The organism is Streptococcus cristatus, assembly GCF_008369405.1.
Taxonomy (GTDB): domain Bacteria; phylum Bacillota; class Bacilli; order Lactobacillales; family Streptococcaceae; genus Streptococcus; species Streptococcus cristatus_G.
The window spans coordinates 171,478-402,163 of the sequence record NZ_VSJJ01000001.1; the positions used below are offsets into that span (position 1 = coordinate 171,478).

General features: G+C 42.0%; 223 protein-coding genes, 5 pseudogenes and 2 riboswitches (2 of these 230 running past the window's edge). Of the genes and pseudogenes, 66 read left to right on the plus strand and 162 right to left on the minus strand.

Annotated elements, in window-relative coordinates; genetic code table 11:
• From dapA to FXF62_RS01115, 30 genes are all read left to right on the plus strand, one after another.
• On the plus strand, window positions 1-678 hold the 3' portion of the coding sequence (gene dapA, locus FXF62_RS00965; RefSeq protein ID WP_005590358.1) for a 4-hydroxy-tetrahydrodipicolinate synthase. It extends 258 nt beyond the left edge of the window; only the last 678 of its 936 coding nucleotides appear in the window; its start codon lies off the left edge, out of view; it ends in the stop codon at window positions 676-678.
• Between the two features lie 53 nt (window positions 679-731).
• Window positions 732-1,352 (plus strand): hypothetical protein, encoded by a 621-nt coding sequence (locus FXF62_RS00970; protein WP_149517303.1) that lies wholly within the window; start codon window positions 732-734, stop codon window positions 1,350-1,352.
• Between the two features lie 371 nt (window positions 1,353-1,723).
• Window positions 1,724-2,224, plus strand: a complete 501-nt coding sequence (locus tag FXF62_RS00975; RefSeq protein WP_149517304.1) for a GNAT family N-acetyltransferase — start codon at window positions 1,724-1,726, stop codon at window positions 2,222-2,224.
• Between the two features lie 15 nt (window positions 2,225-2,239).
• A complete protein-coding gene (locus tag FXF62_RS00980; RefSeq protein WP_015604984.1) occupies window positions 2,240-2,578 on the plus strand; it encodes an ATP cone domain-containing protein in 339 nt (112 codons plus the stop codon).
• Between the two features lie 303 nt (window positions 2,579-2,881).
• The gene (gene fadE, locus FXF62_RS00985) at window positions 2,882-4,090 is read left to right on the plus strand and encodes an acyl-CoA dehydrogenase FadE (RefSeq protein ID WP_149517305.1); all 1,209 of its coding nucleotides are present in this window, start codon (window positions 2,882-2,884) and stop codon (window positions 4,088-4,090) included.
• Between the two features lie 94 nt (window positions 4,091-4,184).
• On the plus strand, window positions 4,185-5,033 hold the full coding sequence (locus tag FXF62_RS00990; RefSeq protein WP_015604982.1) for a 3-hydroxybutyryl-CoA dehydrogenase: 849 nt from the start codon (window positions 4,185-4,187) through the stop codon (window positions 5,031-5,033).
• An 18-nt stretch (window positions 5,034-5,051) separates the two neighbouring features.
• Complete coding sequence (locus FXF62_RS00995; protein ID WP_015604981.1) at window positions 5,052-6,230, plus strand: acetyl-CoA C-acetyltransferase; 1,179 nt, start codon at window positions 5,052-5,054, stop codon at window positions 6,228-6,230.
• 284 nt (window positions 6,231-6,514) lie between these two features.
• Window positions 6,515-7,294, plus strand: coding sequence for an enoyl-CoA hydratase/isomerase family protein (locus FXF62_RS01000; protein ID WP_015604980.1), 780 nt, complete (start codon window positions 6,515-6,517; stop codon window positions 7,292-7,294).
• A gap of 16 nt (window positions 7,295-7,310) precedes the next feature.
• The gene (locus FXF62_RS01005) at window positions 7,311-8,036 is read left to right on the plus strand and encodes a CoA transferase subunit A (RefSeq protein ID WP_148886517.1); all 726 of its coding nucleotides are present in this window, start codon (window positions 7,311-7,313) and stop codon (window positions 8,034-8,036) included.
• A gap of 1 nt (window position 8,037) precedes the next feature.
• Window positions 8,038-8,691, plus strand: coding sequence for a 3-oxoacid CoA-transferase subunit B (locus tag FXF62_RS01010; RefSeq protein WP_149517306.1), 654 nt, complete (start codon window positions 8,038-8,040; stop codon window positions 8,689-8,691).
• Window positions 8,692-8,876: 185 nt separating this feature from the next.
• A complete protein-coding gene (locus tag FXF62_RS01015; RefSeq protein WP_187984207.1) occupies window positions 8,877-9,791 on the plus strand; it encodes a LysR family transcriptional regulator in 915 nt (304 codons plus the stop codon).
• Between the two features lie 11 nt (window positions 9,792-9,802).
• Entirely contained in the window at window positions 9,803-10,915 is a 1,113-nt protein-coding gene (locus tag FXF62_RS01020; RefSeq protein WP_149517308.1) for an acyl-CoA dehydrogenase family protein, read from the plus strand.
• A gap of 3 nt (window positions 10,916-10,918) precedes the next feature.
• Complete coding sequence (locus tag FXF62_RS01025; RefSeq protein ID WP_149517309.1) at window positions 10,919-11,833, plus strand: MBL fold metallo-hydrolase; 915 nt, start codon at window positions 10,919-10,921, stop codon at window positions 11,831-11,833.
• A gap of 105 nt (window positions 11,834-11,938) precedes the next feature.
• A complete protein-coding gene (ylqF, locus tag FXF62_RS01030; RefSeq protein WP_149517310.1) occupies window positions 11,939-12,790 on the plus strand; it encodes a ribosome biogenesis GTPase YlqF in 852 nt (283 codons plus the stop codon).
• Complete coding sequence (locus FXF62_RS01035) at window positions 12,777-13,544, plus strand: ribonuclease HII (protein WP_149517311.1); 768 nt, start codon at window positions 12,777-12,779, stop codon at window positions 13,542-13,544. Before ylqF ends, FXF62_RS01035 begins: the two co-directional genes overlap by 14 nt.
• Before the next feature lie 29 nt (window positions 13,545-13,573).
• Window positions 13,574-14,137, plus strand: coding sequence for a sugar O-acetyltransferase (locus tag FXF62_RS01040; RefSeq protein WP_149517312.1), 564 nt, complete (start codon window positions 13,574-13,576; stop codon window positions 14,135-14,137).
• Between the two features lie 104 nt (window positions 14,138-14,241).
• Entirely contained in the window at window positions 14,242-15,084 is an 843-nt protein-coding gene (gene dprA, locus FXF62_RS01045) for a DNA-processing protein DprA (RefSeq protein ID WP_149517313.1), read from the plus strand.
• Between the two features lie 84 nt (window positions 15,085-15,168).
• Window positions 15,169-17,262 carry a type I DNA topoisomerase gene (topA, locus tag FXF62_RS01050; RefSeq protein WP_149517314.1) on the plus strand — a complete coding sequence of 698 codons (2,094 nt, stop codon included), beginning with the start codon at window positions 15,169-15,171 and terminating at the stop codon, window positions 17,260-17,262.
• A 40-nt stretch (window positions 17,263-17,302) separates the two neighbouring features.
• On the plus strand, window positions 17,303-17,797 hold the full coding sequence (locus FXF62_RS01055; RefSeq protein WP_149517315.1) for a phosphoribosylanthranilate isomerase: 495 nt from the start codon (window positions 17,303-17,305) through the stop codon (window positions 17,795-17,797).
• A 93-nt stretch (window positions 17,798-17,890) separates the two neighbouring features.
• Window positions 17,891-19,225 (plus strand): methylenetetrahydrofolate--tRNA-(uracil(54)-C(5))-methyltransferase (FADH(2)-oxidizing) TrmFO, encoded by a 1,335-nt coding sequence (trmFO, locus tag FXF62_RS01060; RefSeq protein ID WP_149517316.1) that lies wholly within the window; start codon window positions 17,891-17,893, stop codon window positions 19,223-19,225.
• 107 nt (window positions 19,226-19,332) lie between these two features.
• A complete protein-coding gene (locus tag FXF62_RS01065; protein ID WP_149517317.1) occupies window positions 19,333-20,157 on the plus strand; it encodes an alpha/beta hydrolase in 825 nt (274 codons plus the stop codon).
• A 26-nt stretch (window positions 20,158-20,183) separates the two neighbouring features.
• Window positions 20,184-20,924 carry an esterase family protein gene (locus FXF62_RS01070; RefSeq protein WP_148888979.1) on the plus strand — a complete coding sequence of 247 codons (741 nt, stop codon included), beginning with the start codon at window positions 20,184-20,186 and terminating at the stop codon, window positions 20,922-20,924.
• 27 nt (window positions 20,925-20,951) lie between these two features.
• Window positions 20,952-22,118, plus strand: coding sequence for an ATP-grasp domain-containing protein (locus tag FXF62_RS01075; protein ID WP_149517318.1), 1,167 nt, complete (start codon window positions 20,952-20,954; stop codon window positions 22,116-22,118).
• Window positions 22,119-22,416: 298 nt separating this feature from the next.
• The gene (locus FXF62_RS01080) at window positions 22,417-23,385 is read left to right on the plus strand and encodes a thiamine pyrophosphate-dependent dehydrogenase E1 component subunit alpha (RefSeq protein WP_015604963.1); all 969 of its coding nucleotides are present in this window, start codon (window positions 22,417-22,419) and stop codon (window positions 23,383-23,385) included.
• Window positions 23,386-23,403: 18 nt separating this feature from the next.
• The gene (locus FXF62_RS01085) at window positions 23,404-24,396 is read left to right on the plus strand and encodes an alpha-ketoacid dehydrogenase subunit beta (RefSeq protein ID WP_149517319.1); all 993 of its coding nucleotides are present in this window, start codon (window positions 23,404-23,406) and stop codon (window positions 24,394-24,396) included.
• A gap of 220 nt (window positions 24,397-24,616) precedes the next feature.
• Entirely contained in the window at window positions 24,617-25,660 is a 1,044-nt protein-coding gene (locus FXF62_RS01090) for a dihydrolipoamide acetyltransferase (protein WP_149517320.1), read from the plus strand.
• Window positions 25,661-25,732: 72 nt separating this feature from the next.
• The gene (gene lpdA, locus FXF62_RS01095) at window positions 25,733-27,436 is read left to right on the plus strand and encodes a dihydrolipoyl dehydrogenase (protein ID WP_149517321.1); all 1,704 of its coding nucleotides are present in this window, start codon (window positions 25,733-25,735) and stop codon (window positions 27,434-27,436) included.
• Window positions 27,437-27,450: 14 nt separating this feature from the next.
• The gene (locus FXF62_RS01100) at window positions 27,451-28,440 is read left to right on the plus strand and encodes a lipoate--protein ligase (protein ID WP_149517322.1); all 990 of its coding nucleotides are present in this window, start codon (window positions 27,451-27,453) and stop codon (window positions 28,438-28,440) included.
• Window positions 28,441-28,752: 312 nt separating this feature from the next.
• Window positions 28,753-30,762: a DUF1430 domain-containing protein gene (locus FXF62_RS01110; RefSeq protein ID WP_149517323.1), complete on the plus strand. Its 2,010-nt coding sequence runs from the start codon at window positions 28,753-28,755 to the stop codon at window positions 30,760-30,762.
• 1 nt (window position 30,763) lies between these two features.
• Window positions 30,764-31,396: an ABC transporter ATP-binding protein gene (locus FXF62_RS01115; protein WP_149517324.1), complete on the plus strand. Its 633-nt coding sequence runs from the start codon at window positions 30,764-30,766 to the stop codon at window positions 31,394-31,396.
• A gap of 73 nt (window positions 31,397-31,469) precedes the next feature.
• Here the strand turns inward: FXF62_RS01115 and xerS are convergent, their stop codons facing one another.
• From xerS to FXF62_RS01145, 6 genes and pseudogenes are all read right to left on the minus strand, one after another.
• The gene (gene xerS / locus FXF62_RS01120; RefSeq protein WP_149517567.1) at window positions 31,470-32,540 is read right to left on the minus strand and encodes a tyrosine recombinase XerS; all 1,071 of its coding nucleotides are present in this window, start codon (window positions 32,538-32,540) and stop codon (window positions 31,470-31,472) included.
• Between the two features lie 179 nt (window positions 32,541-32,719).
• Window positions 32,720-33,162, minus strand: a pseudogene (locus FXF62_RS01125) (MepB family protein).
• Window positions 33,163-33,211: 49 nt separating this feature from the next.
• On the minus strand, window positions 33,212-34,003 hold the full coding sequence (locus tag FXF62_RS01130; RefSeq protein ID WP_149517326.1) for an alpha/beta hydrolase: 792 nt from the start codon (window positions 34,001-34,003) through the stop codon (window positions 33,212-33,214).
• A 61-nt stretch (window positions 34,004-34,064) separates the two neighbouring features.
• Window positions 34,065-35,633 carry a signal recognition particle protein gene (ffh, locus tag FXF62_RS01135; protein ID WP_149517327.1) on the minus strand — a complete coding sequence of 523 codons (1,569 nt, stop codon included), beginning with the start codon at window positions 35,631-35,633 and terminating at the stop codon, window positions 34,065-34,067.
• Between the two features lie 214 nt (window positions 35,634-35,847).
• Window positions 35,848-36,180: a putative DNA-binding protein gene (locus FXF62_RS01140; protein WP_005590307.1), complete on the minus strand. Its 333-nt coding sequence runs from the start codon at window positions 36,178-36,180 to the stop codon at window positions 35,848-35,850.
• Window positions 36,181-36,298: 118 nt separating this feature from the next.
• On the minus strand, window positions 36,299-36,997 hold the full coding sequence (locus tag FXF62_RS01145) for a GntR family transcriptional regulator (protein ID WP_149517328.1): 699 nt from the start codon (window positions 36,995-36,997) through the stop codon (window positions 36,299-36,301).
• 239 nt (window positions 36,998-37,236) lie between these two features.
• On the opposite strand from FXF62_RS01145, the gene guaA reads away from it, so the two are divergent.
• Window positions 37,237-38,796 (plus strand): glutamine-hydrolyzing GMP synthase, encoded by a 1,560-nt coding sequence (gene guaA, locus FXF62_RS01150; RefSeq protein ID WP_149517329.1) that lies wholly within the window; start codon window positions 37,237-37,239, stop codon window positions 38,794-38,796.
• 448 nt (window positions 38,797-39,244) lie between these two features.
• On the opposite strand, the gene FXF62_RS01155 is transcribed toward guaA, so the two are convergent.
• The 5 genes from FXF62_RS01155 to FXF62_RS01175 all read right to left on the minus strand — a co-directional run bounded on the left by FXF62_RS01155 (window position 39,245) and on the right by FXF62_RS01175 (window position 43,187).
• Window positions 39,245-40,030, minus strand: coding sequence for an ABC transporter permease (locus FXF62_RS01155; protein ID WP_003013947.1), 786 nt, complete (start codon window positions 40,028-40,030; stop codon window positions 39,245-39,247).
• A 1-nt stretch (window position 40,031) separates the two neighbouring features.
• Window positions 40,032-40,826, minus strand: a complete 795-nt coding sequence (locus FXF62_RS01160; protein WP_003013825.1) for an ABC transporter permease — start codon at window positions 40,824-40,826, stop codon at window positions 40,032-40,034.
• Window positions 40,823-41,809: an ABC transporter ATP-binding protein gene (locus FXF62_RS01165; protein WP_003010129.1), complete on the minus strand. Its 987-nt coding sequence runs from the start codon at window positions 41,807-41,809 to the stop codon at window positions 40,823-40,825. Before FXF62_RS01165 ends, FXF62_RS01160 begins: the two co-directional genes overlap by 4 nt.
• The gene (locus tag FXF62_RS01170; RefSeq protein ID WP_003010127.1) at window positions 41,802-42,005 is read right to left on the minus strand and encodes a hypothetical protein; all 204 of its coding nucleotides are present in this window, start codon (window positions 42,003-42,005) and stop codon (window positions 41,802-41,804) included. Before FXF62_RS01170 ends, FXF62_RS01165 begins: the two co-directional genes overlap by 8 nt.
• Before the next feature lie 681 nt (window positions 42,006-42,686).
• Window positions 42,687-43,187: a hypothetical protein gene (locus FXF62_RS01175; protein WP_149517330.1), complete on the minus strand. Its 501-nt coding sequence runs from the start codon at window positions 43,185-43,187 to the stop codon at window positions 42,687-42,689.
• A gap of 147 nt (window positions 43,188-43,334) precedes the next feature.
• Here FXF62_RS01175 and FXF62_RS01180 point away from each other — a divergent pair, with 147 nt between their 5' ends.
• Both FXF62_RS01180 and FXF62_RS01185 read left to right on the plus strand, forming a co-directional pair.
• Window positions 43,335-43,523: a hypothetical protein gene (locus tag FXF62_RS01180; protein WP_000171300.1), complete on the plus strand. Its 189-nt coding sequence runs from the start codon at window positions 43,335-43,337 to the stop codon at window positions 43,521-43,523.
• Complete coding sequence (locus tag FXF62_RS01185; RefSeq protein ID WP_149517331.1) at window positions 43,516-44,127, plus strand: Fic/DOC family protein; 612 nt, start codon at window positions 43,516-43,518, stop codon at window positions 44,125-44,127. The genes FXF62_RS01180 and FXF62_RS01185 overlap by 8 nt, the downstream gene beginning before the upstream one ends.
• Before the next feature lie 122 nt (window positions 44,128-44,249).
• Here the strand turns inward: FXF62_RS01185 and FXF62_RS01190 are convergent, their stop codons facing one another.
• The 3 genes from FXF62_RS01190 to FXF62_RS10800 form a co-directional block, all read right to left on the minus strand.
• Window positions 44,250-45,533 carry a hypothetical protein gene (locus tag FXF62_RS01190; protein ID WP_149517332.1) on the minus strand — a complete coding sequence of 428 codons (1,284 nt, stop codon included), beginning with the start codon at window positions 45,531-45,533 and terminating at the stop codon, window positions 44,250-44,252.
• A gap of 78 nt (window positions 45,534-45,611) precedes the next feature.
• Entirely contained in the window at window positions 45,612-45,977 is a 366-nt protein-coding gene (locus FXF62_RS01195) for a tyrosine-type recombinase/integrase (RefSeq protein WP_262881550.1), read from the minus strand.
• A gap of 212 nt (window positions 45,978-46,189) precedes the next feature.
• On the minus strand, window positions 46,190-46,423 hold the full coding sequence (locus FXF62_RS10800; RefSeq protein ID WP_262881551.1) for a hypothetical protein: 234 nt from the start codon (window positions 46,421-46,423) through the stop codon (window positions 46,190-46,192).
• 1,136 nt (window positions 46,424-47,559) lie between these two features.
• Between FXF62_RS10800 and FXF62_RS01205 the strand changes: the two genes are divergently transcribed.
• The 4 genes from FXF62_RS01205 to FXF62_RS01225 all read left to right on the plus strand — a co-directional run bounded on the left by FXF62_RS01205 (window position 47,560) and on the right by FXF62_RS01225 (window position 52,153).
• Window positions 47,560-48,570, plus strand: a complete 1,011-nt coding sequence (locus FXF62_RS01205; protein WP_149517334.1) for a site-specific integrase — start codon at window positions 47,560-47,562, stop codon at window positions 48,568-48,570.
• A gap of 529 nt (window positions 48,571-49,099) precedes the next feature.
• Window positions 49,100-50,461: a hypothetical protein gene (locus FXF62_RS01215; protein WP_084860005.1), complete on the plus strand. Its 1,362-nt coding sequence runs from the start codon at window positions 49,100-49,102 to the stop codon at window positions 50,459-50,461.
• 259 nt (window positions 50,462-50,720) lie between these two features.
• Window positions 50,721-50,915, plus strand: a complete 195-nt coding sequence (locus tag FXF62_RS01220; RefSeq protein ID WP_149517335.1) for a DUF3173 domain-containing protein — start codon at window positions 50,721-50,723, stop codon at window positions 50,913-50,915.
• A complete protein-coding gene (locus FXF62_RS01225) occupies window positions 50,915-52,153 on the plus strand; it encodes a tyrosine-type recombinase/integrase (RefSeq protein WP_084860006.1) in 1,239 nt (412 codons plus the stop codon). Before FXF62_RS01220 ends, FXF62_RS01225 begins: the two co-directional genes overlap by 1 nt.
• A gap of 158 nt (window positions 52,154-52,311) precedes the next feature.
• On the opposite strand, the gene FXF62_RS01230 is transcribed toward FXF62_RS01225, so the two are convergent.
• The 19 genes and pseudogenes from FXF62_RS01230 to FXF62_RS01320 form a co-directional block, all read right to left on the minus strand.
• Entirely contained in the window at window positions 52,312-53,292 is a 981-nt protein-coding gene (locus tag FXF62_RS01230; protein WP_015604925.1) for a DUF1002 domain-containing protein, read from the minus strand.
• A 169-nt stretch (window positions 53,293-53,461) separates the two neighbouring features.
• Window positions 53,462-54,313, minus strand: a complete 852-nt coding sequence (locus FXF62_RS01235) for an alpha/beta hydrolase (RefSeq protein WP_149517336.1) — start codon at window positions 54,311-54,313, stop codon at window positions 53,462-53,464.
• A gap of 207 nt (window positions 54,314-54,520) precedes the next feature.
• Window positions 54,521-55,102, minus strand: a complete 582-nt coding sequence (locus FXF62_RS01240) for a GrpB family protein (RefSeq protein ID WP_149517337.1) — start codon at window positions 55,100-55,102, stop codon at window positions 54,521-54,523.
• Window positions 55,103-55,176: 74 nt separating this feature from the next.
• Window positions 55,177-55,914, minus strand: a complete 738-nt coding sequence (locus FXF62_RS01245) for a DUF3307 domain-containing protein (protein WP_149517338.1) — start codon at window positions 55,912-55,914, stop codon at window positions 55,177-55,179.
• The gene (locus FXF62_RS01250) at window positions 55,911-56,576 is read right to left on the minus strand and encodes a SatD family protein (RefSeq protein ID WP_149517339.1); all 666 of its coding nucleotides are present in this window, start codon (window positions 56,574-56,576) and stop codon (window positions 55,911-55,913) included. Before FXF62_RS01250 ends, FXF62_RS01245 begins: the two co-directional genes overlap by 4 nt.
• A 96-nt stretch (window positions 56,577-56,672) precedes the next feature.
• The gene (locus FXF62_RS01255; RefSeq protein WP_149517340.1) at window positions 56,673-56,990 is read right to left on the minus strand and encodes a TfoX/Sxy family protein; all 318 of its coding nucleotides are present in this window, start codon (window positions 56,988-56,990) and stop codon (window positions 56,673-56,675) included.
• A 148-nt stretch (window positions 56,991-57,138) separates the two neighbouring features.
• A complete protein-coding gene (locus FXF62_RS01260; protein ID WP_149517341.1) occupies window positions 57,139-58,659 on the minus strand; it encodes an ABC transporter permease/substrate-binding protein in 1,521 nt (506 codons plus the stop codon).
• Window positions 58,652-59,380 carry an ABC transporter ATP-binding protein gene (locus tag FXF62_RS01265; protein WP_149517342.1) on the minus strand — a complete coding sequence of 243 codons (729 nt, stop codon included), beginning with the start codon at window positions 59,378-59,380 and terminating at the stop codon, window positions 58,652-58,654. Before FXF62_RS01265 ends, FXF62_RS01260 begins: the two co-directional genes overlap by 8 nt.
• A 68-nt stretch (window positions 59,381-59,448) precedes the next feature.
• A pseudogene (locus FXF62_RS01270) lies at window positions 59,449-59,775 on the minus strand (nuclear transport factor 2 family protein); the annotation flags it as partial.
• A 3-nt stretch (window positions 59,776-59,778) separates the two neighbouring features.
• Window positions 59,779-60,216: a MarR family winged helix-turn-helix transcriptional regulator gene (locus FXF62_RS01275; RefSeq protein WP_149517343.1), complete on the minus strand. Its 438-nt coding sequence runs from the start codon at window positions 60,214-60,216 to the stop codon at window positions 59,779-59,781.
• A 188-nt stretch (window positions 60,217-60,404) separates the two neighbouring features.
• Window positions 60,405-61,184 carry an L-threonylcarbamoyladenylate synthase gene (locus FXF62_RS01280; protein ID WP_046165746.1) on the minus strand — a complete coding sequence of 260 codons (780 nt, stop codon included), beginning with the start codon at window positions 61,182-61,184 and terminating at the stop codon, window positions 60,405-60,407.
• Between the two features lie 99 nt (window positions 61,185-61,283).
• On the minus strand, window positions 61,284-61,874 hold the full coding sequence (gene leuD, locus FXF62_RS01285; RefSeq protein ID WP_149517344.1) for a 3-isopropylmalate dehydratase small subunit: 591 nt from the start codon (window positions 61,872-61,874) through the stop codon (window positions 61,284-61,286).
• Window positions 61,875-61,883: 9 nt separating this feature from the next.
• A complete protein-coding gene (leuC, locus tag FXF62_RS01290; RefSeq protein ID WP_149517345.1) occupies window positions 61,884-63,266 on the minus strand; it encodes a 3-isopropylmalate dehydratase large subunit in 1,383 nt (460 codons plus the stop codon).
• A gap of 1 nt (window position 63,267) precedes the next feature.
• Window positions 63,268-63,534, minus strand: coding sequence for a DUF1294 domain-containing protein (locus FXF62_RS01295; protein ID WP_149517346.1), 267 nt, complete (start codon window positions 63,532-63,534; stop codon window positions 63,268-63,270).
• Window positions 63,531-64,568 (minus strand): 3-isopropylmalate dehydrogenase, encoded by a 1,038-nt coding sequence (gene leuB, locus FXF62_RS01300; RefSeq protein ID WP_149517347.1) that lies wholly within the window; start codon window positions 64,566-64,568, stop codon window positions 63,531-63,533. Before leuB ends, FXF62_RS01295 begins: the two co-directional genes overlap by 4 nt.
• A 12-nt stretch (window positions 64,569-64,580) precedes the next feature.
• The gene (locus FXF62_RS01305) at window positions 64,581-66,146 is read right to left on the minus strand and encodes a 2-isopropylmalate synthase (protein WP_149517348.1); all 1,566 of its coding nucleotides are present in this window, start codon (window positions 66,144-66,146) and stop codon (window positions 64,581-64,583) included.
• A gap of 376 nt (window positions 66,147-66,522) precedes the next feature.
• Entirely contained in the window at window positions 66,523-67,224 is a 702-nt protein-coding gene (locus FXF62_RS01310; RefSeq protein ID WP_149517349.1) for a hypothetical protein, read from the minus strand.
• A gap of 120 nt (window positions 67,225-67,344) precedes the next feature.
• A complete protein-coding gene (locus FXF62_RS01315; protein WP_149517350.1) occupies window positions 67,345-68,019 on the minus strand; it encodes a hypothetical protein in 675 nt (224 codons plus the stop codon).
• 269 nt (window positions 68,020-68,288) lie between these two features.
• On the minus strand, window positions 68,289-68,795 hold the full coding sequence (locus FXF62_RS01320) for a hypothetical protein (protein ID WP_149517351.1): 507 nt from the start codon (window positions 68,793-68,795) through the stop codon (window positions 68,289-68,291).
• A gap of 265 nt (window positions 68,796-69,060) precedes the next feature.
• On the opposite strand from FXF62_RS01320, the pseudogene FXF62_RS10960 reads away from it, so the two are divergent.
• A pseudogene (locus FXF62_RS10960) lies at window positions 69,061-69,204 on the plus strand (IS3 family transposase); the annotation flags it as partial.
• Here FXF62_RS10960 and FXF62_RS01325 read toward each other — a convergent pair.
• From FXF62_RS01325 to udk, 3 genes are all read right to left on the minus strand, one after another.
• Window positions 69,201-69,872 carry a DUF443 domain-containing protein gene (locus tag FXF62_RS01325; protein WP_149517352.1) on the minus strand — a complete coding sequence of 224 codons (672 nt, stop codon included), beginning with the start codon at window positions 69,870-69,872 and terminating at the stop codon, window positions 69,201-69,203. The pseudogene FXF62_RS10960 and the gene FXF62_RS01325 overlap by 4 nt on opposite strands.
• A gap of 62 nt (window positions 69,873-69,934) precedes the next feature.
• On the minus strand, window positions 69,935-70,603 hold the full coding sequence (locus FXF62_RS01330) for a YoaK family protein (protein WP_149517569.1): 669 nt from the start codon (window positions 70,601-70,603) through the stop codon (window positions 69,935-69,937).
• 40 nt (window positions 70,604-70,643) lie between these two features.
• On the minus strand, window positions 70,644-71,279 hold the full coding sequence (udk, locus tag FXF62_RS01335) for a uridine kinase (protein ID WP_185758389.1): 636 nt from the start codon (window positions 71,277-71,279) through the stop codon (window positions 70,644-70,646).
• A gap of 104 nt (window positions 71,280-71,383) precedes the next feature.
• On the opposite strand from udk, the gene FXF62_RS01340 reads away from it, so the two are divergent.
• Together FXF62_RS01340 and FXF62_RS01345 are read left to right on the plus strand one after the other, a co-directional pair.
• Entirely contained in the window at window positions 71,384-72,364 is a 981-nt protein-coding gene (locus FXF62_RS01340; protein ID WP_149517353.1) for a Gfo/Idh/MocA family protein, read from the plus strand.
• On the plus strand, window positions 72,357-73,445 hold the full coding sequence (locus tag FXF62_RS01345) for a DEAD/DEAH box helicase (RefSeq protein ID WP_316578644.1): 1,089 nt from the start codon (window positions 72,357-72,359) through the stop codon (window positions 73,443-73,445). Before FXF62_RS01340 ends, FXF62_RS01345 begins: the two co-directional genes overlap by 8 nt.
• 82 nt (window positions 73,446-73,527) lie before the next feature.
• Here FXF62_RS01345 and FXF62_RS01350 read toward each other — a convergent pair whose 3' ends face one another.
• The 20 genes from FXF62_RS01350 to FXF62_RS01455 all read right to left on the minus strand — a co-directional run bounded on the left by FXF62_RS01350 (window position 73,528) and on the right by FXF62_RS01455 (window position 94,095).
• A complete protein-coding gene (locus FXF62_RS01350) occupies window positions 73,528-74,925 on the minus strand; it encodes a polysaccharide deacetylase family protein (RefSeq protein ID WP_149517355.1) in 1,398 nt (465 codons plus the stop codon).
• A gap of 88 nt (window positions 74,926-75,013) precedes the next feature.
• Window positions 75,014-75,400 (minus strand): lactoylglutathione lyase, encoded by a 387-nt coding sequence (gene gloA, locus FXF62_RS01355; protein WP_149517356.1) that lies wholly within the window; start codon window positions 75,398-75,400, stop codon window positions 75,014-75,016.
• 74 nt (window positions 75,401-75,474) lie between these two features.
• A complete protein-coding gene (locus tag FXF62_RS01360) occupies window positions 75,475-76,839 on the minus strand; it encodes a sensor histidine kinase (RefSeq protein ID WP_149517357.1) in 1,365 nt (454 codons plus the stop codon).
• Window positions 76,829-77,503, minus strand: a complete 675-nt coding sequence (locus FXF62_RS01365) for a response regulator transcription factor (RefSeq protein ID WP_149517358.1) — start codon at window positions 77,501-77,503, stop codon at window positions 76,829-76,831. The genes FXF62_RS01360 and FXF62_RS01365 overlap by 11 nt, the downstream gene beginning before the upstream one ends.
• Window positions 77,504-77,623: 120 nt before the next feature.
• On the minus strand, window positions 77,624-78,067 hold the full coding sequence (locus tag FXF62_RS01370; RefSeq protein ID WP_149517359.1) for a hypothetical protein: 444 nt from the start codon (window positions 78,065-78,067) through the stop codon (window positions 77,624-77,626).
• A 371-nt stretch (window positions 78,068-78,438) separates the two neighbouring features.
• A complete protein-coding gene (locus FXF62_RS01380) occupies window positions 78,439-80,982 on the minus strand; it encodes a M1 family metallopeptidase (RefSeq protein ID WP_149517360.1) in 2,544 nt (847 codons plus the stop codon).
• Between the two features lie 224 nt (window positions 80,983-81,206).
• Window positions 81,207-81,860: a phosphate signaling complex protein PhoU gene (phoU, locus tag FXF62_RS01385; RefSeq protein WP_149517361.1), complete on the minus strand. Its 654-nt coding sequence runs from the start codon at window positions 81,858-81,860 to the stop codon at window positions 81,207-81,209.
• A gap of 11 nt (window positions 81,861-81,871) precedes the next feature.
• A complete protein-coding gene (pstB, locus tag FXF62_RS01390) occupies window positions 81,872-82,630 on the minus strand; it encodes a phosphate ABC transporter ATP-binding protein PstB (protein ID WP_149517362.1) in 759 nt (252 codons plus the stop codon).
• Window positions 82,631-82,642: 12 nt separating this feature from the next.
• Complete coding sequence (pstB, locus tag FXF62_RS01395; protein WP_149517363.1) at window positions 82,643-83,446, minus strand: phosphate ABC transporter ATP-binding protein PstB; 804 nt, start codon at window positions 83,444-83,446, stop codon at window positions 82,643-82,645.
• A 10-nt stretch (window positions 83,447-83,456) separates the two neighbouring features.
• Window positions 83,457-84,341, minus strand: coding sequence for a phosphate ABC transporter permease PstA (pstA, locus tag FXF62_RS01400; protein WP_149517364.1), 885 nt, complete (start codon window positions 84,339-84,341; stop codon window positions 83,457-83,459).
• Window positions 84,331-85,248 (minus strand): phosphate ABC transporter permease subunit PstC, encoded by a 918-nt coding sequence (gene pstC / locus FXF62_RS01405; protein WP_015604880.1) that lies wholly within the window; start codon window positions 85,246-85,248, stop codon window positions 84,331-84,333. Before pstC ends, pstA begins: the two co-directional genes overlap by 11 nt.
• Window positions 85,245-86,129 (minus strand): phosphate ABC transporter substrate-binding protein PstS family protein, encoded by an 885-nt coding sequence (locus FXF62_RS01410; protein ID WP_149517365.1) that lies wholly within the window; start codon window positions 86,127-86,129, stop codon window positions 85,245-85,247. The genes pstC and FXF62_RS01410 overlap by 4 nt, the downstream gene beginning before the upstream one ends.
• Before the next feature lie 97 nt (window positions 86,130-86,226).
• A complete protein-coding gene (locus FXF62_RS01415) occupies window positions 86,227-87,540 on the minus strand; it encodes an RsmF rRNA methyltransferase first C-terminal domain-containing protein (RefSeq protein ID WP_149517366.1) in 1,314 nt (437 codons plus the stop codon).
• A gap of 1 nt (window position 87,541) precedes the next feature.
• Window positions 87,542-88,312, minus strand: a complete 771-nt coding sequence (locus FXF62_RS01420; protein WP_149517367.1) for an inositol monophosphatase family protein — start codon at window positions 88,310-88,312, stop codon at window positions 87,542-87,544.
• Window positions 88,302-88,580, minus strand: a complete 279-nt coding sequence (locus FXF62_RS01425) for a UPF0223 family protein (RefSeq protein ID WP_005590249.1) — start codon at window positions 88,578-88,580, stop codon at window positions 88,302-88,304. Before FXF62_RS01425 ends, FXF62_RS01420 begins: the two co-directional genes overlap by 11 nt.
• A gap of 3 nt (window positions 88,581-88,583) precedes the next feature.
• The gene (locus FXF62_RS01430; protein WP_005590248.1) at window positions 88,584-88,982 is read right to left on the minus strand and encodes a Spx/MgsR family RNA polymerase-binding regulatory protein; all 399 of its coding nucleotides are present in this window, start codon (window positions 88,980-88,982) and stop codon (window positions 88,584-88,586) included.
• A gap of 119 nt (window positions 88,983-89,101) precedes the next feature.
• A complete protein-coding gene (locus FXF62_RS01435; RefSeq protein WP_316578645.1) occupies window positions 89,102-90,025 on the minus strand; it encodes a bifunctional riboflavin kinase/FAD synthetase in 924 nt (307 codons plus the stop codon).
• A gap of 143 nt (window positions 90,026-90,168) precedes the next feature.
• A complete protein-coding gene (gene galE, locus FXF62_RS01440) occupies window positions 90,169-91,170 on the minus strand; it encodes a UDP-glucose 4-epimerase GalE (protein WP_187984208.1) in 1,002 nt (333 codons plus the stop codon).
• Between the two features lie 45 nt (window positions 91,171-91,215).
• Window positions 91,216-92,697, minus strand: a complete 1,482-nt coding sequence (gene galT / locus FXF62_RS01445; protein WP_149517370.1) for a UDP-glucose--hexose-1-phosphate uridylyltransferase — start codon at window positions 92,695-92,697, stop codon at window positions 91,216-91,218.
• 219 nt (window positions 92,698-92,916) lie between these two features.
• The gene (locus tag FXF62_RS01455) at window positions 92,917-94,095 is read right to left on the minus strand and encodes a galactokinase (RefSeq protein ID WP_149517371.1); all 1,179 of its coding nucleotides are present in this window, start codon (window positions 94,093-94,095) and stop codon (window positions 92,917-92,919) included.
• 199 nt (window positions 94,096-94,294) lie between these two features.
• Here FXF62_RS01455 and FXF62_RS01460 point away from each other — a divergent pair, with 199 nt between their 5' ends.
• Both FXF62_RS01460 and birA read left to right on the plus strand, forming a co-directional pair.
• Window positions 94,295-95,296, plus strand: coding sequence for a LacI family DNA-binding transcriptional regulator (locus tag FXF62_RS01460; RefSeq protein WP_149517372.1), 1,002 nt, complete (start codon window positions 94,295-94,297; stop codon window positions 95,294-95,296).
• 15 nt (window positions 95,297-95,311) lie between these two features.
• Window positions 95,312-96,247 carry a bifunctional biotin--[acetyl-CoA-carboxylase] ligase/biotin operon repressor BirA gene (gene birA, locus FXF62_RS01465; protein ID WP_149517373.1) on the plus strand — a complete coding sequence of 312 codons (936 nt, stop codon included), beginning with the start codon at window positions 95,312-95,314 and terminating at the stop codon, window positions 96,245-96,247.
• A gap of 83 nt (window positions 96,248-96,330) precedes the next feature.
• On the opposite strand, the gene FXF62_RS01470 is transcribed toward birA, so the two are convergent.
• The 3 genes from FXF62_RS01470 to dnaG all read right to left on the minus strand — a co-directional run bounded on the left by FXF62_RS01470 (window position 96,331) and on the right by dnaG (window position 99,712).
• Window positions 96,331-96,669: a metal-sulfur cluster assembly factor gene (locus FXF62_RS01470; RefSeq protein WP_045497205.1), complete on the minus strand. Its 339-nt coding sequence runs from the start codon at window positions 96,667-96,669 to the stop codon at window positions 96,331-96,333.
• Between the two features lie 122 nt (window positions 96,670-96,791).
• Window positions 96,792-97,904 (minus strand): RNA polymerase sigma factor RpoD, encoded by a 1,113-nt coding sequence (gene rpoD, locus FXF62_RS01475; protein ID WP_062198728.1) that lies wholly within the window; start codon window positions 97,902-97,904, stop codon window positions 96,792-96,794.
• A 2-nt stretch (window positions 97,905-97,906) separates the two neighbouring features.
• A complete protein-coding gene (gene dnaG / locus FXF62_RS01480; protein ID WP_149517374.1) occupies window positions 97,907-99,712 on the minus strand; it encodes a DNA primase in 1,806 nt (601 codons plus the stop codon).
• 134 nt (window positions 99,713-99,846) lie between these two features.
• Here dnaG and mscL point away from each other — a divergent pair, with 134 nt between their 5' ends.
• Complete coding sequence (gene mscL / locus FXF62_RS01485) at window positions 99,847-100,233, plus strand: large conductance mechanosensitive channel protein MscL (RefSeq protein WP_149517375.1); 387 nt, start codon at window positions 99,847-99,849, stop codon at window positions 100,231-100,233.
• Window positions 100,234-100,331: 98 nt separating this feature from the next.
• On the opposite strand, the gene rpsU is transcribed toward mscL, so the two are convergent.
• From rpsU to FXF62_RS01515, 6 genes and pseudogenes are all read right to left on the minus strand, one after another.
• Window positions 100,332-100,508, minus strand: coding sequence for a 30S ribosomal protein S21 (rpsU, locus tag FXF62_RS01490; protein ID WP_000048054.1), 177 nt, complete (start codon window positions 100,506-100,508; stop codon window positions 100,332-100,334).
• A gap of 204 nt (window positions 100,509-100,712) precedes the next feature.
• The gene (locus tag FXF62_RS01495; RefSeq protein WP_149517376.1) at window positions 100,713-101,396 is read right to left on the minus strand and encodes a DUF4956 domain-containing protein; all 684 of its coding nucleotides are present in this window, start codon (window positions 101,394-101,396) and stop codon (window positions 100,713-100,715) included.
• Between the two features lie 11 nt (window positions 101,397-101,407).
• A pseudogene (locus FXF62_RS01500) lies at window positions 101,408-102,138 on the minus strand (polyphosphate polymerase domain-containing protein).
• A 299-nt stretch (window positions 102,139-102,437) separates the two neighbouring features.
• On the minus strand, window positions 102,438-103,949 hold the full coding sequence (locus FXF62_RS01505; protein ID WP_149517377.1) for a M56 family metallopeptidase: 1,512 nt from the start codon (window positions 103,947-103,949) through the stop codon (window positions 102,438-102,440).
• A gap of 15 nt (window positions 103,950-103,964) precedes the next feature.
• Window positions 103,965-104,342 (minus strand): BlaI/MecI/CopY family transcriptional regulator, encoded by a 378-nt coding sequence (locus tag FXF62_RS01510; RefSeq protein WP_048765241.1) that lies wholly within the window; start codon window positions 104,340-104,342, stop codon window positions 103,965-103,967.
• 112 nt (window positions 104,343-104,454) lie between these two features.
• Entirely contained in the window at window positions 104,455-104,811 is a 357-nt protein-coding gene (locus tag FXF62_RS01515) for a DUF1304 domain-containing protein (protein ID WP_149517378.1), read from the minus strand.
• Between the two features lie 174 nt (window positions 104,812-104,985).
• Between FXF62_RS01515 and FXF62_RS01520 the strand changes: the two genes are divergently transcribed.
• Window positions 104,986-106,302, plus strand: coding sequence for an FAD-containing oxidoreductase (locus FXF62_RS01520; RefSeq protein WP_149517379.1), 1,317 nt, complete (start codon window positions 104,986-104,988; stop codon window positions 106,300-106,302).
• Between the two features lie 110 nt (window positions 106,303-106,412).
• Window positions 106,413-107,381, plus strand: coding sequence for an NAD(P)/FAD-dependent oxidoreductase (locus FXF62_RS01525; protein WP_149517380.1), 969 nt, complete (start codon window positions 106,413-106,415; stop codon window positions 107,379-107,381).
• A gap of 33 nt (window positions 107,382-107,414) precedes the next feature.
• On the opposite strand, the gene whiA is transcribed toward FXF62_RS01525, so the two are convergent.
• The 4 genes from whiA to FXF62_RS01545 all read right to left on the minus strand — a co-directional run bounded on the left by whiA (window position 107,415) and on the right by FXF62_RS01545 (window position 110,636).
• On the minus strand, window positions 107,415-108,326 hold the full coding sequence (gene whiA / locus FXF62_RS01530; protein WP_149517381.1) for a DNA-binding protein WhiA: 912 nt from the start codon (window positions 108,324-108,326) through the stop codon (window positions 107,415-107,417).
• Window positions 108,323-109,300: a YvcK family protein gene (locus FXF62_RS01535; RefSeq protein WP_149517382.1), complete on the minus strand. Its 978-nt coding sequence runs from the start codon at window positions 109,298-109,300 to the stop codon at window positions 108,323-108,325. The genes whiA and FXF62_RS01535 overlap by 4 nt, the downstream gene beginning before the upstream one ends.
• The gene (rapZ, locus tag FXF62_RS01540; protein ID WP_149517383.1) at window positions 109,297-110,187 is read right to left on the minus strand and encodes an RNase adapter RapZ; all 891 of its coding nucleotides are present in this window, start codon (window positions 110,185-110,187) and stop codon (window positions 109,297-109,299) included. The genes FXF62_RS01535 and rapZ overlap by 4 nt, the downstream gene beginning before the upstream one ends.
• Before the next feature lie 68 nt (window positions 110,188-110,255).
• Window positions 110,256-110,636, minus strand: a complete 381-nt coding sequence (locus FXF62_RS01545) for a RidA family protein (RefSeq protein ID WP_015604822.1) — start codon at window positions 110,634-110,636, stop codon at window positions 110,256-110,258.
• 129 nt (window positions 110,637-110,765) lie between these two features.
• A riboswitch (PreQ1 riboswitch) is annotated at window positions 110,766-110,810 on the plus strand.
• Between the two features lie 121 nt (window positions 110,811-110,931).
• Here FXF62_RS01545 and FXF62_RS01550 point away from each other — a divergent pair.
• Together FXF62_RS01550 and FXF62_RS01555 are read left to right on the plus strand one after the other, a co-directional pair.
• The gene (locus FXF62_RS01550) at window positions 110,932-111,909 is read left to right on the plus strand and encodes a nucleoside hydrolase (RefSeq protein WP_149517384.1); all 978 of its coding nucleotides are present in this window, start codon (window positions 110,932-110,934) and stop codon (window positions 111,907-111,909) included.
• A gap of 4 nt (window positions 111,910-111,913) precedes the next feature.
• Window positions 111,914-112,480, plus strand: a complete 567-nt coding sequence (locus tag FXF62_RS01555) for a LytS/YhcK type 5TM receptor domain-containing protein (protein ID WP_149517385.1) — start codon at window positions 111,914-111,916, stop codon at window positions 112,478-112,480.
• 146 nt (window positions 112,481-112,626) lie between these two features.
• On the opposite strand, the gene FXF62_RS01560 is transcribed toward FXF62_RS01555, so the two are convergent.
• The 5 genes from FXF62_RS01560 to FXF62_RS01580 all read right to left on the minus strand — a co-directional run bounded on the left by FXF62_RS01560 (window position 112,627) and on the right by FXF62_RS01580 (window position 116,660).
• A complete protein-coding gene (locus tag FXF62_RS01560) occupies window positions 112,627-113,544 on the minus strand; it encodes an aspartate carbamoyltransferase catalytic subunit (RefSeq protein WP_149517386.1) in 918 nt (305 codons plus the stop codon).
• A gap of 56 nt (window positions 113,545-113,600) precedes the next feature.
• Window positions 113,601-114,881 carry a uracil-xanthine permease family protein gene (locus FXF62_RS01565; protein WP_037614951.1) on the minus strand — a complete coding sequence of 427 codons (1,281 nt, stop codon included), beginning with the start codon at window positions 114,879-114,881 and terminating at the stop codon, window positions 113,601-113,603.
• Window positions 114,878-115,405 carry a bifunctional pyr operon transcriptional regulator/uracil phosphoribosyltransferase PyrR gene (pyrR, locus tag FXF62_RS01570; RefSeq protein ID WP_037614953.1) on the minus strand — a complete coding sequence of 176 codons (528 nt, stop codon included), beginning with the start codon at window positions 115,403-115,405 and terminating at the stop codon, window positions 114,878-114,880. The genes FXF62_RS01565 and pyrR overlap by 4 nt, the downstream gene beginning before the upstream one ends.
• 281 nt (window positions 115,406-115,686) lie before the next feature.
• A complete protein-coding gene (locus tag FXF62_RS01575; RefSeq protein ID WP_149517387.1) occupies window positions 115,687-116,313 on the minus strand; it encodes a Pr6Pr family membrane protein in 627 nt (208 codons plus the stop codon).
• Window positions 116,314-116,321: 8 nt separating this feature from the next.
• Window positions 116,322-116,660, minus strand: coding sequence for a zinc ribbon domain-containing protein YjdM (locus tag FXF62_RS01580; protein WP_149517388.1), 339 nt, complete (start codon window positions 116,658-116,660; stop codon window positions 116,322-116,324).
• Window positions 116,661-116,871: 211 nt separating this feature from the next.
• Between FXF62_RS01580 and FXF62_RS01585 the strand changes: the two genes are divergently transcribed.
• The 3 genes from FXF62_RS01585 (at window position 116,872) to FXF62_RS01595 (ending at window position 119,384) form a co-directional block, all read left to right on the plus strand.
• Window positions 116,872-117,396, plus strand: a complete 525-nt coding sequence (locus tag FXF62_RS01585) for an ECF transporter S component (RefSeq protein ID WP_149517389.1) — start codon at window positions 116,872-116,874, stop codon at window positions 117,394-117,396.
• 38 nt (window positions 117,397-117,434) lie between these two features.
• Window positions 117,435-117,947 carry a transcription repressor NadR gene (locus FXF62_RS01590; RefSeq protein WP_149517390.1) on the plus strand — a complete coding sequence of 171 codons (513 nt, stop codon included), beginning with the start codon at window positions 117,435-117,437 and terminating at the stop codon, window positions 117,945-117,947.
• Window positions 117,948-118,085: 138 nt separating this feature from the next.
• Window positions 118,086-119,384 (plus strand): aminotransferase-like domain-containing protein, encoded by a 1,299-nt coding sequence (locus tag FXF62_RS01595; RefSeq protein ID WP_149517391.1) that lies wholly within the window; start codon window positions 118,086-118,088, stop codon window positions 119,382-119,384.
• A gap of 177 nt (window positions 119,385-119,561) precedes the next feature.
• On the opposite strand, the gene FXF62_RS01600 is transcribed toward FXF62_RS01595, so the two are convergent.
• The 4 genes from FXF62_RS01600 to FXF62_RS01615 all read right to left on the minus strand — a co-directional run bounded on the left by FXF62_RS01600 (window position 119,562) and on the right by FXF62_RS01615 (window position 124,474).
• Window positions 119,562-121,301: an ABC transporter ATP-binding protein gene (locus FXF62_RS01600; protein WP_149517392.1), complete on the minus strand. Its 1,740-nt coding sequence runs from the start codon at window positions 121,299-121,301 to the stop codon at window positions 119,562-119,564.
• Entirely contained in the window at window positions 121,298-123,046 is a 1,749-nt protein-coding gene (locus tag FXF62_RS01605; protein WP_149517393.1) for an ABC transporter ATP-binding protein, read from the minus strand. Before FXF62_RS01605 ends, FXF62_RS01600 begins: the two co-directional genes overlap by 4 nt.
• A gap of 112 nt (window positions 123,047-123,158) precedes the next feature.
• Window positions 123,159-123,830: an MmcQ/YjbR family DNA-binding protein gene (locus tag FXF62_RS01610; protein WP_149517394.1), complete on the minus strand. Its 672-nt coding sequence runs from the start codon at window positions 123,828-123,830 to the stop codon at window positions 123,159-123,161.
• An 11-nt stretch (window positions 123,831-123,841) separates the two neighbouring features.
• Window positions 123,842-124,474, minus strand: coding sequence for a copper homeostasis protein CutC (locus tag FXF62_RS01615; RefSeq protein WP_149517395.1), 633 nt, complete (start codon window positions 124,472-124,474; stop codon window positions 123,842-123,844).
• 280 nt (window positions 124,475-124,754) lie between these two features.
• Between FXF62_RS01615 and pepT the strand changes: the two genes are divergently transcribed.
• The gene (gene pepT, locus FXF62_RS01620; protein ID WP_149517396.1) at window positions 124,755-125,978 is read left to right on the plus strand and encodes a peptidase T; all 1,224 of its coding nucleotides are present in this window, start codon (window positions 124,755-124,757) and stop codon (window positions 125,976-125,978) included.
• Window positions 125,979-126,301: 323 nt separating this feature from the next.
• Here pepT and truB read toward each other — a convergent pair whose 3' ends face one another.
• The 8 genes from truB to proB form a co-directional block, all read right to left on the minus strand.
• On the minus strand, window positions 126,302-127,180 hold the full coding sequence (truB, locus tag FXF62_RS01630; RefSeq protein ID WP_149517397.1) for a tRNA pseudouridine(55) synthase TruB: 879 nt from the start codon (window positions 127,178-127,180) through the stop codon (window positions 126,302-126,304).
• 11 nt (window positions 127,181-127,191) lie between these two features.
• On the minus strand, window positions 127,192-128,463 hold the full coding sequence (locus tag FXF62_RS01635; RefSeq protein ID WP_149517398.1) for a DUF2130 domain-containing protein: 1,272 nt from the start codon (window positions 128,461-128,463) through the stop codon (window positions 127,192-127,194).
• Between the two features lie 95 nt (window positions 128,464-128,558).
• A complete protein-coding gene (locus FXF62_RS01640) occupies window positions 128,559-130,301 on the minus strand; it encodes an ABC transporter ATP-binding protein (RefSeq protein ID WP_149517399.1) in 1,743 nt (580 codons plus the stop codon).
• Window positions 130,294-132,060: an ABC transporter ATP-binding protein gene (locus FXF62_RS01645; protein ID WP_149517400.1), complete on the minus strand. Its 1,767-nt coding sequence runs from the start codon at window positions 132,058-132,060 to the stop codon at window positions 130,294-130,296. The genes FXF62_RS01640 and FXF62_RS01645 overlap by 8 nt, the downstream gene beginning before the upstream one ends.
• Before the next feature lie 18 nt (window positions 132,061-132,078).
• On the minus strand, window positions 132,079-132,690 hold the full coding sequence (locus FXF62_RS01650) for a TetR/AcrR family transcriptional regulator (protein ID WP_149517401.1): 612 nt from the start codon (window positions 132,688-132,690) through the stop codon (window positions 132,079-132,081).
• A 326-nt stretch (window positions 132,691-133,016) separates the two neighbouring features.
• Window positions 133,017-133,817, minus strand: a complete 801-nt coding sequence (gene proC / locus FXF62_RS01655) for a pyrroline-5-carboxylate reductase (protein WP_149517571.1) — start codon at window positions 133,815-133,817, stop codon at window positions 133,017-133,019.
• A gap of 2 nt (window positions 133,818-133,819) precedes the next feature.
• Window positions 133,820-135,082, minus strand: coding sequence for a glutamate-5-semialdehyde dehydrogenase (locus FXF62_RS01660; RefSeq protein WP_149517402.1), 1,263 nt, complete (start codon window positions 135,080-135,082; stop codon window positions 133,820-133,822).
• 96 nt (window positions 135,083-135,178) lie between these two features.
• Entirely contained in the window at window positions 135,179-136,288 is a 1,110-nt protein-coding gene (gene proB / locus FXF62_RS01665; RefSeq protein ID WP_149517403.1) for a glutamate 5-kinase, read from the minus strand.
• Window positions 136,289-136,424: 136 nt separating this feature from the next.
• On the opposite strand from proB, the gene FXF62_RS01670 reads away from it, so the two are divergent.
• The gene (locus FXF62_RS01670) at window positions 136,425-137,240 is read left to right on the plus strand and encodes a Cof-type HAD-IIB family hydrolase (RefSeq protein WP_149517404.1); all 816 of its coding nucleotides are present in this window, start codon (window positions 136,425-136,427) and stop codon (window positions 137,238-137,240) included.
• Between the two features lie 113 nt (window positions 137,241-137,353).
• On the opposite strand, the gene FXF62_RS01675 is transcribed toward FXF62_RS01670, so the two are convergent.
• The 8 genes from FXF62_RS01675 to FXF62_RS01710 all read right to left on the minus strand — a co-directional run bounded on the left by FXF62_RS01675 (window position 137,354) and on the right by FXF62_RS01710 (window position 145,826).
• Entirely contained in the window at window positions 137,354-138,505 is a 1,152-nt protein-coding gene (locus FXF62_RS01675; RefSeq protein ID WP_149517405.1) for an iron-containing alcohol dehydrogenase, read from the minus strand.
• A gap of 137 nt (window positions 138,506-138,642) precedes the next feature.
• Window positions 138,643-139,713 carry an ABC transporter substrate-binding protein gene (locus tag FXF62_RS01680; protein ID WP_149517406.1) on the minus strand — a complete coding sequence of 357 codons (1,071 nt, stop codon included), beginning with the start codon at window positions 139,711-139,713 and terminating at the stop codon, window positions 138,643-138,645.
• Window positions 139,710-140,483 (minus strand): ABC transporter permease, encoded by a 774-nt coding sequence (locus FXF62_RS01685; RefSeq protein ID WP_149517407.1) that lies wholly within the window; start codon window positions 140,481-140,483, stop codon window positions 139,710-139,712. Before FXF62_RS01685 ends, FXF62_RS01680 begins: the two co-directional genes overlap by 4 nt.
• Entirely contained in the window at window positions 140,480-141,286 is an 807-nt protein-coding gene (locus FXF62_RS01690) for an ABC transporter permease (protein ID WP_061422950.1), read from the minus strand. The genes FXF62_RS01685 and FXF62_RS01690 overlap by 4 nt, the downstream gene beginning before the upstream one ends.
• On the minus strand, window positions 141,267-142,424 hold the full coding sequence (locus FXF62_RS01695) for an ABC transporter ATP-binding protein (RefSeq protein ID WP_149517408.1): 1,158 nt from the start codon (window positions 142,422-142,424) through the stop codon (window positions 141,267-141,269). Before FXF62_RS01695 ends, FXF62_RS01690 begins: the two co-directional genes overlap by 20 nt.
• Window positions 142,425-142,604: 180 nt before the next feature.
• Entirely contained in the window at window positions 142,605-143,507 is a 903-nt protein-coding gene (gene murB, locus FXF62_RS01700) for a UDP-N-acetylmuramate dehydrogenase (RefSeq protein ID WP_149517409.1), read from the minus strand.
• A 164-nt stretch (window positions 143,508-143,671) separates the two neighbouring features.
• The gene (gene thrB / locus FXF62_RS01705) at window positions 143,672-144,538 is read right to left on the minus strand and encodes a homoserine kinase (RefSeq protein ID WP_149517410.1); all 867 of its coding nucleotides are present in this window, start codon (window positions 144,536-144,538) and stop codon (window positions 143,672-143,674) included.
• Between the two features lies 1 nt (window position 144,539).
• Window positions 144,540-145,826, minus strand: coding sequence for a homoserine dehydrogenase (locus FXF62_RS01710; RefSeq protein ID WP_149517411.1), 1,287 nt, complete (start codon window positions 145,824-145,826; stop codon window positions 144,540-144,542).
• A gap of 132 nt (window positions 145,827-145,958) precedes the next feature.
• On the opposite strand from FXF62_RS01710, the gene FXF62_RS01715 reads away from it, so the two are divergent.
• Entirely contained in the window at window positions 145,959-146,891 is a 933-nt protein-coding gene (locus tag FXF62_RS01715) for a polysaccharide deacetylase family protein (protein WP_149517412.1), read from the plus strand.
• A 256-nt stretch (window positions 146,892-147,147) separates the two neighbouring features.
• Here FXF62_RS01715 and FXF62_RS01725 read toward each other — a convergent pair whose 3' ends face one another.
• From FXF62_RS01725 to FXF62_RS01760, 8 genes are all read right to left on the minus strand, one after another.
• A complete protein-coding gene (locus FXF62_RS01725; RefSeq protein WP_015604787.1) occupies window positions 147,148-148,104 on the minus strand; it encodes an ABC transporter permease in 957 nt (318 codons plus the stop codon).
• A 1-nt stretch (window position 148,105) separates the two neighbouring features.
• Entirely contained in the window at window positions 148,106-149,200 is a 1,095-nt protein-coding gene (locus FXF62_RS01730; protein ID WP_149517413.1) for an ABC transporter permease, read from the minus strand.
• 13 nt (window positions 149,201-149,213) lie between these two features.
• Window positions 149,214-150,728: an ABC transporter ATP-binding protein gene (locus FXF62_RS01735; protein ID WP_149517414.1), complete on the minus strand. Its 1,515-nt coding sequence runs from the start codon at window positions 150,726-150,728 to the stop codon at window positions 149,214-149,216.
• A gap of 136 nt (window positions 150,729-150,864) precedes the next feature.
• Window positions 150,865-151,920: a BMP family lipoprotein gene (locus tag FXF62_RS01740; protein WP_149517415.1), complete on the minus strand. Its 1,056-nt coding sequence runs from the start codon at window positions 151,918-151,920 to the stop codon at window positions 150,865-150,867.
• Between the two features lie 71 nt (window positions 151,921-151,991).
• Complete coding sequence (locus FXF62_RS01745) at window positions 151,992-152,381, minus strand: cytidine deaminase (RefSeq protein ID WP_149517416.1); 390 nt, start codon at window positions 152,379-152,381, stop codon at window positions 151,992-151,994.
• Window positions 152,368-153,030 (minus strand): deoxyribose-phosphate aldolase, encoded by a 663-nt coding sequence (deoC, locus tag FXF62_RS01750; protein ID WP_149517417.1) that lies wholly within the window; start codon window positions 153,028-153,030, stop codon window positions 152,368-152,370. The genes FXF62_RS01745 and deoC overlap by 14 nt, the downstream gene beginning before the upstream one ends.
• A gap of 17 nt (window positions 153,031-153,047) precedes the next feature.
• Window positions 153,048-154,325 (minus strand): pyrimidine-nucleoside phosphorylase, encoded by a 1,278-nt coding sequence (locus FXF62_RS01755; protein WP_149517418.1) that lies wholly within the window; start codon window positions 154,323-154,325, stop codon window positions 153,048-153,050.
• A gap of 2 nt (window positions 154,326-154,327) precedes the next feature.
• Entirely contained in the window at window positions 154,328-154,915 is a 588-nt protein-coding gene (locus FXF62_RS01760; protein WP_149517419.1) for a class I SAM-dependent methyltransferase, read from the minus strand.
• A 93-nt stretch (window positions 154,916-155,008) separates the two neighbouring features.
• On the opposite strand from FXF62_RS01760, the gene coaA reads away from it, so the two are divergent.
• From coaA to FXF62_RS01780, 4 genes are all read left to right on the plus strand, one after another.
• Window positions 155,009-155,929: a type I pantothenate kinase gene (gene coaA / locus FXF62_RS01765; RefSeq protein WP_149517420.1), complete on the plus strand. Its 921-nt coding sequence runs from the start codon at window positions 155,009-155,011 to the stop codon at window positions 155,927-155,929.
• A gap of 70 nt (window positions 155,930-155,999) precedes the next feature.
• Window positions 156,000-156,236: a 30S ribosomal protein S20 gene (rpsT, locus tag FXF62_RS01770; RefSeq protein WP_001274000.1), complete on the plus strand. Its 237-nt coding sequence runs from the start codon at window positions 156,000-156,002 to the stop codon at window positions 156,234-156,236.
• A gap of 65 nt (window positions 156,237-156,301) precedes the next feature.
• A complete protein-coding gene (locus FXF62_RS01775; RefSeq protein WP_149517421.1) occupies window positions 156,302-156,820 on the plus strand; it encodes a DNA topology modulation protein in 519 nt (172 codons plus the stop codon).
• A gap of 265 nt (window positions 156,821-157,085) precedes the next feature.
• Complete coding sequence (locus FXF62_RS01780) at window positions 157,086-157,814, plus strand: TraX family protein (protein WP_149517422.1); 729 nt, start codon at window positions 157,086-157,088, stop codon at window positions 157,812-157,814.
• Between the two features lie 279 nt (window positions 157,815-158,093).
• On the opposite strand, the gene yaaA is transcribed toward FXF62_RS01780, so the two are convergent.
• Window positions 158,094-158,822 carry a peroxide stress protein YaaA gene (yaaA, locus tag FXF62_RS01785; RefSeq protein WP_149517423.1) on the minus strand — a complete coding sequence of 243 codons (729 nt, stop codon included), beginning with the start codon at window positions 158,820-158,822 and terminating at the stop codon, window positions 158,094-158,096.
• Window positions 158,823-158,978: 156 nt separating this feature from the next.
• On the opposite strand from yaaA, the gene FXF62_RS01790 reads away from it, so the two are divergent.
• The 3 genes from FXF62_RS01790 (at window position 158,979) to FXF62_RS01800 (ending at window position 161,174) form a co-directional block, all read left to right on the plus strand.
• Window positions 158,979-159,440, plus strand: coding sequence for a DUF1836 domain-containing protein (locus tag FXF62_RS01790; RefSeq protein WP_037617158.1), 462 nt, complete (start codon window positions 158,979-158,981; stop codon window positions 159,438-159,440).
• Complete coding sequence (gene trhA / locus FXF62_RS01795) at window positions 159,424-160,071, plus strand: PAQR family membrane homeostasis protein TrhA (RefSeq protein ID WP_149517424.1); 648 nt, start codon at window positions 159,424-159,426, stop codon at window positions 160,069-160,071. The genes FXF62_RS01790 and trhA overlap by 17 nt, the downstream gene beginning before the upstream one ends.
• A 344-nt stretch (window positions 160,072-160,415) precedes the next feature.
• The gene (locus FXF62_RS01800) at window positions 160,416-161,174 is read left to right on the plus strand and encodes a CPBP family intramembrane glutamic endopeptidase (protein WP_223144551.1); all 759 of its coding nucleotides are present in this window, start codon (window positions 160,416-160,418) and stop codon (window positions 161,172-161,174) included.
• A gap of 241 nt (window positions 161,175-161,415) precedes the next feature.
• Here FXF62_RS01800 and FXF62_RS01810 read toward each other — a convergent pair whose 3' ends face one another.
• From FXF62_RS01810 to FXF62_RS01825, 4 genes are all read right to left on the minus strand, one after another.
• A complete protein-coding gene (locus tag FXF62_RS01810) occupies window positions 161,416-163,056 on the minus strand; it encodes a hypothetical protein (protein WP_149517426.1) in 1,641 nt (546 codons plus the stop codon).
• Window positions 163,046-163,789, minus strand: a complete 744-nt coding sequence (locus FXF62_RS01815; protein WP_149517427.1) for an ABC transporter ATP-binding protein — start codon at window positions 163,787-163,789, stop codon at window positions 163,046-163,048. Before FXF62_RS01815 ends, FXF62_RS01810 begins: the two co-directional genes overlap by 11 nt.
• Window positions 163,790-163,899: 110 nt before the next feature.
• On the minus strand, window positions 163,900-165,513 hold the full coding sequence (locus FXF62_RS01820) for a M20/M25/M40 family metallo-hydrolase (protein WP_149517428.1): 1,614 nt from the start codon (window positions 165,511-165,513) through the stop codon (window positions 163,900-163,902).
• Between the two features lie 125 nt (window positions 165,514-165,638).
• On the minus strand, window positions 165,639-168,674 hold the full coding sequence (locus tag FXF62_RS01825) for a CocE/NonD family hydrolase (protein ID WP_149517429.1): 3,036 nt from the start codon (window positions 168,672-168,674) through the stop codon (window positions 165,639-165,641).
• A gap of 177 nt (window positions 168,675-168,851) precedes the next feature.
• Between FXF62_RS01825 and FXF62_RS01830 the strand changes: the two genes are divergently transcribed.
• Window positions 168,852-170,300 (plus strand): alpha-amylase, encoded by a 1,449-nt coding sequence (locus FXF62_RS01830; protein ID WP_149517430.1) that lies wholly within the window; start codon window positions 168,852-168,854, stop codon window positions 170,298-170,300.
• Window positions 170,301-170,373: 73 nt separating this feature from the next.
• Here FXF62_RS01830 and FXF62_RS01835 read toward each other — a convergent pair whose 3' ends face one another.
• The 29 genes from FXF62_RS01835 to FXF62_RS01975 all read right to left on the minus strand — a co-directional run bounded on the left by FXF62_RS01835 (window position 170,374) and on the right by FXF62_RS01975 (window position 199,448).
• A complete protein-coding gene (locus FXF62_RS01835; RefSeq protein ID WP_262881569.1) occupies window positions 170,374-171,213 on the minus strand; it encodes an alpha/beta fold hydrolase in 840 nt (279 codons plus the stop codon).
• A 230-nt stretch (window positions 171,214-171,443) separates the two neighbouring features.
• Entirely contained in the window at window positions 171,444-172,481 is a 1,038-nt protein-coding gene (locus FXF62_RS01840; RefSeq protein WP_149517572.1) for a M42 family metallopeptidase, read from the minus strand.
• A gap of 191 nt (window positions 172,482-172,672) precedes the next feature.
• A complete protein-coding gene (locus FXF62_RS01845; protein ID WP_149517432.1) occupies window positions 172,673-173,377 on the minus strand; it encodes an MIP/aquaporin family protein in 705 nt (234 codons plus the stop codon).
• A 70-nt stretch (window positions 173,378-173,447) separates the two neighbouring features.
• Complete coding sequence (glpO, locus tag FXF62_RS01850) at window positions 173,448-175,274, minus strand: type 1 glycerol-3-phosphate oxidase (RefSeq protein WP_149517433.1); 1,827 nt, start codon at window positions 175,272-175,274, stop codon at window positions 173,448-173,450.
• A gap of 67 nt (window positions 175,275-175,341) precedes the next feature.
• A complete protein-coding gene (gene glpK, locus FXF62_RS01855) occupies window positions 175,342-176,850 on the minus strand; it encodes a glycerol kinase GlpK (RefSeq protein ID WP_149517434.1) in 1,509 nt (502 codons plus the stop codon).
• A 150-nt stretch (window positions 176,851-177,000) separates the two neighbouring features.
• Window positions 177,001-178,437, minus strand: a complete 1,437-nt coding sequence (locus tag FXF62_RS01860) for a helix-turn-helix domain-containing protein (protein ID WP_149517435.1) — start codon at window positions 178,435-178,437, stop codon at window positions 177,001-177,003.
• Window positions 178,438-178,627: 190 nt separating this feature from the next.
• Complete coding sequence (locus FXF62_RS01865; protein ID WP_149517436.1) at window positions 178,628-179,140, minus strand: DUF6630 family protein; 513 nt, start codon at window positions 179,138-179,140, stop codon at window positions 178,628-178,630.
• A 134-nt stretch (window positions 179,141-179,274) separates the two neighbouring features.
• Window positions 179,275-179,730, minus strand: coding sequence for a hypothetical protein (locus tag FXF62_RS01870; RefSeq protein WP_149517437.1), 456 nt, complete (start codon window positions 179,728-179,730; stop codon window positions 179,275-179,277).
• Window positions 179,723-179,914 carry a hypothetical protein gene (locus FXF62_RS01875; protein ID WP_149517438.1) on the minus strand — a complete coding sequence of 64 codons (192 nt, stop codon included), beginning with the start codon at window positions 179,912-179,914 and terminating at the stop codon, window positions 179,723-179,725. Before FXF62_RS01875 ends, FXF62_RS01870 begins: the two co-directional genes overlap by 8 nt.
• Window positions 179,915-179,968: 54 nt before the next feature.
• On the minus strand, window positions 179,969-180,856 hold the full coding sequence (locus FXF62_RS01880) for a DUF4300 family protein (RefSeq protein ID WP_149517439.1): 888 nt from the start codon (window positions 180,854-180,856) through the stop codon (window positions 179,969-179,971).
• Window positions 180,857-181,169: 313 nt separating this feature from the next.
• Window positions 181,170-181,481, minus strand: a complete 312-nt coding sequence (locus FXF62_RS01885) for a hypothetical protein (RefSeq protein ID WP_149517440.1) — start codon at window positions 181,479-181,481, stop codon at window positions 181,170-181,172.
• Window positions 181,482-181,595: 114 nt separating this feature from the next.
• Window positions 181,596-183,362 (minus strand): glycoside hydrolase family 13 protein, encoded by a 1,767-nt coding sequence (locus tag FXF62_RS01890; RefSeq protein ID WP_149517441.1) that lies wholly within the window; start codon window positions 183,360-183,362, stop codon window positions 181,596-181,598.
• Between the two features lie 283 nt (window positions 183,363-183,645).
• Window positions 183,646-184,077 carry a CPBP family intramembrane glutamic endopeptidase gene (locus tag FXF62_RS01895; RefSeq protein WP_262881570.1) on the minus strand — a complete coding sequence of 144 codons (432 nt, stop codon included), beginning with the start codon at window positions 184,075-184,077 and terminating at the stop codon, window positions 183,646-183,648.
• 331 nt (window positions 184,078-184,408) lie between these two features.
• Window positions 184,409-185,779: a 23S rRNA (uracil(1939)-C(5))-methyltransferase RlmD gene (gene rlmD / locus FXF62_RS01900; protein ID WP_149517442.1), complete on the minus strand. Its 1,371-nt coding sequence runs from the start codon at window positions 185,777-185,779 to the stop codon at window positions 184,409-184,411.
• 182 nt (window positions 185,780-185,961) lie between these two features.
• Window positions 185,962-187,311: an LCP family protein gene (locus FXF62_RS01905; RefSeq protein WP_149517443.1), complete on the minus strand. Its 1,350-nt coding sequence runs from the start codon at window positions 187,309-187,311 to the stop codon at window positions 185,962-185,964.
• Entirely contained in the window at window positions 187,308-188,156 is an 849-nt protein-coding gene (gene pheA, locus FXF62_RS01910; protein ID WP_149517444.1) for a prephenate dehydratase, read from the minus strand. The genes FXF62_RS01905 and pheA overlap by 4 nt, the downstream gene beginning before the upstream one ends.
• Window positions 188,153-188,629, minus strand: a complete 477-nt coding sequence (locus FXF62_RS01915; RefSeq protein WP_149517445.1) for a shikimate kinase — start codon at window positions 188,627-188,629, stop codon at window positions 188,153-188,155. Before FXF62_RS01915 ends, pheA begins: the two co-directional genes overlap by 4 nt.
• Entirely contained in the window at window positions 188,622-189,905 is a 1,284-nt protein-coding gene (gene aroA, locus FXF62_RS01920) for a 3-phosphoshikimate 1-carboxyvinyltransferase (RefSeq protein WP_149517446.1), read from the minus strand. Before aroA ends, FXF62_RS01915 begins: the two co-directional genes overlap by 8 nt.
• Window positions 189,906-190,117: 212 nt before the next feature.
• Entirely contained in the window at window positions 190,118-190,309 is a 192-nt protein-coding gene (locus tag FXF62_RS01925) for a DUF3272 family protein (protein ID WP_125379726.1), read from the minus strand.
• A 38-nt stretch (window positions 190,310-190,347) separates the two neighbouring features.
• Window positions 190,348-192,012, minus strand: coding sequence for a DNA polymerase III subunit gamma/tau (dnaX, locus tag FXF62_RS01930; RefSeq protein ID WP_149517447.1), 1,665 nt, complete (start codon window positions 192,010-192,012; stop codon window positions 190,348-190,350).
• Window positions 192,012-192,509, minus strand: coding sequence for a GAF domain-containing protein (locus FXF62_RS01935; RefSeq protein ID WP_149517448.1), 498 nt, complete (start codon window positions 192,507-192,509; stop codon window positions 192,012-192,014). Before FXF62_RS01935 ends, dnaX begins: the two co-directional genes overlap by 1 nt.
• 29 nt (window positions 192,510-192,538) lie before the next feature.
• Entirely contained in the window at window positions 192,539-193,372 is an 834-nt protein-coding gene (locus FXF62_RS01940) for an alpha/beta fold hydrolase (protein WP_149517449.1), read from the minus strand.
• An 87-nt stretch (window positions 193,373-193,459) separates the two neighbouring features.
• Window positions 193,460-194,062 (minus strand): lysozyme family protein, encoded by a 603-nt coding sequence (locus tag FXF62_RS01945; RefSeq protein ID WP_149517450.1) that lies wholly within the window; start codon window positions 194,060-194,062, stop codon window positions 193,460-193,462.
• Window positions 194,062-195,036, minus strand: coding sequence for a nucleoid-associated protein (locus FXF62_RS01950; protein ID WP_149517451.1), 975 nt, complete (start codon window positions 195,034-195,036; stop codon window positions 194,062-194,064). Before FXF62_RS01950 ends, FXF62_RS01945 begins: the two co-directional genes overlap by 1 nt.
• A gap of 1 nt (window position 195,037) precedes the next feature.
• Complete coding sequence (gene glyA, locus FXF62_RS01955; protein WP_149517452.1) at window positions 195,038-196,300, minus strand: serine hydroxymethyltransferase; 1,263 nt, start codon at window positions 196,298-196,300, stop codon at window positions 195,038-195,040.
• Between the two features lie 47 nt (window positions 196,301-196,347).
• Window positions 196,348-196,938 carry an L-threonylcarbamoyladenylate synthase gene (locus tag FXF62_RS01960; RefSeq protein ID WP_149517453.1) on the minus strand — a complete coding sequence of 197 codons (591 nt, stop codon included), beginning with the start codon at window positions 196,936-196,938 and terminating at the stop codon, window positions 196,348-196,350.
• Window positions 196,931-197,761 carry a peptide chain release factor N(5)-glutamine methyltransferase gene (gene prmC, locus FXF62_RS01965; RefSeq protein ID WP_149517454.1) on the minus strand — a complete coding sequence of 277 codons (831 nt, stop codon included), beginning with the start codon at window positions 197,759-197,761 and terminating at the stop codon, window positions 196,931-196,933. Before prmC ends, FXF62_RS01960 begins: the two co-directional genes overlap by 8 nt.
• The gene (gene prfA, locus FXF62_RS01970; protein ID WP_125446900.1) at window positions 197,761-198,840 is read right to left on the minus strand and encodes a peptide chain release factor 1; all 1,080 of its coding nucleotides are present in this window, start codon (window positions 198,838-198,840) and stop codon (window positions 197,761-197,763) included. The genes prmC and prfA overlap by 1 nt, the downstream gene beginning before the upstream one ends.
• A gap of 35 nt (window positions 198,841-198,875) precedes the next feature.
• A complete protein-coding gene (locus FXF62_RS01975) occupies window positions 198,876-199,448 on the minus strand; it encodes a thymidine kinase (RefSeq protein WP_015604737.1) in 573 nt (190 codons plus the stop codon).
• A 161-nt stretch (window positions 199,449-199,609) separates the two neighbouring features.
• Here FXF62_RS01975 and FXF62_RS01980 point away from each other — a divergent pair.
• A pseudogene (locus FXF62_RS01980) lies at window positions 199,610-199,798 on the plus strand (4-oxalocrotonate tautomerase); the annotation flags it as partial.
• 54 nt (window positions 199,799-199,852) lie between these two features.
• Here the strand turns inward: FXF62_RS01980 and FXF62_RS01985 are convergent.
• The 14 genes from FXF62_RS01985 to nox form a co-directional block, all read right to left on the minus strand.
• On the minus strand, window positions 199,853-201,193 hold the full coding sequence (locus FXF62_RS01985; RefSeq protein WP_149517455.1) for an MATE family efflux transporter: 1,341 nt from the start codon (window positions 201,191-201,193) through the stop codon (window positions 199,853-199,855).
• A gap of 238 nt (window positions 201,194-201,431) precedes the next feature.
• A complete protein-coding gene (locus FXF62_RS01990; RefSeq protein ID WP_149517456.1) occupies window positions 201,432-202,697 on the minus strand; it encodes a nucleobase:cation symporter-2 family protein in 1,266 nt (421 codons plus the stop codon).
• 1 nt (window position 202,698) lies between these two features.
• Window positions 202,699-203,280 (minus strand): xanthine phosphoribosyltransferase, encoded by a 582-nt coding sequence (locus tag FXF62_RS01995; RefSeq protein ID WP_149517457.1) that lies wholly within the window; start codon window positions 203,278-203,280, stop codon window positions 202,699-202,701.
• Between the two features lie 101 nt (window positions 203,281-203,381).
• A riboswitch (purine riboswitch) is annotated at window positions 203,382-203,479 on the minus strand.
• Window positions 203,474-204,457, minus strand: a complete 984-nt coding sequence (guaC, locus tag FXF62_RS02000; protein ID WP_149517458.1) for a GMP reductase — start codon at window positions 204,455-204,457, stop codon at window positions 203,474-203,476. (Overlaps the previous riboswitch by 6 nt.)
• A 169-nt stretch (window positions 204,458-204,626) precedes the next feature.
• A complete protein-coding gene (locus FXF62_RS02005; RefSeq protein WP_061423004.1) occupies window positions 204,627-204,812 on the minus strand; it encodes a twin-arginine translocase TatA/TatE family subunit in 186 nt (61 codons plus the stop codon).
• Window positions 204,812-205,519, minus strand: a complete 708-nt coding sequence (gene tatC / locus FXF62_RS02010) for a twin-arginine translocase subunit TatC (RefSeq protein WP_149517459.1) — start codon at window positions 205,517-205,519, stop codon at window positions 204,812-204,814. The genes FXF62_RS02005 and tatC overlap by 1 nt, the downstream gene beginning before the upstream one ends.
• Window positions 205,512-207,209 carry an FTR1 family iron permease gene (locus FXF62_RS02015; RefSeq protein ID WP_149517460.1) on the minus strand — a complete coding sequence of 566 codons (1,698 nt, stop codon included), beginning with the start codon at window positions 207,207-207,209 and terminating at the stop codon, window positions 205,512-205,514. Before FXF62_RS02015 ends, tatC begins: the two co-directional genes overlap by 8 nt.
• Window positions 207,187-208,395 (minus strand): iron uptake transporter deferrochelatase/peroxidase subunit, encoded by a 1,209-nt coding sequence (gene efeB / locus FXF62_RS02020; protein WP_149517461.1) that lies wholly within the window; start codon window positions 208,393-208,395, stop codon window positions 207,187-207,189. The genes FXF62_RS02015 and efeB overlap by 23 nt, the downstream gene beginning before the upstream one ends.
• A 4-nt stretch (window positions 208,396-208,399) precedes the next feature.
• Complete coding sequence (gene efeO, locus FXF62_RS02025) at window positions 208,400-209,272, minus strand: iron uptake system protein EfeO (protein ID WP_149517462.1); 873 nt, start codon at window positions 209,270-209,272, stop codon at window positions 208,400-208,402.
• Between the two features lie 127 nt (window positions 209,273-209,399).
• Window positions 209,400-210,956, minus strand: coding sequence for a ClC family H(+)/Cl(-) exchange transporter (locus tag FXF62_RS02030; protein ID WP_187984209.1), 1,557 nt, complete (start codon window positions 210,954-210,956; stop codon window positions 209,400-209,402).
• Between the two features lie 654 nt (window positions 210,957-211,610).
• Window positions 211,611-211,985 (minus strand): MAG6450 family protein, encoded by a 375-nt coding sequence (locus FXF62_RS02035; protein ID WP_149517463.1) that lies wholly within the window; start codon window positions 211,983-211,985, stop codon window positions 211,611-211,613.
• Between the two features lie 3 nt (window positions 211,986-211,988).
• Window positions 211,989-212,438 carry a Panacea domain-containing protein gene (locus FXF62_RS02040; RefSeq protein WP_149517464.1) on the minus strand — a complete coding sequence of 150 codons (450 nt, stop codon included), beginning with the start codon at window positions 212,436-212,438 and terminating at the stop codon, window positions 211,989-211,991.
• Between the two features lie 290 nt (window positions 212,439-212,728).
• Window positions 212,729-213,547 (minus strand): PrsW family intramembrane metalloprotease, encoded by an 819-nt coding sequence (locus FXF62_RS02045; RefSeq protein WP_149517465.1) that lies wholly within the window; start codon window positions 213,545-213,547, stop codon window positions 212,729-212,731.
• Between the two features lie 202 nt (window positions 213,548-213,749).
• Window positions 213,750-215,129, minus strand: a complete 1,380-nt coding sequence (gene nox / locus FXF62_RS02050; RefSeq protein WP_149517466.1) for a H2O-forming NADH oxidase — start codon at window positions 215,127-215,129, stop codon at window positions 213,750-213,752.
• A 242-nt stretch (window positions 215,130-215,371) separates the two neighbouring features.
• Here nox and FXF62_RS02055 point away from each other — a divergent pair, with 242 nt between their 5' ends.
• The 3 genes from FXF62_RS02055 to FXF62_RS02065 are packed head-to-tail and all read left to right on the plus strand — an operon-like array spanning window position 215,372 to window position 218,184.
• The gene (locus FXF62_RS02055) at window positions 215,372-216,301 is read left to right on the plus strand and encodes an FAD:protein FMN transferase (protein WP_262881571.1); all 930 of its coding nucleotides are present in this window, start codon (window positions 215,372-215,374) and stop codon (window positions 216,299-216,301) included.
• Between the two features lie 19 nt (window positions 216,302-216,320).
• Entirely contained in the window at window positions 216,321-216,929 is a 609-nt protein-coding gene (locus tag FXF62_RS02060) for an NADPH-dependent FMN reductase (protein ID WP_149517467.1), read from the plus strand.
• A 22-nt stretch (window positions 216,930-216,951) separates the two neighbouring features.
• The gene (locus FXF62_RS02065; RefSeq protein WP_149517468.1) at window positions 216,952-218,184 is read left to right on the plus strand and encodes an NAD(P)H-dependent oxidoreductase; all 1,233 of its coding nucleotides are present in this window, start codon (window positions 216,952-216,954) and stop codon (window positions 218,182-218,184) included.
• Between the two features lie 51 nt (window positions 218,185-218,235).
• Here the strand turns inward: FXF62_RS02065 and sdbB are convergent, their stop codons facing one another.
• From sdbB to brnQ, 12 genes are all read right to left on the minus strand, one after another.
• On the minus strand, window positions 218,236-218,787 hold the full coding sequence (sdbB, locus tag FXF62_RS02070; protein ID WP_149517469.1) for a thiol-disulfide oxidoreductase-associated lipoprotein SdbB: 552 nt from the start codon (window positions 218,785-218,787) through the stop codon (window positions 218,236-218,238).
• A 12-nt stretch (window positions 218,788-218,799) separates the two neighbouring features.
• Window positions 218,800-219,507, minus strand: a complete 708-nt coding sequence (ccdA2, locus tag FXF62_RS02075; RefSeq protein WP_015604720.1) for a thiol-disulfide oxidoreductase-associated membrane protein CcdA2 — start codon at window positions 219,505-219,507, stop codon at window positions 218,800-218,802.
• A gap of 335 nt (window positions 219,508-219,842) precedes the next feature.
• Window positions 219,843-221,555 carry a cache domain-containing sensor histidine kinase gene (locus tag FXF62_RS02085; protein WP_149517470.1) on the minus strand — a complete coding sequence of 571 codons (1,713 nt, stop codon included), beginning with the start codon at window positions 221,553-221,555 and terminating at the stop codon, window positions 219,843-219,845.
• Window positions 221,552-222,286 (minus strand): response regulator transcription factor, encoded by a 735-nt coding sequence (locus FXF62_RS02090; RefSeq protein ID WP_149517471.1) that lies wholly within the window; start codon window positions 222,284-222,286, stop codon window positions 221,552-221,554. The genes FXF62_RS02085 and FXF62_RS02090 overlap by 4 nt, the downstream gene beginning before the upstream one ends.
• A 59-nt stretch (window positions 222,287-222,345) precedes the next feature.
• Window positions 222,346-223,452 carry a peptide-methionine (R)-S-oxide reductase MsrB gene (gene msrB, locus FXF62_RS02095; RefSeq protein WP_037615671.1) on the minus strand — a complete coding sequence of 369 codons (1,107 nt, stop codon included), beginning with the start codon at window positions 223,450-223,452 and terminating at the stop codon, window positions 222,346-222,348.
• A gap of 15 nt (window positions 223,453-223,467) precedes the next feature.
• On the minus strand, window positions 223,468-224,031 hold the full coding sequence (locus tag FXF62_RS02100; protein WP_149517472.1) for a redoxin domain-containing protein: 564 nt from the start codon (window positions 224,029-224,031) through the stop codon (window positions 223,468-223,470).
• A 68-nt stretch (window positions 224,032-224,099) separates the two neighbouring features.
• On the minus strand, window positions 224,100-224,420 hold the full coding sequence (locus FXF62_RS02105; protein ID WP_149517473.1) for a hypothetical protein: 321 nt from the start codon (window positions 224,418-224,420) through the stop codon (window positions 224,100-224,102).
• A 27-nt stretch (window positions 224,421-224,447) separates the two neighbouring features.
• Entirely contained in the window at window positions 224,448-225,158 is a 711-nt protein-coding gene (gene ccdA2 / locus FXF62_RS02110; RefSeq protein ID WP_149517474.1) for a thiol-disulfide oxidoreductase-associated membrane protein CcdA2, read from the minus strand.
• 142 nt (window positions 225,159-225,300) lie between these two features.
• On the minus strand, window positions 225,301-226,335 hold the full coding sequence (locus tag FXF62_RS02115; RefSeq protein ID WP_149517475.1) for a sensor histidine kinase: 1,035 nt from the start codon (window positions 226,333-226,335) through the stop codon (window positions 225,301-225,303).
• The gene (locus FXF62_RS02120) at window positions 226,332-227,030 is read right to left on the minus strand and encodes a response regulator transcription factor (protein WP_149517476.1); all 699 of its coding nucleotides are present in this window, start codon (window positions 227,028-227,030) and stop codon (window positions 226,332-226,334) included. Before FXF62_RS02120 ends, FXF62_RS02115 begins: the two co-directional genes overlap by 4 nt.
• Before the next feature lie 80 nt (window positions 227,031-227,110).
• Window positions 227,111-228,688, minus strand: coding sequence for an SSURE domain-containing protein (locus FXF62_RS02125; protein ID WP_149517477.1), 1,578 nt, complete (start codon window positions 228,686-228,688; stop codon window positions 227,111-227,113).
• 240 nt (window positions 228,689-228,928) lie between these two features.
• Window positions 228,929-230,260: a branched-chain amino acid transport system II carrier protein gene (brnQ, locus tag FXF62_RS02130; RefSeq protein WP_149517478.1), complete on the minus strand. Its 1,332-nt coding sequence runs from the start codon at window positions 230,258-230,260 to the stop codon at window positions 228,929-228,931.
• Window positions 230,261-230,488: 228 nt separating this feature from the next.
• On the opposite strand from brnQ, the gene FXF62_RS02135 reads away from it, so the two are divergent.
• Window positions 230,489-230,686, plus strand: partial view of a YdcF family protein gene (locus FXF62_RS02135; protein ID WP_149517479.1) — the 5' end (the start) only. The gene runs 816 nt beyond the window's last position; the window shows 198 of its 1,014 coding nt (coding positions 1-198); the start codon lies at window positions 230,489-230,491; its stop codon lies beyond the right edge, outside the window.

Here is a 230,686-nt window from a genome sequence, read left to right on the forward strand (position 1 = left end):
GAAACGCGTGACTCCATCGAATTTGTCAAAGAAGTAGATGCATTTGGTGGTTTTGCAGCTGGTTTGGCCATTGTTCCCTATTACAATAAACCGTCTCAAGAAGGCATGTATCAGCACTTTAAAGCCATTGCGGATGCTTCAAACCTGCCTATCATTATCTACAATATCCCAGGACGGGTAGTAGTTGAGATGACGCCTGAGACCATGCTAAGGCTGGCAGAACACCCAAATATTATCGGCGTGAAAGAATGTACCAGTCTGGCGAATATGGCCTATCTGATTGAACATCGTCCAGAAGAGTTCCTGATTTATACGGGTGAGGATGGCGATGCCTTTCATGCTATGAATCTGGGTGCTGATGGGGTTATTTCCGTTGCTTCTCACACAAATGGTGATGAAATGTTTGAAATGCTGGACGCTATCGAGCACAATGACATCAAAAAAGCGGCTGCCATTCAGCGGAAGTTCATTCCAAAAGTCAATGCCCTGTTCTCTTACCCAAGCCCTGCTCCAGTCAAGGCCGTCCTCAATTATATGGGCTTTGCAGCAGGTCCAACCCGCTTACCGCTTGTGCCAGCTCCTGAGGAAGATGCTAAGCGTATTATCAAGGTTGTGGTTGATGGCGACTATGAAGCGACTAAAGAGACTGTTAAAGGGGTTCTAAGACCAGATTATTGATCGGTAATTTTGGTTTAGAGTTTATATAGATAAGTAAGGTGTGATTAAATAGTATGACAGAAAAGCATAGTCAACGAATCGAAGAGTACAAGGCAAAGCGCAGTCTGGAAAAACTTGAGGGGAAGAGAGTTTACGACAAGCCAATTATTCGAACTGGTGATAAGGCAAGTTTCTATGGCGCAGGTTTAATTTTGTTAGGGTTTGGTTTGGGGGCTCTTTATTTACTCCTTAACCTTATAACAGATTGGGATTTAAAACTTTTCTCTCTCATATGGGAAACACTTGCTGGATTAGGGATTGTTGTCAGTCTTTTCGGTGCTTTTAAAATTGGTCGGTTAGAGTTGCATACTGTGCCAATGATAGCCGACAAAGAGAAGAATTTTGACATTAAAAGGGCTTTTAATCTTTATAATGTCGTTCACAAACCGACGAAGAAAGTTTTACTTCAATACGATAGCGAGGATGATAGTTTAATTTCTCTAAACGCTGGGGGTGACTTATTAGTTGAGCTCCTAAAGAGAGTTGAGGAAGAGAAATTGCCTTTTAATAAGATTAACAAAACTCTGAAATTAGAAGAAGTGTCTGAAAATCATTGGAAAATGCATTATCGTTACAAGAAACAAGATATTGTATTAGAGCAAAATGAGAGTGGGACAGAAATCGGTAATCGTTAGAATTCGATTTCGTTGTCCCACCTCCGCACAGTTGAGTAGGGCTGTAAAAACTGATGAAATCAGCGTAGTAGAGCCCACTCAACCACTGCGTCTTGCTAGACAATACAAAGACAATTGAGAGGCTAGGACTTTTGTCCCTGCCTCTTATTAGTTAGTTCTATTAACTTGATAAAAGGACTAGCATTTATAGTTGTCTGAAAAATATTTCAATAGGATTGCATTTGAACGGTACATCAAACGTTAGATAAAATTATAAGGATTGTGACTCGGTTCATCTCTGCAGTCCTTTTTCTAGATGTTCCATTCTTTTTGAAAAAAACAAGAAAAAATTGTATAATGATAGGGTAAGTTCTAGCTTGAGAGGTGATAAAATGCGGGTTCGTAAGGCAAGCAAGGATGATTGGCATCAAATCCAAAAAATATGTAGAGAAACTTGGCTGACTACCTATAAAGATATTTATTCCTCTTCCTACATAGAACGAGTGTTTGACATGTTCTATAGCCAAGAACGTTTGCACAAGGACTTGACTGAACTTTCTACCGAATGGAACGGCTATTGGCTGGCAGAAAGGAATGGGCAGGTGCTTGGTTGTATTGGTGGTGGAATGAGCGAGGACGGCAGAGCCAATGTCTACGTTCTCTATGTCTTGCCTCAGGCTCAACGTTTGGGAATTGGTCATGAGTTACTGGAGACCTTGACAACTTATCAAAAATCACAATATCAGGCTAAAGAACAAGCCGTCACAGTAACCGAAGGAAATGCTATTGGTCTTCCTTTTTATGAAAAAGAGGGCTTTGTCTTTGACTCTGCTACTGAAAATTGGATTGATAGCAGCCAAGCCAGAGATTTACATTACATCAGAAATATATAAATAAAGGAGTATTTTATGAAAGTTATTAAACGTAGTGGGGAAGTCGTTGATTTTGACCCAGATAAAATCTATCAAGCGGTATTAAAAGCAGCTCAAACTGTTTACGTCTTGACAGACGACCTCCGTCAAAATCTAGCCTTGGTAACAAAAAAAGTCGTGTTAGATTTGGAAGAAGCCAAGGTTGAGCGTGCGACTATCAGTATGATTCAGTCTATGGTTGAAAATCGTCTCTTGGGAGCAGGTTATATCACCATTGCTGAGCATTATATTTCTTACCGCTTGCAGCGTGATTTGGAGCGCAGTGGTTACGGTGATCATATCGCTGTCCATTTGCATTTTGAGCAAATCCGATAAAAATGCTGAAAAGCCCACATGGGCTTTTTCTTTTTCAAAACTCAATATAAAAAGTCAGTTCAAGGTAGATCTTTCTTCAAAGTTTGTAACCGCATTCAAAGATTTTTTCCTAGTTTTTATAAGAAAAAGACCTTTCAAAGCCAGTCAAATCAATATGTATAACCTCAACTTATGGTCTTATTAATCTTTCTTAAGTAGACATCATAACATATTAGATATAAAATGAAAGCGTCAACAAATACTGAGCCGCAAAATGAAAGCGCTCTTATTACAAATAAAAACTATACAAAAGGAGTCAATAAAATGGCAACTAAAGAAGAAATTTTGCGTGAACTATACCCTGAGGATCTTTTCCACTATGCAGATGGCTTGACATTGGGAGAAGCTGAAGTATTACAAGAAACTCGTCGTTTGATTGAAAAACACCTTCGTCCTGTAATCAATGAATATTGGGAAGCACCTGATTTCCCATTCGAACAATTCTATACTGTTGCTAAAGGCGCTCAAATCATGAACAACCCTAAATTGTTCGAAGGTCGCGAAGGCAACTACAAACCATCAGAACTTTATATCGCATTCTTGTATTTGGAATTAGCTCGTTTTGATGCGTCTATAGCAACTTTCTTCACAGTTCATGGTGGACTTTGCTACAACACAATCTTGCTTGGTGGTGACGAGCGTCAACAAAAAGAATTCCTTCCTAAATTGGCTGCATTTGACTGGCAAGGATGTTTCGCTTTGACTGAGCCGTTGTCAGGTTCTGACATTGCTGGAGGTCTTGCTACAACAGCTGAGCGTGTTGGCGATAAATGGATCTTGAACGGAGAAAAACGTTGGATCGGTGGATCAGATACAGCTGATGTTGTTCCAGTATTTGCCCGCGACGTTGAAGATGGAAAAGTGAAATGCTTTATCGTTCGTAAGGGAGCTCCTGGATATCATGCAGAACCAATTCCACATAAGATTGCTCTTCGTTGTGTCCGCAATGGTCATATTACTATGAAGAACGTTGAAGTGCCAGATTCAGACCGTTTGGTAAACATCAATGGATTTGGCGATGTAGCTCGCATCTTGACATTCACTCGTGCGGACGTTGCTCACATTGCTATGGGAGTGACTTGTGGATCATATGTTGCAGCTCTTAAATATGCTAAAGATCGTGAACAGTTCAAACGTCCAATTGCCAAATTCCAAATTGTTCAAGAAAAATTGGCTCGTATGCAAGCAAATGCTGTAGCAGTTATTGCTTATTCAACTCGTATTGCTGAGATGCAAGAGAAAGGTAATGAATTGATGCTTAACTCTGCACTTGCTAAGATGCACAACTCATTGGTAATGCGCGAAACAGTTGCCCTTGCTCGTGAAACTTGCGGAGGTAATGGTATTACACTTGAGACAGACGTTGCTCGTTTCTTTGCAGATGCTGAATCAATCTATACATATGAAGGTTCTCATGAAGTGAATGCTTTGATCGTAGGTCGTGAAATTACTGGCGTTGGAGCATTTGTATAATAATGAATTTGGAACGATTGCTCAGCATTTGCTAGTAATCGTTCCGATTCTTTCTTTTTGAAGTTTATATTTTGATAGTAAATAGGAGAAAAAAATGAGTATTTCAAAAGTGATGATCATTGGATCAGGTCAAATGGGAAGCGGTATTGCACAAGTCTTTGCTCAATCAGGTTTCACAGTTTATCTCAATGATATCAAGGAAGAGTTTGTTCAAAGAGGACTAGATGGTATCGCTAAGCAATTGTCTCGTTCTGTTGAAAAAGGTCGTTTGTCAGCGGAAGATAAAGACAGCATTTTGGCAAATCTGATTCCTTCTACATCTTATGAAGATGCAAAACATGTTCAATTGGTTATTGAAGCGGCTACTGAAAATCGCGACATCAAATTGAGCATCTTTAAACAATTGGATGAGTTGACTGACCCTCAAACTATTTTAGCTTCAAACACTTCATCTCTATCTGTTACTGATATTGCAGCAGCGACAGTTCATCAAGAACGCGTTATTGGTATGCACTTCTTCAACCCAGCACCAGTTATGAAATTGGTCGAAGTTATTCGTGCGCTTCAAACTTCAGATGAAGTTGTGAAAGCTGTTCGTGAATTGACTGAAAAAATCGGTAAAACAGCTGTAGATGTGAAAGATTCTTATGGCTTTGTTGTGAACCGTATCTTGATTCCAATGATCAATGAAGCTATTTTCATCTTGGGTGAAGGTGTTGCTTCAGCAGAAGAAATTGACGAAGCAATGAAACTAGGTGCTAATCACCCAATTGGCCCATTGGCATTGGCTGACTTGATTGGTCTTGATGTCTGCTTGGCTATCATGGGAGTGTTAAACAATGGATTTGGAGATCCTAAGTATCGTCCTGCTCCACTTCTGAAGAAGATGGTTGAAGCTGGTAAGCTTGGTCGCAAGACTAAAGAAGGATTCTTTAAATACTAAGATAATAAGGAGCAAGAAATGAAAGAAGCAGTTATTGTAGCAGCAGTCCGCACACCTTTAGGTTCTTTTGGTGGAACTTTAAAAAATGTTTCGGCTGTTGATCTAGGTACTTTGGTTATTAAAAGTGCTATTGAACGAGCAAACTTGAAACCAGAACAAGTTGATGAAGTTATCATGGGTAACGTTCTGGGTGCAGGTCTTGGTCAAAACGTAGCTCGTCAAATGAGTGTTAATGCAGGTGTTCCAGTAGCTTCTCCAGCTTTCACTATTAACAAAGTTTGTGGATCTGGTTTGAAAGCAGTACAATTGGCAGCTCAAGCTGTATTATGTGGAGATGCTGATATCGTTGTAGCTGGTGGGGCTGAAAACATGAGCCAAGCTCCTTATGTTCTTCAAAATCAACGTTGGGGCGCTCGTATGGGTGATTCTAAAGTCGTCGATACGATGCTTCGCGATGGTTTGACTGATGGATTTGAAGGTTTCCATATGGGAATCACAGCTGAAAATGTTGCTGAACAATATGGAATTACACGTGAAGACCAAGATAACTTTGCTGTGCAATCTCAAAAACGTGCAGTTGCAGCTATCGAAGCTGGTCGTTTCAAAGAAGAAATTGTTCCTGTTGAAATTCCGCAACGTAAAGGCGATCCTATCGTATTTGATACAGATGAATTCCCAAGAAAAGACGCTTCTCTTGAAGGTTTGGGTAAATTGCGCCCAGTGTTCAAGAAAGATGGTACTGTAACTGCTGGTAATGCTTCAGGTATTAACGACGGTGCAGCAGCAGTTGTTGTTATGAGTGCTGATAAAGCTAAAGAATTGGGCGTTCCAGTTTTGGCAACGATCAAATCTTATGCAAGCGCTGGACTAGATCCAAAAGTTATGGGTTGTGGTCCGATTTACGCATCTCGCAAAGCCCTTGAAAAAGGCGGATTTACAGTGGAAGATTTAGATTTGGTTGAATCTAATGAAGCATTTGCAGCGCAAGCGTGTGCCGTTGGAAAAGAATTGAATCTTGATCCTGAAAAAGTCAATGTAAATGGTGGTGCAATTGCTCTTGGTCACCCAATCGGGGCTTCAGGCTGCCGTATTTTGGTAACACTTTTGCATGAAATGCAAAAACGTGATGTTAAACGTGGCCTTGCTACCCTTTGTATCGGTGGCGGAATGGGTACAGCGGTCATCGTAGAACGCTAAACCCTAGTTCATTTTTGAAGTTTTCCATTTGCTTCTACTATATAAACAAGTCCTATCGATGTGCTGTTTTTTGCAAACAAGCCTTGATGGGACTTGTTTTATTCTTCGGAAATTTAATTTGAACATCAAAACTATAAGCTTAGCTTATTGATGTATAAATGATGATTAAGTAGACGAAGTGTGAGAAATGGTATATCATAATAATGTAAGCTCTTACATTTTGGGTTTAAGTATTTGTTGACACCATACTTAGTCATTCAATTTTTATAAGTAGGAGCATAAAAATGAGTAAAACTGTTTTATTAGAAGTTAAAAACGGGATTGGATATATCACTATCAACCGTCCTGAAGCTTTGAACGCCTTGAGTTCTCAAGTTTTGGCTGATTTGAATGAAGTTCTTGATCAAGTTGAGAAAAGCGAAGAAATTCGCGTTGTTATCGTAACTGGAGCAGGAGAGAAAGCATTCGTCGCTGGAGCTGACATCAAGGAAATGGATTTGATGTCACCTATTCAAGCATTTGAATACATGACATTTGCAAATGATACATTTACTCGCCTTTCAGATTTACGCCAACCAACGATCGCAGTCCTCAATGGTTATGCACTCGGTGGTGGTATGGAGCTAGCACTTTCAACAGATATTCGTATCGGATTTGAAAAAACAGTGGTTGGTTTCCCAGAAGTTGGCTTGGGTATTATTCCAGGATTTGCCGGTACTCAACGGATGTCTCGCTTGATTGGAACTAGCCGTGCCAAAGAACTTATTTTCACTGCTCGTACAGTGAAAGGTCAAGAAGCCTATGACTTAGGTATTCTTAACAAACTGGTTCCTGCTGAAGAATTGTTGTCTTCAGCTGAAGAATTAGCTGCAGCCATCATGAAGAATGCACCGTTAGCGGTTGAAAAAGCAAAACATGTCATTCAAGTTGGTGCGGAACTTCCTCTTAAAAATGCAATCCGTCTGGAAACAGAAGCAGAAGCATTGCTCTTCTCTACAGAAGACAAACTAGAAGGAATGCGTGCTTTCGTTGAAAAACGCAAAGCTGTTTTCAATCGTAAGTAAAAGAGGAGGTATCAGCATGAAATCAGTTGTATCATTATCAGAAGCTATTTCTAAGGTCAAATCGGGTGATATCGTTGGAATATCTGGATTCCTCGGAGTCGGTGAACCTTTTGAACTGATTGAAGAATTAGTAAAACAAAACCAGCAAGACTTGACTTTGGTATCAGTGGTAACATCTCATCCTGGTAAAGAAGTTGGGGTTGGACGACTTTGTGAAAATCACCAAGTTAAAAAATATATTGCAGCCCACGTAGGAACATCTGCAGCAGCTCAACGTGAATATTTCAGCAAGACTATGGAAGTTGAATTTACACCGATGGGAACTGTTGTTGAACGTCTCCATGCTGCTGGAGCTGGCCTAGGAGCTGTCTTGACTCCGACAGGTGTTGGGACAATATTAGAAAAAGATTATGAAAAAGTAGAACGTAATGGCCGTGAATATTTGGTCTATGATCCACTTAAAATCGATGTTGCGTTGATCAAAGCGACTAAAGCTGACAAATATGGCAACTTGTATATCGATGGCACTACGAAAAATATTTCCTTGCAATTAGCTCTCGCAGCAGATACTGTTATCGTTGAAGCGAATGAAATTGTTGAAGCTGGCGAAATTAATCCGAATGATATTTATATTCCGGGCATCCTTGTTGACTATGTCGTACAAAGCTTGACTCCAGAAGAACACCATAAGATGATGGGTGATCTTTGGACTGAGACTAAAAAATTGGCGGGGGTGAACTAATATGAAAGCAAAAGAAATTATTGCAAGACGTGTTGCACAAGAATTTAAAGATGGAGATGTTGTCAATCTAGGATTTGGTATTCCAAACGCATCTGCTGACTATATTCCTGACGGAGTAAACGTTATTCTTCAGGCTGAAAATGGAGCTCTTCGCTTTGGTGAAACACCAACGAAAGATACTTACAATCCAAACCTAGCAAACTCTGGAGGAGCGCCAATTACTCTCTTACCTGGAGCAGCATTGTTTGACTTGCAGACTTCCTTCGCGATCATCCGTGGTGGACACGTTGACGCGACCGTGCTAGGAGCTTTGGAAGTAAGTCAAGATGGTAGTATCGCTAACTGGATTATTCCAGGTAAGTTTGCACCAGGAATGGGTGGAGCTATGGACTTGTTGGTTGGAGCGAAACGTGTTATCGGTGCAATCCAGCATACTACTTCAGATGGTGAATCTAAACTCTTGCCAGAGTGCACTTTGCCACTTTCTGCTAAAGGAGTGCTTGATCTAGTCATTACAGAGTTGGCTGTCTTTGGTTTCCAAGATGGTAAGTTCCTCTTGAAAGAACTTGCTCCTGGCGTTACCTTAGAGGAAGTGCTTGAAAAGACAGCAGGAGAAGTAATTGTCTCAGAAGACTTGAAAACGATGTCAATCTAATAAGGTTAGTAAGCAATTAATCTCCTCTTTCTCTGAAAGTGTGTTACTATGTGTTTATAACAACTTGAGCGATGATTAGTTTTTAATCAGAATACTAGCAACTGGTCATCATGCTTTCGAGGGCCAGTTGCTGTTTTATTTATGGCAAATTACCTCGTAAAAATTTGAAAGATGGGAGACGAAAAGTGGATATAATTCAAATGACTTACTTTATCAATATCGTCGAATGTGGATGCAATCTTTCTATCGCGGCTAAGAAAATTCATATCAGTCAGTCAGCCTTGAGTCAGTTTGTCACAAATTTTGAATCAACGGAAGGAATCCAGCTCTTCAATCGTAGAAATGGAAGATTAGAGAGTCTGACGGAAGCTGGTGGTAAGATTTACCGCTTTGCCACAGAGATTGTCAACCGGCATGAAGAGATGCAATCAATGATTCATATGGAAGCCCTCAAACAAAAAGGGACCTTTAACTTGGGCATTCCATCATTGATTTTACGTGTATATTTTTCTAGTATTTTACCAAAATTTTTACAAGACAATCCGCAAGTTAACATTCAAGTTACTGAGGATGGAAGTAATGAATTGCGCCAAAAGTTGGTTATGGGTGATTTGAATTTTGCGGTAGTGATTGAACCTACCAACCTGGATCCAAAGAAATATGAACAGTATATCATCCAAGTTGATGAATACGTAGCTTATATGGATAAGAATCATCCTTTGGCGGATAAAGAATTATTGGAGTGGAAAGATATAGCTCAGTACGGTTTAGCGACCTTTAATAAATCATTTACAACCTACGATTTAATCACTGAAAAATTAAAGAGTAAAAAGATAAAAGCAAATTTTGCCTATTTATCATCGACATGGGATTTCTTGATAGAGTCAACTTATCAAAACGATATGATTGCACTTTTACCTCGTCCTTTGGAGTATTTTGTCGATAAGAATAAATTCAAGGTTGTGCGCTTTAAGGATCCGGTGCCTTTCAATATTTGGTTCTGCCGGCCTTATAAAGCAAGCTACAATGAGGTAGAAGCATACGTATATGAAGAGCTTTTAAAAGGTTATTATCAGCCTCTTTCTGAGCCACATTCATAGAGGGAGAATTGATGATGAAGTCCAGTACTAAAACAGCAGCATTGAGTTCATATGTAAATACAGCTATTAGAGACTACATGAAAAATCATGATGAATCAGTCGACTTTCCTCAGGAGATTTGGGAAGAATTGACGACGGATTTGGATATTTTTTCACCGATTTTGTCAGAAGACGACCAGGTTTTGGCTTCTGATTTTATCAGCTCTATTCGAATGATTTCGAATGAGTTCCCAGCTCTTTCAACTATATTGCTGACCCAAGGTTGTTATGGTGTTTATCCGATTTTGAATTTTGGTACGGGGCAACAGAAAGAGCGTTATCTGGACAAGTTGGTAAAGGGAACTTGTAAAGCAGGTCTTGGATTTTCTGAGTCTAAGCATCTAAATACTTTGGCAGATTTGGAGACCTATGCGATCAAGACAGAGACAGGTTGGCAACTTTCGGGAGAAAAAGCCAAGGTGTCAAATAGCAGCATTGCGGACATTCTCTTGGTCTTAGCTAAAGTAAGGGAGGATGGAAAGCCTGATTCTTACGGCTTCTTCATTGTGGAGACGAATGCTTCGGGTGTGCTCATTGGTGAGCAGATAGAAAAGCAAGGTTTACTAGGACTTCCACTAAGTTCTGTTACCTTAGATAATGTACACCTGCCGGAAACTGCCTTATTAGGCGGAGTCTTGGCTGGAAATGAGCAATTTAATGATATCATAAAGAATATGCAACTTGGCTTGAGTGCGGTTGCTTTAGGAGTTGCCGAAGGTGCTTTTTATAAGGGTCTTGAGTTTGCACGTGTAAAAAGAGGATTCGGCAAGCGACTGATGGATGTTGAGTTGCATCAGTACAAGTTCGCAGATCTATACAATAAAATTTGTGCTGCAGATGCTTATTTCTCATCCTATCCTAATCAAATAGAAGAAGATTCCAAGTTTGTTGCACGGATAAAGCTCTATATGACTAAGGTAGCGCTAGAGGTTACAGATGAAATCCTCCGTCTTATCGGACCTTTACAAAAATTTGATCATGTGAACATCAAACGCTATTTTAAAGATGCTGAAATTATTGAGAATTATGGACGGTCAGGAAATTCGATCAGAAAAGAAATCGCAGAAAGATGGTTAAAGGAGTAAAAAATGACAGAACTCAAATTACAAGAGTATCAGTTTGGGGAAATGAAGCTAACTTGGTTGCGTGGAGCGGATAAGCTCACAGATGCAGGTACCTTATTTGGCCCTGTACCAAAGGTTGTTTGGTCGCGTTATTATCCAACAACAGAAGAAAATATGATGGCTGAACTGACAGATCCGATTTTGATTCAATACAAGGGGCAAAATTATTTAATTGATGCGAGTTTTGATACGGCTAAACTTTCTGATAAACAACGTCGCAATCTAGGTATTCTTTCTGAGAGCCGTGTTGAAGAAAGTTTGGCTCTCTTGGGATTAAAACCGGAGGATATTTCCCATATTTTAATGACGCACATGCACCATGATCATTCTGGCGGTCTGACTAGATTAGATGAAAACAATCAGCTTGTTTCAAAATTCCCAAATGCAAAGATTTTTGTAAATGAGGTGGAATGGTACGAAATGCGAAATCCCAATAGTCGGACAAGAGGAACTTATCTGAAGGAAAATTGGGAGCCAATCCAAGATCAGGTTGAAACCTTTACTGAATATCTGAATGTCATTCCAGAAATTCAAATGGTTCATACAGGCGGTCACAGTAATGGTCACAGCATCATCTTACTGAAACAGGGCGAGGAAACCATGATTCATATGGCTGACTTGGTGCTGACTCATGCTCATCGGAAACCTCTATGGGTTGCTGCGGTAGATGATTATCCAATGCGTTCAATCGCAGCTAAGGACAAATGGCTCAACGAAGCTTTTGAAAACCACTATAAGTTTTTCTTTTACCACGATCAATTTTTCGCAGTTGCTGAGTTTGATCAGACTGGAGAGGAGTTTGTTGATTATGTGACTAGGATTCGTGAACCGCGAGTTCCATTCACAGATAAACAAGACCGCAAACCGTCATTTTTATAAGAATAGAGAATCGCTTCTATCAATCTGAGGGAGCGATTTTACTATTTTATTCTCTATTTTTTTGGTATAATGAGATACTAGAAGATTGTAAGAAAGAGGTTTTTAATGGCAACGATTCAATGGTTTCCGGGGCACATGTCCAAGGCTCGGAGACAGGTTCAAGAAAATATTAAATTTGTAGATTTTGTGACGATTTTGGTGGATGCGAGGCTGCCTTTATCCAGTCAAAATCCTATGCTGACTAAAATTGTTGGGGATAAGCCCAAGTTGTTGATTTTAAATAAGGCCGACCTAGCGGATCCGACCTTGACCAAGGAATGGCAAGCTTATTTTGAAAGTCAGGGAATCAAAACCTTGGCTATTAACTCTAAGGAGCAATCTGCAGTTAAAAAAGTGACCGAAGCAGCTAAGAAATTGATGGCTGATAAGCTAGCTCGCCAGCGGGAAAGAGGAATTCAAATTGAAACCCTGCGGACCATGATTATCGGGATTCCCAATGCTGGAAAGTCCACGCTGATGAACCGGCTAGCTGGTAAGAAAATTGCGATAGTCGGCAATAAACCAGGGGTCACCAAAGGTCAGCAGTGGCTCAAGTCCAATAAGGATTTGGAAATTCTAGACACACCGGGGATTCTTTGGCCAAAATTTGAAGATGAAATGGTGGCTTTGAAACTCGCTTTGACGGGTGCTATCAAGGACAATTTGCTACCCATGGACGAAGTTACTATTTTTGGACTCAATTATTTTAAAGAGCATTATCCTAAGGCGCTGCAGGAGCGCTTTAAGCAGCTGGATTTAGAGCTGGAAGCGCCAGACATGATTATGGATATGACTCAAAAACTAGGCTTCAAAGAGGACTACGATCGTTTTTATAGCCTCTTTGTCAAGGAAGTGCGTGATGGCCGCTTAGGTCGTTATACACTGGATGGTCTGGAGGAATTGGATGGCCACGATTAAGGAAATCCAAGAGCAACTGGCTCAAGTTTCTGACTTGAAGGATCCGCTTTTTCAGGCTTTAAAGCAGGATGAGCGGAGCGGTGTTCAAAAACTCTTACTCAAGCGCCAAAAAGAAATCCAAGCAGAGCTAGATGAGGATCTGCGTCTGGAGTTTATGCTGCGCTATGAAAAAGAACTCTACAGTCAAGGCTTCCAAGCCCTGGCTGGCATTGATGAAGTCGGACGAGGTCCCTTAGCTGGTCCAGTAGTCGCAGCAGCAGTTATTCTGCCTCCTGACTGTAAAATCAAGGGGCTGAATGACAGTAAAAAGATTCCTAAGAAAAAGCATGAGGAAATTTATCAAGCAGTGCTAGATCAGGCCTTAGCCGTTGGCTTGGGGATTATGGACAATCAAACGATTGACCGAGTCAATATCTATGAAGCGACCAAGCTAGCCATGACAGAAGCGGTAGCCCAGCTCAAGATTAAGCCAGATTACCTCTTGATTGACGCGATGAAGTTAGACTTGCCCTTGCCTCAGCAGTCAATTATTAAGGGCGATGCCAATTCCCTGTCCATCGCAGCGGCTTCTATCGTAGCCAAGGTGACGAGGGACAAGATGATGGCGGAATTTGATCAGGTTTATCCGGGCTACGACTTTGCCCAAAATGCCGGCTATGGCACCAAGCTGCATCTGGAAGGGCTGGAAAAATATGGTATCACACCGATTCACCGTAGAAGCTTCGAACCGATTAAATCCATGATAAATTCATAAGAAATCCTAATCGTAATGAGGAGACAAGTATGACCAGTGAATACCAAAAAATGATTGCAGGGGAGAACTACAGTCCTCAGGATCCTGAATTGAGAGGATTGGCTGCTCGCTCGAGAGATTTTCAGTATCGTTTTAACCAAGAACGAGATGTTGAAAAACGCAGTGCTATTGCCAAGGAGTGGTTTGGCAGTACAGGGGAGAATCTTTGGTTGCATCCAGATTTGGTCTGTGATTATGGAGTTAACATTCACTTGGGGGAGAATTTCTATTCCAACTGGAATTTGACCATGCTGGATGTCTGTCCTATTACCATTGGAAAGAATGCTATGCTGGGTCCCAATTGCCAGTTTTTGACGCCGCTGCATCCACTTGATCCGGTGGAAAGAAATTCTGGTATTGAATACGGGGCGCCCATTAAGATTGGTGACAATTTCTGGGCTGGTGGCGGCGTAACGATTCTGCCAGGAGTGACGCTAGGAGATAATGTGGTAGTCGGAGCAGGTGCAGTTGTGACCAAATCATTTGGCGATAATGTAGTCCTAGCCGGCAATCCTGCTAAAATCATTAAGGAAATTCCTGTTCATGGAGAATAGAATAACTCAACCATTTTCTCAATAACTAATCGAATAAGAAACAAGGAACTGTATTGCAGTTCTTTTTTGAACTTTTTTACGAATAAGAAAGTGAGGTGATAAAAATGAATAATTTTGAAATTTATAAAATGAAAAAAGCTGGCTTAACAAATCAACAGGTCTTAAATATCTTGAGATATGCAGAAAATAAAGAGGGAGAGCTATCTTTGCGAGACAAGGCAGTCGTCTCTGAGTGCCGCAATCCTGCTCTCTTTATGGAGAAGTACAAGCGGCTCGATCTGCAAGCTTTGAAGGAAGAGTTTGACCGATTTCCATCCTTTTCTATTTTGGATGATGTTTACCCTTGGGATTTATGCGAGATTTATGATGCACCGACTTTACTATTTTATCAAGGAAATTTAAATTTGTTAGAAATGCCCAAGATAGCCATTGTCGGTAGTCGAGACAGCAGTAAGCAGGGAAATGCTGCTGTGCAGAAAATCATTAAGGAGTTAAATAATGAGCTGGTTATCGTCAGCGGCCTGGCTCGTGGGATTGATACCGCAGCTCACATGGCTGCCCTGCAAAATGGTGGCCAAACTATTGCTGTCATTGGAACGGGGCTAGATGTCTTCTATCCCAAGGCCAATCAAAAACTGCAGGCTTATATTGGCAAAAATCATTTATTGCTGACGGAGTATGGGCCAGGTGAGCAACCCTTGAAATTCCATTTTCCAGAGCGAAATCGTATCATCGCTGGTCTCTGTCGAGGAGTCATTGTGGCAGAAGCCAAGATGCGCTCAGGCAGTCTGATTACTTGTGAGCGGGCAATGGAAGAGGGGCGGGATGTCTTTGCTATTCCAGGGTCAATTTTGGATGGAAGATCTGACGGCTGCCATCATTTGATTCAAGAGGGTGCAAAGTGCATTACATCAGGCTCTGACGTCCTTTCTGAGTTCAAATTTTAAAATAAGTTTTCCTATAGAAATAGTTACGAGTTGACATCTATCAAAAAATAGTTTAAACTCTATGAGATTTATTTCTTATAGAAGGTGTCTAATTTGGTAACAAAAACAAAGAAAAAGTCTGCGGTCAAGAAAAATCTTGTTATCGTAGAGTCGCCTGCCAAGGCAAAAACAATAGAAAAATATCTGGGACGAAACTATAAGGTTCTGGCCAGTGTGGGGCATATTCGCGACCTGAAAAAGTCTACCATGTCCATCGATTTTGAGAACAACTATGAGCCACAATACATCAATATTCGTGGTAAGGGTCCTTTGATTAATGACTTAAAAAAAGAAGCCAAGAAAGCCAAGCAAGTCTTTCTAGCAAGTGACCCGGACCGCGAAGGAGAAGCTATTTCTTGGCATCTGGCCCACATTCTCGATCTAGATGAAAAAGAGAAAAACCGTGTCGTTTTCAACGAAATTACCAAAGATGCGGTCAAGAATGCTTTTAAAGAGCCACGTCAGATTGATATGGATTTGGTCAATGCCCAGCAAGCTCGTCGGGTTCTGGACCGTTTGGTTGGTTACTCCATTTCTCCTATTCTTTGGAAGAAAGTCAAAAAGGGCCTATCAGCTGGTCGGGTGCAGTCTGTCGCCCTCAAGCTGATTATCGACCGGGAAAATGAAATCAATACCTTCAAACCTGAAGAATACTGGACAATTGACGGAACCTTCAAAAAAGGAACTCGTCAGTTTCAGGCTAGCTTCTACGGCATGAATGGCAAGAAGATGAAGCTGACCAACAACGATGAGGTCAAAGAAGTTCTGTCTCACCTCAAGGGTGATGACTTTACTGTCGACAGCGTTGAAAAGAAGGAGCGTCGACGCAATGCTCCGCTACCCTACACGACCTCCTCTATGCAGCAGGATGCCGCTAATAAGATTAATTTCCGAACTCGTAAGACCATGATGGTGGCTCAGCAGCTTTATGAAGGGATTAATATCGGTTCTGGCGTACAAGGTCTCATTACCTATATGCGTACCGACTCGACTCGTATCAGCCCTGTGGCGCAAAATGAAGCAGCAAGCTTTATCACAGATAAATTTGGTGCTAAATATTCCAAACATGGCAGCAAGGCTAAGAACGCCTCTGGCGCTCAAGATGCCCACGAAGCCATTCGTCCTTCCAGCGTTTTCAATACACCGGAAAGTATGGCAAAGTATCTGGATAAGGATCAACTTAAGCTCTATACGCTGATTTGGAACCGCTTTGTTGCCAGCCAAATGACTGCAGCAGTCTTTGATACAATGAATGTCAAGCTGGGGCAAAATGGTGTCCAATTTGCAGCTAATGGCAGTCAGGTCAAGTTTGATGGTTATCTGGCTATTTACAACGACTCTGACAAGAATAAAATGCTGCCAGATATGGAAAAGGGCGATACCGTCAAACGTGTCAATACCAATCCAGAACAGCACTTTACCCAGCCGCCTGCACGTTATTCTGAAGCAACTCTCATCAAAACCTTGGAAGAAAATGGTGTTGGCCGGCCGTCTACCTATGCACCGACCATTGAAACTATTCAGAAACGATATTACGTTAAGCTAGTTTCCAAGCGCTTTGAGCCGACTGAACTAGGTGAGATTGTCAATTCGCTAATTGTCGAATTCTTCCCAGACATCGTAAATGTGAAATTTACAGCCGAAATGGAAGCAAAATTGGATGATGTAGAAGTTGGCAAAGAGCAGTGGCAGAAGATTATTGACGAATTTTACAAACCTTTTGAAAAGGAAGTAGCAAAAGCTGAGTCTGAGATGGAAAAAATCCAAATTAAGGATGAGCCAGCCGGTTTTGACTGTGAGGTCTGTGGCAGTCCCATGGTTATCAAGTTGGGTCGATTTGGCAAGTTCTATGCTTGTAGTAATTTTCCAGACTGTCGTCACACTCAGGCTATCGTCAAGGAAATCGGCGTGACCTGCCCGCAATGCCAGAAAGGTCAAGTTATCGAGCGTAAGACTAAGCGAAATCGCATTTTCTACGGCTGTGATCGTTATCCAGACTGTGATTTCACATCTTGGGACAAGCCGGTCGGACGTAACTGTCCAAAATGCGATCATTATCTGATTGAAAAGAAAGTTCGTGGTGGCGGTAAGCAAGTGGTCTGCAGCAATGGTGACTATCAAGAAGAAAAAGTGAAATAGTTGTATTGTTCAATCTATTTTTAAAAATAAGGAACAGACTATGATGGATAAATTTGTAGAATTTCTAAAAATCGCGTCTCAACTGAACAAGATAGGAATTGTTCCACTGCTGATGGGTTCTCTAGGTCTGGAGCAGGTTACTGGACAAGACTGGCAAGCGCGGGATATCGACATTCACGTTCATGGCGATGAGCGTGGCTGGGAAGCGCCTGATGAAGAGCGTATTTATGATATGGATAAGATTGAGCCCATGGTGGAGCGCTTGGGCTATCGCTTGGTCGATTTGCACGAGCATGAATTTCAAAAAGAAGATCTATCTATTGAGTTTGGTGTCATGGAAACCTTGGAGGCTTTTTCAGGTGTACCAATAGTGGAGCTGACTCGAAGAGATGTAGAGGGTGTTGAATTTCTACTGCCAACTCCAGCGCAATTTCTGGCGATCTACCGTGCCTCTTCTCAAGATTCTTACCGAAATGATAATAACAATCATAAGGATTTTGCTAAGATTGCTTATTTAGAAAAAATGACAGAATGATGGACAGCCAGGAATCCTCCTGTCTGTCTTTTTTACTATCTTTTTGTTATAATGGTCAGAGTGAAAATCTAGAAATATCCAAGGGAGAGTATCATGTCATCATCCTATATCAATGTTATCGGAGCTGGTCTTGCGGGCAGTGAAGCAGCTTACCAGATTGCCAAGCGCGGAATCCCAGTCAAACTCTATGAAATGCGGGGTGTCAAATCGACGCCTCAACACAAAACTGAAGACTTTGCAGAACTGGTCTGCTCTAACTCCCTGCGAGGAGATGCGTTGACCAATGCAGTCGGTCTGCTCAAAGAAGAAATGCGGCGGCTGGACTCGGTCATTTTAAGAGCTGCAGAAGCGACTCGGGTGCCGGCTGGTGGCGCTCTAGCGGTTGATAGAGAAGGTTTTTCGAAGATGGTAACGGAGCAAGTGACCAATCATCCATTGATTGAAGTCATTCGTGAGGAAATCACTGAAATTCCAGAGGATGCCATCACAGTCATTGCGACAGGGCCTTTGACCAGCGATGCGCTAGCAGAAAAAATCCACGCGCTCAATGGGGGCGATGGCTTTTATTTCTACGATGCAGCAGCACCAATCATTGATGTCAATACCATTGATATGACCAAGGTCTATCTCAAATCCCGCTATGATAAGGGCGAAGCAGCTTATCTCAATGCGCCCATGACCAAGCAAGAATTTATGGATTTCCATGATGCTTTGGTCAATGCTGAGGAAGCACCGCTCAATTCCTTTGAAAAAGAAAAATATTTTGAAGGCTGTATGCCAATTGAAGTTATGGCTAAGCGAGGCATTAAAACCATGCTTTATGGCCCGATGAAGCCGGTTGGTTTAGAATATCCAGATGACTACCAAGGGCCTCGTGATGGAGACTTTAAGACGCCATACGCTGTGGTGCAGCTTCGTCAGGACAATGCAGCAGGCAGTCTTTACAACATCGTTGGCTTCCAAACTCATCTCAAGTGGGGCGAGCAAAAGCGGGTCTTTCAAATGATTCCTGGTCTTGAGAATGCAGAATTTGTCCGCTATGGTGTTATGCACCGCAACTCTTACATGGACTCTCCAAACCTGCTGGAGCAGACTTTCCGCTCTAAGAAACAGCCCAATCTTTTCTTTGCTGGTCAAATGACTGGAGTTGAAGGTTATGTAGAGTCAGCAGCTTCTGGTTTGGTAGCAGGTATCAATGCCGCTCGACTCTCCAATGGAGAAGAAGCGCTTGTCTTTCCAGAAACAACAGCTATCGGTAGTTTGCCACATTATATCACTCATGCGGACAGCAAACATTTCCAGCCGATGAATGTTAATTTTGGTATCATCAAAGAGCTGGAAGGACCTCGGATTCGTGATAAGAAAGAGCGCTATGAGAAGATTGCTGAGCGGGCACTGGCAGATTTAACGCCCTATTTAGATAAGTAGAGTAAGTTTTCCCTGAAAATCTCAAAAAAGTTAGGTATTTCCTAACTTTTTTACTTAAATTGTGATATAATAAATAAAAAATTTTGAAAATAGAAAGTTTTCTGAAAATGAATAAATCCTATTTCTATCTTGATATGAAAACCCATGAGTTGCTAGTTCCTTACACCAAACAAAAGCGGCGCGTGCGAGTGTTGCTTCCTAAAAACTATGAACAAGATACTGAAAAGACCTATCCTGTCGTTTATTTTCACGATGGCCAAAATGTCCTTTATAGCAAGGAGTCTTTCAGTGGCCATTCTTGGAAAGTGATTCCAACAATCAAGCGTAATCCCGATATTGAAAAAATGATAGTCGTGGCAATTGACAATGATGGACCACGACGGATGGATGAGTATTCTGCTTGGAAGTTCCAAGAGTCCAATATTCCTGGCATGCAATTTGGTGGTAAGGGCACAGAGTACGCTGAGTTCGTCATGGATGTCGTCAAACCTTTTATCGACGAAAACTATCGGACGAAGGCTGACCGCCAGCATACGGCTATGATTGGTTCCTCATTGGGTGGGAATATTACCCAGTTTATAGGCATTGAATATCAGGATCAGGTCGGCTGTCTGGGCGTTTTTTCATCAGCCAACTGGCTCCATCAGGAAGCTTTTGATCGCTATATAGAACGCCAGAAGTTGCACTCTGACCAGCGAGTTTTCATCTATGTCGGAACAGAGGAAGCTGATGATACTGATAAGACCCTCATGGCAGGCAATATCAAACAAGCCTACATTGATTCTTCGCTTAGTTATTACCGTCAGCTGATTGCTGCTGGTGTGGAGCTGGACAATCTCCACATCAAAATCCAGTCAGGAGCGATTCACAATGAAGTGGACTGGGCGGAAAATCTGCCCGACTGTTTCCGCTTTATCAGTGAAAAGTGGTAGGAAAAGAAGCAAAAAGGAGAAAAGAAATGCATGTAGAATTTTTAAGTCATTGGAGCGGTCATTTGAACCGTGAAATGTATGTCAATCGTTACGGTCATGCTGGAATTCCAGTGGTAGTCTTTGCTTCGTCAGGTGGTTCTCACAACGAATATGCTGATTTCGGCATGATTGAAGCCTGCTCTTGGTTCATCGAGACAGGGAAGGTGCAATTTTTCACCTTGAGCAGCGTAGATAGCGAAAGCTGGCTAGCTGACTGGAAACATCCCCATGACCGTGCTGAGATGCACCGTGCTTATGAGCGTTATGTTATTGAAGAAGCGATTCCCTTTATCAAACACAAGACAGGCTGGTTTAACCCAATGATGACGACAGGCTGCTCTATGGGGGCTTATCATGCTGTCAATTTCTTCCTCCAGCATCCAGATGTTTTCAATAAAGTGATTGCCCTCAGTGGTGTCTATGACGCACGCTTCTTTGTTGGTGACAATTTGAACGACGAAGCCATTTATCAAAACTCGCCAGCTGACTATATTTGGAACCAAAATGATGGTTGGTTTATTGACCGCTATCGACAGGCTGATATTATTGTTTGTACTGGTTTAGGCGACTGGGAGCAGGATGGTCTTCCTTCATTCTATACACTGAAAGAAGCCTGCGAGCACAAAAATATTCCAGCCTGGTTTGCTGAATGGGGCCATGATGTGTCTCATGATTGGATTTGGTGGCGCAAGCAGATGCCTTATTTCTTGAGCCAGTTAAATCTCTAAAATGTTAAGTAGAAAGGAAGTCTTACTATGAATTATATTGTTATTTCACCTTATTATCCGGAAAATTTCCAGCAGTTTACGATTGAGCTGGCTAACAAGGGCATTAGAGTGCTTGGTATCGGACAGGAGCCCTATGAGCAGTTAGGTCCAGGCCTCCAGAACGCATTGACCGAGTATTTCCGTGTTGACAATTTGGAAAATCTGGACGAAGTGAAACGTGCGGTAGCCTTCCTTTTCTACAAACATGGACCGATTGACCGCATTGAATCCCACAATGAATACTGGCTGGAGCAAGATGCCCAATTGCGGGAACAATTTAACGTTTTTGGAGCCAAACCGAATGACCTGAAAAAGACCAAGTTCAAGTCTGAAATGAAGAAACTCTTCCAGAAAGCTGGTGTGCCAGTCGTTCCAGGTCAGGTTGTTAAAAAACTATCGGATGTGGATCAAGCTGTCAAAAAAATCGGTCTGCCTCTGATTGCCAAGCCAGATAATGGAGTAGGGGCTGCAGCCACGTTTAAGATTGAAACAGCTGCTGATGTTGAGCATTTCAAAGCTGAGTGGGATCAGGAAACTGTCTATTTCTTTGAAAAATTTGTGACTTCTAGTGAGATTTGTACGTTTGATGGGCTGATTGATTCTGAGGGAAATATAGTCTTTTCAACGACTTTTGACTACGCCTATACCCCGCTAGACCTCATGCTTTATAAAATGGATAATTCTTACTATATCCTCAAGGAGATGGATCCAAAACTTCGTGCTTATGGCGAGGCCATCGTCCAAGCATTTGGCATGAAAGAGCGCTTTTTCCATATCGAGTTCTTCCGTCAAGACGGTGATTATATAGCTATCGAATACAATAATCGTCCAGCAGGTGGCTTTACCATCGATGTTTATAACTATGCTCATTCGATTGATCTCTATCGTGGATACGCGAATATTGTGGTGGGTGAGCCTTTCCCTGAGTCAGACGTAGAGCCATTATTCTGCTTGGCAACGTCTCGTCGCGCAAGCTCGCATTATGCTTATTCAGAGGCGGATTTGCTAGAGAAATATCGGGATAATTTTAAAGTCAAAAAAGACATGCCAGCGGCCTTTGCAGAGTTGCAAGGAGACTATCTCTACATGCTGACCACTCCAAGTCGGGAGCAGATGGAAGAAATGATTGCTGACTTTGGAAAGAAAGCAGAATAGAACCATTCAAAAAATCTAGGAATAATAGTTTGTGAAATTGTTATTTTTGTTTCATCAATCAGCGTATCCATGCGATATGCTGATTTTTTCTTTGTGAAAAAATCTGAGCAAAACTTTTGACAGTGCTTTCAACATTGGTTAGAATAGAAGGGAAATAAATAATGCTTATACCCTGTATCATTCGGAATTATAGGACAATTCGAGCGCGTGGGATATTCATGAAAGCTCAGTACGACTTGGTCAGCTACCAACGATTGTCTTAGTTCACGATTGAACAGTGTTCTAGAAAGGCAAAGAAATGTCAACTTTAGATAAATCTCTCTTATTAGAGATGTTCCGTAAGATGGAAGAGATCCGTCGCATGGACTTGAAAATTGCGCAACTTGTAAAAAAAGGAAAAGTTCCAGGCATGACTCACTTTTCAGTTGGTGAGGAAGCAGCAAACGTTGGTGCAATGTTAGCTTTGAACCCGGATGATTTAATCACTTCTAATCACCGTGGACACGGTCAAGCCATTGCCAAAGGCATTGACCTGAATGGCATGATGGCTGAAATCCTTGGTAAGTATAATGGTACTTGTAAAGGAAAAGGCGGCTCTATGCATATTGCCGACCTGGATGCTGGAAACCTTGGTGCCAATGGTATTGTAGGTGGCGGTATGGGAATCGCTGTCGGAGCAGCTCTGACCCAGCAAATGAAAAAGACAGGCAAAATTGTTGTCTGCTTCTTTGGTGACGGTGCAACCAACGAAGGTGTTTTCCATGAAGCAGTCAACATGGCTTCCATCTGGAATCTACCGGTAATTTTCTATTGTATCAATAACGGCTATGGTATTTCTGCTGACATTAAGAAAATGACTAATGTTGACCATATTCACCAACGTAGTGCAGCCTATGGCATTCCAGGCATGTTCATCGAAGATGGAAACAATGTTCTCGATGTCTATGAAGGCTTCCAAAAGGCTGTCGAGCATGTTCGCAGTGGTAAGGGACCAGTTCTAATCGAGAGTGTGACCTATCGTTGGTTGGGACATTCATCTTCTGACCCTGGTAAATACCGTACTCGTGAAGAAGTAGACGAATGGAAGAAGAAAGATCCAATCGAAAATCTTCGTAAATACCTACTGGAAAACAAGATTGCAAGCGAGGAAGAGCTAGAAGCTATCCAAGCTGGAGTCAAAGAAGCAGTAGAAGCATCTGTCAAGTTTGCAGAAGAAAGCCCATTCCCGCCGCTTGAATCTGCCTTTGAAGATATTTACGCAGACTAAAGAGAGGAGAAAAAGAAAATGGAAACTAAAACTATGTCTTTTCGTGACACCATTATCCTCGCTATGTCTGAGGAAATGCGTCGCGATGAAAATGTACTCTTGATGGGAGAGGATGTCGGGGTCTTTGGTGGAGATTTCGGAACATCCGTTGGTATGCTGGAAGAGTTTGGACCTGAGCGTGTACGTGACTGTCCGATTTCAGAAGCAGCTATTTCTGGAGCAGCAGCAGGAGCAGCCATGACTGGCCTTCGTCCAATCGTCGATATGACCTTCATGGACTTCGCTGTGATTGCCATGGATAATATCGTCAACCAAGCGGCTAAAACTCGCTATATGTTTGGCGGTAAAGGGCAAGTTCCAATGACCATTCGTTGTGCGGCTGGTAATGGAGTTGGCTCTGCGGCTCAGCACTCTCAGTCTTTGGAATCTTGGTTTACCCACATTCCAGGATTGAAGGTAGTAGCACCAGGTACTCCAGCTGATATGAAAGGTCTCCTCAAAGCTTCTATCCGAGACAATAACCCAGTTATTATCTTGGAATATAAGTCTGAATTTAACCAAAAAGGGGAAGTGCCAGTCGATCCTGAGTATGTTATTCCGCTTGGCGTTGGCGAAATCAAAAAAGAAGGTACAGATGTAACAGTTGTTACCTACGGAAAAATGCTGCGCCGTGTCATGCAGGCAGCTGAAGAATTGGCAGAAGAAGGTATCTCTGTAGAAGTCGTTGACCCACGTACATTGGTGCCGCTTGATAAAGACATTATCATTAACTCTGTTAAAAAGACTGGTAAGGTCGTTCTGGTCAATGATGCTCACAAAACCAGCGGTTTTATTGGTGAAATTTCAGCGATTATTGCCGAGTCTGAAGCATTTGACTATCTAGATGCACCAATCCGCCGTTGTGCCGGTGAAGATGTGCCAATGCCTTATGCACAAAACTTGGAAAACGCAATGATTCCGACTGTTGAAAGCATCAAAGACGCTATTCGGAAGACATATCATAAAGAATAAGGTATAATAAAGAAAAGGCTTTCTCATGGATTAGATTACATAGATTATTTTATGTAATCTAATCTTGTGTAGAGGCTCAAAGATGTTAAAACTTTCGTGATGGCTGATAGTCGTTACAAATAGCATTAAAATAACTTGTAGGGTTACGACTGGAAGGAATTAAAGCTACTTTTTCTTTGCAGTCAGTGCCTTTAGTATCATAATTAGAATTGGAGAGGTCATGGCTGATGATAAGCTAAGAGCGACTCCTGCTGCTAGAAAGTTAGCGGATGATTTGGGAATCAACCTCTATGATGTTTCTGGCTCAGGCGCAAACGGTCGTGTCCACAAAGAAGACGTGGAAACTTATAAAGATACAAACGTGGTGCGGATTTCACCACTGGCAAAACGAATTGCCCAAGAACATAATATCGCTTGGCAAGAAATTCAAGGAACTGGCCATCGTGGCAAGATTATGAAAAAAGATGTCCTTGCCTTTCTGCCTGAAAATATTGAGTCGGATACGATTAAGTCTCCTGCTCAAATCGAGAAAGTGGAAGAAGTTCCAGACAACATCACTTCTTACGGTGAAATTGAGCGGATTCCGATGACACCGATGCGGAAGGTCATCGCTCAACGGATGGTAGAATCTTACCTGACGGCACCAACCTTCACTCTCAACTACGATGTCGATATGACAGAAATGCTGGCCTTGCGTAAAAAAGTGCTAGAGCCAATCATGGAAGCTACTGGAAAAAAAGTAACGGTTACAGACCTGCTTTCTCTAGCTGTTGTCAAGACATTGATGAAGCATCCTTACCTCAATTCGACCTTGACAGAGGATGGCAAGACCATTATCACACACAACTATGTGAATTTAGCCATGGCAGTCGGCATGGATAACGGCCTAATGACACCAGTTGTCTACAATGCAGAGAAAATGAGCCTGTCCGAGCTGGTAGTAGCCTTTAAAGACGTTATTGGACGCACTTTGGATGGCAAGTTGGCTCCAAGCGAGCTGCAAAATTCAACCTTCACGATTAGTAACTTGGGAATGTTTGGTGTACAGTCTTTTGGACCAATCATCAACCAACCAAACTCTGCTATTTTGGGTGTCAGCTCAACGGTTGAAAAACCTGTCGTTGTGAATGGAGACATCGTTATCCGTCCAATTATGAGCTTGGGCTTGACCATTGACCACCGTGTAGTTGATGGAATGGCTGGAGCTAAGTTCATGAAGGACTTGAAGGCTCTGATTGAAGACCCAATTTCAATGTTGGTATAAGATTTTCTTTGCTAGTCTGAAAAGCAAAGAAGCGCTCAGCAAATGAAGAACTAATTAGAAAAGGAAATAAAAATGGCTTTAGAAGTAATTATGCCAAAAGCCGGCGTGGATATGACCGAAGGACAAATTGTCCAATGGAATAAAAAAGTCGGTGAATTTGTCAAAGAAGGGGAAATCCTTTTGGAAATCATGACTGACAAGGTCAGCATGGAATTGGAAGCAGAAGAAGATGGCTACCTGATTGCCATTCTCAAGGGTGATGGCGAAACTGTCCCTGTAACGGAAGTTATCGGTTATCTTGGTGAAGAAGGCGAAAATATCCCAACAGCAGGAGCAGCAGCGCCAGCAGCTAGCCCTGCACCAGCAGCAAGTGCCTCAAATGATGATGCTAAGAGCGATGACGCTTACGATATCGTTGTTATCGGTGGTGGTCCTGCTGGATATGTAGCTGCCATCAAAGCGGCTCAACTTGGTGGCAAGATTGCCTTGGTTGAAAAGTCTGAACTCGGCGGAACGTGCTTGAACCGTGGCTGTATTCCAACTAAGACTTATCTCCACAATGCTGAAATTATTGAAAATATTGGTCATGCAGCAAATCGTGGTATTGTCATTGAAAATCCAAACTTCACTGTAGATATGGACAAACTCCTTGAAACCAAGTCTAAAGTTGTCAATACCTTGGTTGGTGGTGTTGCTGGTCTTCTCCGCAGCTACGGCGTAGATGTTCATAAGGGTGTTGGTACCATTACTAAAGACAAGAATGTTTTGGTTAATGGTTCAGAATTGCTTGAAACCAAGAAGATCATCCTTGCTGGTGGTTCAAAAGTCAGCAAGATTAACGTTCCTGGTATGGAATCATCTCTTGTTATGACCAGTGATGATATTCTGGAAATGAACGAAGTGCCAGAAAGCCTCGTTATTATTGGTGGTGGAGTTGTTGGTATTGAGCTCGGCCAAGCCTTCATGACCTTTGGTTCAAAAGTTACGGTTGTTGAAATGATGGATCGTATCGTTCCAGCCATGGATGCGGAAGTTTCTAAGAACCTTCGCCTCATCTTGGAGCGCAAGGGTATGACAATTCTGACTGAAACTAAGTTGGAAGAAATCATCGAAGAAAACGGCAAACTTCGTATCAAGGTTGAAGGAAAAGAAGATATCCTCGCAGATAAAGCTCTGCTTTCTATCGGACGTGTGCCAGATCTAGAAGGTATTGGCGATGTCGAGTTCGAATTGGATCGTGGCCGTATCAAAGTCAACGAGTACATGGAAACTTCTGTTCCAGGTATTTACGCACCAGGTGATATTAACGGTACTAAGATGTTGGCTCATGCAGCTTTCCGTATGGGTGAAGTAGCGGCTGAAAATGCCCTTAAAGGTAACCATGTTGTTGCGAAACTTAACTTGACTCCTGCAGCGATCTACACTCTTCCTGAAGTAGCAGCAGTAGGTCTAACGGAAGAACAAGCTCGTGAGAAATACGATGTTGCCATCGGTAAATTCAACTTCGCAGCCAACGGCCGTGCCATTGCCTCTGATGCAGCTCAAGGTTTCGTTAAAGTCATTGCTGATAAGAAATACGGAGAAATCCTTGGCGTCCACATCATTGGTCCTGCAGCTGCAGAATTGATCAACGAAGCATCAAGCATTATTGAAATGGAAATTACTGTTGAAGAAATGCTTAAGACCATCCACGGACACCCAACTTATTCAGAAGTAATGTATGAAGCGTTTGCGGATGTTCTAGGAATGGCTATCCACTCACCTAAGAAGAAATAAAGGATGTCTCGTCAATGAAATATATCATTAACAACAGCAATGATACTGCCTTTAATATCGCTCTCGAGGAGTATGCTTTTAAGCATCTCCTTGATGAGGATCAAATTTTCCTGCTCTGGATCAATAAGCCATCGATTATTGTCGGGCGCCATCAAAACACGATCCAAGAAATTAACCGCGACTATGTGCGGAAACACGGTATTGAAGTGGTGCGTCGCATTAGCGGTGGCGGAGCAGTTTACCACGACCTTAACAACCTGAACTACACGATTATTTCCAAAGAAGATGAGAATAAAGCCTTTGATTTCAAATCTTTCTCAACGCCTGTAATCAATACCTTGGCTCAGCTTGGCGTAAAGGCTGAATTCACTGGCCGCAATGACTTGGAAATTGATGGCAAAAAATTCTGTGGCAATGCCCAAGCCTACATCAATGGACGTATCATGCACCATGGCTGCTTGCTCTTTGATGTGGATTTGTCAGTCTTGGCCAACGCCCTTAAAGTTTCCAAGGATAAGTTTGAATCCAAGGGGGTTCAATCTGTCCGTGCTCGTGTAACCAATATTGTGGACGAGCTGCCAGAGAAAATCACTGTTGAAGAGTTTAAGAACCTTCTTCTGGGCTATATGAAAAAAGAGTACCCAGAGATGACTGAATACGTCTTTTCAGAGGAAGAATTGGCGGAAATCAATCGTATCAAGGATACTAAATTTGGTACTTGGGACTGGAATTACGGTAAATCACCTGAGTTTAACGTCCGTCGTGGAACAAAATTCCCTAGTGGTAAGGTCGAAGTCTTTGCCAATGTTCTCGAATCAAAAATCCAAGACATCAAGATTTACGGTGACTTCTTTGGTATCGAAGACGTCGCAGCAGTAGAAGATGTCCTTCGCGGTGTTCGATATGAACGTGAGGATGTCCTCAAAGCACTGGAAACAATAGATATTACCCGCTACTTTGCCGGTATCAGTCGTGAAGAAATCGCTGAAGCAGTAGTAGGATAAAATCATAAGAGAGTGGGACAGAAATCGGTAATTCGTTAGAATTCGATGTCGTCGTCCCGCCTCCGCACAGTTGAGTAGGGCTGTAAAAGCTGATGAAATCAGCGTAGTAGAGCCCACTCAACCACTGCGTCTTGCTCGACAATCCAAAGACAATTGAGAGGCTAGGACTTTTGTTCCAGCCTCTTTTTTGAACTCATTTTTACCTATAAATAATTTCTAATATATTGCTTTTATGATATACTATAGATGAATAAAGTCATTTGAAAAGCTTGAAATATCTCTCTTCAATCTCTCTTTAGAAAGTGTGATCTTATGAAACGAGTCTTTATTATCTTTTCTAATCTTTTTATCACCAGCTTTCTTCTTTGGATTGCCTTTATTTCGCCAAATACGCTTATCCACCGAAGTCTCCCTGTGGTAGGAGTTCTTAAACAAGAAAGAAATATCACCAATGAGGAGCTTTCGGCCAACTTAGATCAGTTAGCAAGGGAAAGCAATAGTGTAATCGCTCGCCAGATTCAACAAACAGATTCGCAAGGTCAGATCAAGTTCTCCTATGATATCTACGGAGAGGGAGAGCTTCCAAAGGGCATCAAAAAAGCAGATAAAGAAGTTGCTTCTAAGAAAAGCTTACTTACCAATTACTATATACTCTCAGGGAAGTTACCACTCGAAAAGTTGGATCAAAAACTACACGAACTTGCTTTCTCAAAGACTTTCATGAATAAGCCTAATCTCTTGCAGAATTTTATGGCATTTTTTGGTTCCGGTTCCCAATCCTTAGCCTTGGTTATTTTTATTCTTAGCTTTAGTGCATTGGCCATTATTCAAAAAACACTTGAATTGAGGAGTGCAGGGATTCGTTACATTGCAGGGATGAGACGGTACCAACTCTTTGGACGTTCTCTCATGGAAGACAGCAGAGAGCTGCTTTTAGGATGTATTGGAGCCAGTGCCTTAGGATCCATTTTGATTTATTGTTTACAATTAACCCCCTTTGCCTATTCCTTCATCATTTCGAGTAGTATCATTTACAATATGCTCTTACTCATCGTATCAGCTCTCCTGTCCTTTATCTTTGCTTTCAGCATCCAGACTGTGCACTTGGTTAGCCTTTTAAAAGGGAAAATTCCAGTAAAAAGGATTTTAGTTTTTCTATTTACCTGTCAATTTCTCGCTGTTGCTCTCATTGGCCTTGCTATCCATCGAGTCAGTATCTATGGTTCTGTCTGGCAGACTTACCAAGAGGGGAAAGTGGCTTGGTCTAAAGAGACGAATTGGGTTCAAATTGGTGTAAATCGGGAGGATTTTTCACAGAGTACAAACAAAGAGACGCAAATTGAGAACAGAGCCAAATGGTCTAAGCTCATCGAGTCTGGCATCGAAAAAGGTGGTCTCTTGGTCTATCATCAGCTCGCATCTTTTGATTCAAAAGGCTTCATGAATGATCCTAGAACAGGGAGAGATCTTTCGATCACGGATTACGATCCTCTTGCCAATACCCTTTATATCACTCCAAATTACCTTGATATCCAAAGGATCTCAGTTTCCCCTGAGGAAAAAGAGCGCTTGAATCACTTACAAGCTGGAGAATTTGGACTCTTGCTCCCTGAAAAATTGAAGGGTCAAGAAGAGGAGTTGAGAAAACGCTATGAAGATTATCTGACTCCTAGAGATGATCAAGGAAAGAGCCAGTTGCCTATGAAAGCACGGGTGACCTATCTTCCTAACAACAAAAAACGCTTTATCTATAATAATACACCGATGAACTATCAGCAATTTCTGACAGATCCGATTTTGGTTGTTGTTCGACCTAAAAGTTTTGGTGGCTACGACAATCCTTATTTCTCTCATCTCAATTCTTATCTGTATTTTGATGGACTTGAAAAAAGCAAGAAGCTAGTAGCTGAGAATGGGCTTGAAAAAAACGTGAGTCAATATGACTATGCAGCAGCTGTCTATCAGCAGATGATGCAATCCATTCAATTAGAGAACCTCATGACCATTGCTGGAGGTGTATTCGGAATGGCGACCTCCATTCTACTCTTTAATACCATGAATTTCCTCTATTTTGAAGAGTTTAGAAGACCGATCTTTCTGAAGAAAATTGCGGGTATGGACTTTTTGAAAATTCACAAAAGTATGCTCGTATCAGAGATTACCATGCTGCTATTAGGTAGTGTCCTGATTTTCTTTCTCACACAGGAATGGTGGATCGCTCTCGTCACGCTTTTATTATTTGCGACCAATGCATGGCTGATTCTCCTTTACCGCTCGCATAAAGAGGAGCATTTCTTGCCCATTATTCTGAAAGGAGCCTAATATGATAAAAATAGAACGCCTGGCAAAATCATTTGGAGAACGGACTGTTTTTCAGGATATCAATCTGCAATTTGCAGCAGGAAAAGTCTATGCCCTAATCGGAAATAGCGGTTGTGGCAAAACAACCCTGCTCAATATTCTGGCTAAGCTAGAACCTTATGATAAGGGAAGCATCAGCTACCGAGGGCAAGAGCTTAAGAAAATCAAATCTCATCACTTTTTCAAAAATGAATTAGGCTATCTCTTTCAAAATTTTGGTCTTCTTGAAAACGAGACCGTAGCGGCCAATTTAGAACTTGGATTGATTGGTCAAAAATTGACTAAACAAGAGAAGAAACAACGAGAAGAAGAAGTCTTAGAAAAGGTGGGATTGAATTATCTCACTCTCGATCAAAAAATCTACGAATTATCAGGTGGAGAAGCGCAACGTGTCGCCTTGGCCAAAGTCATCCTCAAGGATCCTCCTTTGATTTTGGCAGATGAACTGACTGCAGCACTTGATCCAGAAACTTCACAAGAAATTATGAACTTGCTTTTATCATTGAAAAAGCCCGACCGCTTGATGATTATTGCAACACATAACCCAGCGATTTGGGAAAAAGCCGATGAAGTGATTCGGTTAAATACTATTTAATTCAAGTAAAAATGCTCTATGATTAAAAATTGTAGAGTATTTTCTATGTGTGGCATAATTTTAATTATGTAAATCAAAGCTTATCTAGAGCATTCTTTTGTTCATCATTGACGATATGGGTATAGAGGTCAGTGACTTGTGTACTGGCGTGACCTAGCTGATGGCTGACGAGAACTTGAGATTTGGTTGCATCATACAAACGTGTAGCAAGTGTATGGCGGAGTTTGTGAGGTGTCACCCGCACCTTGAAGTCCTCAGAATACTTAGCCACCATTTTTTCGACACTGGAAGCATCGATACGGTTGGGAACACCTCGGTAGAGTGTCAAAAAGAGTGCTATATCCGTTTTTTCCGTCTTATAACGTTGATTTCGAATGGCTAGATAATTCTCTAAATAGAGTTTGGCAAAAGCAGCAACATTGACTGAGTCACGTTTGCCACCTTTCCTTGTCACCTCAATAACCATCATCTTGAGATTGATATCTTTCAGATCCAGATTAACAGCTTCAGATAGACGCACACCAGAGGCCAGCAGCAAGGCAATGATCGCTAAATCTCGTTCCTTGTTTTTGTTGAAAGAGGATAAAGCGCGATTAGAGAGCTTCTTAGGGTACTCCGTATCGATATATTGGAGAAATTCCTCGGTTTCATCTCCTAAAAAGAGCTTCTGTTTGATGTTCTCTGCACGAGCAGCCAGAGTTTCCTTTTTCTTCTTGGTAGCGACTTTCTTCATCACATTTCGATAGAAGTAGGGCTCCCCCTGTTCGTTTTCAACTTCCTCGGTCAAATATTTGTAGAGGCTAGACAAAGCCGAAAGAGTTCGATTGATGGTTGTCTGGGAAACACCGTTTTGGGTTGTATTGGCATTGAGAAGCGGCCTCTCTCGCAAATAAAGAATGAAAGCTTCCATGTCTTTTTTGGTCATATTTTCCAATACCGAGAGAGGAATCTCAGCAATCTTTGAAGCGTCAGATATACCAGAGTCTAAAACCCAGCGAAAAAATCGATCGTATTCCTTGAGGTATTCATATAAGGTTGTAAAACTATAAGGCACTGCCAGTTTGGATTGGTAGTATTCTAGAACGTACCAGGGCATAGTGGCCTTGAGTTTATCAATTCTTTCTAATAACAGTTCACGTCTCATCATATCTCTCCGTTTTTTCTATAACAGTAGTATAGCATATCTAGATGTATTTTTCAAGAAAATTATAGTTTTTCGGAAAGATGTTGGAGGGGAGGTATATGACCTAACTTCACTACAAAACAGATAATAAAAACAAGACAGAATTGAGAAACTAAACTCTATCTTGTTTCACCAAAAACTTATTCTTCTAATTCGATTTTTGAAAATAATCCAGTTGCCATTTTTGTGTTGCACGAGCTGTTTTATTTAAATTTGTGCACCAGGACGGATAAAAACGCATAGCCATCTTTCCTTTACAATCCTTTGTAGAAAGAATTTTTTTACTGGTAGCCACCTCTTTGGGAATTATAAATAAACCGCAATGACAGTCGTCGATGACGACAATATCCAGTTCATCACCTAAGTCTCTATCAGTATAAGGAATATTCTTGTTGTCGTGGTCTTTTTTCCAAAATACTGTAAAGTATCCTTCTTTTTTGGGTGTTTTCCTTGCCAAACGGCATCTTTTATATTTGTGATCAACCTTTGGCTTAATTAAAATGCTTTCATAGTCTTCGTTCCATTTTTCATTTATCAGATCAAAATCACCATAATACCTATGAAGAATCTCTACCATTTTCATTGTTTTATTGTCTTTCTAATTTTTACTGAAATTAAATTATGTAAAATAATTATTGAAATAAAAACCCTTTAATCAAATCAACTACCTGTTCATTTTGTGGTAGAGATGAATGATGAGCAACCTTGCCTGTGATGACGACTTCTCTATACGAAGCAATCTTTTCTTTGTAAATCAAACTCCCAGCCTCTACACTGCTTTTATGGACAATTCCGTCACCATCTCGGAAAAATATTCCTAAAATCGACAAATGCTGCAGCTTCTTAGGCAGTTTTCCTTGGTTGGCTACAAAATCATCTAACATCGGAACTCGATCACTGACTTCTTTTTTATTCAAATTATAAGGACTGCCAATAGTCAGGAGCTTTTCCATCTCCAATCCAGAATGGTTTGCTAGGAATTGCTGCAGGAATACTGTATAAACCAGTCCGCCATTAGAATGCCCCAAGCCTTTAAACCTGGTAAAAGAGTACTTCTCTCGCAAAACAGTTATGGCAGCATTAAACATAGCAGCCTGCTTCTTGATATTTTTGTAACCATCGCGATTATTTTGAAAACCAATCACAAAAATGGGGTTTCTGTCCTTTCTCTTCAAATGCCCACGATAAGTCATTCGACCGTCATTCCAGACCTTGATACGAATCAGACTATGGTGAGGATGCTGGCCGTGATTGAGTTTTCTAACCATTTTGTTAAAACGATTCTCCGTTGCTGAACTGCCGGGAATCATAATAATTGGTTCTATGTCAACTTTACTCAAGGGTAGATGGATGATGGGATGGGAAGGGAGTTTGTTTTGTATTTTGGTGTAAAGCTGAATCAGGTACTTAATAAACTTTTTCATTTCTTTTTTCCTAAGTGTACAAAACAAGTTACATAAAATAAATTATGTAACTTGTCTGCGATTACTTCCGTTTTTTCTTGTTCTTCTTCATTTGCTTGGCCATTTTATTCATGCTGCGGCGCATGAGAAATTCTCCAGCTTTCCCTTTGAGGCCACCGCCAAAAAGTTGGCTCATATCTGGCATGCCTGCTCCGCCTAGGGCAGATAAATCCGGCATACCCCCTTGGCCCATCATGCCTTCTAAAGCTGACATATCTGGCATGCTGCTCGGCATATTTTTAGGCAGATTGTTAGGATTGAATCCCATCTGTTTCATCATTTTGTTCATATCTCCAGATAGGACACCCTGCATCATCTGTTTGGCTTGGTTAAAGTCCTTGATAAACTTATTGACTTCGACAAAGCTATTACCAGAACCAGCTGCAATCCGACGACGACGACTTGGGTTAAGCAGGTCTGGATTTTCCCGTTCGGCTGGTGTCATAGAGGATACGATGGCACGTTTACGGGCAATTTCTTTTTCATCTACTTTGATATTTTTCAGAGCAGGATTATTGGCCATACCTGGCAGCATCTTGAGCAGGTCTTCCATAGGTCCCATGTTCTGCACTTGGTCCAGCTGGTCGATGAAATCGTTGAAATCAAAGGTATTTTCCCGCATTTTTTCAGCCATTTCAAGCGATTTTTTCTCATCGTACTCTTGAGCGGCCTTTTCAATCAGGGTCAGCATATCCCCCATACCGAGGATACGGCCAGACATACGGTCTGGGTGGAAGGTTTCGATATCGGTAATCTTTTCACCAGTACCAGTAAACTTGATTGGCTTGCCAGTGATCTGACGGACTGACAGAGCTGCACCACCACGAGTATCCCCATCAATCTTGGTCAGGATAACCCCGGTTACTTCGAGTTGATTGTTAAATTCACGGGCTACGTTTGCTGCTTCCTGACCGATCATAGCATCGACTACCAGCAGAATTTCATTTGGCTGTGCTAATGCCTTGACATCAGCTAGCTCCTGCATGAGCTTTTCATCAATTTGTAGGCGACCAGCCGTATCAATCAAGACATAGTCGTTGTGATTAGCCTTGGCTTGCTCCAAACCTTGACGGACAATCTCTACTGCTGGAAACTCGGTACCCAAGGCAAAGACTGGCACATCAATCTGTTGCCCCAGTGTTTTCAGCTGATCAATAGCCGCTGGACGGTAGATATCCGCCGCAATCATCAGAGGACGAGCATTTTCTTCTTTCTTGAGTTTATTGGCCAATTTACCCGCAAAGGTCGTTTTACCAGCCCCCTGCAAACCGACCATCATGATAACAGTCGGAATCTTTGGTGACTTGATAATCTCGGCAGTATCAGAACCCAGAATGGCTGTTAGCTCTTCGTCTACGATTTTGATGATCTGTTGAGCTGGATTGAGCGTGTCAATAACTTCGTGTCCGATAGCTCGCTCACGAATCTTTTTAATAAAGTCTTTGACAACAGGTAGGGCAACGTCAGCCTCCAAGAGAGCAAGACGAATCTCCTTGGTCGCTTCCTGGATATCACTCTCAGAAATTTTCCCCTTTCTGCGTAGGTTTTTAAAGACGTTCTGCAAGCGTTCAGTTAAATTTTCAAAAGCCATAAATATTTCTCCTCTTAATTATCAAATGATGGAAATGAGTCTGGGACAAAAGTCCTAGCCTCTCAATTATCTTTGGATTGTCGAGCAAGACGCAGTGGTTGAGTGGGCTCTACTACGCTGATTTCATCAACTTTTACAGCCCTACTCAACTGTACGGAGGTGGGACGACGAAATCGAATTCTAATGAATTTCCGATTTCTGTCCCACTCTCGTTTTATTCTCGGTTATCAATGCTGGACAAAACTGCAAGCTGCTCCTGCAAATAGGGATCATCGGGGTATTTCTCCATAATCTGATCGAAAATCTGACTTCGGACGATATAGTCAGAATACATATGCAGCTTCATTTCATAGTCTTCCAGAATTTTCTCTGTCCGCTTGATATTGTCATAGACAGCTTGGCGGCTCACGTTAAACTCCTCGGCAATCTCAGCAAGGCTGTAGTCGTCTGCGTAGTAGAGCTCAATATAGTTCATCTGCTTGTCAGTCAGCAAAGCCGCGTAAAACTCAAACAGAGCATTCATTCGATTTGTTTTTTCAATTTCCATAAGGAATATTATACCAAATAATCCCTTTAAACTCCACTCTTTCGGTATATTTGAAAATGGAGAATTATAAAAAAACTGCCGACTGGCAGTTTTATGCAACGTAATTTAAATTATGTAATCAATTGTTTTCTAAATAAAACTCAAAGCGTTCGCCGACATATTGACTTTTTACATACTCGAAAGCTGTTCCATCATCAAAATAAGAAACCTGTGTTAGGCCTAAAATAGCGTGACCACGGGGAATTCCTAGGTATTTAGCGATTTTTTCCTTGGCCAAACGGGCGTAAATAGTCTGTTGGGACTTGCCAATTTTATAGCCGTGCTCTTGTAGAGTTTGAAAGAAATGACTAGTCACTTCTTCTTTTTTGAAATTCTTTATATATTTCTCTGGAATCGAGGCAACTTCATAGACAACTGGGATATCATCAGCATAGCGAACCCGTTCCATACGGATGATATTCTCTGTCTTATGGATGCCCAGCTTTTCGACTTCTCGCTCGCTTGGCAGCGTCCGACGGTAGGAAATTAGCTGGCTGGACGGTATTTTTCCTTGAGACTTCATAATTTCTGTAAAACTAGTTGTTCCACGCATTTTTTCCTGAACGCGTGTGCTAGCGACATAAGTCCCGCTGCCGACTCGACGCTCTAGAACCCCTTCCTCCACCAGAAGCGTGATAGCTTGGCGCAGGGTCATTCTGCTGACCTCGAAAGTTTCAGCAAGATCACGTTCGCTTGGCAAACGCTCGCCAATCTCCCAAATCCCCTCGTCAATATCTTTTTTTATTTGATCATGTATTTTCACATAAGCAGGTAACATCAATAGCCCTCTTTTCTGATTTTAAGCAGCTTTTTATACATTTATTGTATTATCAATTAGTTTAAAAGTCAAACTAAATATCAATCAATGTAGGGAAATCCTATTTTATTATCAATTCTTAGAGCAAATGTCCTTACTTTCAGTTATTTTTACTTGCAGCTAGTCTTATTACCTTGGAAAAATTCGATTTTTGTGATAAAATGAGGGGAAAAGATTACTTCTTTTAAGAAAGGGAAAAGATGACAACTACAACTGAATTGCAAGATGTTGAAAAAATCATCGTGCTTGATTACGGCAGCCAGTACAACCAGCTGATTTCACGCCGTATCCGTGAAATTGGTGTATTTTCTGAACTCAAGAGCCACAAGATCACAGCGGATGAAGTTCGTGCTATCCATCCTGTCGGGATTATCCTTTCAGGTGGACCTAACTCAGTTTATGAAGAAGATTCATTTGATATTGACCCAGAGATTTTTGAGTTGGGGATCCCAATTTTGGGGATTTGCTATGGTATGCAGCTTTTGACTCATAAATTGGGCGGGAAGGTGGTGCCAGCAGGTGATGCCGGTAATCGTGAATATGGACAATCAAAACTAACACGTACTACTTCTCCTCTCTTTGAAAGCACACCAGAAGAGCAGCTTGTCCTGATGAGCCACGGTGATGCGGTGACAGAGATTCCTGCAGACTTTGTACGCACTGGTACATCTGCAGACTGTCCTTTTGCATCTATTGAAAATCCTGACAAGAAAATCTACGGAATTCAATTCCACCCTGAGGTTCGTCATTCTGAGTACGGTTACGATATTCTGCGCAATTTTGCTCTCAATATCTGTGGCGCTAAGGGCGACTGGTCTATGGATAACTTCATCGATATGCAGATTCAAAAAATCCGTGAAACAGTTGGTGACAAGCGTGTCCTGCTCGGCCTATCAGGCGGTGTTGACTCTTCTGTCGTAGGTGTCCTCTTGCAGAAAGCTATCGGCGATCAATTGATCTGTATCTTTGTAGATCACGGTCTTTTGCGTAAAGGCGAAGCTGATCAAGTTATGGAGATGCTGGGCGGCAAGTTTGGCCTTAATATCGTTAAAGCGGACGCAGCGAAGCGTTTCCTTGACAAACTTGCTGGCGTTTCGGATCCAGAGCAAAAACGTAAAATCATCGGAAACGAGTTTGTCTATGTCTTTGACGATGAAGCCAGCAAACTGAAAGATGTGAAATTCTTGGCTCAAGGTACACTTTATACCGACGTTATCGAATCTGGTACTGACACTGCTCAAACTATCAAGTCTCACCACAATGTTGGTGGTCTGCCAGAAGATATGCAGTTTGAGTTGATTGAACCTCTAAATACACTTTACAAGGATGAAGTGCGTGCTTTGGGTACAGAGCTTGGTATGCCTGATGAAATTGTCTGGCGCCAGCCATTCCCAGGTCCTGGGCTTGCTATCCGTGTCATGGGAGAAATCACTGAGGAAAAATTAGAAACTGTCCGCGAATCAGACGCTATTCTCCGTGAAGAAATCGCCAAGGCTGGTCTTGACCGAGATATCTGGCAATACTTCACTGTCAACACAGGCGTTCGTTCAGTAGGTGTTATGGGCGACGGTCGGACTTATGACTACACAATTGCCATTCGCGCTATTACTTCTATCGATGGTATGACAGCTGACTTTGCCAAGATCCCTTGGGAAGTTCTGCAAAAGATCTCTGTCCGTATCGTCAACGAAGTAGACCATGTCAACCGTATCGTCTACGATATTACAAGTAAACCACCTGCAACTGTGGAGTGGGAATGATTTATAAACATGATTTGAAGTGAAATGGTTGATTTAACAGCATTTTCAGTTGTTATAAAAGGTTAAAAATAAATCAAAATTGATTGGTTCCCCACCAAAAATCCCACCAGAAATATTCTGATGGGATTTTTTTTATATTAAATTTTATTTTTCTATTATTTGATGCTTTATAAGCTTTCTTAAGACCTGGTTTGACACAGTTGGATTTCAGGTACTTTCAGTTTAGCTTTATATCAACCATCATCAAAATCCAACTATTTTCTTATTTTAAAAAATATGAATAAGTTTGATTGAATGAGGGAATTTCTTTAAATTTTTTCTTAGCACCTATAAGTTAATAATACTATTCTTTAAATTATAGTTTATAATTATCTGATGTTTCAATGACCACAAAACAAAGTACAGCGAATCACTTCCTTTAGTCAAACATATAACTGAACAACATTGTTTATCTTCCTGCACTTTCATATTTTTTCAATCCTTTTCTAAAAATTGTACGACTGATAATAATCAAAAAAACTGTAAAAACTATTTGATAGAAAAATAGGTTCAATGTATCTTTCCCTAAAAATATTAATACTGCAGGATTGGCAATTAATAAATTGGGAACAAATAACATAGTGATCAATCTGTTAATACCTGTAAAAATATTATATGGATACTTAGAAATTCCAATATAATTCAAAAATACATCTACTTTTGAAAATTTAGTTGGGAACCAAAATGAACTAATCGTTATTAGAAACCAAATTGAATAATATATAATACAACCACACATTAAAGAAAGGATATAAAATAATATTTTTAATGAATTTAAATGTACATTTAAATTTCCATAACTTATAAAAATGATCGCAAGACCAAAAAAAGTATTCACGAATTGAACTAAATTAAATGATCTAAAAATATAGAACAACTGAGTATCAAACGGCCTCAATAAAATTTGATCCAAGTTACCACTCAAAATATCTGATTCTAAAATTCCCATACTTCTAATTAACAATCCCATCATAACTCCATCTACAATAGTGTAGGAACCTACCAAAAATAAAATTTGATAATAGTCCCAACCATTAAAAGAGTCTATGTTTAAGAAAATCAATCTAAAAAATACAATAGGTAAACCAATCCACAGTATCGACGAAAATAGACCACAAAAGAAGTCAAAATGAAAATTCATATCAGATTTAAAACCAAAATGAAGTAGCCTAAAAATTACTTTTATTCTAAACATTTTATCCTCCCACATTTGAGAAGTGCTCCACTCCTTTTCTCAATATGAATCTTGATATAATATAAAAAATGATGCACCAAATCAATTGAATACAAATAATTCTCAAATAGTCTATTAATTTATATGTATCATTACTAAACATCTGAAGCGGTTCATATACTAAGTATTTAAAAGGTAATACATCTAAAAACAGACGAAAATTATTTGAAAAAAAACTTAAAGGCAATAATATTCCTGATAAAAACTGAATTACTATTTCTTTAACAGTAAGGACAAAAAATATATTTTCTAACCAAAAAGAAAGCATACCTACACAACATGATATTAAAAACCATAGAACCATAGATAGAATAATTGCAATACTTCCTAAAATAAGAATTTCAATGGTTAATAACTCATTCTTGTAATAAACACTGGAGAATAAAATGACAGGAATGATGATAAATAATAAATGAGCAAGCCTATCTCCAAGCATTTTACAAAAATAATACTTATAAAAAGTAACAGGTTTTATTAATATGCTAAAAAAATTTCCTGAATGAACATCGTCATTGATTTCCCAATCAACTGGATAAAAAACAAAATATGAAAAAATTATAGTCCCCAAATAGTATTGAACCATTGAGGTAAAATCATATCCTGCTATATTTATCTGGTTACTCTGATATATATACGTCCATAAAAATACTGATATCATAATTTGTATACTTGCCTGTAACATTAACAATAGTACACTTGATTTATAGTTCAAAATAGATCGAAATGATATCAGAATAATAGACATTTCTTTTTTCAATTGTGCTCCTTTTTTGTAAAATAGTTTTGTAAAATAATTTCTTCTAAAGAAAGATTTGATATTTCAAAATCTTCTATATCTACAAGCTTATTGATTGATTCTAATGTCTCAAAGACAAAATCTCTAGGTATTTTTAGTATACATTCCGATTTTGTTTGAGAAATGACTACTACTCCTTTAACAGAGCATAACTCTGGTACCAAATCTAATGTCATTTTTATCTTTAAATATTTAAAATCAGAAAATTTAGATAAAATAACATCCATTGACTCCTGCAAAATAATTTTTCCTTTGTCAATGACGATTAATTCGTCACAAACAGACGAAATATCATCCATATCATGACTCGTTAAAATAATAGTAGTATGACATTCTTCATTCATTTTCTTTAAAAATGTTCTGATATCTTTTTTAGACTGTATATCTAACCCTATAGTAGGCTCGTCTAAAAATAATATTTCCGGACTTGTTAAAGATGCCGCGATAAACTCCATTTTCATTTTTTGTCCAAGAGAGAGGGTCCGGACCTGCTGGTAAAGCTGATCTTTTACATTCAACAAATTGCTTAATTCCTGAATTCGTTCTTGTAAAATCGCCGGTTCTACCTCATATAAAGTACCAATCAATTGAAAATAATCCATAGCCGAAACATCTTGAAATAACTGTAATTTATTTCCTACTACTATTGAAATTTTTTTTCTAAAATTTATACTTCTTTTAAATGGAATTTCTCCATTCACTTCTAATTTTCCGGAACTAGGATAAAGAGTCCCAGTCAACATTTTAATCGTTGTGGATTTACCAGCTCCATTACTCCCAATAAAGCCAACTATACTCCCTCTCTTAATCGTAAAACTAATATCTTGAACAGCTCGAATCGTTATTTGATTACGTTTCAAAAATCTCTTGATAAATGGGAGTCTTGAATCAAAATTATAAAAATTTTTAGATAAATTCTGAGCATTAATAACTATTTCACTCATATATCTCTCCTTTCGATAAAATATATTTACTTGTACTTTTTCCATACTTTACCAAAATGCTAAAGATTGAGCTAAAATCTTCGGGATGGGTAAAATAATATTTGTCTTTAAAAAGTTTCTCAAAACCTTCAAGGCGATTATTGAAATCATTAAATTTTGTATTGTCTAGCTGGTTGAATGTCTCTTTAATATCCATAAACTTTCTCCGTGATTCTTTATTTCACTTTATAAATAGAAGAGTGTCTATATATTTATAGATCCTCAAGAACTTGCATTTTATCAAGTATAAGTAGAATAGTATGTAAGGGTTTACATATTCATATTATATGATTACTTAAGGAATCCGTCAATTTTCCACATTATTATATGACAAAATGTATTTTTTAAAAATGCAAAAATCTATGAGCAAGATGTTTGACTTCCTTTTTTAAAGTATATATACTTATATTAACCTTAGAAAAGAAAAAATGTTTGAACAGATATTCAATAATAATTACTTTTTTTAAAATTAAAATTCGAACTTTAAATTTTTATCTTTTTTATATTATTGAGTAACCTAAATTGCCCAATTTGTAAAATTTAGCTAGACAAAAAAAGACATCCAAGAGAAATTTCTTAAATGTCTGTAAACGTTGATATAAGCGTGTTGATTAACGTTTTGATAATTGTGATGCTTTACAAGCTTTCTTAAGACCTGGTTGGAAACATTTTTATTTGAATAAGTTTCAATATCCGCTTAAAATCAATGTTTTCCCACATTTACAGAAAATAGAATTTCATCTAATTTGAATCAATTTCAGTTGAATGGTGTGAATTTTACCCTAAAAATACACAAATTGAGCTAGATTTTACCAAAAAGTTCACACCATTGATTCAATTATTTTTTGTTACGTACGTTTTTCTTAGATGATAGACCTCCTAATGTATTTCTTATAGCATTTGAGCAAACCTCCGTTAAAGGTTCTCCTATTGCCTCCTTGTAATTAAATCCTAATAGTTGCATAGTCTTTAAAGTATCCTTATTAAGTAGAGCAACCAATTGTTTCATTGAATCTTCTTTCCCATCTTCAACATTAGTAAATGAAGATAGAAGAGAAATAACCCGTTCTAAAGTGTTGTGCAAATACTCAATATCTTTATCATCAATATGTACTTTTTCATATTCTTCTTTATATGCCTGAGCAATTCTAATTGCCTGTTCTCGTTCCGAAAGTAACTCATTTACAATTTCATCATAAGTATTTCGTAATTTATCGGCGTTACGTTCTTCCTTTAATGATTGAATTTTACTATTCACTAGTGTTGTTGTTCCCTTAAATGTTAGAGTTCCCAACTCAATCCCTGCTCTTACTAAAGCTTCTGTAATATATGGCTCCATGCTATACCTCTGTTATTTCTTTTTATAGTAAAACTATTTTATCATAAATCTACATTAAACATAATATATCTTATAGTCTCTATCCCTTTAGGTAAAAATACCGATTTTATGGTATAATAAAGGTAACATTATATAAGGAGATGTGACATGACTCTTGATGTAAATAAAGAAGAATTAACAATTTTAGGGATTCCCTTTGATAACTTTTCGGATTTTGATACTGTCTGGTATGCTATTGGATCATCAATGATTGAAAATTATGAACCTACTGTTCAAGATGTGATTGATTTAAAAACTTATGTTGTCAATAGACGAAAGGAATTGAATATTGGTTAAAAATCAATACGAAAGCTATAAGTACATTGACCCTAATCACCAATATACTTATCCAAATTCCACAGTCTTAATCAACAAACAAAATATTACAAATATTGAAGAAGCCTACCGGAATGAGCATTTATTCGTTACTAGAAGGCTTGCAGACTTGCGCTTGAAAACCATAGAAGTCTACTCCATTAGTGATATTTTAGCCATTCATAAATATTTATTTCAAGATGTCTATGCTTGGGCGGGACAATATCGCAAGGTGAATATCTCAAAAAGCGGGAATCCCTTTATGCCAATACAATCTTTCAATACTGCCCAAGACTATATCAACCATCTTATTCATTCCTATCATCAAACTGCCAACTCAAAAGATGAAATAATTAAACATTTAGCAAAAATTCTTGATAATCTTAATTATTTCCATCCCTTTCGAGAAGGAAATGGACGAACTCAACGAGAAGTTATTCGTTCCTTAGCACTATCAAAAGGATATTCTGCACAAATACGAGTGGAACAAGATGATGAAATTTACAACCTTTATATGGACGGAACTGTCTATGGAGACTTAGGGAAGCTAGAAGAATTATTTGGTAAAATATTAAAAGAAATATAGATTGTAATACTTGATAATTACAAAAGTGAAGTGATTAGATATATTAAAAGCCTATGAAATCAGCATTTCAAAGGCTTTTTTCTTTTAATTTTAGCAAAATAACTGAATTTTAACTGATTATATCACTTTAGGAGTGCAATAACAGATATAATGGTAGCAATGATGGAGACTATCGTAGCAACGATAGAACTTATGGTATTTGTCTTTGTGTAATTTATCTCAGTAAGCATATTCAAATAGGAATAATTTTCTTTAATTACATTTCGATAATATGACAAATTTTTATGAAATAAATTTTCTAGCTGAACTTCGTCATTTGATACAAATATAGTCCAAGAATCTTCAAAGTCTTTTTTAAAATTAGAAATATCTATTCTGTTTTCTGACTCCGATAGGCTTTGTATCTTTTTCAAAAGGTTTAAAAAATTCTTATTAAACATTATGTTCTTTCTTCCTGATACATATTTCGAAAAATCTCTTTCAAAAATGTGAAGCTCTCGCTCTCCAAATAATAAGTAATAGAGCTCGTTCCCATATTGTGATATAGACCCTAAAATACTAAATCTAGGAATGAAATTATTTCCTGAGTATAGAACATAATCACTATCATTAAAACTATTTGAAATATAGTAATTGCCTTTTTTATTATATAGACTATAACTAATATCCCCGAAGTATATTTTATCTATATCAACTTTGTCTTTTCGAAAAGCAACTGTTAGATTAATTAATTTGTTCATTTTCCCATTTTCGCTATATAAAAACGTAGTTATGTAATGTTGACATATCAAAGAAGGAAGTTCATTTGTCATCTGATCAATAGATAGATAATTAAGCTTATCGTCCTCATCATCCAGAATATACCAATTAATGTAATCTTTTTTACTCAAGTTTTTGATATTATCAGAAATAAATAATTGAAGATTAGACTCTGTCAATACTTGTTTGAAATGAAATCTATATTGAAAAATAGCATAATAATTATTTACTGTCGCCCAACTTATTTCAATACTGCTGAAAAAATTATCTCCAATTATCTCAATTTCAGCAAAAATTCCGACTCCATGCCTTAAATATTCTAAATGGACATAGTCGTATTTTTTAAATATAGTAGGTTTTTTATAATAATTTTTCACTTTAAATTTCGACTTTGGCAACGAATATAAACGCTTCGTTAATTTATTAACACCCTCATTTGAAAGTGTATCTAAAATAATAAACTCGCCAATTGAGAATTCATCAAAATAGTCTGTCCGTGTCCTCCATTCGGGATGTTTTTCTTCAATGTACCTTTTATGAAATTCTAATCCTTCCTGCTCATGTCTTTGATAATAAGATTGATATTCTTCTGTTGCAACTATTTTTAAATAATAATCAAAAAACTTCTTAGCTTGTCTATTTATCATACCTACACCTAATTGATACTTTATATCACTATCATATCATTTTTTTAATGAAACTGAATCAATAACCACAACTATTACTCATTTTATGATTTTAGCTAAATCTATCATGGCTTGTTCAATTTTATGTTTTCCTTTTTGCATGACATGAAGATAGATTTTTTCTATCTCTCTACTATCTTCTGAATGTCCTACAAACTCTCTAATAACGTTTAGGCTTACAATCTTATCAGACATGACTGAAACAAAACTATGTCGGAACATATGGGGAACTATGTGAACAGGTCTATCAAAATCGACTAGATCGTCAATATCCTTATAGGATTTTCTACTTTTCTTATTATACTTAGCGGACTGACTAGTTCCACCTCTTAAGAACATTGAAATTTCTATATGATACAATGCTCTGCCCTGTTTGTTATTTATAGAAGTAAAATAGGGATTCACTACACGTCACTAGACGGTATAGACCTTGATTCAAAGCGATTTTTGAAATTCTAAATTTCACTACATTGCAATATAAATCAACCGAATCACTACCTTATTTGAAATAAAAATGATGATTCGGATTTTTAAAGGAAGAGGGACTGAACTACACCCCAAAAGTTAGTCTTTTTCTGTCTAACTTTTGGGGTGCAGTTTGCTTGGTCCCAGTATGTTTATTTCATTTTGGATAACTTCATCAATAAACTTAAGCGTTCATCATTTTTGAGCTCTGATAACAAGCAAATCAACCGCTCATATCCAAGTTCTTTCTTCTGCTTGATTAATGAATTCATCACAGTCACCAAATCTTCTGGCGTAAAATTCCTTAAGTAAAGTGTAATATAACTTCCACTATTAGAAAATAGGCTAACATGAATTGCATTATGTTCTTTTTGTCTAATTTTCATTCCTCCTGTAGACTCCCTGATATGGAACTCATACACTGTCTTTTTGGGGTAGCAATCAAATGAGTTTTCGAATTCTCTACGATTTTTATAGAGAATATAGCTAATAAGTGAATAGTTTTTGAGAAACATAGTGGTTTCCTCCGTAAGTATTATTATAATTTTAGTATGCCATAAATTCCAAAATAAAAAAAAATAATTAAGAAAAAACGATACATAAGTTGTTTCTCTTATTAATTTTTTTTGTAGTTTTTCCTCTTTCTCTCATCCCTCAATTTTTTGCGCTTCTGATTTTTCTGTGTGTTTAGCGTTGACAGGAACGTATGTGTAAGTCACGCTAAACACACAGTACTAGGTAAAAGTGAATAACGTAAAAAAATCTTATCCTAATTTTTTTATTTTAAAATTTATGGCATACTAATAATATCAAGATAATTGATTGAGTAGAGACGTAACTAATATAGCTACGTTTTTTATGTTTGAAAGGAGGTAGCTATCGTGGAAACAGTAGGTTTAAGCTGGGTTAGGAAAGAACCAGTTTTGTATTTCATTAACTAAAAAAAAAAATAAATGTATAGATAATAAAAGAGATGTCAATAGCAGTTTAAAAAAAATTTTTTGATCGTAACAAAGTAAAGAATAAAAGTAAAAAACGAAAGTAAATAACAGGAACCAATTTTTGTATTTCATTTACCAATAAAAAATAAATGTATAGATAATAAAAGTAATGTCAACAGCAGTTAAAAAAATTTTTTGATCATAACAAAGTAAAAAATCAAAGTATAAAAACTAAAGTAAATAACAAAAGTCTAAAAATCAAATACAAAAACTAGCTTAGCTCAGTCGCTAAATTCAGAGCATTTAAACCTGAAAAAGACTAACAAGAAAAAACAACAGATTTTTTTCTGCAAGATGGAACTCTACATCTTATTTGAATTGAGTCAACTTGTCATGTTGTAAAATGACTTGGTTATCTTCTTAGCCATCAATTAAGAAGCGCCCTAAGCAAAGGGAAGATACTACATCAGTGAATATAAGCTTAAGTCACTGCACTACTTCAACTTGAATAAAAAAGACCTTAAGATTTTTCTTAAGATCTTCTTTAAAAGCACATTATCTACTATAGAAAGGAAAGAACTATGACAAAGAAGAGACGTAGTCGTGCTGATCGACGAAAAGCTAAAGAGAAAGCTAAGAAACAACAGATGGATTCTCTAACTACTTTCGAAGGCCGTAAACAATTCGTCCAATCAAAAGGACTAACTAATCTAGTCACGCGCTTTAAAAAAGGAAAGGGTATCAAGCGAAATGAATCCAAAAAAACGGGAGAGGACATTCATTTAATCCATACCGACCGAACTCTTCATAACTACGCTGGTTCCTGGAGCAGATTTGCTTCCTTTGTTGCCTCAATAACTACTACCGAAGATTTAGAAGCTCTTGATAAATCTAACGATATTGAGGGATGGATTGACTTAGTGAATCAATACTTAGAACATTGTAAGAAATTAGGACTTTCTGCTCCAACCCAGTCAACCTATAAAGCAGCATTAGCCAAAGTTTTAGGAGTACCTTCTACCGCTTTTGTTGCAACAGATATTCGATATCGAGCCGACAAAAAGAATAATCGTTTGAAGTCTAATGACGACAGGATGTCTGAAGAAACAAATAATCGCTGGTTCTCAATCGTATCTGCCACTGGGCTACGAAAAAATGAATTAAAAGCTATTACTGGAGACTCCCTCTACCAACGTGAGGATGGCCAATATTATCTTAAAATTATTGGTAAAAAGCATAAATCAAAAGGAGCACGAGACCGATGGGTTCCGATTATTACGCGAGACAAAGAAGAATTAGAAAGGCTTGTTGAAGAATTTAAACTAGCTGGTAAAAAGCGTGTGTTTCAAGTTCCATCTGCTTTAAAACCTCATAAATATCGTGCAGAATACGCAAAACGTCTTTATCTTCTTGTCGCGCGAGATCCCAAAGATATCAAAGATAAAAAAGAAAAAATTTATCTACGAGGCGAATTAAAAGGTGTTGTCCTTGATCGAAAGGCTTGTTTAATTGTATCACGTGCTCTCGGACACAATCGACCAGAAGAGTTTCAAAAATCCTATGCATATAAGTTAATCGCACAAGCAAACTAAGTAACTTTTTCCAAACATTATGATATATCTCTCATTAAAATTAAAAAATTCAACTAAATAAGAATCGTACTGAAAGTATTGATCTTTTTCTCAACATCCTAAATTTAAATGAAAAATAAAAAAATTTTTTTTAGAAAATAAATAAAGTAGATAAAAACTTACTTTTTCCTTCAAAACCTTGTCACATCAATAAAAGATCGTACTGAAAGTATTGATTTCTTTCTTAACATTCTTGTTCTAAACTAAAAAAATTAAATTAGGTAAGAACCTAATTTTTTCCTTCAAAACCTTGTTACGACGCGTTTTTAAAGCACTCTTAATTGAGTGTTTTTTTGTTTTTTTAAAAAAAAATTCCATTTTTTTTTTTTAGGCGTTTTCGGAAAGATTTGTGGCATACTAACTAATGTAAAAAAATAAGGAGGTAAATAAATGGAAACTTAATAAAATAAACTAACCTTTAGAAAAAGATGTTGATCTTAGCCCAAACAACATACTTTATCAAAATACTATGTGAAAGGAACTTAATAGAATGGCTAGAAGAAAATTAACACCGGAAGAAAAGGAAAGACGTTTAGAAGAAAAAATCAATAATGAAAATAGTATATTAGAGGTTTTCTCATCAAAGTCTTGTTTTGCTGGAATAGATAAATGTAAAGTATCCCTACAGGATTTTTCTGTAGAGCGTGTAGAAATTAAGAATTTAAAGCAGGACAGTTCATGTAATCTAAAAACCTCTATAGATGGAGAGTTACTTGGTTTAGATATTAAATCAGAATTTTTTGGGAAAATCACTATTTCTTTTGATACATCAGATTTTAAAACACCCTACTGTTACATTGAATTAATTCACGGAGGTTTAAATTTCGAAACGGTTGGTATTGAGGGGATTAAAAATAGATTAGCAAACGCAATCGATTTTATTAAAAATAATTACGGTATTATCATTACATACTCGACTGCCCTCTTTCTCGAAATTGAACTTGCTTATACTATTGCTTTTGATAAAACTCCAAACCTACAGCTCAGAAGTTTTCTACACAAATGTCTTTCATCAGGAAACCCTCCTAATTTTGGAAATGAGAAAAGTAAAAAGAACAACTATGACTATCCAATTTTGAGTTGTAAGATTAGTAATGAAGAATTAACTGTTACTTACGATAAAATTGAAAAAGCAAAAAGAAAAGGACAAATCAGAAGAAATGGTTCAAAACTAGATAATATTAATGTCCAAAGATTTGAACTAGTATTAAAGAAAAATAAAATAGAAAAATTTTTGGGAACCAATTCCTTAGATTTGCTGAATGATGCACAATTGATAGAATATTTGGAAACAAAACTTCATTCAACAATAAATGTGTACATAAAGTTAATTGAAGAATCAAGTATTAAAACTAAAAAAGTGATTCAAGATGTATATAACAAACACGGTCCTAAAAATTATATTAAAGCACTTTTTAATCAAGTAAATAACCATTCTCTTAGAACTTTGTCTCCTTTGGTGTTAGATGAAGAAATTATAGCATTGACGAATATTAGTCCTTTCAAAAATAAAGCTAGAACCAAAAGAACAATAATAGAATCCTTCCAAAATAGCGAAGAAGATTATTCTGAAAAAAACGAGACTGGATTAATGATTACTTGGCACGTTCGAGATATATTTAAACTATTTTATGAATCACTAGAAGTTGCTAGGGAAAAAGGGTTAGGATGTCATAAGGATACTACATCGACTCATACATATAAACACGTTTTAAAAGATTATCCATTAGGTTATAGGAATAATATTTTCGACGAAATTATAAAATCTAATACTCGAAATCAAAAAAATAAAATTAGAAATCATGTTTTAAAAGAATTTCCTGATAAAGATTTAGATATCAATAAAAAATAACGCAAATTAAATAATAACTTTTTTATATTTATTGCTGTAAACCTTGATATAACAACGAACATATTTTTATATGTAAACAGTTTGAGTTTAATATTTGAGAAAGGAAATAGATATGTGTAAATTTTTTAGAACAAAAAAAGAGCTTGTTTCCAAACTTTGGTCGGTGTCAGAAACAAACTCAAAATATACTAGTAATAATATCTATTACCTTCTTCTATTATCGCAATAAAATTTAGAAATTTCAAGAGGATTATTAATTATGAAACAAACAATGAACAAAGAAGATTTAATTAAAATGGGTTACAATCCCTATACTGCCATTACAATTATTAGACAAGCTAAGCAAATTATGGTACAAAAGGGATATGCCTTTTATAATAATCGACGTTTAGGGCATGTCCCTATCGTTGCTGTTGAAGAAATTCTGGGTGTTTCACTTCACAAGGAGGAATAATGCCACAAAATCAACAGAAAACTAAATTTCCTGGAGTCTATACTGACAAAAACGGAAAATTTTTTATTCAAACCGAATTTGGTATAGATAGAGTAACCGGGAAACGTGTACGAAAGAAATCAAGGAAAGATCAACACGGAAATCCATTTAATTCAGCTTCAGAAGCATATAAGGAATTAACTCGACTGAAACATGAATATCATCAATCTCAAGGTTATTCTAACTACCGGATGAAATATCGGCAATTTATGGAGGAACATTACATTCCTTATTATAGAACAACAGTTGAGCACAGCACATTTTCAGTTCGAGAGAAAAACCTTTTACAGCTTTGTGATCGTTTTGGTGACATTACACTTCGTTCGATTACCCTCGAACAAGTCCAGAAGTTTCGAACATGGTTACTGACTAGTCAAGATGAGGATGGTGCCGGATATTCACAAGGATATGCTAGCCTCATCTTTGGCATGTTTAGGAAATCATTGGACTATGCTTTGCAAATGGGATATGTGGAAAAAAACATTTCTAAGCAATCTAATGCAATTCCTAAAGGAAAAAGTAATGTCCCATATTGGACTAAGAGCGAATTTGAAGCTGTTATTTCGCAAATTTACATTGAAGATGTATATGAACATTTAAACTTCGTGATGATTTGGGTATATTTCATGACTGGCGTACGTGTAAATGAAGGTTGTGCCCTTCAATGGAATGATGTTGACTTTGATAAGCAACGCCTACGAGTTCATCATATGCTTATTGTTAAAAACAAAAAAGAATGGACTCGTAATTCGTATTCGAAAACTAAAGACGGAAAAAGGATGATTAGTTTAGATAAAGATACAATTGATGTGTTAAAAAAATGGCGTGAAGCTCAAAAAAAGATTGGACTAGGACACGAGAACGATTTTATCTTTTCATACGATGGCTTACCTATGTTGAAATCTACAATCTCAAGGATTATTAAAAGGTACGCCAAGATTGCTCACGTAAAGCCTATCCAAGCGAAAGGTCTCAGGCACAGCCATGCTTCCCTACTAATTAATGAATTAAATGCTACTGTACTTATTCTATCAAAACGTTTAGGACACTCTTCTCCTGAAATCACATTGAAACATTACTCACATCTATGGGATGGCGCTGATGAAGTTATCACTAATGAAATGGTAGGAATTATTAATGTTTCTTTCCCATCTTCTAGCTTAGTACATTTCAACGGGAACCAATCAATTTCAAAATAACATTCCCACCAAAAACCCCACCAAAGAATTACTAACTCCTTAAAAAGCCTATTATATAGCAATTCTCAAGGAGTCTGCAACCGTTGAGTGGGAATAAGAACTATGCAAAAAACCAGCTAGATTCTAGCTGGTTTTTTGTTATATTTTTAAAGACAGTCTTATTGACCTAGCAGGCCCTTAAAGAAATTGACGATTGCATTCCAGATATTGCTAAAGAAATTACCGCCATCTTCAAGAAGTCCGTTTGCATCAAAGTTAAGATTGATATTATTGAATGTGTCACCAGCCTTTGAAACAATACTGTTTTTTAAGTCGGTGAGCGTCTTTGTGAAATCAGAATTTGTGATGACTCCACTGTTTGAAAGATTGACTGCAAAGTTAATAATCAGATTAATTTGGTCAGCTGTGACTGAACTGCTGAGACCGTAGTTTTTCAGTGTTTCTTCAACGATTTTACGGACATCAGCTTCGGTCAAATTGCTGTTATTCTTTTTAGCATTAGCAACAGCTGTTTTAATATCTGTCAGTGCCACATTCAGCTTATCGGCATCGTAGCCTTCCTTACCTTGGTTTTCAGCATTGATATTTGAAAGTGCGGCTAATTCTTCCTGAGCCAAGTCTTTATTTTCCTGAGGAACACTAGCTCCATTTTCCTCCAGCGAGTAATAAATACCAGCTAGGGCACTTTCTCCAGTCACAGGGATAGGTGCTGCTACTGTAATTTCTGCATGCTGTACGCCCAAGGTGACTGCCGCATTGCGATACATATCCTCTGTAACCTTGGTGATGTTTTGCGGCGTAACAATCTTGACTTGAAGCGGCTTCTTGTTGCCCAACTTCTTAATCTTAACAGAAGAATATAGCTGCAAACTAGGATCATTTGCTACATTCATAATCTTGGAATAGACATCAGGTGTCATTGTTTTCAGAGGTTTAGAATCACTCGATGCATTGTAGCCTAAGAGCTGAAGTGTTTGCTCTTTTTGACTGTCATCCAAGGAATAGCCCAAGACATACTCAGGCTGAACATAGGTTTCGTCAATGACTTTTTGAACGTTTGTATCAGCAGCTGCGGTGGATACAGTAAAGAGAGTAGCTACTAGAGCTCCTGCTGTCAGTAATGTTTTCTTAAATTTCATTTTACTCCTCAATCTATCTCTAAACAATAAGGTTTTAGAGAAGCTTTGATTATAATCAGCGGATTGCGCTGTCATACTAAATTAGGAAAGGAAAACTTTCCATAGAACAAAATAGTATAAAATGCTTAAAGTTTTCTTATAGACAGAGAATAGCCTGCATTTCTTAAAATCATTTGCCCCAAAGAAAATCAATCAATAATCTATCTACTTCTGGATTTTCATGCAGCTGGCTATGCTGAGCTAGAGGGCCAGTCACTCTCTTTTCCTGATAGGACTTAGCATTGTCGATTACAAGATACTTGAGACTGCGAGAAGAAACGTTTAAAACAGAACCATCTGATTGATTTTTAAAATCTCCATAGATATTAAGCACATGCACTTGATCTTGCGGATAAATTTCGCGCAAGCTCAGAAGTTTTTGATAGCTATTACTCATGGCGCTAGGCTGCCCTGTATGGTTGTCTAGAATGGTCAAATTAGCTGGCAGATCCATCCCCTCCAAACCATTGACATGATTGGCGATATTTACCTGCTTTTGTAACTTTGGAAACTCTTCATTCTGAGCGTGCTCTAATAGGTAAAATAAAATAGACATATTTCCCATAGAATGCGCGACAAAATTCATCTTTTTGAAAGCATATTTTGCTTGCAACTTTCGAACAACTGCTGCTACATACTCTCCGTCCTGAGCATAATTGGGATTTCGATTGTCTTTGAACTCAACCATGACAATTGGATTGATAGCATCATTTGGTATATCTCCTTTAAAGGTTACTTGAGCATGACTATCAACTGTAGCTGTGATGATGGTTTGAGTAACTCCAGCTTGTCTGGCTGCCTCTACCATATGCTTTTCAGCATTAGCACTTGAGCCATAACCATGGAAAAACAAGGTCGGAGTCCTTGACTGAATATAGTCTCTACTATTTAACTCTCTTGTTTGCAGCTTGGACACTAGAAATAAAGTGACAAGAGCAATAAACAGAAAAGTTGAGAGTGCGATAATAGACCGTTTTCTCATTTTCCATCTCCCATCTTGTATAGATTAGTATTATAACATTTCTGGTATTTGTAGACAAATAAAGGACTTATATTTCAATTTAAACCATATCATATTATTTAAATTGAAACTTGTGATTATAAATACGTATTATAACGAATCAAGGCAACTATCCGAGTTCTTTACTCTAATTAAAACGAAATATAGTGGATTTGCAGGACTTCCTGGTTAGGTCAGCTTGTCGTCATACCTTCCCTCATAAAGCTTTTGAGCTTTTTGCGTGTACTGCCTGATGAAATCAGTTTTAGCTCCTGTATAGGCATCACGATTGTGCTCGTACTTTTTCCATAAGGTCAATTTTAGCTGCTCGTAGTCCTTAGCGACATCTGGATGAGCTTTCAGATAGTCTCGGAAATAGAGTTCATCATGGTCCCCATAGTAGCGCAGATGCAAGTGAAAAACGCGCTCAGCAAAACCTTGCAGTGTGTAGCCCTTGTTAAAAGACATGCGCCCTTCTGACTCTGACATAAGCAGGTAGCCATGCTCTAGCAATTCTATCTTGATGCTCCCCATATCTTCACTTCGAGGAATTTCTAAAAGAATGTCAATAATCGGCTTAGCCCATATCCCCTCAATAGATGTGGAACCGATATGATGCATTTTAAATAACTGATTTGGTGGCAAAAAGCTTTGTATTCTTCTGCTTTCCTCCACATACCAAGCTGACCAGTCCTTATTGTGCTCCTCTAAGAAAATTGGGAACAACTGCCATAATTCTTCTAACGACATATCTTCTAAGTTTTTGGCCATGTGCCTTCTCCTTACCTTGTATCAAATGAGAATTAGAGTAAAGACTGGGAATCCTATCCCAGTCTCGTTTTTTATTACCAATAAAGTAAACCATAGGCTAGTAAGACACTAATCATGCTAAATAGTGAGCCAATCAAATAGTATTCTGCAAAGGACTGGCTTTCTGAAATCTTATTATAGCGGGCGATAGACTTAGCAGTAAAGACTAACCCAATCGCAGTAAACTGCCCGAAAATAAGAGAAAGTCCCATAATCAAGCGCTCCAAAATCCCAATCATAGCACCAGCCCCAGCAATAGTCTCTCCGCTGTCTTCCCCCGCCTGATACTTGCTGAAGAAGAGTTTAAAGAGGATATTGACCGGCTTACCAGTAAGGGCGAAGAAAAAGAAAGCCTGCAGCATGAGATAGCGCTCAGACAGCCAATTAGGAGCAGAAATTTGCTGCTGCCCTAAGAGAAAATAAAGAGCAAAAATGCTCATCAGATGCAAGAGCTGATCCAGTAAGAAGGCTGGCTTTTGAGCATGGCGACGGACAATCAATGAATTCAGTCTATACTTCAAGAAGTCAATAAGCGCATGACTGAGCCAGACCAAGGCGAAAAATAGCAGATACTTAGGTAAGATGAGCCCAAAGAACAACAAGGGCAGTAGAACGATTCCCGAATGGAGAATCAAAAAATTCAACCGTCGGCTTTTAAGATCGGCCATTTTCTGACTTTGAAGCTGAAAATCAGCTAGCACATGAGCCAGCAAAGTCAATACTAGAATCGGATTCTGCATGAAAAATTCTGCAAATCCCATAAAATTTGTCATTGTTCAGCCTCCTTTGCTGCCTGTAAAATCATTTTCATAGCTAAACGGCGATTTCTCAGATAGATCTTCAGTCCAGACGACTTGAGTCGCTTACTAAGCGCACTGGGACTAATCTGCAACAGCTCTGCTATTTCCCCGTGAGAAAAATTCTCGTCATAGATATATTCCATGAGCATCCGCTCCAGCACCTCTCTCTGGCTAGCATTCCACTTGCTCTGGATAAAGGACGCAGCCGCCAACACCGTATTGACCGCCTGACTGAGCTCCTCATCGCCCAAGGATACAGCCAAGCGACTGCTACCATAATCATTTTTTTCGTGGACTGAGTTAATAGCTGCGCGTGCCCTCCAATAGGCTGGACCGTCCGCACCAATACTTTGCTCCCGATTGATATCCGTCACAATCTCCCCCAGACCAAGGCCAAAGCGAATTGGATGAGGAAAGCTCAGAGAAATCTGATCAAGGAGTCGCATAACTTCAGGATTAGGCCGCAGCAAAGCCTGAAACTCATCTCCTGTCGTAATGGTAAAAGGCGACACCAGATAATCCTGATAATCTTGGTTCAAGACTGCCATTAATTCCTGCAGCTCTTGCTGCGCCTGCTTGCGGTTTTTTAGCTGTTTGGATTCGATCAAATCTCCAATAAGAGCAATATAAAGCATAGCTGATAAAACCTCCTTTAAGTCCATTATAACGGAAAATTTTTAAAATGTCTATTTGAACGGAAAATTTTAGAAATATCCATTAGAACAGAAAGACTATTTCTTCTTTTTAGGTGCTGGTAATGCAGGATAGACAGCTTTAATCAGACTACAGAGAAAGGCAGCATCTTCTACTTCTTTTATATGAAGCATTGGCCTTGCGCCTGGATAAGGAGACTCATAAATCGGATTTTCCAAAAGATCGAGAGCAGGCTGGACTGGCTTGAGCAGCAAGCGATTGTCATAAATCCCACCAAATAGGCGACCTCGATAATAGAGCAAATACTCTCCCATCATCTTGCCAAAGCCAATTTCTTGGCCTAAGCCCTCCAGTTGCTTCAGGATAAAATCCAAATATTCTTGACTAGATACCATAGAAACACCTCTATGAATTGATACTTTATTATACCAAAAAAGGATGAAGATTTCCTGACTAAAAGATAATCACATCTCTTTCAATCTGTAGTCTGTCTTTCCTCAAGTAAGCAAAAAAGCTAGACCTTAAGAGTCTAACTTTTATTTCTTAGTTTCTCAAAAGTCCTTCCTTGACCAGATAATCACGCGCGACAGCTTCTGCTTTTTTACCCTCAATGCCGGCTTGATAATTCATTTGGCTCATCTGGCTTTCCGTAATTTTACCAGCCAGCTTATTGAGAATACCTTCCAACTCAGGGTGTTTTTCTAGCAGTTCAGCTTTCAAGAGAGGCGCCCCTTGATAAGGAGGGAAAAGGTGCTTATCGTCTTCTAAAACTTGTAAATCATAACGCGCAAGTTCTGCGTCAGTCGAATAGGCATCCGTGATTTGAATATCACCCGACTGAATAGCTTGGTAGCGAAGGGCTGGCTCCATGGTTGACACATTGAGATTCAGTCCATAGACAGATTGAAGCCCCTTGTTTCCATCTTCACGGTCGTTAAACTCTAGGGTAAAGCCCGCTTTTAGCTTGTCTTGGACTGCTTTAAGATCAGAGATGGTTTTAAGATTGTATTCTTTGGCGATACTCTTGGGTACTGCGATGGCATAGGTATTTTGATAAGCCATGTGATTGAGCAAGACAAGATTGTCCTGTTTTTTGATTCCATCACGTGCTACTTCAAAAACTTCTTCAGCATCATTGCCGACCTTTGGAGCAGGCTGCAAGAGAGTTCCAGTAATCGTACCGGTAAACTCAGGATAGATATCAATATCACCTTTTTTCAGTGCTTGATAAAGGAAGTCTGTCTTCCCAAAGTTTGGCTTAACTGTCACGGTCATATCCGTATTTTCCTCGATGAGAAGTTTATACATATTCATGAGAATTTCTGGCTCTGGACCCAATTTCCCAGCAATAACCAGATGATCCTTCTCCTGCTTGGGAATTAGACTGGGTGTGTAAGAAGCGCCGAGGCCGAGGATTAAGACAGCAAAAGCTGTAAATACCGTCCGAAGCTTAGCTTTTTCCATCCATTTAAGGAGACTGTTGAAAAGAATGGCCAAAACTGCGGATGAAATAGCTCCAATCAAGATCAGGCTGGCATTGCGACGATCAATTCCTAGAAGGATAAAAGAACCTAGTCCACCAGCTCCGACAAGGGCTGCTAGAGTTGCAGTCCCGATAATCATAACTGTTGCCGTCCGAACTCCTGATACAATGACGGGCATTGCTAGAGGCAGTTCAAACTTCTTGAGTCGTTCCCACTTGGTCATCCCAAAGGCGATTCCAGCTTCTTCTAAACTAGGATCAATCCCATTCAAAGCCGTGACAGTATTTTCTAAAATCGGGAAAATAGCGTAAATCACCAGAGCAGTCAGTGCCGGCAGTGTACCAATCCCCATGAGGGGGATAAAGAGTCCCAGCAAGGCCATTGAAGGAATGGTTTGAAAGATTCCCGCAATTTGCAGCACCCAATTGGCCACTTTTTTATGACTATGTAGATAGATAGCAAGCGGAATGGTCAGGAATATGGCCACTAGTAAAGTCAGAAGAGACAGCTGGAGATGTTGCCCTAAGGCTGCCAACCATTCGCCAAAGCGATCCTGAAAGGTAGAAAACAAATTAGCCATGTTGAACACCTCCAAACAAATCTGCTACGAAGTTGGTTGCAGGAGCAGATAGGATTTCCTCAGGTGTCGCCACTTGACGAATCTCCCCATCCTGCAGAACAGCAATCCGATTCCCCAACTTTAAAGCCTCATCCGTGTCATGGGTCACAAAGATTGTCGTCATTCCAAACTGGTCATGGATACTCTTGGTCAAGCCTTGCAATTGCTTACGCGAGATGGCATCAAGAGCAGAAAAAGGCTCGTCCATCAGTAGGATTTTGGGTTGGGCGATAATGGCACGGACAATGCCCACCCGCTGCTGCTCACCACCAGACAGCTCGCTCGGCATACGCTGAGCATAGTCTTCAGCAGACAAGCCTACTAGCCCCAGCAATTCATCGGTCTTCTGCTGAATCTCTGCCTTGCTCCATCCTTTCATCTCAGGAATGAGAGCAATATTTTCAGCCACTGTTAGATTAGGAAAAAGAGCAATAGCCTGTAAAACATAACCAGTAGAAAGGCGCAGCTCACGCTCATCATAGTCTTTGATGCGCTTGCCATCCATGTAAATATTTCCATCAGTTGGTTCCAAAAGACGGTTAATCATCTTGAGCATGGTTGTCTTACCGGACCCAGAAGGACCCACCAAAACCATAAATTCACCATCCTCAATCTGTAAGTTGACATCTCTCAAGACATCCTTTTCTGTATAGCGTAGCGCTACATTTTTGTATTCAATCATTGTTTATCCTCAATTTAAAACTTCCCTCAGTTGGTCAAGTCTTCTACCTTAGGCATGACTTCTTTATTGTCCCAATGCTCCACGATGTATCCATCCTCATCCGCACGGAAAGTATCCGTCGTCACCCATTGAGCTTCCCCGCCATTGAGATATTGGTGAACATGAACGAAGACTAGGTTGCCGTCTTCAATGGTGCGAACAATCTTCATCTCACGCTCGGGATGGCGCTCAAAGAAATTTGCAAAGAAAGCCGCAAAACCTTCTTTCCCATCTGGCACACCTGTTGATTGTTGAATGTAGGTATCCCCTACAGACTGAGCTTGAGACTCGGCAACACGCCCATCTTGAATGGCGTGAATGTATAGATTTTGTGCATTTTCAACTTGTTTTGACAAGATTCATCCCTCTTTTTCTTTAAGGTTCGCTAAAATACGTTCCTGATAACTTTCAAACTGACGAATTTCTTCCTCTGAGAAGCCTTTATAAAAAATAGCATCCAGTTTTTGACTGACACGATGACCAACTTCTTTCTGTGACCAACCTTGCTCTGTCAACTTGACATATTTTTTTCGCTTGTCTAAACCACACTGACTAAAGGTCACCAACCCCTGCTCTTCCAGCTTTTTCAGCATAGTTGTCAGCGTATTATTGGCCAATCCCGTCACCAGTGCAATATCTGTCGCCGTAGCGCAACCCGTTTCACTATTCCATAAAACGGCGAGAATCTTGCCCTGCTCACTCCGATAAAGCGCTTCTGGATCTTGGCTCAGTAACTTTTGAAAAATCCGCCCATTCAACAAACGAATATGGTGGGCTATTAGATGACTGTCTCTCATACTACTCCAATTTATTTCTATATCGAATTGTTTTCTACTTATTGTAATGCTGTCCATTACATTTGTCAAGTATTTTGTTCTATTTGGAAATAATTTTAAACTGGCTAAAGATTTTAAACTTAAAGTTCCAAACTAAAAAGCCCAGTGTAAAGAGGTAATCCCTCTCTCACACTGGGCTTCTTTTTATCTTAGTAATATTCACCCTGACGGTAATCCCATGAGTTAAAGGTATCGGACAGGTGCATCATGATTTTGTCAATGTCCAAGCCTTTCCGGATAACTACTGGTGCTGGTGAGATGGAACGTTGGCCACCTTGTTCTGGAATCAGTTTTCCATCCTTGTCAACCATAGAGACCATAACACCTTGCTCGTAACGAGTTTCGATGGTCTTATCTGGCTGGATAGAGGCTACATAGTCATCTGCTTCAATGACGAGGTCAACAGCGTTTTCGATGCGCTCGCCAATTCCTTCGACCTTGCCGCGGTTACCTTTACCGGACGGGTTGGCTGAGGAAGCATAGACCATCTTGCCTTCTTCCCAAAGCTTAGCTGCCAGCTGCTCGCCCGCCTTACCAAACTTAATAACAAAACAGCTAGTGCCACGAACATCTGTCATCAGCTCTTCCCGACCGTCACCATAAGCTTTGAGATTTTCAAAAGCTTCTGGCTTCCATGGAAGGATACAGCCCAAGAGGATGTCTTCATCCCAATGCTTCTGATAAAAAGCTTCAATTTCCGGATTCAGCTGAGCCAAAGCACGGAGCTCATCCATACTACCACAGAGGACAACACCTGGCTTATTACGGTTACGGGCCTTAGCTTCGAACTTACGCTCCAAACCTGCCTTATCACTAGTCATAATGATGTAACCCACCTTGGTCGGGCAAACGATACAGCCGCCATCGCCTTTCAGGATGTCATAGCCTTCTTGTGAAAGAGTTCCGTTCCATTGAATGTGTTTTGTCATAAGTTTCTTCCTTTTCTATTAAATTAAGATTTATTTTACCATATATTTTTATCGGAGACAAGGTTTTTTCAGAATTTTCTCAATATAGCGAAAATAAGGTTACTGCCAATAAGATGGACGATTTTTTTCATATTCTGCAATCAAATCCTCATACTGCAGTGTAATGCCGATGTCATCCAGACCGTTGAGGAGCTTATGCTTCCACTCTCCATCAATGTCAAAGGAGAATTCTCCCACCGGAGAAAAAATCTTCTGCTGCTCCAAATCCACCGTCACTTGATCCGTTGGCTTCAGATTAGCCAAGGCTTGCCGTACTTCTAGCGGCTGGACGATCGGCAGCATACCGTTATTAAGCTCGTTATTGTAGTGAATATCCCCGAAAGATCCGGCAATAACTACTTTGAAGCCATAGTCAGCCAAGGCCCAGGCAGCGTGCTCCCGAGAGGAACCCGCACCGAAATTGTCCCCTGTAATCAGAATAGTCGCCTTGCGATACTCCGGTCTATTAAAGACGAAATCAGGATCTTCGGTGTATCGATTGTCCAGATAGCGCCAAGCATACATGAGGTACTTGCCAAAGCCTTTTTTATCAATTAACTTGAGAAACTGCTTAGGCAAGATTTGGTCCGTATCGATATTGTCATTCATGAGGGGAACCGTTGTCCCCGTGTAGATTGTAAATTTTTCCATAAAACTTCCTTACTGGACCTCCGGTAGTTTGCGGACGTCTACGAAGTGCCCGGCAATAGCTGCCGCTGCTGCCATGGCAGGACTGCAAAGATGGGTCTTAGCGCCAAATCCCTGACGATCCTCAAAGTTCCGATTACTGGTCGATGCACAATGAACACCGTCCGGCACCTTATCTGGATTCATTCCCAGACACATAGAGCAGCCCGGATCGCGCCACTCAAAGCCCGCTTCCATAAAAATCTTATCCAGCCCCATCTTTTCAGCAGCCCGCTTGACCGGACGAGAGCCTGGTACGACGATAGCTGTCAGATTGGGAGCGATATGCTTGCCAGCGACAAACTTAGCTGCCAACTGCAAATCGCTGAGTCTGGCATTGGTACAGGAGCCGATAAAAATATAACCTAGATCAATATCTTCTGCTTTCTTACCTGGGGAGAGGTCCATGTAATTGTATGCCCGCTCGTCGTTCATATCACGGATTTCTGGGAAAGCCGCGCCGAACTCAACTCCCATGGAAGGATTGGTCCCCCAAGTCACCATAGGTGCCAGCTCGGAGACATCAATCTCAATGACCTTATCATAGACAGCATCAGGATCACTGACCAGAGTCTTCCAATCAGCTACCGCCGCCTCAAAATCCTTGGGAGCGCCCGGCCGCCCTTTAACGTAATCGTAGGTCTTCTGATCGGGGTTCATAATGCCCATCTTAGAGCCAAACTCTATGGACATATTGCAGATGGTCATACGCTCTTCCATGGTCAGATGGTCAATCGCATCACCTGCATACTCAACCACATGACCGACACCTGCAGCCACACCATATCGGGCAATCAGAGCTAAGATAAAGTCTTTAGAATAGACGCCTTTCGGTGGCACCCCGGTAAATTGGACCAACATTTTCTTAGGCTTGACCTGCCAAATGGACTGCGTGGCAAAAACGTGCTCCACCTCCGAAGTACCGATTCCAAAAGCAATAGCTCCAAAAGCTCCGTGAGTGGCCGTGTGACTGTCACCGCAGACGATAAATTTGCCTGGCTGAGTCTTGCCCGTTTCGGGTCCAACCATATGGACAATCCCCTGCAGTTCCGATCCGTGAGCTGCATGCTCAATACCAAAATCCTTGACATTCTCAGAAAGTTTATCAATCTGAGCCTTGGAAATTACATCCCGAATATCATAGATATTGACCGTAGGAACATTATGGTCAAAGGTTCCAAAGGTCAAATCCGGCCGTCTAACCTTGCGCCCTGCATCTCGAAGACCTTGAAAAGCCTGAGGGCTAGTTACTTCATGAATATAATGCTGATCCACATACATCAGCTGGGGCTGGCCTTCTTGGCCTGTTATGACATGTCTTTCCCAAAGCTTATCAAAAATTGATTTTCCAGCCATACTAGATTCTCCATATGTAATACAAAATTCCAATTACCACTATTACTCCGCACATCCAAGCCAACCAGAAATACCATTTTCTGGTCTTGTGGTGAAAGAGGCGACCGCCTAATAAAGCGCCCAAACCTCCCGCTGCCAAAGCTGACAGCAGCAAGGTCTTCTCTGGAATGCGGTAGTGATTTTTCTTAGCCTTTCGCTTATCCCAGCCATAAAGCAGGAAAACGATAAGGTTCCATAGCAGGCAAATACCTGTTAATATCCATTTCATAAGTTATTGATAATGGCCTCCGTCATTTGAGCTGTTCCTGCCTGACCGCCCAGATCTCGGGTTAAGACACCCTGACCCAAAGTCTTCTCAACCGCTGCTTCAATCGCTTCTGCAGCTTCAAGCTCCGCAAAGCTATCCCCCAGCATCATAGCTACAGAAAGGATCATGCTGATAGGATTGGCAATACCCTGCCCCGCAATATCGGGAGCCGAACCATGGATGGGCTCATAAAGACTTGGCCCAGCAGCCGAATGACTGGCCGATGGCATAACTCCCAGCGTCCCTGACAAGACACTGGACTCGTCTGAGAGAATATCCCCGAAGAGATTTTCCGTTACTACGACATCAAACTTAGCAGGATTGGTAATCATGAGCATAGCTGCGCTGTCCACCAATTGGTGCTCTAAGGTCACATCTGGATAATCCTTGGCCACCTCATCCGCTACTCTGCGCCAGAGTTTGGATGTCGCTAGCACATTTTGCTTGTCAATACTGGTCACGCGCTTTCTGCGACCACGCGCAATATCAAAGGACTTACGGACAATCCGCTCCACCTCTTCATAACTGTAGTCGTTGATATCACGCGCAGATTTATCCTTCAAAATATGCTCACCAAAGTAAATCCCACCTGTCAACTCGCGCACGACCACGAAGTCCACACCAGCAATTCTTTCAGCTTTCAAAGGCGACAAATGCTTAAGGGCATCGAAAATCTTAACCGGACGGATATTGGCATAGAGCTTAAGTTCCTTGCGCAGAGCTAGCAAACCTTGCTCAGGCCGAACCGGTGCATTATCATACTGGGGGCTGCCGATAGCTGCCAAGAGAATAGCATCCGCCTCCTTGGCTGCTGCCAACGTTGACTGAGGCAGAGGATGACCTTCCGCATCAATCCCAGCACCTCCAAAAGCCTTCTCCGTGATATGATAAGCAAAGCCGAACTTGTCCGCAACAGCAGCCAAAACTTGGAGACCGGCTTCCATGATTTCTGGGCCGATACCGTCACCCGCCAGAGCTACAATTTCTTTTGTCATAGTCGCTTCCTTCTAATTATTTGCCGGCAGATCGCGGTAGGATACCTGGTGGCCGATTTCACCAGCATTTTCCTTTTGCACAAAGGTATTGGCATGGATATAGGCAATGGCGCTGGCCTTAAGAACATCAAAGTCTATACCAGAGGAGTTGAAAATCGTATCTGTGTCCGTATTTTCAACGGCTACCAAAACGCGAGCCTGGGAGTCGATACCATCCGTCACCGCTTCAATATTATAAGACAAAAGCTGAACAGACTGGTTAAAGAATTGGTCGATGGCATTAAAGATAGCTTCGACACTTCCTTTACCTTCCGCCACACAGCTGACCGTCTCGCCGTCCCCATTAACCAACTGCACATCCGCTGTGATGGTATGGTCGTCGTTGGTCGTCAGCTGCAGATCATCAAAGTGGAAGCCTTCAGGATTTTCGACCGTCGTTCCGGCAATCAGAGCCCGAATGTCAGCATCTGTAACTTCATTTTTCTTATCAGCCAAGACCTTAAACTTAGCAAAGAGATCATCGATTTCAGATTCTTCAAAGTCCAGAGACAGCTCTTTGAGCTTTTCAACAAAGGCGTGGCGACCAGACAGCTTGCCAAGCGGAAGTGAATTGCTCTTGACACCAACCAGCTCAGGTGTGATGATTTCATAGGTCAGTGGATTCTTAAGGACACCATCCTGATGGATACCGGACTCATGAGAGAAGGCATTGCCACCAACGACTGCCTTGTTCTTAGGCACCGGAATACCCGAGAAGCGGGATACCAGCTCAGAAGTGTTGATGGTTTCATTAAGGACAATATCCGTTTCAACTTGATAATAGTCCTTGCGAATTTCTAAAGCGACTGCTACTTCTTCCAGAGCAGCATTACCAGCACGCTCGCCAATACCGTTGATCGTGCCTTCCACCCGCCTAGCTCCGTATTTGACCGCAGACAGGCTGTTTGCTACTGCCATTCCCAAATCATCGTGGCAGTGAGGACTGTAGATAATCTCACGATCCGTTTGGACATTGTCAATCAGATACTTGAAGATATTGCCAAACTCTTCCGGAGTGGTAAAACCAACCGTATCTGGAATATTGATGTAGCTAGCGCCCGCATCAACTGCTGTCTGGACAACTTGAAGGAGGAAGTCCAGCTCTGTTCGTGTCGCGTCCTCGGGTGAAAACTCAACAATCTCAAACTTAGAACGAGCATAGAAAACATGCTCCTTAATGGCTTCTAAAATCTCTTCCTTAGACTTTTTCAGCTTGAACTCTCTGTGAATGGGACTGGTCGCAATGAAAACATGGACTTGTGGATACTTGGCATCCTTGAGCGCCTCGTAGCAGGCATCAATATCAGATTTAACCGAACGCGCCAGACCAGTCACAGAAGCCCTAGTAATGACTTTGGCAATCTCCTGCACCGCCGCAAATGAATCTGGACTAGCAGCTGGAAAACCAGCCTCAATGGCGGAAATTCCCCATTTTTCTAGTTGCTTGGCAATGGCTACCTTTTCCTTAATAGAAAAATTCACTCCCGGTGTCTGCTCACCATCCCGAAGACTGGTATCTAGAAACTCAACTTTTTGCATAGACTTTCCTCTTTCTTTATCGTTTAAAACAGCTATAAAAATCAATGAGAGATACAACTATGAAATGAACTTTTAGTTCGCTTTTCTCAGTATATCCTAGCAAAGATTTTCGTGAAGAATAAAATAAAAACATCTCGCTGGAAGCCAAGCGAGATGTTGATTTACTCCCGCTTGGTAAGCCAAACAGGACTAATGCTTTCGCACTAGCCCGAGTAACGCAACAACAAAGCAAAGTTTGAAAATTGAGTTGACTTCATGTTTGACTGACTCCTTCTGAAATGTTATTGATTAGTATTTTAGCACAGTATCATTCAGCTGTCAACAGATAATTCGTTATTTTCTGAAAATTTTTAATATACTGGATTTCACTGTAGATTTATTTATATTCTTCATCCAGCTTTGTATGAAGGTCTATCTTCTCCTTTTCTTCTGCAAATATCACTTTCCCTTGTTCATATTTCCTAACGGATAACAGCCAGCGGATAGGATTATTTTGGAATAAGAGCAAGTAAGAAACAGCAGGAAAGAGGCCTGCTAAAAGCGTGAAAAAGATTTGTATATCAAATGTCTCTTGCTTATTGAATGAGTCAATAATACTTGGGATAGTAGCGACAAATATTACTATAGTAGTCATAAAAACTAATAACATGACAATCATAAAAATAAACATCTTCCCAAATGTTGCTTTTTTCTTACTGAAATTTTCCCAAAGCAGATTTGAATAAACGGCTTTCGCAAACTGTTGAGAACTTGCCCCTTGAACCTGTTTCACCTCTTTATACAAGGCCTCTTCCATCATCCATATAAAGCCAAAACAGACAAAGAACTGGGCAACGATATAAGGCGGAACCATCCAGCTGCTGTATCGAAAACCTGAAAATGCAGGTATAGCTACTAATCCTCCAATAATACCCAAAAAAACAAAAGCAAACATCAAAGGAATGATAGCCTTATTGGTCTCCCTAGCCCCTTCTGTATTTAACAAGGCGCTCTTATTTGCTACAAGAGCTTCTCTCGTTCGCGTGTTATAGTAAACGGCCTTATCACCGCTCTGTCCGATAAAAATTATTTTTCTCATATTCAATCACCACGATTTCCAATCATCACAATAGTCAGATAATCCAGTTTTTCGTGTCTAAACCCATCATAGGTCGTCGATAAGATATTACCAACTACTTATCCCAATGGTAATAGTGTCTCACTCATGTTTCTTCTCCTTATCTTCTACAAATATCACTTTCCCTTGTTCATACTTCCGCACGGCTAACAACCAGCGGATGGGGTTGTTTTGGAAAAGAGAAATTACAACCACAGCTGGAAGCACCCCTGCCACTGGTGAAAATAATAATGAAAGATCAAACCACTCATGTTCATAATAAGGAATAAGCATTCCTGGTATTCCAAATAGACTTACAATTCCTGAACAAAACAGAAGAACCAAGATAATAAACAAGAAAAAGAAAATTTTACCTAATGTTGCTTTCTTGTCGGAAAACCCTTCCCAAATTAAACTGCTATTCACTGCAGCTTTAAATTGTTCCTCGTTTGCCAAAACTGTGGATCGAACATTTTTATACAAGGCATTTTCCAACATATAAATACTGCCAACAAAAACTAAAAATATGGCTAGTAAAATGATTGGAATCATCCTCTCGTTTAATCTAAATGGACTAGTAAAAGAAAAAATCGCAACTCCAGTACCTCCACCAAATAATGCAAAAAGCAAAATCAAAGGAATAATGGCTCTATTAGACATCCTTGCTCCTTCTGTATTTAAAAGATCACTCTTACTGGCTACCAAAGCCTCTTTTGTCCTCGTATTATAGTAGACAGCCTCATCGCCGCTCTGTCCAATAAAAATTATTTTTCTCATATTCAATCACTACATTTTTCAATCATCATAATAGAATGTTATTTTTCTCGTATGATAATCTCACTTTGTTTTCTCTTCTATTTCAAATTCTACAATCTGATTGTTTTCGTTAATAACAATCCCATTATAAAATAAAATGATATAAAGTATAATTGGTATAATCAAAAACAGTCTCAACTGAACAAAATAGGAAAATAAAAATATTGGAAAAATAAAAACAAGAAATAAAAATGCATAAGCAACTATTTTTATAAAAACCGCTTTCATAATCACCAAAAACCAATCCCTTCTTTCACTGTTTTTAATGACGTCAACGACCTAACTTTTCCAGTGTAGCGTAAATCCGCATTTCGTTCTCTAAGAAAATTTTTAAGTTTAATTTTCCTATACCAGGACACCAAGAAAAATGAAATTAATAAAACAAGAACTAAGATCAATAGATTTATACTACCTTGAACTAAACTTGCTACATGATTTGTCGGACCTAACCATAACTCAAATGGAGTCAGCCAACGGACAAATGCTGATAACATAATTGCTATTCCTAAATTAGTCAATCGCTTAGTGCTATTCAGTCCTCGATCAGCAATATGATTATATAATGAATATTCTGTTTGATAAATTTTAAAAAATCTCTTAGAAGACAGACTGTAATTTCTTTGCACAAGATATTCTTGACCTAAATCTGTCATAATCAGATACCAACCTTTTTGCACCACCTTATCATTCAATGTGATATTAAAAACTTGGCCTTTAACTCTGTACATATTTACCATAAAAATAATCCTTTGACACCATTAACCATATTATTCCAACCAGAAACAACAGCTTTCCCAACATTATCTTCAAATTTTATCACCTCTGGGAAAGTCTCCCTCGCCTATTCATTTGCATATATAATGATTATCTTGAGAAATACTGTATCCAATATTCGTACAAAACCAAGGGCTGCCCACACGCCAATAGCTGTATAGAGTCGTTTCACGCTACGAGAAAAAAGAGTGCGTTTAAGCTGAAACTACTGTTGGCTATGAATATTTTCAGACCTGCTACGCTAGTATTTTTAAGTACATAGAAGGATTTTATAATTCGAGCAGGCGTCACAGCAAGCTGAACTATCTTTGTCCAAACGACTTTAAAAAAACAAATTGTATAGTCAGTTTAAACTCCTTCTTCATCCCTTAGCCATTTTTTATTCTTATCCAATAATTACTTGCCGGGCGCATGAAAAACATATTCCCTATAAATAACCAAAATGTCAAAAATATTAACAATCCAATATGACCAATATAATTATCCATTATGTTCGTTAAAAAAGCGGCAATAATCATTACTGTAAACAACACTGACATAATATACGCAAAAATACTAAAAAGCAATTCTTTAACAAAGCGAGGATAAACGTAAATCTTGTGATAGCCACTATTTTTTAATCCACTAGGGACTTCATAAGCCACTGTAAGCCATAAACGCAAACCAAAAACCAATAATACAATTATAATAGCCAAAAAATTGCTAATTCTACTTGAATCAAATTTCAAAAATTGATTAATATCAAATACTCTTGATAGAAGCATGGCACCTACGCCAGTTCCTAAGCTATAGCCCAGACCATGTTTTTCAAAGGCCTCTTTTAACCGAGCATTCTTCTCCTCTGATTGGGACAATTGCTCATATTCTTCCTTACTCATCTCGTAACATCTGTGAGGCACAAAGTAAATCAACAAAGGTAAGAAGTAGACAATCAAAAAAGGACGTTCTACATCAAGAAGATAATATCTATCCTCTGTTTTTAGTATACGATATCGAAGGTTTTTTCTAGCCAAGGGCTCCATTTCAGCCTTTTTGAACATTTATATAATACCTTTTTAATAATTTACTAATCAGGCTTCTTCTTTCCTAAGCCATTTCGTCTCTATCTTCGTACATACTGAATCAAGCGGAACATCATGAAAGCAAAAAGAATCACTGCAACAATCCAAATCGTTCGCAAAGCGTAAAATTGGATGAGATAAGTAGAAATAATGGCTCCGGTGATGAAACTTCCTAACAAAGCAACGAAAAAGATACCTTCTTTCAGATACGGCTTTTCGCTAGTTCGGACAAAATTTCCAAAAGCTACCATCGTTTTCTTGATATTTCCTGTCATAAAAGAATTATTATAGACAATGCCATCTACTTCGCCAAAGGCTGTCGCAACGACTCCCATACAAAAAGCGATTGGAGGAACGATAAACATATTTGGCACCGTATTTGGCATAGAACCTACCAAGGTACAGATAAGCACCAAAGGCGAGATACTGGTTACCCGCCATAAAGACTGCTCGAAAATGGGGCGGAAAACAGTTATCAGGAAAATACCCAGCATGAAAGCCAGCATGGTAGCCAGTTTCACTTCAATTTCTCCAGTTTTATGGTGAATCAGCTCAACGGACAAAAAGACGACATTGCCTGTCTGTCCAGCGACCAAGGTGCCTCCACGCTCCATGAAAGTGTAAGCATCCACGAAACCTGCACAAAAGGTCAGCAGGCAGGCAAAAAACTTCGATCGGGAGTGAAATTCCCTTTTGACTAACTTTTTCATCATTGACCCAAAAAGTCCAGTGTAACACCAGACTTCCTTTCTATCCTTCTCTAGCTTCCTCCAAAATTTTTTCAATCTTGGTGGTAATCAAATCAATCGCAACTTTGTTCGAAGCGCCCTCTGGAATGATAACATCCGCATAGCGCTTGGTCGGCTCGATAAACTGATGGTACATAGGCTTGACGACACCTAGATACTGCTCGATGACGCTATCCAAACTACGTCCACGCTCCTCCATATCCCGCTTAATCCGACGAATAATCCGCACATCATCATCAGTATCGACGAAAATCTTGATGTCCATCAAATCGCGGAGACGTTGGTCTTCCAAGACCAAAATCCCCTCTACAATGAAGACATCCTGCGGTTCTTGACGATAGGTTTTATTACTGCGCGTGTGCTCCGTATAGTCATAGGTCGGGATGTCCACTGGACGGCCAGCCAAAAGCTCCTTAATTTGCTCAATCATGAGGTCTGTATCAAAAGCAAAAGGATGGTCATAGTTAGTCTTGACCCGCTCCTCAAAGGTCAAATGCGACTGATCCTTGTAGTAAGAATCATGCTCAATCATGGAAATCTTTTCGTTTGGAAAATTATCTAAAATCGCCCGAGAAACACTGGTTTTTCCCCCACCAGAGCCACCTGTAACACCAATAATAATAGGTCTGTTTTGCATTGTTTTCTCCATTACTTGTTATCTTATCTATTTTACCTCAATTCATGATATAATGAAAGGGTGAATCAAGAAAAATTCAGGAAAATCATTTTAAAGGAGAAAGTATGTTACGACTCGGTATCATTGGCACGGGATTTATTTCCCATGAGTTTATCAAAGCAGCCCGACTAAGCGGTGAGTATGAGTTAGCAGCTGTCTATTCGCGGACACTTAGTGCAGCGGAGCGTTTTGCAGAAGCCTATGAAAATGTCGCCCTCTACACAGATATGATTAAATTCTTATCTACCGACCTAGATGTGGTATATATCGCTAGTCCCAATAGCCTCCACTTCAACCATGCCAAGGTAGCTATTCTGGCTCGAAAACATGTCATTGTTGAAAAGCCGTCTGTATCAAGGCCTGAAGAATGGCAAGAATTGGTCAAGCTGGCAGCTGAGCATCAGGTTTATATCTTTGAGGCAGCTAGAAACTACCACGAAGCAGCTTTTGCAGTCATTCAGGACTTCCTAAAAGACAAGAAAATCTGGGGAGCCAACTTCACCTATGCCAAATACTCCTCCAAGATGGGAGCCCTGCTGAGTGGACAAGAACCCAATGTTTTTTCTGCTAAATTTTCAGGCGGTGCTCTGATGGACCTGGGGGTCTATACGATTTATGCTGCTGTCCGGCTTTTTGACGCTCCACAAAGCGTCTGCTACACAGCTCAGCAACTGCCAAATAGTGTTGATCTCAACGGTTCAGGCAGTCTGATTTATCCTGATTTCCAGGTTCGTATCCAAGCTGGAAAAAACATTCATAGCCAGCTGCCAGCTGAAATCTATACGGACCAAGGCACTCTGACCTTAGACGGTATCGAGTTCATCCGCTCTGCTATTTTCCAAAAGTTCAATGGAGAGACGGAAAGTCTAGCTATCCGCCAAGCAGAGTACCAAATGTTGGAAGAGGCTCAGGCTTTTGCTCAGGTGCTTAAAGGTGGCCAAGAAGAGCTTTATAGCGACTATCTGCAGGCTGCTGCTACCGTGCATGAGTGCTTGTTTGCCATGAGAAAAGATGCTGGCATTAGATTTGAGGTTGACCATGATTAAAGAAATATTTCCAACAGTTTGGCAGGAACAGCTAAATCAGCTCGGTTTTGCTGAACTGACTGCTATCCAAGAAAAAATATTCCAGCCCATTTCTCAGGGACAGACAATGCTAGGCATCAGTCCGACCGGTACGGGCAAGACATTAGCTTATCTCTTTCCTAGCTTATTGAAATTGAAGCCTAAAAAAGCGCAGCAGCTTTTGATTTTAGCTCCAAATACAGAGCTAGCGGGACAGATTTTTGATGTTTGTAAGTCTTGGGCGGAGCCCTTAGGCTTGAGCAGTCAACTCTTCCTCTCTGGTAATAGCCAGAAAAGGCAAATTGAGCGACTCAAGAAAGGGCCTGAGATACTGATTGGAACACCGGGTCGGATTTTTGAGCTCATCAAGCTCAAGAAAATCAAGATGATGAATGTCGACACTATTATCCTAGACGAATTTGACCAGCTTCTCAGTGATTCCCAGTATGCATTTGTTGATAAGATTCTGCATTATGCACCGCGTGACCACCAGCTGATTTACATGAGTGCTACGGCTAAGTTCGATCAAGATAAGATTGCCGAAAACACTCTGCGCATCAGCATTGACGACCAGACTTTGGACAATATCCAGCACTTCTATATGCAGGTGGAGAAACGTGACAAGGTCGAACTCTTACGCAAGCTGTCCAATGTAGAAGAATTTCGTGGACTAGTTTTTTTCAACAGCTTGTCAGATTTGGGCAGCGCCGAAGAAAAGCTTCAGTACCGAGGAGCTAGTGCGGTCTCTCTAGCCAGCGATGTTAATGTAAAATTCCGCAAGGTCATTCTTGAGAAATTTAAAGATTACGATATCACGCTCTTACTGGCGACGGACTTGATTGCTCGTGGCATTGATATTGATGCTTTAGAATGCGTAGTTAACTACGAAGTGCCGCGCGATCTGGAAACCTACACCCACCGTTCTGGCCGAACAGGTCGCATGGGCAAGGAAGGCTATGTCATCACCTTCATCAGTCACCCAGAAGAACTAAAAGCTCTTAAAAAATATGCCTCTGTCCGAGAAATCATCTTGAAAAAACAAGAACTGTATGTTCAGCCTTGAGTGAAAATCACAGTAAACGATAGTTTTATCTGATGATAGTAAAGCAAAAAGCATTGGAAATCTTGCATTTCCAATGCTTTTCTTAATTTCGGCTATAGTAAATCTGATGCGGCTGGAGCTGATTATCCAGCAGTTCATCAACTGTCACCAGGGTATAGCCGTTATTCTTCAGATAGTCAAGAACGCTTGGCAGAGCATCGATAGTCGTCTGATGAATATCATGCATGAGAATAATAGATCCCGGCTGGGTCTTCACGATCTCCTGCATAATAGCCTTTGTATTGTGTGTTTTCCAATCGAGACTGTCCACGCTCCACATGATAAAGGACTGATCAACAGCATTTTGAATCGTAGAGTTGATGGCTCCATAAGGCGGTCTTGTGATCATAGGCCGAATACCAGTCGCCTTATAAATGGCTTCCTGAGTATCTAAGATCTCCTTTTGGGATTGATTCAGAGGTAACTTGGTCAAATCCGGATGGCTCCATGTATGGATGCCGAGCTGATGGCCTTCATCAAGAACACGTTTCGCCAGTTCTGGATTGGCAGCAACGTTTTGCCCTATCATAAAGAAGGTCGCTTTAGCATTGTAGCGTTTCAGAATTTCCAAGGCCTGAGGAGTCGTTTTACTGTCGGGACCGTCATCAAAGGTCAGGGCAACCATTTTCTCATGCCGCTTGGTTTCGTACTGCTGGTAAGCCTCCAAATCAGCTCCCTGCAAATATTCCGGACGGATTAGATCATAAAAACTAGACAGAGGTACTGTCACACTCGACACACCGTTGATTTCTTTAGGCAGACGAATGGAAAATAAACTATCCTCGTAATGGAAGTTCCACTGGCTCAACTCTATTTCTCGGAGAGCATTTAAGACTGCTGTTTGCTGACTTTCCTCCACCTGTCTAAAGGTTAGCTGACTGGTCAACTCCTTCAGGAAAATTTCCTTGGCAGCTTCTGGATTTTGAAACAGCTTGTCCAAAGTAACGGCTGCACCTTCTTGATTGATATAGGTCGAGGCTACTTCTCTTGCTTCCTCAGACTTGATGTCTCTTTTCGAGATACTGTAATCTTTTCGCTGGATGACGACTTCCTTGGTATTGGCCAGACTAGTAGACTTTTCTTCCGTGTAGTAAAAGGTCAAAGCAGTCAAATTTTCCTTCTGCTTTTTGTCATCTGAAATGCTCTGACTGTCCTGCAACATTTTATCTTTGACACTTTGAAGCGGCTGCCCATTCATAAGAGGATAAAAAGCTGCCACATAATGGCTGCCAATCCTACCAGCCTGCTTTTCGGCATTATCAGCATGCTCTTGCTCTTCCTTGGCAATCACTTCCGCGACCTTTTGCTGGAAATCCCTTTCCTGAAACATTTCATGGATTCGCAGTCCACCAAAAATAAGAAGTCCTAAAAGAAGCAGATTCAGAAGACTGAGAATCAGTCTATACTTTCGTCTACGCTTCTTTCTATGTTGTCTTTTCATCTATTAACCCCTAAGATATTGTCCTAAAATGATTCTAATGTTAAAAAACTTGTATCTTACAAGTGCTAAAATACAAGTTTAATTATTTTTAAAGACTTTTTTCTCGAATCACTTCGACCTTATAGCCATCAGGATCTTTGATGAAATAATAATTCGGTAGATTTCCAGGCAGCCCTTTTGGCTCGGTCACTTCGTAGCCCTTGGCAGCATGCTCAGCGTGCAAGCCTTCCAAATCAGGCGTGCTAAGAGCGATATGAGCAAAGCCATCACCGATTACATAAGGTCCATGGTCGTAATTATAAGTCAATTCAAGCTCATAATCATCGCCCTCCAAACCAAGATAAACAATGGTAAAAGCATGCTCTGGAAAGTCCTTGCGGCGCAATTCCTTAAAACCAAATGCTTCTTCATAAAAGGCAATCGAAGCCTCTAAATTTTCCACTCGTAAACAAGTATGCAACATTTTTGATGTCATAGTTGTACCTCTTTTATTTCTTTCTTTTATTATACCGTAAAAGCAGTCAAATTTGAAATAATATGAAAAATTTTTCAGCTTTTGCTGATACGTTTTCTAATATCTGACTTAAGCGGTAGTTTGATTTCAAAGATAGTTCCACGTGGCTTGTTGTCTTTGACTGAGATGGTTCCTCTCAGAGCGTCTACTATTTGTTTCGCCAAGGATAGGCCCAGTCCAAAACCACCCTTTTGCCGAGTCCTAGCCTTGTCCACCCGATAAAAACGATCGAAGACTTTTTTCTTGTCGTCGCCCGCAATTCCTGGGCCATTGTCAGAGATCCGCAAGGTCAAGCTCCGATCATTGGCGGAAGCCACGAAATAGATCTCTCCATCTTCTTCTGTGTATTTGATAGCATTATCAAAAAGGATGGTCATGACCTGCTTGAGCAAGACCTTATCTGTCGTGATTGATTTTGAAACCAGATTTTTGAAATCAAAGACCTTATCGCTCTCCTCCGCGATAATAGCATAGTTAGAAAAAGCTGTCGTGAAGAAGTCTGGCGTGACTTCACCGTATTCTGGCTTTATGCCGTCATCTCGCCTTGCTAGATTGAGTAAGTTGGTCGTGAGTAGACGCATATTTCGCACTTCCTCTAAACTGGACGCGATACTCTCACTAGACTCCATAATCGTAGCCTCGGGCTTACGGAAAAGAGATTCCAGTCTATTTTGCAGCACAGCTAGAGGCGTCCGCAATTCGTGGCTAGCATTTTCAACAAAGGACTTCTGCTTTTGCATGCTGTCCAAGAGAGGTTTGACACTCATCCGCGCCAGATAGATACTAGCAATCAAGGAAATACCCCAGAAGCTAATCATGACAATCGCAATCAGCTTTTCATGCTTTTCGCTAGTCTGCTCCAGCTGGCTGATACTGGTCATGACAACCGCGTATTTGACATTTTCAATTTCATCATCTGGATCAATGTCAAACATATAGGCCCGATAACTCTCGACCTGTCCATAGCTATTGGTCAGCTGAATTTGTTTAATCTGATTAAGAAATCGTTTATTAAATTTAATCGCATCAAAGTTTAAAAAGCTATTTTTTGCCGATACATTCTGATAATCATCATTCAAAAGAATAGCTGAGGTATTGGCACTGACATTGACCCTACCCGGTTCCTCAATCTTGATATTGGAAGCCTGCTCATGCTCTGAATCCTTGTTCTCTGGCTCTTGGTATTGCCGCCCCGTCGTCCGATAGGCTAGATTGGCTACCCAAGCGGGATTTTGACTGAGACTTTTGAGATTATCATCAACGGTCGTGTAAAGGCTAGAGCGCATGACTTGGATAATAATGAGCGTCATGGCCGAGAAAATCAGGGTGAATACACCAAAATAGCGAATGAAATAAGAAAAATCATCCGCATATAAGGCTTTTTTGAGTTTATTCAGCATTCTTTAAAATGTAACCGACACTGCGAAGGGTTTGAAGATTATTCGCAAAAGCCGTTCCTTTCAATTTTTTCCGAATCTTAGATACATAGACTTCCACCACAGAAATCGTCGTATCGCTGTCAAAGCCCCACAAACGATCGAAGATTTGAGTCTTGGGTAAAATGACATTTTGATTCTGAAGGAAGTAGACCAACAAATCAAACTCTTTACCTAGTAGCTCTACTTCTTTTCCGTCTACCAAGGTCGAATTGGTCGAAAGATTGACCGCCACATCGCCATAGGACAGGGTATTTTCATTAAACTTACCAGAGCGTTTGAGCAAGGCCTGAATCCGCATCTTCAGCTCTTCCAGATAAAAAGGCTTAGTCAGGTAATCGTCAGCACCGAGTTCAAAACCATGGCCTTTATCATCAATACTTTCCTTGGCAGTCATGATGAGGACAGGAGTGGTGACCCCTTTTCCACGCAATTCTTTAAGCACTTGGAAGCCGTCCTTTTCAGGCAACATCAAGTCCAGCAAAATCAGGTCATACACGCCACTTTCTGCCTCGTATAGTCCTTCTTCGCCATCAAAGACCTGCATAACATCTGCAAAATCATCTAAAAAATCAAATACTGAGTTTGACAGACCGAGGTCATCCTCTACTAATAGAATCTTAATCATCCTGTTCCTCCCTTTCTAGAAAAAGCTTATTCTGTGTAGTTTAAATAGAGACATAGCAAACACTTCTCATTCCATCTTCACTTATCTTTTTCTATTATATCATGACTTGTCGAAAATGCTTTAAGAATTTGTTGTTTTCGAGTTATTTTCGCTGTTCTTATCATCTTTTGTTGTGCCGTCAGCATTTGATGGCTTCTTTTTTGATTGATTTCCTTCTTGTGGTCCCCCTGGTTGACCATTTCCTTGTGGTGGCTGACCTCCACCTCCCGGACCGCCTTGACCATCTTGACCGTTTTGTCCCCCCATCTGTGGTGGCATACCATTTTCATTTCCCTGTCCCTGTCCCTGACCTTGAGGAGCTTGTCCGCCCTTTCTTGGCATCTTACCATCTTGATTGTTTTGCTGAGGCATAGTTGCCTGCACTGAACTTTGTTGCGAGCTTTTCTGTGTCAAAGCACCAATTCCATAGCCACCAATCGCTCCGACGGCTAAGGATGCACTAGCTACTGCTGTCATCCACCATTTGGTACTCTTTTTAACTACAATCATTTTTTCCATATCCATTTAAAGTTTTCCTCTTTCTACATTTTATATTTTCATGAATTTTAACATGATGAGGTAATATGATGCTTGAATACACAAGCTCACATCCCTTCACATGCTAGGATTATTATAGGGAGGCTTGCTTAAACGGGACTGAATTTTTTCTTAAAGAAGACTGAAATTATGGGATTCTAAACAAGAAAAAAGAGGCTGGGACTTTTGTCCCAGCCTCTCAATTGTCTTTGGATTGTCGAGCAAGACGCAGTGGTTGAGTGGGCTCTACTACGCTAATTTCATCAGCTTTTACAGCCCTACTCAACTGTGCGGAGGTGGGACGACGAAATCGAATTCTAACGAATTACCGATTTCTGTCACACTCTCTTTTCATTAGGCTAAACTGATGCCTTGATAGCTTTCTCAACCGCTGCTTTTTCACGAGCAATCAGGTCAACACGCGCTGCGATTTCCTTAATTCCCATGCTGATGTTACGGCTGATAGCCATATCGTCTAGCTGCGGCTCAAAGAAGGCCTTGTATTCTGCTAGCCTTTCTGCTGTCTTGAAAGCATTAGCTGGATAAATGACGAATTTATCAAAGCTCATGTCGCCACCTAGAGCAGCCTTAATCCAATCCCAATTCTCACGCGCCCAAGTCCAAGCAATAGCTTGAGTAAATTGGTGATTCAAGAGAGGGAAATACCAACTCATAGCCAAATCTTGTGGTTTTACGATATCCTTGTTTTTCAAAGATTCCAAAATACGAGCAAGTGTTTCTGCATCCTTAGTGTAAGCCAAAGCAGATGCCAATTGGCGTTTGAAGCTACCATCAACTGTCGAAACATAATCATTCAAGTATTGGTCAGCCAATTCTTTGCTCTCATCATGCTTGATCTGATTGATGAGAATATGCAAGCGAATAGCCGCAGGTAATTTCTCCAAGTCCTCTTGATGAGCAGCAAAAATACGACTTGCTTCGTGACTTGCTGCTTGATCGTCAGCTGCAATCAGACTTCCTACAACGATCTGACGAACCAGCTCATCTTCATCACTTTCGCCTTCTTTTGCTTCAAATCCTAGACGATCAAAGTTGAATTTGCTAAGTTTTACAACCAATTCATGGTATGCTTTCTCGCACTCGCTTCCTTCGTCTACAAACAGCTTAAGACCATTCAAAACGGCTTTAACTCCTGAGACAACCAAATAGGAGGTTTCTTCTGTCAGTTTTTCAATAACTGGAACCAAATCAGCAAATGAAATGCTGCCTGCTTCAGCCAAGAGACGGCGCTCTTGGACCACTTGAAGCTTGCTGGTGCTATCCAATTCTGTAATGGTATCTAAAATCTGCTCAAGCAAGACACCTTGATAGTCCGTGATATAGTGGGCCGTATTTTCCGTATTGAAGCGCAGGGCACCTTGGTTTTGAGCAGCCAAGGCAGAATAATTTGGAATTTCCAGCGTTTCTGTTTCCAGTGTATCTGGCAAACCTTTCCAGTTGCTATTTAAAGGTAAGACCCAAGTGCGTTTCTTATCTTCGTGCTCGCCGATAAAGAATTGTTTTTGAGAGAGTTTGAGGGTATCGTTTTCTACTGTAGCTGTCAAAACAGGGTAGCCTGGCTGTTCCAGCCAAGAATCCATAAAAGCTGCTACATCACGGCCAGAAGCAACCCCCAAGGCATTCCAAAGGTCACGACCGATAGTATTTCCATACTGATGTTTAGCAAAGTAGGCATTCAAGCCTTTGGCAAAGGCCTCATCTCCCAACCAACGACGAAGCATGTGCATGAGGCGGCTTCCCTTGGCGTAAACGATAGCCGGATCAAACAAAGTATTGATTTCGTCGGGGTGCTTCACCTCTACATGGACAGACTGAACTCCGTCTGTCGCATCTCGTTTGAGCGCCAAAGGAACACCTGTGGTTTGGAAATTCTCAAAAATATTCCAGCTTGGTTCAATCGCATTAACACAGACGTATTCCATCATGTTGGCAAAGCTTTCATTGAGCCAAAGGTCATCCCACCACTTCATAGTAACCAAGTTACCAAACCATTGGTGAGCCAACTCATGAGCGATAACAAGTGCCACATCTTGACGGCTGGATACCGTAGAATTTTCATCTACTAAGAGGTAAATCTCACGGTAAGTCACCAGTCCCCAGTTTTCCATAGCACCAGATGAAAAGTCTGGCAGAGCTACGTGCAAGGACTGAGGAATCGGATATTTGACACCGTAATATTCTTCGTAAAATTCAATTGAGCGAACAGCAATGTCCAAAGCAAACTCTAAGTTGCTGGCTGGGTGAGCCTTGGTCGCGTAGACACCGACCAAAGTGCCGTTTTTAGTTTTAGCGGTGATGCCTTGCATATCCCCAGCAGCAAAGGCCAAGAGATAGGAAGACATGCGAGGCGTTCTTTCGAACTTCCAAATACCTGTCGCTTTACGGTTTTCAACATCGATTTCAGGCATATTAGACAAGGCAAGTTCGCCTTCTACTTGGTCAAATTTCAAGGCCAAATCAAAAGTCGCCTTAGCTTCTGGTTCATCCACACTTGGAAAGGCTTCACGAGCAAAATGGCTCTCAAACTGCGTAGAAATAATTTCTTTTTTCACTCCATCTACTGTATAGTAAGATGGGTAAATCCCTGTCATATTATCTGTAATCTTACCTGTATAGGTCAAGGTTACTTCCACAGGACCTGCTGCTGCCAATTCAACATAAAGAGCTTCATTGTCATTATCAAGAGTGAAGGGACGAGCTTTTCCATCTACTTCCACGACCTCAATCGTCAAATCCTTTTGGTGTAAGGAAATTTTCTCAGCTTTAGCTTCACCACTAATGGTAACTTTCCCTGAGAAAGTCTTATCCGCACGATTTAAATCCAAAAAGAGATCATAGTGCTCTGGAACAAAAGTATCAATAAAATGTGCAACTGCTTGCATGTTTTTCTCCTCATCTAATTGAAGGGGCTGGTATCGAACCAACCTCCATTCAAGATTCATCTCTTACTATTCTACCATATTTAGTGACTTTATACTCATTCCAACTGGACCAAAATTGATTTTTACTTTCAAACATAAAGTAATCATTTTAAAGCCACTCTGTCATGCACTTTTCTCCTCCCAAAACACAAAAAGACAAGCTTAGCCTGTCTCTTTAACATATATTATAATTCGATAATTTTACCCGTTTCAAAGTAAACGACCCACTCGCAGATGTTTTTAGCATAATCGCCGATACGTTCCAAGAAAGAAATAACCTGGAAGTAATCACGGCCTGTAACGATAGCTTCAGGATTTTTCTTGATTTCTTCCGTTGCCAGTTCACGAATGCTATCAAAGTAATGATTGATTTTTTCATCCAGAGCTGCTACTTCATAGGCTTGATCCACAGAGGCACTCAGATAAAGATCTAGAGCTGCTTCGACGAAGTTTTTCACGTCACGCCCCATCTTTTTGATTTCTTCTTCAACGGCAGGGATACGTTGCTCTCCCTTCATGCGAATAGTTGCTTTCGCAATTGACACCGCGTGATCTCCCATGCGTTCCAAGTCGGATACGGCCTTGAGAACTGTCAAGACAGTACGAAGGTCTTGCGAAACAGGTTGCTGGAGGGCAATCATTTCAAATGATTTCTTTTCTAGTTTCACTTCATATTCATTTATCTCTGCATCTTCCTCGATAACTTCTTTTGCCAAATCACGGTCATGAGTGACAAAGGCACGCACTGTACGATTGATTTGTGAGAGCACTTCTTGTCCCATGGCGTAGAACTGGTTGTGCAATTTCTCTAAATCTTCTTCAAATTGAGATCGTAACATCTTTCAACTCCTTATCCAAATTTTCCTGTAATATAATCTTCTGTTTCCTTGTTTTGTGGGTCTAGGAACATTTTCTTAGTATCGTTAAACTCGATCAAATCCCCATCTAGGAAAAATCCTGTTTTATCAGAGATACGAGAGGCCTGTTGCATCGAACGCGTTACCAAGAGCATGGTGTATTTATCTTTCAGACCATACAAGGTTTCCTCAATCTTACCAGCCGAGATAGGATCCAAAGCTGAAGTTGGTTCATCCAAGAGAATAATCTTGGGACTGGTTGCTAAGACACGAGCAACACAAACACGTTGTTGTTGTCCACCTGAGAGACCAATGGCTGAATCATGCAAGCGATCCTTGACCTCATCCCAAATAGAAGCGCGTTGCAAAGCTTTTTCCACCGCTTCATCCAAAACATGTTTATCCCTGACTCCATTGATACGTAGGCCGTAGACAACATTTTCATAGATAGACATAGGGAAAGGATTGGGCTGTTGAAAGACCATACCGATTTCCTTACGCAATTCAACCGTATCGGTACGTGGACTGTAGATATTATGGCTATTATAAATCACTGTTCCAGTTGTTGTCACCTCAGGATTTAGATCGCCCATGCGGTTGATGGCTTTGAGCAGGGTGGACTTTCCTGATCCAGAAGGACCAATCAAGGCTGTTATTTCCTTAGGTTGGAAAGAAAGGGAAACACTATTCAAAGCCTTCTTTTTATTGTAATAAACGGACAGGTCTTTAACCTGCAAAATCGGTTCTGTCATACTGCTTCCTTTCTAACCAAAGTGTCCCGTTACGTAGTCATTGGTAGACTGTAGTTTCGCATTTTGGAAAATATTGGATGTCTTATCATACTCGATCAAATCGCCCAAGTAGAAAAATCCTGTGTAGTCACTTGCACGCGCTGCCTGCTGCATACTGTGGGTAACGATGATGATGGTAAAGTCTTTCTTCAATTCCAACATAGTCTCTTCCAGCTGGGCTGTCGCAATCGGATCCAGCGCAGAAGCCGGCTCGTCCATAAGCAAGATATCTGGCTTGACCGAAATAGCTCGGGCAATACAGAGCCTTTGCTGCTGGCCGCCTGACAAGGTCAAGGCTGACTTATGAAGATCATCCTTTACTTGGTCCCAAAGCGCGGCTTGCTTGAGCGAAGTTTCAACAAGCTCATCCAAAATCTTTTTATCTTTTACACCAGCCCGTTCATGGGCAAAGGTGATGTTGCGATAAATAGACTTGGCAAATGGATTTGGACGTTGGAAGACCATTCCGATATGCTTGCGCATCTCATAGACATTGATTTCTGGACGGTTGACGTCAATCCCTTGGTAGAGGATTTGACCTGTGACCTTGGCAATATCAATGGTATCATTCATCCGATTGAGACTGCGAAGGTAGGTAGATTTCCCAGATCCGGAAGGACCAATCAAGGCCGTTATTTTATTTCTTTCAAATTGCATATCGATGCCCTTGATGGATTCATTTTTACCGTAGTAAACATGTAAATCCTTGGTAGAGAGGGCCACTTTTTCTTCAGGGAAGGTGATGATATGCTTTTCATCCCAGTTATATTTTGACATGGCTTCTCCTTTAGGCAGCGGTTAATTTCTTGTGTAAATAGCTTCCGAGTTTGCGTGCTCCAAAGTTAAAAATCAAGATAAAGATGAGGAGCACAGCAGCAGAACCTGCTGATACGATAGTAGCATCAGGAATGGTTCCTTCACTGTTGACCTTCCAGATGTGGACAGCCAAGGTTTCTGCTTGACGGAAGATTGAGATAGGACTGGTAACACTGAGGATATTCCAGTTAGACCAGTCAAGGGCTGGAGCGGATTGTCCTGCCGTATAGATAAGAGCGGCAGCCTCACCAAAGATACGGCCAGAGGCCAAGACAACACCTGTTACGATACCTGGAAGGGCTTCTGAAATGACGACATGGACCACAGTCTCCCAACGAGAAATTCCGAGGGCCAGACCAGCCTCACGTTGTGTATGGTGAACGTGTTTTAAACTGTCCTCAACATTTCGAGTCATCTGAGGGAGGTTAAAGACCGTCAAGGCCAAGGCACCTGAAATGATTGAAAATCCATACTCAAACTGGACTACAAAAATCAAGTAACCAAAGAGACCCACAACGACTGATGGTAGAGAAGACAAAATCTCAATACAGGTTCTGACAAAATTTGTCACAGGACCCTTTTTTGCATATTCAGCTAGGTAAATCCCAGCCCCCATAGACAAAGGCACAGAGATAATCAAGGTAATGACTAAAAGGAAGAAGGAATTGTAGAGCTGAATCCCAATACCACCACCAGCTTGATAGGAAGAAGATTTACCCGTCAGAAAAGACCAAGAGATATGCGGCAATCCTCTTACCAGGATATAAAGAATCAGGGAGGCAAGGATAGCAACAATGATACCAGCTATCGTGTAGAGAATACCAGTCGCCAATTTATCTAATTTCTTAGCGTGCATAGTTTTTCTTACCTCTTTCTTTTGTAATCAATTTAATGACACTGTTAAAGGCCAGACTCATCAACAGCAAGACCAGAGCCAAGGACCAGAGGACATTGTTGTCAACGGTTCCCATAACGGTATTTCCGATTCCCATAGTCAAAACGGAAGTCAGAGTCGCCGCAGGTGTTGTCAAAGAGGTTGGAATCACCGCAGAGTTACCAACGACCATCTGAATGGCCAAGGCTTCCCCAAAGGCACGCGCCATTCCAAAAACCACCGCTGTAAAGATACCTGAGCGAGCAGCCTTGAGTGTTACCCGCCAAATAGTTTGCCAGCGCGTAGCCCCCATAGCCAAACTAGCTTCACGATAGTGACGCGGCACAGCACGAAGACTGTCTGTTGTCATAAAGGTAACGGTCGGCAAAATCATGACAAAAAGTACGAAAATACCAGATAAAATCCCAAATCCGGTACCACCAAAAACAGTCCGAACAAAGGGAACCACAACCTGCAAGCCGATAAATCCGTAAACAACAGACGGAATGCCAACCAAGAGCTCGATTGCAGGCTGAAGAATCTTGGCCCCTTTAGGCGACACTTCAGTCATAAAGACAGCTGCTCCAATCGCAAATGGCGTTGCAATCAGAGCTGACAAAATTGTAACAATGAAAGACCCCAAGATCATGGGCAGAGCACCGAATTCCTTACCTGACGGATTCCAAGTGGAGCCAAATAAAAATTCAAACACATTGACTCCGTTGACAAAGAAAGTCGATAGACCTTTTTGTGCTACGAAGATTAGAATCATGGCTACAATCAGGACGATTAAAGACAGGCAGGCAAAGGTGATATATTTACCAAATTTTTCCAGACGAGAGTTTTTCGAAGGGGATAGTAATTTCTTTGCTAATTCTTCATTTCTCATTTGCTATCTCCTTTTAAGCTCGTAACATTTCCATCAGCATCTTTGCTGACCTGCATTTCCTTGATGGAAATATAGCCCATTCCTGAGACGATTCCATCCTGAACTTCATCTGACAACATGTAGTCCAAAAACTCTGCTGCCAAGCCCTGAGGCTGACCAAGAGTATACATGTGTTCGTAAGACCAGAGTGGCCAAGCATTGGTCGCAACATTCTTGGCAGTTGGCTCGTAGCCATTGAGCTTCAAAGTCTTGACAGAATCATCCACGTAAGCAAAGGCCAGATAAGAAATAGCTCCAGGAGTTTGGGAAACAATGGACTTAACCATCCCATTTGAATCCTGCTCCTGACTTTGAACGGCTGATTTACCATTCATGATGACACTGTCAAACGTTGCTCGAGAACCAGAGCTTGCCGCACGATTGATGATGGAAATTTCTAGGTTTTTCCCGCCCAGCTGCTTCCAGTTGGTCACTTCACCAGTAAAAATCTTCTGCAGTTGCTCCGCCGTTAAATTATCGACAGACACTTCTTTATTGACAATCACGGCAATTCCAGCGACTGCTACCTTGTGGTCAACAAGGGCTGAAGCATTAATCCCTTCTTTTTCCTCAGCAAACACATCTGAGTTGCCAATTTCAACCGCACCAGACTGAACCTGAGACAAGCCAGTACCTGATCCGCCACCTTGAACATTGACTGTTTTTCCAATATTTGCCGAACCAAACTCATCCGCTGCAGCTTCAACGAGCGGCTGAAGAGCTGTAGAACCAACGGCAGTCATGGACTCCCCTCGGTCAATCCAGCTGGAGCAGGCAGACAGACTGACTGCAAATAGCACTAGAACCGCTGACAAAATCAGCTTATATTTTTTCTTCACCATTTTTTTCCTCGAAATCTTGAGAATAATAGTGGAATGTCTACTTGAAAGAAACTGAAAATCCCACTATATCCACTATAACATAGAAAGAGGGCTTTGCCTAGTCTTTTGAACGAAAGCGAAGCCCTTTAGGGAAATAATTTTTCAAGGTATTTCCAGTAATTTTTGCAAAGCCCAGACCATTACCTTGGGCAAGCACTTGATACCAACCATTTGGATAGTTTTGAGAGAGTCGAACCGTCTCGCCTGCTACATATTTGCTAAAGGACTCATCATCAATCTCAAGGACTGAGACGACTTCACTAGGTCTCAAGGCTAAACCTAAGGCAAAGCTCGGTTCAAAGCGATTTTTCTTAAATTCTCCTAGATGCAGGCCATTGCGAGCAATTTTCAGCTTAGACATGTCTGGCAGTCCAGCTGGCAGTAGATACAGATTGTCACCAAAAGTATCTAAATGTCCTTCTAGCTCAATGTTTAGATGCTTTTTCTGGAAATCTTGCCAGAGTTTTCTTTGCTCAGCTGTCAATTTATTTCTAACTGCTTTAATTTTTTTAGCAGATTGACTTCCTGTAAAGCAAAATTTCGCTACAAACTGCCCTTCTCCTTTGAAACGGTGGGGATACATACGAGCTGTTTCTGGAAAATCAGTCCCCGCAACCATACCATTGATTTTGGGTATTTCAAGCAATTCCAAAGGAAAATTCTCTAAAAGCCAAGCGACAATTTCTTCATTTTCTTCTGGTGCCCAAGTGCAGGTCGAATAGACCAGCTGCCCGCCTGTTGCTAACATCTTGATAGCGTCCGCTAAAATTTCTCGCTGCAGAGGCGCACACTGAGCAGGATATTCTGGGTTCCAATACTGAGTGGCATCTGGCTGCTTGCGAAACATCCCTTCGCCAGAGCAAGGAGCATCCAGAACAATGAGGTCAAAATAGCCCTGATAAACCTTAGCCAATCTATCCGCAGATTCATTGGTGACAAGAACATTTCGCGCTCCAAACCGCTCAATGTTTTCTACCAAAATTTTACTACGTTTGGCATTGATTTCGTTAGAAACCAGCAAACCTGTATTTTCTAGATAAGAGAGTAAATGGGTAGATTTTCCGCCTGGTGCAGCCGCTAAGTCCAAAACTTTCATGCCCTTTTGCGGCGCTGCAACTTGGGCAACCATTTGGGCAGCCGGCTCCTGAGAATAAACCAGACCCGTGACGTGTTCTACCGACTTACCAGACACTTTTCCGTAATAACCCCAGTCTGTGTTCGGAATCGCATCCGCAAATTCTTTCTGAGTTTCTTTTAAAGGATTGCTTCGAAAGGCTGAAATCGGCTCTTGATCAAAAGTCGCAAAAAAAGCCTCTGCTTCCTGACCCAAGAGCTCCTCATACTTTTCCTTAAAACCTACTGGAAAGTCCATACTAGCCTTTTCCCTTTCGTAAATACTCTTGTAATTCGTCCAACTTGCACTTTGGTGCAATCATAATCGGCTCCTGGGTCTGAAAATTTGGACGATTGCCATCTAGAGTCTGAATGACGAAGCCCAGTTTGTCAGCCATCACATAGGCCGCTGCATAGTCCCAAGGCCAATTATAAGAGAAATAGGCGGCTAACCCACCAGCCAAGGTCTTAGCAAAACTAATCCCAGCACTACCATAGACACGCACACCTAAGCAATCACGAGCTAAATCAGCTAGTCCCCAGTGATTATGCTCCAGCATACTAGCATTTGAAGCCATAAGATATTGCTGCAAGGGCTTATCGATAAAAGCAGATAATTTCCGTTCATTACAGTAAACATCAAAAGCCCCACCTCCATGAAAAAGCTGGTCTCTTGTCACATCGTAAATCAAGCCGAACTTGCCCTGCCCATTTTCAAAATAAGCCAACATAATAGCAAAATCAGCCCGCTGGGTGATGAAATTATTGGTACCGTCAATGGGATCAATCACCCAGACATTGCCATCCGTGATGTCGTGTCGCAGGTCATTTTCTTCAGCCAAAATCGCGTCGTTCGGATACTGAGTTAAAATTTTCCCGACCAGGTCATCCTGGATGATCCGATCCATTTGAGTCACCAAGTCAGTCGGACTGCTCTTTTGTAGGACATCCAAGTCATCGTAGAGATGCTCCCTTAAAAAAGCGCCTGCCTGATAAACTATTTCTTTCGCAAAATGAAATTTATTTTCCAAGAGAAATCATTCCTTTCCCTTTCCTTTTTGCCTCCTGAACAGCCCGATAAAGAGAATAGCCACTGACCGTCTCAAACTCACGGCCGAGTCGCTTCTCTTCTCCCTTGCTGGGAACAACTTTCTTGAAGACTGCATAGGACTGTAGCAGTTTCTCCGCTTGAATCTTCTGTTCATAGGCTTGCTCTACGTCATTAAAAAAAGAAAGCACTGAAGCAAGCTCTTCAGTGCTCCACGATAAGTCTAGTGGGTAACTATAATTTTTTTCCATATTTTAAATATCAGCACGCATGGTTGCGGCTCTTAGTTCTTCTTTCCGATAGCCTCTAGGCAAGAAAGCACGGATTTCATCTTCATTGAACCCGATTTGCATTCGTTTACCATCCAGGATAATTGGGCGACGCAAAAGACTAGGATTTTCCTCAATCAGCTTAATAAGTGTTGAAATCGATAAATCCTCTACATCTAAATCTAGTTTTTGAAAAATTTTTGAGCGGGTTGAGATGATGTCATCAGTGCCATTTTCTGTCAATGAAAGAATGTGTTGCAATTCTGGAGCAGACAGAGGGCTCGTCATGATATTATGCTCCGTAAATGGAACTTCATGACCAATCAACCAAGCACGCGCCTTGCGACAGGAAGTGCAGCTAGGCGATAAAAATAGTGTAATCATGCTGTTCTCTTCTTATTTTTATATAGTAACTAACTCTATTATACTAAATTTTATCTCTCTTGACTAGATATTTTTAAGAATCGGCTTGAAATACTAAGAAAAATATCAAAAACTAACATTTATTCCGAACATTCCCAGTTTCTTGCCACTTCTTCATCACTCTTTAACTGACCAACCAGTTCTTCAATACCATCAAATTTGACCATATCACGAATCTTATCCAGCCAGATAATTCGAATCGTATCGCCATAGATTTCCTCCGCAAAATCAAATAGATTGGCCTCAAACCGAAGTTCATCTCCTTCAAAGGTTACATTTTTTCCAACACTAGCCATACCTCGATAAATCTTGCCATTGTGCTCAACATCTACCACATAGACACCATCTGCTGGCAAAATCACGCGATCCAATGGTGCTAGATTAGCTGTCGGGTAGCCAATGGTGCGCCCTCTAGCATTGCCATGAACCACAATGCCCCGAGTAGAGAGAGGATAGCCTAGTAGCTGATGCGCCTTGGCAACATCACCGTTTTGAATAGTCTCTCTAATCCGAGTAGAAGAAATCTTTTTCTCATCTTGATTAACTGATGAGACGATGACAATCTGACCATCGAAATAGTCTGCAAGCTCCTCTGCCTTTCTCTTGTCAGATCCAAAATGGTAATCAAAACCTGCCACAACTGCTTTCGCTTTAAGTGCAGCAACGTACTTATCAAAAAATTCTTGGGCTGTATTTTTAGAAAAGTGGCTAGTAAAGTCAATCAAGTAAAGGTAGTCCACACCCAAATTTTCTAAGTGAGCAGCGCGTTCCTCAGGATGATTCAAATGCAACATCAACTCTGGCTGATAGCGGACAAAAGCCAATTTGGGTGACTCAGGAAAGGTCAGTACAGCAATCTTCAGTCCTTGCTTCTCTGCGATTTTCCTTGCTTCCTTAAAAAGTCTCTGATGTCCCTTATGAAGGCCGTCAAAATAGCCCAAGACCAAGACTGTATCTTCTTCCTGCTTTATCTCTAATTCATTATTTATTCGTCTTATTTTCATCATTTTCCTATTTTACTATGTATCCGCTTTTTTTACAACAAATTAAATCCCATGAAAAGAACTTCTATTGCTCCAAGAAAACACCTTGCTATCTCTAACAAAGTGTCTCTATCAATATCGCAAAAACTATGAAACTACGCTGGTTACTGACGATCATCATAGCCGTTTGGATGACTGGAATGCCATTTCCAAGCGGTTTCGATAATGGTTTCGATATTGTCAAATTTCGGCTGCCAGCCCAGAACATTTCTCGCCTTCTCAGAGGAAGCAATCAGCGTATCTGGATCCCCTGGGCGCCGCTCTGCTATTTCCAAAGGAATCGGATGTCCGGTCACCTTGCGGGCTGCTTCTACAATCTGAAGGTTAGAAAAGCCAGTCGAAGAGCCAAGGTTAAAGGCATCCGAAGGTTGACCGGCACGCAGATGCTCAACAGCCAAAATATGAGCGTCAGCTAAGTCGAAAGGATGGACATAATCGCGGACATTGGTCCCGTCTGGAGTATCGTAATCATCGCCAAAGACAGCAATCTTTTCGCGTTTGCCCTGAGCCACCTGAAGCACGATGGGCAGGAGATGGGTTTCAGGTCCGTGATCCTCACCGATTGAACCGTCAGGTTTGGCACCGGCCACATTGAAATAACGCAGGGCTACAAACTTGATGCCATAGGCCTGGTCTGCCCAACGCATAATAGTCTCCATCATAAGCTTGCTCTCACCATAAGGATTGATAGGCTTTTGCGGAGTCGTTTCCAGAATCGGCACTTCCTCAGGAATACCATAAGTCGCCGCTGTCGAAGAAAAGACAATATTTTTAACACTGCATTCCTGCATGACTTCCAAGAGAGAAACCATACCGGCTGTGTTATTGTCAAAATACTTGAGCGGGTCCACCATAGACTCTGCTACCAGTGAAAAAGCAGCAAAGTGAATGACTGCATCGATAGATGGATGTTTGGCAAAGACATCACGCATAAAGTCCTTATCCGCCAAATCCCCCTCATAAAAGACCGCTTTCGGATGGACAGCTGCCCGATGGCCAGTCACCAAATTATCAACGACGACTACCTCTTCCTTGCCTGCCGCTACCAGACGGTCTACCATGTGCGAGCCGATATAGCCAGCTCCACCTAATACTAAAATTGCCATAAAACTTCCTTTCCCTGTTACGCTAGATTCATTATAACACATTTCCTAGGGCTGGATGCCAACGGATTGAACGAAGCGCATGAAAGCCTCCTGCCCTTCCTCTGTTCGCTTGTAAACTCCCGCATCTTCCAGTACTCGGCTGAAAATTTGTCCAACCGAGGCCTGAACTACTCCTTCCACCGTCTCAGCGGTAACATCTGGATTCTGCTCTTTGAGTTGATTGGCCCACTCCTGATGATAGGCAGCGACCTGACATTCTTCTCCCAGCAGAAACAGTTCAACTTGTTTGAGTTCTTCCTTGAGCCGAGGCGGCAGAATAGCCAGTCCCATAACTTCAATTAGACCGATATTTTCTTTCTTAATATGCTGCACATCTGCATGAGGGTGATAAATGCCGTCAGGATGTTCTGGGGAAGTTTGATTGTCCCGCAAGACCAAGTCTAGCTCAAAAGATCCATCTTTCCTGCGGGCAATCGGTGTGATGGTATGGTGCGGTTCACCCTCAGACTCTGCCAACACCTGCACACTTGGGTCAGAATAAGTCCGCCAAACTTGCAAGATCTTGTCAGCCAACTCAATCAACTGTTCCTTATTCTCAGATCTCAGCCGAATGACGGACATGGGCCATTTGACAATGCCTGCTTCCACCTCTTCAAATCCGCTAAAAGTAAAGCTGCAATCCAGCTCTGCTATTTCCATAGGGAAGGTATGACGTCCGCCCTGATAGTGGTCGTGGGTCAGAATAGAGCCGCCGACAATAGGCAGGTCGGCATTTGAGCCTGCGAAATAGCCTGGAAAGGTCTCGACGATGTCCAGCAGGCGCTCAAAGGTCAGCCGGCTAATGGCCATAGGAAGGTGCTGGCTGTGCAGAAAGATGCAATGTTCATTAAAATAAGCATAGGGCGAATACTGGAAGCCCCACTCCTGTCCAGCCAAATCAAATCGAATAATACGATGGTTGGCGCGGGCTGGGTGGTCCAAGCGACCTTGGTAACCTTCATTTTCCATGCAAAGCTGGCAGGCTGGATAATGGCTATTCTTAGCCTTTTTAGCTGCCGCAATTTCCTTGGGATCCTTTTCAGGCTTAGAGAGATTGATGGTGATTTCCAGATCTCCGTAGACAGTCTGCGCTTTAAAAGCAATGTTTTTAGCAATAGCCTTGACCTTGATGTAATCATTTTTTTGGCTAAGCTGGTAAAAATCAGCTACGGCTTGCTCAGGATTGGAAGCATAAGTCGTCCAGAATTCCCGATTGAGCTGGCTAGGGGCAGGGGTAATAAAGTTCATGAGCTCAGCTCCAAGGATTTCACGCGCAGTCTGACTATCTTCAATGGTTTCTAGTCCAACTGCCTCCTCGACCAGCTGGTCCTTAAGGTCAATCAACTCATCCAGATTCGTTTCAACTTCCAAAACACCTTCGCCCACTCGAGCCAAAACACGATTGCTCAGATAGATGGTGTCCATTTCTTCAAAAGTGCTATTGTCAATCACTGCTGACACAAAAGCATCCAGTAACTTCTTGGACATAGATCTTCCTTTCTTTTTCTAGTAAAGAGAGTGGGACAGAAATCGGTAATTCGTTAGAATTCGATTTTGTCGTCCCACCTCCGCACAGTTGATTAGGGCTGTAAAAGCTGATGAAATCAGCGTAATAGAGCCCACTCAACCACTGCGTCTTGCTCGACAATCCAAAGACAATTGAGAGGCTAGGACTTTTTTCCCAGACCCAAGTTTCTTTTCTGTGAGTTAGTCCAGCACTCGACTTCCACTAGCTACTTCTGCGATGTAGAAGCTAGGTTCATAGCCGACAACTTCTTGATACTTGCGGCCGACATTTTCTTTGAATGTGTCCACAGCGTCCTTATGAACTAAAGCAATGGCACAACCACCAAAGCCAGCTCCGGTCATACGAGCTCCCAGAACACCTTCTTGCTCCCAAGCCGTGTGAACCAAGGTGTCAAGCTCTAGACCAGTCACTTCATAGTCATGCTCTAATGAAATATGAGACGCATTCATGAGACGGCCAAACTTTTCAAGATTGCCTGCTTGCAAAGCTGCCCTCGCCTGCGAAGTGCGTTGATTTTCCAAAACGGCATGGCGAGCTCGTTTGAGGCGATCTTCATCTTCTATCAGATAGCTATACTCGTCAAAGGACCACTCATTTAATTCCCCCAAGGTAGCAATAGACAGCTTGCGATTAAGCTCTTCAACGGCTTTTTCACACTCCGCCCGACGCTCATTGTATTTAGAGTCAGCCAATTCACGACGTTTGTTGGTATTCATAATCACTACGACATTGTCCTTGAGAACAAGCGGCACCAAATCATATTCAAGAGTATTGGTATCTAGGTAAATGGCTCGCTGGTCAGCGCCCATTCCAATAGCAAACTGATCCATAATACCAGAATTAACCCCGATAAAATCATTCTCAGTTAATTTACCGATTTTCACTAGATCCAGACGTTCTAACTGCAAATCAAAAAGTTTCTCAGCAATAATACCGGTCAAAAGCTCTAGTGACGCAGATGAAGATAAGCCAGATCCGTTGGGAATATTTCCATAAACATAGACATCCATGCCTTGATCGATCGTATGCCCCGCCTCCTGTAGAAAATGCAGAACTCCTTTTGGATAGTTGGTCCAGTTATGCTCAGGCTCAAAGCGTAGATTTTCCAGTGGCACTTCAATAATCCCTTTTTCTTCAAAATTCCCTGAGAAGAATCGCAAGAGCTGGTCGTCCCGCTTACGAGCCGCTCCATAAGTTCCTAGAGAAATTGCTGCAGGAAAGACATGGCCGCCGTTATAGTCCGTATGCTCACCAATCAGATTGATCCGACCAGGTGAAAAGAATGTGTGATCCGCTTCTACTCCAAAAACTTTGGCAAAATCTGCGCGGATCTGCTCTACTGAAATGACATTTGACATAAGCTATACTCCTTTAAAATAAATGTTTGGTATTGTAATCGTTTTCTTATCTTTATTATAACTATTTTCGAGTAAAACTTCAATGAATTTAGTAAATTTTTACTTAATAAATCAATTAGCTAATATTTACTAAATTCCTCTTTGTTATTTACTTGTTTTTGAGGTATAATAGCCCATATAAGACAAATAGGAGCAAAAAATGGCTACAATTAAGGATATTGCCCAGGCTGCTGGGGTCTCTCCCGCTACGGTCTCCCGCGTACTCAATTACGACCCTGCCATGTCAGTCAGTGATAGCACTCGTAAAAAGATTTTTGACATCGCTGAGCGGCTAAACTATAAAAAATCAAGAAAAACTAAGCCAAACAGGACTCAAGCCTACCGTATCGGGCTTATAGAATGGTACACCGAGCAGGAGGAACTTGATGACCTCTACTACTACTCTATTCGCTTGGGTATTGAAAAAAAAGCCCAAGAATTGGGCTATGAGATTCTCAGAGTTTTTCAAAACGATTCTCTTGAGATATTGAAAGACATTAATGGCTTGATTGCCATCGGTAAATTCAGCCCAGCTCAAATTCAACAGCTGGAGCAGTACAGCAACCACTTAGTTTTTGTCGATAGTGATACGCTGAGTACGGGCCACAGCTGTGTGACGGTTGATTTTGAGAATGCTGTAAAGAAGGTTCTTGAGCACTTCATAAATGCTGGTTTTGACCAGATTGCCATGATTGCCGGGCAAGAAAGAACCTCTGACCAGACTAGAATCATCAGCGACCCTCGTTTGGCAAGCTTTCAGCAATATCTATCTGACAAAGAAATCTTTCAACCTGACTTGGTTAAGGTAGGCAGCTTTTCTTCGGAATCAGGCTATCAGATGATGACAGAGCTCATCAATGAGCACAAAGACAAGCTGCCACCTGCCTTCTTCATCTCCAGTGATGCTTTGGCTATCGGTGCCTTGCGGGCTCTGCAAGAACACGGAATTCATGTTCCTCAAGATATCAGCATTATATCATTTAATGATACTTCTATTGCTAAGTACATCTATCCCAGCCTCAGTACAGTCACCGTTTTTACAGAAGAAATGGGCAAGCAGGCTCTGCACATTCTGAATCAAAGTTTAACATCCGAAGAGGACTCCATTCCCTATATGGTCAAACTTTCTACCAGGCTGACCATTCGAGAAAGCAGTATCTAATAGAAAAAAGAACTTATGAAAACCTACGAACAATTATTTACCATTCTCAGCCAAGCTGACGATTATGTCAACGGAGAAAGTCTGGCTCAGACATTGGGCATTTCCAGGACCTCCATTTGGAAGGCCATTCAGCGCTTGGAAAAAGAAGGAATCAAGATTGATTCCGTAAAAAACCGTGGCTATAAGCTCAAAGTAGGGGATTTACTAATCCCAGAAATCATTGAAAAAAAGGCACCTATCAAGGTTTCCTTCAACCCCAATTGCCAATCTACTCAGATAGATGCCAAAGCAGGTCTGGAAGCAGGCGGCGAAGCCAATATCCTCTATCTAGCTGCTGCTCAATCCGCTGGTCGCGGTCGCTTCGGCCGAGATTTTTTCTCTCCAAAACAGGGCGGCTTTTATATGTCCCTCCATCTCAAGCCCAACCTGCCTTTTGAGCAAATTCCTTCCTATACCATTCTGACAGCAGGGGCTATTTATAAGGCAGTCAAAAATTTGACCCTCATGGATGTGGACATCAAGTGGGTCAATGATATCTACTACAAAAATAAGAAAATTGCTGGCATTTTGACCGAGGCCACTACTTCAATTGAAACTGGCCTCGTCACAGATGTTATTATCGGAGTTGGTTTTAATTTTTGCATTAGTGACTTCCCCAAGGAACTGCAAAATAAGGCTGGATCGCTCTTTAGCGCCCCAGCTCCCATCACCAGGAATGAATTGATTGCCGAAATTTGGACCTGCTTCTTCGAAAGTGACCCAGAGGAGCTCATTTACCTTTACAAGAAGCACTCCCTGGTCCTTGGTCGCCAAGTAAGTTTCCAACAAAATAATCAAACCTATAAAGGAATTGCCAGCGATATCTCGGACAGTGGCCAACTTCTAGTCCAGTTGGAGAACGACCAAAAAATCTGGCTCAACAGTGGAGAAATTTCTCTGACTAGCTGGTAATCTACCTAAAATTGCATTTAAAAAGCACTTGATGGTCCATTTCAAGTGCTTTTCTGTATAGTCTTTCTTCAAGTATGATGTCGCTATTTAATTCCCAAAGCAATCCGAGCATAGCGGCTCATCTTTTCTACCGTCCAAGCTGGGTACCAAACCAACTTAACATCAGTCTTAGTAACCTCTGGAACATCTGACATAGCATCATAGATCTGGTCAGTCAGAAGATCCGCCAAAGGGCATCCCATGGTTGTCAGGGTCATATCAATTTCTGTTTCTCCAGTGGTCTCATCAAAACGGATTTCATAGATTAAACCTAAATTAACAATATCAATCCCCAGCTCTGGATCGATGACCTGCTCCAAGCTCTCCAAAATCCGCGTTTTAATCTTTTCAACTTCTTCAGGGCTGTATTTTTTTTCTGACATGCATATCCTCCTTATAGATATGGCAAAAGTTCACATTAACTTGAGGGGCTTTTATTTTCAGCTAGAATTGCCGACTTTACACTTCCTACTGAAGGATTCCTGCCCCCCTTGCTCTTCGTTTCTTAATCTTCAATAAAATCTCTGAGTGGTTTGCTGCGGCTTGGATGGCGGAGTTTACGCAGGGCTTTTGCTTCAATCTGACGAATCCGTTCACGGGTGACATTAAAGACCTTACCGACATCTTCCAGTGTCCGCATTTTTCCATCATCCAGACCAAAGCGCAAACGCAAGACATTTTCCTCGCGGTCTGTCAGCGTATCTAGGACTTCATCCAACTGCTCGCGGAGAACGACACGGGTTGTGTAGTCAACTGGATTTTCAATCACTTCGTCTTCGATAAAGTCACCCAGATGGCTGTCATCTTCCTCACCGATAGGCGTTTCCAAGGAAACTGGCTCTTGGGCAATCTTGAGAATCTCACGAACCTTGTCAGGCGTCATATCCATACGCTCAGCAATCTGCTCCGGCGTTGGATCTTGACCCAATTCCTGCAAGAGATTACGTTGCTCGCGAACTAGCTTGTTGATGGTTTCCACCATATGGACCGGAATCCGAATAGTCCGAGCTTGGTCGGCAATCGCACGAGTAATCGCCTGACGAATCCACCATGTTGCATAAGTTGAAAACTTAAATCCCTTGGTGTAATCAAACTTATCAACGGCCTTCATCAGTCCCATATTTCCTTCTTGAATCAAGTCAAGGAACTGCATACCACGGCCAACATAGCGCTTAGCAATGGAAACAACCAAACGAAGATTGGCCTCAGCTAGACGCTGTTTGGCTTCCAAATCTCCCTGCTCTACCAAGATCGCCAACTCCTGCTCTTCTTCATTGCTGAGAAGGGGCACAACCCCGATTTCCTTCAGATACATGCGAACTGGGTCATTGACCTTGGCTGAATTGCTCCCTAGGAGCTCTTCATCCGTCAGCTCTGCCTCTTCCTCTTCAGTATTCAAGACACGCGCGCTAGGATTTCCTTCCTTATCCGTGATAGAAATGCCCGCATCCTGAATACGCTGCAGCAAATCCTCAATCCCATCAGCGTCCAAGGCGAAGGGGATGACCAGTTTGTCGTTTATTTCATCATCCGTTGCTGCACCCATTTGCTTGTGATTGCGGATGAATTCTGCAATTTGAACGTCTAATGTTGTTACTTCTTTTTGTTTTGTAGCCATACCTACTCCATTCTTCTTTTTTGTGCGATAAAGCGCTCCACCTCTAATATAGCGGCATCGTCATCTCCAGTATGCAAAGCTTCTCGAACCTTTTTGCTAATCAGCTGATTATTCTTTCGAAGCAATTCGCGTTCCCTAGTCAGCTCAACTTCTGCCAATTCTCCATCTTCCATCTCCTCTGGCAAATCTTCCTCCAACATCCGATACCAAAGTTGCTGGACTCTTTCTGGTAAGCTAGATAAATCCTGCGAAGTCACTTCACCATTGGTCAGTAAAAGCTCGTATAGCTCCTGCAATTCCGCCGTATCAAAGGCAAAATCTGTACGAAGCCGATAGCTATTTAAAACCAGCGGATTATGTACCATACGATAGAGGATATGGATTTCCGCCTTTATCAGCCGTGATAGCTGTTTAGACAGCGGAAGATCTACCAGTACAGGTCTTCTTAGAGATTCCGACTGCTGCCCACTTCGACTACTTCGTTCAGTCAAACGACTATTGTTAACCGTATTCTCTACCTGCTGGTAATCAAAATCTGGCAGCAACTCAGCCAACATATAAATATAGGAATTCTGAGCTGTAATAGATTGCGTCTGAGCAATAATAGGCGCCATTCGCTCTACAAATTCAATCTGAGCCTGCAAATTTTCAATATTATCCGGCTTGAGATAACGCAAAAGGAACTCTACATCACTAATTCGCGTTTTGGTCAGAAATTGTCGCAATTCCTCGGCAGAATTTTTAGCAATAAATTCATCTGGATCCATATTGTCAGGAAAGGATACAATTTCTACCGACATATCCCGTATCTCCTCTAAAGCCTTGGCTGTCGCAGCCTGACCAGCCCTGTCTCCATCATAAGTCAGAATGATCTTCTTGCAATACTTACGCAGATGCTGGACATGCTCAGGTGTCAGAGCTGTTCCCATAGATGCGACTGCATTTTCAACTCCAGCCCGATAGGCCGCAATCACATCCATGAAGCCCTCCATCAGATAGACCTCATGGCTCTTTTTAATCACCGGCTTGGCCTTATCCAGATGATAAAGCTCATAGCTTTTATTAAAAATAGGGGTGCTGCGACTATTCTTATACTTAGCAGTCTGTGAACCAAGTTCCGAATCTTGCCAGATCCGACCAGAAAAGGCGACAACCTGACCCTTGTCATTGGTCAAAGGAAACATAATCCGGTTCTGAAAAGCATCGTAAACCAGATTATTCTCTGCCAAATTAAAAAGACCCGAGTTCATGATAGTGGACTCATCAAACTTACCAGCCATACTCTTATGAAGATAGTTGCCTTCATTGGGAGCCAGTCCGATTTGAAAATGCTTAATGACTTCATCCGTCAGCCCACGCTTGTAGAGATAAGCACGCGCTTCTTCTCCTATCTTGGTCGTCATCAGAACCGCATGGTAAAACTTCGCTGCTTCTGTATGAATATCATAGAGCGCCTGATGCGGATGAGCCTGTCTCGGTCGATCTGCGCTAGCTCTCTCCATACCTAAGGAAATGCCCGCTCTGTCTGCGACAATCTGCACAGCATCCATAAAGGATACGCCTCGGTAGTCCTCAATAAACTTGAAAACATCCCCCGACTTGCCACATCCAAAGCAGTGATAGAACTGCTTGTCCTCTACAACATTGAAAGAGGGCGTCTTTTCGCCATGAAAGGGACAAAGTCCCAGAAAATTTCTCCCAGCCTTGGTCAAGGCTACTGTTTCTCCTATGACATCGACGATATTGACACTATTTTTTATTTCAGAAATCATTTCTTTATCCAATAGACAATACCTCCAATTTATCATAGAATATCACTCTATATTTTATAATAATTTGACGCAAATGTAAAACATTTGATAGGCAAATGACTTGAAATAATTGCTACTTTAAGCTATAATATAACCACAAATATTAAATTATTTTTTGAAAGGAAAAGAAAATGTTAAAGGATCTTAAAGAATTTTTGCTACGAGGTAACGTGATTGACTTGGCAGTCGGGGTTATCATTGCGAATGCTTTCGGAGCAATCGTCAACTCATTGATTACTGACGTTATCACTCCCCTCTTCCTCAACCCAATTTTGAAAGCTGCACAATTAGAGCAAATTTCTCAATTGAAATGGAACGGAGTAGCTTATGGTAACTTCTTGAGCGCCGTGATCAACTTCTTGGTAGTCGGTACTGTTCTCTTCTTCATCGTTAAGTCTGCTGAAAAAGCACAAAGCCTTGCTAAAAAGAACGAAGAAGCTGCTGAAGAAGCACCAGCTGGACCAACAGAACTTGAAGTTCTGCAAGAAATCAAGAGCTTGCTTGAAAAACAAAACTAATATCCAAACAGCACTGAAAAAATCAGTGCTGTTTTTATTATGTGCTTCCCATTCAAAAGAAAAAAACAGCCAAATCGGCTGCTTTCTCATTCTATTTATTAGAATTTTTTACGTTTACGAGCTGCTTCTGATTTGCGTTTGCGTTTTACAGAAGGTTTTTCATAGAATTCACGTTTGCGTGTTTCTTGAAGAGTACCAGCTTTAGTAACCGCACGTTTGAAACGACGAAGAGCATCGTCAAGAGATTCATTCTTACGTACTACTGTTTTTGACATTTTTTTCACTCCCTTCAAGTCCAAAATCTATATAATGATACCACATATAGAAAGTCGTGTCAAGTATTTTATGTCATTCGTATGTGTCTGAATTTTTGAGGTTTCAAAACATATTGCTAGCGGAAATACTTAACTATCAGGTTTTACCCAATTTTTGAAAAGTTACGAAAACCAACTGTCTCAAAATAACAGCTGGTTTTTACTTTACAAGGTCTTTCGTTTTTTAGCTTCTTTCGAGAGGGAAATATTCTTAATTTTCTCATGGCGTAAGAAGCGTTGGATGAGGCGCTGGTCGCTTACATCTGCTTTCAAATCAACCACGTAGTCCAACTTGATAAACTTATTGTCAACGGACTGGACAGAGGTCAACTCAAAGCTTTTGCAGGCTGTTTCAAAGATTGCTTCAAAAAGGACTTCATAGTCTAATTCAGCTGGAATCTGAATTTGTACATAACGTCTGGTTTGACTAACCGAACTAAAACCCATCTTTTCAAAGAGCAACCAAAAGAAGGAAATGAGGAGCGTGAAAAAAACTCCTAGAGTTAAGAAACCCATTCCTGTCGTAATCCCAATCGCTGTCGCCATAAAGATAGTCAAAAGTTCTTTAGATCCTCCTGCTGCTGATCTGAAACGAATCAAACTGAATGTTCCTGCTACAGCGACACTGGTGCCCAGATTTCCATTTACCAAGAAAATGATAATGGAGATAATAGCTGGCAAGAGAGACAGCGTGATGACAAACTCTTTGGTATAAATAGTTTGGTGCTTATAGACCTTGGCCAAAATGAATCCCAACATCAAGCCAGTCACGAGGGAGGCTATTAGAGCTAGAGGGTTAACCTTGACTTCAGCCGAAGAATAGATACTGTTAAATAGTTGTGTAATCATTGTTTCTCTCCTTAAACCTTGGCGGCTTGAGGAATCAATTCTTTAGATTTTAGATAGGCTTTGCCGTATTTTGAGAAGGACTGATCTTCAAGGCCGTATTTGTTCAAAATTTCTGACATCCACTGAGGATATTCCCCTGGAACCTTGATTTCCATAATCACCATATCCTCTTCTAATAGTGGATATCCGTGGCGACCTGAAGTCAAGTCTACATCATAATCACGGAAGCGGATATTTGAATCAATCGTCACACGAACTTTTTTGTCCTCTGAGCCCTTCATCGAGTAACGGTCATAGCTAATCACCATTTTCGGTTTTAAGCCTGCATAACGCTCCTGCAACAGCTCCACTTCTGTCTTGACCCGCTCATCGGAAATAGTCTGGTCTGCAAGTCCCTTCTCAATATAATTAACGACTGAAGTTAGATTTGAAACAAGTCGATATTTGAAACCAACGTCCTCAGACTTTTCTTGATTTCCAAAAATACCTGACTATCCTTTGTTGGCTTCGCTGCATAAGTCCGCATCCGTAGCTTTTCACGACCACCTCTTCTAGCAATCGAATCTTGGATCATTTGAAAATAATCATTGTCAAAATAGATATTTGAAATGGTAGAAGTTGCGTAATCATCTGGAATGAGGTAAGCATGCATTTCACCTTCTAAGCGAGCCAAGGTTACACGATCTAAGATGTACTTTGTTTCAACACGTTGGAAGTTAGTTTGGATTTGTTTTTGTTTCATTTGTATTCTCCTTTTGTTCTACAAATGTAGTTTGTGGTTTTAAAAGAAAGAGAGCCCTTGCTCTACTATTTTCTACTTTCCGGACAGTATTTTCAAAATTTTATTCTACATTTGTAGTTTATAGTTACATTCTACACTTGTAGTTTTCAAAAGTAAAGGGGAAAATTACTAAAATTAAAAAAACTTTAAAATTTACCTCAATTTATGAGTTGAAGACTAGATTTTACCAAAAATAAAGATAAAAAAATTCTACCAATCACTGCTTCTTTCAAGAAAGTCTGATTGGTAGAATCTTTTATCTAATCGTCATCGTCATCATCATCGTCGTCACCGTCTTTATCATCGTCACTATCTTTATCCTTACTCTTTGAGGAGCTAGTTTGAGCAGGAGGTTGGACAGGTGCTGTACTGGTGCTTGTATTTGAATTTGTCACAGTATTGGTCGCAGGAGTCGGCGAGCTAACACTTCCCGTCTGACCTGCATTCCCATTCCCACTTCCACTATCAGCTGGAGTCGCTGCAGAAGATGAAGATGGAATAACCTCTTTTTCAACTGTTACTGTCTTTTCGACAATGGTATGCTGCTTGGATTGGACGACTTTTCCAGTCTTGGCATTGACAAGCATCTCATGGGCCGTCTGTCCGTGTGAAAAGAGAATCTTATAATTGCCTTTCTCACGTGAAATCTGCACATCCTTAATGTCCTTTTCAGCCAGAGAAAGTTCCTTCAAAACTGTTTCTAAGGCCTGACGCTGACTAAGTCCTTCCGCTTTCTTAGACTCTAAGACAAGTTTACTATCTTGTGCGACTGGATTTTCTAAGGCAAAGGCCGAGCTAGTCAAGAGCAAAAGTAGAGGAACTGCTACTAGGAAAGAAGCAGACAGGAACTTTTTCGGCAGGCAGTGGTCCATAATACCAATAATTCGCCGCTTAAGATTAAACTTATACGAGTAAAAACAAGTCGTCAAAGCAATCGGAGTCTTCTTACTACGATCGATCATCGTCAGAATAGTCTCACCATAAAAAGTTCGATAAGCTGTGTCTTTTTTACTCAGAACATCGTAATCACAGTACATTTCTCCTGCTTCCTGAGTTTCCCGACAAGCAAAACCAACCACTGGATTAAACCAATGCAGGCTCTTAGCCAAAATTGCAAAAAGGTTAATCAAGACATCCCGATGCTGATAATGGGTCAACTCATGCTGAAAAATCAGCTGAAGTTCCTCCTCCGTATAGTCCAGCTCAGGTAGCACAATCAAAATCTCCCTGAAACCGAGCAACATTGGACTCTGTGTCATAGGGTAGTGAAGCAAGCGAATCTTGCTTTTAACACCCATCTTTTCTTTGATCAAATGCAACTGGAACAAAGTTTCTTCGTCCGCAACCTCTGTCCCCCAACGTTGCAACATCTTTTTGAAACGGATATAAGAATAGGCATATTTCCCTAGGCTAAATGCACAACCAAGCAGCCAGATGATAAAGAATATTTCAAACCAAGGCAGACCTAGAAAAGACTCCCAGAGATTGGCCTGGCTAGCTTTTTCGGTTACTTGAGAGACAGCTTGCCCTCCGCCTGTCTGGCTAGCTCTAACGACTGTCTGAACACTTGCCCCAGTACTCAGGAGAATAAAGCCAGAACCGAACTGGGGACGGAATGGGAACAGAAAACTCAGCAAGATTAAAAACCAGATAAAATACTTGACCTTGACTGAAATTTTGGTCTTAAGGGCTGTAAAAAGCGGGCTCAGCAGCAGAACCAAAATCGACGTTGATAGACTGGTTAAGAGGAAAGACAAAAGCAACCGTTTCATGGCTGCTACCTTATCTTACTCTTTCTGATTCAGCAAATTGCGTAGCTCATCCAGCTCATTTTCTGAAAAAGAATTGGACGAAAAGAGGGTCTTGACAAAGCCACCCATGGAATGTCCGCTATAGCGCTTCAAAAAGTCTGACGTTTCTACCTCTAGGTACTCATCTTCCGAAATTAAGGCCGTGTACTGCCTTTCACGCCCCTTGCGGACACTTTCTAAAAAGCCCTTTTCCGTCAAGCGAGCCAGAACTGTCAACAAGGTCTGAGGTTTCCAATGATTATCTTCACCCAGCTTTTCCATAATTTGAGCAGAAGTCGTTGGATTTGGCAGGTGCCAAATAATCTTTAAGATGGCAAATTCACCATCTGGTAAACGTTTAATTGAATTATTCATTATATTTCCATACTTTCTAAAGTCTTCTTCTAATTTTATTCTACATATGTCTAATAAAAAAGTCAATCATTATGTAAAAAAAGAGCTGGAAATCGCTATTTTCCGCTCCTTTTTAGAAAAATAAACTCAGCAAAGTCAACATTGCCAAACCACCCTGCTTGAGCAGAATTTTCGGATCGCTGGTCACTGCACCGTATGCTGCCACCAAGATGATATAAACCATAAAAATTCCTAGCCAAACTGGATTAGGCTGGACAAAGGCCGCAATTAAAACCAAAATCCCCAGCAGACCATTATAAACTCCTTGGTTTTTGAAAAGGGTATTGACCGACTGCTGCTCCAACTCCTCTTGAGACATACCAAAGACCCGTGCTGTCGTAGCTGAAGTCGTTGCGATGGTCTCTAAGTACATAATATAGAAAAATTCCAAGGCAACCAAACTTGCCAAAATCAGTGTAAAAATAGACATTTCCTTCTCCTTATAAAAATTAATGACGAAAAAAAGTATAACATAGAGCAAGAAAAAACTCTAAAATTTGCTTCCAATAAAATGCTTTATGACACTTTTTTAAAATAGGCGTAGCAGAAATGAGCATTTTCCGACTAGATGTGATACAATCTTTTTGAAAAATGGAGGTAAATTATGTTAACCTATGATTTAATTGTCATCGGCTTTGGTAAGGCCGGTAAAACATTGGCAGCCAAAATGGCGTCCCAAGGAAAAAAAGTTGCTTTGATTGAGCGAAGCAAGGCTATGTATGGGGGAACCTGTATCAATATCGCCTGTATCCCAACCAAGACCCTGCTTGTCGCAGCTGAGAAAGGCCTGGCTTTCGACCAAGTCATGGCTGAAAAGAACGCTGTAACCAGCCGTCTCAACGGCAAGAACTACGCAGCAATCAGTGGCGCTGGTGTTGACATTATTGATGCGGAAGCTCATTTCCTTTCCAATAAAGTCATCGAAATCACAACTGGAGATGAAAAAGAGGAACTGACGGCTGAAACTATTGTCATCAATACTGGTGCTGTTTCCAATGTCCTGCCAATTCCAGGACTGACTGAGACCGAACACGTCTATGACTCAACTGGCATTCAAAATCTGAAGGAACTTCCTAAACGCTTAGGAGTTCTGGGTGGCGGTAACATCGGCCTAGAATTTGCCGGACTCTATAACAAACTGGGCAGTCAGGTGACTGTGCTGGATGCTGCTCCTGTCTTTCTCCCTCGAGTAGAGCCTTCTATCGCTGCTCTAGCTAAGCAATACATGGAAGAAGACGGGATCCAGCTCCTGCAAAATGTGCAAACCAAGCAGATTAAAAATGATGGTGCTGAAGTTGTGGTTGTAACAGAGGATGGAGAATTCCGCTTTGATGCCTTGCTCTATGCTACTGGCCGCAAGCCGAATGTTGAGCCCCTGCAGTTAGAAAATACAGATATCGAGCTGACAGAGCGCGGAGCTATCAAGGTCAACAAGCACTTGGAAACATCTGTACCTGGCGTTTTTGCAGCGGGCGATGTCAATGGCGGTCTGCAGTTCACTTATATCTCACTAGATGACTTCCGTATCCTTTATAGCTATCTGGCTGGCGACGGTAGCTACACACTGGAAGACCGTAAAAACGTCCCTACCAGCATGTTCATCACACCGCCTTTGGCTCAAATCGGATTGACCGAAAAGGAAGCCAAAGAGCAAGGACTGCCGATTGCAGTGAAGGAGATTCCAGTCGCAGCAATGCCTCGCGGACATGTCAATGCTGACTTACGCGGCGCCTTTAAGGCCGTTGTCAACACAGAGACCAAGGAAATCGTCGGAGCAACAATCTTCTCAGCAGGGGCTCAGGAAATTATCAATATCCTGACTGTAGCCATGGATAATAAGATTCCTTATACCTACTTGAGCAAGCAAATCTTCACCCACCCAACGCTGGCTGAAAACCTCAATGATTTATTTGCTATCTAATGTTAAGCCCCTGATGGGGCTTTTACAATACCTACAAAAATTTAATTACATTTCGACCTATTTTTGTGATACAATAATGCTAGTTTATTTTAAAAAGATTGAGGAAAATTATGTCTGAACTGTATGATATTACGATTGTCGGTGGCGGTCCAGTTGGCCTATTCGCAGCTTTTTACGCTCATTTGCGCCAAGCCAAGGTTAAAATTATTGATTCTCTACCTCAGCTAGGCGGTCAGCCGGCCATTCTCTACCCAGAAAAGAAAATTCTGGATGTGCCAGGCTTTACTAATTTGACTGGTGAAAAACTGACACAGCGTCTGATTGAGCAACTAGAAACTTTCCAGACTGAGATTTGCCTCAATGAAACAGTGCTGGATATCGTCAAAGCGGATGTAGGCTTCACCATCACGACTTCTCAAGCCCAGCATCAGACCAAAACCATCATCATCGCCATGGGAGGCGGCGCCTTCAAACCAAGAGCTTTGGAGTTAGACGATGCGGAAATCTACAGCAACCTTCACTATCACGTTTCAAACATCAGCCAGTACGCTGGCAAAAAGGTTGTTGTTTTGGGAGGCGGTGACTCGGCTGTTGACTGGGCACTAGCTTTTAAAAAAATCGCAGAAACTAGCCTGGTTCATCGTCGGGACAACTTCCGGGCTTTAGAGCATAGCGTGGAAGAACTCAAGGCTTCCAGTGTTGAGATTAAGACACCATTTGTACCCAGTCGATTGGTCGGCGAAAACGGCAAGATTACCCACTTGGAAATCAGCCAAGTCAAGGGAGAGGAAAGTCAGCTTTTGCCGCTGGATCATCTCTTTGTCAACTACGGTTTTAAATCCTCTGTCGGCAATCTCAAAGATTGGGGCTTGGAGCTCAACCGTCACAAGATTTTGGTCAATAGCAAGCAAGAAACTTCCGTGCCAGGTATCTATGCAGCTGGTGACTGCTGCAGCTACGAGGGAAAGATTGACCTGATTGCGACTGGACTAGGTGAAGCACCTACTGCTGTCAACAATGCCATTAACCATATCTATCCTGAGCAAAAAGTCCAACCCAAACATTCTACAAGCCTATAAAAAAACGGCTGCCGAGCTTAAACTCGGCAGCTTTTATAATTCATCTGCGATTTTATTGATTTTTCTCAAGCGATGATTGACACCGCTCTTAGTTAGAGGTTGGCTCAAACTATCAGCTAGCTGCTGGATGGAGTAGTCCGGATGCTGGATACGAAGCTGGGCTACCTCCTGCAGGTCTACAGGTAAACTCTCAATGCCGATATTATCGCTGATTTTGGCAATATTGTTAATGGTCTTCATACTGGCTGTGACCGTACGAGCGATGTTCGCTGTCTCCGCATTATTGGCTCGATTGAGGTCATTGCGCGCTTCCCGCATGAGCTTAAGAGACTCAAACTCAGCCATGGCTTCCATAGCACCGATGACAATGAGAAAATCCATGATATCCTCAGCCCGCTGCAGATAGGTGACAGCCCCCTTCTTACGCTCGATGGTCTTGGCATCCAGCAGAAAACGGCGCATCAAGGCAGCTAAATCCTCAGCATGATCCAGATAAACGGACAAGATTTCCAGTTGGTACTTGCCTGAGTCTGGCTCCCGCATGCTGCCATTCGAGAGAAAGGCTCCCCGAAGATAGGAACGACTGGCTTCATCATCTGACAAAATGGCCTGGTCAATCCCTGCCTCAATACCAAAAAAGGAGTCAGCCAAGTGCAGGTCAGATAAGATTTCTTCTACTTTCTGATCTAGAAATACTGTATAAACGCGATTCTTACGCAGATTAGTCTTCTGATGGTGGCGAATTTCCGACTTGACCTGATAAAGGTCCAACAGCAGCTCATAGAGATGGCGAGCAATCTTGGCATTTTCTGTTGAAATGGATAAGGTGAGGCCGGTCGAAGAAATTCCTAAACTACCAGCCATCTTGATGATGGCAGCCAACTCATTTTTGTCTTTTACAGATAGGCTTAAAAGCTCTTCTTTTACTTTTACTGTAAAGCTCATTTGCGCACCTGTATAATCTGCATCAATTCATCCACAAGTAACTCTCCGTCATGGAAAGCTCCGCCATTTTCCAATCGAAGGAAATTCGATGAAATAACACGCGGAACTTGCTCTTGCAGCCCTCGAAAATTATGCTCAACTTGAACCAGATATTCATCAAATTTATTGCTGTTCATATATTCGCGCGGAACTGGCTCGATATTGACCAAGACAGTATCAATGAACTTTTTACCCAAATGACGATGAAGTACTTGAACGTGGTCGCTATCTGAAAAGTGCTCGGTTTCGCCACGTTGAGTCATAATATTGCAAACATAGGCTACTTCTGCCTTAGTATCCAAAATAGCTTGGCCGATTTCTTCGATTACGATGTTTGGCAAAATGGAGGTAAAGAGAGAACCCGGTCCCAGAACCACCATATCGCTATCCAAAATACTCTGGACCACCTTTCTACTAGCAACAGGCTTTTCATCATCATAGGTATTGGTCACATAGACCCGCTCAATCATACCAGCCTTACTAGCTAGATTGCTCTCACCGACAACTTCCGTTCCATCTGTAAACACAGCATGCAAAGTCAGCGGAGTGTCGCTTGAGGGGTAGATTTTACCTGTCGTATGGAAAAACTTGGTCAGAAGCTGCATGGCATTATAGGTCGAACCCTGCATTTCGGAAATGCCAGCAATAATCAAATTCCCCAGGGGATGACCTGCTAGAACGCCGTCTCCTTTGGCAAAGCGATACTGGAAGACCTTCTCATAAAACTTTGGCATGTCGGACATGGCCACCAAAACATTTCGAAGATCGCCCGGAGGCGTCAGCTGCTGGATGTTTTTGCGCAGCTCGCCAGAACTGCCGCCATCATCTGCTACTGTGACAATGGCTGTGATCTCTACATCCTTTTTCCGCAGGCTATTTAAAATAACTGAAATTCCTGTACCACCGCCGATAACTGTAATTCTCGGTTTTCTCATGAGCGGTTCACCGTTTCCTTCCGACGATTTTTGTCGCGATGACTGGCATTGACTGGCCAGTTTTTCGCTAAATCATCCGCCAAACGCTGTGCAAAGGCCACGCTACGGTGCTGTCCGCCCGTGCAGCCGACCGCGATGGTCAGTATGGACTTGCCTTCCTTTTGATAGCCCGGCAAAATCGGCTCAATCAGACCCAGTAAATGCTGGTAAAATTCTTCAGACTCCGCATGGTTCATGACATAGTCAAAAACATCCTTGTCCAATCCTGTTTGATTACGCAGTTCAGGCTTATAGTAGGGATTAGGCAGGAAACGTACATCAAAGACCAAGTCCGCATCCAGAGGCAGGCCGTATTTGAAACCAAAACTCATAACCTCAATGCGGAAACTGTGCATTTCATCTTGATTGGAAAACTGTTCAGAAATCGTTTTTCTCAGCTCCCGTGGCGTCAAATCCGTCGTATCTACGACATTTTGACTGAGGTTCTTCAGAGGTGCCAAGAGTTCACGCTCCAGCTTAATCCCATCTAAAATCCGCCCGTCAGCTGCCAAGGGATGACTGCGTCGGGTTTCTTTATAGCGAGCCACCAATTCCTTATCAGCCGCATCCAAAAATAGAATTTTAAAATCAATTTCCGTACTTCTTTCCAGCTCATCCAGAATATCCTGAATTTCTAAAAAGAAGGAGCGACTCCGCATATCAACAACCAGAGCCAGTTTGTCATTGTCAGTGGTTCCTTCAACCAGCTGCAAAAACTTTGGTACTAGAGTCGGTGGCATATTATCAATGGTAAAATAGCCCAAATCCTCAAAAGACTGGATAGCAACTGTCTTTCCAGCACCGCTCATTCCTGTCACAATCACTAATTGAATCTTGTGTTCAGCCATTCTTTCTCCCTTCATTTAACATTTTATTTGTAAAAAGGGACGGGAAACTTCCCAGCCCCAAGCATTTATTACACAATCTCGGCAATGACTTCGATTTCGATTTTAACATCACGAGGTAAGCGAGCCACTTCTACTGCCGAACGAGCTGGAAACTCGCTCTTAAAGGCTGTTTTGTAGACTTCATTAAATGGAACAAAATCATTGATATCACTTAGGAAGCAGGTTGCCTTGACCACATGGTCAAAATCTGTTCCAGCTGCTTCTAAAATGGCTCCTACATTTTTCAAAACCTGCTGGGTCTGCTCCTCAATCGTTGCTCCTACAATTTCTCCTGTCTCTGGTGACAAAGGAATTTGACCGCTGGCAAATAAAAGGTTGCCGACGATTTTTCCTTGGACATAAGGTCCGATTGCTGCTGGTGCTTTATCTGTTTGTACTATTTTTGCCATTATATTCTCCTCATTTCTTTCATCTTATTATATCATAAAGTCAAAAGACTGACTATTCTTGTCCTCCTTCCCATTGACTTTTAGGCAATTTTTCATTATGATAGTAAATGCATAATTCAAAACACTTGTTTTGGACTGGTTCGCAAACTTCCCAGTATAAAAAACTAAGTACCCTTATATTCTAAAGTAATGTAATTGCGCATAGTTTTTTCTGGTGTCCTGCCGCTTTGGCAGAACTAACTGAGAGGTTGAGACGGAGGTTTCAGCCTTATTTTATTTCTCAAAAGGAGGACCTATGAAAAGAAAAGTTATTATTGACTGCGATCCTGGCATAGACGACAGCCTAGCCCTGCTCTATGCCTTGCAACACCCTGACTTAGAAGTCGTTGCTTTGACCATAGTTGCTGGAAATGTCCCAGTGGAACTTGGTCTTGAAAATGCCTTCAAAATATTGGAAAGGCTGAATCGGCTGGATATTCCAGTTTATGTAGGAGCCGACAAGCCCTTGGTTCGTGACTTCGTCTCCGCTCAGGACACACACGGCATGGATGGATTGGGGGAAAGCGGGATAACAAGAAGCAGTTCCACCCAAGCCCAGCCACAAGCTGCTTATGACTTTCTGGCAGACTACTTCCAGACCAATAAGAATACTTCTATCATCGCACTGGGGCCTTTGACCAATATTGCCTTGGCTCTCAGGAAAAATCCTACACTTGGGCAACATCTAGAACGATTTGTCAGCATGGGCGGGAGCTACAAATCGCATGGCAACTGCTCGCCCGTAGCGGAGTACAACTACTGGTGCGATCCACATGCAGCCCAAGAGACCTATGAAAAACTTGGAAAAAAGATTGAAATGGTCGGTCTAGATGTCACGCGAAAGATTGTCTTGACGCCTAATCTATTGGAATATATGCGTTTTATCAATCCTGAAGTCGCTGACTTTGTCGGAAAAATCACTCGTTTTTACTGGGATTTTCATTGGGAGTATGAACATATCATCGGCTGTGTCATCAACGATCCATTGGCAGTTGCCCATTTCCTGCATCAAGACCTTTGTCAAGGATTTGACTCCTTCGTCGATCTTGCGACGGAAGGCATTGCCATGGGACAAACGTTAGTTGATGCCTATCATTTTTATGGTAAGGAAGCCAATGCTAAAGTACTGACCCATGTAAACACCCAACTCTTCTTTCAGGAGTTTCTCTCCGTGATACTTAACACTTCAAAGGAAATCATCTGCCAAGATCTAGAAACTTTAAATTTAGGATAAGATTATGAAAAAAACATCACCATTTATCATCGCATTTACAGCTATCTGCATCGCTCTAAACTATGTCGGTGCCAACATCGCCCTTTTTCTAAAACTTCCTGTTTATTTGGATACGTTTGGAACGATATTAGCCAGCCTCGTTTTAGGACCTATTTTCGGAGTAGGAACTGCGGTTGCTAGTGCTCTTATTAGCTCCTTTACAACAGACATTTCTGCTATTTATTTCTCTCCGGTAGCTATTCTTTTGGCCCTACTCGTCTCGGTCTTTTTCACTTCTGATTCAAAACCAAGATTAAACCTCCTCTGGAAAACATTTCTAGTTTCCCTGCCAGCTACTGCTTTGGCCTCTCTGATTACCGTCATTGTCTTCAAAGGAATTACCCCAAGCGGCTCTAGTATTATCGTTCAGGGCTTACACGGTTTAGGCTTAGATTTAGTCACCAGCACCATCATCGTCCAAGCGCTAACCGACTATGCAGACCGACTCATCGTTATTGGGGTCAGTCTGGTCTTCATCCCACAACTCAAAAAAGTCAGCCCAAGAATCTTTGCAAAATCCAACAATGCATAAATCAAAAGAACTACTCAAAAAACATAATTTCGAGTAGTTCTTTTGATTTTAACATTTGTTTTTTTATAAGTCTTTAAGATTAAGTTTAAAAAAGGAATAGGAAGACTCTTCTTGAGTCCAATCCTACTCCCAAGCTACATCTGAGATTAATTTCGTCCTTTGAGAACAGCCTCAATGATAGCTATTCTGACAAAAACGCCATTTGTCATTTGTTCTACAATCCGAGATTTTGGAGCTTCAACCAAATGGTCTGCAATTTCTACATCGCGATTGACAGGCGCTGGGTGCATCAGGATAGCGGTATCCTTCATACGATCATAGCGCTCTTGCGTCAAACCATGGAGTTTATGATAATTTTCCTTAGAGAAAATAGAGTTGTAGTCATGGCGCTCATGCTGCACACGAAGGAACATCATCACATCTACTTGATCAATTACTTCATCAATCGTTACGAATTTACCATAATCAGCAAACTCATCGCTTCTCCACTCATCTGGACCAGCAAAGAAGAGCTCAGCGCCAAGACGTTTCAAGATTTGCATATTAGACTTGGCTACACGAGAGTGATCGAGGTCACCGGCAATAGCCACTTTCAAACCATCGAAATGGCCAAATTCTTGGTAAATTGTCATCAAGTCAAGCAGGCTTTGGCTTGGGTGCTGACCAGAACCGTCACCACCATTTACGATGGAAGTTGTAATCGTTGGACTTTCGACCAATTCTTTATAGTAATCCACCTCGGGGTGACGGATAACACAGACGTCTACACCGATAGCCGACATAGTCAAAATCGTGTCATATAAGGTTTCTCCCTTATTGACTGAGCTTGTCTTGACATCAAAGTCAAGCAGGTCACATCCAAGTTTCAATTCTGCTACTTCAAAAGCCTTGTGAGTCCGAGTCGAAGGTTCAAAGAAGAGATTCGCAACGATATGCTGCTCATCGTAATGAACCTTTGCGCCGTTTTTGAATTCAATCCCGCGCTTAATCAGGGCCATCACTTCTTCGTTAGTGAGGTGTTCCATAGATACAAGGTTTTTAAGTGCGATTTGATTTGATGACATGATGTTATACTCCTTTTATATTAAAAACGTTGAACAAATGTAGCAAGCTTGTCAGCCTAATTTTTAGGTTCTGGCAGGATGAGGTAGAGTGCAATTCCTAGAACAGTTGATAGAGCAACTCCTGAAATTTGCAGACCTGATAGTTGCAGGGTCAGACCACCGATACCAGATACCAAAATGACACTGGCAATCAGCAGGTTCTTTTTGTTGTCGAGATTGGTTTGCGCTTCAATCAGAATTTTAAGACCACTGGAAGCAATTACCCCAAATAAAGCAATCGAAATGCCTCCCAAAACTGGGCTTGGAATCGATTGGAGCAGGGCAGAAACCTTGCCCACGAAACTCATGACAATGGCCAGTACTGCAGCACCAGCAATCACATAAACACTGTAGATTTTATTGAGCGCCATAACCCCGATATTTTCACCATAGCTGGTCACCGGCGGAGCACCAAAGATACCCGCGATGACCTGAGCCAGACCATCCCCAGCCAAGGTCTTATCCAAACCAGGCTCTTTAAAGAAATCCTTGCCTGTCAAGCTATTCAGAACCATAACATGCCCAAAGTGCTCTGTCATCGTTACAAAGGCGATCGGTGCCATTGTTAAGATTGCACTTGGATACAATTTAAAATCATAATCTAAAAACGGAAGATTCATTGGCGGAACGTGGAACCAAGAAGCTTTTGTCACGTTGGCGAAGGAGATAATCTCCTGACCTGTCACTGCTCCGGCAATCAAAGCAAAGATATATCCAACAATCAAGCCCAGCAGAACCGGAATAATACCAACGATTTTCTTACCGTAGATGTTAAAGAGAATGACGCATAGAAGGGTTACCATGCCGATAGCAAAGTAGGTGATGTCGTAGACCTTCTGGTCTCCAACAGTCTTATACATCACATCGCCAACGGCTGTACCCGCTAGACTCAGGCCAATCACCATGATGATAGGCCCTACCACTACTGGCGGCAAAATCTTATCAATCCAAGCATTCCCTGCGAATTTCACGATGAGGGCTACGATAAAGTAGACCAGACCGCCCGTGATGGCACCTTGCGCCACTGCTGCAATCCCATCTGTCTTCATCAGCATTTGCATGGCAGCGATATAAGCGAAACTCGAACCCATATAAGCAGGAATCTTGTACTTGGTCACTGTCAAGTGAGCCAGCGTACCTAAACCACTTGAAAACAGGGCTACCGCTGGGTCAATTCCCACCAGAATCGGAACCAACACCGTCGCACCAAACATGGCGAACAAATGCTGGAATGAAAGTCCTAAGAGTAAACCAGGTTTTGGCATATCATGGACATCGTATTTAACTTCTTGACTCATGATGCATCCTCCTCTACGATGAGGACTCGGTCCTGACCATCTTTTTCTGTCATTTCGACAATGATTTCCTCTCGACGGCTAGTTGGAATATTTTTACCAACGTAATCTGCTCGAATCGGCAATTCGCGATGACCACGGTCAACCAGAACCGCCAAACTGACACGAGATGGCCTGCCATGACTGACCAGATTGTCAATAGCTGCGCGAATGGTCCGCCCTGTATAGAGAACATCGTCCACCAGAATCACTTCACGGTCAGTAATATCAAATGGAATCAGTGTTGTATCTTCCTCGACCTTGACATCATCCCGAAAAGGCTTGGTATCCACTTCACCGACTGGAATATCGATATTTTCCAACTGAGCCAGTCGCTGCTGGATGCGCTTGGCAATGAAAACCCCTCTGGTCTTAATGCCCGCCAAAACAATCTGGCTTAAATCCTTGTTGCGCTCGATGATTTCATAAGTAATCCGTGTAATGGCACGGTTCATGGTGATGTCATCGACAACTTCTTTTGTCTTCATCTAAACCTCCTAAAAGCATAAGAAAAAGTCCCCTTTACAAGGAGACTTCAGAAAATATAGACAGGCTGGCACAAGACGCACTTGTTTACACTCCGCCCATCATTTTTACTTTGCTCCTTGCCCATCTCTCTGGATAGAATTAAAGGATTATTTAATTGTTTATAACTATACCACAATTTTAATTCCATTTCAAGAAAAAAATGAACTTTTTTCACGATAAATTGCTAATCCATTTCAACAAAATAAAAAACAGAGAACATCTGTTTTCTATATTTAAGACTCTATGCTTTCTTCTTTGAAAATGAGATAGATTTGATTCCATAAAAAATATAACCAAAGACTAGATAGGCCACAAAGATAATCAAGCACATCTTGATAACATAAGGCCAACCGTGCTTATAGACATTAAGGAAAAAGTAGGGAAAGGGTTTATCCTTGGCATTCGGAATATCAATTTTCAAGAAAAAACCGTTAATAAGGGCAAAAATCATGTAAATCAGCGGAACACTTGTCCAAGAAATGGGATCAAACCAACGATACTGCCGAGTTTTATCAAATACAAGAGTATCAAAGAAAAACATGAGAGGCACAATATAATGGCAAAGGAAATTTTCCAAACGATAAAAATCTGTCGCAATCGGAGCTAGGAGCAAGTGATAGACGACGCAGGTAATCATGATACACATGGTCACGCCGCCCTTCACGCGCAACAGCTTGGAACTCTCCCAATTATTGTCTGTCCACATCCTAAAAATGAGATAGGCTGTGAATAACAGAACCAGAAGATTAGACAAGACCGTGTAGTACATCAGCATTCCTACGCCAAGTTTAGCAATTTCCAGATAGACCCCTACAAAAGCCAAAACCAGAAGAAGAAGGCGATAAGAAAGAATTATTTTTTTATTCATAGTGCTTCTCAGATTTTTTTGACAAATTCTGACTTGAGCTTCATAGCACCAAATCCATCAATCTTACAGTCGATATTGTGGTCGCCTTCGACAATACGGATATTTTTCACGCGCGTTCCTTGTTTGAGATCCTTAGGAGCCCCTTTGACTTTCAAGTCCTTGATTAAGGTAACTGTGTCGCCATCAGCCAACTGATTGCCGTTCGCATCAATAGCCACTGGACCAGCTTCTGCTGCTTCAACTTCTGCTGGATCCCATTCGTAGGCACATTCTGGACAAACCAAGAGAACGCCGTCTTCATAAACGTATTCTGAGTTACATTTAGGGCAATTTGGCAAATTATTCATTAAATCATTTCTCCTTATAAGCGGACAGACATTCAAAATAAAAGATTAAATCTGAACTATATCCTTAATTTTACCGTCTTATTATACGATATTTTATCTTATTTGACAAATGAGTCCGGAAAATCATCCTATTTTCAAAAATTTTTCTTGACTTTTCTGACAAAACAGTGTACTATTCTAGTGTATATACAGTTAATAAAAGGAGTTTATTATGAAACCAAAATCTAAAAATCAGTTTATGACACTGACCGCTTTTTTGACTGCCCTAGCCATCGTTATCCCACTGGTCATGCCGATTAAGATTGTCATTCCGCCTGCTTCTTTCACCTTAGCCAGTCACGTTGCTATCTTTCTGGCCATGTTTCTCTCGCCTCTGATGACAGTGATTGTCGTCCTCGGCTCTACCATCGGATTTTTTATGTCCGGTCTCCCTTTCATCATCACACTGAGAGCCCTGTCTCACCTGCTCTTCGGTACTATCGGAGCTCTTTATCTGCAAAAGCATCCTGAAACACTGGACAGTCAGAAAAAGACCTGGATCTTTAATTTTGTGCTGGCCCTAATTCATGCCTTTGGTGAGGTAGTAGTCTGCATTCTCTTTTACACAACGACAGCCTATCCAGCTAATGCCTTCTACATCCTATTCGGTTTGGTCGGACTTGGTACAATCGTTCATAGCATGGTGGACTTTATCATTGCAAAATTTGTCTATCAGGCTCTAAAAAAGATTCGTTAAACCTTGAATCTTCTAAAGTTTTGATTTACAATGAAGATATGACAAAAAAACGAAGAAATGATTTATTAGAGCTTTTAAAAGAAGCTCGTCAACCTTTAAACGGTCAATTTTTAGCTGAACAATTTCATGTCACTCGCCAGATTATCGTTCAGGATATTGCCCTGCTGCGAGCCGACGGTGCTCCTATTATCAGTACCAATAGAGGTTATGTCTATAAAGAAAGCAACGTGCCTGCCCATTTTCATCGGCTTTTTAAGCTTAAACACAAGGCAGATGATATCGAAACTGAACTCTTGGCCATCGTTGATAATGGCGGACGAGTGCAAAATATCATGATTGAACATCCTGTCTATGGGGAAATCCAGACCTATCTGAAATTGACCTGCCGCCGCGATGTGCAACAATTTTTGGAGCAGATCACAGAGAGCGATTTTCGTGCCTTATCCGAGCTAACAAATGGAATTCACTACCATTTAATCGAGGCAGATTCTCCGCAGGACTTAGACTATATCGAGGAAGCCTTAGCTACACTGGGCTTTCTGCAAGAATAAACGCGACGCAAATATTCTAGATTGAACCAGTTTTGAAGGGAATTCAAGGCTGGTTTTTATATTTTAAATGAACAAGAAACTTTGTCAACTTCCTAGAAATAAGGTAAAATAAGAGAAAGAAATCTGTAGGGGGACAGAATGGCAGCAAAACCTAAATACCAAATCATCATGGATAAAATTATTAGGGACATTGACAGGGGAAGACTTACTAGGGGACAAAAGATTCCCTCCGTCCGCAAGCTGGCAGACCGCTACCATTGCAGCAAGGATACTGCCCAGAAGGCCTTGATTGAGCTTCGTTATCAGAAGTACATTTATGCCGTGCCTAAGAGCGGCTACTATGTCTTGGAAAATGACCAAAATAAAAAGGAAGATATGGAGCTTGCTGTGACAGACGACCGCCACCAAGCCTATGAAGACTTCCGCCTGTGTGTCAATGAAACACTGATTGGTCGAGAAAACTATCTTTTCAACTACTATTCTCAGCAAGAAGGACTGGAGGAGTTGCGACAGTCAGTTCAGCACTTGCTCTTGGACTCCGCAGTCTACACTTCTGCAGACAATCTGATTCTGACTTCCGGTACCCAACAAGCCCTCTACATTCTCTCTCAGATTGACTTCCCTAATAGAAAAGAGACCATTCTGGTTGAGCAGCCCACCTACCATCGAATCAACGATTTACTGCTAAATCAAAAACTCCCTTATGAGACCATTGAACGTAAACCGACTGGGATTGACCTGAAAGAGTTAGAGAGGATTTTTCAGACAAGGCGGATCAAGTTTTTCTATACGATTCCCCGTTTTCACTATCCACTAGGACATTCCTACAGCCGTCAGGAAAAGGAAGAAATCCTTGCCCTTGCTGAATGTTATGATGTCTATATCGTTGAAGACGACTATCTGGCTGACTTTGATAGCAAGCGAGAACTGCCTTTTCACTATCTGGATAATAGTCAGCATGTCCTCTATATCAAGTCTTTTTCTACCAGTCTCTTTCCTGCCCTGCGCATCACAGCCTTGGCCCTGCTACCTCAGATTCGAGAAACCTTTCTGTCCTATAAAAAAGCGGTTGACTACGACAGTAACCTCATCATGCAAAAGGCTCTCTCCCTCTATATTGACAATCTGATGTTTGAAAAGAATCGTCTAGGCTTACTTAACCGACTGGAAACTGAAAAAAATAAGGCACAATTCCTCTTGGACGACCTTCATTTCCCTCTGCCCTACCAGTTGACAACAGATGGCGTGATTTTTGACCTCCAATCCCTCCCCTCAGTCAGCTCTCTCAAACACAGCAAGCTACCGCTGGACTTTTTTGAAAGCAGCTACATTCAGACCTGCCCCTACCGCTATGCTAAGCTAGGATTTGATGATTTAAAAGAAAATCTGGAAAAATTTAAAGAATATCTAAAAAGAGAGTGGGACAGAAATCGGTAATTCGTTAGAATTCGATTTCGTCGTCCCACCTCCGCATAGTTGAGTAGGGCTGTAAAAGCTGATGAAATCAGCGTAATAGAGCCCACTCAACCACTGCGTCTTGCTCGACAATCCAAAAACAATTGAGAGGCTAGGACTTTTGTCCCAGCCTCTTTTCTTTGAATTTTTCCTTGTTTTTCAGGCATCCAACATCCCAGCCTGCAGCTGATACATTTTCTTATACGTCCCATTTTGTGCTAGAAGCTCTTCATGGCTACCAGACTCAATGATGCACCCTTCATCTAAAACATAGATACAATTGGCATCCTGAATCGTAGACAGTCGATGGGCAATGGCAATGGTGGTTCGGCCCTGCCGCATTTTCCGTAAGGAATGCTGAATCAGCTCCTCAGTTTCTGAATCGATATTGGCAGTGGCTTCATCTAAAATCAAGATTTTAGGCTTGGTTGCGATGGTTCTGGCAAAGGCCAAAAGCTGTTGTTGGCCACTAGAGAAGGTGGAGCCACGCTCAGTAACCGGATTATCATATCCCTGAGCTAGTTGGCTGATAAACTCATGGGCATCAACAAAGCGAGCTGCTTCTTCGACCTCCTCTTGCGATAGATTTTCCTGATACATGCGGATATTGGATGCAATGGTGCCGTGGTAGAGGAAGGGATCCTGCAAAACAAGACCGATAGTGCGGCGTAATTCTGCTTGACTGTAGTCTCTGATGTCTCTGCCATCGATAAGAATCTTGCCTTTCTCAAATTCATAAAAGCGCAAGAAAAGGTTGATAATGGAGGATTTGCCCGAACCCGTTGGCCCGACAAAAGCAATGGTCTCGCCTTGTTTGACGCTAAAGGAAATGTCCTTTAGAATCTCTCTCTTTCCGTCATAGGAAAAGGTTACATGCTGAAAGTCAATATTGCCCGCCTGAATCTCAGGTCCCTCTTCTGCTTGTTCAGGCTCATATTCTCGGCGATCCATCAGTTCAAAAACGCGCTCCGCAGCCACCATCGATGTCTGAAGAACTGAGTAATTTTGCATGACATCGATCAAGGGATTGAAAAGCTGATTGACATACTGGATGAAAGCATACATGACACCTGCAGTCACTCCAGCTACTTGCCAGCTCAAGCCAAAATAAGTCAGAATAAGAGCATAAGCCAAGATTTTCAGCAAGGACATGGCTGGGCGCAGAAAGAGGCTGTTCACATTCAGATAGCGATTGCTAAAGTCTAGGTGTTCTCCATTGATTGCTTCAAATTCTTCGATTAGCCGCTTTTCCTGACTAAAAGCTTGGATGATCCGCATCCCTTCAATGCTCTCAGAAAGTTTAACATTGAGGTCGCTTAGTTTAGCTCGGACTTGCTTGAGCAAGCGATTGGACAGCCGCTGATACAGGATAATCGAACCAAGCATGATAGGCAAAAAGAGGACAATCAGCAGAGTCAGCCGCCAATTCAGAGCCAGCATAGTTACGATTGTCACCACCAAGATAAGCATGGAGCTGAGGAAGTTAGAAAAAATACTACTAAACATATCAGCCACTGACTGAGTATCATTGGTCAAGCGAGAAACGATAGCCCCTGCTGCTGTCTGATCAAAATAAGCCATGCCTAATTGCTGCATATTCGCAAAAGTTTCCTGCCGAAGATCGCGGACAATGCTGTAGGCCACCCGTGCAAAAGCATATTGCCCCAGAAAAGTAAGAAGCACCCGCAAAAGAAAGAGGCCATAGTAAATCCCCAGCAGATAGAGGCCATTTATGGCTACCTCTCGGCTGACAAATCGGTCTATATAAGAACGAGCCAAGAGCGGTAAGGCCGTTGTCACCAAGGTTGTCGCAAAAATAAAAGCTAGAGCCAGCAGGCTAATCCATTTGTAGCGCCACATATAACCCAGGAGGCGTCTAAAAGTTGATTGTTTTGTCATTTTGCAGACTCCTCCTTAAAGCGTTCATATAGCTGCTGATTTTGATAGGTTTGGGCATACCAGCCCTGTGCTGCCAGCAATTCTTGGTGGGTACCTCGCTCCTTGATGCGACCATTCTCCAGCACTAGAATCAAATCCGCATGGACAATGGCTGACAGACGATGAGCAGTGATAATGGTCGTCTTATCAGCTCGCTCCTGCTTGAGATTTTCTAAAATCACATGCTCGGTCTTGGCATCCACTGCTGACAAGGAATCATCCAAAATCAAAATTTCTGGATTGATGATGAGGGCTCTGCTCATAGCCAAACGCTGCTTTTGACCACCAGAAAGCGAGACGCCCCGCTCACCAAGCAGCGTATCCAAACCGTCCGGCATAGCCTTAATATCCTCATAAACACCACAAAGCTGGGCTGCTCGGATGACTTGCTCTTCTGATAGTTCTGGATTGGCGAAGCGGATATTGTCCCGAATGGACAGGGCGAAAAGAATCTGATCCTGAGGCACATAACCAATCAGACTGCGCAGATCCTTAAGAGCATACTCTCGGATATCGTGCCCGTTCAAATAAATTGCTCCTTCCTGAATATCCTGCTCCCGCAGCAAAAGGCGTAGCAAGGTGGTCTTCCCAGATCCAGTCGGCCCAACAATCCCCAAGGTCTGCCCTTTGTCTAATATAAAGTGAATATCCTTTAAAGTCACTTCGTTCTCATAGGCAAAGTAATCTATTTCATAAATCAATCGACCATTTTGAATACTGGCAAGTGGCTGCTGGGTTTCCTTGACATCCGACTCCTCAGCTAGCAAGTTCTCAATCCGTTCATAGGAAACGGCTCCCCGCTGACTGATATTCACTAGGTAACCCATCGCCTGCAGCGGCCAAACCAGCATATCCAGATAAGTCATAAAGGTAACCAGCTCACCGACTGTAAATTGACCTTTAGAGATAAATATTCCTCCAAAAATCAAAGTCAGAACATAGGACAAGCCGACAAAAATCAGCACCATCGGGTCAAACAGGGAATTGTACTTGGCAGCCAAGATGTTCTTGCGGTAAACTTCTTGGTTGACTGCTGCAAAGGACTGAGTCTCCGCATTCTGATAGCCAAAAGACTTGGTCACTTTAATCCCCGCTACGCTTTCCTGAACTTTGTTGTTGAGATCAGAAAAAGCCTCCTGAGCCGCTTTAAAGCTCTCGTGATTCTTCCGACCAATCAAGCTGGTTCCCCAAGACAGAAAGGGCAGAGGGAGAATAGCAATCAGGGTCAGCCGCCAGTCCAAGACCAAAAACATGGTGATGAGGGTCACCAAGGCTGTAATAGAAGCATCTACCGCTGACATAACACCACCACCAGCCACACTGACAACCGCATTGATATCATTGGTCGCATGGGCCATGAGGTCACCCGTTCGATATTTTTGATAAAAACTTGGCGACAGCCGTGTAAAATGCTCAAAAAGCCGAAAGCGTAAGATGCGTCCCAGATTATTGGCCGTACCAAAGATATAGAGCCGCCAGACATACCGCAAACCATACATGATAAAAGCGGACAAAATCAAAAGGAGAAGATTATAAGTAAGTTCTCCAGCAGTTAGACTCCGCCCAGCAATCCGGTCTATAACCTGCCCAATGACTCGCGGTGGAATCAGATTAAACACACTGACCAGAGACAAGGCCAAGATGCCGATAATGTAGCGCCGCTTCTCCAGTTTAAAAAACCAGTCTAGTTTTCTGATAAGATTCATTTCGTTTCCTCATTTCAAACAAAGGACGGACAGCCCTTAATCCGACTGTCCGTTTCTCACTATCTCTATTATACGCTATTTCATCTAAAAATGAAATACAGGCAAACTATGCTCATTTTTTCTTAGTCAGGACAAAGCTGATGTCCAACAAATCAAAAAGTTGCTGATCCGACAAGATTCCATCCAAGGGCAGGCTGAGCCAGTATTTTTTATTCATATGAAAGGCGGGATAAATACCTTTTTGCTGAATAAGTTCCTCAACTCGGTAACTCTTGACATTTAGGACCTCGATCAGACCACTGCGCTCCTTTTCAAACTTAGACCAGTCGGTCGTCAAAAAAGCTCCGTACCATTTCTTGCTATCCTGATGGCGAAAAACAGCGGCCCCATTAGTGCTTTTCCGAGAGAAGTTCTCCCAGAGATACTCTAACTGTCCCTGATAAGTAGTCGCCACATAGCTACTCAGTCGCTGACTTTGCTCATAAAGAAAGCCTACTTCCTCAAAGCAATGCTGCCGAATATCCAGCAGAACCTCCTGACAGGCCACCCTGACTTGACCGACAAACTCTCCTGCCATACTTTCCATCTTGACTTGCCGATATTCGTCACCTGTATCCAAGTCAAGCACCTGAAAATCTAGCTTTCCATCGAAAATCAGTACATCCATCTGGAAGTCGCCAGCCATAATCTTGGTCGAATAGCTATATTCTGCACCAGACCTGACAAAGCCATAATCCAGCAAATTTTCTTCCTTCAGCCTGTATTTTTCAAATAAATCCAGCATGAGCTTTCCTGCTAAAATACTACTTTGGTGCCGTGCAATTGATCAACACCCAAAGTGTCAGCAATCTCAGCACGATTTTCTAGGTTGATTCCACCCCCAGGTAAAATTTCTATCCGCCCTGCCGCATGCTCAATCAATTCATCCAGCCAAGCCAAATGCTCTAGAATGGACTCTGACGCTGGCCCCCCATGAGTCAAAATCCGCTTCACTCCATGTTCAACCAACCAGTCTAACTCCCCAAACTGATATTCAGCAGGAATCGCATCAAAAGCCATATGGAAGACCACATCCAGCCCCTGAGCCGCTTCAAGCAGTCGCTCCATCTTAGGATAATCAATCTCGTTATTTTCCGTTAAAACACCAAAAACGAGGCCATGGCTCCCCGCCTCACGTGCCTTCTGAATGTCCGAGAGCATTATCTCGATTTCCATATCTGAATAGACAAAATTCCCACCGCGAGGTCGAATCATTGTCATCACGGTCGCATCATAAGGCTGAACCATTCGTACTGCAGCCTCAATGACACCGTAGCTAGGCGTTGTTCCACCAACTGATAGGTTATCACACAGCTCCACCCGCTTCGCTCCAGCCTTTAAAGCCTTGTCTAGTAAGGTGACATTCTCTGCACAAAATTCATAAATCATGGCACTACCTCTTATTTACTATATTGATTTTCTACTTTTTATTATATCACAAAATTTCTTTTAAAATGCACCTCTAGCATATTTGCAACTGCTTTTCTCAACAATTTTATATTAATAGCTTGCAAAAATTTTCTATTGTCTACTCTTACAAATCTTATTTTCAGCCATTTCCACTACGACCATCTTCCAAGACCTTCAATTAGAGAAATGTTGACTTACAGATGTCTTTTGTTCAAGATTGTGCTAAAATAGACTTAATCTATAAAAACAAGGAGCTTTTATGAAATACCCTAATCTTTTAGATCGTTTCCTAACCTATGTCAAGGTCAACACGCGCTCAGACGAAACATCTACTACTACACCCAGCACCCAGAGTCAGGTGGACTTTGCTAATAATGTCCTTATCCCTGAGATGAAGCGGGTTGGCTTGGAAAATGTCTACTACCTACCAAATGGCTTTGCGATTGGAACTCTGCCAGCTAACGATCCAAGCTTTACCCGCAAGATTGGCTTTATTTCCCACATGGATACGGCGGACTTCAACGCAGAAAACATCCAGCCGCAGGTCATTGAATATTATGACGGCGGTGTGATTCCGCTGGGGCAATCTGGCTTTAACTTAGATCCTGCAGACTTCGCCAGTCTCCATAAATACAAGGGCCAAACCCTGATTACGACTGACGGCACAACCCTTTTGGGAGCAGACGACAAGTCAGGTATTGCTGAAATCATGACTGCTATCGAATACCTGTCTGCCCATCCAGAAATCAAGCATGGAGAAATCCGAGTTGGCTTTGGACCAGATGAAGAAATCGGTATCGGTGCTGATAAGTTTGACGCTGAAGACTTTGATGTGGACTTTGCCTACACAGTAGATGGCGGACCTCTAGGCGAGCTCCAGTACGAAACCTTTAGCGCTGCTGGAGCAGAACTAACCTTCCAAGGCCGCAATGTCCATCCAGGGACTGCTAAAGACCAGATGGTCAATGCTCTCCAGCTGGCTATCGACTTCCACAACCAGCTGCCAGAAGCCGACCGACCAGAGAAGACTGAGGGCTATCAAGGTTTCTACCACCTGATGAATCTGACTGGTACAGTTGAAGAAGCCCAAGCTAGCTACATTGTCCGAGACTTTGAGACAGAGGCTTTTGAAAATCGCAAAGCTGCTATGCAGGCTATTGCTGATAAAATGAATCAAGAGCTGGGCAGCGAGCGCGTCATCTTGACCCTCAAAGACCAGTATTACAACATGAAGCAGGTCATTGAAAAGGACATGACACCGATCAATATCGCCAAAGCAGTCATGGAAAGTCTGGACATCCAGCCGATTATCGAGCCGATCCGTGGCGGTACTGATGGCTCAAAAATTTCCTTTATGGGCATCCCGACACCTAATCTCTTTGCTGGCGGTGAAAACATGCATGGCCGTTTCGAATATGTCAGCCTGGAAACCATGGAACGCGCCGTCGATACCATCATTGGCATCGTCTCTTATCAAGAATAAATGGCTAAAAGCATTTTAGGGTGATAAGACGGGAGACCAAAGGTATGATAGAAAGCGTGGGAGTGACGTTCCTCTAAGGTATTCACCACTTTTTCAATGGTAAAGACAAGATGGTCTTGTGGTAAAATGCAAGCAAATTCTAGTTATAAAGTCGTTTAATTTGTGTTATAGTGAGTGCGCATGGGATGGCCTCTCTAAATGGTTTATTGAGCAATTCTATTTTAGTAGTGCTATGGCAACTATACAAAAAAGCAACGGATTCGCCGTTGCTTTTTTGTATCAAAGAGACTATTGTTCCAGACTCGCTAATATGCTATATACCATCAAAGAAAAACTTTTTTAGGTTTGTAATATTCTTCTCTTTTCTCTAAAATGGCAATGAGCTTGCCTTTATGAAAAGCTGCTAAGATAATCTCGGCATTTTCAATGGGAATAAAACGACCGTGGCTCACTTCTTCGAGCTGTTCTTCCGTTAGTTCAATCTTTGGTAGATCACCTGTTCCCAACTCCAGAGGCTGAAGGAATGCAAAATCCTCCACTGCTACTCGCTCCGCTATGTCATTCAAGGTCAAAGCATCATCCAAGCTCATACCTGCTGAAGAAGTCCTTGTCAGCTGGGACATGTGACTGGCAAAGCCCAGCTTAGCTCCTAAATCAACAGACAGGGTTCGAACATAGGTTCCCTTGCTGCACTTGACTCGAAAACGAAAGCGGGCTTGTTCAGCTTCATAGGAAACCGGACTTGTGCGCTCGAAACTATAGATGGTCACCTGCCGCTCGGGACGCTCCACTTCTTGACCCGCTCTTGCATACTCATAAAGCTTGCGGCCATTTACCTTGACTGCAGAGTACATGGGCGGAATCTGGCGAATCTCACCAGTCATGGACTCCATCGCTTCATCGATGAGGGCTTCTTCTAAAAGCTCCGTTACTGGCGTCCGCTCTAGGATATCTCCGCTAGCATCCTCTGTCGTCGTTGAGCAGCCCAGCGTGATTTCTCCCTCATAGACTTTTCCTTCCTCCTGCATGAACTCGACCAAACGTGTCGCCTTGCCCACAGCAATCGGAAGCACCCCGACTACATCTGGATCCAAGGTGCCTCCGTGACCAATTTTCTTCGTTCCTAAAATCTTGCGCAGCTTAAATACCGCATCATGCGAGGTCATGCCCGCTTCTTTTCTTAAGTTGATAATTCCATTCATATCTTGTTTTCTTACTTCTCCTTCAAAGCTTCAAACTTAGCCTTCATGGTAGGATTTTTGCGTGTCAATTTTTTGACAGAGACGTCGTCCAGTTTGTTGTTTGCTAAACGCAGCTGGTTTTCAGAGGTCGTCAGGAACTTCTTGATTTCTTCCATCCGGCGGATAGCCTTGTCAATCTCTTCAATGGCCTTGCCAAAGTTGGTCGAAGCAGACTGATAGTTCTTGGCGAAAGCTACTTTAAAGGCATCCAAATCTTCCTCAAAATGCGTAATATCAATATTCTGCTCCCGCACCAAGGCCAGTTCCTGCTTGTACTGGAGCGAGTTAAGCGCAGCATTGCGCAGGAGGGTAATCATGGGCAGGAAGAACTGAGGCCGGATAACATACATCTTCTCATAAGCATAGGACACATCGACAATACCTGAATTGTAGAGCTCGCTGTCAGCCTCCAGAAGTGTTACTAGAATGGCATACTCACAGCCTTTCTCCCGTCGATCCTTATCCAGCTCTTTGAAGAAATGCTCGTTTTTCTTCTTGGTCGCCGTCTCATCGCCTTCATTTTTCATCTCAAACATGATGGAGAGGATTTCTACACCATTTTCATCTACCTCACGGTAAATGTAGTCACCCTTGCTGCCGGTTCTGGCATCATTGTCCTTGCCAAACTCCGCTCGTGGAAACATGGCCATACGGTTCTTGTTAAACTCGTACTCGCAGTGCTGTTCCAAACTCTCACCAATCATCTTAGTAGACTGCTTGGCCTTGAAATCCTTGTAGAACTCTATAGTCTCATCTTTCTGCCGCAGCTCTACCTCATAGCGCTCTTTTAGCGAGGTCTGAGCTAGCGCTGCTTCCTTTTCCTGCAAGACTAGCTGATTCTTAACCTCGTCTCGCTCTTTTTCCAGCGCAGACAAGGTTTTTTGAAGTTGATTTTCATGCTCCAAGCGCAGAGTTGTCAGCTGACTTTCCAATTGCTGAACTTCCTTATCCTTCTCCTGCAATTGAAGACTAGCTGCCTGCTCCGCCTCTTTCTTTGCCAATTCCTGCTGGGTCTCAAACTGAGCAATCTGACTTTGAAGCTTGCTAATTTCCTGTTCTTTTTGCGATAGGAGGACTTGTTGGGCATTCTGGGATTTTTGCTCTGCTAAAGCCAGCTCCTGCTCAATCCGAGCATGGATTTCCTTGTCAAACTCCGCCGTCCGGACCTGCGACAAAAGCTCACTATACTGGCTTTCATTGACTGTAAAAACCTCCCCGCAGTTGGGGCATTTGATTTCGTTCATGGCTACCTCATTCAAGATTTTTCTCTACTTCATTATACCATTCTTCCCTTTAAATGAAAAACAGCAAGCCGTTGGCTTGCTGTTTCAGTTTATCACTACTCCATCTTAATCCGCCAGCCAGCAGCTGTTTTTCTTTCTTGGATAAATTTACTGTAAATGCCTTGTTTAGCTAGTAAGTCTTGGTGTTTGCCTTGTTCGACAATGCGGCCTTGATCCAGCACCAAAATCTGGTCTGCATGCTCAACCGTCTTGAGTCGGTGGGCAATCATGATAATGGTCTTATCGCGAGTCAAAGCCTGAATAGCCTGCATGAGTGCTTCTTCGTTTTCTGGGTCAACATTGGCTGTTGCTTCATCCAGAATGATAATAGGCGCATCCTTGATAATAGCCCGTGCGATGGAAATGCGCTGACGCTCACCTCCAGAAAGACTGGCACCTCCTTCACCAATCTTGGTGTTATAGCCATCAGGCAGTGAGAGGATAAATTCATGACAGGCAGCTTTTTTGGCAGCTTCTATCACTTCTTCCTGACTGGCCTCCGGCTTGCCAAAACGGATGTTATTAGCAATGGTATCCTCAAAGAGATAGACGCTTTGGAAGACAAAGCTGAAATTACGAATCAGGCTGTCATAGCTGTAATCTCTAACATCATGTCCGTCCAAACTGATACTTCCCTGGTCCACATCCCAGAAGCGGGCAATGAGGTTACAGAGCGTTGTTTTGCCTGATCCAGAAGGTCCGACCAGAGCAGTTGTTGTTTTTTCGGGAATGGTGAGGGAAACCCGGTCAATGATTTTCTTATTTCCATAAGAGAAGCTAACGTCTCTCAGCTCAATCTGGCTGCTCTTAGGCTCAATATCCTGACCACTGATGTCCATCGGCTGGATAGCCAAAACTTGATTGACCATATCAACCGACAAATCAACAATGCGCAGGAGGGAGGAGAAAGAGCCAACACCGTCTAGATTTTCATAAATCATAAAGCCACTGACAATCATCATAATGGTCACCAGCAGCTCCATACTGCCATTGAGATAAAAGTAGATAGAGAAGAGCCCCATAAAAAGACCGGTCAGCTTGGTCACTATGCCTTGGAGGGCAATGTAAGGTGAGGTCACTAGTGTCATTCTAGTATCTAGCTGACTCTTGCGGTCAATAGCATTAGACAACTTTTTAGCAGAGCGGTTAACTAGATTGTAGTTTTTAACCTCTGCGATACCTTGGCTATACTCCAAGACAACGGCCACTAGATCCGTATCTGCCTGATACTTGACATCAGAAACTTTGCCAACTTGCCAACGCATGAGGGTATTTGGTAGGAGAAAGAGGACAAGACCCACCAATAGAACCAGACCAACCCGCCAGTCATAGAGAAAGACCAAAACGGTAATAAGGCCAATCGTCAGAAAGCCCTGCACTGTCATCATAACCACTCGCGTAGCTACATCAGACAACCCTTCCAGCGTATTAGTCGTAACACTGGTAATCTTGCCCAAGCTATTTTGATTAAAGTAACCCATGGGCAGATAGCGCATGTGCTCGGCAATTTCAATCCGCTTCTGAGCACAGGTATGATAGCCCGCTTCCGTCTGCAGCATGGTGATTTTCAGGGTAATCCAAACGTTTAGCATAGTGGATATCAGCATGATTCCCAGAGCTAGCCAGAAAGTCTGCATAGAGAGGTTCTTCTCAATCAGTCCCATGACGACTAGACCGATTGCTGGGATACGCAGAGCAATAATAAAGGACTTGATGATGCCCAGATAAATGGATTGATAAAATTTCCTACGGTCCTCTGCCGTACAGAAATCAAAGAATTTCTTCAGTATATTAAGCATGAGTCAGCCCTCCTTCCATCTCACCACTATCTCTGGTAGCAATATGGGCTCGCCACATGGAAGCATAAAGCGGACTGGCTGCCAGCAACTCTTCATGCCGACCCCTAGCTTCGATTCGACCATCATTGACCAGGACTATCTGGTCTGCACTCATAATCGTAGACAGCCTGTGAGCAATGACAATCAAGGTTCGTCCCTCAATCAGACGAGCTAGACTGGACTGAATCCGTGCTTCATTTTCCGGATCTGTATAAGCAGTCGCTTCATCCAAAATAAGAATCGGCGCATCCTTAAGCATTGCACGGGCGATGGCAATCCGCTGACGCTCCCCACCAGATAGATGACCGCCGCCAGAGCCTACCTGCGTCTCAAAGCCGTTTTCTAAGTTCATGATAAAGTCATAACAGCCGCAGCGACGGGCAATTTCGATGACCTCTTCATCAGAAGCTGCTGGATTTCCCAATCGGATATTTTCCATAATAGTCTCATCAAAGAGATAGTTATCCTGGGTCACGTAAGCAATCTGCCGACTGTAATAGTCTAGCGGAAGCTGGCGAATGTCCAAGCCACCGTAGGTAATCTGACCAGAAGTGACATCCCAGAAAGAAGCTAGAAGCTTGGCAATTGTAGACTTACCTGAGCCTGATGGCCCAACTAAAGCATTGATGCTGCCAGCCTTAATATCTAGCGAAATACCATGTAGTACTTCCTCTTCATCTGTATAGCCAAAGCTGACATCCGTCATGACCAGATCCCTTCCTTTTGGAAGTTCTCTCAGCTCCTGAGGCCTTTTCAAATCCGGCTTTTCCAAAATATCAATGACTTGACCAAAAATAGTCCCGATTTTCCGTAAATCGTCCATGTAACTAGCCACTAAAATCAGAGGAGTCAGAAGACTGAGCGACAGAATAATCATTAGAATGAAATTGCTAGCAGTCAAACTACCTTGCAGATAGAAATAACAGCCAGCCGGCAGCAGAAAGAGCAAGCCTGATGGCAGAAAAGCAGTCACAATGCCCATCTCCAGATTGAACTTGCGCATCCATTCAATAAAGCAGTCTGCTCCTTCTCTAGCAGCCGTCACAAACTTATCGTAAGAAAATTTTTCCTTGCCAAAAACCTTGATAACCTCAATCCCATTGATGTATTCCACGGCTGTATCATTGAGTTTTTTGGTCTTGACCAGAGTATTTTGATAGTCTGCTTCGCTATTGACAGCCATCCGCATATAGGCCAGCACCACGATGGGAATAGTCAGGAGAGACAGCAAGGTCAGCCGCCAATCAATGACTAGCATGGCAATGAGAACAATAATCGGACCAAAAATCCCAGCGGTAAACTCTGGAATCAGGTGAGCCAAAGTCGTTTCGGTCGCATCCACCCGCTCAACGATAATGTTTTTATAACTGCCAGATGACTGACTAAGCACTGTACCTAGAGGCAGTCTAGCCAACTTGTCTGTCAGACGGTGCCGCATTTCCGCTAGAATCTTAAAAGTAGCCGTATGTGACAGCATGGTGGAAATACCGTGAAATCCCCAGTAGCCAATCCAGGCCAGACCTGCCCAAGCTGACTGCCGCAAGTAGAAATCCCAGTTTTTATTGCCATCCAAGAGCTGATTAATCATTCCACCAATAAAGAAATAAGGCAGAAATCCTAAAAGCACAGAGACAAAAGCAAAGATCAGACTGAGCACAAAATACATCTTATGAAGGGAAACAAAGTCCCAGATCCAAGCAAGAACAGATTTTTTCTTCATAGAATTTCCTTCTTTCTATCAAAAACCGAGCAAACCTCCCCAGTCAAACAAGTCCATGATGGAATGGCAAAATTCCAGCGCCTGCTCTTGGGGCCAGTCTTGAGCCAAGGGCTCAAATACAGCAGTGTAATAAGCTGTCATGCACGATCGCAGAAACTCGTGTTTGACCAAATGATTGATCTTCCCCTCTTTGTAAGCCAGCTCCAAATAGCGATAAGTCTCGTCTGCAGCCAAATGAGGCAGACACATCCTGAAGTCCGCTTGCGAAGAACCCTGAGATTTAAAGAGCAAGAGCTGCATAATATCCTTATGCTCATAGAGAATCCGCATCAGGGACTGGAGATCTTCCAAGTGATGTGCCCACATGTCAGACAGGTGCCCCTCTTCTAGGAAATCATAGTCACGTCGCTTCTGCTCTTGTCCATACTGGTCTAAGGCTGTCAGAGTAGGCTCAAGCAGAGCAGTAAAGAGACTGTCCTTACTCTCATAGCGCTTATAAAGTGCCCCAGTCGTCAAGCCAGCAGCGCGACAAATTCTCCGCAGTGAAGCATTCTGATAGCCATAAGCCAAGAACTCCCTCCTCGCGCTTTCCAGGATTTTTTCGTTTAACTCATCTGTTTCTTTTTTCATGATTTTAATTCGATAACACCGTTATCGCCCTTCTTCTTTTATTATAAATTCTGACAATTTAACTGTCAAGGAAAAACAAAAGAAAAATGGGCTGATCTGTTGATTTTAAAGTCCACTTCTTCTTAGAGCAAAATCTCCATTATGTCATCCACAGTTTTACTTTCACTCGACCTAGCAAGGATAACCTTTTTGAAAAACAAAAAGACAATCGTACTGGCTTTAAACAAGCCATCTACGAGTGTCTCTCAGTACCACTTTATATGATTATAGATAATAACACTTGACAATTCTATTTTTTCTTCAAAAGAATAAAAATGTCAATTACCCTACTTACCAAGTTCCTGCGTCCTCTTGTAGGCAGCTTGAACGGCATCCATGACTGTTCCTCGAAAGGCATTTTCTTCCAGACTAGCTACCCCGGCGATGGTCGAACCGGCCGGACTGCAGACCTGATCTTTGAGCTGGGCGGGATGTTGGCCACTGATCTGACTCAGCTTAGCAGCGCCTAAAAGTGTCTGATTAGCTAGCTGTAGCGATATATCGCGACTGAGTCCTGCTCGGACACCTGCATCCGCTAAAGCCTCTATAAAAAGATAGACGAAAGCTGGTCCACAGCCAGCAAGAGCTGTCGCCGCATCCAACTGCTTTTCATCAAGTTTGACCAAAATCCCAGCAGAAGAAAGAAGTTCACGGAACAAGTCTTCGTCCTCTTGATGTGCTTGCTGGGATAAGGCATAGCTAATAACACCCTCACCTACGGCTACGGGTGTATTAGGCATCATCCGAATCCAACGATGGTGGCTAGGTATCAATTTCTGTAATATTTCCAAGGTCAGACCAGCAGCCATCGAAACCAGCAAAAGAGACTCCCGTTTTTCTAGAACTTCCTGATAGTCAGCCAGCAAGTCAGCAAACTGAGCTGGTTTGATACCCAGAAAAATCACCTCTGCCTGGGCAAAAACTTCTGCATTACTGACCGGCTGGCCACCAACTTCTGCAGCGATCTTTTCAGCCTTGTCACGACTACGATTGGCTAATAATAATTCGCTTCTAAACCTTTTATCTTGGGCAACTAGGCGAGCCAAACTGCCGCCCATATTTCCCAGACCGATAAATCCAATTTTCATCATTATTTCCTCACTTGACCAGTCCCTTGGATGACGTATTTATAGCTAGTCAGCTCTTTCAGCCCCATGGGACCTCTAGCATGTAGTTTTTGAGTAGAAATCCCCATTTCGCAGCCAAGACCAAATTGACCACCGTCTGTAAAGCGAGTTGAGACATTGATATAAACTGCTGCGCTATCCACCTGCTCCGTGAAATAAGCTGCCGCTACATCGTTCTCCGTCACAATAGCATCCGAGTGATGGGTGCTGTGAGCCTCAATATGCTCCACCGCTTCTTCCAGCGAGGAAACCAGCTTGACCGCTAAGATATAGTCCAAGAATTCTGTATCAAAATCTTCTGGTTTAGCTTGCGAGCCCGAGATATACTGAGCCGCTTTCTCATCCAAACGCAATTCAACAGGGTTTTCTTGCATTGCATCACGGTCTGTCACCAGCATCTTCTGCAAACGTGGCAAAAAATCTGCTGCAATTTCTTCATGAACCAGTAATACTTCCATGGCATTGCAGACAGAAGGGCGACTGGTCTTGGCATTCTCAATAATCGCCAAAGCCTTGCCTTGATCAGCATCCTTATCTACATAGACATGGACAATTCCGGTACCTGTCTCAATAACCGGCACAGTCGCATTTTCCACGACCGCCTGAATCAGTCCCGCACCACCACGAGGAATGAGCAAATCCAGATGGCCTTTGGCCTTCATCATAGCCTGGGCGGAAGCCCGACTGGTATCAGAAACCAACTGGATACAATTCGGCGAAATCTTGGTCTGAGCCAAGCCATTTTTCAGAGCTGTGACAATAGCTAGCGCTGTCTGATAGGCATCCTTACCGCTTCTCAGAACGACTGCACTACCACTCTTTAGCGCTAGAGCCGCAGCATCAGAGGTGACGTTAGGTCGACTTTCGTAGATAATCCCAATCACGCCCATGGCCACTCGCTTTTTGCTGATGACAAGGCCGTTCTCAAGCTCGGTTCTTTCTAAGACTTGCCCTACAGGATCCTCCAAGTCAATCAGCTGACGAATGCCCTCTGCCATGGCAGCAATCCGATCTTCATCCAGATAAAGACGATCCAGCATGACATCCGAAATCTTACCTTTTGCCGCTGCCATATCCAGTTCATTAGCTGCCAAAATGTCCGTACGAGAAAGCCAGAGCTGCTTTGCCATTTCTTCCAAAGCATGGTTTTTCTCAGCGGTTGTAGCTGTGTTGATTGATTTTTTTGACTTTTTAACAATTTCAAATAATTCTTGTGTTGAGGTCATAGCGCCTCCTTTCGTAAGATACAATAATTTCTTTTTACAATTGATAGAGATCTTGGAGAGTTCGGGTAAAGGAAATAAGTAAGTTCCTATTTCCACTTAAAATTCAGAAAAGAGCAATTGAAGCTCTGGAGTAATAGAAATCCAATCGTCACGATGAATCACGACTCCTTTTGGCTTGCTAGACCGCAACATGTCCTTGAGGGCAGATTTACCAAAGCGCACGCGCCCCTTTCCTAAAATCGCACCAGTCTCTTCCTCGTACACTGTCACCGTATCCTGATAGGAAAAATGACCCTCTAAGCTAACAATTCCTGATGCCAGAAGGCTTTTACCATCGTAACGGAGTGCCTGTGCCGCTCCCTGATCTACATAGATGGCGCCTTGACTCTTAGCATAAAAGGCCAGCCACTGTTTTTGCGTCTTCAAGCCCTTATCCTGTGCCGAGAAAAAGCTTCCATCTCGAGTCTGGCTCGCTGCCTCCAATAAAGCATTGCTTTTAAGTGATGAGCAGATATAGACTGGTACACCGGACATGGTCGCCAAAGTTGCTGCTTTGATCTTGGTCAGCATGCCACCAGTGCCATTGCTGGAGCCTGCCCCGCCTGCCATGTCAATCAAATCGCTAGTGATCGCCTCAATTCTTTCAAGACGTTTGGCAGTTGGATCTGAAGCTGGGTTGGCCGTGTACAGCCCATCAACATCTGTCAAAAGTACCAAAAGATCCGCCTGAACCATGGCTGCCACCTGAGCACTAAGCGTGTCATTATCACCCACTTTTAGCTCCTCGATAGAAACAGTATCATTTTCATTGATAATAGGAATGGCTCCACGATTGAGGAGGACTGACAGAGCTTGGTGGGCATTTTTGTAACGCCGTTTATCCGCAAAATCATCCTGCGTCAGCAAGATCTGGGCAGATACAATCTTCTTCAAGAGCAGATTAGTGGTGTACTCCTCTAGAAGAAGACCTTGACCAACAGCAGCCGAAGCCTGTTTGTCGGCTACCTTAGTAGGGCGTTTTTTAAAGCCCAGAGACGAAAAACCAGCCGCAATAGCTCCAGACGATACCAAAATCAACTCATGTCCTGCTTCATGCAAGACCGATAATTGATGGGTAATTTCCCGCACCTTTGCCCGCGACAGACTGCCATCAGGATTTGTCAATGAGCTCGTTCCAACTTTAAATACAATACGCTTTGCTTTCATAGATTCTCTTTTCCTTACTAGATTTTCTTATTATACCATAAGGAGAGGAAAATTTAAAAACAAGCTTTTCCCATTTCTGCTCTCCTAGCGATAGTAAATATGCTATAATATTCACAAATACTATTGGAGAAAAACTATGATTAAACTAATTGCCCTTGATATGGACGGAACCTTGCTGACTGAGGAAAAAAAGATTCCTCAAGCTCATATTGATGCTATTCACCAAGCTATCAAAGCTGGAGTCAAGCTGGTTCTCTGTACAGGTAGACCGCTCGTGGGTGTCAAGCCTTACTTTCAGGAGCTGGGCTTGGAGAATGAAAATGAATATGTCATCGTAGACAATGGCTGCGCTATCCATCAGACTAGCGATTGGCAGATTGTTGATTGGCAAGAATTAAAGCCCGATGACATTCGCTACCTCTACAGTTTGGCCGAGCAGAGCCAAGTACAGTTGACCTTGTTTGATGAAGAGCATTACTTCGTCGTAGGAGAGAAAGCCAGCAAAATTGTGACAGATGATGCAGCTCTCGTCTTTACGACTCCTACTGAAATCAGCCTTGAGGAAGCTTGCAGCGGCCAGCATCGAATGTTTCAAGCTATGTTTCTAGGAAATCCAGAGCAGGTAGATGATTTTGAAACCAAGTTTTCTCAGAAGCTCTGCCAGCGATTCAGTGGTGTCCGTTCCCAGCCTGTCATCTACGAGGCGATGCCAAAAGGTGTTACCAAAGCCTTTGCCTTAGAGCGTCTGGCGCAAGGTCTAGAAATCAAACCCGAGGAAATCATGGCACTGGGCGATGCGAATAACGATATTGAAATGCTTCAATTTGCTGGCCTAGGTGTTGCCATGGGGAATGCTAGCCAACATGTCAAACACTTGGCCGACTATGTAACAGATAGCAATGAAGAAAATGGCGTTGCTACAGCTATTGCTAGGTTTATCTTAGGACACTAATCCTGTACATCATCCCATTTCCGTGAATTAAAAAGACAGTTGTAGGAGAGAGCAACTGTCTTTTTTTGATATAAATCAACTAAGTTTAGAGGGGAGAGCCTTTTTCCTTTGACTTAAAACAATTCTTTGTATAAAGCTATGGTCTCTTCCAAAGTCGGCATGAAAGGATTTCCAGGTGCGCAAGCATCAATCAAGGCATTCTTAGAAAGGTATTCAAAGTCAAAGTCCTTTTCTTCAATACCAAGCTCCGTCAATTTCTTAGGAATGCCGACCGTTTCGGACAAGGTTTCGATTTCCGAAATGGCATATGCCGCACATTCGTCATCAGTCTTGCCTTCGGTATGCAAGCCTAAAGCTTTAGCTACATTTCTAAAAGCTGCTGGCACACGTTTGGCATTTTCACGCTCAACTACTGGCAGAAGCATAGCACAGCAAACGCCATGAGGCAAATGATAGACCGCACCAAGCTGGTGAGCCATCGAATGTACGTAGCCCAGACCTGCATTGTTAAAGGCCATGCCGCCAAGGAAAATAGCATTGACCATAGCTTCACGCGCTTCTATATCATGACCATTAGCAACTGCTCTCGGCAAGTATTCTTTAATCAATTCAATGGCACCGATAGACAGTTTCTTGGTCACGCCATAAGCGCCAGGAGTTACCAAAGCCTCAACAGCATGGGTCAAAGCATCCATCCCAGTCGCTGCTGTTAAATTATCTGGTTTGGAAATCATGAGCTCTGGGTCATTGACAGAAATGAGAGCCAGACTGTTTTTATCAACCATCACCATCTTAACCTTGCGTTCTTCGTCCGTGATGACATAGTTGATGGTAATTTCAGCAGAAGTCCCTGCCGTGGTGTTGATGGCTACAACTGGCAGTCCCTTTTCTTTAGACTTGTGGAGCCCCTCATAATCCTGAGGATTGCCCCCATTTGTCGCCATAATGGAAATACAACTAGCAGCATCTTGAGGAGAGCCTCCGCCGACACTGATGATAAAATCACAGCCATTTTCTTGAAGAGTAGCTAAGCCATCGTAGACATTCTTACAAGAAGGATTTGGGTCTACATCTTCAAAAACCACATATTCAATGCCTTCTGCTTCTAGCGGGTTGATGGCTTTTGGTAAAATATAACTGGATGCAATGTAGTGGTCTGTGACGATTAGAGCTTTCTTGAAGCCCAGCTCTTTGACATGACCGCCAAATTCATTGATGACACCCTTACCAATCAAATTGACTGATGGAACGTAGAAAACTGACATAATGATTTCCTCCTTAATTGAGCATAAAGCTCTATTACATATGTTAATATAATTTTACTACTTTCTCTTTTACTTTTCAAAGAATTATACAAGTCAAAATACAAAAAAGAAACCTGAATAAATTCAGGTTTCTTTGGCTATTTGCGATACATTTTGACTTGAAGATAGAGGTCATTGTATGTTCCGAGCCATTTTGGCCCTAATTGCTGATAGACTTCCAGATGCTTCATGGTCTCTTCTGTTGGATAAAAGGCCTCATCTTCCTGTACTTCTTCTGGCAGCATGGCCTTGGCAGGAAGGTTTGGCGTTGAATAGCCAACATAGAGCGCATTCTTATAAGCATTTTCCGGTCTCAGCATGAAATTAATAAACTGATAGGCGGCTTTTTTATTTTTGACCGTCTTTGGAATAACGATATTGTCAAACCAAAGGTTGCTGGCTTCTGTTGGCACGATATAGCGCAAGTCTTCATTGGCCTCCAGCATTTGACGAGCCTCACCAGAGAAGGTCACGCCGATAGCCGCGTTATTCTGAATCATGTAGCCCTTCATCTCATCAGCGACGATGGCTTTGATATTGGGCGTCAAAGTGTAAAGTTTATCGACCGCTTCTTGCAGCTGGTCAGCATCTTTAGAGTTAAGACTACGACCATTCGAGTTTAGACCAATACCCATGACTTCGCGGGCTCCGTCAATCATCATGATGGAGTTTCTGTATTCTGGCTTCCAGAGATCGTTCCAGTGCTCAGGCGCGTGCTCGATCATTTTAGTATTGTAAACAATGCCTAGCGTTCCCCAGAAATAAGGAATGGAATACTGATTTCCTGGATCAAATGGCTGATCCAAAAAGTCTGAACCAATATTTTCCAAGCCTTTGATCTGGCTATGATCCAATTTTTCCACCAAATTTTCCTTCATCATCTTGGCAATCATGTACTCGCTTGGGATAGCGATATCGTAGGTCGTTCCACCTTGTTTGATTTTCGTGTACATGGCTTCATTGGAATCGAAGGTTTCGTACTGAACCTGCACACCTGTTTCCTTGGTAAACTCAGTCAGCAAGTCTGGATCGATGTAATCTCCCCAGTTATAGACAACCAATTTATCACTGCCCTTGCTGTTGGTTCTGCTTTCAATCCGATAGCTGATTCCCCACAAAATCAGAATAATCGCAAGAACCCCTGCTAAAAACGAATAGAGTTTTTTCATGCTGCTTCCTCCTTCTCACGCGTGATAAAGTAATAGCCGATGACTAAAACGATACTAAAGAGAAAGACCAGAGCAGACAGGGCATTGATTTCCAAGGAAATTCCTTGCCGTGCACGGGAATAAATTTCTACTGAAAGAGTCGAGAAGCCATTTCCTGTCACAAAGAAGGTCACAGCAAAATCATCGAGCGAGTAGGTGAAAGCCATAAAGTAGCCGGCAATGATCGCTGGTGTCAGATAAGGCAGCATGATTTCCTTGAGCATCTGGACTTGGCTCGCTCCCAAATCATAAGCAGCTTTAATCATGTCATCATTCATTTCTTTCAGCCTTGGCAAAATCATCAACACCACAATGGGAATTGAAAAAGCAACGTGGCTGGCCAAAACAGATACAAAGCCCAATTGGAATTTAGCCGTGGTAAAGAGAATCAGGAAGCTAGCCCCAATCATAACGTCAGGCGCCACCATCAAAATATTATTGATGGATAAGAAGGCATCCTGATATTTTTTGCGGGCTTGGTAAATATAAATAGCACCAAAAGTTCCGATAATCGTAGCAATGAGGGAAGAAAGAAAGGCTAAGAGGAAAGTCTGCGCCAAAATTAAAATCAAGCGCGAATCTTCAAATAACTTTTGAAAATGAACCAGATCAAAGCCAGTAAATTTGTTCATATCATTGCCAGCATTGAAAGCATAGGCAATCAAGTAAAAAATCGGAAAATAGAGGATTAGGAACACAATCGCTAAATAGAGATTAGCAAATTTTTTCATCGTTCTCTCCTTTCCTTGGTTGCCCACATGGTAAAGAGCATGGCAATAATCAGAACCACTCCGATGGTTGAGCCCATTCCCCAGTTCTGCGTTGTCAAGAAATGCTGTTCAATGGCTGTTCCCAGCGTAATAACACGATTTCCACCAATCAAACGCGTCAGCATGAAGAGACTGAGACTAGGAATAAAGACTGACTGCACGCCACTTCTCACGCCGTTCATTGAAAGCGGAAAGACGACATTGCGGAAAGTCTGCCATCGATTGGCCCCCAGGTCATAGCTGGCATTGATGAGGTTGGGATCCAAATCATCCAAGACGTTGAAAATCGGCAGAATCATAAAGGGCAGCTCAATGTAGCTGGCAACAAAGATAAAAGAAAAGTCAGTGAAAAGAATCTGCTTGGGACCGATACCAATAAAGGTCAGAAATTCATTCACCGAGCCATTTTGCCCAAAAATGCCGATAAAGGCGTAAGCTTTCAGCAAAAGATTGATCCAAGTCGGCAGGACAATCAGCATGAGCCAGAGTTGGCGATGCTTGAGCTGGGTCAAAAAATAAGCAGTCGGATAAGAAATGAGCAAGGTCACCAAGGTGATGATCCCTGCGTAAAATACCGAGTTAAAGCTCATTTTCAGATAGGTCAGATTCTGCGATGTGAAATAAATCCGATAGTTTTCCAGCGTGAACTGACCTTCGATATTAAAGAATGATTTCCAGACAATCATCATCACTGGAGCTAGGACAAAGAGCAGAATCCAAAGAAAATATGGAACCATAAAAAGGTTAGAGGTTGTTTTCTTCATCTCTTTCCTCCTCAATGGCATTGATCAGCCCTGCTTCTTGTTCTTCGATTTCTACGTATTCTTCAATCCGAGCATCGAATTCTTCTTCGGTTTCATTGAGGCGCATGATATGGATATCCTCTGGCTCAAAGTCCAGACCGATTTCTTCTCCGACGATGGCCTTGCGGGTCGAGTGGATCATCCATTCATTGCCAAGCTCATCGTAGGCGATGATTTCATAATGAACCCCGCGGAAGAGCTGAGTATCTACTTTTACCTGTAATTTCCCTTCTTCAGGCAGGGTAATGCGCAAATCTTCTGGACGAATCACCACTTCAACAGATTCGTTTGGTCGCATGCCTCCGTCAACTGCTTCAAAGCGCTTGCCATTGAACTCGACCAAGTAGTCTTCGATCATCTTCCCTGGCAGGATATTCGATTCTCCGATAAAGGTTGCAACAAAGTGGTTAATCGGCTCATCATAGATATCCACTGGCGTTCCTGACTGGACAATCTCCCCCTCATTCATGACAAAAATCCAGTCACTCATAGCTAGGGCTTCTTCCTGATCGTGGGTGACAAAGACGAAAGTGATCCCGAGGCGCTGTTGGAGTTCACGGAGCTCATATTGCATATCCGTCCGCAACTTCAAATCCAGCGCAGAAAGAGGCTCGTCTAGTAGGACAACCCGCGGCCGATTGATGATGGCACGAGCAATGGCTACCCGCTGACGTTGACCACCTGAGAGTTTCCGAATAGAGCGACGCTCATAGCCTTCCAGCTGCACCATTTTCAGCACTTCAGCAACCCGCACTTCAATTTCTTTTTTGTCCACCTTCCGCAAACGCAAAGGAAAGGCCACATTCTCAAAAACATTCATATGCGGGAAAAGGGCATAAGACTGAAATACGGTGTGAACATCCCGTTTATTGGTAGGAATGTCATTGATGCGGACACCATCCAAAAAGATGTCTCCCGTAGTCGCATCCAAAAGTCCTGCGATAATATTGAGGATAGTTGACTTCCCAGAGCCAGAAGCCCCTAGAAGCGTATAAAATTTTCCTTCTTCTAATTCAAAGTTGATATCTTTGAGAACGACGGTGTTACTGTCTTCAAAAACCTTCGAAACGTTTTTGAACTCAATAATTGGTTTTTTCAATTGGCATAAATTCCTTCTTTTCCATGTATTAACAGATTTTTGGTTCTGTCAGACCAAAAAAACCTCTCGAGGGCTACTATGGCCCTGCATACTTGCGATATCGATAGGCTTTCACCCCCTTTACTAATGACACATGGATATTGGCTATCCCAAAGACTTGGACAATTGCATATCGGACTCTTATGCTTCTCCAATAATTCTAACTTCTCGTTCCAGAGTGACACCTGAATGCTCTTTAACGGTTTTAATGACATGAGCAATCAACTTTTCATAATCGCTAGCTGTACCATGATCGACATTAATCATGAAACCAGCATGCTTTTCTGAAACTTCTACACCACCGATTCGGTAGCCTTTTAGACCAGCTTCACTGATGAGCTGACCAGCAAAATGTCCCAGAGGACGCTTAAAGACCGACCCGCAAGATGGGTATTCCAGAGGCTGCTTAAGCTCACGCAGATAGGTCAGACGTTCCATTTCCTGACGAATGTTTTGGTGGACACCTGGTGCCAGACCAAACTTAGCCGAAATCACAATGTCGCCAGTTTCTTGAATAAGTGAATGACGATAGCCAAAGCGCATATCACGCGCATCCAAGGTTTTAATTTCGCCTTCAGGTGTCAAGACCTTGCAGGAAACGAGCACATGACCGATTTCACCGCCATAAGCGCCAGCATTCATAAAGACAGCTCCGCCGACACTACCCGGGATGCCACAAGCAAATTCAAAGCCAGTTAAACTATGATGCAGGGCAATACGAGTAGTCTGAGTTAGATTGGCACCGGCTTCTGCCTCAATCGTATAGCCATCTACTGCTACATTATTTAGCTTGTCAAACATGATGACAAAGCCTCGAATACCGCCATCTCGAACGATAATGTTACTTGAATTCCCAAGCACCAACCAAGGAATATTTTCACGATTGGCCAACTTGACAATCCGAGCCAATTCATAACGGTTGCGTGGAAAAACTAAGAAATCGGCAGCTCCGCCTACCTTCGTATAAGTGTATTGACTCAAAGGTTCATTGAAACGGATGTCGATCCCTTCTAATTCCGCAGAAAATTTTTCTAGGTTTTGCATGACTTACTCTCTTCTTTACAAATTACACTCTATTATATCAAAATTAAATGATATTTACGATAGACTGAGGGAAATTAAGTTTCTTTTTCAAAGCAAAAAGAAAGAGGAGAACGAAGATTGTAGACCAACACTGCGTCCACAAGGTCGTCATCCTCAAACTTTCTTTATTTTTCTACTCTTACACCCTGAGTATCGACTTGCAACTGGAAGACTTCCCCATCAAAACCTTGTTCCTTGATTTGCTGATAAATCTGCTCAGCCCTGTCTTTCGGAGCCAAAACCATAACAGTCGGCCCAGCTCCAGAGATATAAGTCGCAAAGGCACCCTGTTTTCTGGCCAAGAATTTGATGTCAGAAAATTCTTTGATAAGCGGCTGACGATATCTCTCATGGAAACGATCAGATTCGATAGCACGACCAGCTGTTTTCATATCGCCCTTTAAAAGCGCGGCAACAGCGACATTGGCTACGGAACTTGCGGCAACAGCTTCCTTGTATGAAAGGCGGTTGGGCAAGACACGGCGACTTTCAACTGTTCTCAACTCATAATTGGGAATGAAAGCGATGAAGCTAGCCTCTGGAAAATCTGACACAACAGCTGAAACTTGATTTTGGAAAGAGCTTGCTACCACTAGATTCCCATAAATTGCTGGTGCCACATTGTCAGGATGGCCTTCGATTTTTGTCGCAATTTTTAGCTTTTCATGATCCGATAAGTTCAGATTTGCTAACTGATTGGCCAGTTCAATCCCAGCAACAATAACGGAGCTAGAAGAGCCAAGACCACGAGCCAAAGGAACATCGCTGGTCATTTTTAAGCGATGAGGCTGAAGGTCTGGGGCTAATTGCAGGGCAATCTTGATTAGCAAATTACGTTTATCAGTCGGAATTCGAGGATTTAGGTCATGCTCAATAACCCACTCCTGACTTTCTTCCAAGACTTCGATTTCTAAATATTTGGAGACTGCGACACCAACTGAGTCAAAACCAGGTCCGATATTGGCACTGGTTGCTGGTACAATAATTTTCATCTTATTCTCCTAATACTTTAAAGGTATTGAGCAATTCGAACTCTGGTACCTCACGGAGCTTGGCAACGACATTTTCTAGCTGAGTCTTGCTGACAGCATGCGTGATGATGACTACACGAGCTGTTTCACCATCCGTACCTTCTTGCAGAATTTGCTTGAAGGAAACTTCCTCAGCATTGAAGATTTCAGCCAAATGCAAGACTTGACCCTTGGCATCTGGAGCCAAGATAGAGAAATAATAGTTGCTCTTAACATCCTCAGGCTTAGCCAAGACAAGCTCGCGGCTAAATTCATTGAAAGCTTTGCCAATCGTGCCTTCATTTAAGCGACGGACAATACGGACGATATCTGCAACGACACTGGTCGCAGTTGGCTTTTGACCTGCACCTGGACCGTAATACATGGATTCTCCAATACCGATTGACTCGACAAAGACCGCATTCATTACTCCGTTTACGCTAGCTAGCGGATGCGCTTTTGGCAAGAAAGTCGGTGTTACTTCCGCAGCGATTCCTGATGGTGTTTCCTCAATTGAGCCAACCAATTTCACCACATAGCCTAAGTCCTGAGCAACTGCGACGTCTTCTGGCGTGATGTTACGAATGCCTTGGTGACCGACATCTTCAAACTTGATGTTCATACCGAAAGCAAATTGACTGAGGATGACCATTTTATAAGCTGCGTCAATTCCATCAACGTCGTTAGTCGGGTCGCTTTCAGCAAATCCTAAACGTTGCGCTTCCGCAAGAGCATCCTCGTAAGACCAACCTTCTTCTACCATCTTGGTCATCATGAAGTTAGATGTTCCATTGACCACACCCAAAACGCGAGTAATCTTGTCAGATGCCAATGAATTAACCAAGGTGCGCAAAATTGGAATACCGCCGGCAACAGCAGCTTCATAGTAGAGAGCAACGCCATTTTTCTTAGCAATGTCTAACAATTCAGAACCATGAACTGCCAGCAAGTCTTTGTTGGCTGTCACCACATGCTTACCTGCTTCAAGTGCACGTGTGATAAAGGTTTTAGCTGGTTCAATCCGTCCCATCAGCTCCACTACAATCGCAATTTCGCCGTCATTTAAGATTTCATCCACATTGGTCACAAAGTTGTAGTCATTTCCAGCTACCAAAAGACGTTCTTTTTCAGCATCATCCTTGACCAATACTTTTGCGACTTCAATCTCAGAATGGGCAGCCTGAACAATCTTTTCTCCGTTCTCTTTCAGTAAGAAAGGAACACCACTAGCAACTGTTCCAAAACCAAGTAAAGCAATTTTAATAGACATGAGGGACTCCTTGAATATTTCTTATATAAAAAACATTATAACAAAAATATATAGAAATTCCTACAAATCTATTTGTATATTTGTTATAATGTAAGTAAAAATTTTAAACTCATGAGATTAAAAGGAGATACCATGACCGATAAACACATTGGAAGACGCATGCAAAGACATAAAGCTAAGAAAAAGGCATTCCTTTTTTCTATTATCAATCTTTTCTTGCTCCTTGCCCTAATCGTGGGAGGAATCTATCTTTGGAAGACTCAGTTCTCTCCTAGCAAACAATCCTCTGCAGGCAACCAGACGGTGCAATCCAGCTCCAAGCCTGACACTAGTGCGACAAATGAAGAAACTTCAAAAATTAAATGGGTAAAACAGGACGAACCTGTTAAGATTCCAATTTTGATGTACCATGCGATCCATGTAATGGATCCCTCTGAGGCAGCCAATGCTGGTTTGATTGTAGATCCAACCACCTTTGAAAGTCATTTGCAAGCTCTGAAAGAAGCTGGTTATTATACGTTAACCCCAGACGAAGCTTACAAAGCTTTGACAGAGAATGTTCTACCTAAAAATAAAAAAGTGGTCTGGCTAACCTTTGATGACAGTTTGAAAGACTTTTACACCAATGCCTTCCCGCTACTGCAAAAATATCAGATGAAGGCTACCAATAATGTCATCACTGGCTTTGTCCAAGCTGGCCGTGAAGATATGCTGACGCTAGATGAGATAAAGGAAATGAAGGAAAAGGGTATGTCCTTTGAAGATCACACTGTCAACCACCCTGATCTTTCAACTGCTACTGTTGCTCAACAAAACCTTGAACTAGCTGATTCTAAAGCCTTTTTAGATGACAATCTATCACAGAAGACGACAACTGTTGCCTACCCATCTGGTCGTTATAGTGATGCGACCTTGCAGATTGCTGAAAGTTTGGGCTACAAGATGGGATTGACGACCAACCACGGTCTTGCTTCACTTGCAGACGGATTACTCTCACTCAATCGTGTTCGAGTGAACCCAACTACTACTGCAGAAGATCTATTAAACGAAATCGCTACAAATTAATCTTAGAAAGCTTGCTTCAGACGAAGCAGGCTTTTTCTATTTCCGATAGCAACTTCTTCTAATCACAAAAAACGAGAGTGGGACAGAAATCGGTAATTCGTTAGAATTCGATTTCGTCGTCCCACCTCCGCGCAGTTGAGTAGGGCTGTAAAAGCTGATGAAATCAGCGTAGTAGAGCCCACTCAACCACTGCGTCTTGCTCGACAATCCAAAGACAATTGAGAGGCTAGGACTTTTGTCCCAGCCTCGTAAAAGGTTATTTAGACTTGATATAGTTGATACCGTCTGCTTTCGGAGCAACAGCTTTACCAAAGAAGGCTGCAAGAACCACAATCGTCAAGACATATGGCGCAATTTGCAGATAAACTGTTGGCACTTTTGAAAGAAGAGGCAACTGGTTTCCGATTACGGCCAAACTTTGAGAAGCTCCAAAGAAGAGACTTGCCAACATAGCGCCGATAGGACTCCATTTACCAAAAATCATGGCTGCCAAAGCGATGAAACCTGGACCTACGATAGTAGTCACAGCAAAGTTAACAGAGATTGACTGGGCATAAATAGCTCCACCAATACCGCCGAGCAAACCAGAAATCATGACACCGCAATAACGCATGAGGTAAACATTGATTCCAAGTGTATCTGCTGCCTGCGGATGCTCTCCGACTGAGCGAAGACGAAGTCCGAATTTTGTCTTAAACATGATAAACCAAGCGAGGAAAGAGAAGGCAACGGCCAAATATCCCATCAAACTTGTGTGTTTGAAGAAAATTTCTCCTATGACTGGAATATCAGACAAAATAGGAAAATCAAATTTACCAAATGAACGCTGAATATTGTCTGTTTGTCCCTTGTTATAGATAGCTTTTACAAGAAAGACTGCCAAGGCTGGTGCTAGCAAGTTTAGAACCGTACCACTGACAACGTGGTCTGCGCGGAAGTTAATGGTTGCTACAGCATGGATAAGGGAGAAGAGCACTCCGACTAAACCAGCAGCAATCAAGGAGAGCCATGGAGTCAAGCTGCCAAAACTACTTTCGAAAGTCAGGTTAAAGAGAACGCCTGTAAATGCTCCCATTACCATGATACCTTCCAAGCCGACGTTAACGACTCCAGCATGCTCTGAATAAGCTCCACCAATACTTGTAAAAATCAAGGGAGCCGCATAAATCAGCATAGATGATACCAATAAACCTAATATCGTTACAATACTCATCCTAGTTTCCTCCCTTCACTTTGTCAGCTTCTTGCTTATTATTTTTAAACAATTCAAAGATTGCCTTACCAGTCAAACGCTCAATCAGGTAATGGGCGCTGACAAAGAAGATGATAGAAGCTGTTACAATATTGACCAATTCTGTCGGAATCTGAGCCACGTTCATACCTGGTGCACCAACACTCAGAACCGCAAAGAGGAAGGCTGCAAAGAGGATTCCAATTGGAGAGTTGGCAGCCAAGAGACTTACCGCCATACCATTGAAACCAACACTCAAGGAACTTCCTTGAACAAAGACATTCTGATAAGTTCCAAGTCCTTCTACTACTCCTCCAAGTCCTGCAAGAGCGCCAGAAATAATCATGGACAAGATAATGGTTCGTTTAGAAGACATACCTGCATACTCAGATGCATTTGGGTTAAGACCTACAGCACGGATTTCAAAACCAAGCGTTGTTTTCTTCAACATATACCAGATTAGTACGACTGCAATCAAGGCAAAGAAAATACCGATATTCATCCGAGAGTTGGCTGTCAGACTTCTCAACCATTCTGTTTGATAAATCGCATTAGCACCGACACGTTTACTAGAGTCAACACTTTGCATTACAGCCTTTGGAAAACTGCGTATAAAAGCATTTCCAACGAAGAGGACGATATAGTTCATCATAATGGTAACGATGACTTCACTCGTTCCTAAATAGGCACGCAGAACCCCTGGAATAGCACCAATAATCCCACCAGCTACTGCTGCAATCACTACAGTTGCTAGCAACATCAGTGGACGAGGTAAGTCAGGGAAGGAAAGGGCAAACCAACCAGCTAGAATCCAGCCAGCCAAGGCTTGGCCCGGAAGTCCGACATTGAAAAATCCGGCCCGACTAGCAACGGCAAAACCCAAACCAATGAGAACTAGAGGTCCCATCGCCCGAGAAATTTCACCCAAACTTCTCAAAGAACCGAATGCCGTTTTAAAGAGGGATTCATATCCCCAGATGGCATCATAGCCAAAGATAGCCATGACAATCGCTCCCAATAAAATCCCTAAAAGAACTGAGATTAAGGGAACTGCGATCTGCTGTGTTTTTTTAGACATTTGAATCTCCCTTCTAAATCTTACCACCAGCCATGAGAATACCAAGTTCTTGCTTATTGGTATTCTCTGGAGTCACAATTCCTTGAATCTTGCCATCATGGATAACGGCGATTCTGTCAGAAAGATTGAGTATTTCATCTAGCTCAAAGCTGACAACAAGAACTGCCTTGCCCTGAGTACGCTCCTCAATCAAGCGTTTATGGATGTACTCAATTGCTCCGACATCAAGTCCACGAGTTGGCTGGCTAACAATCAACAAATCTGGATCACGATCCACTTCCCGAGCAATGATAGCCTTCTGCTGGTTTCCTCCTGAGAGAGCTGAAGCAGGTACATACTCGCTAGCTGCCCGCACGTCAAACTCGTTCATCAGATTGCACGCGTAAGAGTAAATATTATTGTAGTTCAAGATGCCGTTTTTGCTGAGCGGCTCCTTATAGTAGGTCTGCAAAGCGATATTTTCAGAAATGGACATCTCCAGCACCAAACCATCACGATGGCGGTCTTCAGGTACGTGACTGACCTTCATCTCAGTAATCTGACGTGGTTTCTTACCGATCACAGACTCGTTCTTAATCAAAATATCGCCTGAGCTTACTTTTCTAAGTCCTGTAATGGCTTGAATCAACTCAGTCTGACCATTTCCATCAATTCCTGCAATCCCAACAATCTCACCTGCACGAACATCCAGAGAAAGTCCTTTAACAGCTGGAACACCACGATTTTCTTCAACAACAAGATTCTTGATTGAAAGGACCGTTTCTTGTGGATTAGCCGGCTTTTTCTCAGTCTTAAAGGAAACGGCACGTCCTACCATCATTTCAGCCAAATCTTGGTTGGTTGCACCCGCAATTTCAACCGTTTCAATGGATTTTCCGCGACGAATAACCGTTACGCGGTCAGAAACTGCACGAATTTCATCCAGCTTATGGGTAATGAGAATGATAGACTTACCTTCCTTGACCAAGTTTTTCATAATTTTCATCAATTCATCAATCTCAGCTGGCGTCAAAACAGCCGTCGGTTCGTCAAAGATGAGAATGTCTGCGCCACGGTAAAGTGTCTTTAAAATCTCAACACGCTGTTGAGCTCCGACCGAAATGTCCTCAATCTTGGCAGATGGATCAACCGACAAGCCATATTTCTTAGACAAACGCTTAATTTCTTGCGTAGCGCGTTTCAAGTCTAAGATACCATTTTTTGTAAGCTCACTTCCGAGGATGATATTTTCAGCAACAGTGAAGGCTTCCACGAGCATAAAGTGCTGATGCACCATTCCGATACCAAGTGAGGCTGCCTTTGATGGAGAGTCCAGCTTAACAGGCTTTCCATTGACTACAATCTCACCACTAGTCGGCTCAAGCAGGCCGGCCAACATATTCATCAAGGTTGATTTCCCGGCACCATTTTCTCCTAAAAGGGCGTGAATTTCACCTTTTCGGAGTTGCAAATTGATTTTATCATTGGCTACAAATTCACCAAAAATTTTGGTAATTTCTCGCATTTCAATGACATTTTCATGTGTCATGGCTCTTTCCTTTCCAGAATTTCATTTTATGTCGATCAAACCTCCTCGGACTCGTATCCTAGTAGGCCTAATCGATGTAAAGGCGTCAGAATTGAAAAATGAGCGACCCAAGTAGGTCGGATCGCTCAGCATTCAATTATTTATCAGGAACTGTGATGCTACCGTCAAGGATTTTAGCTTTCACTTCTTCAACAGCTTTTTTAGCATCTTCAGAAAGATTAGTTGTTGTCAAATCAACACCGCCGTCTTTCAAACCAAAGGTTACTGTTTTACCACCTGGGAATTTACCTTTAGCAGTTTGATTAGCGATGTCTTTGACAGTCTTACCAACTTGTTTCAAGCTTGATGCCAAAACAAAGTTAGACTCTTTACCATCCTTAGACTTGTATTTACCTTCTTCAGTTTGGTCACGGTCAACACCAAGTACCCAAACTTTTTCATCTTCATTTTTCTTCTCGTTCAAGTCTTTTGCTTCAGAGAAGACACCTGCACCAGTTCCACCAGCAACTTGGTAAACCACATCTGCACCTGCAGCATATTGAGCAGCAGCAATTGTCTTACCTTTAGCAGCATCACCGAATGAGCCAGCATAGTCTACTTGAATCTTGATAGATGGGTCAACTGATTTCACACCGGCTTCAAAACCTTTTTCAAAACGTGTGATAACTGCGCTTTCTATACCACCTACGAAACCAACTTGTTTTGTCTTAGTAGTTTTTGCAGCTGCAACACCTGCAAGGTAAGCAGCTTCATTATCCGCAAAGACAGCTGAAGTAACGTTCTTTTGACCTTCAATCACATCATCGACGATAACGTAGTTAATCTCTGCATTGTCTTTTGCTGCAGATTCAACGGCATTACGAAGGGCAAAACCGATACCAAATACTAGGTTATAACCATCCGTAGCAGCTTGGTTTAGGTTGTTCGCGTATTGTGACTCATCGTTAGATTGGTAGTAAGTGTAGCCATTGTCTTTAGACAGACCGTTTTCTTTACCCCAAGCTTGGATACCTTCCCAAGCTGACTGGTTAAATGATTTATCATCTACACCACCAGTATCAGTTACGATAGCAGCTTTTAAATCAGTTTTAGCATCAGAGCTATCTGATTTAGACGCGCGATTCCCACATGCAGCAAGTCCGATTGCCGCGATAGACACTAGACCAAGACCTAGCCATTGTTTCTTGTTCATTTCTGAACCTCCTATATAAGATGTGCAACTTAGTTGCGAGTTTAATTTTGGTCAGTTGACCAGCAACAGACTCAAGTTAAGTCTGTAAAAGAGTATGGAAGTAACTCCTTGACCGTCATCACGACCGTCGATTTATCTTTAGCGACCAAGGTCACTGGTAAATCCTGATTAAAAAACTCTGCCATTACTTGGCGGCAGGCACCACACGGGGAGATCGGTTTTTCCGTTTCTCCGTAAACAATTAATTCCTCAAAGTCTACAAAGCCTTCAGAAACAGCCTTAAAAATGGCCGTTCGTTCTGCACAATTGGTCAAGCCAAAACTAGCATTTTCGACATTGACACCTGTGAAGACTGCCCCATTTTTGGCTACTAAAACAGCTCCGACAGGGAAATGGGAATAAGGGACATAGGCATTCTTTGTGGTTTCGACAGCTAAATCAATCAACTCAGTAGTCGCCATCGGCCACGTCTCCCTCCATAATTGCCACACCAGAGGATGCTCCAATGCGAGTAGCACCAGCCTCTATAAAGGCTAGAGCATCTTCGTAAGAACGAGCACCACCGGAAGCCTTGACTCCCATATCTGGCCCGACTGTCTTGCGCATCAAAGCTACATCCCTAACGGTTGCACCGCCGGTTGAAAAGCCTGTAGATGTCTTGACAAAATCCGCACCAGCTTTCTGAGCAATTTGGCAAGCTTTCACTTTCTCATCATCTGTCAAGAGGCAGGTTTCAATAATGACCTTAACCAAGGTTCCTTTGGCAGCTTCGACAACAGCCCGAATATCTTTTTCGACTAAGTCAAAATTTTGAGACTTTAGCGCACCGATATTGATGACCATATCGATTTCATTCGCTCCGTTTCGGATGGCATCACTCGTTTCAAAAGCCTTGAGCTCCGGAGTATTCGCTCCCAGAGGAAAACCAATGACCGTACAGACCTTAACATCTGTCCCTTTCAGTGATTGTGCAGCAAAACTTACCCAAGTCGGATTGACACAGACACTCGCAAAGTCGTATTTCTTTGCTTCCTCAATTAAGGTTTCAATCTGCTCCTGGCTTGCATCAGGTTTCAAAAGCGTATGATCAATGTATTTGTTTAGTTTCATGTTTGATTCTCCTAGAATTAAGCGATAATTTCGATAATTTCGCTTGCTGCAACGCTTTCACTACCTATTTTAACATTTTTTTGGAATTCTGTAACTAGTTCTTGAGAAATTTTTTCATTTGCGTATATTTTTGCAACAATTTCCCCAATTTCGACTGTTTCTCCAACCTTCTTTTCGAACACTATTCCAGTTTCATAATCTAGTTCGTCAGATTTGACTGCTCGTCCTGCGCCTAACCTCATTACAAACAAACCAAATTCCATGGCTGGAAGCTCTGTGATACGACCAGATTGCTCTGCTCTCACTTCGGCCACATAAGCCGCTTGGGATGGTCGATACAAGTCCTCTAGGTCACCACCTTGAGCCGCAATCATCTCTTCAAATTTTTTCAAAGCTGCTCCGTTTGTCAAATGTTCTCTGATTTCAGAAACTGATTTCTCGACATTAGCCAAATCAAGCATGATTTGAGCGAGCTCACAGATAAAGTCCGTAATATCCTCGCGTCCTTGTCCTTGAAGAATTTCCAGTGCTTCTAAGATTTCCAAACGATTGCCAATGCTAGTACCTAAAGGCTGACTCATATCCGTAATAACTGCAACCGTTCTGCGTCCGACTGCCTTACCCAAGTCTACCATAGTACGGGCTAGGACACGGGCATCCTCTAGATTTTTCATAAAGGCACCCTCACCAACGGTCACATCTAGCAAAATGCTGTCTGCACCAGCGGCGATTTTCTTGCTCATAACCGAGCTGGCAATCAAAGGAATCGTATCAACTGTAGCCGTCACATCACGCAGGGCATAGAGAAGCTTGTCTGCCTTGACCAGCTGGTCTGACTGACCGATGACGGATACACCAATATCCTGAACCTGCTTGATGAAGTCTTCCTGACTGCGCTCTACCTGGTAGCCTTTGACAGACTCGAGCTTGTCTATGGTACCACCCGTATGCCCCAAGCCTCGTCCGCTCATCTTAGCAACGGGTACTCCAAAACTAGCTACTAGAGGAGCTAAGATTAAGGTAACCTTATCTCCCACTCCACCAGTCGAATGCTTGTCGACCTTAATCCCTGAAATGGCTGACAAATCAAACTGCTGGCCTGTCCCCACCATGGCCATGGTCAAATCAGAAATTTCTCTAGTAGTCATTCCTTTAAAGTAAACAGCCATAGCAAAGGCTGACATCTGGTAATCTGGCACTGTTCCAGCTACATACCCTTCAATCAGCCATTCAATCTCCTGACTGGACAATTCTAGTCCATCTCGCTTCTTTTGAATAATATCAACTGCCCGCATCTTTATTTCACACTCCTTAGGATATAATAGCCTTTATCCTTCTTGAGAGTCTCGCAGTTGCCAAACACTTCTTCCATCTTAGCTTTAGCACTGGGAGCTCCTTGTTTCTTTTGGATAACAATCGTCAAATCCCCATCCGCTAACAAGTGTTCATAGCTACCTGAAATAACTTCATGCACCACCTGCTTACCGGCCCGAATCGGTGGATTGCTGATAATATGATGAAATTGTCCGGTCACATGTTCATAAATATTGGACTGAAAAATATCTGCAGATACTTGGTTCGCATCCGCATTTTTTCTAGCCAAATCGAGCGCTCGCTGATTGATATCCACGAGAGTGACCTCCAACCCTTGCGCTTTAGCCAGAGTCAAGCCCAGTGTTCCATAACCGCAACCGACATCCAGCAATGTTTCTTTTTTGTTAAATTCCAAGGCAGACAACAAAACTCGACTGCCATAATCAATCATTTTTTTGCTAAAGACACCAGCATCCGTTAAAAAGGTCATCTGTTGTCCTAATAGTTCCACTTTCAATTCATGAATGTCATGTTTGGCATCCGGATTTTCTGCAAAATACATTTTAGTCATAAAACCATTTTATCATAAATTTTCTAGATTTGTAAATCGTTCTCATTTCTCAAAAAGTATGTTATACTAAAATCCATCATATAGGAGTAACTTATGACCAACGAATTTCTTCATTTTGAAAAAATCAGCCGCCACACTTGGCAGAATCTGCACCGTAAAAAAAATCCACCGCTCACCGAGTCCGAACTCAATTCTATCAAGAGTTTCAATGACGAAATCAGCCTGCAGGATGTAACGGACGTCTATCTGCCTCTGACCAATCTTATCCAAATTTACAAACGTTCCAAAGAGGATCTCGCCTTTTCAAAAGGTATTTTTCTGCAAAAAGAAAGTAAAAGACAACCTTTTATTATCGGAGTTTCTGGTAGTGTTGCCGTTGGAAAATCAACGATTAGTCGCCTGCTGCAAATCCTTCTGTCACGAACTTTCACAAATGCAACCGTTGAATTGGTGACGACCGATGGCTTCCTCTATCCCAATAAAACTTTGATTGAATCAGACATTTTAAATCGCAAGGGCTTCCCTGAAAGCTATAATATGGAACTTTTGCTGGATTTCTTAGACCGCATCAAAAATGGTCAAAACTATAAAATTCCTGTCTACTCGCACGAAATTTATGATATTGTCCCAAATGAAAAGCAGGAAATTAAGGCAGCTGACTTTGTCATCGTAGAAGGTATCAACGTTTTCCAAAATCCGCAAAATGAACGCCTTTATATGACTGACTTCTTCGACTTCTCTATCTATGTAGATGCCGAAGTCAAAAATATCGAGTCTTGGTATCTGGATCGCTTTAAAAAATTATTGGCACTAGCCAAGCACGACACGGACAACTACTACCATCGCTTTACAACCCAGCCCGAAGAAGAAGTCATGGCACTTGCCCATAATATCTGGGAAACAATCAATCTGGTAAATCTGATAGACTATATCGAGCCAACACGTAACAGGGCCGAAGTGATTTTGCATAAGGCTAAAAATCATGAAATTGATGAAATCTATCTAAAAAAATAATTTAGACTTGTCAAATCACAACTTTTCATATATAATTAGATAGTTAGTATTTTCAATGGAGGTGAATAACTTGGCAAACATTAAGTCAGCTATCAAACGCGCTGAATTGAACGTTAAACAAAACGAAAAAAACTCAGCTCAAAAATCAGCTATGCGTACTGCAATCAAAGCATTTGAAGCAAACCCGTCTGAAGAACTTTTCCGTGCTGCTAGCTCAGCTATCGATAAAGCAGAAACAAAAGGTTTGATCCACAAAAACAAAGCAAGCCGCGATAAAGCACGTCTTTCAGCTAAACTTGCTAAATAATGCATCGCGCATACAAAGGAGCTCCACGGAGCTTTTTTTGTTGTTCATTATAAAGGAGAATTTATATGAAGATTGCTATCATCGGCTACTCCGGCTCTGGCAAGTCAACCTTGGCCCAGCAGTTAGGCCACTTCCACCATATTCCCGTCCTTCATCTGGACACGATTCGGTTTGAAGAAAACTGGCAGACTCGTAGTCAAGACCAAGTCAAGGATGATTTAGCGGATTACCTCAAGCTAGAACAATCCTGGGTCATTGATGGCAACTACCCTTTTGCCTACTTTGAGGAAAGAATGGCTCAGGCTGATCAGATTATCTTTATGAACTTTTCTCGCTTGAACTGCCTCTATCGCGCCTTCAAACGCTATCTAAAATATCGCAATCAAGTACGAGAGAGTATGGCATCTGGCTGTACCGAAAGACTGGATTGGGAATTTATCCGCTGGATCCTTTGGGATGGTCGGACAAAAGAGACTAAAAATCTCTATCAAAAGGTTCGTCAGACCTATCCTGAAAAATTTATCGAATTGCAGAATCAAAAGCAATTATCAGACTATGTAAAAGAATCTGGGACAAAAGTCTAACCTTAAATATAAAAAGCGAACAAAACGGAGTTATCTGACACTCAGAATTCTGTCTTGTTCACTTTTTTGTCTAAAAATCAAAATCTTTTTGTCCCAGCCTCGTTCAGTCTTATTTGTCAAGAAAAAATCAGAAGTATTCATCGAAGAGGTAAAAAGGTGAAATTCCAACTTACAAAATTGTAAGAAAAATGAGAGAAATGTAAGCTAGAGAAATGGAAAGAAGAACCTCTTTCTTTTATCATAGGAAAGGAAAAAGGAGTATCCTATGAAAAAAATGATTGACAATAGCAGTTTGAAACTGTTTGCTATGCTTGCCATGCTGATTGACCATATCGCCTGGGTATCTTTTCCACTGGCTACCAATATGAATATTCTCTCTCCTAACTGGCTGGCCAATAGTATGCACATAATAGGCCGCCTGGCTTTTCCAGTCTTTGCCTTTTGTATTGCGGAAGGCTATCGGCACAGTCATGATGTGAGCAAGTATATGAGACGATTGGGGCTGCTGGCTCTTATCAGTATCATCCCTTTCTCTCTGATGGGCTGGGTTACTGGTCTTGGCTTTATCATGCAAAATACGGTTGTTACTCTCTTTTTGGGGTTCTGTGCTCTTTATTACAGTGATCAGCAAACAGCAACCTGGAGAAAAGTTCTAATTATTCTACTCTGTTTTACTCTGTCCATTATCGCTGACGGCGGACTGACGGGAGGAGTTTTTGGTATCTATTCCTTTGCAAAGATTAAAGACCCAATCTTCCGAAAAATTGGCGGTGTCTTGGCACTGAACAGTGTGCAAATCCTAATTTTGGCCTTCAATTTCTCCTATGATGGTCTGGCTGATCTGGCTGCCACTTGTCTTCTGTTTCTCCTCGTGACCTCTTTCTACAACGGTCAAAAAGGGGCCAATATTGGAAAAGTATTTTACTGGTTTTATCCCCTTCATTTGCTCGCCCTGTCTCTGTTTCGAATTGCCTTTCTCTTATTTCTAATGTAGTTAATGAATGTATTAAAAGTTGCAGTAGAATACCTGTTAAGTTAATTTTTCTTTTGGTAAGTCTAAATAATAGAGTAAAAGAGTCTGGGACAATAGTCTCTTTGCTACAAAAAAGAGTTTGGGACAAAAATATTTCAATTTTTAAAAATCTTAATTATTAAGCCCTTCAAATCTATAATTAAATGCGAAAAGCGAACAAAGCAGAATTCTGATTACCAGAAAACTAGTTTTGTTCGCTTTCCATATTTGAGGTCGAACTTTTGTCCCAGCCTCCTTTTCTTATTCTTCTTTTACAAAAACTAATTCTTTATCATCTGAAAGATCTGCTCGATAAGCAAAACCAGCAAAAGAGAGCTGTTTTATTTGCTCAAGATTATCGACTTGGGTTTCCATCAAAGCAGTCAGTAACTGCCCACGAGCCTTTTTGGAAATGGTAGAATGACTTTTGAGTTTGCCAGCCTTTTCCTCTAAGAATTTAAAACGAAGCATCTTCTCTCTGACCGCTTTGTCAAAAACATCCTCAAACTCACTAGACAAGAGCGAAAGCAGCATATCTTCATCCGCTACCATTTTAGTATAATCTTCCCGCCAAAATTTTTTCAGCGTTTGACCATTTGGCTTCAGCCCCACCAAAAAGTCCAGCCGATGGGGAGCAATCGGACTAAGGGCAGGAATGACCCCATATAGACTAGACGTTAACAGCAAATGCTCTTGAATGTAGGATTTCTCCTCTTGTGTCCAATCTTTTCGCTTGATATTACGATACATGAGCCCGTCAAATAAGTACAATGCTGGATAAGTCTCTGCTTCATTCTTGCTCAGATTTTGAATCCGCTGGTATTCTATTTCAGCCATTTGCGGACTGATTTTGTATAATTTTTCCAGCTCCTTGGCTGAGAATTGCAACAACTCTTCTATTATGATTGCGCTTTTAGGCGTCAACTGGGAGCGCCCCAGCGAACTCTGTTCCTCATTCATTTCTTTAGCAGTCGGAATTAAAATTTTCATATTTTTCCTTTCTCATCTTGGATCCTGAGTCCATTTTTCCTGTTTTCCTTACTCATGATTATAGCAAATTTTTGACTAATTGGATTTCTTCTTGACTTTATTTTTTAAAAATGATATTATCTAGTTATCAAGACTAGATATAAGAGAGATTGAAATTTGGAAACAACAATTCTTTTTCCAAGATGGGATGAATTGCCTGATCTTGATCTATATTTGGACCAAGTCCTGCTCTATGTCAATAACGTCTGCAAGCCTGCTTTCACCGCTTCGGACAAGGGACTGACCGCATCAATGATCAATAACTATGTTAAACATGCCTATCTTGATAAACCCTTAAAGAAAAAATACAATCGCCAACAAGTTGCCCGTTTGATTGCCATTACAAGCTTAAAAACTGTTTTTTCTATTCAGGATATTGCAACTACTTTGGATATGCTGAATGCCCAAACCCAGTCTGAAAAGCTTTACAATGACTTTGTAGATTACATGAATGGACAGAAACTTGAAGTGACGCCCATCATTGCCAGTGCCTGTCAGACCGTCAAGCTCTACCAGCAAACCCTAGCCTTTATCCAAGTGCCCAAAAAGGAGGAAAATAACGATGAACTACGCGCTTAAACTCAGTAAAAAGCTCTCTTTTGGAGAGGAAATTGCCAATGCTGTTACCCATGCCGTCGGAGCTGTTTTGATGCTGATTCTCCTTCCGATTTCTGCCGTTTACAGCTATGAAGGGCATGGCCTAGTCTCTGCTATCGGTACTTCGATCTTTGTCATCAGCCTTTTCCTCATGTTTCTCTCCTCCACTATTTACCACTCCATGTCCTATGGCTCGACCCACAAATATATCCTGCGGATTATTGATCACTCCATGATCTACATTGCCATCGCGGGTAGCTATACTCCCGTCGTCCTTTCGCTCATGAATGACTGGCGGGGCTATCTGATTATCACGATTCAGTGGGGCACGACTATCTTCGGCATTCTCTACAAAATCTTTGCAAAAAAAGTCAATGAGAAATTCAGTCTGGCCCTTTATCTAATTATGGGTTGGCTGGTGATCTTTATCATCCCGCAAATTATCGGACAGACTGGGCCAATATTTTGGGGACTGATGCTAGCAGGCGGTCTTTGTTACACAGTCGGCGCTGGTTTTTATGCTAAAAAGAAGCCCTACTTCCACATGATTTGGCATCTCTTCATCCTAGCTGCCTCTGCTCTCCAGTACTTGGCTATTGTTTATTTCATGTGAGAGTGGGACAGAAATCGGTAATTCGTTAGAATTCGATTTCGTCGTCTCACCTCCGTACAGTTGAGTAGGACTGTAAAAGCTGATGAAATCAGCCTAGTAGAGCCCACTCAACTACTGCATCTTGCTCGACAATCCAAAGAAAATTGAGAGGCTAGGACTTTTGTCCCAGCCTCTTCTCTATGATATAATGCAGCTCTTCAACTAAGCCTACAACTGATCTGCGAAAACCACCTCTCAAAAGCAGGAACTTTGAAAATAATAAAAATTTAAGCTTATTTTGCTAAGATAAGGATAGAAAAGATGATCTCTGGCAAATGAATCTGCCAGTTATGGAAGGAAAACGAATGACTATTTTATCAAAAATCCGCCCATCGCAGCCTCTGAAAGAGCTGAAATGGTTCGATATTCTTGTGATTACTCTGCTCATGTTTGGTCAGTTCATCTACCGATCAACTGAGCTTTACCTAGCTAGTTTTTCAACAACAGCGACGACTGCAGCTACTGAAACGGTCAGCAATACAGCTAGCGAAGGCGTAGCCTTTTCTAGCAATTTCAGTCTTCAGCTCCTGATGCTGGTCTTGACCATTCTCTATCTTCTGTTGCGGCGCTTTGACTTTAAGCAGCTTCCCATCCGCCTGACTTGGTCGGTTCTGCTCTGGACACCTCTGATTTTTGTAGCAGTAGGATTCTTTGGCGACATCGTGATGACACTGAGTGGCGAGTATAATTACTTTGATCCAAACCTCTGGTCTTATATAGATTTGCTAGAAATCTTCCGGAAATTTGCTGATCTGACACCAATGACCATCCTCTATGCACTGCTCAATGGCTTCTATGAAGAATTATTCTTTCTGGGCCTCATGACCTCTGTCAAGGATAAGTATAAGTGGTGGGCACTGGCCTACTCTACCATCATTCGGATTTCTTTCCACACCTATCAGGGCATGCTGTGGGCCTTGGTTATCGGAGTGGTCTACGGACTCTTTTACTATTTCCTTTACAAGTACAAGGTCAAGAACCTCCTGCCTTTCTTTCTCATGCACGCCTTGGCGGATATGTTTGGCTCCAGCTTGATGTATGTACTGATTAATTGGCGTTCCTAAAAGGATAAATATCAGCTAACAAAAAACTATAGAATAAATCGCAACTAAAAGAGAGTGGGACAGAAATCAGTAATTCGTTAGAATTCGATTTCGTCGTCCCACCTCCGCACAGTTGAGTAGGGCTGTAAAAGCTGATGAAATCAGCGTAATAGAGCCCACTCAACCACTGCGTCTTGCTCGACAATCCAAAGACAATTGAGAGGCTAGGACTTTTGTCCCTGCCTCTTTTTATTATTGTTATTTACGAATTGAAACTAGCAATTTCGCTATCAAGTTTTTTCATATAGTAGCGATAGATCAGATAAGAAACAAGTCCAGAAATCACAATCAGCAGAACTGAAAGGAGATAGAGAACCGTGAGAGGCAGGGAGAATGAAATCACATAGAGAAGACCAATCACGATAATCACTCCAATAGTAAAGGCTAGTCCTAATAAGGTCTTACCCATACTGTTATCCCGAGTCATAAGCTCGTTGACATTGGACCAGTTGGTCACCAAATGCTTATAATCCCGATGATAGCCCCAAGCGCTCCAAGCTAGACTGGCAATAAACCAAACCAGCAGCATAACCAGAAAAGTCACCGGATGAACATGGAAGATAAGACTGGTCACCAAAAGAAGAATCACTGGTAGAATGGACTGAATAGCAAAGAGATACCAAAATTTGAGACGAACGTATTTTCTGAGCTCAAAAGGCAAAACCTTTAGATAATCAAAATTTTCCCGCTCCAAGGATAAACCAATAGAGGTCAGATTATTCCCACCCGAATTGAGGGTAGCGATAAACATAGCTAGGAAGATAAGCGGAAGTAAAAATCGTGGAATCAAGAACGGGCTAACATCCAGACCTGCATTGATCGCCCCCATGACCATACTAAAAATGATAATGTAAGGTATCAGCGCCGACATGAAGAGAGCCTGTAAAATGACCGAACCTTCACTCAGCAGCCGAATGTGGTAGCGCCAGACGAACTTCTTAAAATTCTTGGCCTCGTCCATATTGATATCGCGCACACGCTCGCGTTTGCCTCCTGCTGCTCCTGTCATCAAGGCTGCTTCATAAAATTCTGGTATGACCTTGAACTTGACCACCAAAAAGAGCAGAACCGCCACGGCAAGCCAAGCTAAAATTCCTAAAATCGCAGTCAAACTAAAAGGATTAATAATAAAATCGTAAAAGGCTACAACTGGCGGGAAGTAAGGTGTAACCATTGTATTGCTTGCAATACTACGGCTGTTCATCTGATTGATAAAGATATAGAGACCTACCGAGCCTAGGGAAACTAGACCCAGAATCACATTGGATAGGATGGTCTTATACTTTCTAAAGAAGGCTGTCTTGGTGATAAAATGCACCAAAATCAAAATGACAAAGGTTATAACCGAGCTTAAAATGACAATCGAAACCAAGGCCATAGGAAGACCGACTAAAGGATTTCCGCCTTGAAGACCAAGAACGATGAAATAGCTGTACATGGGCAGAATCGCAATCAAGAGGGTCAGAACTACCGAGATGCTCTTTCCGACAATGATTTCTGATTCACTAAAGGCATAGGGCCGATAGGACTGCAAATCCTTGCTTTCATAAAAGACATTGTAGAAAACCAAGAAGCCCTGCGACATGGAAAATATAGCAAATACGGAGACCATATTGGCAAAAAGGCCTGGATTTCCTACCATGTGATTGAAGGCACTCATGATACCAAAAAAAACTAGGTAGACAAAGCCCAAAATCAAGTACATGCGAATGGTCTTCTGAGAGACATTGACCTTAACTTCTGGATTCTTTTCCTGCTTCTTGCGGTATTGCTGCAACTGCGAAGCTTGAATCGCATAAAGAATATTGATATCAACCAATTTTTTAATGGCATTAAAGCGCATCTGGACTCACCTCTTCTCTGCGGCCAGCCAGACCTAGATAGATGGTTTCGAGGGACTGGTCTGGATGCTGGGCTTTTAAGTCTTCAACCGTTCCGTAGAATATTAGCTCTCCTTTTTTGAGAATGGCAATCTTATCGCATAGCTGCTCAGCCACTTCTAAAACATGAGTTGAAAACAGAACTGTATTGCCCTTGTCAGCATGCTCACGCATCATCTGCTTTAGATCAAAAGCTGCCTGAGGATCCAAGCCCGTCAAAGGCTCATCCAAGACCCAGATATCTGGATCAGACAAAAGGGCACCAATGACAAAGACCTTCTGCCGCATACCGTGTGAAAACGACTCAATCACTTCATATCGATGACTAGCAAAGTCAAAGATAGCCAGCAGTTCACCCAAACGAGCTTCTACTTCTGCCGTGGTCATATCGTAGGAAGTCGCCACTAGCTCCCAGAATTCATTGGCTGTCAGGCGCAAGAAAAGGTCAGGAGAATCAGCTACATAGCCGATTTTTTTCTTGATTTCTAGACGATTAGTGGATAGCTCCTTACCGTCCACAAAAATTTGCCCCTGTGTCGGATTGATGACACTGACCAAGGATTTAATGGTTGTTGACTTACCCGCTCCATTATGACCGATGAGACCGACAATCTCACCGCTTTCCAAGGTCAGGTTCAGGTGGTTAAGCGCCAGCTTGCCATCATAGTCTTTTGTAACATCTCTAAATTCAATCATGGGAATCTCCTTTGCTATGTTTTGAGGTTATTATACTATCCTAAAAGTCATTTGTCTAGAAACTAGCGAAAAAGTTCGGATTTTGCTTTTAAACAAGGCAGAACCATCCTTTATACTTTGAAAGATTGAGCATTCTCCAGCAGATAGAGCAAGAAATTGGGAATGGTTTCCAGCATGTCCTGCTCATAAACACGCTCGGTCAGCTGATGCAAGTCCTTGCCCCATGGTCCAAGATTGATGCCAGGGATATGATTGGCCGCAATCTCTGGGAAATCCAGGTGGTAGAGATTCTCAGGCACAGGCATACTGGCAATCAGGTCCTGGTATTCAGCAGCAGGCTTCTCTAAGGCACAGTAACTAAGGTCACAGATTCCCATGAAGAATTCGTCCACTTGGAGCTGACAACCAGCTTCCTTGTCCAGATAATCTCGATAGAGTTGAACGACCTTATTAATCCTAATCGGACTGTTCGACAGACGGCGACAATTCATAGATGGATAGTAAGGCGGCGCGATCGCTAAGACAACCAAAGCTTCCTTACGGTCGTAGAAATCTAAAAACTTCTGGATATTTTGAATGCTGATTTCCTGATAGGATGCGCCTTCTTGCAAGGCTTGCTGGGCTTCTTCATAAATCTGCTGCAAAGTTTCTTCAAAACCGATTTTTTCTTGGCATTCTTGCAGTAATTCCTGATAGGTCAGCACGCGCGGTTTTGGGATAACCTTATTTTCTTGATAGACGTTCTGAAGCTGGCAATAGTTTTGATAAAAGCCATCCACTGCTTCCTGACTGAGATTCTTTATGGTCGCCAGCAGCTCACTTGGACTTTTTTCTAGATAAAGGACGCTGAAATAGCCTGCTGCACGCAGCACAGTTGACACATCATAATTTTCCTTCAAATCGCGCAGATAGGACCAAGATGGCAAAGGCGAACGTTCTCCGTAGGCCATGTCAGACAGAGCCGGATTAAGGTCAATTTTTTCAGCAACCTTGGCTAGCAAGGACAGGGCATTGATCCCCTTGAGTGGCTCTTTCATGTGAGAAAGGATGCCCTGAGTCACGACAACTGGCATCAACTTGCCGACTGTTCCTATATGAAGCACCTTTTCCTCCGCTGACTGGCTCTCAAAAGGCTCAGAATCCACGGCCAGAAGATAATGAAGTTGGAAGCGCTCCTTCAATTTAGCAAGCAGGGCTGTTGCTGCCCGCATGCCTTGAGAATAGGATTCCTCATCCCCGACAGACAGATAGAGCAAATTGACCTGACCAGACTGTCTTTGACTGTATCTTTCCACCACTCCCAGCTGCAAGGCTAGAGCCGCCTTCATGTCGCAAGAGCCCCGACCAAACTGCCATTTGTCCGACGAAATATCCGCTAAAAGATCTGAATCTGAAGAAATGGAGGGCAATTTTTCTTTCAGGGACTGATTATCAAAAGCCCAGACTTTGAGACTGCCAAAGTCCTCAATGTCTACTGTATCATGATGATGAAAAAGAATCACGGTGTCAGCTGTATCTCGCTTGACCAGAGCCCAGTTGACACTACGGTTATAAAAATCATTCGGAATCTGATAGTAGCCAAACTGTTCTGGATGCTCCTGAAAATAAGGAATCTCCCCTATCCGCTCCTGAAGAAAGGCTTCAATCTTCCGCTCAGAACTAGTATGGGTAAAACTTTCAATCGCCATACTTTGGTCAAAAATATCTTGAATATACTGTTTCATTCTTTCTACCTCTCTGTTTGCTGGCACTTCTGACTTGCAGGCCAAGGCCAGCTGAAAGACGATAAGGCAAAAGCAGCCAATCTTTACCTAGTCAGGCATGTTTGGCTGCTTTTTTCTTGTAATGACTAACGATGAGAATATTTCTTCACGAGGCTAGACATGCCCAATGTGCTGACAAGAAGCACCGAGCCTAGATAGAACATTCCTTTTTCTGAATGGCTACCAGTTTTTGGCAAGGAAGCTGGAGCTTGTTGAACGGCTACCTGCTCCACTTGAGACGCTTCTGGTTGACTAGCCAATTGCTGCACCTGAGGCACCACTTTCCGACTACCTAATTGCTGCACAGGGTCCGTCGCGCCTTTCTCATGTTCTTTACGTCCAACCTTTGAATCGACTGATGGAGCTTCTTGTTGCGGCACCTGTCTATCAAAGATATATTCTGGAACTTCTCTTATTTCTGGTGCAACTAGCTTTTCACCAATAATTTCAGGTAAGTTAGCATATTCCGTATCGAGAGCACTTGCTACATAATCAGCTTTTTGAGAACGACTAGCTTCCACAGTTGGTACGAGCGCACTAATGGAATCCGTCTTGAAAGTCACTGCATACTGACGCTTAATCGTCAAGTCGCTAGGGTCATAAGTATTGAAGACCAGAGCTAGCTTGTGACCTTTTTTCACCGTGTAAAGATTCGGCTGCAAATACATGGTATAATCATGGAATTGGCCGACTTTTGGCTTAATGCTCTTTTCTGAGCTAGACGGTGTATAGTCTGATTCTGGATTGGCTAAGTTTAGCCAGCCCTTAGCAATGACCTTGTATTTAGTTTTGGTTGTCGCAAAATTTTTAACATCCAGATTGCTGAGATTGCTACCCATCCAGAAGTCACCAGCCTTACTGTCATCGCTAGTATCACCTTTTCCAACAACATCAAACTCTTGGTCTGATACATCTACCAAGAGCGCATTGACCTGCAGATTTCTGCCACTGCCCTTGGCCAAAGCGGCCTTAAAGTGAACTGGAATATGGCCTTTGATAGTCGTATCTTCTTTGACTTCTGTCATAAAGGTCATGTTAGCCTTAGAAGATCCTTGACTGACAGTTTCATCTCGCTTGCTAGTGTCAATCCCAGCAGCCGCATAGTCACTGGAAATGGTTTCTTCTAGACGTTTGGACTTAGCTGTCAAAATCAAACGATTATTACTTTTCCAATTGTCATAGCTCGTCCATTTATTTGGATCGTAGTTATTTTGTGCCAAAACAGCAGGAAGCTTGCTAACATCGTTCTTGACATCGTAAAGATAATGAGAGAACCAAGTATTGAGCAAGTCGTAGAAATCTTGATTGTTGGCCTTGATACCATACCCTCGAGAGATAGCTGCTGGATGGACATGGTCTCCTTGGTGGAGATAGAGTTTTACATTTTGTCCCGCTTTTTTCAAGACATCATACATAAGCTCAAACTGTTTGGTTTTGACATTGTCATCATTTAAGCCATGTACCAGCAGGGCACTAGTCTTTATCTTTCCTGAATTTAGAGTATAATCGCGTTCCCGCCAAACTTGGCTATAATTGCGACCGTGAGCTTTTTGGTCCTTGTTTAGCTGATTGATGTAGTCAGCATACTTGTTCCAGATTGAAGCCCAATCGTCTTGATCAAGCATCCGAGTAGAAACGTAGAGTGACAGCCAAGACAGATCGCTGTATGGCGGATTGCTGTAGGCTGTTCCTTGACTATTAAAATAATCATACCAGCTAGCAATTCCTGCGGCTGGAACGATGGTTCTCAGGCCTTCTACACCCGTTGTTGCCACACCGAAAGTTGTCGTACCGGCCCAAGATAGGCCAGTCATGCCGACCTTGCCATTGGCCCAGTCAGCCTTGATTTCAATATTGCTGGTTCTGTCCGTGTAGGCCGTCCGTTTACCGTTGACCCATTCGACAATATTTTTAAAGGCTTCTACTTCCAAATTAGATCCAGTTGTATTGAAGCCTTCTGAACCCTTAGTACCCAGACCAGCACTGGAAACAAAGGCATAGCCGCGCACTAGGAAGTAATCATACCAGTTCAAATTCTCGTAATCATAAATCCCTTCATAAGGGCTATAATAGTACCAATCTGAAGCTTTGGCCTTCTTCGCCGCATCAATACTGCTCATGCTAGACACCGGTTGGCGCTTAGCAGGCTTATTGTGCAAACTCTTCATGTCATAAGAACCGTTTGTCGGCAGATTGAGACTTTCCAAGGTTACATAGTTTTCATCCAAAGTCCCTGCGACGTAAGGACGAGCTTCTAAAATTGTCGAAGCCTTAAAATCACCTTGGGCTACTGCTTTCGGAAGTTGTACGATAGCCTTGACGAGGTCACGCTTTCCGTCTCCATCCGTATCATGATCTGTCTCAACATAAACAGGAAAACGGACGATATCACTTTTCTCATACGAATAGTCTTTATCTTCCTTAGCTCCACTGCTGTATGGAAAAATTGGCTGCGCCCGACCATTCAAAAAGAGCGGTGCTTTCTTTTCGGCACGATAGGCATCATGCAGGCGCTTGGCAACTGCATACATAGTCTGCAGATTGCTTCCTTGTACACGAGCTGTCAAATCAGCCTCTTTGTCAATCATTCCCATGCTCTTAGCTAGATTTACCCTATCTTGGGCACTGGTACCTAACTGAGATTCATTGACAGCTGCCCATTTCAGTAGCTCATCGACTGCTTCCTGCAGGGTCAGTTCCTTATCAGCTAAAGCTGGATTTGAAAGACTCCCCGTATAAGCAGACAGGTCTTGGCCTTTGGCAGTAGCAGGCACAGGAGAAGACACCAAGCTAGCATCTTGAGCCCAAGCTAAAGGCGGAGACTCCAGTGACGAAGCAGCTCTTTCAGGTCTCGCATCTGGTTTTTCTGCAGTGACCAACTCTCCTTCTTGCTTTTCTGGCCTTGCAGAATCCGACGATTCCTTGCTTTCAACCTCTAGAACCGCTGGCTGCTGGACTGAAGAGACAGGCTCAGAAGGCTTTGCAACAGCTTCTGTATGAAGAATCTCCTTGCTTTCGACATTCGCCTGACTCGCCTCGTCGGCTTGAACAACCTGGCCTAATGCCAAAGGAGCAAATAGCAAGACTGATAAGAGTAACCTCATTAGTCCTTTCTTTTTCATAAAGAACCCCTTTCCTTTTTAAGTTTATTACCTGTCCATTATACTATGTAAGCGTTTCGATTTCAATACTAGTTTTGGCTTATTATCCAAAAATATCAGATTAATTTGCACAAACGTTTGTGCAATCATTCTTCTTTTGGTAAAATAGACCCATCCTAAGAATCTGAGGTATCTCGTATGGAAAATCAAACATTAATGCAATATTTTGAATGGTACTTACCAAATGATGGACAACATTGGAATCGCTTGGCGGAGGATGCTCCTCACCTAGCATCAAAAGGCATTCGCAAAATTTGGATGCCACCAGCTTTTAAGGCAACGAGCTCCAATGATGTCGGCTACGGAGTTTATGATCTCTTCGACCTAGGTGAGTTTGACCAAAAAGGAACTGTCCGCACTAAATATGGCTTTAAAGAAGACTACCTAAAGGCGATCCAAACTCTCAAAGCCAATGGCATTGAACCCATGGCTGATGTAGTTCTTAACCACAAAGCTGCTGCAGATTACAAAGAGCGATTTACTGTCGTTGAAGTGGATCCGAACGACCGAACCAAGGTCTTGTCAGAACCTTTCGAAATCAAAGGCTGGACCAAGTTTACCTTCCCAGGCCGTAAAAAGACCTACAATGATTTTGAATGGCATTGGTACCACTTCACTGGTACGGACTATGATGCCAAAAACAACAAGTCAGGTATTTTCCTTATCCAAGGAGACAATAAAGGCTGGGCGGATGATGAGCTGGTGGACAATGAAAACGGAAACTATGACTATCTCATGTATGCCGATATTGACTTCAAGCATCCAGAAGTCATCCAAAATCTCTACGACTGGGCCCACTGGTTTATCGAAACAACTGGCATTCAAGGATTTCGTTTGGATGCTATCAAGCACATCGACTCCTTCTTTATGGGAAACTTTATCCGCGACATAACTGCAAAATACGGTGAAGATTTCTATGTCTTTGGAGAATTTTGGAATGGTGATGAGAAGGCTAATAACGACTATCTAGAAAGCATTGACTATCGCTTTGACCTCGTCGATGTCAAACTTCACCAAAATTTCTTTGACGCCAGCCGAGCTGGAGCAGACTTTGACCTACGGACGATTTTTGACCATACTTTAGCAAAAAATCATCCTGAGTCAGCTGTGACCTTCGTGGACAATCATGACACCCAGCGAGGACAAGCTCTGGAGTCCACTGTCGAAGAATGGTTCAAGCCAGCAGCCTATGCTCTCATCCTGCTACGAGATGAAGGACTGCCTTGCGTCTTTTATGGTGACTACTATGGTATTAGTGGGGAATTTGCCCAAGAGAGCTTCCAAGAAGTGCTGGACAAGCTCTTGGATGTCCGTCTCAATCTAGCTTACGGCGAGCAGACTGACTACTTTGACGATGCCAACTGTATTGGCTGGACTCGTCAAGGCAAGGACGGTGGTCAGCCAATCGCTGTTGTTATCAGCAATGACCAAGCCAGCAGCAAACGTATGCTGGTCGGTTCAGAATGGGCTGGCAGAGAATTCAGCGATTCTCTGGACAAGAGCTCTCAAATCGTGACGATTGACGAAGAAGGCTGGGGAGAATTTCCAGTAGAGGAAAAGTCAGTCAGTGTCTGGTCTGTCAAATAATCTGTATATTCAAAAACGAGAGGGGAAAATTCCCTCTCGTTTTTCTAGTATTTTAAGCCCTGTAGAATCCTTATTATTTTAGAAACTGCTTTATTTTTTCAGACAACTCATCACTGGCATAATCATGCACATAGTGAGGGTAGTCCAGTAGAATCAGATCTGTCTGTGGATGCTGCGCTGCAAAATCCTTCTGGAAGCTCTGCCATTCTTCCTGACTGTAGCCAGTCCCTTGGCCATTTGAAGAAAAGAGCAAGATCGGTCGTTCAGGAAGCTTTTCCTTCGAAACCAGCTCAGCATTTTGCTTAACCTGAGTGACCTCTTCATAAACAGCATTTGCCAATGGACGACGATAGAAAAGAGCCTTGTACACTTGCTTTTCTTCTGCTGTCAAATCCCCCACCGCAAGAGCGGGAACTTGCTTGTCAACATCATAAAATACCCGACTTAAGCCTAAATTAGCAGCCATTTGTAAGCCTTTATAAGCCAAGGGATAGAGGCTCAAATCAGTGTAAGAACTTGGCAAGGCCATATCTAGTCCGATAATGCCTTGGACTTCTTCAGGATATGTTGCAACCCAATGAAGCGCTTCTAGCCCAGCCATAGAGTGTGCTACCAAAGTATATGGGCCTGTGATTTCAGCCTTTTGTAAAGCCTGCTTCGTCTGGGCAAGTACCGTGTCAATATCTCTGCTATCCCCTTGGCTGTCATCACTGAAGCCATAGCCTAAGCGTTCAACAATAACAACCCGATAATCTTTTTCCAATTTAGAATAGAGGCTCTTAAAGTCAAGAATAGGGGACGTTGTGCCACCGCCCGCTAAAAAGACCAGCGTTGACTCTCCCTGACCAGTTACATAGACATTCATATTCTTGCCGTCTACTTGAACCAGGCGCCCTACGGGTTTATCAAGCAATTTCTGCTCTTTAGTCAGGCAGATTTGATGATAAGTAAATATTAAGACCAGAGCACTTATAATTGTAAAAAGCAAACACAGAAAGAATTTCTTCAAATACCTAAACATCATAACTTTCCAAATATCTTTCAGCATCTACGAAGACTTAACCGATTGAACAAGAACAGCCATTCTGATTTCCATAGGATACTCAGATTGCTGCCTTTTATTCAGGACTAGATGCCCTGCTATTACTCCACCAAGCCACTTCTCAGATAAGCGTCCACCATGCGCTCTGTCGCGACTACTGAATCAATATGCGTGCGCTCGTAAGAGTGACTGGATTCAATACCAGCGCCTAGCAAAGCGTGCTTGACTTCTGCTCCTGCGCTCATGGCTGCAGAGGCGTCCGATCCGTAAAATGGATAGATGTCCAGTTTGTAAGGAATCTCCTGCTCCTTAGCTAAATTTACCAAATGCTGGCGAAAAGCATAGTGATAAGGTCCTGATGCATCCTTAACACATATGGAAACTGTGTACTCATCTGTCTGCTGGTCGTCACCCATTGCGCCCATATCAACCGCTAGATACTCCACCGCTTGCGCCGGTAGGCTGGAATTTGCCCCGTGACCGACCTCTTCAAAGACACTGAAAGCAAAATGAGTCGTCACTGGCAGCTGAATAGCTTCCTCTTTATAAACGCGCAAAAGATTGAGCAAAATAGCTGCGCTGACCTTATCATCCAGAAAGCGGGACTTGATAAAGCCTGACTCAGTAACCGTGGTACGCGGATCAAAGGAAATAAAATCACCGACTTCGATTCCTAAATCACGCGTTTCTTTCTCACTCGTCACCTTTTCGTCCAAACGGACTTCCATATTGTCCTGAGTTCGCTCAACCGTCCCAGCATCCTTATAGACATGGCAGGAAGTTTGGTGAACTAAGATAGTCCCATTGACGGTCTTACCATTGCTGGCCACATGGACTAGACAGTTTTCGCCTTCAATCATGTTCCAAGGAAAACCGCCAATCCGATCCAGCTTGAGGCGACCGTCTGGCTTGACCGCACGCACGATAGCTCCCAGAGTATCCACATGGGCCGTCACGACCCGATGTTGGACATCATTTTCGCCCTTCACCACGACATGAACTCCGCCTTTATTGGTTCGGACAGGCTTATAGCCCAATCCTTCCAGCGTTTTTACCAAATAGTCTGCCACCTCAGCCGTAAAGCCTGTTGGGGAAGGGATAGCCGTTAATTCTTGTAAATATTGAACAGTTTGATTCATCATAACTCCTTTAGATCATTTATACTGTCAATTATAGCATAAATCCGCTGCCAAATATCGTCTTTACTGGCTCTTTTCCTCTTATTTTAAATTGATTTAGCAAGGTCTTCGATGAAATTGGAAAATCTATACAAAAATACTCTTCTCTAAGCTTATATGAGTCTCAGAGAAGAGTATTGCTTTATTTTAGTCTAAAATAGGGAGAAGACTGCTACTGCAAGGACGGCACCAATGATTGGTCCGACAACTGGAATCCAAGCATAACCCCAATCACCATTTCCTTTTTTGGGAATCGGAAGGAGGCTGTGCATGATGCGAGGTCCTAGGTCACGAGCAGGATTGAGGGCATAACCAGTCGTTCCACCAAGTGAGAGACCAATCCCGATAATCAAGGTTCCAACTGCAAATGTGCCAAGGCCTGCTTGCAATTCATAAAGTCCTAGAGCGAAGATAGTCAGTACGAGGACAAAAGTTCCAAGAATTTCGCTAATCAGGTTAGAGAAGGTATCTTTGATAGCTGGTCCAGTGCTGAATGTCCCAAGGATATTAGCTGGATTTTCTTCAGCCAAATAGTGAGGCTTGAACTGTAGGAAGACTAAGAACTGACCGACCATAGCACCTGCAAACTGAGCAAGGATATACGGAAGAACAGATGCCCAAGGCAAATCACCTTTGAGAGCTACTCCGATGGTTAGGGCTGGGTTCAGATGGGCTGGGCCAAGGTTGCCAGATACAAAAGCAGCGATGGCAACGGCAATCCCCCATCCCATGGTAATCACAATCCAACCAGAGTTGTGGCTCTTCGTTTTGGGAAGAACTACACCTGCAACGACACCATTTCCCAAAAGGAGCAAGAGCAGGGTTCCTAAAAATTCACCAAATATTTCTTTCATCATCTATATTACTCCATTTAAAAGAAGGGGAGGCTAGACAGGAAAACTGGTCCGTCACCTCTTCTTCTATTCTCTATTTTTTCAATTCTGCTAAATCGTTATTTGCAAGGGCAGCTTCTAGATCATTTTGATAAGCTGCTTTTTCTTCTTCTGTCCAGTCGTAGAAACGTTCCATTTCATCCAAAACTGGCTCTACAATCGCATCTAAACTATCACGCATAAAGAGCATGTGATTTGTCCGGCGAAGGAGGAAGTCAACTGGGCTCAGAGCCAATTCGTTACGCATCGCATAATGGAGTGACAAGGTATCTGCCAAGCTGAGACCTGGCGCTTGCTCGATGCTGTGAGCGAGAGCAAAGACTTTAGGAGCATTGGAGCCGTAAAGGTTTGCAAGATAGAAAGCTTCTTTGCTGTCTAAACCGCGTGAGACACCAAGTTGAGCAAAAGCTTCGATTTCGGAATCCACATTTGCTGGATTGAGTTCCCCACCTGAAACAGGGTAGGTCTTAGAGTTGATGAGTTTAAAGCTACGGTCAAATTCTGCTTTGAGGATATCAACCACGCGCTCCATGGCTCCTTCCGCCATCTTACGATAGTCCGTAATCTTACCACCAGCAAGGGTCAAGAGGCCATTGTTATCACGGTCCAAACTAGAGCCACGAGATACGGCAGATGGATCCAAGTGTTTTTCAGACGTGCTGCTTTCAAGTTTGGTAACAGCCGCTTCAACATCCTCACGAGATTTTTCTTTAGCCAGATAGCTTTCAACAGTCGCAATCAAGCTATTGAAGCTTTCATCGCTGATCGTACCATTGTTTCCACCGTTGTAGTCAGAAGCGCTGTTTCCTGCAATCAGAGGACGCAGACCTGCCCAGCTGCTTTCGATGTCGTCAATCGTGATGTTTGCTTCTGGGAAGCGATTATTGACAATACCCAAGAGGTAATCCACATCTTCTTGTGTTACTTTTGGATGCTCTAGGTCGCCAGTGTAGTCAGTGTCAGTCGTACCAAAGTAGGTTTTATTTTCACGTGGAAGAACAAAGACCATCCTGCCGTCTCCCAAGCCTGTATCAAAGTAGACTGGCTGAGAAACCTTGATCTTGCTCGAGTCAACAACCAAGTGAACACCTTTAGTTGGACGCATTTGTGAATATTGCTCACCGTCATTTGACAGATTGCGCACCTTGTCGCTCCAAGGTCCAGTTGTGTTGATAACTAGGCGAGCCTTGATTTCAAAGACTTCATCTGTCAAGAGGTCACGCGCAACAACGCCTGTAATCTTGCCAGCTTCATCAAAGAGAAAGCCTTCTGCCTTGACATGGTTGGCAATCAGGGCGCCGTCTTGGTTGGCGCGTTTGATATTTTCAATTACGAGACGAGCGTCGTTGTTGCGGAAGTCAAGATAGACACCGCCACCGACCAAGCCTTCCTTCTTGAGTTCGGGTTCCCGTTCTAGGACTTCTTCCTTGCTCAAGACCTTGTTGGCAGCAGGAGTGTTGTTAACACCAGCCAAGAGGTCGTAGAGGTCCATAGCCACTTTGAGACGGAAGAGGCTGAAAGTAGCACCCACTTCTTCGTAGACAGGCAGCAGCATAGGATCTGGTTTTGGAATATGAGGGGCAATTTGCTGTACCACAGCACGCTCAGAAACTGTATCTGAAACTACCTCTACGTCGAATTGCTTGAGGTAACGAAGGCCACCGTGGACTAGTTTTGTAGAACGGCTAGAAGTCCCTTCTGCAAAGTCCTGCATTTCAATCAGACCGGTCTCCAGTCCGCTAGCTGCTGCTTGCAAGGCTACACCAGCACCAGTAATCCCACCACCAATAATCAGGAGGTCCAAGGTACGTTCCTGCATTTTTTTAATCGATAATTCACGTGTTTTCTTTGAAAATTCCATAATTACACACTTTCTAACTTAGTCGTTTCATGCTTCTACTAACTTTATCATCAAATGAAAATCAGTATTAGTCGTCGATTTCCGCAAAGACTTGCGTTGCTTTCACAGCCTTCTTCCAACCCTTGTAGAGTTGTTCCTTGCGAGATTCGTTCATAGATGGCTCAAAGAGTTCTCCTGTCTCATTCAAGAGTTTCAACTCATCCAAGTCTTTCCAGTAACCCACTGCCAAACCAGCTAGGAAGGCTGCCCCTAGAGCTGTTGTTTCCAAATTTTTGGCGCGTGCGATATCGATTCCCAAGATGTCAGCTTGGAACTGCATGAGGAAGTTATTCATGGCTGCACCACCATCCACCTTCAAGACTTGGATAGCTGTCTGAGCATCCACTTGCATGGTATCGATGATGTCACGCACTTGATAAGCGATCGATTGAAGAGTTGCCTTGATAAAGTCTTCTTTGCTGGTTCCGCGGGTTAAGCCAAAGACAGAACCACGGGCATTTTGATCCCAATATGGAGCTCCCAGACCTGTAAAAGCAGGTACGACATAGACTTCGTCATTGTTGTGAGAATCACGGGCATATTTTTCAGACTCAGGTGAATTTTCAACCATGCGAAGACCGTCGCGTAGCCATTGAATGGCACTTCCGGCAATGAAGATAGAACCTTCTAAGGCATAATAAACTTTGCCGTTGATACCATAGCCGATGGTTGTCAAGAGGTTGTTTTCAGACAACTGCATCTCTTCACCAGTGTTCATGATGATGAAGGAACCTGTTCCATAAGTATTCTTGACCATACCAGGCTCAAAAGCTAACTGTCCAAAGAGAGCTGCCTGCTGGTCACCAGCCATACCAGAGATTGGTACTTCTCCGCCGTAGAAATGGAATGGAGCAGTCTTGCCATAGATTTCTGAGTTAGATCGAACTTCAGGAAGCATAGCCTTTGGAATGTTAAGGATTTCCAAAATCTCATCATCCCATTTGAGTTCCTTTATATTATAGAGCATGGTCCGGGCTGCATTTGAGTAGTCAGTCACGTGAGCCGCGCCGTCAGTTAATTTCCAAACCAGCCAGGTATCAATAGTACCAAAAAGCAATTCGCCCTTTTCAGCTCTTTCTTGTGCTCCCTCAACATGGTCCAAAATCCAGCGAACCTTGGTAGCAGAGAAGTAAGCGTCAATAATCAAACCAGTCTTTTCATGAAATTTTTCCACATAGCCTTGGCTTTTCAGCTGTTCAGCCAGAGGAGCTGTCTGGCGTGATTGCCAAACGATAGCATTGTAGATAGGGAGCCCTGTTTTCTTATCCCAGACGACAGTTGTTTCACGTTGGTTGGTAATCCCGATTGCTTCGATTTGACTTGGTTTCACACCACTTTCAATGAAAGCACCCGCAATAACTGATTGAACAGAGTTCCAAATTTCATTGGCATTGTGCTCAACCCAACCAGCTTGAGGGAAAATCTGAGTGAACTCTTTTTGGCTGGAGCTGACCTTTTCTCCCTTTTTGTTAAAGATGATGGCACGGGAACTAGTAGTCCCTTGGTCAATGGCCATAATGTATTTTTCTTGTGACATGTACTGTCCTCCTGGTAAAAATCTTGAGGAGATTTCCTCTTTACAGTAACTAGTATATAAAATAAAGCGCTTTCTTGTTCATCAATTTTTTTACAATTTTAAAAAAATTTGAGGAGATTGTGTGAAAATCACAAAGAAACCTAGATTTCTCTAGGTTTCTTTGTGAAATATCATGTGACGGATTTGAGCCAAATCTTCCAAATCCAAGTCATTTTTTAAATAATAGACGGGAATCTGCTGGGTTTGATGAATGGGATTGTTGGTGATGATGAGGTCATAGTTTTTGGCTGGGTCGTAGGATTCAATACTAATAAAACGATTGTACTCTAAATAGCGTCTTAAAATGGCTGTCATCCTAGAAACAACGATAAAGCTATCCGTCAAGTCCATGCCTATCTTGATGACTTGACCGTCATTTTCAGCGATGTACTCCATCAGCTGGAGCCATTCCCACAAAACTTTTTTATCCAGAGAAGTTCCCTGCTGGAAAATAGGCAGTTTACTAAAAATAGTGTCTGCTACTTGTCGATAATCGTCTTCGCTCCATAAGTAAGGATGGCGAAGTTCCAGATCATGCTTGTATTTGTCTTGCAAGAGATAGCCTCGAAAAAGAAAGACGCGAGCGCAGAGCTGGCTTAGTTCGTAGGTCACTTGGTCCTCGATATAATCACCAAGCAAGTCCAGACTCTTCATCTCTTGAATCAGTTGCGTAATCAGACTGGCAATTTCACCTCCAAAGCCCAGTATATACTCCATGGTGTGCAGGGGTAAAATCCGATGGGAAAGCAGAAATGAAAAGAAAATCATCATTTCTCCGTCTTCCTGACTTAGTGTAATGTGCTGGCCAGCAAAGAAATCATTTGTTCGGCGATGCAGGCGCTGATAAAAGATATTTTCAAAATAGCCCTGCATCTTCTGCTCAATGTTTTGGAATTGACAGGCATTGACTCTTAGGCGCTGTTGGGTGATATGTGCCCAAAGAGCCAAGTCTAATCGCTGCCCTTGAGAGAGTTGGGCTCCACAGAGCTCTTCTAAGACGGCAACTTCCTGCCTTCTCTCTGATTTTTGAAGTTCCTTTTCCCAATCTTGGCTGGACCAGACCTTGCGAAAGAGGCAGAAATAAAAATAGCGGATCTGGTGCTCCGGTCCTCTCAAGCGGCCATTTTGGATAGATAGCTCAAACTCTGATAAAATCTGATTTAGACCAGCTATATGGCGGCCGAGGGTTGCTTCACTGATCATCAGTTCCTGAGCCAACTGATGGGCTAAAAACTGCTGATGATAGAGCAGGTAGTCTAAAATCTGGTATTTGACAGCATTGTCCAAAAATAGTCTGCGAATGTCCCGTCCCTTGGTATCCGGTCCGATAGACAGACTGAGTGTTTCGTCTTGAAGCTGGATGGATAAGGCTGCATGATGGTCCACAGTCTTGTCGTTAATCAGGCTAATATACTTGGTCAAGGTTGCTTTCGAAAAGCCAGTTTCTGACATGACGGCCTTCAAACTGGATGTAGAATGCTGCTGTAAATAAGACAGGACAATAAACTGCCCCGCTTCACTCTTTTCCATTAAGTCTGCTAGATACATCCGAGAACCCTTTCAGTTTGCTAATCTTAGCTTAACACAAAAAGAAAAAAAGACGAAGCAATCTGCTTCATCTACTACATCCATCTATGACTAAACAAAAAGGAAACCTGAACCAGCGGGATGATTTCCCCAGCCGTCTCAGACTTCCTTTGTATCATCAGGCTTGGTTCACCTTTTTAAGCATGATATTTTACATATTCTTTGCAAAATCGAAACGGAACCCAACCTTTTGACCTAATTGAGTCAGTTCAGCCAAAGTCTCCCTGCGGCAGACAAAGATGACATAGCTGTCACTGTCGATGTCCATTGCTCCGAGGCAGTAGCCTGCTTCCTCCCATTTTTCATCCACAACCTTGCACCATGATGGAATGTCTCCATCTTCATCTAGCCAGTCATCTTGCAGTGGGAGATTCTTTTGCTCTGCCAATTCTTTCATGAAATAGGTGAAGTCTTCTAATATTGAATTCCAATCCAGTTCAATTGCGTCACCACTCTCAATTAACTCATCCGCAATTCCGATCCAAACAATGGTATCTTCCTCTTCGTCATCTTCTATCCCACGATCGTCATACCTTTCAAGATTTTCATCAAAGTAATCCCACGGTGAGGCAAGACAAGCTTCCATAGCAGAACGGACAGAGCTGTCCTCTGTAAGCAGTTCAACCATGCTCATAAAAATTTCTTTGTTCAGTTCATTTGTCATAACTAACTCCTTTCTCGTCCATAAGGACATATTTTTAACTTTATTGAAAAGAATTTTATCTATAATCCCGACTAATACTAGTCACGGGACTGATCATTTAGGCAATTATCGCTTATTCATTTAAGAATGTTTCATCATCCATAGTGTTCAAAACCTTCAATATCTTGGTAGTGGAGTTCTAACTCCGAAATCAATCTTTCGCCATATTCCAATAATTGAGCTTTAGCGAGAGCATTTACATTCTTGCCAGAAAAAACAATCTTTGCCTTCAAGTCAACTCGACAACTTCCAACAAGACTCGCTTGGATATAGGCTGCATAGTCATTTCTAGCAGATGCCCAGTCCATTAGTTGAAAGTCCATTTCAAAGCGAATAAACAATTCCCTACCATTCTGCTGCAAGTCTACAATAGTAAGACCGTCGCTATCATGAATTTCCGATGAATCAACCATATCTAGCTTTTCTCTATTAAAATAGGGCAAATTCTCAGATAAGGCTTTGAAGACGGACAATTCCTCTACTTTATGAGCAATAAATTCCCATAAAATAATTTCTAAATCTTTTATTCGTAAGTACTGCTCTTTAATCATTATGCCTCTTAATCTTTGCTAATAAGATGAGGACACCTAGTAAAGTAAGAATTCCAATTACAAAAACAGCTATTTCTAATTCTTTCAATCCTTCAATATAGGGTATGATATAGATACTTGATTCCATAAGTAGAAAACCGATAAGAATAAGGGCAATCAAAAAATATGTCTGTTTTTTATCCATCTTTATGTCCTTCCCTTAACTAGAGTTTACATAAAACTTAACTAACTAGAAATTCTATTTCCCCTCTACCCACTTATCATTATCCATGATAAAGGGCTTGGCCAGTCCTTCTCCTGTGTAGTCCTTATATTTTGTCTGCAAGTATTTGTAGACATCTTCCTTGGTCGCAAACTTGATGGCCTGGTATGGCTCTTCAAAGGTCAGCTTTTCGACAAACAGATAGCCGTCTTTATCTGGAACCAAGACGCCAACATGGCCCACAAAGAGAGAATCGCCGTCAAGATTGTCGTGAACTATGACAGAAAGCATCCTTGCTTTTTCACTAAACTTGAACTGTTTGAAGTATTCCTCCATCTTCTTAGCATGGACTTTTACATCTTGAGTCGCTTCAGTCTTGACTCTTGAAAACAGGATATTAAATTCTTCCTTATCCTTGGCATCAAAGAGCTTGCCCTTATCAATCGAGTCATTATCTATGAACAAGAGTTCGTCATCTTTTTCTATTTGAGGGATGTCGATGCTATTTTTCAACAAAGTGTAAGTATTAATCCGGCAATTTGTCCCGATAAAATCACCCTTCTTTGACTGCCAGAGAGGATTGATTTTTTCCACATCATATTCTGTTTTGGTAAATTTAGTGAAATCGCCCCTTAATCCAGTAGAACCAACAAGTCCATTGTAGTCATTGACTAGATTGACAAAGTTATCGACACTGTCTTTATCCAAGTCAGCAGCCAACAGACTCTTAACTTCTTCGACACTTTTTTGACTATTTAGATTTGAATAAGTCGCCTTCCATGGGTATTTTTCCGAGCTAGTCTGACCAACTGTTGGACTCTCTTGACTGCCGTTTGATTGCTTTTGTGCCTTCCCACATGCAGCTAAGCTAAGAATTGCCAAAGTGCAGGCACTCATCAACATAATCTTTTTTACATTCTTCATTCTTTCGTCCTTTTTACATTTTTCCCATATTCATCTTCAAATAATTCCTCTTGTTATTATATCAAGAAATACTGAAAAACAGAAAGAAAAAAGCCAATTTGAACAGAAACTTCCTTATTCTTGAAATCACATCTAAACTAAAAGTACAACTTTATAAAACAAACACACACCTCAACGAAGCTATTCCCCTAAGCAAAAAAATGACCGCACTTTTATCAACTGCAGTCACTTTGATTTATGAATTGATGAGTAAGACAGAGTAGCTAACTCCAAATACCAACGTAAAGAAAAGACTCGCTATAAAGTGGTAAATCTACTTAATCTTGTGCTTGTTCATCTTTTCTTCAAAAATAGCTGTCATGATAGCGCGCAATTCCTCACGCTCCTTTTCAGGAAGCTCTCCTGCTTGCTTAGCCACAGCGTAAAGTTCTGGATATTGTTTGGCAACTCGCTCAACCGTCTTGGTCGTTGCATGCCCTCTAACAAGGAAGGGAATTCGCTTCAGCCATTCTTGTGGCACAAGGTCCAAAATCTTTTTAGCCGCTTCCTTATCGCTAATGACGGCTGTACTAAGCCCTTCTTTGATTTGCTCTTGCTCTTTTGGGGTAAAATCATCTAATTCCATACTGAACTCCTCTTTTCTACTAAGTTACTTGCTCTTCTTAAATAGATTGCTCTTAGATTGGATTTTTTGAAAGCTGGATAACTTTGACAAGTCTTTAAGTCAGATTTCCAAAAATTAATTTGCAGCAGTTTCCAAGACTTCCGCAAAGATTACAAAGCCTTTTGGTAAGATATGAAGATGCCCGTCCGATATTTGGCAATGACTTGCTAAAGTTGCAGAATCACTCTCTACAAGATAATTTTCTCCTGATTGGTTAAAAATTGCTCGGACCTTTTGACCATCATAATTCCATTCTAGAACTAGCACATCCGGCTTGATTTCTTCTAGACTATATTTCCCATGCTGAATAATGTCTGAGACACTCTTGCGAAGCTGAATCAATCTCTTCATGAAATCGAGCATCTCATTGCTGTCGGAAACACGTTCCCAAGGCATAACACGACGGCAATCTGGATCTGGCCCTCCGTCTAATTCTAACTCGGTTCCATAGTAGAAACACGGTGTTCCCCTTTGTAAAAAGAGGCAGGCAAGGGCAGACTTAACAAGCTGGGTATCTCCTTTGGCCGTTGCCAAAATGCGCTCCGTATCGTGCGAATCCAAAAGATTGAACATCACTTCTGAAATCTGCTGTCTATAATACATGGACTGGCCATTGATCTCATCGATAAATTGACTAGTCTTCTTAGCCCCACGCAAGAAATAATCCTTGATACTATCAGAGAGAGGATAGTTCATAACTGCGTGGAATTCATCGCCATTTAGCCAAGGCTGAGAAGTGTGCCAGACCTCACCAAGAATATAAAGGTCAGGCTTTTTAGCCAAGACAGCCTTACGGAATTCTCGCCAAAACTGGTGGTCGACTTCGTTGGCCACATCCAGCCGCCAAGCATCGATGTCAAACTCTTCAATCCAGTAGGTCGCAACGCTCAACAAATAGTCCCTCACTTGAGGATTTGCTGAATTGAGCTTGGGCATATAGCTCTCAAAGGCAAAGGTATGGTAAGGAAGCTTTCTTGGATTTGCAAGCTTATCCTTTGTCACTGGGAACTCTTGAACATGGAACCAGTCTTTATAAATGGAATCTTGACCGTTTTTGAGGACATCCTGCCACTGTGGAGATTGATCTCCGATATGGTTAAAAACAGCGTCCAGCATGATTTTCATGCCGCGCTGATGGGCTTGCTCCACCAGTTGACGGAAGGTTTCCTTGTCTCCAAAATGACGGTCAATTTCGAAATAATCCGTCGTATTGTACTTATGATTACTTGGGGATTCAAAAATCGGACAGAGATAAAGACCTGTAATGCCCAAGTCTTGCAAGTAATCCAGATGGTCAATAATTCCCTGTAAATCTCCACCAAAAAAATCTTCACTTTTAGGCGTAATCGACGAATCCCAAGCTAGCGCTCCTTCTGGCGAAATCTCAGGATTGCCGTTGGCAAAGCGTTCTGGGAAAATCTGATACCAAACCGTCTCTGCTACCCAGTCCGGTACATGACAAGCATCAATCTCATGGATATAGGGAATTTTAAAACCATTTCCTTCGTAATGAAGGTTTTCTAGCGTGTTTTCAACACAACCCTTATCGCCATATAAGATACTCTGGCCTTGCTTATCCCTAATCTCAAAGAGATACTGGAGTCGCGCGTAACCAACTGAAACCTCCACCTGCCAATAATCAAACAAAGCATCGGAGGTGACCTTGACCATTTCCTTGCTGTCCTCATAATGATCCTCCATAAAGATAAAAGGATCTCCATAGTGCAAGGTAATATTCTCAATATCTCCCCTTTTCGTCCGAATGCGAATGTGCATTGTCTTATCTTTATAAAGATAAGCATACTCCGACTCTGGCCTGTGGTAAATAGCTGATAATTCCATATTTTCTCTCCTAGATGTCTCTGTATAAACTCATCGCCACTTTATGCAAACGATTTCAAAACATAGCCCTAGTATATCACTTTAAAAAAACGATTGCAAGGTGTGGGCTAGTTTGTGAGCAGGAGCTTATCTAAGAAAGTTAAAAAGCCTTGGAGATAAGGCTTTTACTAATTAGATTTTTTAAGAAGATTATTCTATACTTACATGAACCATATTACGCAAGAAATGTATGCGACAGTTATTAGTTCTATCCTAGAGTGACGTCCAGGGTTAAGTAGATATTTTACATATGAAACATTAGAAAAACAATACCTGTTGTATTGGCCAGAATATGCGATAAGGTTGTAATCAAACAATTTTTAGTCTTTTTATAAATAACGGAATAGATGATGCTATCAATAAAAATCATCAAAACATCATAGCTAACAAGTTCAAAACTTCCACTAGCAATATGGGCTACCGCAAACAATAAAGACGACACAATAGCACAAAGCCAAAATGGAAGAATTGTCATTGACTTACCAAGAAAGAAACCTCGCCATGCGATTTCTTCTCCTAAGGCTGCAATTATTACTTGAACCATAAGTAGTGGCATTTTATCAAAAGATAACATAGAATCCGTTCTTCCAACAATATGACTGGTGAACGCACCCTTAAATACCAAATCGCCAATAATTAACGTTGCTACAGCGGTTCCTATCGGGAGTAAAACCAAAATAATTACCCCTTGTTTTTAAAGAAAGTTCAGGTATTATCTTTGTCAAAGACAATACTGCCATTAGAAACAAACCAATGATTGTAGTATATACAGACTTTTTATCTATTTTAGCAAAATTAGGCATAAATATTTCTCCTTGACGTTAGTAGGGCGACATGGTTATTCTTTTGTCTTGAATTGTCAAATTAAGTGCACAATTCAAGACTTAAAAAACTTTCGCCAAAAGGTTTCTAGGGTTTCACGAGCAAACTTACACACTCAGCAGTTTGCTGTTATTGTATCATCACACTCTACGACATCTATCGAAGCATGAGCAAATTATCTACTTCTACTTCGCTGATGCCTCAGCTCGTACAAGCAGTGATACTGCTTCAACATGATGCGTCTGCGGAAAGATGTCAACTGGCTGGACTTTCTTTAGTTCGTAGCCTAGCTCTTGATAAAGTTTGATATCACGCGCCATAGTAGCAGGATTGCAGGAGATATAGACAATCCGCTGGGGCTCCATGCTGACACTAGAAGTGATAAAGCTTTCTGTCAAGCCCTTGCGCGGCGGATCGACTAGGATGACATCCGCCTTGATTCCTTGATCCAGCCAAGTTTGGATGGCTTTTTCTGCAGGAGCGCAAACATAAGTGGCGTTGGTGATGCCGTTGAGCTCCGCGTTTCGCTGACTATTTTCCACGGCCTCAGGAATGACCTCTACTCCATAGACCTGCTGGACTCGGTCAGCCAGCGACAGACCTATGGTGCCGATACCCGAGTAGGCATCCAGCACAATATCTTCTTTTTTAAAATCAGCAAAGTCAAAGGCCGTCTGATACAGCTTCTCTGCCATCTCAGTATTGACTTGGTAAAAGGCTGGCGCAGCAATCTGGAACTGCTTACCCAGCATGCTGTCAGTGATAAAGTCTTGACCGTAGAGAGTCCGAAATTCCCGACCGAAAATGGCATTGCCCGGCTGGTCGTTGATATTTTGCATGATAGACTTGATTGCTGGGAAGGCCTCTATCAAACGCTCAATTAGCTGCTCCACTCGGAAAATCTTAGGCCGACTGGTCACCAAAATGACCATAATTTCACCCGAATAATGACCACGGCGAACAACCAGATTACGAATCAGGCCAGTCCCTTCCTTTTCATCGTAAGGCTTGAGGTCGAAACGACGCAGCAAGTCACGTACAAAAACGATAACTTGATCGATAACTGGATCCTGAATATAAAAGTCCTCAATCGGCAGAAGGTCATGGGAATTTTTACGGAAAAATCCGGTTTCCAGCTGTCCATTGACACGGCGAACTGGCACCTGAGCCTTATTGCGGTAGGCCAGTGGATGAGCCATACCCAGTGTCTCCAGCACTTCCACTTCCGAAATACCCGCGATTTTATAAAGGCAGTCCTGCACCTGCTTGCCTTTAAAAGCCAGCTGGGCTGGGTATGCCAAGTGTCCTAAATCAGCAATTCCAGTCCGCAGATAGGCCAAATCGACATGCTCATTGCGCTGGTCAGACTTTTTCAAAAATTCCTCAACTCGGCCGAAGCCGATTTTTTTATTGACCTTGAGGACGCGCATGCGAATCACTTCACCTGGCAGGGCATTTTCAACGAAAAAGACGCGGCCGTCTACCTTGGCTACACCTGCTCCCTCATGACTGAGATCCACAATTTCTACTTCAATAATATCGTTCTTTTTTAACATTTCTTTACTTTCTAATCCATCCTGCGCCTTACTGCAAACATACTAAGGCAGAAAATCGCAGATGATTTTGATGTTTATTTCTTTCTTCCTATTGGAAAATTTGTTCACATTTCTGCTCTGCTATTTTCCAAAAAGAAAGGGAAGAGACAAAATCTGCCACTTCCCATTATATCATAAGAGCCCTATCTTAAGCCCATTTGGTGCAGTCTTTCTTTGTAAGCTTCAAAGTCAATCAAGAGCCCTTGACCGCCATACATGTCATAGGTATCCGTCCAGTCGCCTAGTTCTGGTACAGTGAGGCGCTCTATCCCATTGCGTGAATCAAGCACCAAGGATAAGCCTTGTGACCAAATAAAACTCTGAGGTACATTGGTCGAGGTCAAAGCAAAAACTTTTCCTAATGCTTCAGATCCTGTAAAAAGCTTGGTAGGGTCTTTTATCTGCTGCATGATAGCAGTCAAGACTTCTTGCTGGCGGCGTGTCCGTCCAAAGTCACCCTCATCGTCCTTACGGAAACGGGCATAGTTTAAGAGCGTTCGACCATCCATGTGCTGGCGGCCAACTTTGATGGTTTGAGTAGGAACCACTCCATCTTTCATGTTCAAATCATCTGGAACTTCCACTTCTGTAACTTTTTCGCCATCAATGGTCGAAAATTTAGCATCCATGAATACACCATTTGGAAAGAGGGTGTCAATTGCAGTCGCAAAGGTGTTAAAGTCCACTAGAGCATAGTATTTAATGTCAATATCGAAGTTATCTTTCAAAGCTTGACGAACTGCCTCAGCTCCACGATGATTGTCTTGTTCACCAAAAGTATAGGCGGAATTCAATTTTTGATCATAATAATCATCATCCGTCGGCTCCGTGTAGGAATTGCTGACGCCGTCAATATGAATCAAGGTATCACGCATAAAGCTGACCAACTTCATTTTATGGTCTTTATTGCCAACGTTCAAGACCATAATTGAATCAGTCCGAGTCTCCGTTGAATTTTCTCCAATTCGGCCATCCGTCCCTAAAACAAGAATATTGATCCCATCTCGAGCATCATGCCCATCAAAGTATTCAACATCAGCTGCTTTAAGATTTCCTGGTCTCGCTGTATTTAAGCCTTTGAAAAACATAAAGAGCATACCAGAAACAACCAAAACCACAAAAATAAGGAGCCACATCAGCACGCGCTTAGGACGAATTTTTTTGTAGGTTCTCGGAGGTTTCTGAGTTGATTTTTTCGCTTCTTGCTTTAAAGAATTGCGGGAATTCTTTTGGCTTCTGCTAAGAGAGCCTTTACCCGGGTATTTGGGTAACAAACCGGATGAGTCCGTCTTCGAATCCTCTGGAGAAGCCTGCACAGTTGCCTTTGCAGATGCCTTTCTAGATGTCTCTTGCGCAGTATCTGGCCGTCCTTTCGACTTTTGGCGGAGGTAATTATACTCCTCTTTTTCGTGTTCGTTAAGATAGTAATAGTTTGTATGGAGATAATCCAGCCTTAACTGCTCGTGTCGACTCAGATTTTCTGTTTCTCTCATCTCTGCTCCAATCTATAATCCTGAATTTGAAAAACGGGATAACTGCCTATAATTTTAAAGGTGATACCAAGTGTAGTAAGCTCTTGGTAAGCAAAATCCACTAATTCTTTCCGTTCATTATCAATATCAATAATAAAGAAATATTCCCCTAGGGCTGTTTTAAGAGGGCGGCTTTCAATCTTTGTCAGGTCAATGCCACGCCAGGCAAAGGTTGATAAGGCCTTATACAAAGCACCAGGCAGATTGTCTGGCAAAGTCAGAGCCAAACTCTGCTTTTCCTCTTGCTTTACAAGCTTAAGAGCAGGGGTGGTTTGTCCTAAAATCCAGAAACGAGTAAAATTTTCCTCCATTTCCTGAATATCTTTGGCCACCACTTGCAGACCATACTCGACTGCCGCAGTCCGCGGTGCAATAGCGGCGAAGGGTTGGTCAGGATGCTCAGCCACAAAACGAGCCGCATAGGCTGTACTAGCTGTAATTTCAATCGCTGCTTCTGGATAATGCTGGCGAATATAGCCCTTCCCCTGAGCAAGCGCCTGAGGATGAGAAAAGACCTTCTCAATGGGCTTATCTAAGCTAGTCGCCAATAATTGCTGCTTAATGGGCTGAACAATCTCTGCCACTGCTTGAATCTCAGCTTGATGAAAAAGATAATCCAAGGTCTCATGGACGCTTCCTTCAATCGAATTTTCCACGGGAACAACCGAATAATCCACCTCTTTCCCTTCATAAGCCTTCATCACTTCTGTGATATTTTGGTAGGGCACCAAGTCTGCTTGGGGAAAGGCTTCTTGGGCAACATGATGGGAAAAGGAGCCCTTGGGTCCTAAAAATGCAACTCTCATTGAATTTCCTCAATAATTTCTTGTGGCGTTTTTCCTACCACGTCAATTGTTTGTGTCGCGACCGCCTCATAGAGAGCCTGCCTTTGTTCAAAAATCTCCTGCAAATCTGCCTTGCTCTTGGTCAGATACAAGGGACGCTGATTTTCCTGATCTTGCTCAATCCGACGAAAGAGGGTCTCAAAGTCAGCTTTCAGATAAATATTTTGGAGATTTTTAGCTAATAAATCACGATTTTGGGGACTCAAGACGACGCCTCCTCCCGTAGAAAGGACGACATCCTGCTGTATACACTCAGCCAAGACTCCAGCTTCAATTTCCCGAAAGGCTGGCTCGCCGTATTTAGCAAAATACTCTTGGATGGACATGCCGATTTTTTGGACAATCAGCTCATCCATATCCAGAAAATCTGCTGACAAGGCTCTCGCAATCGTTGATTTTCCTGCTCCCATGAAGCCAAGTAAAATCTTAGCCATTCACTAAGCCCTCCAAGTCTGAGAAGAAGCTAGGATAGCTGGTATTGATAGCCTCTGCCCGCTCCAGCTCCACCTGTCCATCCGAAACTAACAGGGCCGCAATGGCTGCCATCATTCCAATACGATGATCGCCAAACGTATTGATGCTTGCACCATGAAGAGGCGTTTTTCCATCGATAATCATGCCATCTGCTGTAGGGGTAATGGCTGCTCCCATACTATTTAAGGCATCTACGACAACCTGAATCCGATCGGTTTCTTTGACCTTTAACTCCTCGGCATCTCGGATCACCGTCCTGCCTTCAGCTTGGGTGGCTAAAAGGGCAATAATCGGAAGCTCGTCTATCAAGCGCGGAATAATCTCTCCGCCAATCTCCGTTCCCTTCAGCTCAGAAGTCTCAACGGTAATCGTGGCAGATTTGGCCACTTCATCTATATTAGAAAGGGTCATCTTGCCGCCCATTGCCTTGATAACATCAAGAATCCCCGTCCGAGTTTCATTGATTCCAACATTTTCAAGGACGATTTTGGACTGGGGCATAATCAAGCCTCCAACCAGCCAGAAGGCTGCGCTGGAGATATCACCCGGCACTCTCACTTCTTGTCCAGTAAAGGTCTGACCACCCTGCACACGAATTTCCTTACCCTTGACCTCAATTTGACCGCCAAATTGGACAATCATATCTTCTGTATGGTTACGGGTGATTTCCTTTTCAATAATGACCGACTCACCTTGAGCCTGCAAGGCCGCAAAAATCAAGGCCGACTTGACCTGAGCGGAAGCCACTGGCAACTGATAATGAATAGGCTTTAAATCTTTTCGGCCATGGATGTGAAGAGGCGGTAAATCTCGTTCTGTCTGCCCCCAAATATCCACACCCATTTGACTAAGAGGCAGGGTTACCCGATCCATCGGACGTTTGGACAAACTATCATCCCCAAACATCTCTGCTGCAAAGTCCTGACCTGCCAAGACACCTGAGATCAAGCGGATGGAGGTTCCTGAATTGCCCATATCTAATTTATTGTTCGGCGCCTTGAGGCCATCAAAACCAACACCGTGGATTTTGACAGTCTTTCCATCATCTTCAATCTTGACGCCTAAATCACGAAATACTTGCATTGTAGAAAGGACATCTTCACCTCTCAAAATATCGTGAACCACTGTAAGGCCCTTGGCCAAGCTCCCGAACATAATCGAACGGTGACTGATGGATTTGTCGCCCGGTACACGGATACGACCATTCAAACCTTTTGCCTTTGTTCTTAACTTCATAGATGCCCCTTTCAATTTGCTACTAACTTCTATTTTATCATAAAAATAGCAATTTTCTAAAAATTTATTGTATTCATTCCCACTTCTTAGTCTTTTTTGCCTTTTCTACATGATAAAAGAGGCTGCGACAATCATCTCTCAGCCTCCCTTTATTCCTCGTCAAAACCACGAGATTGCTAGATTCTTGCTCTAGTCAATCTCTGATTTAGCCATTATTTGTGTCCTAAATGCTTATCAATCTCATCCATAATCCGCCCCATGACATAGCTAATCTGCAGATTGCGACCAATCAAAATGGCCCAGAAAATAGCCATCAGATAGTTCTCAGACATGATTGCTTCATTAAAAAAATATGTTTCTAGAGCTGTAAAAGCCGCCATTACTATAAATTGTCGTCTATTCATTCTTCCATTATAGCATGAAAAACCATAAAAATCTAAATTCAATCATCTTGCACGGTGATTTTTTCCGCTAGAAAGTCAAAGCCTTCCGGTATCAAGCTTTCTTCCTGCTTTTCAGCTGCTTCTGCTTTATTGCTACGACTTCTAGCTGAAAATTCTGCCCGTATCTGAGTCCAATCCTCTAGTGAAATAGCCAGAATATCTGGTGAAAAGCCAGCAGCATTACTGAGCAGATTTCCAAACATGGTATTGAGATTTTCTCTTTTCATGGTTTGCTCAGCATTGAAATGAGACTCAAAAGCCAAAATAGCATGGTTTTCATTGGCTGCAACTGGCTGCGAACCAATGAGCAGTGCCTTGTCAGCTCCTGCCAGACTCTCTATGATTTCACCCCAAGCATTTTGCAGCTTAGTCAAATTGCTGCGAGCCAAATCAGGATTTTCCACTGCCTCCTCCAAGATGGCATTGACCTTATTGCGGTCTACTCGATAGGTATTAGCTTTTTGAGGTCGTGCCTCTGATTTCTTAGCTGCTGGAGATGGCTGACTGCCGACAGTGGCTAATTGCTGCTTGAGCTGCTGGATTTCCTGCTTGAGATTAGACAGTTCTTCCGCCAAGTTATCAGGAATCTGATCTAAGCTTGCTTTTTCCTCAGCCAGTCGAATGGTCATCATCTCTGTATAAATCTTAGGCTGCAGGCTATTTTTGATATCGGCTAGACTCTTGGTCGCCATCTCAATCATGGCAAAAAGAGTCTCCTGCGGTGTCTTGAGATTTTCCAGAAAGAGCTCGCTGGCATGATGATTTTCCCCACCAGTTTTGACAATGATTAAGTCACGCAAATATTGTAGGAGGTCCGTCACGAAGCGAGCCATGTTTTTGCCGCTGTCAAAAATCAGATTGAGGTTATCCAAGGCTGCTACTGCATCATGAGCAATCAAGGCAGCTACGTAGGCATCCAAGGCTCCCAAACTGATAGAGCCAGTGATTTCTTCAGCAATGTCCGTTGTCAAACGATTTTCCTGAGTTAAGCTAAGAGCCTGATCGAGGATAGACAGGGCGTCCCGCATACCACCTTCCGCTTGACGGGCAATAATCTGCACACCTTCTTGCTCAAAATCAATGCCTTCCTGCTCCAAAATCCACTCAATATGGCTAATAATGTCCTGTGTCTTAATAGACTTAAACTCAAAACGCTGGACGCGGGAAAGAATGGTCGCTGGAATCTTATGTAGCTCTGTCGTCGCTAGGATAAAGACCACATTTTCCGTTGGCTCTTCCAAGGTCTTGAGCAAGGCGTTAAAAGCCCCAGTTGAGAGCATGTGCACCTCGTCGATGATATAGACCTTGTGCTTGGCCAGACTAGGCGCATAGGTGGACTTGTCCCGAATATCACGAATCTCATCTACCCCATTATTAGAAGCTGCGTCGATCTCAATGACATCTTCAAGACTCCCCTCAGTGATGGCCTGGCAGATATAGCAGTCATTGCAGGGCTCACCATCCTTTTGATTAGGACAGTTCATAGCCTTGGCAAAAATCTTGGCAACACTGGTTTTTCCTGTTCCACGTGGACCAGAAAAAAGATAGGCATGGCTGATTTTCCCTTGCTCAACAGCCTGCCGCAGAGTGGTCGCTACTACCTGCTGCCCCACCAGCTGACCAAAGGTCTGACTGCGGTATTTCCGATATAAAGCTTGATACATTAGGCTTTTTCTCCAAACATTTCAAAATTCCAAGTCGTTTTTTCAAGCAAAATCTGGACGAACTTTCCTAGATATTCCTGATCTACTTTATCATAATCACCCGTCAAGGCTGAGTCCAAATCCAGCACCCCCAGTAGGCGACCGTCTTTTACCATGGGCACCACAATCTCGCTCTTAGCACGGCTATCACAGGAGATATAGTTGGCATGCTGGGTCACATCTTCTACGATAATCGTCTGTTTTTTCTCAGCTGATTCCCCACAGACACCCTTGCCTAGCGCAATATGGACACAGGAAACACCACCTTGAAACGGTCCCAGAATCAGCTCGTTCCCATCATATAGATAGAAACCTGTAAATACCGAATGAGGAAGGGCTTGATTGAGCAAGGCGCTCGCATTAGAAAGATTGGCCAAAGCATTGGTCTCGCCATCCAGCAAAGCTTCCAGCTGAGCCAGTAAAAGTTGATAATTTGAAATTTTATCTTTTGTGTTCATAGAGTCTATTATATCAAAAAGCCGGTCTTTCAACCAAGCTTTTCTTTAATTTTGTTATCCAAAAATTCATCAATCAGTCTATTTACAATATCGGGTTGGTCGGTATTAGAATTATGTCCCGCCTCATCAATCCATTGAACAGACTTCCCAGTATTTCTTTCATAGGCCTTCAAATATCGTATGCACGACCCTGCACGATCTTCTTTTCCACATATAACCAATTGTGGGCATTTCACTTCATAAGGAAGCTTTTTCTCTACTGCTTCTGAAAAAATCTTATATCCGTATCCTGCAAGACAAGCATATCTTTCTTGATTTCCGTCATAAACCATCATCATATTATACATCAGTTTTCTTCCATAGGCTGTTGTTGATACGCTTTTAGGGCCTGATTTCAAAAGAGCTTTCCATGGATAGATTCTATAAATTGCCTCCATATTTTTTAAGAGCCACAACTCCATAGCTGTATAATAGTTCCTTTGCAGGGAAGGTGAATCAATCGTAACAAGACCTTTTAATTTCTCAGGAAAAAGTTGAGCATAAACCTGTCCTACATATCCTCCCATTGACTGACCAATTACTATTGGATTTTCTATTCTCTCTTTGACAAATATTTCATCCAGCCAAGTTGCTAAATCAAATAAAGTAAAATCGAGACAAAATGGATAAGATGACGCGTGTCCAGGTGCGTCCCAAACCAAGACTCTATATGTATCTTTAAAATATTCTATTTGTTTTTCAAATAACCTATGGTCAGCAGTTAGCCCAGGTAAAAAGATAAGAACTCTTTGGGATGATTCATCACCATCATTTGTCCAGTAATGAATTATTCCACTTGGTGTTTCATAAATTTTTTCAATCAAAGTTCAACACTCACATTCTAATTGGTTTAGTATAGTTTATCTCAATTTATTCCTATAAGAAAGGCAAGCTATACTCAAATCATCTGTTTACAGCCAACCCATAAAGCGGATAAGGTACATATTTAGTCGCACCTGCCGTGAATAGTAGTAATTTCCACCATTGATATAAAGCTTGGGGCCATAAAAAATGGAAAGTACATTATAGTATGAATAGGTTTTTCCAGTCACATTGCCAAGACTTGGAGCAACCACTTCTTTTGAGTATTTTTTTGCTAGCTCGAGCGTATTCTCACCGCCATTTTGCGCCACATAGTCGATATAGGCCTGACCAAAATTGTAAGCCTGAACCGCAGTCCAAACATCTACCTTTTTCTCGCTGGCCAGCTCTAGATTGTCCGATAAGGTCTGAATACCTTGCCGGACACTTTCTTTATTGTCTGTAATCGAATTGATTTCGCCTGTTGCACTCTCACTAGACTGCATGAGGTCGCTGTTTCTCCCCTTGGTTTCGGTGTAAATCATAGCCAGAACCAACTCTTCATTGGCTGCAGTGTCCTGTTCCGCTAGCACTTCTCTAACCAAGTTTTGATAGGTCATGACTTGCTTGACATCACGATGGACTTGATAGCCTTTAAGCGCAATGGCAGCCAGAATGATGACCAAAATCAATCTTCTGATAAATTTAAACATTATTTACTTTGAATATCCTCGATATTTTTGATGAGAATAGAATAAGTTCCGTTATCATTCAGGATAAATTCCACGGATTCAGCATCCTGATAGACATTATTGGGAACGATCAGTTCTATTCCATTAGAGAGGGACAATTTTTGATTTTCGAACTTCTTTTTCTGGCGACTGCTGTCAATCTCGTCAAACTTGATTGGCTCTGGTACAATTTCCTTGACCTGGTCGATAAAGGTAAGTCGGGCAGTCAGATTGCTGTCAAACAGTTCGTCCGCCAACTTTTCTGGAGACAATTCGTCATTTTCTTCCAGATTTTTGAAAATACTGGATTTGACCTTGGACTGGAACTGAAAATCGTCTTTGTTAAAACTTTCAGCAATCTTTTGAGCCGTTTTTTCCAGCGTTTTGATGGATTTTTTTGGTGAGATCTTGGGACTGACCTGCAAGAGATTGTCAGAAAAATAGTTGAGAAAGGCGCCATTGTACTTGATGCGCTTTTCAATCAGATGGTACTTACGAGACTGGAGATTGATGACCAGAGCCTCGTCCGCACCCGTACCAAAGCCAGGCAAGTTGTTCTGTGTCAGCTTGATAGGATTGTCCACCTCGCCACCCAAGTGAGTCAGGGTTTCCCGCAGAGCAATCCGCAGAAAAGCAAAGTGCTCCACCCCTTCTTTCTCAAACTGAACGAAAATCAAATCGTTGGTTTTCTGGTTCTCACTGACCGAAAACTCTTCCTGCCAAAGCTTGACCACTGTCACGGGTGTTTCCAATAAGTCGTCCGAAAGCTGGGCTAAAAAGACATTATTAGGTTCAAAAATGCCTGTTTTAGCATCGTCAGAATAGACCCGCTCGATTTTCTTACGCAAGTATTCTTCAATCTTTGGAGTGATATTAAGAAACTTATCCGCCAACAGCAAGTCCGTATCAGCTGGGCTGAATTGATGAATGATGGCCTTCTTTACATAAATGTCCATCTTAGTTCAAACCTTCATAGAGGGGAAAAGCATCCGTCAATTCGCGAACTTCCGCCCGAACTTGATTGAGCACCGCTTCGTTTTCAGCGTTTTCCAGAGCTTTGATAATGAGCTCAGCTACCTTGATACTTTCTGAGACACCAAAGCCTCGAGCTGCAATAGCTGCTGTACCGATACGAATACCGCTGGTTTTAAATGGTGACAAGGTCTCGTAAGGGATGGAGTTCTTATTGAGGGTAATATTGACTTCATCCAAGAGGTTTTGAGCCACTTTCCCATTTTCTACAACCTTAGTAACATCTACCAAGAAAAGGTGATTTTCAGTACCGTCAGAAATCACGCGGAACTTGTCATGTTGACGGAAGACTTGCGCCATGGCTTGGGCATTGTCCAAAATCTGCTGAGCATAAACCTTGAAAGCTGGATCTAGCACTTCTTTAAAGGCTACAGCTTTGGCCGCAATGACATGCTCCAACGGTCCACCTTGAATGCCTGGGAAGATAGCTGAGTTAATTTTCTTAGCCAATTCTTCATCATTTGTCAAAATCAAGCCTCCACGAGGTCCGCGCAAGGTCTTGTGGGTCGTCGTTGTTGTGATGTCCGCATAAGGTACAGGGCTCGGATGGAGACCTGCAGCAACCAAACCAGCAATGTGAGCCATATCGACCATAAGCTTGGCACCGACCGCATCCGCAATTTCACGGAATTTTGAAAAGTCGATGATACGAGAGTAGGCTGAAGCCCCTGCCACAATCAACTTAGGCTGTACTTCCTTAGCTTGCTGGAGGATGGCATCAAAGTCCAGTAATTCTGTTTCTGGGTCAACACTATAGGATACAAAATTGTAGGTTTGGCCAGAGAAGCTTACTGGAGCACCATGGGTCAAGTGACCACCAGCAGACAAATCCATGCCCATCACTGTATCACCCGGCTCAATCAAAGCCATATAAGCTGCACAATTGGCCTGACTGCCTGAGTGAGGTTGAACATTGGCGAATTTAGCACCAAAGATTTCCTTAGCGCGCTCAATTGCCAAACTCTCCACTACATCCACCACATCTGTACCACCATAGTAACGACGACCTGGGTATCCCTCAGCGTATTTATTGGTCAAAATAGAACCTTGAGCTGCCATAACAGCTTTAGAAACGACATTTTCTGAAGCAATCAACTCGATATTATGTTGCTGGCGCTCTTCCTCATTGGCAATGGCATCCCAGAGTTCTTTGTCAAATGCTTTGTAGTCTTCTTGGTCAAAAATCATAAAGTGTCTCCTTCTTTTGAGAAAATAGGGCGCTAGGCTCCTAAAAGTTAAAATGTTATATCACTTACTTGGGCGAGAATATCCTCGCGGGTAATGGCTCCTTGGCGCAAAATACGTGCCTTTTCTCCAGACAAATCCAGAATGGTCGAATCCTGACCTGTCAAGGATGCATCATCTTCTACTCCCGAGACTTGCTCTTGAAAATCCAGCATAATCTGCTGGAAATCAGTTCCACTAGCTTTTCCAGAGAGATTGGCGGATGGGCCAATCAAGGGCCCGTACTTCCGAATCAAGTCCAGCGTAACTGGATGCTTGGGAATCCGAAATCCTACGGTTTCCATACCAGAGTTAATCCAAGCAGGCACTCGGTCATTGGCTTGGAGGATAATCGTCAGTGGTCCAGGTAGAAAGGCGTGATAGAGTTTTTCTAGATAACTGGGCTGGTTCTTAGAAAAACGGTAAACTTCTTCCAAGCTAGCCACATTGAGATTGAGAGCCTTGTCACGAGGTCTTCTTTTTAATTCGTAGACTCGCTCAACTGCCTCTTCGTTCAAAGCTTGGGCAAAGAGGCCATACACCGTTTCCGTAGGCAGGACGACCGCTCCGCCTGTTGCTAAAGTCTGTTCTATCTTATCCATTGTCCATCGCCACCATTCTATCTTTGCCAAATTGATCTTTCTGTACTCGGATTCGTTTTTGCGGGAAGGTTTTTTTTAATAATTCCTTGACGCCGACTCCTTGCTTGTAACCAATTTCCAGATAGATCTTTCCTTTTTCTGTGAGATGCTCCTCTGCCTGCTCGGCTATTTTCCGATAGACGGCATAGCCATCCTCCTCCGCGAAGAGGGCCATGTGAGGTTCAGAAACTAGAACGTTGAGTCCAACTTCGTCCTTATCCGCTTCTGAAATGTATGGCGGGTTGGAGACAATAATGTCAAATTTTCCTTGAATTACATCCAAGCAATCAGATTGGACAAAAGTAAGATTGAGGCCACAGGACTGAGCGTTTTCTGCTGCCAAGGCAAGAGCATCTTGAGAGAGATCAGAAGCAGTAATCCGCCAGTCTGGACGACTATTTGCCAGTGCCAGAGCGATGGCCCCGCTCCCCGTTCCGATATCCAAGACTGACAAGGATTTTTCGGGATTCTCCGACAAAATCAGCTCCACCAGCTCCTCCGTCTCAGGCCTTGGAATCAATACCCGCTCATCTACCTTGAGAGTCAAGCCGTGAAAATCACTATTTCCAATAATATACTGGGCTGGCTTATGAGCAAGCAGTTGCTCTTGAATCGCTTTTAGCTGGTCACGGTCTTCCTGACTAACCTCTAACCGAAGCTTGAGAACAAAGTCAGTAAAGGAGAGGTCATTGAGTGCCCGATAAACGAAAGACAGGCTTTCCGCTTCTTCTCCCGCTGCTACTAGCTCCTGCTCTAACTCAGCCAAATATTGAGCTAATGTCATTATTTATTCAGCTCTTCTAGTTTTTGCGTTTGGTCATAGAGCACCAGGGCATCTACAACTTCGTCCAATTTACCAGACAAGATGGTATCTAGCTTCTGCAGGGTCAAGCCGATACGGTGGTCTGTGACACGATTTTGTGGGAAGTTATAAGTACGGATACGCTCTGAACGGTCACCAGTACCAATGGTTGACTTACGCTCCGCATCTTGCTCGTCCTGGGCAATCTGGGCAAAGTGGTCAGCCACACGCGCACGGATAATTTTCATGGCCTTCTCACGGTTCTTCTGCTGGGTACGTTCTTCCTGCATTTCCACCTTGATATTGGTTGGCAAGTGAACGATACGAACGGCAGTCGCAACCTTATTGACGTTCTGTCCACCAGCACCAGATGCGTGGTAGATGTCAACACGAAGGTCTTTTGGATCAATATCGTATTCTACTTCTTCGATTTCTGGCATGACTAAAACGGTAGCTGTCGAAGTATGAACACGGCCTTGGCTTTCTGTCACAGGGACCCGTTGTACACGGTGGGCGCCAGACTCATACTTGAGTTTAGAGTAAACAGACTGACCAGAAACCATAGCCACTACTTCTTTGAAACCACCGACACCGTTCATGGATGCTTCCATGACTTCAAAGCGCCAGCCTTGAGCTTCCGCATACTTTTGATACATGGTTAGCAAATCTCCAGCAAACAGTGCTGCTTCGTCACCACCCGCTGCCCCACGAATTTCAAGGATGATGTTCTTGTCATCGTTTGGATCCTTTGGAAGAAGCAAGATTTTCAGCTTTTCTTCGTATGCTTCTTTTTCAGCCTTGGCATCCTTAAGCTCTTGCTTGGCCATTTCTTCCAAGTCCGCATCTCCGCCTGATTCCTTAATCATCTCTTCAGCATCGATGATGTTTTGAAGGACTTGCTTGTATTCGCGGTAGGCTGTCACCGTATCACGAGTAGAAGCCTCTTCTTTTGAAAGCTCCATAAAACGCTTGGTGTCAGATACCACATCCGGGTCACTGAGTAATTCTCCAAGCTCTTCATAGCGGTCTTCCACTGCCTGTAACTGGTCATAAATATTCATCTTTGTAATCTATCTCCTTGATTTTCTAATTCATTCTACTTAATGGGTGGATTGAAATAATGCTTGCGGCATACAGAAATATAGGTCTCATGGCCACCGATTTTAATCTGTTCGCCATCATAGACAGGTTTCCCGTTATCCGTCCGCAAAACCATGGTTGCCTTTTTAGAGCAATATTGGCAAATGGTCTTGATTTCGTCAATCTTATCAGCCAAGAGCAAGAGGTGCTTGGAACCTTCAAACAGTTCATTGCGAAAGTCATTTTTCAGACCAAAAGCCATGACTGGAACACCCAGCTCATCCACCACTCTAGCCAAATCATAGACATGATGGCGTTTCAAAAACTGAGCCTCATCAATCAAAACGCAGTAAGGCTTTTCAGGCAGACTTTGAATATAGCCAAAAATATCTGTCTGGTCCTCGATTGCCATCGCAGCTCGCTTCATGCCGATGCGGCTGGAAACAACGCCAAGGCCATCACGTGTATCAACAGCCGAGGTCATGATAACCACGCTTTTCCCCTGCTCTTCGTAGTTGTGGGCCACTTTCAAAATTTCAATCGTCTTGCCCGAATTCATTGTGCCATATTTATAATATAACTGAGCCATTTTATATCTACATTCTCTCTAAGTATTGTCTTTCTAGGACTTCCAGCTTTATCCATAGACTCGGCTGGAAAGACCGACTGTACTTCCTATTATTTTACCACAATTCACCTCTCTTTAAAACCTAATTTATGATAAAATAAGATTAGCAAAAGAAAAGGAGAAATCATATGCCATTTGTCAGAATTGATTTATTTGAAGGACGTACCTTAGAACAAAAGAAGGCTTTAGCCAAGGAAGTCACAGAAGCCGTTGTCAGAAATACTGGCGCACCTCAGTCTGCTGTCCATGTCATCATCAACGACATGCCAGAAGGCACTTACTTCCCTCAAGGTGAAATGCGAACAAAATAAAATCAAAAAGGCTGAGATACTTTTCTCAGCCTTTTGATTTTATAATGAAAACTCTCAGCGGCGCTTCTTTTGGATATAATTCAATCGTAGTTGGTAGAGAATTGCGCTCACGACCAAACTTGCAATCAGTCCAATCCAATAACCATAGGGTCCCAAGTCCGTAGCATAATCTAAAAACAAGCCCAGAGGTAAGGAAACGCCCCAGTAAGCCAGCAGCCCCAAGTAAAATGGAGCTTTCGTATCCTTGTAGCCTCGCAAAATTCCCTGCAAAGGAGCGGCAATCGTATCAGCCAATTGGAAAAAGAGGCTAAAAGTCAGAAAGATTGAGGTCAGACGAATAAACTCTGGATCAGAGCCATAAAGACTAGCAACCTTATCTCGAAAAATATAGAGAAAAATCAAGGTAAAGACCGCAAAAATGGATGCCACAATTCTACCCAAAGTGCAGTATTTCTTCACATCGTCAATTCTTTCAGCCCCTAGCTCATAAGAGACAATGATGGCCATAGCTGTGGAGATACTCATAGGGAAAGCATACATAAGAGTAGAAAAGTTCATGGCAGCCTGATGGCTAGCGATAATCAAAGAAGAAAATTTTGACATCACTAGTCCGACGATTGAAAAGATGACAACTTCCGCAAAGACTGTCCCTCCTATTGGCAAACCTAAGCGAAAACCTTCAGCCAAACCAGCTTTGCTCAAGGGACGAATTTTCCAGAGTTGGTACTGGCGGACTTTAGGATGTTTGATGGCCAGTAATAGTGATATGACTAATGAAACCCAATAAGCTAAAGAAGTGCCCAGTCCCGCACCAGCTCCGCCCATTTCTGGAAAACCAAAAGCTCCATAAATCAAAACATAATTGAAGCTGGCATTCAAGGGTAAGAGCAAGAGCATCAAATACATAGAAAGCCGAGTCAGCCCCAAAGCATCCAAGAGAGAGCGAATAACGCTAAAGAGCAAGAAGGGAATGATGCCGATGGACAAGTACCAAAGATAATGCTGGGCCACATCTTTTACCAAAGGGTCTAATCCTAGACGCTGCAAAACCAAAGGGGCACCTAAAAATACCAGCGCAAATAAAATCAGTGATAGAGCTAAAGAAAGATAGATGAACTGATAAAAATCTGAGGCAATTTTTTCATCTTTCCCCTGTCCCAAATGGTGACCGATAATCGGAACCAAGGCAGACACAATCCCCGTCAGAAAGGAGAAAAATGAACCCCACAGACTAGTCGCCATAGAAACCCCTGCCAGATGCAAGGTATCGTATTGGCCCGTCATGGTTGTGTCAACAAAGGAAGCCGAGAAATTTGCCAGTTGGTAAATCAAGATGGGAAGAAAAATTGAAACAAACAAGCTCAGGCGTTGTTTCAAATGATAAGTTTGATACATGTTAGGTTCCTTTTTTTAATCTTCCTTTACTATACTACAAGCCAGCTCAATAGTCAAAAGAGGCTGGGACAAAAGTCCTAGCCTCTCAATTGTCTTTGGATTGTCGAGCAAGACGCAGTGGTTGAGTGGGCTCTACTAGGCTGATTTCATCAGCTTTTACAGCCCTACTCAACTGTGCGGAGGTGGGACGACGAAATCGAATTCTAACGAATGACCGATTTCTGTCCTACTCTCTTTCTTATTTATTTTTTCGATTTAGGATAGCGTTTAGGACAATAGCAATCAGACTGGCCATGACAATTCCGTTTGAGAAGAACATCTGAAGGCTGGTCGGTAGGCTGTTGAAAAGGCTGCTACCATTGAGGCCGACACCTGCTGAGATAGAAATCGCTGCAATGAGGAAATTATGCTCACTGTGCTCAAAGTCAACACGCGCTAAGATTTGCATCCCCTGAACGGACACAAAACCAAACATAACTAGCATGGCACCACCAAGGACTGGACTTGGAATAATCTGTGCCAAGGCTCCGAATTTTGGCAGAAGACCGAGAAGAATCAGGAAGCCAGCCGCATAGTAAATCGGCAACCGCGTTTTGATACCGGATAATTTGACCAAGCCAACATTCTGAGAAAATCCTGTGTAAGGGAAGGTATTGAAGACACCACCCAGCAGGACCGCAAGTCCTTCTGCTCGATAGCCATTTCGCAGGCGGGTACTGTCAATTTTATCTTTGGTAATGTCAGAAAGTGCCAAGTACACCCCTGTTGACTCTACTAAGGAAACCGTTGCGATGATACACATCATCACGATAGAAGAAAATTCAAACTTTGGTGCTCCGAAATAGAAAGGGGTTGGCACATGGACCAGCGGAGCCTGTGCGACCGGCGTTAAATCTACCAAGCCCATGGCTCCAGCAATGCCCGTTCCGACAATCAAACCAATTAAAATAGAGATGGATTTGATAAAACCTTTGGTAAAAATGTTAATCAATAGAATGATCAGTACTGTCACAGCTGCTAGCATCAGACTTTGGGCGGTCGGCTTGTCTACGTTATTTCCCATATTGCCAATGGCTACTGGAATCAAGGTCAAGCCAATGGTCGTAATGACCGAACCAGTCACAACTGAAGGAAACAGATTGGCGATTTTTGAGAAAATCCCAGCGATCAGAACAACATAAATCCCTGATGCAATCAAGGCACCAAACATAGCGCCACTTCCATGGCTCTGCCCAATGATAATCAAAGGAGCAACGGACTGGAAGGCCACGCCCAGCACGACTGGCAAACCGATACCAAAATATTTATTTAGCTGGAGTTGCAAGAGAGTGGCAACACCACACATGAAAATATCGGTCGAAATCAGATAGGTCAATTGCTCAGCCGAATAACCCAAAGCCCCAGCGATCATAATCGGCACCAAGATGGAACCTGAATACATAGCCAACAAGTGTTGCAAACCTAAAACGGCTGCCTGTGAATGTTTTTCCTCGTTATAGTTCATTTTATAGATCTGCCTCTCTAAATACAACTTTCCCATTTTCGAATCTGTCAATTCGAGCCAGCGAAAGAACGGTTTGTCCTTGCGCTTCTAGCAAGCTTCGACCATCTTGGAAGGATTTCTCAATCACGATTCCAATGGCTGCTACCTCAGCGCCCGCTTCTTCAATGATTTTAATCAGGCCTTTAGCTGCCTGACCATTTGCCAAGAAATCATCAACGACCAGAACCTTGTCACTTGACTCCAAAAACTTACTAGCGATGGAGACAGTCGAAGTGATCTGCTTGGTAAAGGAATATACTTCCGCTGTTAAAATTCCTTCAGTCATGGTGATGTTCTTAGACTTTTTAGCAAAAATCATTGGAACACCCAAAGCTTCTGCCGTGTAGACAGCCGGTGCGATCCCAGACGCCTCAATCGTCACAACCTTTGTAATGCCTGCATCCCTGAAATGCTCAGCAAATACTTGCCCGATTTCTTTCATAAGCGAAAAATCGACCTGATGAGTCAGGAAAGAGTCAACTTTGAGAATATTTTCTCCTAAAATGTTGCCATCCCTCAAAATTCTTTCTTCTAATGTTTTCATGTATCTCCTCTTAACATATCTTGGTTCGATGATGAAAGGACCTGCCACGATAAGCAAGTCCTTTCTGTTAATGACAAATAGCCTGATAATAAAAGTATCAGAAAGTCATTAGGCTCACTTATTGTTAGATGTTTGGCATCTTGTAGAGACCTTGCCCCAATCATTAGCAAGATAAATAAGTTATTCTATTTAATTAATGGGCATCGCCATTCCAGATGGAATTTTTGACGATGACATAGTCCACGCGAGTCAGGCTATGCAAGTCACGACCACCAGCATAGGAAATTGAACTCTGCAAATCCTGCTCCATTTCAGTTAATGTGTCTTGCAAGTGTCCCTTAGCCGGCAGCAAAATCTTCTTGCCTTCGACATTTTTATAAGCACCTTTTTGATACTCGGATGCAGAACCATAGTATTCTTTAAACTTATCGCCGTCTACCTCGATGGTTTCACCTGGGCTTTCAATGTGGCCTGCAAAGAGCGAACCAATCATGACCATGCTGGCTCCGAAGCGGATCGATTTGGCAATATCGCCATGTGTCCGAATTCCACCGTCTGCAATAATAGGCTTGCGGGCAACCTTTGAACACCAACGAAGCGCAGACAACTGCCAGCCGCCCGTTCCAAATCCTGTCTTGACTTTGGTAATGCAGACCTTGCCTGGTCCGATGCCAACTTTGGTCGCATCTGCGCCAGCATTTTCCAGCTCCCGCACAGCTTCTGGAGTCCCAACGTTCCCTGCAATGACAAAGGTCTCTGGCAATTCTTTCTTGATGTGTTGGATCATTTTAATCACACTGTCTGAGTGTCCATGCGCAATATCGATGGTAATGTATTCAGGTGCATCATCTTTAAGGCTACTAACGAAGTCATACTCATAGTCTTTCACACCGACAGAGATCGATGCAATCAGTCCTTGCTCATGCATTCGTTTAACGAATGGTTTGCGCCCTTCCTCATCGAAACGGTGCATAATGTAGAAATAGCCTCCTCGAGCAAGCTCTTCAGCGACAGATTCGTCAATAATCGTCTGCATATTGGACGGTACGACCGGCATCCGAAACGTATGTTTACCAAATTTCACACTGGTGTCAGCCTCTGAACGGCTTTTCACAATACATTTCGCTGGAATTAGTTGAATATCTTCATAGTCAAAAATCTGAAAATCATTGAGCATAGAAAACTCCTTATCAATACAAAAAATGACCTACCTATGCTCTTCAGCATCGCTACATCTATCCAGACGTTTCCAGAAAAAGTATATCATAAGGTACAGTTTTTGTAAAATATTTCAAGTGTATTATTGATAAAGTTCGGAAATTAAGAAAAACACGGTCGCCCGTGTTTTATTCTTTCTTATCTTTTTCTGAGTTGGAGTCTTCTGCCCCTCCGTCAACTGCCTTTTTAAACTCTGAAAACATTTTTCCAATCGACTGCCCTAGCTCTGGCAGACGTTTTGGTCCAAAAATCAGTAAGGCACCTAGGACGATAACGATAAGCCCTGGTAATCCAATGTCTTTTAAAATTCCCATTACGATGTTCTCCTTTTCTCAATCATTTTACTCAGTAAGATACTGACTTCATACAGCAAAATCAGTGGTACTGTCATTGACAAGTCACTGATGAAATCAGCCGGCGTCAAGATTACTGCTAATACTAATAAAACGAAATAAGCATAGCGTCTATATTTTATCAAAAATTGCGGTTTGAGCAAACCGATTGATGTCAGAAAGGCCACAATGACAGGCAATTCAAACAAGAAAGCAATCGGGATGGTCGTGTGAAATAGAAAGGACAGGTAGTTCTGCGCAGTCATCTGGATGGCAAATAAACCATCTCCTAAAGAGAGCAAAACTTGCAAAATAGCGGGGCTGACAAAGTAAAAACCAAAGGCCAAACCCAAGACAAAGCTGAAAAATGTAGCTGGTATGTAAGCAAAAATCGCCTTTGCTTCACTATTTCTAAGAGCAGGGCGGATAAATTCCCAAATCTGATAGACCATAAAAGGGAGCGTCAGTGAGAAAGCCCCAAGACTAGCCAGGCTAATATAAATCCAAAGAATGTCGTCTGGTCCCAATACAATCAGCTTCTGCTCAAAAGAAGCGGTCAGCCATTTGTAAATATCCGCTGCAAAAAGCAGACTGACCAGAAAAATCAAACCGAACCAGATTAAAACAGCTATAAAACGCCATCTAAATTCCGTCAAGTGTTCAACAACGGTCTGTTCCTTACTAGGCATCTGCTCGCTCCTTTTGCCGATTTCTAAAGGTCACATAGAGGACAACGACCAGAAAGATGGCTTGACTTAGAAGCACTTCAAGGCTCGGATAAATTCCCAGCCAATCAATGGTTGGAAGATGAGAAATCAAGTGACTAGGAAAAATGGCTGTTAATTGCAAGGCATGAATGCTGACACCTAACATTTTAAAGGCCAAGGCGTAGATCAGCCAAGTTAGACCAAAGAAAATCCGATGAGGCCGAATGAAACTGCTGGCCTTGGTCATTAGAATTGCGAGCAAGACTAAAACCAAGATAGCGAGTCCCAGTCCCAAAAAGAAGTCTAGAGTAGTAATTCGTGGTAAAATGCCTGCATAGAACAAGATGGTCTCCGCCCCCTCACGGAAGACAGCGAGAAAGCTCAGAGCAAACATGGAAATAAAACTACCACTGGCTGTCACTGCCTGCATCTGACTTTCCATGAAGTCATTCCACTTCTTGACAGAGGACTTGCTGTGGAGCCAAATGCCGACCAAAATCATCATGACAACCGCAAAAATCCCCACTGCCCCCTCAATGATTTCACGATTAGAGCCAGAGGCGACGGCTGGAAAAAGAGTCTGTAGCAAAATGGCAATGACCGCACTGGCTAGTACGCCCAAGCCAGCACCAGTATAAACCCATTTGAGGCCTTTTTTCATCTTGGAGGCCTTGAGCGTCGTAACAAGTGCCATCACAATCAAAAGAGCCTCAACGCCCTCACGCAGCAAAATCAGCATGGCATCAAAGAAAGTATAAGACCCGCTAGTGTCAATCTGTTCTAGCTCACTAATCAAAGACTCTAGCTGGTCTTGATACTCCTTGTCCTTACCCTTCACCATGATGACAGGCGACTGGCTTTCTACTTTGGTATAGAGGGAAGGATTTTTAGTGCTGACATCTCCTTCAACGCTTGGCCAAATCGTGATAAATTTCTTCATCGCAGCCTTGCCCTGCTTTTCGTCCCCCTTTTGGAAAGCAAGCAGAGCCTTTTTCAGAAGGCCTATACCATCTGCCAGTGTAAGATTCTCACTGCTAGCAGATGCCTCTTCTCCCTTGACAAAGCTATCAATCGCAGCTGTCAGGTCATCATAGGAAGTTTGAATGGCTTCAAAATCCGTTGGCTCCGTCTCGATGGCACTCCGTAAAAAGGAAATGGCCGTCTCCACCCTGCCATAATGAGCCGTACTATGATCCCGCACCACTCCTTCATTAGCGGTCCAAGTCGAATTCATTTTTTTATAGGCTTCACGAATCTTTTCAAGATCCTTGCTCTCAATCGCTGCCTGAAGAGCTTGAAATTTTGATTCTAGTTTATTGACCAGCTTGGTTTTTTCCGCCTCTAGATCAACGGGATTCTGCTCCTTTTCAAAAGCTAAAAGAGCGGCTGAAACCTTGGTCAACTTGTCCTCTGTTACATCGCCCGAGATAGTCAATGCCTTGCTGACTTCTTTTCCTGCAGCTGAGTCATGCTTGCTTAAAGCCTCAAATTCAGTCTGTATTTCCTCCAGCAATTGTTTGGCACTGGCTTGATCACCCTTTTGAACAGCGGTGCTAGCATCCGTGATCTTGATAAAAAGACTGCTGTAAGAATCCTCAGCTGATACAGGCTGAGCTAGGAGCAAGAGAGTCATGAGCAAAAACAGGACTTTATTCAAATAATTTCTGACCAAGATATTCTCCTTTTTTGACACCGCCGAAGCAAGCAAACAAGCCACTGCCCACATGGGTGACATATTCATTCATCTTATCCTGTGCTCCAAGATTGGTCTGGACTTTGATAAAACTGTCGGGATCCTTTTGGAAAGAGATAAAAAGCAGTCCTGTATCAAATTGACCCGTTGTTTCGTCAATCCCATCCGAATAAGAATAGGAACGGCGATAGAGAGGCTTGTCCACTTCTTTAGCTAGCCGCACATGTGCATCAACTGGAAGCAAGTCCAAGTCTACCTCGTCAAATTCATTCTTCTTACCAAAGGGCGCTCCGCTCTCCTTATAACGACCAAAGGTGTTTTCCTGCTCTTGCAAATTGGTCCGATCCCAAGTCTCAAGAAACATCTGGATTCGACGGACAGCCATATAAGAGCCACCCTTCATCCAGTCCTTGCTATCACACCAAACCACCTTGTCAAAATCTTTCTCCTTGGTGACATTAGCCGTGCCGTCTTTAAAACCAAATAGATTGCGGGGAGTAGACATACGATCGCCAATAGCAGCAAAGCCAGACTGGCTCCATTTCATAGTGACAGCATTTCGCGCTTTACGAACCAAATTGCGAACAGCATGAAAAGCCACCTGTTCATCATCCGCGCAAGCTTGAATGACAATATCACCGCCAGTATATTTCTCTTTTAGTTGTTCTTTAGGGAAAGGAGGCATATCACGAAATTCCTTGGGCTTTTTATCCTCCAAGCCCATTTTTTTCAGGAAAGAGGCGGAGACTCCAAAGGTCAAGGTCAGTCGATAAGGGTTGAGGCCGACCGTTTCTCCAGTATCCGTAGGAGGCAAGAGAGCATTAGAACCATCTTTTTTGACCAGCTCTCCATTGACCAACTTTTCACTGTAAGCGGTCCAGTCCTTGAACATCTGGATAATGGTCTCCCTATCCGTCGTATGCAAATCCAGAATGACAAAATAGATATTCTTCTGCATAGCTGTCGTAATGCCAGCTTGATGCTCACCGTAAAAACTGATTTCTTCCTTACCGTCAGCAAATTTCTTATCTTCCTTCGCTTGATTAGCGAAAAAAGCAGATGCACTGGAGACACCCAGCGCTAAGCCTGCACCTCCAATCCCTGCTTTTTTAAGAAATTCCCGACGATCCATTTTTTTATTAAACCATTTTTCGTCTTTGGTCATCTTCTTACTTCCCATCTAGGATGATTCCCATTTGCGAGAGAGGTTCGCCCAGTTTTGTGACAGCTTCTCCTAGCTCTTTGGTATCTTCCTTGCTCAATTCGGTATAAAGTTTATAATTTTCAGAGTCCGTCATCTGCTTGTCTAGCAGACTATTGACATTCTTGAACTCAGTTTCTATACTTTTTACCAGTTTTTCATCTTTCTTCGCAATCAAAGGTTTAAAGAGTTCAAAAATCTTTTCTGCCCCTTGAATATTGGCACGGAAATCATATAGATCCGTATGGGAAAAGATTTCTTCTTCACCAGTAATCTTGCTGGTCGCTACTTCGTTGAGCAGGTCAACTGCACCAGTCAGCATGATGTCTGGCGCAACCTCAACAGTCGCAATTTTAGCCTTTAATTCTTTAATGTCATTGACCAGCTGATCTGCATATTTCTCTGTCCCCGCTGTTGTGTTACTTTCCCACAGAATTTTTTCAATTCGGTGGAAGCCTGACCAGCCTTCTTCGGTTTTGTTTTCATCTAGATAGTCAGCTAAGCGGAAGTCGATCTTGACATCAGACTCTCCGAAGCTCTCAGCAATAGGCTCTGAACGCTCGTAGCTCATACGAATCAAGGGATACATTTTCTTAGCTTCATCAAGCTTGCCTTCTTTGAGCGTATCTCTGAACTTCTCCGTATCCGTCAGCAATTGGTCGATTTCTTTCTGTACAAAGGCCTTATACTCTGTTGTTACCTTATCCAAAGCTTTCTGCTCAGAAGCCGAAAGACTCGTTTTGGCTTCCGAACTGCTGGCATTTGTAGTTGAGTTTTGATTGGCAGTACAACCAGTCAGTAAAATAGCTGTTGAAAATAGAACGATTCCTAGTTTTTTCATCTTGACTCCTTTATTTTCCCTAAAAGGGGCGAATTCATATAAATTATAACAATTTATTTCTCATATTTCAATAAATTGTCAGATAATTATAATAAAACTATTTTTTCCGAGTCAAGAAACAAATATTTTAAAGTAAGATATCTTTAATTTTGCCAATTTCTGTTTTCTTAACGACTACATAAATCGTATCTCCTAGGTAGAGACGACTGGCTCCGTTGACCGTCTGAGTCTTGCCCTTATGGATATTCATGGTGATTAAAACGCCGTGTGGCAGCTCCAACTCATGCACTTGTCGCCCTGCGATCTTTTCTGAAACCGGAATTTCAATCAAGGTTGTCTCACCGTCATCTTCAATTCGATCTGGCAACATTTTTTCAAGCATGGCTTCATAGACAGGTGCTCCCTTTAGCAGATCCATAGCAATATAGGCCATCAGAGTGACCAAGCCCAGTGGCATAAGGTTACGGATATCTCCCACCATCTCCGTCACGAGAATCATAGCCGTTAGCGGAGCTTTGGAAATGGCGCCAAAATACCCACTCATTCCCAAGATGATAAAAATTGGAAATTGTTCCTGCGTGATGAAACCAGCTTCTACACAGAGAGCTCCAATTGCTGCGCCTAGTAAAGAGCCCAAAGCCAGAATGGGCAGGAAAATACCACCAGGAAGTCCGCTGCCATAACTCATCATGCTCCATACAAAACGGAGTAAGAAGAAGAGAAGTAAGGTTCCAACTGTGTAATGTGCACTCGTCAGAGACAGAATCAGCTGATTGCCACCGCCCAGCAAATGAGGCAGAAAATAGCCAATCGGAACGATCAAAACAAAGGCAAAAATCGGATAATAATTTTTCGGCAGCCTAAAAAATTTTCCCATAGCTTCATAAATCAGATGAATATTGAGGACCGCTTTTTCATAGAGAAAGCCAGCCAAGCCCAAAAACAAGCCCATTAAAATATAAATCCAGTACTGCTCCAGCCCCATGAAAGGAATATTATCTGGCATGTCCAAAACAGGAGTCAGGCCGAATATAGACAGAGAAATGAAATTTGCCACCAAACTTGCCGCCAAGGTTGAAACCCAAAAGAAGCGGGAAAAATGATGGTAAACTTCCTCAACGACAAAGAGCAAACCTGCAATCGGTGCATTAAAAGCCGCTGCCAAACCCGCAGCTGCACCGCTGGCAATCAAGGCCCGTTCTTCCACTGGACTCAAGTTCAACCACTTAGAGATACCTTTGCCGCTCATCGCCCCTAACTGAATACTCGGACCTTCACGCCCCAGCATCAAACCGCTGGAAATCGCCAAAATACCAATTAAGAATTTTTTCCAGAGAATACTCCACCAAGAAAGTGACATCAAGCCTTTCAACTCAGCTTCAACCTGCGGAATCCCCGAACCGTTTATGTCCTTTTCCGAAGCCACCAATCTAGCATTTATAAAGACAATAAAAGCATACAAGAAAAGTAAGCCCACCAGCCAAATCCACTCGCTCCTGCCCATCACATAAGCAGACTGAACCAAGTGAAAACTTTTCTCAATCAAAAAACGAAATGCTCCCACTACTACCCCAGCAAAAATGCCCACCAGAATCCCCCTGGACACTTGGGAAATAATGGAGCTGGACATAAAATTAAATTCTTTTTTCGTATCAGAAATTTGTTCTTTTTGTTTTATCATCATTTCTCTCCCAAAGACCTTATAGCAACATTTTAGCACAAAATATAGGCCAGAAACAAGGCGATAGCCATGAACATGTTGCTTTTGAATGTAAAACTTTTAACATCAACTTTATCAGATTTAAAAGAATGCCAAAAATGCAGTTTAGACATCAAAAAACGACCTTGAGGGTCGTTTCAGAACGTAGACAAACTCTATCGGTAATTAAAAAAATGTCCTTATCGAGGTTGGTTGTCAAATAGTGAAAACTCTTAGAAATGCTGATCTAGTGCTATTTTTAAGAGTTTTTTATTTTCTCTAGTAAAAGAAAAAGATTGAAGAAAATTGTCCAAAATGGACTTTGTCTTCAGTCTGAAAGCCCACTGTTGTAGGCTTTCTATAAGATATTTCTTAAATGTTGTATAGCAAAAAATAGACAGGGCTAGATTTCTTTAGATACTCTTAACCCTTGATACATAAGGGTCAACAGGGAATTTAGTTTTATTCTGTACTCTTAGGTTTTCTTTCTATCTAAGCAAAAAGAGCTTTTTCAGCTCTACCAATCGACGAGTTCAGCAGGCAAGAAACTAGCACGGTCAAACGTGCTTTTTTATTAGGAAATCAAGGTAGACGTTTCTAAAAGCAAACAAACGTATATATGTTTAGTAAATTTCTCCATCACTCAGCATTTGTTTTATGTTTGGGATCTATACGGGTTATATTAAAATAGTTTTCACTATTGTAATATCCAAACACTCTAAATGAATTACAATCTTTCCCGTAATGTACAACATCTTTGTTATTGATGGTTTGTGTTACCCCACCTTTTGTTCTCAAATACAGTTTATCTACTTGAGTTATCGTTAATTTCTTTCCAATAGTTATATCAATGAAGTTGTGTAAGGCTTTAATATCTGCAGCTTTCAAGTCTTTAAATGCGAATTTGTTATCTAATTGTTCACTAATTGAAAATTTAAAAGGAACATCTCGTAAAGCTGTTAACGAAGCGCCCTTACTAGAAGAAGCACTATTTTTGTTTGTTAGTTTCTTCAATAATTAGTCTCCAATATAAATTGAACGATAGTACTCTTTCATGTCTTCGGCATTAATCGGTTCATGACTAGGTTCTGTTTCCCCCAAACCTTTACGAGCATTTATCCAAGGAAGTTCACTATGTGTCAATGCTTCTAATTCGTTTGCAGATTTTGACCCGTATGTAATCCATACAGATTCCAATAAATCTAATGTCTTATTATCAAACAAATCTGAATTATCTTCTGTTTGTTCAATATCATTCCACCCAAATTCTTTATATCTGCTATACAATTCTGGAGAGACAGGACCATGTACCCACGCCTCAAATGTTGTATCAGATATAAGAGAGTCATTAAACAATGCGTGACTCCAAGCTTCAAAATAATAAGAAAGTTTTTGTAACTTTTTAGGAGTCATTGCTTCTTTTGATAGAAACCAATCAGAAATATTAAAAATGCTATATTTTTTCATCTCTTTTCTACTCCTTTCTAAAAAAATTATAACAGCTCACTATACTTATGTCAATCTATTTCGCTTTAAAATTAAGTTAAAACATATTTTTTAAAATATATTTTTCAGACTGAGGCTGGGACAAAAGTCCTAGCCTCTCAATTGTCTTCGGATTGTCGAGCAAGACGCAGTGGTTGAGTGGGCTCCACTAGGCTGATTTCATCAGCTTTTACAGCCCTACTCAACTGTGCGGAGGTGGGACGACGAAATCGAATTCTAACAAATGACCGGTTTCTGTCCCACTCTCATGTTTAAATTGACAAGTCTTCCTGATCAATCTTGTGTGCTGTTCGATAAGCTTGATAGAAAATGAAGACAGCCACAGCAGTCATGGCAGGAACGATGACTGGGATATCTGTTTCAATAGAAGTCAATGGAGAGTTCCATAGGAAATGGAGTGCAAAAGCTGATAAGAAATAAAATAGTCCAGCTTTAAAGTAGGTCTTCTGCGTCTTGGCAAATCGGAACATCAGGGCTAAGCCGATAGTGGTCAAAGCGGTGTAGAGCCAGTGAGAAGCTACCCCACCAGTGATACGGCCTAAGATACCAGAGATAGTGAAGGAGAAGCCTTCAGGCAGGTCAGAAAGGATGTATGAGAAATCTTCACTGATTTGGAAGCCCATGCCAGCTGTAATTCCTAGCAGTAAAAAGCCTTTAAGTTTTTTGACTGGCACTAGATAGACAGCGAAAGCAACTGCCAAAAGCTTAAGCGGCTCTTCAACCAGCGGAGCAGCGAGGGCATTTTCCAGATAACTAATCACGGTATTTGGAAAGCTCGTGCTGACCCACTCGTGGATATAGGTATTGGCCAAGCCAGAAGTCCAGCCAGAAATGAAAAGACCGCCCAACAAAGCTACACCTAAACTCAATGCAGGCGTCTGCCATTTTTTACCCAAACTGCGAATCAAAAGCAGAGCTGGGATGATATAAAGCAGCGCCAAGAGGGCTGACAGTCCGACAATTCCATAACCAGTACCTGACATACTGCCAGTAGTATAAGCTTGTGTCTCGTATTCCAAGCCGATTGCGCTCAGAAGGAGAAAAATGAAAAGAACAATATTTTTCTTCATAAGTAACTTTCTAAAATTTTATTTTCATCTTAGTATAACAAAAAAATCTAAAATAGAACTAATTTTAAGACTCATTAGAATGATTATTAATTATTGTACTAGTTGATAAACACATAATATATATGCCTCATTCTGTATTGTATTGACAATTCAACTTGATAAAACAAGCGACAAAAAAGTCCCTTATCGGGACTTTCATTGATTATTTTTCAGCTGTAAGTGCAGCCATTGTGATGTAGTTGTATGGTTTATTGAAGTGTGGCAAGAAGAATAGGTCTGTCAAGGCCAATTTATCAATTGTCACATGCTCTTGGATAGCAAGTGAGAACATGTGGATTCCCATGCTGATAGCAGAATCACGTGATACCATTTGCGCACCAAGGATTTCGCGACTGTCTTTATCAAAGACAATCTTGATGGCAACTTCGTGGTTGTCATGTTTCATGAATTCTGGTTTTTGAAGATCGTTAAAGCCTGTTTCAGTTGCATTGTAACCAGCAGCTTTTGCTTTTTCAAGAGTCAAACCAGTTGAAACCATGTGAAGTCCGTAAATTGAGATACCATTTGAACCTTGAACACCAATTCCTTCAAGTTCATGACCACAAGCGTTGTAAGCACCAACGATACCAGTACGTACAGCGTTTGAAGCAAGTGCGATGTAGCTAGTGTCTTTACGAGCATTATCATAAACAGTCGCACAGTCACCAACAGCGTATACACCTGGGATAGATGTTTCCTGTTTCTTGTCTACAAGGAAGGCACCGTTGCGGAAAAGTTCAATCTTACCATCAGCAAGAGCTGTGTTTGGACGGAAACCAACTGCAAGAACAACCATGTCCACATCAAATGTTTCTTTGTCTGTTACCAAGCGCTCAACTTTGCCATCGCCTTGAATAGCTTTTACTGTTTGACCAAGTGCCAAGCGGATGTTATGGTCTTCCAAGTTCTTCGCCATCATTTGAGTGAAGTCTTTGTCATAGTAGCCGTTCAACACAGTGTCCACGATGTCAACAAGGACAACTTCTTTCCCAAGACGTTCAAAGGCTTCAGCAAGCTCAACACCGATGTAACCACCACCAACAACAGCGATACGCTCAAGGTGTTTGCTCTTGTCAGCAAGTTTGTTGATAACTTCTTCAGCATTTTGGTACAACTTAACAAATTGAACATTTTCAAGAGTTGTCTTGAATTCGCGGTTACCTTTGACAATTTCAACACCTTCGATTGGAGGCAAGATTGGAGTAGATCCAGTCGCAAAGATCAATTTGTCATAAGATTCTTTGTGCTCTTTTCCTTCCACTTCTGCTGTAACAACTTTGTTGTCATAGTCGATTGAAAGAACTGGTGAGTTCATGTAAACTTTAGCACCTTTTGCTTCCAATTTTTCTTTATCAGAGTAGAACAAGCCTTCAGCACCGTCGATTTGCTCACCAATCCAAAGCGCCATTCCACAACCTAGGAATGAGATATTTGAGTTTTGGTCAAATACAACGATTTCATTTTCATGACCAAAGTTATCCAACATAGTGTTGATACATGCAGTACCTGCATGGTTAGCACCAACTACAACAATTTTACTCATAGAATAATTCCACCTTTAAAATTTAATTTACCAAACTAGTATATCATGTTTCTGTTAGCGTTTACAAGATATATGCTCAGGATTTTTAAAAATATGGCAAATAAATTCGATTTCTCCATAAATTTAAGCAAAAAATTTCAATTTTTCTGAAAATAGTATATATTTACAATTGTGAAAACGGTATCTTTTTGGTATACTAATAGAGACGATTAGGAAATTTAATAAGGAAGGTTGTGATAAAAGTGGATCTTAAGTCTAGATCCATCCATTTAATGGGATCAACTATTACTATTTCGATTCTCCATGAAGATGCTGACAGTCTTCTGGATCAAGTGTTTTCACTTCTTAGATTGTACGAAAAGCGTTTTAGTGCAAATGATGACAGCTCTGAGCTCATGCAAATCAATCACGCTACTGGCAAACATGCCGTCTGCGTCCATCCTGATCTGTTTGAGCTGATTGAGTTGGGAAAAAAGCATAGTCTCGCTCCAGACAGTCATCTCAATATTACCTTAGGTCCCTTGATTCAAACTTGGCGGATAGGCTTTGCGGATGCGAAAGTTCCCAGTCCCAAAGAAATCAAGCAAGCGCTGGCACTCACTGACCCTGAGTGTATCGAGTTAGATGCAGCTGCCTCCAGTGTTTTTTTGACAATGGAAGGCATGAAAATCGACTTAGGCGCCCTTGCCAAAGGCTATATCGCAGATAAAATCGCTGCTTTTCTAAGAGGAAAAGGTGTCACTTCTGCCCTCATCAATCTTGGTGGAAATATCTTAACCATTGGTCTAAATGAAAAAAATAATCGTTGCTGGCGGATTGGAATTCAAAATCCAAGCTTGCCACGTGGAAACAACCTAGCTCTTCTGTCCGTTCAGAATCAGTCTGTCGTGACTTCAGGGATATATGAAAGAAAACTGCAGGTAGATGGCAGGGTTTATCATCATATTTTTGACCGTACCACAGGCTACCCAGTCGACAATCAACTAGCTAGTCTCACGATTGTTTCATCAAAGTCCGTCGATGGTGAAATATGGACGACCCGTTTATTCGGGGAAAGCCCTACTTCCATCTTAGAGAAAGTCGAACAAGAAAATGGAATCGAAGCCTTCGTTATTACAGAAAATCATCAAACTTTTTATTCATCTGGTCTCACCCCAGAAATCTTATCCTAAATCCAGAAAGGAACCTACTATGTTAAAATTTATCGGTCTAGTTGGTACAAACTCAAAGAAATCAACCAACCGCCAACTCCTTCAGTACATGCAAAAGCATTTCGCTGATAAAGCAGAAATCGAGTTGATTGAAATCAAAGATATTCCTATTTTCAACAAACCGTCTGATATGCAAGTTCCAGAGATTGTTAAAGAAATCGCTGCGAAAATCGAGGCTACTGATGGTGTTATCATCGGAACGCCTGAATATGACCACTCTATTCCTGCTGTACTTATGAGTGCCTTGGCTTGGTTGTCTTACGGTATCTATCCATTACTTGGTAAACCAGTGATGATTACAGGAGCCTCTTATGGAACTCTGGGTTCATCTCGTGCCCAACTACAACTCCGTCAAATTTTGGATTCGCCAGAACTCAAAGCTTCTGTTATGCCAGGTTCTGAATTCCTACTTTCTCACTCACTTCAAGCCTTTGATAAAAATGGAGACTTGATTGACCTCGAAACCATTCAAAAATTAGACGCTCTTTTTGATGACTTCCGTTTGTTTGTTAAAATTACAGAAAAGTTATCAAGTGCCCAAGCACTTCTTCATCAAGAAGCTGAAAACTTTGACTGGGAAAAATTGTAAGAACTAGAAGGGAAAGAATCACATGAAATTTGTTGGACTTGTCGGCTCAAATGCAGACCAATCATACAACCGTAAATTACTAGAATTCATCAGAAAACAATTTAAACTGAAATTTGAATTAGAAGTCTTGGAAATTTATGAAGTTCCACTCTTTAATCAAGATGAAAAATGGGACGAATCCTTCCAGCTGCGCCTTTTGTACAACCGCATCACGCGCGCTGACGGTGTTATCATTGCCACTCCTGAGCACAACCACACCATTACAGCAGCTCTCAAGAGCGTCCTTGAATGGCTCTCTTATGAGGTTCACCCATTTGAAAGCAAGCCTGTCATGATTGTGGGAGCTTCCTACTATGACCAAGGAACGTCTCGTGCCCAAGTACATTTGCGTAAGATCTTAGATGCTCCAGGTGTCAATGCCTACACGTTACCAGGAAATGAATTCCTTCTTGGTAAAGCGAAAGAAGCTTTTGATAATGAAGGCAATATCACAAACGAAGGCACTGTTAAATTCCTTGAATCTTGCTTAGATAACTTTGTTAAATATGTTGAGGTAGTCTCAAAATTGAAAAAACCTAAACCAATTGCTCCTGAAGACTTAGATGTCACGAATCCAATCGCAACAACCATAACAGAAGTTGACCCTGACGATCCAGAATGGGTAGAAAAAGCTGCAAAAGCTGTCGGTGCTGTTTCTGGCGATACGTATGTCAAGCTTGACCATGGTATCCTGACTGTTAACCAAATCGACATGTTCTTAAAGGCTATGCCGTTTGAGTTGACTTATGCAGATGATAACAACCAGTTCCTTTACTATAACAATGCTCATCAAGATCCAGACACTATGTTTGCTAAACGTGTACCATCCCAATCAGGTGGCCGTCTCTCAACTCTACACAACTCTCTTCCCGCTGCTCGCATGAAGAACGTAGAATGGGTAGTTGGTGTTCTTCGTAACGGTGATCAGGAATACGTTCGTACAATCGTGCCTGGCTCACCAGCAGGTGTTATCAATACCCACAACTACCAAGCAATGTACTATCCTGACGGATCTTACGCTGGTATCAACGAAATAGTCTTCAACTTCCAACCTTGGCTAGATTGGTATCTAAAAACAACTGGTCAACGCTTGGTTGGAGGAAGTGGTCCTTTTGCTCCTGCAGCTGCAGCAGCCGATGCCACTTCTGGTGCTTCAGATACTGGCGGTGGTCACGGCGGTGGAGATGCCGATGCAACATCTGGCGCTAGTGCTTAATCAGAACAGAATGAAAAGAATGGATTTGAAAATCCATTCTTTTTCTTTATTTTATTTCATCTCCTTGAAGGCCTTTTCTGCTTCTTCATTGCTGATTGATCCGAGTTGGATTTTTGCAATTTTTCCTTGGCTATCAATCAAAATTTCTGTTGGAATGCTGCGAATCTGATAGGCTTGGAAAGCTGTCGCTCCTTTGTCAAACAGAACAGGAACGTTTTTGTAGCCTTGGTCTGCGAACCATTTTGGAAAGTCCTCTTCGGATTTTTCTCCTTGAATCCCCGGCGCCACAACACTCAGAATTTCAAAATCTCGATCTGTTCGCGCAGCCAATTCTTCTAAGTCTGGCATGCTCTGACGACAAGATGGACACCAAGAAGCCCAGAATTTCAGATAGACTTTTTTTCCACGATAATCCGAAAGTTTGACAGTTTTTCCATCCATCGACTGAAGAGTGAAGTCCGGTGCCTCCTGGCCAACTGCAACCAGCGATTGGACACTTGTATTGGACTGACTTTGACTATCCATCCCCTTTTCATCAGATGAACAAGCTGATAGTGTCAGAAAAGCTATCGAAGCAACAACTAGCGAAAGAATTTTTTTCATCTTTTTCTCCTTTTATCCAAAAATTCCTGATAAAGCATTTAACTGCCCGAGCATGAGAAGGATTCCCATAAAAATGATTAAGGCTCCTCCAATTTTTTTCATTAGCCCCATATAGGGTTTGATTCTTGAAAAATAGCGCATAACGAAGCTAGAAGCTAGAGCTAAGATGAGAAATGGTAAGGCCATTCCCAAAGTATAAACCAATGTTAGGAGCGCTCCTTGGATAGCTCCATTTCCGCCAGAGGCAGCTAGAGCCAGAACCGAACTAAGGACAGGGCCAATACAAGGCGTCCAACCAAAACTGAAACTAATACCAAGCAAAAAGGCTGACAGAAAATCATTCCGACGACTGTTCTTCTTAAATTCCACATTTTTCTGGAATTGTAACTGCCTGATATTAATCAGCTCCATCTGGTGAATTCCTAGCAAAATGATGATAATCCCCATTAGATAACGGAATTTCTCATCGTAAATCACTCCACCTAGGAATCCCGCACCGAAGCCTAATAGAAAGAAAACCAAGGAAATTCCAGCAATGAAACAGAGGGTCTTGATCAGACCAGTCCAAGCGATCTTTCTGCCTAAGAACTTGACTTCTCTAGGCTCTTCTTCATCCAGCAATATCCCTATGTAGACTGGCAACAAGGGAAAGATACAGGGTGAGAAAAACGAGAGAACTCCAGCCAAAAAGACCGAAACAAAAAATAAACTAGACTCCATCCCAACCTCCTTTAAGATGTGTTTTCAATATTATTATAACAAACGATTTAAATTTTTCCACATTTTGCTACACTATCCTCATTCTTGTATAATTTATCGGAGAAGCCATCTGTGAAACTCCTATTTCGTTCCTAAACAGCAAAAAAGAGAGTGGGACAGAAATCGGTAATTCGTTAGAATCCGATTTCGTCGTCCCACCTCCGCACAGTTGAGTAGGGCTGTAGAAGCTGATGAAATCAGCCTAGTAGAGCCCACTCAACCACTGCGTCTTGCTCGACAATCCAAAGACAATTGAGAGGCTAGGACTTTCGTCCCAGCCTCTTTAATATTGAAGGTTAGCGAACTTGATTATCTGAATCTAGCGGCAAGTAAAGACAAACCTGGGTAAATTTATCTGGTTCGGATTGGATTTCCATATGGTAGTCGTCTCCGAACTGCAATCTTAAACGTTGATCAACATTTTTCAGACCTACACCACCTAAGCGAAGGAGAGTCGCATCTATAGAGGCGTTGACATCAAAGCCACGGCCGTTATCATAGATAGAAAGTCTCAGTTGTCCTTCTTCTACTTCCGACGTCACCCTAATCATGCCCTGTCGGTCAATTTCCTTGATGCCATGGTAGATGGCATTTTCGACCAAAGGCTGAAGTACCAGCTTGGGCAGTTTATAATCAGCTATAGATTCATCCTCTTCAATCTCGTACTGGAGCTTGTCGCCATAGCGCTGCTTCTGGATAAAAAGATACTGACGAACGTGATCAATCTCATCTCTAAGAGAAATCTGTTCATGCCCTTGATTAAGCGCCAAGCGGAAATACTGAGCGAGTGATTGTGTTACCTCAACAACACGCTTGCTGTCGTTAAATTCAGCCATCCAGACAATCGTATCCAAGGTATTATAAAGGAAATGGGGGTTAATTTGAGCAGAGAGAGCTCGGAGCTCATAGCGGCGGACATTTTGTTCTTCAGTCTTGACTGCTTCCATTAGTTGTTCGATTTGGTCCAGCATTTTATTGAATTGCTGAGCCAAGTCAACCAACTCTGGAGACCCCTTTGCTTCCGCTCGTAAATTTGAGTCACCTGCCCCAATCTTCAGAATGACAGCCTGCAGATTCTGCAGAGGTTTAATCCACAAACGCAGAACAAACCAAATACCAGTCAAGCAAAGCAGGAGTGCTAAAATGCCCATTCCTACAAAAGAATAAAGCATCTGTGACTGAAGCATCTGTAATTGCTCTAATGAGGCAACGCCAATTAAAGTCCAGTCGCTGTCCGCAATATCAATCTGGTAGACAAAAGCCTGTTTCTGGTCTGCGTAACCGTCCTTGACCGAGATATAGGGCTGCATAGCTTTCATTTCCTGACTGGATGAATAAACACTCTTCTTGGGATGATAGACAAATTCATGCTGGCTGTTGACAATAAAGCTAAAACCCTTCTTCCCGAGCTGAAGCCGATCCAAATAGGCTTTGAGACTCTTATAGCCGATATCCAAACGCAAAACACCGAGATTCTGCCCTGCTTCATCCACTACTTCCTGAGTGACGGAAACAACCCACTTCTCCTTCTCTAATGCTAGAGACTCCTTGCGAGCAGGAATCAAGACAGGCATGGCTCTGGTATGGACGGCTTCCTGATACCATTTTTCATTCATCATATCAGAGGATGTCTGCATGCTGATTTTAGAATCTGTCGAGACCACGCGCCCGTCCTTAGTAACCAATACTGCCGACACCAAATCCGGATCTGTCTCAATGATGGTTTTCATCAAAGACTGAACTGACGTTTCGCTGCTTTCTTGATTCTGAGCATACTTCCGAATCGTTTCTTCCTTGCTCAGTGTGGAGGTGGTTCGTTTTAATTTCTGCAAATAGGAAGCAATGAACTGCCCGCTTTGCTCCATACTATTACGAGTCGTCCGCTCTGTCAGCTGCCGAATGGTTTCTGAGCTAGTCTGATAGTAAAGACTCCCAACAACCCCCAAGAGTAAAAGAACCAGCAGAAAAATATAGACAATCAACTGGATCAGAAGCGGATACCGTTTCATTTCTCCTCTCCTTTTTTAAACTGCCGAGGTGTCAGCCCAACCACCTGCTTGAAGCGCTGAGAAAAATAGTTCATGTCGTCAAAACCTACCTGCTCTGCTATTTCATAAATCTTCAAATCTGTAGTTAAGAGTAAGAGTTTTGCTTTTTTCATCCGCTCTTGAATCAAATAATCTTGAAAGGGCAGGCCTAATTCTTTTTTGATAAGAACACTTAGATAGGACGGACTAAACCCCAATTGAAAAGCCAAACTTTTCAGGTTTAATTCTGAATCAGCTAGACGCGCATGAATAGCCTCTTCCAACTCAGAGTGCTGTCCCTGATCGACCAAACTTTGAATCTGGGCTTTTTTGCGCTCCTTATCAAGCTTGGTCTGCAGCTTGGCCAACATCTCCTCAACATCATCTTTGGAAAACGGCTTGAGAAGATAATCATCTGCACCTAGCTTAATGGCCGTCCGAGCATAGTCAAAATCATCATAGCCCGTCAGAAAAACGATATGGCATTTAGGAGCCTGGTCTCTAACTAGCTTGGCCAGTTCGAGGCCGTTCATCTTTGGCATATTGATATCAGTCAGCAGAATGTCAGCAGGATTTTCCTGAAATTTCTGCCAAGCTTCTATTCCATTTTCAGCTTGGGCAATGACTTGCATACCAAACTGTTCATAGTCTACCAAGGACGCAATCCCCTGTCTGACCAGATACTCATCCTCTACAATCATAATTGAATACACAAGGTTCAACTCCTTATTTTTACTGGATTTATTATAGCAAATTTTCGATCAAAATGCTCTTAAACATAATCCAAAAGATAACCGTAGCCCTTCTCCTCCATCTCAGCTTTTGGAATGAACTTAATTGACAGACTATTGATGCAATAGCGCAAACCGCCCTTGTCCTTAGGGCCATCAGTGAAAACATGGCCCAGATGTGAATTTCCAACCCGACTGCGAACTTCTGTCCGTGTCATGTTGAAACTCTTATCTTCTTTGTAAGTCGCAACATCTGGACTGACAGGACGGGTGAAACTCGGCCAACCGCAGCCAGAGTCAAATTTATCCTTTGATGAAAAGAGAGGTTCTCCTGTCACCACATCCACGTAGATACCAGCATCGAACTTATCCCAATAGCGATTAGAAAAAGCTCGCTCTGTGTCATTCTTTTGTGTGACTGCGTATTCTTCTGGAGAGAGCTTAGCCTTAATCTCTTCATCACTAGGCTTAGGATAGCGACTAGCTTCGATAACTGGGTAAGCAGCTTGATTGACATCGATATGGCAATACCCATTAGGATTCTTTTTTAGGTAATCCTGATGATAATCTTCTGCCTTGATAAAGTTTTTCAGAGGTTCTTTTTCAACGGCCAAAGGCTTATCATATTTCTTGGCGACTTCATCAAAGACCTGATTAATAGTATCAAGATCAGCTTCGTCCTTATAATAAACACCCGTTCGATACTGGGTGCCTTGGTCGTTTCCTTGTTTGTTTTTGGAAGTCGGATCAATGATACGGAAATAATGAAGTAAGATTTCTTTGAGAGATATCTTTTTAACGTTATAGGTAATTTTCACCGTCTCAGCATGACCAGTTTGGGAAACTAATTCATACTTGGTTGTGTCGCTCTTACCATTTGCATAGCCAGACTCAGCATCAATGACACCTGGTACTCTAGAGAAATATTCTTCTACACCCCAGAAACAACCGCCAGCCAGATAAATCTCCCGCTTATCTTCTTCCTTGACGTCTTCTTTCTTTTGTTTGGTCACTTCTGTCTTACTCATAGAGGCTTTCTTGATCTGTTCAGGAGATGATTGCTTACCATTCCCTGCAATCACATAGACCAGTCCAAAACAGAAAAGCAAGCCAATTAAAACCAGAAAAATTTTCCATTTTCCTTCCATTTTCTTTACTCCTTTCTACTTGATTTCCTTTAGTGTTTTTTCAATATCTTCCTTGCTCATATAGCCAATATGCGTCTTGGCAAGAGAACCATCGCTACCTACGAAGAGAGCAGATGGATAAGAGCGAATACCGTATTCTTTCAGTAATTCTCCCTTAGTATCCATAAGAACTGGCATGTTCTTGTAATCCAAAGACTTATACCATTCCTTGAAATCATCAGCAGACTTTTCTCCATTAAAAGTCGGAGACACCACCGTCAGGACAACATAATCTTTTCCAGACTGTTCCTTAGCCAAATCATTGGTATCTCCAAGTGTGGATAGACAGATAGAGCACCAAGAAGCCCAAAACTTTAGATAGACTTTCTTGCCTTTAAAATCAGACAGCTTATAGGTCTTGCCGTCCACTCCTTGCAAAGCGAAATCCTTAGCCATTTTTGTAGCTTGGTTAGAATTTGACTTGCTAGTCATGGAACTTTTATCATTTTTGGAAGCTTCCGAATTCATTTGCTGATTTGAGCAAGCTCCCAATAAGCCGACGCAAAGCAGCCCTACGGTTAATAGAGACAGTTTTCTCATAGTATTCTTTCCTCTCCAAACAAGGAGAAAGCCGACAAAATTGACGACTTCCAGCCTTATTGATAATTTTATTTATCAGATGACATTTCAGATGAATCTTTCATTTCATCCTTCATGCTTGAATCACTAGATTTCATGTCATCTTTCATATCAGACTTACTGTCGGACATCATAGACGAGTCCTTCATCTCATCCTTTTTCATTTTATCATCAGACATACTAGAGTCTTTCATATTCTCCTTCTTCATGTCATCTTTTTTCATATCATCCTTCTTCATCATGCTACTGTCATCCATCTTTTTCATGTCTGAATTTGACTTTTGACTGGAGCAAGCAGCCAAGGCGAAGATACTAAGAGTAGCCATTGTAAGAGTAGCGATTTTTTTCATGAGATTTCTCCTTTAATTATATAATATTTATCCAAATAATGACGCTAAAGCATTTAGATTTCCGAGCATAAGTAGAATTCCCATAAGAATGATGAGAACTCCGCCAACTTTCTTAAGTGTTCCCATATAAGGTTTGAGTTTTGCAAAGCGCTGTAATACCCAACCAGAAGCTAAAGCCATGGCTAGAAAAGGAAGGGCTAATCCAAGTGTATAAACCAACATAAGCAAGCCTCCTTGAAGAGCGCCGTCTCCCCCAGAAGCAGCAATCGCTAAAACAGAGCTCAGAACAGGCCCAACACAGGGGGTCCAACCAAAGCTAAAAGTAATCCCTAAAATGAAGGCATTAAGCAAGTCACTCCGTTTACTATTCTGTTTAAACTGGATGATTTTTTGCTTTTGCAGCTGCTGGATATTGATGACGCCCGTTTGGTGGATTCCCAATAGTATGACAATTCCACCCAAAAGATAGCGAAACCAAGGGGCGTATAGGACTTGCCCTAAAGCACCAGCACCGTAGCCCAAGACTAAAAATACAGTCGACAATCCCGCTATAAAGCAGAGAGTCTTGACCAAACCGTACCAAGAAACCTCTCGTCCTAGAAACTTGAACATCCTTGGCTGGTCTTCATCTAACAAGATTCCTACATAAACCGGCATAAGCGGTAAGATACAAGGGGAGAAAAAGGAAAGAATCCCTGCCAGAAAAACTGAAATAAAGAACAAAAAACTTGTTGCCATTTCAAAAACCTCTCGATCATTTTCTGACTATAGTATAAAATAAAAATCCCCCTAAAAATAGGGAGATAGATTTGAAAAAACTTGAATTTGATTTTATCTTTTCCACACCATGAGTTAAAAGCGTTCACTACTTACTGAGGATCTATGTTAAGTTGAGAGCAAATGTAAAAGTGCTTCCTAGACCACACTGGCTTTCGACCGTTATTTCTCCACCCAGCTGATGAGCCAACTCACGCGCAATAGCAAGACCTAGACCATGCCCGCCTGTCTTCATATTACGAGATGTTTCCACACGGTAAAGGCGTTTAAAAATCTTATCCAAATCTTCGGGAGCAATGCCCTGTCCTTCATCTTTCACACTGATTGTCAAGACTTGCTCAGTTAATTGAGCCGTAACCTCAATTTTAGTTCCTGGGTCTGAATACTTAAAAGCATTATTTAGCAAGTTGACCAAGATACGGGAAAGTTTGTCATAATGACTCTTAATTTTTGCTGACTCAGGAGACACTTGAATGTAAATGTCCCGCTCTTCCTGCTCAATCAAGAGTTGAAATTCACTCATAGCCTCGATCAAAAGCTGGTCTATAAAGACTATTTCGGCTTCTCCATCTGATTCTGATCGAGGCTGGGCATTAAGAGTCAAAACATCCAATTCTTCCACTAGTTTATTTAAACGCTCTGTCTGACGACTAATGGTTGTTAAATAATGAATCTGCTCCTCTTCCTTGATCACTCCATCCAAAATACCCTCCACAGTCGCCTGAATAGAGGTGATGGGAGTTTTAATATCGTGAGAAAGCTGGGCAATCATCATTCCCTTTTCGCGCTCACTTTCATCAAGTGATGCAAACGTTTCTTGCAAGTTATGAGACATATCATTAAAAGCCTGACCCAACTCCTGAAATTCAATAGGTCCCTTGGCTTCAATCTCTGTTCCAAAATCCTTGCTGGCTATATCCTGGGCTTGTTTTTTCAGATGCCGAAGGGAAGAAAATACTGGCGATAAGAGAATGAGACTGACTGCTGCTCCAATAAAACTAGCAATCAAGGTCATTCCAACTAGGAAATAAATCTCGCTTTTTACAATCAACATTCGCTGGACTGCCCAGAAAACGAGTAAAATGGTTAATAGACTAGAAATCAGATACCCCACCAGAATGTAACTTTTTAATTTCATTTTATACCTCGTGCTCCTTCCATTTTATATCCCAGACCCCAGACAGTTTTGACGGCAGGAGTGTCTGAACTGGCATACTTGGTCAATTCCTGTCTCAGAGCATGGATATGAACATTAAGGGTATTGGTATCATCTACGAAATCTTCCTGCCACACCTTCTCGTAAAGCTCCGTCTTTGAAAAAACTCTCTCAGGATTGCTAGCTAAAATCCAGAGCAGTTCAAAGGACTTCACTGTTAATTCCAAAAAATGCTTCCCGATGCGAACCTCATGAACCACATGATTCATCACCAAATCACCGAGCTCAATTTGTTCTGTCTCGTCCCCACGCTGAATACGACGCAAGATATTATTGACTCTTAGAACCAGCTCGCGCGGACTGAAAGGTTTAGAGATAAAGTCATCCGCCCCCAAGCTCAAGCCATAAATCTTATCCTGCTCGCTGGTCTTAGCCGTTGTAAAGAGAAAAGGTTGATCAGGTGCGATAGACTGAACCTCACTGATAAAGTCATAACCGTCCATATTTGGCATCATGATATCTGTGATGATCAGGTCAACAGATTTCTTTTTAAAAAGATCTAATCCCTCCACGCCATCTCGAGCCACTAAAACCTGATAGCCAGCCTGCACAAGATAGCGCTTTTGGATATCTAGAATATCCATCTCATCATCAACGAGTAAAATTGTCTTTCCCATTTGCCAATCTCCTGATAAAAACAGTGTTATACTGGCTTTAGTATAACACTATTTTTAGTAATTTTTAAATGATTTGAACCTTAATCTTCTTGTTTTGCTTTCAAACCTAGAAGGCTAAGAATTCCTGCCAAGGCTAGTCCTAAGAAACCAATGGTAGCTGTAGCTGTTTGAGCTTCACCAGTGTTTGGTAACGTAGGCTTATCATTTTTTTTCATTGTATCTACCATCGGCTTAGAGGTTGGGCGTTCCACCTTCACATCAGTCATGCTATGATCCACTTCCTTCGTACCCTTAGCTGTACTCATAGAATCTGTTGCAAAAAGCTTCTTATTCATCTGACCTTCTTGAGATGGTGTTGTAGCCATTTCTTTTCCATGAAGCTGAATCGTTACTTGACGAGTCGCGATAAGATTTGTCAAATCTGGTTTGCCATCTTTGGCACCATAAACTTTGACAGTAGCTTGGTAACTGTGAGTGCCATTGGCACGAAGTTGGTCGAGAAGGGCTTGTCCGTCTTTACCTGTCGTGTTGCCGTTCAAATCTACTTCGTAGAAGTATTGACCTTTGGCCAAGCCTTCAAGCGGCAAGAGGGCTGGATTATTCGCTGTGCCATTGTCAGACCATGGTGCCTTGTCAGAAGATTTGAGCAAGAGACGCGTCAACATGCCGTCGCCACCGAAAGCTTCATACGGGATGACTTGGTTAACACCCGCCAAGAATGGACCAGGAACATTCGCTTTTTCTAGGTAGCTGGCTGGAACATCGATATGGTCTTTAATATTTTTAGTGACTGAATCTTTGACTGCTTCTTTTGAAATGAGGCCATTCATGTCAACCGTCACATTTTTTGTCGCAACAAGATTGCTTAAATCTGGTTTGCCGTCTTTGGCGCCATAAACTTTGACAGTAGCTTGGTAACTGTGAGTGCCATTGGCACGAAGTTGGTCGAGAAGGGCTTGTCCATCTTTACCTGTCGTGTTGCCATTCAAATCCACTTCGTAGAAATATTGACCTTTGGCTAAGCCTTCAAGCGGCAAGAGAGCTGGATTGTTCGCTGTGCCATTGTCAGACCATGGTGCCTTGTCAGAAGATTTGAGCAAGAGACGCGTCAACATACCATCTCCACCGAAAGCTTCATACGGAATGACTTGATTAACTCCTGCCAAGAATGGACCGGGAACGTTCGCTTTTTCTAAATAGCTGGCTGGGACGTCTACTGAGTCCTTAGTATTTTCTTCAACTCCTTTTTTAACTTCATCTTGAGTCGTTACTGATTGAGAAATAGCTGCTTCACGAGCTTGATTTGAAACTACATCAAGAGTTGCCACTGGCTTAGCTTCTTCTTTCTGATTGGTAACTTCTGCAATATTCTGTTCTTCTTTGGTTTTTGTTACTTCTTCCTTTGGAGCTGACTGATTTTCAGGAAGAGTTGAATCCACTCCTTCTTTTAAAACTGTCTCTGGCAACTCATTCTTTTCTAGTGATGATGAATCTGTTTGAAGAACTTCAGTCGGAGTCGTAGTGAGAACATCTGCATGAACAGTGTTTGGTTGACCAACTAGCAAAAAGAAACCACTGGCAACTACGACGGAAGCCACACCTACGCTTAAACGACGGATTGACCAGCGAGCATACTTTTGATTTAGGTTGAATTTCATAAGATTCTCCTTTAAGTTTGTTTTTTTGATGACTTTAGTATAATCTCCTAAGATTAAATGGAGATAAGAAATAGTTAAAATTTCTCTTAAATCTATCTTATAAAATGCTTATATTGTCTTATTGTTCATAAGAAACAACTTGAGTTTCTTCACCAAACATTCCCAATCTTAAACTTAAATCACCCACTACAATTGACAATGAGTCAAAAAAATCCACCACACTGTGGTGAATTTTCTTTATTATGCTTCAAATTCAAATGCTTCACTTTTTTGCTTGTTTGGCAAAAGGAGCGAGAGCAAGATTCCAACCAGAGCCGGCAGCAACCAAGGTAGAGAAGCTTGAGCAAATGGCAGAGCATTAACCAGATTGAGAATGGCAGTTAGCTTGAATTGCCGTCCCAAAATGCTAGCAAAAGCAATCAGGGTCACCACTGCGATGGTCAACTGCATCCCTGGTTTAGAAAGTGGTAAAAAGCGATTAACCATGACTATCATCACAATCGTAATGGTAATCGGATAAAGAATTTCCAGAACTGGGACCGAATACTGGATAATAGCATTCAAACCAAGATTTGCAATAGCAAAACCAACTAGCGTAAAAATGGTCGCATAAACCTTATAAGATACTTTCGGGAAGGTATTGTGGAAAAATTCGCCAGTTGAGACGATAAGTCCTGCTGTAGTTGTAAAACAGGTCACTGTTACCATAATCGCTAGGAAAATTTGAGCCATCGGCCCAAAGATAGCCTGAGTTGCAGAAGACAAAACAGAGGCCCCTACGTTTGCACCTTTCGGCAAATTCGCTAGATTAAGTGGGAAGTGATTTCCAAGAAAGGCAAGGCCAACATAAAGAACACTAAAACAAAGCGCCACAAGAATACCAACGACCCAAATAGTAGAAATATATTCCTTTTTATTCTTGAAACCGAGCTGATTGAGAGTTGTCACGGCAACCACACTAAAGGCAACTGAAGCCAAGGCATCCAGAGTATTGTAGCCTTGAAGAAAGCCCGCTCCGAAAGCTGAAGCAGCATATTCCCCTGTTGCTCCTTGAGGAGCGGTGGAACCATATTTGGCAGCGCCTAATACAACTAAAACTACAATTAATAGGGCAAAGATTGGCGTTAAATAACGACCAATACTATCAAGGATTTTCGATGGATTAAGTGCAATCAGATAGGCAAAGGCAAAATAAACCAGCGTAAACCCAAAAAGCCAAATGGCATGAGATCCTGCAGGCAACATAGGCTCAATCCCGACAGAAAATGCAGTGGTCGCCGTCCGAGGAATGGCAAAGAAGGGACCAATTGCAAGATAAAGGGCCACCAAGTAAACTACCGCAAACCAAGGGGCAATCTTTTTCGAAATTTCATCAATATAGCCCTTGGGATTCAAAGTACCTATAATCAAGGTTAGAATAGCAATACCGACGCCCGATAGGACAAAGCCTCCAATAGCTGGCCAGAAATTTTGACCAGATTCCAAACCCAATTGAGGTGGGAAAATCAGGTTACCGGCTCCGAAAAACATTCCAAACAAAAGTAAACCGGTCAAGGATCCTTTTTTTATCATCGTCATCTCCAGTCTTTTTAAGATTTTTCCATTATACCGATAAACACCACTCATTGCAAGGATTTTGAAATAAAAATTGCCTTTTCTTAACCCAAGAAAATCGCGAAATATAATACGATTTATTACAATCATTCTTATTTGTTTACGATTTATATCATATATATAATTCCTTTTTTATTAGATGGACTTATGCTATACTAGTTATAAGTTCAATTGCGAGGTTTTAATATGTTACTGCATCTAGTCTGGCTCATTCCTGCTGCTATCTTTACTATTTTAGTCTATCGGGAACCTAGAAATTTATTCAATGCTTATCTCCTGACCTTCACTCTTATGATGATGGGCATTGTTTTAGCCGGGCTTACGATTGTTAGTCTTGAGCGATTTATTGGTTATAAACCAGCTATTATTAGCTTTTATATCCTG

What these genes read in the sequence shown, in the direction of transcription:
- FXF62_RS01085 (WP_149517319.1), top strand. Translation starts at nt 23,404, where the DNA reads ATGGAAACTAAAACTATGTCTTTTCGTGACACCATTATCCTCGCTATG.
- FXF62_RS01235 (WP_149517336.1), bottom strand. Translation starts at nt 54,313, where the DNA reads ATGAGAAAACGGTCTATTATCGCACTCTCAACTTTTCTGTTTATTGCT.
- FXF62_RS01075 (WP_149517318.1), top strand. Translation starts at nt 20,952, where the DNA reads ATGAATTATATTGTTATTTCACCTTATTATCCGGAAAATTTCCAGCAG.
- sdbB (WP_149517469.1), bottom strand. Translation starts at nt 218,787, where the DNA reads ATGAAAAAAATTCTTTCGCTAGTTGTTGCTTCGATAGCTTTTCTGACA.
- FXF62_RS01760 (WP_149517419.1), bottom strand. Translation starts at nt 154,915, where the DNA reads ATGACTAAAATGTATTTTGCAGAAAATCCGGATGCCAAACATGACATT.
- FXF62_RS01155 (WP_003013947.1), bottom strand. Translation starts at nt 40,030, where the DNA reads ATGTTTAGAATAAAAGTAATTTTTAGGCTACTTCATTTTGGTTTTAAA.
- rlmD (WP_149517442.1), bottom strand. Translation starts at nt 185,779, where the DNA reads ATGTTAAAAAAGAACGATATTATTGAAGTAGAAATTGTGGATCTCAGT.
- FXF62_RS01220 (WP_149517335.1), top strand. Translation starts at nt 50,721, where the DNA reads ATGAAACAAACAATGAACAAAGAAGATTTAATTAAAATGGGTTACAAT.
- pyrR (WP_037614953.1), bottom strand. Translation starts at nt 115,405, where the DNA reads ATGAAGACAAAAGAAGTTGTCGATGACATCACCATGAACCGTGCCATT.
- lpdA (WP_149517321.1), top strand. Translation starts at nt 25,733, where the DNA reads ATGGCTTTAGAAGTAATTATGCCAAAAGCCGGCGTGGATATGACCGAA.
- thrB (WP_149517410.1), bottom strand. Translation starts at nt 144,538, where the DNA reads ATGAAAATTATTGTACCAGCAACCAGTGCCAATATCGGACCTGGTTTT.
- FXF62_RS02115 (WP_149517475.1), bottom strand. Translation starts at nt 226,335, where the DNA reads ATGAAATTAAAAAGTTACATTCTGGTGGGGTATCTGATTTCTAGTCTA.
- FXF62_RS01780 (WP_149517422.1), top strand. Translation starts at nt 157,086, where the DNA reads ATGAAAAAAATGATTGACAATAGCAGTTTGAAACTGTTTGCTATGCTT.
- FXF62_RS01010 (WP_149517306.1), top strand. Translation starts at nt 8,038, where the DNA reads ATGAAAGCAAAAGAAATTATTGCAAGACGTGTTGCACAAGAATTTAAA.
- FXF62_RS02105 (WP_149517473.1), bottom strand. Translation starts at nt 224,420, where the DNA reads ATGAAAAAAATCGCTACTCTTACAATGGCTACTCTTAGTATCTTCGCC.
- FXF62_RS01740 (WP_149517415.1), bottom strand. Translation starts at nt 151,920, where the DNA reads ATGAACAAGAAACAATGGCTAGGTCTTGGTCTAGTGTCTATCGCGGCA.
- FXF62_RS01605 (WP_149517393.1), bottom strand. Translation starts at nt 123,046, where the DNA reads ATGAATCTTATCAGAAAACTAGACTGGTTTTTTAAACTGGAGAAGCGG.
- tatC (WP_149517459.1), bottom strand. Translation starts at nt 205,519, where the DNA reads ATGCCTAGTAAGGAACAGACCGTTGTTGAACACTTGACGGAATTTAGA.
- FXF62_RS01715 (WP_149517412.1), top strand. Translation starts at nt 145,959, where the DNA reads ATGACCGATAAACACATTGGAAGACGCATGCAAAGACATAAAGCTAAG.
- FXF62_RS01280 (WP_046165746.1), bottom strand. Translation starts at nt 61,184, where the DNA reads ATGACAAAACACATTCAATGGAACGGAACTCTTTCACAAGAAGGCTAT.
- glpK (WP_149517434.1), bottom strand. Translation starts at nt 176,850, where the DNA reads ATGTCACAAGAAAAATACATTATGGCCATTGACCAAGGGACTACTAGT.
- prmC (WP_149517454.1), bottom strand. Translation starts at nt 197,761, where the DNA reads ATGACATTAGCTCAATATTTGGCTGAGTTAGAGCAGGAGCTAGTAGCA.
- FXF62_RS01905 (WP_149517443.1), bottom strand. Translation starts at nt 187,311, where the DNA reads ATGAGAGAAACAGAAAATCTGAGTCGACACGAGCAGTTAAGGCTGGAT.
- FXF62_RS01165 (WP_003010129.1), bottom strand. Translation starts at nt 41,809, where the DNA reads ATGAGTGAAATAGTTATTAATGCTCAGAATTTATCTAAAAATTTTTAT.
- FXF62_RS01550 (WP_149517384.1), top strand. Translation starts at nt 110,932, where the DNA reads ATGAAAAGAAAAGTTATTATTGACTGCGATCCTGGCATAGACGACAGC.
- FXF62_RS01810 (WP_149517426.1), bottom strand. Translation starts at nt 163,056, where the DNA reads ATGCGCTTTAATGCCATTAAAAAATTGGTTGATATCAATATTCTTTAT.
- xerS (WP_149517567.1), bottom strand. Translation starts at nt 32,540, where the DNA reads ATGAGACGTGAACTGTTATTAGAAAGAATTGATAAACTCAAGGCCACT.
- truB (WP_149517397.1), bottom strand. Translation starts at nt 127,180, where the DNA reads ATGAATGGAATTATCAACTTAAGAAAAGAAGCGGGCATGACCTCGCAT.
- gloA (WP_149517356.1), bottom strand. Translation starts at nt 75,400, where the DNA reads ATGACATCAAAAATGTTGCATACTTGTTTACGAGTGGAAAATTTAGAG.
- FXF62_RS01825 (WP_149517429.1), bottom strand. Translation starts at nt 168,674, where the DNA reads ATGAAAAAGAAAGGACTAATGAGGTTACTCTTATCAGTCTTGCTATTT.
- FXF62_RS01080 (WP_015604963.1), top strand. Translation starts at nt 22,417, where the DNA reads ATGTCAACTTTAGATAAATCTCTCTTATTAGAGATGTTCCGTAAGATG.
- FXF62_RS02040 (WP_149517464.1), bottom strand. Translation starts at nt 212,438, where the DNA reads ATGAAAAAATATAGCATTTTTAATATTTCTGATTGGTTTCTATCAAAA.
- FXF62_RS01040 (WP_149517312.1), top strand. Translation starts at nt 13,574, where the DNA reads ATGACCAGTGAATACCAAAAAATGATTGCAGGGGAGAACTACAGTCCT.
- FXF62_RS01090 (WP_149517320.1), top strand. Translation starts at nt 24,617, where the DNA reads ATGGCTGATGATAAGCTAAGAGCGACTCCTGCTGCTAGAAAGTTAGCG.
- FXF62_RS01330 (WP_149517569.1), bottom strand. Translation starts at nt 70,603, where the DNA reads ATGAAAAAGTTAGTCAAAAGGGAATTTCACTCCCGATCGAAGTTTTTT.
- efeO (WP_149517462.1), bottom strand. Translation starts at nt 209,272, where the DNA reads ATGAAAAAACTAGGAATCGTTCTATTTTCAACAGCTATTTTACTGACT.
- FXF62_RS01990 (WP_149517456.1), bottom strand. Translation starts at nt 202,697, where the DNA reads ATGAACTATAACGAGGAAAAACATTCACAGGCAGCCGTTTTAGGTTTG.
- FXF62_RS01035 (WP_149517311.1), top strand. Translation starts at nt 12,777, where the DNA reads ATGGCCACGATTAAGGAAATCCAAGAGCAACTGGCTCAAGTTTCTGAC.
- leuC (WP_149517345.1), bottom strand. Translation starts at nt 63,266, where the DNA reads ATGGCTGGAAAATCAATTTTTGATAAGCTTTGGGAAAGACATGTCATA.
- leuB (WP_149517347.1), bottom strand. Translation starts at nt 64,568, where the DNA reads ATGACAAAAGAAATTGTAGCTCTGGCGGGTGACGGTATCGGCCCAGAA.
- FXF62_RS02030 (WP_187984209.1), bottom strand. Translation starts at nt 210,956, where the DNA reads ATGATGATAAAACAAAAAGAACAAATTTCTGATACGAAAAAAGAATTT.
- FXF62_RS01650 (WP_149517401.1), bottom strand. Translation starts at nt 132,690, where the DNA reads ATGAAAAAAGAAACAGATGAGTTAAACGAAAAAATCCTGGAAAGCGCG.
- FXF62_RS01935 (WP_149517448.1), bottom strand. Translation starts at nt 192,509, where the DNA reads ATGAACACAAAAGATAAAATTTCAAATTATCAACTTTTACTGGCTCAG.
- FXF62_RS01460 (WP_149517372.1), top strand. Translation starts at nt 94,295, where the DNA reads ATGGCTACAATTAAGGATATTGCCCAGGCTGCTGGGGTCTCTCCCGCT.
- FXF62_RS01240 (WP_149517337.1), bottom strand. Translation starts at nt 55,102, where the DNA reads ATGGCCAAAAACTTAGAAGATATGTCGTTAGAAGAATTATGGCAGTTG.
- FXF62_RS01360 (WP_149517357.1), bottom strand. Translation starts at nt 76,839, where the DNA reads ATGCTGAATAAACTCAAAAAAGCCTTATATGCGGATGATTTTTCTTAT.
- proC (WP_149517571.1), bottom strand. Translation starts at nt 133,817, where the DNA reads ATGAAAATTGGATTTATCGGTCTGGGAAATATGGGCGGCAGTTTGGCT.
- FXF62_RS01065 (WP_149517317.1), top strand. Translation starts at nt 19,333, where the DNA reads ATGAATAAATCCTATTTCTATCTTGATATGAAAACCCATGAGTTGCTA.
- whiA (WP_149517381.1), bottom strand. Translation starts at nt 108,326, where the DNA reads ATGAGCTTTACAGTAAAAGTAAAAGAAGAGCTTTTAAGCCTATCTGTA.
- murB (WP_149517409.1), bottom strand. Translation starts at nt 143,507, where the DNA reads ATGCAAAACCTAGAAAAATTTTCTGCGGAATTAGAAGGGATCGACATC.
- FXF62_RS01945 (WP_149517450.1), bottom strand. Translation starts at nt 194,062, where the DNA reads ATGTTTAAATTTATCAGAAGATTGATTTTGGTCATCATTCTGGCTGCC.
- FXF62_RS01205 (WP_149517334.1), top strand. Translation starts at nt 47,560, where the DNA reads ATGACAAAGAAGAGACGTAGTCGTGCTGATCGACGAAAAGCTAAAGAG.
- FXF62_RS01960 (WP_149517453.1), bottom strand. Translation starts at nt 196,938, where the DNA reads ATGGATAAGATAGAACAGACTTTAGCAACAGGCGGAGCGGTCGTCCTG.
- glpO (WP_149517433.1), bottom strand. Translation starts at nt 175,274, where the DNA reads ATGGAATTTTCAAAGAAAACACGTGAATTATCGATTAAAAAAATGCAG.
- FXF62_RS01275 (WP_149517343.1), bottom strand. Translation starts at nt 60,216, where the DNA reads ATGAGAGACAGTCATCTAATAGCCCACCATATTCGTTTGTTGAATGGG.
- FXF62_RS01660 (WP_149517402.1), bottom strand. Translation starts at nt 135,082, where the DNA reads ATGACCTCAACACAAGAATTATTTGAAATTGTTAAAAAGTCAAAAAAA.
- FXF62_RS01745 (WP_149517416.1), bottom strand. Translation starts at nt 152,381, where the DNA reads ATGGCGACTACTGAGTTGATTGATTTAGCTGTCGAAACCACAAAGAAT.
- FXF62_RS01775 (WP_149517421.1), top strand. Translation starts at nt 156,302, where the DNA reads ATGAAGATTGCTATCATCGGCTACTCCGGCTCTGGCAAGTCAACCTTG.
- FXF62_RS01140 (WP_005590307.1), bottom strand. Translation starts at nt 36,180, where the DNA reads ATGGAAATTGAAAAAACAAATCGAATGAATGCTCTGTTTGAGTTTTAC.
- pstA (WP_149517364.1), bottom strand. Translation starts at nt 84,341, where the DNA reads ATGCACGCTAAGAAATTAGATAAATTGGCGACTGGTATTCTCTACACG.
- mscL (WP_149517375.1), top strand. Translation starts at nt 99,847, where the DNA reads ATGTTAAAGGATCTTAAAGAATTTTTGCTACGAGGTAACGTGATTGAC.
- FXF62_RS01535 (WP_149517382.1), bottom strand. Translation starts at nt 109,300, where the DNA reads ATGAGAAAACCGAGAATTACAGTTATCGGCGGTGGTACAGGAATTTCA.
- FXF62_RS01495 (WP_149517376.1), bottom strand. Translation starts at nt 101,396, where the DNA reads ATGATTACACAACTATTTAACAGTATCTATTCTTCGGCTGAAGTCAAG.
- guaC (WP_149517458.1), bottom strand. Translation starts at nt 204,457, where the DNA reads ATGCTCAATGATTTTCAGATTTTTGACTATGAAGATATTCAACTAATT.
- FXF62_RS01865 (WP_149517436.1), bottom strand. Translation starts at nt 179,140, where the DNA reads ATGACAAATGAACTGAACAAAGAAATTTTTATGAGCATGGTTGAACTG.
- FXF62_RS01100 (WP_149517322.1), top strand. Translation starts at nt 27,451, where the DNA reads ATGAAATATATCATTAACAACAGCAATGATACTGCCTTTAATATCGCT.
- FXF62_RS01580 (WP_149517388.1), bottom strand. Translation starts at nt 116,660, where the DNA reads ATGAATAATTTGCCAAATTGCCCTAAATGTAACTCAGAATACGTTTAT.
- FXF62_RS01410 (WP_149517365.1), bottom strand. Translation starts at nt 86,129, where the DNA reads ATGGTGAAGAAAAAATATAAGCTGATTTTGTCAGCGGTTCTAGTGCTA.
- FXF62_RS01190 (WP_149517332.1), bottom strand. Translation starts at nt 45,533, where the DNA reads ATGATAAATAGACAAGCTAAGAAGTTTTTTGATTATTATTTAAAAATA.
- FXF62_RS01925 (WP_125379726.1), bottom strand. Translation starts at nt 190,309, where the DNA reads ATGAATAGACGACAATTTATAGTAATGGCGGCTTTTACAGCTCTAGAA.
- FXF62_RS01815 (WP_149517427.1), bottom strand. Translation starts at nt 163,789, where the DNA reads ATGATTGAATTTAGAGATGTTACAAAAGACTATGATGGCAAGCTGGCG.
- trmFO (WP_149517316.1), top strand. Translation starts at nt 17,891, where the DNA reads ATGTCATCATCCTATATCAATGTTATCGGAGCTGGTCTTGCGGGCAGT.
- leuD (WP_149517344.1), bottom strand. Translation starts at nt 61,874, where the DNA reads ATGGAAAAATTTACAATCTACACGGGGACAACGGTTCCCCTCATGAAT.
- FXF62_RS01615 (WP_149517395.1), bottom strand. Translation starts at nt 124,474, where the DNA reads ATGATTTATGAATTTTGTGCAGAGAATGTCACCTTACTAGACAAGGCT.
- FXF62_RS01640 (WP_149517399.1), bottom strand. Translation starts at nt 130,301, where the DNA reads ATGCTTAATATACTGAAGAAATTCTTTGATTTCTGTACGGCAGAGGAC.
- FXF62_RS01515 (WP_149517378.1), bottom strand. Translation starts at nt 104,811, where the DNA reads ATGTCTATTTTTACACTGATTTTGGCAAGTTTGGTTGCCTTGGAATTT.
- FXF62_RS02005 (WP_061423004.1), bottom strand. Translation starts at nt 204,812, where the DNA reads ATGGGAATTTTAAAAGACATTGGATTACCAGGGCTTATCGTTATCGTC.
- FXF62_RS01575 (WP_149517387.1), bottom strand. Translation starts at nt 116,313, where the DNA reads ATGAATAAAAAAATAATTCTTTCTTATCGCCTTCTTCTTCTGGTTTTG.
- FXF62_RS01860 (WP_149517435.1), bottom strand. Translation starts at nt 178,437, where the DNA reads ATGTATCTAGCAGACTTAATGGAAAAGAGTGAAGCGGGGCAGTTTATT.
- FXF62_RS01365 (WP_149517358.1), bottom strand. Translation starts at nt 77,503, where the DNA reads ATGATTAAGATTCTATTAGTAGAGGATGACCTCGGTCTGTCAAACTCA.
- FXF62_RS01115 (WP_149517324.1), top strand. Translation starts at nt 30,764, where the DNA reads ATGATAAAAATAGAACGCCTGGCAAAATCATTTGGAGAACGGACTGTT.
- pstB (WP_149517362.1), bottom strand. Translation starts at nt 82,630, where the DNA reads ATGACAGAACCGATTTTGCAGGTTAAAGACCTGTCCGTTTATTACAAT.
- FXF62_RS01915 (WP_149517445.1), bottom strand. Translation starts at nt 188,629, where the DNA reads ATGGCTAAGATTTTACTTGGCTTCATGGGAGCAGGAAAATCAACGATT.
- FXF62_RS01370 (WP_149517359.1), bottom strand. Translation starts at nt 78,067, where the DNA reads ATGGATATGGAAAAAATGATTGTAGTTAAAAAGAGTACCAAATGGTGG.
- ccdA2 (WP_149517474.1), bottom strand. Translation starts at nt 225,158, where the DNA reads ATGGCAACAAGTTTTTTGTTCTTTATTTCAGTTTTTCTGGCAGGGATT.
- FXF62_RS01215 (WP_084860005.1), top strand. Translation starts at nt 49,100, where the DNA reads ATGGCTAGAAGAAAATTAACACCGGAAGAAAAGGAAAGACGTTTAGAA.
- rapZ (WP_149517383.1), bottom strand. Translation starts at nt 110,187, where the DNA reads ATGGCTGAACACAAGATTCAATTAGTGATTGTGACAGGAATGAGCGGT.
- pepT (WP_149517396.1), top strand. Translation starts at nt 124,755, where the DNA reads ATGAAATACCCTAATCTTTTAGATCGTTTCCTAACCTATGTCAAGGTC.
- FXF62_RS01635 (WP_149517398.1), bottom strand. Translation starts at nt 128,463, where the DNA reads ATGAACGAAATCAAATGCCCCAACTGCGGGGAGGTTTTTACAGTCAAT.
- FXF62_RS01320 (WP_149517351.1), bottom strand. Translation starts at nt 68,795, where the DNA reads ATGGTAAATATGTACAGAGTTAAAGGCCAAGTTTTTAATATCACATTG.
- FXF62_RS01005 (WP_148886517.1), top strand. Translation starts at nt 7,311, where the DNA reads ATGAAATCAGTTGTATCATTATCAGAAGCTATTTCTAAGGTCAAATCG.
- FXF62_RS01345 (WP_316578644.1), top strand. Translation starts at nt 72,357, where the DNA reads ATGATTAAAGAAATATTTCCAACAGTTTGGCAGGAACAGCTAAATCAG.
- FXF62_RS01470 (WP_045497205.1), bottom strand. Translation starts at nt 96,669, where the DNA reads ATGTCAGAAAAAAAATACAGCCCTGAAGAAGTTGAAAAGATTAAAACG.
- FXF62_RS01525 (WP_149517380.1), top strand. Translation starts at nt 106,413, where the DNA reads ATGTCTGAACTGTATGATATTACGATTGTCGGTGGCGGTCCAGTTGGC.
- FXF62_RS02120 (WP_149517476.1), bottom strand. Translation starts at nt 227,030, where the DNA reads ATGGGAAAGACAATTTTACTCGTTGATGATGAGATGGATATTCTAGAT.
- phoU (WP_149517361.1), bottom strand. Translation starts at nt 81,860, where the DNA reads ATGTTACGATCTCAATTTGAAGAAGATTTAGAGAAATTGCACAACCAG.
- FXF62_RS10800 (WP_262881551.1), bottom strand. Translation starts at nt 46,423, where the DNA reads ATGAAAATTAGACAAAAAGAACATAATGCAATTCATGTTAGCCTATTT.
- FXF62_RS01430 (WP_005590248.1), bottom strand. Translation starts at nt 88,982, where the DNA reads ATGATTACACTATTTTTATCGCCTAGCTGCACTTCCTGTCGCAAGGCG.
- FXF62_RS01560 (WP_149517386.1), bottom strand. Translation starts at nt 113,544, where the DNA reads ATGTCATCAAATCAAATCGCACTTAAAAACCTTGTATCTATGGAACAC.
- pstB (WP_149517363.1), bottom strand. Translation starts at nt 83,446, where the DNA reads ATGTCAAAATATAACTGGGATGAAAAGCATATCATCACCTTCCCTGAA.
- FXF62_RS01730 (WP_149517413.1), bottom strand. Translation starts at nt 149,200, where the DNA reads ATGTCTAAAAAAACACAGCAGATCGCAGTTCCCTTAATCTCAGTTCTT.
- birA (WP_149517373.1), top strand. Translation starts at nt 95,312, where the DNA reads ATGAAAACCTACGAACAATTATTTACCATTCTCAGCCAAGCTGACGAT.
- FXF62_RS00975 (WP_149517304.1), top strand. Translation starts at nt 1,724, where the DNA reads ATGCGGGTTCGTAAGGCAAGCAAGGATGATTGGCATCAAATCCAAAAA.
- FXF62_RS00990 (WP_015604982.1), top strand. Translation starts at nt 4,185, where the DNA reads ATGAGTATTTCAAAAGTGATGATCATTGGATCAGGTCAAATGGGAAGC.
- FXF62_RS00970 (WP_149517303.1), top strand. Translation starts at nt 732, where the DNA reads ATGACAGAAAAGCATAGTCAACGAATCGAAGAGTACAAGGCAAAGCGC.
- yaaA (WP_149517423.1), bottom strand. Translation starts at nt 158,822, where the DNA reads ATGAAAATTTTAATTCCGACTGCTAAAGAAATGAATGAGGAACAGAGT.
- FXF62_RS01455 (WP_149517371.1), bottom strand. Translation starts at nt 94,095, where the DNA reads ATGTCAAATGTCATTTCAGTAGAGCAGATCCGCGCAGATTTTGCCAAA.
- FXF62_RS01950 (WP_149517451.1), bottom strand. Translation starts at nt 195,036, where the DNA reads ATGGACATTTATGTAAAGAAGGCCATCATTCATCAATTCAGCCCAGCT.
- FXF62_RS01020 (WP_149517308.1), top strand. Translation starts at nt 9,803, where the DNA reads ATGATGAAGTCCAGTACTAAAACAGCAGCATTGAGTTCATATGTAAAT.
- FXF62_RS01975 (WP_015604737.1), bottom strand. Translation starts at nt 199,448, where the DNA reads ATGGCTCAGTTATATTATAAATATGGCACAATGAATTCGGGCAAGACG.
- FXF62_RS01840 (WP_149517572.1), bottom strand. Translation starts at nt 172,481, where the DNA reads ATGAATCAAACTGTTCAATATTTACAAGAATTAACGGCTATCCCTTCC.
- brnQ (WP_149517478.1), bottom strand. Translation starts at nt 230,260, where the DNA reads ATGATAAAAAAAGGATCCTTGACCGGTTTACTTTTGTTTGGAATGTTT.
- FXF62_RS01245 (WP_149517338.1), bottom strand. Translation starts at nt 55,914, where the DNA reads ATGACAAATTTTATGGGATTTGCAGAATTTTTCATGCAGAATCCGATT.
- FXF62_RS01055 (WP_149517315.1), top strand. Translation starts at nt 17,303, where the DNA reads ATGATGGATAAATTTGTAGAATTTCTAAAAATCGCGTCTCAACTGAAC.
- FXF62_RS01690 (WP_061422950.1), bottom strand. Translation starts at nt 141,286, where the DNA reads ATGAAGAAAACAACCTCTAACCTTTTTATGGTTCCATATTTTCTTTGG.
- FXF62_RS01710 (WP_149517411.1), bottom strand. Translation starts at nt 145,826, where the DNA reads ATGTCTATTAAAATTGCTTTACTTGGTTTTGGAACAGTTGCTAGTGGT.
- FXF62_RS00980 (WP_015604984.1), top strand. Translation starts at nt 2,240, where the DNA reads ATGAAAGTTATTAAACGTAGTGGGGAAGTCGTTGATTTTGACCCAGAT.
- msrB (WP_037615671.1), bottom strand. Translation starts at nt 223,452, where the DNA reads ATGGAAGGAAAATGGAAAATTTTTCTGGTTTTAATTGGCTTGCTTTTC.
- ffh (WP_149517327.1), bottom strand. Translation starts at nt 35,633, where the DNA reads ATGGCTTTTGAAAATTTAACTGAACGCTTGCAGAACGTCTTTAAAAAC.
- FXF62_RS01340 (WP_149517353.1), top strand. Translation starts at nt 71,384, where the DNA reads ATGTTACGACTCGGTATCATTGGCACGGGATTTATTTCCCATGAGTTT.
- FXF62_RS01735 (WP_149517414.1), bottom strand. Translation starts at nt 150,728, where the DNA reads ATGACACATGAAAATGTCATTGAAATGCGAGAAATTACCAAAATTTTT.
- FXF62_RS01230 (WP_015604925.1), bottom strand. Translation starts at nt 53,292, where the DNA reads ATGAAATTTAAGAAAACATTACTGACAGCAGGAGCTCTAGTAGCTACT.
- FXF62_RS01415 (WP_149517366.1), bottom strand. Translation starts at nt 87,540, where the DNA reads ATGGACTTTCCAGTAGGTTTTAAGGAAAAGTATGAGGAGCTCTTGGGT.
- dnaX (WP_149517447.1), bottom strand. Translation starts at nt 192,012, where the DNA reads ATGTATCAAGCTTTATATCGGAAATACCGCAGTCAGACCTTTGGTCAG.
- FXF62_RS01510 (WP_048765241.1), bottom strand. Translation starts at nt 104,342, where the DNA reads ATGAATAATTCAATTAAACGTTTACCAGATGGTGAATTTGCCATCTTA.
- FXF62_RS01875 (WP_149517438.1), bottom strand. Translation starts at nt 179,914, where the DNA reads ATGGATAAAAAACAGACATATTTTTTGATTGCCCTTATTCTTATCGGT.
- pstC (WP_015604880.1), bottom strand. Translation starts at nt 85,248, where the DNA reads ATGAGAAATGAAGAATTAGCAAAGAAATTACTATCCCCTTCGAAAAAC.
- FXF62_RS01555 (WP_149517385.1), top strand. Translation starts at nt 111,914, where the DNA reads ATGAAAAAAACATCACCATTTATCATCGCATTTACAGCTATCTGCATC.
- FXF62_RS01725 (WP_015604787.1), bottom strand. Translation starts at nt 148,104, where the DNA reads ATGAGTATTGTAACGATATTAGGTTTATTGGTATCATCTATGCTGATT.
- FXF62_RS01885 (WP_149517440.1), bottom strand. Translation starts at nt 181,481, where the DNA reads ATGGAATTAGATGATTTTACCCCAAAAGAGCAAGAGCAAATCAAAGAA.
- fadE (WP_149517305.1), top strand. Translation starts at nt 2,882, where the DNA reads ATGGCAACTAAAGAAGAAATTTTGCGTGAACTATACCCTGAGGATCTT.
- FXF62_RS01025 (WP_149517309.1), top strand. Translation starts at nt 10,919, where the DNA reads ATGACAGAACTCAAATTACAAGAGTATCAGTTTGGGGAAATGAAGCTA.
- FXF62_RS01585 (WP_149517389.1), top strand. Translation starts at nt 116,872, where the DNA reads ATGAAACCAAAATCTAAAAATCAGTTTATGACACTGACCGCTTTTTTG.
- FXF62_RS01610 (WP_149517394.1), bottom strand. Translation starts at nt 123,830, where the DNA reads ATGCTGGATTTATTTGAAAAATACAGGCTGAAGGAAGAAAATTTGCTG.
- rpsU (WP_000048054.1), bottom strand. Translation starts at nt 100,508, where the DNA reads ATGTCAAAAACAGTAGTACGTAAGAATGAATCTCTTGACGATGCTCTT.
- dprA (WP_149517313.1), top strand. Translation starts at nt 14,242, where the DNA reads ATGAATAATTTTGAAATTTATAAAATGAAAAAAGCTGGCTTAACAAAT.
- nox (WP_149517466.1), bottom strand. Translation starts at nt 215,129, where the DNA reads ATGAGTAAAATTGTTGTAGTTGGTGCTAACCATGCAGGTACTGCATGT.
- FXF62_RS01175 (WP_149517330.1), bottom strand. Translation starts at nt 43,187, where the DNA reads ATGGAGCCATATATTACAGAAGCTTTAGTAAGAGCAGGGATTGAGTTG.
- aroA (WP_149517446.1), bottom strand. Translation starts at nt 189,905, where the DNA reads ATGAAGTTAAGAACAAAGGCAAAAGGTTTGAATGGTCGTATCCGTGTA.
- FXF62_RS01255 (WP_149517340.1), bottom strand. Translation starts at nt 56,990, where the DNA reads ATGGTATCTAGTCAAGAATATTTGGATTTTATCCTGAAGCAACTGGAG.
- FXF62_RS01380 (WP_149517360.1), bottom strand. Translation starts at nt 80,982, where the DNA reads ATGCAAGCAGTTGCACATTTTATTGATACTTTTGTTCCAGAGCACTAT.
- FXF62_RS01545 (WP_015604822.1), bottom strand. Translation starts at nt 110,636, where the DNA reads ATGGCAAAAATAGTACAAACAGATAAAGCACCAGCAGCAATCGGACCT.
- FXF62_RS02065 (WP_149517468.1), top strand. Translation starts at nt 216,952, where the DNA reads ATGAAATTTGTTGGACTTGTCGGCTCAAATGCAGACCAATCATACAAC.
- FXF62_RS00995 (WP_015604981.1), top strand. Translation starts at nt 5,052, where the DNA reads ATGAAAGAAGCAGTTATTGTAGCAGCAGTCCGCACACCTTTAGGTTCT.
- FXF62_RS01890 (WP_149517441.1), bottom strand. Translation starts at nt 183,362, where the DNA reads ATGGAATTATCAGCTATTTACCACAGGCCAGAGTCGGAGTATGCTTAT.
- FXF62_RS01130 (WP_149517326.1), bottom strand. Translation starts at nt 34,003, where the DNA reads ATGAAAAAGTTTATTAAGTACCTGATTCAGCTTTACACCAAAATACAA.
- FXF62_RS01880 (WP_149517439.1), bottom strand. Translation starts at nt 180,856, where the DNA reads ATGAAGAATGTAAAAAAGATTATGTTGATGAGTGCCTGCACTTTGGCA.
- FXF62_RS01170 (WP_003010127.1), bottom strand. Translation starts at nt 42,005, where the DNA reads ATGGATATTAAAGAGACATTCAACCAGCTAGACAATACAAAATTTAAT.
- glyA (WP_149517452.1), bottom strand. Translation starts at nt 196,300, where the DNA reads ATGATTTTTGACCAAGAAGACTACAAAGCATTTGACAAAGAACTCTGG.
- FXF62_RS01670 (WP_149517404.1), top strand. Translation starts at nt 136,425, where the DNA reads ATGATTAAACTAATTGCCCTTGATATGGACGGAACCTTGCTGACTGAG.
- FXF62_RS02060 (WP_149517467.1), top strand. Translation starts at nt 216,321, where the DNA reads ATGTTAAAATTTATCGGTCTAGTTGGTACAAACTCAAAGAAATCAACC.
- FXF62_RS01295 (WP_149517346.1), bottom strand. Translation starts at nt 63,534, where the DNA reads ATGAAATGGATATTAACAGGTATTTGCCTGCTATGGAACCTTATCGTT.
- dnaG (WP_149517374.1), bottom strand. Translation starts at nt 99,712, where the DNA reads ATGATAAATTGGAGGTATTGTCTATTGGATAAAGAAATGATTTCTGAA.
- FXF62_RS01685 (WP_149517407.1), bottom strand. Translation starts at nt 140,483, where the DNA reads ATGAAAAAATTTGCTAATCTCTATTTAGCGATTGTGTTCCTAATCCTC.
- FXF62_RS01310 (WP_149517349.1), bottom strand. Translation starts at nt 67,224, where the DNA reads ATGAGAAAAATAATTTTTATCGGACAGAGCGGTGATAAGGCCGTTTAC.
- FXF62_RS01110 (WP_149517323.1), top strand. Translation starts at nt 28,753, where the DNA reads ATGAAACGAGTCTTTATTATCTTTTCTAATCTTTTTATCACCAGCTTT.
- FXF62_RS01180 (WP_000171300.1), top strand. Translation starts at nt 43,335, where the DNA reads ATGACTCTTGATGTAAATAAAGAAGAATTAACAATTTTAGGGATTCCC.
- FXF62_RS01520 (WP_149517379.1), top strand. Translation starts at nt 104,986, where the DNA reads ATGTTAACCTATGATTTAATTGTCATCGGCTTTGGTAAGGCCGGTAAA.
- FXF62_RS01350 (WP_149517355.1), bottom strand. Translation starts at nt 74,925, where the DNA reads ATGAAAAGACAACATAGAAAGAAGCGTAGACGAAAGTATAGACTGATT.
- FXF62_RS01845 (WP_149517432.1), bottom strand. Translation starts at nt 173,377, where the DNA reads ATGATGAAAGAAATATTTGGTGAATTTTTAGGAACCCTGCTCTTGCTC.
- FXF62_RS01820 (WP_149517428.1), bottom strand. Translation starts at nt 165,513, where the DNA reads ATGAAACAGTATATTCAAGATATTTTTGACCAAAGTATGGCGATTGAA.
- pheA (WP_149517444.1), bottom strand. Translation starts at nt 188,156, where the DNA reads ATGAGAGTTGCATTTTTAGGACCCAAGGGCTCCTTTTCCCATCATGTT.
- FXF62_RS01870 (WP_149517437.1), bottom strand. Translation starts at nt 179,730, where the DNA reads ATGATTAAAGAGCAGTACTTACGAATAAAAGATTTAGAAATTATTTTA.
- FXF62_RS01325 (WP_149517352.1), bottom strand. Translation starts at nt 69,872, where the DNA reads ATGTTCAAAAAGGCTGAAATGGAGCCCTTGGCTAGAAAAAACCTTCGA.
- udk (WP_185758389.1), bottom strand. Translation starts at nt 71,279, where the DNA reads ATGCAAAACAGACCTATTATTATTGGTGTTACAGGTGGCTCTGGTGGG.
- FXF62_RS01595 (WP_149517391.1), top strand. Translation starts at nt 118,086, where the DNA reads ATGGCAGCAAAACCTAAATACCAAATCATCATGGATAAAATTATTAGG.
- FXF62_RS01985 (WP_149517455.1), bottom strand. Translation starts at nt 201,193, where the DNA reads ATGTATCAAACTTATCATTTGAAACAACGCCTGAGCTTGTTTGTTTCA.
- FXF62_RS01830 (WP_149517430.1), top strand. Translation starts at nt 168,852, where the DNA reads ATGGAAAATCAAACATTAATGCAATATTTTGAATGGTACTTACCAAAT.
- FXF62_RS01305 (WP_149517348.1), bottom strand. Translation starts at nt 66,146, where the DNA reads ATGCAAAAAGTTGAGTTTCTAGATACCAGTCTTCGGGATGGTGAGCAG.
- guaA (WP_149517329.1), top strand. Translation starts at nt 37,237, where the DNA reads ATGACAACTACAACTGAATTGCAAGATGTTGAAAAAATCATCGTGCTT.
- prfA (WP_125446900.1), bottom strand. Translation starts at nt 198,840, where the DNA reads ATGAATATTTATGACCAGTTACAGGCAGTGGAAGACCGCTATGAAGAG.
- FXF62_RS02085 (WP_149517470.1), bottom strand. Translation starts at nt 221,555, where the DNA reads ATGAAACGGTATCCGCTTCTGATCCAGTTGATTGTCTATATTTTTCTG.
- FXF62_RS01225 (WP_084860006.1), top strand. Translation starts at nt 50,915, where the DNA reads ATGCCACAAAATCAACAGAAAACTAAATTTCCTGGAGTCTATACTGAC.
- FXF62_RS01645 (WP_149517400.1), bottom strand. Translation starts at nt 132,060, where the DNA reads ATGAAGAAAAAATCTGTTCTTGCTTGGATCTGGGACTTTGTTTCCCTT.
- proB (WP_149517403.1), bottom strand. Translation starts at nt 136,288, where the DNA reads ATGAAAGCAAAGCGTATTGTATTTAAAGTTGGAACGAGCTCATTGACA.
- efeB (WP_149517461.1), bottom strand. Translation starts at nt 208,395, where the DNA reads ATGACCAAAGACGAAAAATGGTTTAATAAAAAAATGGATCGTCGGGAA.
- FXF62_RS01565 (WP_037614951.1), bottom strand. Translation starts at nt 114,881, where the DNA reads ATGAGTCAAGAAGTTAAATACGATGTCCATGATATGCCAAAACCTGGT.
- FXF62_RS01145 (WP_149517328.1), bottom strand. Translation starts at nt 36,997, where the DNA reads ATGTTACCTGCTTATGTGAAAATACATGATCAAATAAAAAAAGATATT.
- FXF62_RS01680 (WP_149517406.1), bottom strand. Translation starts at nt 139,713, where the DNA reads ATGAAAAAACTCTATTCGTTTTTAGCAGGGGTTCTTGCGATTATTCTG.
- trhA (WP_149517424.1), top strand. Translation starts at nt 159,424, where the DNA reads ATGAACTACGCGCTTAAACTCAGTAAAAAGCTCTCTTTTGGAGAGGAA.
- galT (WP_149517370.1), bottom strand. Translation starts at nt 92,697, where the DNA reads ATGTCCAAGAAGTTACTGGATGCTTTTGTGTCAGCAGTGATTGACAAT.
- deoC (WP_149517417.1), bottom strand. Translation starts at nt 153,030, where the DNA reads ATGAAACTAAACAAATACATTGATCATACGCTTTTGAAACCTGATGCA.
- FXF62_RS01600 (WP_149517392.1), bottom strand. Translation starts at nt 121,301, where the DNA reads ATGACAAAACAATCAACTTTTAGACGCCTCCTGGGTTATATGTGGCGC.
- FXF62_RS01675 (WP_149517405.1), bottom strand. Translation starts at nt 138,505, where the DNA reads ATGTCAGTTTTCTACGTTCCATCAGTCAATTTGATTGGTAAGGGTGTC.
- FXF62_RS01315 (WP_149517350.1), bottom strand. Translation starts at nt 68,019, where the DNA reads ATGAGAAAAATAATTTTTATTGGACAGAGCGGCGATGAGGCTGTCTAC.
- FXF62_RS02100 (WP_149517472.1), bottom strand. Translation starts at nt 224,031, where the DNA reads ATGAGAAAACTGTCTCTATTAACCGTAGGGCTGCTTTGCGTCGGCTTA.
- FXF62_RS01425 (WP_005590249.1), bottom strand. Translation starts at nt 88,580, where the DNA reads ATGGAAAAAAATTATAGTTACCCACTAGACTTATCGTGGAGCACTGAA.
- FXF62_RS01755 (WP_149517418.1), bottom strand. Translation starts at nt 154,325, where the DNA reads ATGCGGGCAGTTGATATTATTCAAAAGAAGCGAGATGGACTAGAATTG.
- coaA (WP_149517420.1), top strand. Translation starts at nt 155,009, where the DNA reads ATGACCAACGAATTTCTTCATTTTGAAAAAATCAGCCGCCACACTTGG.
- FXF62_RS01250 (WP_149517339.1), bottom strand. Translation starts at nt 56,576, where the DNA reads ATGCTTTATATTGCTCTTATTGGAGATTTGATCGAATCCAAACAGCTA.
- FXF62_RS01995 (WP_149517457.1), bottom strand. Translation starts at nt 203,280, where the DNA reads ATGAAAACATTAGAAGAAAGAATTTTGAGGGATGGCAACATTTTAGGA.
- FXF62_RS01070 (WP_148888979.1), top strand. Translation starts at nt 20,184, where the DNA reads ATGCATGTAGAATTTTTAAGTCATTGGAGCGGTCATTTGAACCGTGAA.
- FXF62_RS01265 (WP_149517342.1), bottom strand. Translation starts at nt 59,380, where the DNA reads ATGATTGAATACAAAAATGTAGCGCTACGCTATACAGAAAAGGATGTC.
- FXF62_RS01590 (WP_149517390.1), top strand. Translation starts at nt 117,435, where the DNA reads ATGACAAAAAAACGAAGAAATGATTTATTAGAGCTTTTAAAAGAAGCT.
- ylqF (WP_149517310.1), top strand. Translation starts at nt 11,939, where the DNA reads ATGGCAACGATTCAATGGTTTCCGGGGCACATGTCCAAGGCTCGGAGA.
- FXF62_RS01260 (WP_149517341.1), bottom strand. Translation starts at nt 58,659, where the DNA reads ATGGCTAATTTGTTTTCTACCTTTCAGGATCGCTTTGGCGAATGGTTG.
- rpoD (WP_062198728.1), bottom strand. Translation starts at nt 97,904, where the DNA reads ATGGCTACAAAACAAAAAGAAGTAACAACATTAGACGTTCAAATTGCA.
- ccdA2 (WP_015604720.1), bottom strand. Translation starts at nt 219,507, where the DNA reads ATGGAGTCTAGTTTATTTTTTGTTTCGGTCTTTTTGGCTGGAGTTCTC.
- FXF62_RS02125 (WP_149517477.1), bottom strand. Translation starts at nt 228,688, where the DNA reads ATGAAATTCAACCTAAATCAAAAGTATGCTCGCTGGTCAATCCGTCGT.
- galE (WP_187984208.1), bottom strand. Translation starts at nt 91,170, where the DNA reads ATGGCAATTTTAGTATTAGGTGGAGCTGGCTATATCGGCTCGCACATG.
- FXF62_RS01505 (WP_149517377.1), bottom strand. Translation starts at nt 103,949, where the DNA reads ATGAAACGGTTGCTTTTGTCTTTCCTCTTAACCAGTCTATCAACGTCG.
- FXF62_RS01435 (WP_316578645.1), bottom strand. Translation starts at nt 90,025, where the DNA reads ATGAAAATAAGACGAATAAATAATGAATTAGAGATAAAGCAGGAAGAA.
- FXF62_RS02045 (WP_149517465.1), bottom strand. Translation starts at nt 213,547, where the DNA reads ATGAAGAAAAATATTGTTCTTTTCATTTTTCTCCTTCTGAGCGCAATC.
- FXF62_RS01800 (WP_223144551.1), top strand. Translation starts at nt 160,416, where the DNA reads ATGACTATTTTATCAAAAATCCGCCCATCGCAGCCTCTGAAAGAGCTG.
- FXF62_RS01000 (WP_015604980.1), top strand. Translation starts at nt 6,515, where the DNA reads ATGAGTAAAACTGTTTTATTAGAAGTTAAAAACGGGATTGGATATATC.